General features: G+C 60.2%; 223 protein-coding genes, 6 tRNA genes, 3 rRNA genes and 2 pseudogenes (2 of these 234 only partly in view). 85 read left to right on the forward strand and 149 right to left on the reverse strand.

Translation table 11 applies throughout. The features are described 5' to 3' along the window. The 3 genes from yjiA to PSH94_RS21960 form a co-directional block, all read right to left on the reverse strand. Nucleotides 1-703 carry the 5' portion of a GTPase gene (gene yjiA, locus PSH94_RS21950; RefSeq protein WP_305435781.1) on the reverse strand. It extends 257 nt beyond the left edge of the window, so the window shows 703 of its 960 coding nt (coding positions 1-703); its start codon is at nucleotides 701-703; the stop codon falls past the left edge of the window. 154 nt (nucleotides 704-857) lie between these two features. Then, nucleotides 858-1,055, reverse strand: a complete 198-nt coding sequence (locus PSH94_RS21955; RefSeq protein WP_003194308.1) for a YbdD/YjiX family protein — start codon at nucleotides 1,053-1,055, stop codon at nucleotides 858-860. 15 nt (nucleotides 1,056-1,070) lie between these two features. Further along, nucleotides 1,071-3,137, reverse strand: coding sequence for a carbon starvation CstA family protein (locus tag PSH94_RS21960; RefSeq protein WP_034100834.1), 2,067 nt, complete (start codon nucleotides 3,135-3,137; stop codon nucleotides 1,071-1,073). 174 nt (nucleotides 3,138-3,311) lie between these two features. On the opposite strand from PSH94_RS21960, the gene PSH94_RS21965 reads away from it, so the two are divergent. Further along, nucleotides 3,312-3,680 (forward strand): PilZ domain-containing protein, encoded by a 369-nt coding sequence (locus PSH94_RS21965; protein WP_181080054.1) that lies wholly within the window; start codon nucleotides 3,312-3,314, stop codon nucleotides 3,678-3,680. A 2-nt stretch (nucleotides 3,681-3,682) separates the two neighbouring features. Here PSH94_RS21965 and PSH94_RS21970 read toward each other — a convergent pair whose 3' ends face one another. The 4 genes from PSH94_RS21970 to katB are packed head-to-tail and all read right to left on the reverse strand — an operon-like array spanning nucleotide 3,683 to nucleotide 7,969. Continuing rightward, nucleotides 3,683-4,411, reverse strand: a complete 729-nt coding sequence (locus PSH94_RS21970; RefSeq protein ID WP_181080055.1) for a hypothetical protein — start codon at nucleotides 4,409-4,411, stop codon at nucleotides 3,683-3,685. Nucleotides 4,412-4,426: 15 nt separating this feature from the next. Beyond that, entirely contained in the window at nucleotides 4,427-5,794 is a 1,368-nt protein-coding gene (radA, locus tag PSH94_RS21975) for a DNA repair protein RadA (protein WP_305435783.1), read from the reverse strand. Between the two features lie 35 nt (nucleotides 5,795-5,829). Further along, a complete protein-coding gene (locus tag PSH94_RS21980; RefSeq protein ID WP_181080057.1) occupies nucleotides 5,830-6,369 on the reverse strand; it encodes an ankyrin repeat domain-containing protein in 540 nt (179 codons plus the stop codon). A gap of 58 nt (nucleotides 6,370-6,427) precedes the next feature. Continuing rightward, nucleotides 6,428-7,969, reverse strand: coding sequence for a catalase KatB (gene katB / locus PSH94_RS21985; protein ID WP_305435785.1), 1,542 nt, complete (start codon nucleotides 7,967-7,969; stop codon nucleotides 6,428-6,430). Between the two features lie 287 nt (nucleotides 7,970-8,256). Between katB and mscL the strand changes: the two genes are divergently transcribed. Continuing rightward, a complete protein-coding gene (gene mscL / locus PSH94_RS21990; RefSeq protein WP_181080059.1) occupies nucleotides 8,257-8,673 on the forward strand; it encodes a large-conductance mechanosensitive channel protein MscL in 417 nt (138 codons plus the stop codon). Nucleotides 8,674-8,937: 264 nt separating this feature from the next. On the opposite strand, the gene PSH94_RS21995 is transcribed toward mscL, so the two are convergent. Then, nucleotides 8,938-9,714: a ferredoxin--NADP reductase gene (locus PSH94_RS21995; protein WP_305435787.1), complete on the reverse strand. Its 777-nt coding sequence runs from the start codon at nucleotides 9,712-9,714 to the stop codon at nucleotides 8,938-8,940. A gap of 443 nt (nucleotides 9,715-10,157) precedes the next feature. Between PSH94_RS21995 and PSH94_RS22000 the strand changes: the two genes are divergently transcribed. Both PSH94_RS22000 and PSH94_RS22005 read left to right on the forward strand, forming a co-directional pair. Beyond that, complete coding sequence (locus tag PSH94_RS22000; RefSeq protein ID WP_285428827.1) at nucleotides 10,158-10,868, forward strand: autoinducer binding domain-containing protein; 711 nt, start codon at nucleotides 10,158-10,160, stop codon at nucleotides 10,866-10,868. A 124-nt stretch (nucleotides 10,869-10,992) separates the two neighbouring features. Next, nucleotides 10,993-12,117, forward strand: coding sequence for a class I SAM-dependent methyltransferase (locus PSH94_RS22005; RefSeq protein WP_305435789.1), 1,125 nt, complete (start codon nucleotides 10,993-10,995; stop codon nucleotides 12,115-12,117). 70 nt (nucleotides 12,118-12,187) lie between these two features. Here the strand turns inward: PSH94_RS22005 and PSH94_RS22010 are convergent, their stop codons facing one another. From PSH94_RS22010 to PSH94_RS22020, 3 genes are read right to left on the reverse strand one after another with little or no spacing between them, the layout of a single operon-like run. Beyond that, entirely contained in the window at nucleotides 12,188-12,355 is a 168-nt protein-coding gene (locus PSH94_RS22010) for a DUF2474 domain-containing protein (protein ID WP_010206690.1), read from the reverse strand. A 12-nt stretch (nucleotides 12,356-12,367) separates the two neighbouring features. Next, complete coding sequence (gene cydB, locus PSH94_RS22015) at nucleotides 12,368-13,375, reverse strand: cytochrome d ubiquinol oxidase subunit II (protein ID WP_181079789.1); 1,008 nt, start codon at nucleotides 13,373-13,375, stop codon at nucleotides 12,368-12,370. 1 nt (nucleotide 13,376) lies between these two features. Further along, the gene (locus PSH94_RS22020) at nucleotides 13,377-14,816 is read right to left on the reverse strand and encodes a cytochrome ubiquinol oxidase subunit I (protein ID WP_253509498.1); all 1,440 of its coding nucleotides are present in this window, start codon (nucleotides 14,814-14,816) and stop codon (nucleotides 13,377-13,379) included. A 319-nt stretch (nucleotides 14,817-15,135) separates the two neighbouring features. Between PSH94_RS22020 and PSH94_RS22025 the strand changes: the two genes are divergently transcribed. Next, nucleotides 15,136-16,386, forward strand: coding sequence for an MFS transporter (locus PSH94_RS22025; protein ID WP_181079791.1), 1,251 nt, complete (start codon nucleotides 15,136-15,138; stop codon nucleotides 16,384-16,386). Between the two features lie 130 nt (nucleotides 16,387-16,516). On the opposite strand, the gene PSH94_RS22030 is transcribed toward PSH94_RS22025, so the two are convergent. From PSH94_RS22030 to PSH94_RS22045, 4 genes are all read right to left on the reverse strand, one after another. Then, entirely contained in the window at nucleotides 16,517-18,700 is a 2,184-nt protein-coding gene (locus PSH94_RS22030; protein ID WP_305435792.1) for a xanthine dehydrogenase family protein molybdopterin-binding subunit, read from the reverse strand. After that, nucleotides 18,697-19,686 (reverse strand): xanthine dehydrogenase family protein subunit M, encoded by a 990-nt coding sequence (locus PSH94_RS22035; protein WP_253509504.1) that lies wholly within the window; start codon nucleotides 19,684-19,686, stop codon nucleotides 18,697-18,699. The genes PSH94_RS22030 and PSH94_RS22035 overlap by 4 nt, the downstream gene beginning before the upstream one ends. After that, a complete protein-coding gene (locus PSH94_RS22040) occupies nucleotides 19,683-20,207 on the reverse strand; it encodes a (2Fe-2S)-binding protein (RefSeq protein ID WP_253509506.1) in 525 nt (174 codons plus the stop codon). Before PSH94_RS22040 ends, PSH94_RS22035 begins: the two co-directional genes overlap by 4 nt. Before the next feature lie 96 nt (nucleotides 20,208-20,303). After that, nucleotides 20,304-20,750, reverse strand: a complete 447-nt coding sequence (locus PSH94_RS22045; protein WP_181079794.1) for a DUF4879 domain-containing protein — start codon at nucleotides 20,748-20,750, stop codon at nucleotides 20,304-20,306. 188 nt (nucleotides 20,751-20,938) lie between these two features. On the opposite strand from PSH94_RS22045, the gene PSH94_RS22050 reads away from it, so the two are divergent. The 4 genes from PSH94_RS22050 to PSH94_RS22065 all read left to right on the forward strand — a co-directional run bounded on the left by PSH94_RS22050 (nucleotide 20,939) and on the right by PSH94_RS22065 (nucleotide 24,789). Further along, nucleotides 20,939-22,234 carry an NCS2 family permease gene (locus PSH94_RS22050; RefSeq protein WP_017528884.1) on the forward strand — a complete coding sequence of 432 codons (1,296 nt, stop codon included), beginning with the start codon at nucleotides 20,939-20,941 and terminating at the stop codon, nucleotides 22,232-22,234. After that, entirely contained in the window at nucleotides 22,231-23,310 is a 1,080-nt protein-coding gene (trmA, locus tag PSH94_RS22055; protein WP_305435797.1) for a tRNA (uridine(54)-C5)-methyltransferase TrmA, read from the forward strand. Before PSH94_RS22050 ends, trmA begins: the two co-directional genes overlap by 4 nt. 184 nt (nucleotides 23,311-23,494) lie before the next feature. Further along, the gene (aroQ, locus tag PSH94_RS22060; RefSeq protein WP_253509510.1) at nucleotides 23,495-23,941 is read left to right on the forward strand and encodes a type II 3-dehydroquinate dehydratase; all 447 of its coding nucleotides are present in this window, start codon (nucleotides 23,495-23,497) and stop codon (nucleotides 23,939-23,941) included. Continuing rightward, nucleotides 23,941-24,789, forward strand: a complete 849-nt coding sequence (locus tag PSH94_RS22065) for a shikimate dehydrogenase (protein WP_370694738.1) — start codon at nucleotides 23,941-23,943, stop codon at nucleotides 24,787-24,789. The genes aroQ and PSH94_RS22065 overlap by 1 nt, the downstream gene beginning before the upstream one ends. Before the next feature lie 69 nt (nucleotides 24,790-24,858). On the opposite strand, the gene PSH94_RS22070 is transcribed toward PSH94_RS22065, so the two are convergent. Next, entirely contained in the window at nucleotides 24,859-25,524 is a 666-nt protein-coding gene (locus PSH94_RS22070) for a TetR/AcrR family transcriptional regulator (protein WP_181079797.1), read from the reverse strand. 78 nt (nucleotides 25,525-25,602) lie between these two features. Continuing rightward, nucleotides 25,603-27,504, reverse strand: a complete 1,902-nt coding sequence (gene quiC / locus PSH94_RS22075) for a 3-dehydroshikimate dehydratase QuiC (RefSeq protein WP_266246872.1) — start codon at nucleotides 27,502-27,504, stop codon at nucleotides 25,603-25,605. Nucleotides 27,505-27,725: 221 nt separating this feature from the next. Here quiC and PSH94_RS22080 point away from each other — a divergent pair, with 221 nt between their 5' ends. Further along, the gene (locus PSH94_RS22080) at nucleotides 27,726-29,060 is read left to right on the forward strand and encodes an MFS transporter (protein ID WP_181079799.1); all 1,335 of its coding nucleotides are present in this window, start codon (nucleotides 27,726-27,728) and stop codon (nucleotides 29,058-29,060) included. Between the two features lies 1 nt (nucleotide 29,061). On the opposite strand, the gene PSH94_RS22085 is transcribed toward PSH94_RS22080, so the two are convergent. Then, complete coding sequence (locus PSH94_RS22085) at nucleotides 29,062-29,940, reverse strand: DMT family transporter (RefSeq protein WP_034139389.1); 879 nt, start codon at nucleotides 29,938-29,940, stop codon at nucleotides 29,062-29,064. Between the two features lie 198 nt (nucleotides 29,941-30,138). Here PSH94_RS22085 and PSH94_RS22090 point away from each other — a divergent pair, with 198 nt between their 5' ends. Genes PSH94_RS22090 through PSH94_RS22100 form a run of 3 tightly spaced genes read left to right on the forward strand, consistent with a single transcriptional unit; the run spans nucleotide 30,139 to nucleotide 32,474 of the window. Beyond that, complete coding sequence (locus PSH94_RS22090; RefSeq protein WP_181079800.1) at nucleotides 30,139-30,555, forward strand: membrane lipoprotein lipid attachment site-containing protein; 417 nt, start codon at nucleotides 30,139-30,141, stop codon at nucleotides 30,553-30,555. 53 nt (nucleotides 30,556-30,608) lie between these two features. Beyond that, entirely contained in the window at nucleotides 30,609-31,493 is an 885-nt protein-coding gene (locus PSH94_RS22095) for a neutral zinc metallopeptidase (RefSeq protein ID WP_305435801.1), read from the forward strand. Then, entirely contained in the window at nucleotides 31,494-32,474 is a 981-nt protein-coding gene (locus PSH94_RS22100) for an alpha/beta hydrolase (RefSeq protein ID WP_305435802.1), read from the forward strand. Nucleotides 32,475-32,956: 482 nt separating this feature from the next. On the opposite strand, the gene PSH94_RS22105 is transcribed toward PSH94_RS22100, so the two are convergent. From PSH94_RS22105 to PSH94_RS22115, 3 genes are read right to left on the reverse strand one after another with little or no spacing between them, the layout of a single operon-like run. Next, the gene (locus PSH94_RS22105) at nucleotides 32,957-33,556 is read right to left on the reverse strand and encodes an HAD family hydrolase (protein ID WP_181079803.1); all 600 of its coding nucleotides are present in this window, start codon (nucleotides 33,554-33,556) and stop codon (nucleotides 32,957-32,959) included. Next, nucleotides 33,553-34,422: an acyl-CoA thioesterase II gene (tesB, locus tag PSH94_RS22110; protein WP_181079804.1), complete on the reverse strand. Its 870-nt coding sequence runs from the start codon at nucleotides 34,420-34,422 to the stop codon at nucleotides 33,553-33,555. Before tesB ends, PSH94_RS22105 begins: the two co-directional genes overlap by 4 nt. A 38-nt stretch (nucleotides 34,423-34,460) precedes the next feature. After that, a complete protein-coding gene (locus PSH94_RS22115; RefSeq protein WP_181079805.1) occupies nucleotides 34,461-35,030 on the reverse strand; it encodes a GNAT family N-acetyltransferase in 570 nt (189 codons plus the stop codon). A 75-nt stretch (nucleotides 35,031-35,105) separates the two neighbouring features. Here PSH94_RS22115 and PSH94_RS22120 point away from each other — a divergent pair, with 75 nt between their 5' ends. Continuing rightward, entirely contained in the window at nucleotides 35,106-36,026 is a 921-nt protein-coding gene (locus PSH94_RS22120; protein ID WP_181079806.1) for a histone deacetylase, read from the forward strand. 171 nt (nucleotides 36,027-36,197) lie between these two features. Next, nucleotides 36,198-37,424, forward strand: a complete 1,227-nt coding sequence (locus PSH94_RS22125) for a TIGR03862 family flavoprotein (RefSeq protein ID WP_305435807.1) — start codon at nucleotides 36,198-36,200, stop codon at nucleotides 37,422-37,424. Between the two features lie 113 nt (nucleotides 37,425-37,537). Here PSH94_RS22125 and PSH94_RS22130 read toward each other — a convergent pair whose 3' ends face one another. Together PSH94_RS22130 and yedA are read right to left on the reverse strand one after the other, a co-directional pair. Continuing rightward, nucleotides 37,538-38,872: a DEAD/DEAH box helicase gene (locus PSH94_RS22130; protein WP_181079808.1), complete on the reverse strand. Its 1,335-nt coding sequence runs from the start codon at nucleotides 38,870-38,872 to the stop codon at nucleotides 37,538-37,540. A 47-nt stretch (nucleotides 38,873-38,919) separates the two neighbouring features. Then, nucleotides 38,920-39,816, reverse strand: a complete 897-nt coding sequence (yedA, locus tag PSH94_RS22135; protein WP_266246886.1) for a drug/metabolite exporter YedA — start codon at nucleotides 39,814-39,816, stop codon at nucleotides 38,920-38,922. 159 nt (nucleotides 39,817-39,975) lie between these two features. Between yedA and PSH94_RS22140 the strand changes: the two genes are divergently transcribed. Beyond that, nucleotides 39,976-40,437 (forward strand): Lrp/AsnC family transcriptional regulator, encoded by a 462-nt coding sequence (locus PSH94_RS22140; RefSeq protein WP_034100874.1) that lies wholly within the window; start codon nucleotides 39,976-39,978, stop codon nucleotides 40,435-40,437. A 500-nt stretch (nucleotides 40,438-40,937) separates the two neighbouring features. Next, nucleotides 40,938-41,234, forward strand: coding sequence for a DUF3077 domain-containing protein (locus PSH94_RS22145; protein ID WP_181079810.1), 297 nt, complete (start codon nucleotides 40,938-40,940; stop codon nucleotides 41,232-41,234). A 180-nt stretch (nucleotides 41,235-41,414) separates the two neighbouring features. Here the strand turns inward: PSH94_RS22145 and PSH94_RS22150 are convergent, their stop codons facing one another. Both PSH94_RS22150 and PSH94_RS22155 read right to left on the reverse strand, forming a co-directional pair. Continuing rightward, a complete protein-coding gene (locus tag PSH94_RS22150; RefSeq protein WP_305435809.1) occupies nucleotides 41,415-41,687 on the reverse strand; it encodes an acyl carrier protein in 273 nt (90 codons plus the stop codon). Further along, a complete protein-coding gene (locus PSH94_RS22155; protein ID WP_305435811.1) occupies nucleotides 41,677-42,243 on the reverse strand; it encodes a hypothetical protein in 567 nt (188 codons plus the stop codon). The genes PSH94_RS22150 and PSH94_RS22155 overlap by 11 nt, the downstream gene beginning before the upstream one ends. 486 nt (nucleotides 42,244-42,729) lie before the next feature. Here PSH94_RS22155 and PSH94_RS22160 point away from each other — a divergent pair, with 486 nt between their 5' ends. Continuing rightward, entirely contained in the window at nucleotides 42,730-43,026 is a 297-nt protein-coding gene (locus tag PSH94_RS22160; protein ID WP_181079813.1) for a DUF3077 domain-containing protein, read from the forward strand. Nucleotides 43,027-43,139: 113 nt separating this feature from the next. Here PSH94_RS22160 and PSH94_RS22165 read toward each other — a convergent pair whose 3' ends face one another. The 3 genes from PSH94_RS22165 to PSH94_RS22175 all read right to left on the reverse strand — a co-directional run bounded on the left by PSH94_RS22165 (nucleotide 43,140) and on the right by PSH94_RS22175 (nucleotide 45,116). Continuing rightward, complete coding sequence (locus tag PSH94_RS22165) at nucleotides 43,140-43,751, reverse strand: PolC-type DNA polymerase III (RefSeq protein WP_305435813.1); 612 nt, start codon at nucleotides 43,749-43,751, stop codon at nucleotides 43,140-43,142. Between the two features lie 25 nt (nucleotides 43,752-43,776). Continuing rightward, a complete protein-coding gene (locus PSH94_RS22170) occupies nucleotides 43,777-44,253 on the reverse strand; it encodes an NYN domain-containing protein (protein ID WP_034100876.1) in 477 nt (158 codons plus the stop codon). A gap of 128 nt (nucleotides 44,254-44,381) precedes the next feature. Next, a complete protein-coding gene (locus PSH94_RS22175) occupies nucleotides 44,382-45,116 on the reverse strand; it encodes a DUF2076 domain-containing protein (RefSeq protein WP_305435814.1) in 735 nt (244 codons plus the stop codon). Between the two features lie 180 nt (nucleotides 45,117-45,296). On the opposite strand from PSH94_RS22175, the gene PSH94_RS22180 reads away from it, so the two are divergent. Next, nucleotides 45,297-45,956 carry a YciC family protein gene (locus PSH94_RS22180; protein ID WP_181079816.1) on the forward strand — a complete coding sequence of 220 codons (660 nt, stop codon included), beginning with the start codon at nucleotides 45,297-45,299 and terminating at the stop codon, nucleotides 45,954-45,956. 39 nt (nucleotides 45,957-45,995) lie between these two features. Beyond that, on the forward strand, nucleotides 45,996-47,084 hold the full coding sequence (locus tag PSH94_RS22185) for an endonuclease/exonuclease/phosphatase family protein (protein WP_181079817.1): 1,089 nt from the start codon (nucleotides 45,996-45,998) through the stop codon (nucleotides 47,082-47,084). Between the two features lie 17 nt (nucleotides 47,085-47,101). Here PSH94_RS22185 and hrpB read toward each other — a convergent pair whose 3' ends face one another. Next, a complete protein-coding gene (gene hrpB, locus PSH94_RS22190; protein WP_305435816.1) occupies nucleotides 47,102-49,612 on the reverse strand; it encodes an ATP-dependent helicase HrpB in 2,511 nt (836 codons plus the stop codon). A gap of 110 nt (nucleotides 49,613-49,722) precedes the next feature. Here hrpB and PSH94_RS22195 point away from each other — a divergent pair, with 110 nt between their 5' ends. Together PSH94_RS22195 and PSH94_RS22200 are read left to right on the forward strand one after the other, a co-directional pair. Beyond that, nucleotides 49,723-50,142 carry a hypothetical protein gene (locus PSH94_RS22195; protein WP_034139408.1) on the forward strand — a complete coding sequence of 140 codons (420 nt, stop codon included), beginning with the start codon at nucleotides 49,723-49,725 and terminating at the stop codon, nucleotides 50,140-50,142. A 9-nt stretch (nucleotides 50,143-50,151) separates the two neighbouring features. Further along, nucleotides 50,152-51,045: a cation diffusion facilitator family transporter gene (locus PSH94_RS22200; RefSeq protein ID WP_181079819.1), complete on the forward strand. Its 894-nt coding sequence runs from the start codon at nucleotides 50,152-50,154 to the stop codon at nucleotides 51,043-51,045. Here the strand turns inward: PSH94_RS22200 and PSH94_RS22205 are convergent. Next, nucleotides 51,042-52,067: a DUF6515 family protein gene (locus PSH94_RS22205; RefSeq protein ID WP_305435819.1), complete on the reverse strand. Its 1,026-nt coding sequence runs from the start codon at nucleotides 52,065-52,067 to the stop codon at nucleotides 51,042-51,044. The two genes, PSH94_RS22200 and PSH94_RS22205, sit on opposite strands and share 4 nt — an antisense overlap. A gap of 416 nt (nucleotides 52,068-52,483) precedes the next feature. Between PSH94_RS22205 and PSH94_RS22210 the strand changes: the two genes are divergently transcribed. Both PSH94_RS22210 and PSH94_RS22215 read left to right on the forward strand, forming a co-directional pair. Then, nucleotides 52,484-52,963: an Lrp/AsnC family transcriptional regulator gene (locus PSH94_RS22210; RefSeq protein WP_003194418.1), complete on the forward strand. Its 480-nt coding sequence runs from the start codon at nucleotides 52,484-52,486 to the stop codon at nucleotides 52,961-52,963. Between the two features lie 135 nt (nucleotides 52,964-53,098). Next, nucleotides 53,099-53,308: a DUF2788 domain-containing protein gene (locus PSH94_RS22215; RefSeq protein ID WP_025999909.1), complete on the forward strand. Its 210-nt coding sequence runs from the start codon at nucleotides 53,099-53,101 to the stop codon at nucleotides 53,306-53,308. Here the strand turns inward: PSH94_RS22215 and PSH94_RS22220 are convergent. The 4 genes from PSH94_RS22220 to PSH94_RS22235 form a co-directional block, all read right to left on the reverse strand. After that, a complete protein-coding gene (locus tag PSH94_RS22220; protein WP_253509538.1) occupies nucleotides 53,303-53,938 on the reverse strand; it encodes a pseudouridine synthase in 636 nt (211 codons plus the stop codon). The genes PSH94_RS22215 and PSH94_RS22220 overlap by 6 nt on opposite strands. 71 nt (nucleotides 53,939-54,009) lie before the next feature. After that, nucleotides 54,010-55,482, reverse strand: coding sequence for an AMP nucleosidase (amn, locus tag PSH94_RS22225; protein WP_181079821.1), 1,473 nt, complete (start codon nucleotides 55,480-55,482; stop codon nucleotides 54,010-54,012). A 119-nt stretch (nucleotides 55,483-55,601) separates the two neighbouring features. After that, complete coding sequence (locus PSH94_RS22230; RefSeq protein WP_305435821.1) at nucleotides 55,602-57,257, reverse strand: acyl-CoA dehydrogenase family protein; 1,656 nt, start codon at nucleotides 57,255-57,257, stop codon at nucleotides 55,602-55,604. A gap of 69 nt (nucleotides 57,258-57,326) precedes the next feature. Then, a complete protein-coding gene (locus PSH94_RS22235) occupies nucleotides 57,327-59,717 on the reverse strand; it encodes a 7TM diverse intracellular signaling domain-containing protein (RefSeq protein WP_305435822.1) in 2,391 nt (796 codons plus the stop codon). A 276-nt stretch (nucleotides 59,718-59,993) separates the two neighbouring features. Between PSH94_RS22235 and PSH94_RS22240 the strand changes: the two genes are divergently transcribed. The 4 genes from PSH94_RS22240 (at nucleotide 59,994) to PSH94_RS22255 (ending at nucleotide 63,529) form a co-directional block, all read left to right on the forward strand. After that, nucleotides 59,994-60,791, forward strand: a complete 798-nt coding sequence (locus PSH94_RS22240; RefSeq protein WP_181079824.1) for a hydroxymethylpyrimidine/phosphomethylpyrimidine kinase — start codon at nucleotides 59,994-59,996, stop codon at nucleotides 60,789-60,791. Between the two features lie 32 nt (nucleotides 60,792-60,823). Next, complete coding sequence (thiE, locus tag PSH94_RS22245; protein ID WP_285428843.1) at nucleotides 60,824-61,453, forward strand: thiamine phosphate synthase; 630 nt, start codon at nucleotides 60,824-60,826, stop codon at nucleotides 61,451-61,453. Between the two features lie 11 nt (nucleotides 61,454-61,464). Next, nucleotides 61,465-62,748 (forward strand): glutamate-1-semialdehyde 2,1-aminomutase, encoded by a 1,284-nt coding sequence (gene hemL, locus PSH94_RS22250; protein ID WP_181079826.1) that lies wholly within the window; start codon nucleotides 61,465-61,467, stop codon nucleotides 62,746-62,748. Nucleotides 62,749-62,974: 226 nt separating this feature from the next. After that, a complete protein-coding gene (locus PSH94_RS22255; protein WP_181079827.1) occupies nucleotides 62,975-63,529 on the forward strand; it encodes a tetratricopeptide repeat protein in 555 nt (184 codons plus the stop codon). A 66-nt stretch (nucleotides 63,530-63,595) separates the two neighbouring features. Here PSH94_RS22255 and PSH94_RS22260 read toward each other — a convergent pair whose 3' ends face one another. After that, entirely contained in the window at nucleotides 63,596-63,922 is a 327-nt protein-coding gene (locus tag PSH94_RS22260) for a DUF1820 family protein (protein ID WP_003236992.1), read from the reverse strand. Between the two features lie 131 nt (nucleotides 63,923-64,053). Here PSH94_RS22260 and miaB point away from each other — a divergent pair, with 131 nt between their 5' ends. From miaB to lnt, 5 genes are all read left to right on the forward strand, one after another. Beyond that, nucleotides 64,054-65,382, forward strand: a complete 1,329-nt coding sequence (miaB, locus tag PSH94_RS22265; protein WP_305435823.1) for a tRNA (N6-isopentenyl adenosine(37)-C2)-methylthiotransferase MiaB — start codon at nucleotides 64,054-64,056, stop codon at nucleotides 65,380-65,382. 130 nt (nucleotides 65,383-65,512) lie between these two features. Then, the gene (locus PSH94_RS22270; RefSeq protein WP_305435824.1) at nucleotides 65,513-66,517 is read left to right on the forward strand and encodes a PhoH family protein; all 1,005 of its coding nucleotides are present in this window, start codon (nucleotides 65,513-65,515) and stop codon (nucleotides 66,515-66,517) included. Beyond that, the gene (gene ybeY / locus PSH94_RS22275) at nucleotides 66,510-66,968 is read left to right on the forward strand and encodes an rRNA maturation RNase YbeY (RefSeq protein ID WP_253509544.1); all 459 of its coding nucleotides are present in this window, start codon (nucleotides 66,510-66,512) and stop codon (nucleotides 66,966-66,968) included. Before PSH94_RS22270 ends, ybeY begins: the two co-directional genes overlap by 8 nt. Before the next feature lie 42 nt (nucleotides 66,969-67,010). Beyond that, nucleotides 67,011-67,850, forward strand: a complete 840-nt coding sequence (locus tag PSH94_RS22280; RefSeq protein ID WP_010206772.1) for an HlyC/CorC family transporter — start codon at nucleotides 67,011-67,013, stop codon at nucleotides 67,848-67,850. A gap of 8 nt (nucleotides 67,851-67,858) precedes the next feature. Continuing rightward, complete coding sequence (lnt, locus tag PSH94_RS22285) at nucleotides 67,859-69,382, forward strand: apolipoprotein N-acyltransferase (protein ID WP_305435825.1); 1,524 nt, start codon at nucleotides 67,859-67,861, stop codon at nucleotides 69,380-69,382. Nucleotides 69,383-69,442: 60 nt separating this feature from the next. Here the strand turns inward: lnt and PSH94_RS22290 are convergent, their stop codons facing one another. Both PSH94_RS22290 and PSH94_RS22295 read right to left on the reverse strand, forming a co-directional pair. Further along, the gene (locus PSH94_RS22290) at nucleotides 69,443-70,204 is read right to left on the reverse strand and encodes a YdcF family protein (protein WP_181079832.1); all 762 of its coding nucleotides are present in this window, start codon (nucleotides 70,202-70,204) and stop codon (nucleotides 69,443-69,445) included. Nucleotides 70,205-70,310: 106 nt separating this feature from the next. Beyond that, nucleotides 70,311-70,625, reverse strand: coding sequence for a hypothetical protein (locus PSH94_RS22295; RefSeq protein ID WP_181079833.1), 315 nt, complete (start codon nucleotides 70,623-70,625; stop codon nucleotides 70,311-70,313). Nucleotides 70,626-70,886: 261 nt separating this feature from the next. On the opposite strand from PSH94_RS22295, the gene leuS reads away from it, so the two are divergent. From leuS to PSH94_RS22320, 5 genes are all read left to right on the forward strand, one after another. Continuing rightward, on the forward strand, nucleotides 70,887-73,493 hold the full coding sequence (gene leuS, locus PSH94_RS22300) for a leucine--tRNA ligase (protein ID WP_305435826.1): 2,607 nt from the start codon (nucleotides 70,887-70,889) through the stop codon (nucleotides 73,491-73,493). Between the two features lie 88 nt (nucleotides 73,494-73,581). After that, complete coding sequence (gene lptE, locus PSH94_RS22305; RefSeq protein ID WP_181079835.1) at nucleotides 73,582-74,193, forward strand: LPS assembly lipoprotein LptE; 612 nt, start codon at nucleotides 73,582-73,584, stop codon at nucleotides 74,191-74,193. 39 nt (nucleotides 74,194-74,232) lie between these two features. Then, nucleotides 74,233-75,270 (forward strand): DNA polymerase III subunit delta, encoded by a 1,038-nt coding sequence (holA, locus tag PSH94_RS22310; protein ID WP_305435827.1) that lies wholly within the window; start codon nucleotides 74,233-74,235, stop codon nucleotides 75,268-75,270. A gap of 112 nt (nucleotides 75,271-75,382) precedes the next feature. Further along, nucleotides 75,383-75,547 carry an alternative ribosome rescue factor ArfA gene (gene arfA, locus PSH94_RS22315; RefSeq protein WP_003176285.1) on the forward strand — a complete coding sequence of 55 codons (165 nt, stop codon included), beginning with the start codon at nucleotides 75,383-75,385 and terminating at the stop codon, nucleotides 75,545-75,547. Nucleotides 75,548-75,608: 61 nt separating this feature from the next. Next, nucleotides 75,609-76,934 carry a lytic murein transglycosylase gene (locus tag PSH94_RS22320; protein ID WP_305435828.1) on the forward strand — a complete coding sequence of 442 codons (1,326 nt, stop codon included), beginning with the start codon at nucleotides 75,609-75,611 and terminating at the stop codon, nucleotides 76,932-76,934. A gap of 617 nt (nucleotides 76,935-77,551) precedes the next feature. Here PSH94_RS22320 and PSH94_RS22325 read toward each other — a convergent pair. The 13 genes from PSH94_RS22325 to PSH94_RS22385 form a co-directional block, all read right to left on the reverse strand. Continuing rightward, nucleotides 77,552-78,472 carry an LD-carboxypeptidase gene (locus PSH94_RS22325; protein ID WP_305435829.1) on the reverse strand — a complete coding sequence of 307 codons (921 nt, stop codon included), beginning with the start codon at nucleotides 78,470-78,472 and terminating at the stop codon, nucleotides 77,552-77,554. 151 nt (nucleotides 78,473-78,623) lie between these two features. Continuing rightward, nucleotides 78,624-79,625 (reverse strand): lipoyl synthase, encoded by a 1,002-nt coding sequence (lipA, locus tag PSH94_RS22330; protein ID WP_253511933.1) that lies wholly within the window; start codon nucleotides 79,623-79,625, stop codon nucleotides 78,624-78,626. Nucleotides 79,626-79,651: 26 nt separating this feature from the next. Beyond that, nucleotides 79,652-80,299 carry a lipoyl(octanoyl) transferase LipB gene (lipB, locus tag PSH94_RS22335; protein ID WP_253509550.1) on the reverse strand — a complete coding sequence of 216 codons (648 nt, stop codon included), beginning with the start codon at nucleotides 80,297-80,299 and terminating at the stop codon, nucleotides 79,652-79,654. After that, nucleotides 80,299-80,574, reverse strand: coding sequence for a DUF493 domain-containing protein (locus tag PSH94_RS22340; protein ID WP_034100910.1), 276 nt, complete (start codon nucleotides 80,572-80,574; stop codon nucleotides 80,299-80,301). The genes lipB and PSH94_RS22340 overlap by 1 nt, the downstream gene beginning before the upstream one ends. An 84-nt stretch (nucleotides 80,575-80,658) precedes the next feature. Continuing rightward, nucleotides 80,659-81,816: a D-alanyl-D-alanine carboxypeptidase family protein gene (locus tag PSH94_RS22345; RefSeq protein WP_181079840.1), complete on the reverse strand. Its 1,158-nt coding sequence runs from the start codon at nucleotides 81,814-81,816 to the stop codon at nucleotides 80,659-80,661. 185 nt (nucleotides 81,817-82,001) lie between these two features. Continuing rightward, nucleotides 82,002-83,006: a septal ring lytic transglycosylase RlpA family protein gene (locus tag PSH94_RS22350; protein WP_181079841.1), complete on the reverse strand. Its 1,005-nt coding sequence runs from the start codon at nucleotides 83,004-83,006 to the stop codon at nucleotides 82,002-82,004. Then, nucleotides 83,006-84,016: a lytic murein transglycosylase B gene (gene mltB / locus PSH94_RS22355; RefSeq protein ID WP_253509551.1), complete on the reverse strand. Its 1,011-nt coding sequence runs from the start codon at nucleotides 84,014-84,016 to the stop codon at nucleotides 83,006-83,008. Before mltB ends, PSH94_RS22350 begins: the two co-directional genes overlap by 1 nt. 17 nt (nucleotides 84,017-84,033) lie before the next feature. Then, a complete protein-coding gene (gene rodA, locus PSH94_RS22360) occupies nucleotides 84,034-85,137 on the reverse strand; it encodes a rod shape-determining protein RodA (RefSeq protein ID WP_181079879.1) in 1,104 nt (367 codons plus the stop codon). 31 nt (nucleotides 85,138-85,168) lie between these two features. Then, entirely contained in the window at nucleotides 85,169-87,067 is a 1,899-nt protein-coding gene (mrdA, locus tag PSH94_RS22365; protein WP_305435830.1) for a penicillin-binding protein 2, read from the reverse strand. A gap of 15 nt (nucleotides 87,068-87,082) precedes the next feature. Next, entirely contained in the window at nucleotides 87,083-87,550 is a 468-nt protein-coding gene (gene rlmH / locus PSH94_RS22370; protein WP_003176297.1) for a 23S rRNA (pseudouridine(1915)-N(3))-methyltransferase RlmH, read from the reverse strand. A 9-nt stretch (nucleotides 87,551-87,559) separates the two neighbouring features. Then, entirely contained in the window at nucleotides 87,560-88,054 is a 495-nt protein-coding gene (gene rsfS, locus PSH94_RS22375) for a ribosome silencing factor (RefSeq protein WP_010206793.1), read from the reverse strand. Nucleotides 88,055-88,123: 69 nt separating this feature from the next. Next, nucleotides 88,124-88,768, reverse strand: coding sequence for a nicotinate-nucleotide adenylyltransferase (gene nadD, locus PSH94_RS22380; RefSeq protein ID WP_305435831.1), 645 nt, complete (start codon nucleotides 88,766-88,768; stop codon nucleotides 88,124-88,126). Then, nucleotides 88,768-90,033, reverse strand: a complete 1,266-nt coding sequence (locus PSH94_RS22385) for a glutamate-5-semialdehyde dehydrogenase (protein ID WP_305435832.1) — start codon at nucleotides 90,031-90,033, stop codon at nucleotides 88,768-88,770. Before PSH94_RS22385 ends, nadD begins: the two co-directional genes overlap by 1 nt. Nucleotides 90,034-90,207: 174 nt before the next feature. Between PSH94_RS22385 and PSH94_RS22390 the strand changes: the two genes are divergently transcribed. After that, nucleotides 90,208-90,891, forward strand: coding sequence for a DNA-3-methyladenine glycosylase (locus PSH94_RS22390; protein ID WP_253509553.1), 684 nt, complete (start codon nucleotides 90,208-90,210; stop codon nucleotides 90,889-90,891). 30 nt (nucleotides 90,892-90,921) lie between these two features. Next, nucleotides 90,922-92,238: a bifunctional DedA family/phosphatase PAP2 family protein gene (locus PSH94_RS22395; protein WP_181079846.1), complete on the forward strand. Its 1,317-nt coding sequence runs from the start codon at nucleotides 90,922-90,924 to the stop codon at nucleotides 92,236-92,238. Here PSH94_RS22395 and PSH94_RS22400 read toward each other — a convergent pair. The 3 genes from PSH94_RS22400 to PSH94_RS22410 are packed head-to-tail and all read right to left on the reverse strand — an operon-like array spanning nucleotide 92,235 to nucleotide 93,922. Further along, a complete protein-coding gene (locus PSH94_RS22400; RefSeq protein ID WP_305435833.1) occupies nucleotides 92,235-92,825 on the reverse strand; it encodes an LON peptidase substrate-binding domain-containing protein in 591 nt (196 codons plus the stop codon). The two genes, PSH94_RS22395 and PSH94_RS22400, sit on opposite strands and share 4 nt — an antisense overlap. Before the next feature lie 21 nt (nucleotides 92,826-92,846). Next, nucleotides 92,847-93,563 (reverse strand): LrgB family protein, encoded by a 717-nt coding sequence (locus PSH94_RS22405; protein ID WP_181079848.1) that lies wholly within the window; start codon nucleotides 93,561-93,563, stop codon nucleotides 92,847-92,849. After that, nucleotides 93,560-93,922, reverse strand: coding sequence for a CidA/LrgA family protein (locus PSH94_RS22410; protein WP_181079849.1), 363 nt, complete (start codon nucleotides 93,920-93,922; stop codon nucleotides 93,560-93,562). Before PSH94_RS22410 ends, PSH94_RS22405 begins: the two co-directional genes overlap by 4 nt. Nucleotides 93,923-94,125: 203 nt before the next feature. Between PSH94_RS22410 and PSH94_RS22415 the strand changes: the two genes are divergently transcribed. The 3 genes from PSH94_RS22415 to PSH94_RS22425 all read left to right on the forward strand — a co-directional run bounded on the left by PSH94_RS22415 (nucleotide 94,126) and on the right by PSH94_RS22425 (nucleotide 97,076). Next, nucleotides 94,126-94,581: a MaoC family dehydratase gene (locus tag PSH94_RS22415; RefSeq protein WP_181079850.1), complete on the forward strand. Its 456-nt coding sequence runs from the start codon at nucleotides 94,126-94,128 to the stop codon at nucleotides 94,579-94,581. A 105-nt stretch (nucleotides 94,582-94,686) separates the two neighbouring features. Further along, nucleotides 94,687-96,405: a C13 family peptidase gene (locus tag PSH94_RS22420; protein ID WP_181079851.1), complete on the forward strand. Its 1,719-nt coding sequence runs from the start codon at nucleotides 94,687-94,689 to the stop codon at nucleotides 96,403-96,405. A gap of 29 nt (nucleotides 96,406-96,434) precedes the next feature. Next, a complete protein-coding gene (locus PSH94_RS22425; RefSeq protein WP_181079852.1) occupies nucleotides 96,435-97,076 on the forward strand; it encodes an oxidoreductase in 642 nt (213 codons plus the stop codon). A gap of 63 nt (nucleotides 97,077-97,139) precedes the next feature. Here PSH94_RS22425 and PSH94_RS22430 read toward each other — a convergent pair whose 3' ends face one another. The 5 genes from PSH94_RS22430 to PSH94_RS22450 all read right to left on the reverse strand — a co-directional run bounded on the left by PSH94_RS22430 (nucleotide 97,140) and on the right by PSH94_RS22450 (nucleotide 102,655). Further along, nucleotides 97,140-97,424 carry a YceK/YidQ family lipoprotein gene (locus tag PSH94_RS22430; protein WP_181079853.1) on the reverse strand — a complete coding sequence of 95 codons (285 nt, stop codon included), beginning with the start codon at nucleotides 97,422-97,424 and terminating at the stop codon, nucleotides 97,140-97,142. Then, on the reverse strand, nucleotides 97,417-98,046 hold the full coding sequence (ubiX, locus tag PSH94_RS22435; protein WP_181079854.1) for a flavin prenyltransferase UbiX: 630 nt from the start codon (nucleotides 98,044-98,046) through the stop codon (nucleotides 97,417-97,419). The genes PSH94_RS22430 and ubiX overlap by 8 nt, the downstream gene beginning before the upstream one ends. Next, entirely contained in the window at nucleotides 98,043-99,392 is a 1,350-nt protein-coding gene (gene mpl / locus PSH94_RS22440; RefSeq protein WP_305435834.1) for a UDP-N-acetylmuramate:L-alanyl-gamma-D-glutamyl-meso-diaminopimelate ligase, read from the reverse strand. The genes ubiX and mpl overlap by 4 nt, the downstream gene beginning before the upstream one ends. Before the next feature lie 110 nt (nucleotides 99,393-99,502). Then, the gene (locus PSH94_RS22445; protein ID WP_305435835.1) at nucleotides 99,503-100,300 is read right to left on the reverse strand and encodes a hypothetical protein; all 798 of its coding nucleotides are present in this window, start codon (nucleotides 100,298-100,300) and stop codon (nucleotides 99,503-99,505) included. Nucleotides 100,301-100,750: 450 nt separating this feature from the next. Then, nucleotides 100,751-102,655, reverse strand: coding sequence for a sigma-54-dependent Fis family transcriptional regulator (locus PSH94_RS22450; protein WP_305435836.1), 1,905 nt, complete (start codon nucleotides 102,653-102,655; stop codon nucleotides 100,751-100,753). A gap of 272 nt (nucleotides 102,656-102,927) precedes the next feature. Between PSH94_RS22450 and PSH94_RS22455 the strand changes: the two genes are divergently transcribed. The 9 genes from PSH94_RS22455 to PSH94_RS22495 all read left to right on the forward strand — a co-directional run bounded on the left by PSH94_RS22455 (nucleotide 102,928) and on the right by PSH94_RS22495 (nucleotide 112,417). After that, nucleotides 102,928-104,448, forward strand: a complete 1,521-nt coding sequence (locus PSH94_RS22455) for an aldehyde dehydrogenase family protein (protein ID WP_305435837.1) — start codon at nucleotides 102,928-102,930, stop codon at nucleotides 104,446-104,448. A 184-nt stretch (nucleotides 104,449-104,632) separates the two neighbouring features. Further along, the gene (eat, locus tag PSH94_RS22460) at nucleotides 104,633-106,066 is read left to right on the forward strand and encodes an ethanolamine permease (RefSeq protein ID WP_181079859.1); all 1,434 of its coding nucleotides are present in this window, start codon (nucleotides 104,633-104,635) and stop codon (nucleotides 106,064-106,066) included. 62 nt (nucleotides 106,067-106,128) lie between these two features. Further along, nucleotides 106,129-107,523 carry an ethanolamine ammonia-lyase subunit EutB gene (locus PSH94_RS22465; protein WP_253509561.1) on the forward strand — a complete coding sequence of 465 codons (1,395 nt, stop codon included), beginning with the start codon at nucleotides 106,129-106,131 and terminating at the stop codon, nucleotides 107,521-107,523. Beyond that, complete coding sequence (gene eutC / locus PSH94_RS22470) at nucleotides 107,520-108,356, forward strand: ethanolamine ammonia-lyase subunit EutC (RefSeq protein ID WP_285429095.1); 837 nt, start codon at nucleotides 107,520-107,522, stop codon at nucleotides 108,354-108,356. Before PSH94_RS22465 ends, eutC begins: the two co-directional genes overlap by 4 nt. Nucleotides 108,357-108,445: 89 nt before the next feature. Then, complete coding sequence (locus tag PSH94_RS22475; RefSeq protein WP_181079862.1) at nucleotides 108,446-108,904, forward strand: N-acetyltransferase; 459 nt, start codon at nucleotides 108,446-108,448, stop codon at nucleotides 108,902-108,904. Nucleotides 108,905-109,314: 410 nt separating this feature from the next. Further along, nucleotides 109,315-109,971, forward strand: a complete 657-nt coding sequence (locus tag PSH94_RS22480) for a DedA family protein (protein WP_181079863.1) — start codon at nucleotides 109,315-109,317, stop codon at nucleotides 109,969-109,971. Nucleotides 109,972-109,977: 6 nt separating this feature from the next. Next, the gene (locus PSH94_RS22485; RefSeq protein ID WP_305435838.1) at nucleotides 109,978-110,793 is read left to right on the forward strand and encodes a zinc-dependent peptidase; all 816 of its coding nucleotides are present in this window, start codon (nucleotides 109,978-109,980) and stop codon (nucleotides 110,791-110,793) included. A 109-nt stretch (nucleotides 110,794-110,902) separates the two neighbouring features. Next, nucleotides 110,903-111,430, forward strand: a complete 528-nt coding sequence (gene ppa / locus PSH94_RS22490; RefSeq protein WP_003176323.1) for an inorganic diphosphatase — start codon at nucleotides 110,903-110,905, stop codon at nucleotides 111,428-111,430. A 213-nt stretch (nucleotides 111,431-111,643) separates the two neighbouring features. Beyond that, nucleotides 111,644-112,417 carry a helix-turn-helix transcriptional regulator gene (locus tag PSH94_RS22495; protein WP_181079865.1) on the forward strand — a complete coding sequence of 258 codons (774 nt, stop codon included), beginning with the start codon at nucleotides 111,644-111,646 and terminating at the stop codon, nucleotides 112,415-112,417. A 296-nt stretch (nucleotides 112,418-112,713) separates the two neighbouring features. On the opposite strand, the gene PSH94_RS22500 is transcribed toward PSH94_RS22495, so the two are convergent. The 9 genes from PSH94_RS22500 to PSH94_RS22540 all read right to left on the reverse strand — a co-directional run bounded on the left by PSH94_RS22500 (nucleotide 112,714) and on the right by PSH94_RS22540 (nucleotide 119,289). Continuing rightward, complete coding sequence (locus tag PSH94_RS22500; RefSeq protein ID WP_253509564.1) at nucleotides 112,714-112,950, reverse strand: hypothetical protein; 237 nt, start codon at nucleotides 112,948-112,950, stop codon at nucleotides 112,714-112,716. 333 nt (nucleotides 112,951-113,283) lie between these two features. Beyond that, complete coding sequence (locus PSH94_RS22505; RefSeq protein WP_305435839.1) at nucleotides 113,284-114,441, reverse strand: glutathionylspermidine synthase family protein; 1,158 nt, start codon at nucleotides 114,439-114,441, stop codon at nucleotides 113,284-113,286. Between the two features lie 13 nt (nucleotides 114,442-114,454). Next, the gene (locus tag PSH94_RS22510; protein WP_305435840.1) at nucleotides 114,455-115,147 is read right to left on the reverse strand and encodes a DUF1190 domain-containing protein; all 693 of its coding nucleotides are present in this window, start codon (nucleotides 115,145-115,147) and stop codon (nucleotides 114,455-114,457) included. A gap of 18 nt (nucleotides 115,148-115,165) precedes the next feature. Next, complete coding sequence (locus tag PSH94_RS22515; RefSeq protein ID WP_034115228.1) at nucleotides 115,166-115,594, reverse strand: DUF350 domain-containing protein; 429 nt, start codon at nucleotides 115,592-115,594, stop codon at nucleotides 115,166-115,168. A gap of 15 nt (nucleotides 115,595-115,609) precedes the next feature. Beyond that, nucleotides 115,610-116,281: a DUF2491 family protein gene (locus PSH94_RS22520; RefSeq protein WP_253509565.1), complete on the reverse strand. Its 672-nt coding sequence runs from the start codon at nucleotides 116,279-116,281 to the stop codon at nucleotides 115,610-115,612. Then, entirely contained in the window at nucleotides 116,268-117,302 is a 1,035-nt protein-coding gene (locus PSH94_RS22525) for an ion channel (protein WP_181079871.1), read from the reverse strand. The genes PSH94_RS22520 and PSH94_RS22525 overlap by 14 nt, the downstream gene beginning before the upstream one ends. 73 nt (nucleotides 117,303-117,375) lie before the next feature. Next, nucleotides 117,376-117,936 carry a rhomboid family intramembrane serine protease gene (locus tag PSH94_RS22530; protein WP_305435841.1) on the reverse strand — a complete coding sequence of 187 codons (561 nt, stop codon included), beginning with the start codon at nucleotides 117,934-117,936 and terminating at the stop codon, nucleotides 117,376-117,378. Between the two features lie 55 nt (nucleotides 117,937-117,991). Further along, nucleotides 117,992-118,690: a PspA/IM30 family protein gene (locus PSH94_RS22535; protein ID WP_305435842.1), complete on the reverse strand. Its 699-nt coding sequence runs from the start codon at nucleotides 118,688-118,690 to the stop codon at nucleotides 117,992-117,994. Between the two features lie 17 nt (nucleotides 118,691-118,707). Beyond that, nucleotides 118,708-119,289: a YjfI family protein gene (locus tag PSH94_RS22540; RefSeq protein ID WP_305435843.1), complete on the reverse strand. Its 582-nt coding sequence runs from the start codon at nucleotides 119,287-119,289 to the stop codon at nucleotides 118,708-118,710. A gap of 369 nt (nucleotides 119,290-119,658) precedes the next feature. On the opposite strand from PSH94_RS22540, the gene ycaC reads away from it, so the two are divergent. Next, entirely contained in the window at nucleotides 119,659-120,291 is a 633-nt protein-coding gene (gene ycaC, locus PSH94_RS22545; protein ID WP_093514305.1) for an isochorismate family cysteine hydrolase YcaC, read from the forward strand. Nucleotides 120,292-120,351: 60 nt separating this feature from the next. Here the strand turns inward: ycaC and PSH94_RS22550 are convergent. After that, nucleotides 120,352-121,384 (reverse strand): annotated as a pseudogene (locus PSH94_RS22550) (YhcG family protein). A gap of 484 nt (nucleotides 121,385-121,868) precedes the next feature. Here PSH94_RS22550 and PSH94_RS22555 point away from each other — a divergent pair. The 7 genes and pseudogenes from PSH94_RS22555 (at nucleotide 121,869) to PSH94_RS22585 (ending at nucleotide 133,483) form a co-directional block, all read left to right on the forward strand. After that, the gene (locus PSH94_RS22555) at nucleotides 121,869-126,503 is read left to right on the forward strand and encodes an RHS repeat-associated core domain-containing protein (protein WP_305435844.1); all 4,635 of its coding nucleotides are present in this window, start codon (nucleotides 121,869-121,871) and stop codon (nucleotides 126,501-126,503) included. Next, nucleotides 126,500-126,832: a hypothetical protein gene (locus PSH94_RS22560; RefSeq protein ID WP_181081343.1), complete on the forward strand. Its 333-nt coding sequence runs from the start codon at nucleotides 126,500-126,502 to the stop codon at nucleotides 126,830-126,832. The genes PSH94_RS22555 and PSH94_RS22560 overlap by 4 nt, the downstream gene beginning before the upstream one ends. Nucleotides 126,833-127,243: 411 nt before the next feature. Then, a pseudogene (locus PSH94_RS22565) lies at nucleotides 127,244-128,244 on the forward strand (Fic family protein). Nucleotides 128,245-128,318: 74 nt separating this feature from the next. Beyond that, nucleotides 128,319-128,561, forward strand: a complete 243-nt coding sequence (locus PSH94_RS22570) for an exodeoxyribonuclease VII small subunit (RefSeq protein WP_003194556.1) — start codon at nucleotides 128,319-128,321, stop codon at nucleotides 128,559-128,561. Continuing rightward, nucleotides 128,558-129,445 (forward strand): (2E,6E)-farnesyl diphosphate synthase, encoded by an 888-nt coding sequence (gene ispA / locus PSH94_RS22575; protein WP_253509569.1) that lies wholly within the window; start codon nucleotides 128,558-128,560, stop codon nucleotides 129,443-129,445. The genes PSH94_RS22570 and ispA overlap by 4 nt, the downstream gene beginning before the upstream one ends. 110 nt (nucleotides 129,446-129,555) lie before the next feature. Next, nucleotides 129,556-131,454: a 1-deoxy-D-xylulose-5-phosphate synthase gene (gene dxs, locus PSH94_RS22580; protein WP_253509570.1), complete on the forward strand. Its 1,899-nt coding sequence runs from the start codon at nucleotides 129,556-129,558 to the stop codon at nucleotides 131,452-131,454. Between the two features lie 139 nt (nucleotides 131,455-131,593). Continuing rightward, entirely contained in the window at nucleotides 131,594-133,483 is a 1,890-nt protein-coding gene (locus PSH94_RS22585) for a TonB-dependent receptor domain-containing protein (protein WP_305435845.1), read from the forward strand. A gap of 18 nt (nucleotides 133,484-133,501) precedes the next feature. Here the strand turns inward: PSH94_RS22585 and PSH94_RS22590 are convergent, their stop codons facing one another. From PSH94_RS22590 to nrdR, 11 genes are all read right to left on the reverse strand, one after another. Next, the gene (locus PSH94_RS22590; protein WP_253509572.1) at nucleotides 133,502-134,290 is read right to left on the reverse strand and encodes a cobalamin-binding protein; all 789 of its coding nucleotides are present in this window, start codon (nucleotides 134,288-134,290) and stop codon (nucleotides 133,502-133,504) included. Then, nucleotides 134,287-134,706 carry an MFS transporter gene (locus PSH94_RS22595; protein ID WP_253509573.1) on the reverse strand — a complete coding sequence of 140 codons (420 nt, stop codon included), beginning with the start codon at nucleotides 134,704-134,706 and terminating at the stop codon, nucleotides 134,287-134,289. Before PSH94_RS22595 ends, PSH94_RS22590 begins: the two co-directional genes overlap by 4 nt. After that, complete coding sequence (gene ribA, locus PSH94_RS22600) at nucleotides 134,703-135,320, reverse strand: GTP cyclohydrolase II (RefSeq protein ID WP_181081337.1); 618 nt, start codon at nucleotides 135,318-135,320, stop codon at nucleotides 134,703-134,705. The genes PSH94_RS22595 and ribA overlap by 4 nt, the downstream gene beginning before the upstream one ends. A gap of 128 nt (nucleotides 135,321-135,448) precedes the next feature. Then, nucleotides 135,449-136,177 (reverse strand): ABC transporter substrate-binding protein, encoded by a 729-nt coding sequence (locus PSH94_RS22605; RefSeq protein ID WP_305435846.1) that lies wholly within the window; start codon nucleotides 136,175-136,177, stop codon nucleotides 135,449-135,451. Between the two features lie 66 nt (nucleotides 136,178-136,243). After that, complete coding sequence (gene thiL, locus PSH94_RS22610) at nucleotides 136,244-137,209, reverse strand: thiamine-phosphate kinase (protein WP_181081335.1); 966 nt, start codon at nucleotides 137,207-137,209, stop codon at nucleotides 136,244-136,246. Between the two features lie 18 nt (nucleotides 137,210-137,227). Further along, nucleotides 137,228-137,728, reverse strand: a complete 501-nt coding sequence (gene nusB / locus PSH94_RS22615; protein WP_181081334.1) for a transcription antitermination factor NusB — start codon at nucleotides 137,726-137,728, stop codon at nucleotides 137,228-137,230. After that, nucleotides 137,725-138,201 (reverse strand): 6,7-dimethyl-8-ribityllumazine synthase, encoded by a 477-nt coding sequence (ribE, locus tag PSH94_RS22620; protein WP_034100965.1) that lies wholly within the window; start codon nucleotides 138,199-138,201, stop codon nucleotides 137,725-137,727. Before ribE ends, nusB begins: the two co-directional genes overlap by 4 nt. 88 nt (nucleotides 138,202-138,289) lie before the next feature. Continuing rightward, nucleotides 138,290-139,381 (reverse strand): bifunctional 3,4-dihydroxy-2-butanone-4-phosphate synthase/GTP cyclohydrolase II, encoded by a 1,092-nt coding sequence (gene ribBA / locus PSH94_RS22625; RefSeq protein ID WP_253509575.1) that lies wholly within the window; start codon nucleotides 139,379-139,381, stop codon nucleotides 138,290-138,292. Between the two features lie 15 nt (nucleotides 139,382-139,396). After that, nucleotides 139,397-140,059, reverse strand: coding sequence for a riboflavin synthase (locus tag PSH94_RS22630; protein WP_181081332.1), 663 nt, complete (start codon nucleotides 140,057-140,059; stop codon nucleotides 139,397-139,399). A 45-nt stretch (nucleotides 140,060-140,104) separates the two neighbouring features. Next, on the reverse strand, nucleotides 140,105-141,241 hold the full coding sequence (gene ribD / locus PSH94_RS22635; RefSeq protein ID WP_181081331.1) for a bifunctional diaminohydroxyphosphoribosylaminopyrimidine deaminase/5-amino-6-(5-phosphoribosylamino)uracil reductase RibD: 1,137 nt from the start codon (nucleotides 141,239-141,241) through the stop codon (nucleotides 140,105-140,107). Beyond that, nucleotides 141,238-141,708, reverse strand: coding sequence for a transcriptional regulator NrdR (gene nrdR, locus PSH94_RS22640; protein WP_034100969.1), 471 nt, complete (start codon nucleotides 141,706-141,708; stop codon nucleotides 141,238-141,240). The genes ribD and nrdR overlap by 4 nt, the downstream gene beginning before the upstream one ends. Before the next feature lie 139 nt (nucleotides 141,709-141,847). Between nrdR and PSH94_RS22645 the strand changes: the two genes are divergently transcribed. From PSH94_RS22645 to trxA, 3 genes are read left to right on the forward strand one after another with little or no spacing between them, the layout of a single operon-like run. Beyond that, nucleotides 141,848-142,303 (forward strand): YbaY family lipoprotein, encoded by a 456-nt coding sequence (locus PSH94_RS22645; RefSeq protein ID WP_181081330.1) that lies wholly within the window; start codon nucleotides 141,848-141,850, stop codon nucleotides 142,301-142,303. Then, on the forward strand, nucleotides 142,300-142,962 hold the full coding sequence (locus PSH94_RS22650) for a methyltransferase (RefSeq protein WP_305435847.1): 663 nt from the start codon (nucleotides 142,300-142,302) through the stop codon (nucleotides 142,960-142,962). Before PSH94_RS22645 ends, PSH94_RS22650 begins: the two co-directional genes overlap by 4 nt. A gap of 33 nt (nucleotides 142,963-142,995) precedes the next feature. Further along, nucleotides 142,996-143,868: a thioredoxin gene (trxA, locus tag PSH94_RS22655; protein ID WP_266246975.1), complete on the forward strand. Its 873-nt coding sequence runs from the start codon at nucleotides 142,996-142,998 to the stop codon at nucleotides 143,866-143,868. Here the strand turns inward: trxA and PSH94_RS22660 are convergent. Continuing rightward, nucleotides 143,865-144,212 (reverse strand): hypothetical protein, encoded by a 348-nt coding sequence (locus tag PSH94_RS22660; RefSeq protein ID WP_181081327.1) that lies wholly within the window; start codon nucleotides 144,210-144,212, stop codon nucleotides 143,865-143,867. The two genes, trxA and PSH94_RS22660, sit on opposite strands and share 4 nt — an antisense overlap. 131 nt (nucleotides 144,213-144,343) lie before the next feature. Between PSH94_RS22660 and PSH94_RS22665 the strand changes: the two genes are divergently transcribed. From PSH94_RS22665 to PSH94_RS22685, 5 genes are all read left to right on the forward strand, one after another. Beyond that, nucleotides 144,344-144,943 carry a DUF2796 domain-containing protein gene (locus tag PSH94_RS22665; RefSeq protein WP_285429343.1) on the forward strand — a complete coding sequence of 200 codons (600 nt, stop codon included), beginning with the start codon at nucleotides 144,344-144,346 and terminating at the stop codon, nucleotides 144,941-144,943. A 6-nt stretch (nucleotides 144,944-144,949) separates the two neighbouring features. After that, the gene (locus PSH94_RS22670) at nucleotides 144,950-145,660 is read left to right on the forward strand and encodes an ABC transporter ATP-binding protein (RefSeq protein ID WP_181081325.1); all 711 of its coding nucleotides are present in this window, start codon (nucleotides 144,950-144,952) and stop codon (nucleotides 145,658-145,660) included. A gap of 1 nt (nucleotide 145,661) precedes the next feature. Further along, the gene (locus tag PSH94_RS22675; RefSeq protein ID WP_305435848.1) at nucleotides 145,662-146,927 is read left to right on the forward strand and encodes an ABC transporter permease; all 1,266 of its coding nucleotides are present in this window, start codon (nucleotides 145,662-145,664) and stop codon (nucleotides 146,925-146,927) included. 11 nt (nucleotides 146,928-146,938) lie between these two features. After that, nucleotides 146,939-147,460 (forward strand): DUF3299 domain-containing protein, encoded by a 522-nt coding sequence (locus PSH94_RS22680; RefSeq protein ID WP_305435849.1) that lies wholly within the window; start codon nucleotides 146,939-146,941, stop codon nucleotides 147,458-147,460. Between the two features lie 94 nt (nucleotides 147,461-147,554). Further along, the gene (locus PSH94_RS22685) at nucleotides 147,555-148,253 is read left to right on the forward strand and encodes an OmpW family protein (RefSeq protein ID WP_181081322.1); all 699 of its coding nucleotides are present in this window, start codon (nucleotides 147,555-147,557) and stop codon (nucleotides 148,251-148,253) included. A gap of 117 nt (nucleotides 148,254-148,370) precedes the next feature. Here PSH94_RS22685 and PSH94_RS22690 read toward each other — a convergent pair whose 3' ends face one another. Further along, nucleotides 148,371-149,255, reverse strand: coding sequence for a sugar nucleotide-binding protein (locus PSH94_RS22690; RefSeq protein ID WP_181081321.1), 885 nt, complete (start codon nucleotides 149,253-149,255; stop codon nucleotides 148,371-148,373). A 167-nt stretch (nucleotides 149,256-149,422) separates the two neighbouring features. Here PSH94_RS22690 and PSH94_RS22695 point away from each other — a divergent pair, with 167 nt between their 5' ends. After that, nucleotides 149,423-153,670 (forward strand): DEAD/DEAH box helicase, encoded by a 4,248-nt coding sequence (locus PSH94_RS22695; protein ID WP_305435850.1) that lies wholly within the window; start codon nucleotides 149,423-149,425, stop codon nucleotides 153,668-153,670. A 94-nt stretch (nucleotides 153,671-153,764) separates the two neighbouring features. On the opposite strand, the gene PSH94_RS22700 is transcribed toward PSH94_RS22695, so the two are convergent. Then, nucleotides 153,765-155,840 (reverse strand): mechanosensitive ion channel family protein, encoded by a 2,076-nt coding sequence (locus PSH94_RS22700; RefSeq protein WP_181081319.1) that lies wholly within the window; start codon nucleotides 155,838-155,840, stop codon nucleotides 153,765-153,767. Between the two features lie 159 nt (nucleotides 155,841-155,999). Between PSH94_RS22700 and PSH94_RS22705 the strand changes: the two genes are divergently transcribed. From PSH94_RS22705 to PSH94_RS22720, 4 genes are read left to right on the forward strand one after another with little or no spacing between them, the layout of a single operon-like run. Beyond that, complete coding sequence (locus tag PSH94_RS22705) at nucleotides 156,000-156,926, forward strand: DUF72 domain-containing protein (protein WP_305435851.1); 927 nt, start codon at nucleotides 156,000-156,002, stop codon at nucleotides 156,924-156,926. Further along, nucleotides 156,923-157,699 carry an endonuclease/exonuclease/phosphatase family protein gene (locus PSH94_RS22710; protein WP_181081317.1) on the forward strand — a complete coding sequence of 259 codons (777 nt, stop codon included), beginning with the start codon at nucleotides 156,923-156,925 and terminating at the stop codon, nucleotides 157,697-157,699. Before PSH94_RS22705 ends, PSH94_RS22710 begins: the two co-directional genes overlap by 4 nt. Next, on the forward strand, nucleotides 157,696-158,958 hold the full coding sequence (gene clsB, locus PSH94_RS22715; RefSeq protein WP_305435852.1) for a cardiolipin synthase ClsB: 1,263 nt from the start codon (nucleotides 157,696-157,698) through the stop codon (nucleotides 158,956-158,958). The genes PSH94_RS22710 and clsB overlap by 4 nt, the downstream gene beginning before the upstream one ends. Beyond that, nucleotides 158,948-159,904, forward strand: a complete 957-nt coding sequence (locus tag PSH94_RS22720; RefSeq protein ID WP_305435853.1) for a lysylphosphatidylglycerol synthase domain-containing protein — start codon at nucleotides 158,948-158,950, stop codon at nucleotides 159,902-159,904. Before clsB ends, PSH94_RS22720 begins: the two co-directional genes overlap by 11 nt. Nucleotides 159,905-159,907: 3 nt before the next feature. Here the strand turns inward: PSH94_RS22720 and PSH94_RS22725 are convergent, their stop codons facing one another. From PSH94_RS22725 to PSH94_RS22735, 3 genes are all read right to left on the reverse strand, one after another. After that, nucleotides 159,908-160,663 carry a S9 family peptidase gene (locus tag PSH94_RS22725; protein ID WP_181081314.1) on the reverse strand — a complete coding sequence of 252 codons (756 nt, stop codon included), beginning with the start codon at nucleotides 160,661-160,663 and terminating at the stop codon, nucleotides 159,908-159,910. Further along, the gene (locus tag PSH94_RS22730) at nucleotides 160,653-161,762 is read right to left on the reverse strand and encodes a DUF3182 family protein (RefSeq protein ID WP_181081313.1); all 1,110 of its coding nucleotides are present in this window, start codon (nucleotides 161,760-161,762) and stop codon (nucleotides 160,653-160,655) included. The genes PSH94_RS22725 and PSH94_RS22730 overlap by 11 nt, the downstream gene beginning before the upstream one ends. 172 nt (nucleotides 161,763-161,934) lie before the next feature. Next, a complete protein-coding gene (locus tag PSH94_RS22735; protein WP_305435854.1) occupies nucleotides 161,935-162,906 on the reverse strand; it encodes a GlxA family transcriptional regulator in 972 nt (323 codons plus the stop codon). 96 nt (nucleotides 162,907-163,002) lie between these two features. Between PSH94_RS22735 and PSH94_RS22740 the strand changes: the two genes are divergently transcribed. Continuing rightward, nucleotides 163,003-163,566 (forward strand): cysteine hydrolase family protein, encoded by a 564-nt coding sequence (locus tag PSH94_RS22740; RefSeq protein ID WP_181081311.1) that lies wholly within the window; start codon nucleotides 163,003-163,005, stop codon nucleotides 163,564-163,566. A gap of 20 nt (nucleotides 163,567-163,586) precedes the next feature. Here PSH94_RS22740 and tam read toward each other — a convergent pair whose 3' ends face one another. From tam to PSH94_RS22755, 3 genes are all read right to left on the reverse strand, one after another. Continuing rightward, a complete protein-coding gene (gene tam / locus PSH94_RS22745; RefSeq protein ID WP_305435855.1) occupies nucleotides 163,587-164,348 on the reverse strand; it encodes a trans-aconitate 2-methyltransferase in 762 nt (253 codons plus the stop codon). A 135-nt stretch (nucleotides 164,349-164,483) separates the two neighbouring features. Further along, entirely contained in the window at nucleotides 164,484-164,999 is a 516-nt protein-coding gene (locus PSH94_RS22750; protein WP_017849542.1) for a single-stranded DNA-binding protein, read from the reverse strand. Between the two features lie 9 nt (nucleotides 165,000-165,008). Next, nucleotides 165,009-166,403 (reverse strand): MFS transporter, encoded by a 1,395-nt coding sequence (locus PSH94_RS22755; protein ID WP_181081309.1) that lies wholly within the window; start codon nucleotides 166,401-166,403, stop codon nucleotides 165,009-165,011. A 178-nt stretch (nucleotides 166,404-166,581) separates the two neighbouring features. On the opposite strand from PSH94_RS22755, the gene uvrA reads away from it, so the two are divergent. Further along, nucleotides 166,582-169,416, forward strand: coding sequence for an excinuclease ABC subunit UvrA (gene uvrA / locus PSH94_RS22760; RefSeq protein WP_181081308.1), 2,835 nt, complete (start codon nucleotides 166,582-166,584; stop codon nucleotides 169,414-169,416). Between the two features lie 67 nt (nucleotides 169,417-169,483). Here the strand turns inward: uvrA and bfr are convergent, their stop codons facing one another. The 55 genes from bfr to tyrS form a co-directional block, all read right to left on the reverse strand. Further along, nucleotides 169,484-169,948, reverse strand: a complete 465-nt coding sequence (bfr, locus tag PSH94_RS22765; protein WP_003176400.1) for a bacterioferritin — start codon at nucleotides 169,946-169,948, stop codon at nucleotides 169,484-169,486. 155 nt (nucleotides 169,949-170,103) lie between these two features. Continuing rightward, the gene (locus tag PSH94_RS22770; protein WP_305435856.1) at nucleotides 170,104-171,552 is read right to left on the reverse strand and encodes a catalase; all 1,449 of its coding nucleotides are present in this window, start codon (nucleotides 171,550-171,552) and stop codon (nucleotides 170,104-170,106) included. Nucleotides 171,553-171,787: 235 nt separating this feature from the next. Then, complete coding sequence (gene rplQ, locus PSH94_RS22775; protein WP_003176402.1) at nucleotides 171,788-172,174, reverse strand: 50S ribosomal protein L17; 387 nt, start codon at nucleotides 172,172-172,174, stop codon at nucleotides 171,788-171,790. 41 nt (nucleotides 172,175-172,215) lie between these two features. After that, on the reverse strand, nucleotides 172,216-173,217 hold the full coding sequence (rpoA, locus tag PSH94_RS22780; RefSeq protein WP_003176403.1) for a DNA-directed RNA polymerase subunit alpha: 1,002 nt from the start codon (nucleotides 173,215-173,217) through the stop codon (nucleotides 172,216-172,218). A 22-nt stretch (nucleotides 173,218-173,239) separates the two neighbouring features. Further along, nucleotides 173,240-173,860 carry a 30S ribosomal protein S4 gene (gene rpsD, locus PSH94_RS22785; protein ID WP_003176404.1) on the reverse strand — a complete coding sequence of 207 codons (621 nt, stop codon included), beginning with the start codon at nucleotides 173,858-173,860 and terminating at the stop codon, nucleotides 173,240-173,242. Between the two features lie 18 nt (nucleotides 173,861-173,878). After that, entirely contained in the window at nucleotides 173,879-174,268 is a 390-nt protein-coding gene (gene rpsK / locus PSH94_RS22790) for a 30S ribosomal protein S11 (protein WP_002555466.1), read from the reverse strand. A gap of 30 nt (nucleotides 174,269-174,298) precedes the next feature. Next, the gene (rpsM, locus tag PSH94_RS22795; RefSeq protein WP_024077676.1) at nucleotides 174,299-174,655 is read right to left on the reverse strand and encodes a 30S ribosomal protein S13; all 357 of its coding nucleotides are present in this window, start codon (nucleotides 174,653-174,655) and stop codon (nucleotides 174,299-174,301) included. A gap of 129 nt (nucleotides 174,656-174,784) precedes the next feature. Continuing rightward, complete coding sequence (gene rpmJ / locus PSH94_RS22800; RefSeq protein ID WP_002555468.1) at nucleotides 174,785-174,901, reverse strand: 50S ribosomal protein L36; 117 nt, start codon at nucleotides 174,899-174,901, stop codon at nucleotides 174,785-174,787. A gap of 27 nt (nucleotides 174,902-174,928) precedes the next feature. Next, on the reverse strand, nucleotides 174,929-176,257 hold the full coding sequence (gene secY, locus PSH94_RS22805) for a preprotein translocase subunit SecY (protein WP_003176406.1): 1,329 nt from the start codon (nucleotides 176,255-176,257) through the stop codon (nucleotides 174,929-174,931). After that, complete coding sequence (gene rplO / locus PSH94_RS22810; protein WP_016969471.1) at nucleotides 176,258-176,695, reverse strand: 50S ribosomal protein L15; 438 nt, start codon at nucleotides 176,693-176,695, stop codon at nucleotides 176,258-176,260. A gap of 3 nt (nucleotides 176,696-176,698) precedes the next feature. Further along, complete coding sequence (rpmD, locus tag PSH94_RS22815; protein WP_003176408.1) at nucleotides 176,699-176,875, reverse strand: 50S ribosomal protein L30; 177 nt, start codon at nucleotides 176,873-176,875, stop codon at nucleotides 176,699-176,701. 2 nt (nucleotides 176,876-176,877) lie between these two features. Beyond that, nucleotides 176,878-177,378, reverse strand: a complete 501-nt coding sequence (gene rpsE / locus PSH94_RS22820) for a 30S ribosomal protein S5 (RefSeq protein ID WP_010566852.1) — start codon at nucleotides 177,376-177,378, stop codon at nucleotides 176,878-176,880. A 3-nt stretch (nucleotides 177,379-177,381) separates the two neighbouring features. Further along, on the reverse strand, nucleotides 177,382-177,732 hold the full coding sequence (gene rplR, locus PSH94_RS22825) for a 50S ribosomal protein L18 (protein ID WP_003186037.1): 351 nt from the start codon (nucleotides 177,730-177,732) through the stop codon (nucleotides 177,382-177,384). Nucleotides 177,733-177,742: 10 nt separating this feature from the next. Further along, complete coding sequence (gene rplF / locus PSH94_RS22830) at nucleotides 177,743-178,276, reverse strand: 50S ribosomal protein L6 (RefSeq protein ID WP_003176412.1); 534 nt, start codon at nucleotides 178,274-178,276, stop codon at nucleotides 177,743-177,745. Nucleotides 178,277-178,288: 12 nt separating this feature from the next. Then, nucleotides 178,289-178,681 carry a 30S ribosomal protein S8 gene (gene rpsH, locus PSH94_RS22835; RefSeq protein WP_010566853.1) on the reverse strand — a complete coding sequence of 131 codons (393 nt, stop codon included), beginning with the start codon at nucleotides 178,679-178,681 and terminating at the stop codon, nucleotides 178,289-178,291. Between the two features lie 208 nt (nucleotides 178,682-178,889). Further along, nucleotides 178,890-179,195: a 30S ribosomal protein S14 gene (gene rpsN, locus PSH94_RS22840; protein ID WP_003176414.1), complete on the reverse strand. Its 306-nt coding sequence runs from the start codon at nucleotides 179,193-179,195 to the stop codon at nucleotides 178,890-178,892. 13 nt (nucleotides 179,196-179,208) lie between these two features. After that, nucleotides 179,209-179,748, reverse strand: a complete 540-nt coding sequence (rplE, locus tag PSH94_RS22845) for a 50S ribosomal protein L5 (protein ID WP_003194642.1) — start codon at nucleotides 179,746-179,748, stop codon at nucleotides 179,209-179,211. A 22-nt stretch (nucleotides 179,749-179,770) separates the two neighbouring features. Next, entirely contained in the window at nucleotides 179,771-180,085 is a 315-nt protein-coding gene (gene rplX, locus PSH94_RS22850) for a 50S ribosomal protein L24 (RefSeq protein ID WP_007896770.1), read from the reverse strand. 11 nt (nucleotides 180,086-180,096) lie between these two features. Continuing rightward, complete coding sequence (rplN, locus tag PSH94_RS22855; protein ID WP_002555479.1) at nucleotides 180,097-180,465, reverse strand: 50S ribosomal protein L14; 369 nt, start codon at nucleotides 180,463-180,465, stop codon at nucleotides 180,097-180,099. Between the two features lie 23 nt (nucleotides 180,466-180,488). Next, nucleotides 180,489-180,755, reverse strand: a complete 267-nt coding sequence (gene rpsQ, locus PSH94_RS22860; RefSeq protein ID WP_003176419.1) for a 30S ribosomal protein S17 — start codon at nucleotides 180,753-180,755, stop codon at nucleotides 180,489-180,491. A 2-nt stretch (nucleotides 180,756-180,757) separates the two neighbouring features. Further along, complete coding sequence (gene rpmC, locus PSH94_RS22865; protein WP_003444371.1) at nucleotides 180,758-180,949, reverse strand: 50S ribosomal protein L29; 192 nt, start codon at nucleotides 180,947-180,949, stop codon at nucleotides 180,758-180,760. Further along, the gene (gene rplP, locus PSH94_RS22870) at nucleotides 180,949-181,362 is read right to left on the reverse strand and encodes a 50S ribosomal protein L16 (RefSeq protein ID WP_003176421.1); all 414 of its coding nucleotides are present in this window, start codon (nucleotides 181,360-181,362) and stop codon (nucleotides 180,949-180,951) included. Before rplP ends, rpmC begins: the two co-directional genes overlap by 1 nt. 12 nt (nucleotides 181,363-181,374) lie before the next feature. Beyond that, entirely contained in the window at nucleotides 181,375-182,061 is a 687-nt protein-coding gene (gene rpsC / locus PSH94_RS22875) for a 30S ribosomal protein S3 (RefSeq protein WP_003176422.1), read from the reverse strand. 13 nt (nucleotides 182,062-182,074) lie between these two features. Further along, nucleotides 182,075-182,407 carry a 50S ribosomal protein L22 gene (gene rplV, locus PSH94_RS22880; RefSeq protein WP_003103908.1) on the reverse strand — a complete coding sequence of 111 codons (333 nt, stop codon included), beginning with the start codon at nucleotides 182,405-182,407 and terminating at the stop codon, nucleotides 182,075-182,077. A gap of 11 nt (nucleotides 182,408-182,418) precedes the next feature. Next, entirely contained in the window at nucleotides 182,419-182,694 is a 276-nt protein-coding gene (gene rpsS / locus PSH94_RS22885; RefSeq protein ID WP_002555486.1) for a 30S ribosomal protein S19, read from the reverse strand. A gap of 16 nt (nucleotides 182,695-182,710) precedes the next feature. Further along, complete coding sequence (rplB, locus tag PSH94_RS22890; RefSeq protein ID WP_003186055.1) at nucleotides 182,711-183,535, reverse strand: 50S ribosomal protein L2; 825 nt, start codon at nucleotides 183,533-183,535, stop codon at nucleotides 182,711-182,713. 14 nt (nucleotides 183,536-183,549) lie between these two features. Continuing rightward, complete coding sequence (gene rplW / locus PSH94_RS22895; protein WP_002555488.1) at nucleotides 183,550-183,849, reverse strand: 50S ribosomal protein L23; 300 nt, start codon at nucleotides 183,847-183,849, stop codon at nucleotides 183,550-183,552. Then, the gene (gene rplD, locus PSH94_RS22900) at nucleotides 183,846-184,448 is read right to left on the reverse strand and encodes a 50S ribosomal protein L4 (RefSeq protein ID WP_003176424.1); all 603 of its coding nucleotides are present in this window, start codon (nucleotides 184,446-184,448) and stop codon (nucleotides 183,846-183,848) included. The genes rplW and rplD overlap by 4 nt, the downstream gene beginning before the upstream one ends. A gap of 12 nt (nucleotides 184,449-184,460) precedes the next feature. After that, nucleotides 184,461-185,096, reverse strand: coding sequence for a 50S ribosomal protein L3 (gene rplC / locus PSH94_RS22905; protein ID WP_305435857.1), 636 nt, complete (start codon nucleotides 185,094-185,096; stop codon nucleotides 184,461-184,463). An 81-nt stretch (nucleotides 185,097-185,177) separates the two neighbouring features. Beyond that, nucleotides 185,178-185,489: a 30S ribosomal protein S10 gene (rpsJ, locus tag PSH94_RS22910; RefSeq protein ID WP_003186070.1), complete on the reverse strand. Its 312-nt coding sequence runs from the start codon at nucleotides 185,487-185,489 to the stop codon at nucleotides 185,178-185,180. 157 nt (nucleotides 185,490-185,646) lie between these two features. After that, on the reverse strand, nucleotides 185,647-186,840 hold the full coding sequence (gene tuf / locus PSH94_RS22915; RefSeq protein ID WP_008374172.1) for an elongation factor Tu: 1,194 nt from the start codon (nucleotides 186,838-186,840) through the stop codon (nucleotides 185,647-185,649). Between the two features lie 30 nt (nucleotides 186,841-186,870). Further along, nucleotides 186,871-188,976, reverse strand: a complete 2,106-nt coding sequence (gene fusA / locus PSH94_RS22920; protein WP_065909927.1) for an elongation factor G — start codon at nucleotides 188,974-188,976, stop codon at nucleotides 186,871-186,873. A 30-nt stretch (nucleotides 188,977-189,006) separates the two neighbouring features. Next, a complete protein-coding gene (rpsG, locus tag PSH94_RS22925; RefSeq protein ID WP_002555493.1) occupies nucleotides 189,007-189,477 on the reverse strand; it encodes a 30S ribosomal protein S7 in 471 nt (156 codons plus the stop codon). A 118-nt stretch (nucleotides 189,478-189,595) separates the two neighbouring features. Next, a complete protein-coding gene (gene rpsL, locus PSH94_RS22930; RefSeq protein ID WP_002555494.1) occupies nucleotides 189,596-189,967 on the reverse strand; it encodes a 30S ribosomal protein S12 in 372 nt (123 codons plus the stop codon). A gap of 216 nt (nucleotides 189,968-190,183) precedes the next feature. Further along, entirely contained in the window at nucleotides 190,184-194,383 is a 4,200-nt protein-coding gene (gene rpoC, locus PSH94_RS22935; protein ID WP_305435858.1) for a DNA-directed RNA polymerase subunit beta', read from the reverse strand. A 64-nt stretch (nucleotides 194,384-194,447) separates the two neighbouring features. Continuing rightward, nucleotides 194,448-198,521 carry a DNA-directed RNA polymerase subunit beta gene (rpoB, locus tag PSH94_RS22940; protein WP_181081306.1) on the reverse strand — a complete coding sequence of 1,358 codons (4,074 nt, stop codon included), beginning with the start codon at nucleotides 198,519-198,521 and terminating at the stop codon, nucleotides 194,448-194,450. A gap of 219 nt (nucleotides 198,522-198,740) precedes the next feature. Further along, entirely contained in the window at nucleotides 198,741-199,106 is a 366-nt protein-coding gene (gene rplL, locus PSH94_RS22945) for a 50S ribosomal protein L7/L12 (protein ID WP_034148078.1), read from the reverse strand. 75 nt (nucleotides 199,107-199,181) lie between these two features. Next, on the reverse strand, nucleotides 199,182-199,682 hold the full coding sequence (gene rplJ, locus PSH94_RS22950) for a 50S ribosomal protein L10 (protein ID WP_034101003.1): 501 nt from the start codon (nucleotides 199,680-199,682) through the stop codon (nucleotides 199,182-199,184). 198 nt (nucleotides 199,683-199,880) lie between these two features. Beyond that, entirely contained in the window at nucleotides 199,881-200,576 is a 696-nt protein-coding gene (gene rplA, locus PSH94_RS22955; protein ID WP_003176434.1) for a 50S ribosomal protein L1, read from the reverse strand. Continuing rightward, a complete protein-coding gene (gene rplK / locus PSH94_RS22960; RefSeq protein WP_003176435.1) occupies nucleotides 200,576-201,007 on the reverse strand; it encodes a 50S ribosomal protein L11 in 432 nt (143 codons plus the stop codon). Before rplK ends, rplA begins: the two co-directional genes overlap by 1 nt. A 117-nt stretch (nucleotides 201,008-201,124) precedes the next feature. Continuing rightward, nucleotides 201,125-201,658, reverse strand: a complete 534-nt coding sequence (nusG, locus tag PSH94_RS22965) for a transcription termination/antitermination protein NusG (protein WP_003176436.1) — start codon at nucleotides 201,656-201,658, stop codon at nucleotides 201,125-201,127. A 9-nt stretch (nucleotides 201,659-201,667) separates the two neighbouring features. Further along, nucleotides 201,668-202,036 carry a preprotein translocase subunit SecE gene (secE, locus tag PSH94_RS22970; RefSeq protein WP_003194658.1) on the reverse strand — a complete coding sequence of 123 codons (369 nt, stop codon included), beginning with the start codon at nucleotides 202,034-202,036 and terminating at the stop codon, nucleotides 201,668-201,670. A 45-nt stretch (nucleotides 202,037-202,081) separates the two neighbouring features. Next, nucleotides 202,082-202,157 (reverse strand) — tRNA-Trp (locus PSH94_RS22975). 160 nt (nucleotides 202,158-202,317) lie between these two features. Further along, nucleotides 202,318-202,393, reverse strand: a tRNA-Thr gene (locus tag PSH94_RS22980). Nucleotides 202,394-202,419: 26 nt separating this feature from the next. Then, a tRNA-Gly gene (locus PSH94_RS22985) sits at nucleotides 202,420-202,493 on the reverse strand. A gap of 24 nt (nucleotides 202,494-202,517) precedes the next feature. After that, nucleotides 202,518-202,602: transfer RNA gene (locus tag PSH94_RS22990), tRNA-Tyr, on the reverse strand. A gap of 143 nt (nucleotides 202,603-202,745) precedes the next feature. Then, on the reverse strand, nucleotides 202,746-203,192 hold the full coding sequence (locus PSH94_RS22995; RefSeq protein ID WP_181081305.1) for a hypothetical protein: 447 nt from the start codon (nucleotides 203,190-203,192) through the stop codon (nucleotides 202,746-202,748). Between the two features lie 7 nt (nucleotides 203,193-203,199). Further along, nucleotides 203,200-203,949 carry a pantothenate kinase gene (locus PSH94_RS23000; protein ID WP_181081304.1) on the reverse strand — a complete coding sequence of 250 codons (750 nt, stop codon included), beginning with the start codon at nucleotides 203,947-203,949 and terminating at the stop codon, nucleotides 203,200-203,202. Then, nucleotides 203,939-204,898 carry a bifunctional biotin--[acetyl-CoA-carboxylase] ligase/biotin operon repressor BirA gene (gene birA, locus PSH94_RS23005; protein ID WP_181081303.1) on the reverse strand — a complete coding sequence of 320 codons (960 nt, stop codon included), beginning with the start codon at nucleotides 204,896-204,898 and terminating at the stop codon, nucleotides 203,939-203,941. The genes PSH94_RS23000 and birA overlap by 11 nt, the downstream gene beginning before the upstream one ends. Before the next feature lie 172 nt (nucleotides 204,899-205,070). Beyond that, nucleotides 205,071-205,186, reverse strand: a 5S ribosomal RNA gene (gene rrf, locus PSH94_RS23010). 151 nt (nucleotides 205,187-205,337) lie between these two features. After that, a 23S ribosomal RNA gene (locus PSH94_RS23015) occupies nucleotides 205,338-208,229 on the reverse strand. A gap of 246 nt (nucleotides 208,230-208,475) precedes the next feature. After that, a tRNA-Ala gene (locus PSH94_RS23020) sits at nucleotides 208,476-208,551 on the reverse strand. Nucleotides 208,552-208,581: 30 nt separating this feature from the next. Beyond that, a tRNA-Ile gene (locus tag PSH94_RS23025) sits at nucleotides 208,582-208,658 on the reverse strand. A gap of 82 nt (nucleotides 208,659-208,740) precedes the next feature. After that, nucleotides 208,741-210,277: ribosomal RNA gene (locus PSH94_RS23030) — 16S ribosomal RNA — on the reverse strand. Together the 16S, 23S and 5S rRNA genes with 2 tRNA genes alongside form the textbook arrangement of a ribosomal RNA operon. Before the next feature lie 552 nt (nucleotides 210,278-210,829). Further along, entirely contained in the window at nucleotides 210,830-212,029 is a 1,200-nt protein-coding gene (gene tyrS, locus PSH94_RS23035; RefSeq protein ID WP_181081901.1) for a tyrosine--tRNA ligase, read from the reverse strand. Nucleotides 212,030-212,239: 210 nt separating this feature from the next. Between tyrS and PSH94_RS23040 the strand changes: the two genes are divergently transcribed. Together PSH94_RS23040 and PSH94_RS23045 are read left to right on the forward strand one after the other, a co-directional pair. Then, a complete protein-coding gene (locus PSH94_RS23040) occupies nucleotides 212,240-213,658 on the forward strand; it encodes a peptidoglycan DD-metalloendopeptidase family protein (protein WP_181081902.1) in 1,419 nt (472 codons plus the stop codon). Between the two features lie 3 nt (nucleotides 213,659-213,661). Beyond that, complete coding sequence (locus PSH94_RS23045; RefSeq protein WP_181081903.1) at nucleotides 213,662-214,753, forward strand: anhydro-N-acetylmuramic acid kinase; 1,092 nt, start codon at nucleotides 213,662-213,664, stop codon at nucleotides 214,751-214,753. A gap of 66 nt (nucleotides 214,754-214,819) precedes the next feature. Here PSH94_RS23045 and erpA read toward each other — a convergent pair whose 3' ends face one another. Next, the gene (gene erpA, locus PSH94_RS23050; protein ID WP_007906865.1) at nucleotides 214,820-215,170 is read right to left on the reverse strand and encodes an iron-sulfur cluster insertion protein ErpA; all 351 of its coding nucleotides are present in this window, start codon (nucleotides 215,168-215,170) and stop codon (nucleotides 214,820-214,822) included. Nucleotides 215,171-215,294: 124 nt separating this feature from the next. After that, nucleotides 215,295-216,329, reverse strand: a complete 1,035-nt coding sequence (argC, locus tag PSH94_RS23055) for an N-acetyl-gamma-glutamyl-phosphate reductase (RefSeq protein WP_181081904.1) — start codon at nucleotides 216,327-216,329, stop codon at nucleotides 215,295-215,297. Nucleotides 216,330-216,463: 134 nt separating this feature from the next. On the opposite strand from argC, the gene hemJ reads away from it, so the two are divergent. The 7 genes from hemJ to PSH94_RS23090 all read left to right on the forward strand — a co-directional run bounded on the left by hemJ (nucleotide 216,464) and on the right by PSH94_RS23090 (nucleotide 222,447). After that, the gene (gene hemJ, locus PSH94_RS23060) at nucleotides 216,464-216,892 is read left to right on the forward strand and encodes a protoporphyrinogen oxidase HemJ (protein WP_253509594.1); all 429 of its coding nucleotides are present in this window, start codon (nucleotides 216,464-216,466) and stop codon (nucleotides 216,890-216,892) included. A gap of 24 nt (nucleotides 216,893-216,916) precedes the next feature. Further along, nucleotides 216,917-217,879, forward strand: coding sequence for a nitronate monooxygenase family protein (locus PSH94_RS23065; RefSeq protein ID WP_181081906.1), 963 nt, complete (start codon nucleotides 216,917-216,919; stop codon nucleotides 217,877-217,879). Between the two features lie 71 nt (nucleotides 217,880-217,950). After that, a complete protein-coding gene (locus PSH94_RS23070) occupies nucleotides 217,951-218,913 on the forward strand; it encodes a DUF805 domain-containing protein (protein WP_305435859.1) in 963 nt (320 codons plus the stop codon). Nucleotides 218,914-218,975: 62 nt separating this feature from the next. Next, nucleotides 218,976-219,764, forward strand: a complete 789-nt coding sequence (locus tag PSH94_RS23075) for an SDR family oxidoreductase (protein WP_305435860.1) — start codon at nucleotides 218,976-218,978, stop codon at nucleotides 219,762-219,764. A 46-nt stretch (nucleotides 219,765-219,810) separates the two neighbouring features. Next, a complete protein-coding gene (locus PSH94_RS23080; RefSeq protein ID WP_181081909.1) occupies nucleotides 219,811-220,149 on the forward strand; it encodes a histidine triad nucleotide-binding protein in 339 nt (112 codons plus the stop codon). Nucleotides 220,150-220,267: 118 nt separating this feature from the next. After that, entirely contained in the window at nucleotides 220,268-220,915 is a 648-nt protein-coding gene (coq7, locus tag PSH94_RS23085) for a 2-polyprenyl-3-methyl-6-methoxy-1,4-benzoquinone monooxygenase (RefSeq protein ID WP_181081910.1), read from the forward strand. Nucleotides 220,916-221,028: 113 nt separating this feature from the next. Further along, on the forward strand, nucleotides 221,029-222,447 hold the full coding sequence (locus tag PSH94_RS23090; RefSeq protein WP_305435084.1) for an IS1182-like element ISPfl3 family transposase: 1,419 nt from the start codon (nucleotides 221,029-221,031) through the stop codon (nucleotides 222,445-222,447). Between the two features lie 118 nt (nucleotides 222,448-222,565). Here the strand turns inward: PSH94_RS23090 and PSH94_RS23095 are convergent, their stop codons facing one another. After that, complete coding sequence (locus tag PSH94_RS23095; protein ID WP_009045862.1) at nucleotides 222,566-222,988, reverse strand: OsmC family protein; 423 nt, start codon at nucleotides 222,986-222,988, stop codon at nucleotides 222,566-222,568. A 247-nt stretch (nucleotides 222,989-223,235) separates the two neighbouring features. Here PSH94_RS23095 and crp point away from each other — a divergent pair, with 247 nt between their 5' ends. Then, nucleotides 223,236-223,880: a cAMP-activated global transcriptional regulator CRP gene (gene crp / locus PSH94_RS23100; RefSeq protein ID WP_253509599.1), complete on the forward strand. Its 645-nt coding sequence runs from the start codon at nucleotides 223,236-223,238 to the stop codon at nucleotides 223,878-223,880. Here crp and PSH94_RS23105 read toward each other — a convergent pair. From PSH94_RS23105 to trpD, 3 genes are all read right to left on the reverse strand, one after another. Continuing rightward, complete coding sequence (locus tag PSH94_RS23105) at nucleotides 223,877-224,569, reverse strand: lipoate--protein ligase family protein (protein WP_305435861.1); 693 nt, start codon at nucleotides 224,567-224,569, stop codon at nucleotides 223,877-223,879. The genes crp and PSH94_RS23105 overlap by 4 nt on opposite strands. 142 nt (nucleotides 224,570-224,711) lie before the next feature. Then, the gene (gene trpC, locus PSH94_RS23110) at nucleotides 224,712-225,548 is read right to left on the reverse strand and encodes an indole-3-glycerol phosphate synthase TrpC (RefSeq protein WP_305435862.1); all 837 of its coding nucleotides are present in this window, start codon (nucleotides 225,546-225,548) and stop codon (nucleotides 224,712-224,714) included. Continuing rightward, nucleotides 225,545-226,024 carry the 3' end of an anthranilate phosphoribosyltransferase gene (gene trpD / locus PSH94_RS23115; protein WP_181080252.1) on the reverse strand. The gene runs 570 nt beyond the window's last position, so the window shows 480 of its 1,050 coding nt (coding positions 571-1,050); the start codon falls outside the window, past its right edge; its stop codon occupies nucleotides 225,545-225,547. The genes trpC and trpD overlap by 4 nt, the downstream gene beginning before the upstream one ends.

Genomic DNA, 226,024 nt, shown 5'->3' on the forward strand with positions numbered 1-226,024 from the left:
CCAGCGGCTGGTCGGTGCGCAGCACCAGGCTGGAGATACGGTCGATGGACGGCGCCTGGCTCACCGGACGCAGGCTCATGCCGGCATTGAGGTTGAAACCACGGACATCGAGCAACTGAGCCAAATCTATCTTGCCGTGCTCGACGACGTGGATCGGCGCGCGACGGTTGATACGCGTCAGGCGTTCGCTGAGAGCGTCGAATGTGATGGCGTCCACCAGATCACGCTTGCTCACCAACAAGCGGTCGGCAAAGCCAATCTGCGCCTGGGCGATGGTCTGGGTCAGGTGGTGCTCGGCGTGGGCTGCGTCCACCAGGGTGATGATGCCGTCGAGGATGTAGCGCTCGCGCAATTCCTCGTCGATGAAAAATGTCTGGGCCACCGGCGCCGGGTCGGCCAGGCCGGTGCACTCGATCACCAGGCGGTCGAAAGCAATCTCACCGCTGTCCAGGCGTTCCAGCAGCAGGTAAAGGGCCTTGGTCAGGTCGGTGTGGATAGTGCAGCACACGCAGCCGTTGGACAGGGTCATGACCTGCACCGGTTCTACGCCCAACAGTTGGCTGTCGATACCGGCATCGCTGAATTCGTTTTCGATCACGGCGATTTTAAGGCCGTGCTCGGCTTTGAGCAGGTGGCGCAGCAAGGTGGTCTTGCCGGCGCCGAGAAAGCCACTGAGAACGGTCACTGGAATGGGAGAGGACAAACAGTTCTCCTTATTAACTGAAGAAATCCAAAACAAGTGTGGGAGGGGGCTTGCCCCCGATAGCAGTGTGTCAGGCACTTATGTGTCACTGAGACACCGCTGTCGGGGGCAAGCCCCCTCCCACAGTGGATCATCGCCAGCCCGAACTAACGGGTCAGCAGCACTTGGGCCCACCCTTGCCGCCGTAACGGGCTTCCTGGCGTTCCCGGAAGAACGCCTTGTAGTCCATCACCGGCTTGTCCGGGTGCTTGGTTTGCATATGCTCGACGTAGGTGTCGTAGTCGGGCATGCCGACCATCAGGCGTGCGGCCTGACCGAGGTATTTACCCAGGCGACTGATGTCATTGAACATGGCTGCAATCCTCGATCATGCGTCCGGAATGGCCTGGAACGGGGCTTCTTTATCAGTACGTTCCTTGTTGCCCCAGGCGGCGACGCCGACCTTGAGCGCATAGAACAGGATGCTGAATACCACGAACAGGAACAACGCCGTCAGTGTCGCGTTGGTGTAGGCGTTCCAGATCACGTGCTGCATCTGGTCGATGCTCTTGGCCGGCGCGAGGATCTGGCCACCGGCCAGGGCATCGCTGTACTTCTTGGCCAGCGACAGGAAGCCGATTGCCGGGTTGGCGTCGAACAGCTTGATGAAGCCTGCGGTGGTGGTGCAGATCAGCAGCCATACGGCCGGCAGCATCGTTACCCAGATGTAGCGCTGGCGCTTCATCTTGATCAGCACAACGGTGGCGAGCATCAGCGCGATACCGGCCAGCATCTGGTTGGAGATGCCGAACAGCGGCCACAACGTGTTGATACCGCCCAGTGGGTCGATCACGCCTTGATACAGCAGGTAACCCCACATCGCTACACAACCGGCGGTCGCGATCAGGTTGGCGGTCCACGACTCGGTACGCTTGAGCGCCGGCACGAACGAGCCCAGCAGGTCCTGCAGCATGAAGCGACCGGCACGGGTACCGGCGTCGACAGCGGTCAAGATGAACAAGGCTTCGAACAGGATCGCAAAGTGGTACCAGAACGCCATGGTGTTTTCACCCGGCAGCACACTGTGCAGGATCTGCGCGATACCGACTGCCAATGTCGGCGCACCGCCGGCACGCGCCAGGATGGTGGTTTCGCCGATGTCATGGGCCACCGCCTGCAGCGCTTCCGGGGTGATTGCAAAACCCCAGCTGCTGACGGTCTGCGCCACGGCCATTACGTCACCGCCAACCACGGCGGCCGGGCTGTTCATGGCGAAGTACACACCGGGCTCGATCACCGAGGCCGCGACCATCGCCATGATGGCCACGAAGGACTCCATCAACATGCCGCCGTAACCGATGTAGCGGGCGTTGGTTTCGTTATCCAGCAGCTTGGGCGTGGTGCCCGACGAGATCAGCGCGTGGAACCCCGAGACCGCGCCACAGGCGATGGTGATGAACAGGAACGGGAACAGCCCGCCTTTCCACACCGGGCCGGTGCCATCGATGAACTGGGTCAGCGCCGGCATTTTCAGCTCGGGCATGGTGACCAGGATACCGATCGCCAGGGCGATGATGGTGCCGATCTTGAGGAAGGTGGACAGGTAGTCGCGCGGCGCCAGGATCAGCCACACCGGCAATACCGCCGCCACGAAACCGTAGCCGATCAGCATCCAGGTGATTTGCACGCCGGTGAAGCTGAACGCCTTGGCCCACACCGGATCGGCGGCAATCTGCCCGCCCAGCCAGATCGAGCCGAGCAGCAACAGCACGCCGATGATGGAAATCTCGCCGATGCGGCCCGGGCGGATGTAGCGCATGTAAATGCCCATGAACATCGCGATCGGGATGGTCGCCATCACGGTGAAGATGCCCCATGGGCTCTCGGCCAGGGCCTTGACCACGATCAGCGCCAGCACCGCGAGGATGATGATCATGATCAGGAAGCAGCCGAACAGCGCGATGGTCCCCGGAATGCGCCCCATCTCTTCGCGCACCATATCCCCCAGGGAACGGCCGTTGCGACGGGTGGACAGGAACAGCACCATAAAGTCCTGCACCGCACCGGCCAGCACCACGCCGGCGATCAGCCAGAGTGTGCCGGGCAGATAGCCCATCTGCGCCGCCAGCACCGGGCCGACCAGCGGGCCTGCGCCGGCAATGGCGGCAAAGTGGTGACCGAACAGGATGTGTTTATTGGTCGGCACATAGTCCAGACCGTCATTGTTGAGCACTGCGGGGGTGGCCCGCCGTGGGTCGAGCTGCATCACGTTGTTAGCGATGAACAGACTGTAGTAACGGTAAGCAACCAGGTAAATGGCCACTGCGGCCACCACAATCCACAAGGCGTTGATCGCCTCGCCGCGGCGCAAGGCCACTACGCCCAGGGCGCACGCTCCTACGATTGCCAGCACCAGCCAGGGTAAGTGGCGTAGCAGGCTATTATTATTTTTCATTTTTATATTCCAGCCAGGGTGGACAGAAAGGACAGCCACTCGGAGTTTAGCGCTGTTGGCCTCAAAGACCACCCCCCTCCATTGGTCTAGAGCCCTGCAGCGCTGAAAAAAGCAGAAAAAATCGCCCAATGATGGCGCAGGGCTACACTCCATCCATCCTCAGAGGGTTTCACCATGACCGATCACCCGTCCGACCGCCGCTGTTTCCGCCGGATCGCCCTGGATGCGAAAACCGAACTTCGCCAAAACGAGCAGCAATGGCCAGTAACCTTAGTGGATCTGTCGCTCAAGGGCCTGGCAGTAAAGCGGCCCGAACATTGGAAGGGCAATAAAGACCTGCCGTTCGAGGTGGATATCCGCCTGGATCCCAAAGCGCATATCAAGATGCAGGTCAGGCTGACCCACGACGATCACGGCCAACTGGGCTTTGTGTGCAAAGAAATCGACCTGGATTCGATCAGCCACCTGCGACGGCTGATCGAATTGAACCTCGGCGATCAAGATGAACTTGAGCGAGAGTTGGGCGCCTTGCTGGCGCTATAGGCTCAGGGAAACGCCTCGCGGCCGGGAAATTCGTTTTCCATGTCCCAGTAGCCCTTTTTCTGACTCGACGTGACTTGCCATCGCCCGTCGACATAGCGATACGTCTGGTAGCGCGTGGTGAAATCGTCCTCGCCGTCGCCGTCCATAAAGGACGATACCTGCAACAGTTCATCCGGCCCGCCACTGGCCGGCGTCGCCACCTGCCAGTCGGCCTTCCCCGTGTGGGCCAGGGTCAGCGGCTGAGGCTTGCCGTCCGCGCCGGTGTAGCTCAGCGGTGTGAGTTGCTGTTTGGCCGGCAGCAGCAATTGAGTGGCAGGGCCGCTGTAGGAGCCCATCGGCGCGGTCTCATCGATGCTCAGGAAATACACCGGCTCGGGTAAACCCTTGAGCGGGGCTTTACCGACCTCGGCCAGCGGGTAGCCAAGGTCCTGCTGCGCAACCACTTTATCGGCGGCCGACACCAGGCGTACTTGAGCCTCAAGCAGCGGGTTGTCGACCAGATCGCCGGGCTCGTCGAACGAGTCCTCATCCAGCCCACTGCCCCAATTGTCCTTATGCATCTGCGCGCTGATGCGCTGGTCTTCCAGGATCTGCAGCTGGTTGCCCTCTTCGGTTGCCAGCGTCTGCGCCAGGCGGTAACCGGCCGGCAGCTCGGCAGCCGCGGCCATGGCGGGCGCGCCCGTCAGGGCGACAAGCAGGGCGACTACCGCCCAGTCGTTCGATCGTTGCATCGGGTGGTTCCCTTGTTATTCGAAAAGTGCATCGAGCGCCTGCTCCAGCCGCGTCACCGCAATGACCTTCAGCCCCGCCGGCGCTTCCTTCGGCGCGTTGCCCTTGGGCACGATCGCGCGCTTGAAGCCGTGCTTGGCGGCTTCCTTGAGTCGTTCCTGACCGCTCGGCACCGGGCGCACTTCGCCGGACAGGCCGACTTCACCGAACACTAACAGGTCATGAGGTAATGGCCGGTTGCGCAGGCTGGACATCACCGCCGCCATCAAGGCCAGGTCGGACGCAGTTTCCAGCACCTTGACCCCGCCGACCACATTGAGAAATACGTCCTGGTCGTGGGTCGGAATGCCGCCATGGCGATGCAGCACCGCGAGCAGCATGGCCAGGCGGTTCTGATCCAGCCCCAGCGTCACCCGACGCGGATTGGCCAGATGGCTGTCATCCACCAGCGCCTGGACCTCCACCAGCATCGGCCGGGTGCCTTCCCACGTGGCCATGACCACGCTGCCGGGGACTTCCTCCTGGGCGCGTGTCAGGAAAATCGCCGAAGGGTTGGAAACTTCCTTCAACCCTCGGTCGGTCATGGCGAAGACACCCAGTTCGTTGACCGCACCGAAACGGTTCTTTACCGCCCGCAGCAAACGCAGGCGTCCGTCGGACTCGCCCTCGAAATACAGCACAGTGTCGACCATATGCTCCAGCACGCGAGGCCCCGCCAACGCACCCTCTTTGGTGACGTGGCCGACCAGGAAAATCGCCGTGCCGCTCTGCTTGGCATAACGCACCAGCAGCGCCGCGCTCTCGCGTACCTGGGACACGCCGCCCGGCGCCGATTGCAATTGCTCGGTAAAAATCGTCTGGATCGAGTCGATCACCATGACTTTGGGCTTTTCCACACGAGCCGTGGCAATGATGCTTTCGATGCAGGTTTCGGTCATCACCCGCAACTGGTCCTGGGGCAGGCCCAGGCGACGGGCGCGCATGGCCACTTGTTGCTGGGATTCTTCACCGGTGACGTACAGCGCCGGCATGCGGCTGGCAATGCTGCACAAGGTCTGCAACAGAATGGTCGACTTGCCGATGCCCGGGTCGCCGCCGATCAGCACCACCGAGCCATCCACCAGGCCGCCGCCCAGCACCCGGTCCAGTTCACCGGAGGCCGTGGAAAATCGCGGAATCTCTTCGACGCTGACTTCAGCCAGGGTTTTGATCTGCGCCTGTTGCCCGGTCCAGCCGGCGCGGCCGGTGGGCGCAGCCGCACCGCCGCTCTCGATCATGGTTTCCGTCAGGGTGTTCCATGCGCCGCATTCGCCGCACTGGCCGGCCCACTTGGGAAAGGTCGCGCCGCACTCCGTGCAGCCGTACATGCGCTTGGCCTTTGCCATTCGAGAACCTCCAACTGAAAAACCGCGATGATAGCTCAGCGCGACGCCGGGGTCCGGATTTCACCGCTGGCCAATCGCGAGGCACTGTTACCCACCGGGTCTTCGGCGTTGAGGTCGGCGCCCTTGGCCTTCAGCTCATCCAGCAGTTCGATGCGCTTGAACAGCCCGGCGTACATGGCGGCGGTCTGCCCGGCACCGTTGCGCTGGTCGGGGTTGCAGTCGGTGGCCAGCAGGCGCTGGGCAATTTTCAGCTCACCCTTGAAGATCGCGCCCATCAGGGCGGTGTTACCGCGTTTATCCTGCACGCAGGCGTCGGCACCGGCGTCCAGCAAGCGCTCCACAAAGGGCGCCTGGCCATGATAGGCGGCGAGGATCAGGGCGGTGTAGCCCTTGTCGTCCTGGGTGTTCAGGCTGTAGCCGGACTCAATGAATGTATTGAGCATGTCGAGGTCGCCACGGCGGGCGGCGTCGAAGTAATAGTCCTGCAGTTGCGCCTTGAGCGCGACCGGGTCGGCGGATTCGGCCCGAGCCGTGAAGGCCAGCATGGCGATCAGCAAGCCAATGGAAATACGCATGGGAGTTCTCCTGCCAAGGGATCGGCGCCCGCGTGGGCGCCGATCGGAACCAACGGGGTCAGTCGGTCAGTTTGTCGGCCAGCGCCTTCACGCGGGCCAGATCGCCCTTGGCGACCTTGGCCACGCCGGTGCCGTATTCCGGATCGGCCTTATAGAGGAACGAGAGAATGATGTGCTTGCTCTCGTCATCGGTAGTGGCCAGGGAGCCGCCGAAGTTTTCAATCAGGTCCTGACGCTCTTTCTGACTGTACGAACGGTACAGATCACCGGCCTGCTTGAAGTTCTGCTCGCGCTGGATTTTCGCCTGCTGGGTGCTGCCAGACAGCGGCAACTGGCTGTAGCGCGCAGCTTGTGGCTCTTCACGCGGTTCCAGGCGGCTTGGCTGATAGTTCACACCGCTGCTGGTCTTGCCGCTGTTCATCGCGCCGTCCTGATTGCCGTTGTTGACGGTCACGCGCGGGGCGTTGATCGGCAGTTGCAGGGCATTGGCGCCCAGGCGGTACATCTGGGTGTCGGCGTAGGAGAACACACGGCCTTGCAGCAGGCGGTCTTCAGACGGCTCGATGCCCGGCACCAGGTTGGCCGGCGCCATGGCGACTTGTTCGGTCTCTTGGAAAACGTTGGCCGGATTACGGTTGAGGACCATCTGCCCCACTTTGCGCTCGGGCACATTCGGCCAGATCTTGGTGGCGTCCAGTGGATCGAAGTCGAACTTGGCCAAGTCTTCAGGCTTGAGCACTTGCACATACAAGTCCCACTTCGGGAAGTCGCCCTTGTTGATATGGGTGACCAAGTCGTTAGTCATGTGACTGTAATCGCGCCCCTGTACTTGCACCACTTGTTTGGGATCTAAATTCTTGATGCCTTGCAGGCTCTTCCAGTGGAACTTGACGTAATGCACTTCGCCCTTGGCGTTAATCAACTTGTAGGCGTGTACGCCATTGCCATCCATTTCCCGGTAACTGGCGGGTGTGCCGGCGTCGGAATACAACTCGGTGAGCGTGCGGGTCGACTCGGGAACATGGGAGAAGAAGTCGAACCGGCGCGAATCGTCGTCCAGGTTAGTGCGCGGATCAGGTTTGAACGCATGCACCATGTCAGGGAACTTGATGGCGTCGCGAATAAAGAACGTCGGGAAGTTATTGCCCACCAAGTCCCAGTTACCGTCAGCGGTATAGAACTTGGTGGCGAAGCCGCGTGGGTCACGCAGGGTTTCCGGGGAATGGTTGCCATGCACCACGGCGGAGAAGCGCACGAACACCGGAGTGGTCTCGCCGGCGGCGAATACTTTGGCCTTGGTGAGGTCGCTGAGGCCATCGGTCACGGTGAAGGTGCCGTGGGCGCCGGTGCCGCGCGCGTGCACCACACGCTCCGGGATACGCTCGCGGTCGAAGCGTTGCAGTTTCTGAATCAGCTGTACGTCTTGCAGCAGCACCGGGCCGGTGGCACCGGCGGTTTGCGAGTTCTGGTTATCGCCAACCGCGGCACCGTTGTCGCGGGTGAGGTTGGCGGCGTGTACAGACAGGGAAAGCAGGCTGGCGGTGGCCAGGAGCAGCGCGTGTCGCGCCAGCACCGGCCCGCGGCGGGTTGGATTTTTCATCAAGGTTTCCTCTGGTTTTTTTGATGCACATTCAGTTGTGCTTGCCAGAGGCTAGTGACCCGAGAGTCAGAAGATAAATAGAAAACTCATACCAGGCCGATTAATAAATGAGTGTGGTAACCCACTGAATTTCCGGGTATTTCGCGCGCGATTGGTGGCACTTTGCAAACTATTTGCGTTTTAATGTGTCGATAAAAACCAACAGTGTTAACAGTTGTGTCGCGCAAGCCCGCATCGACTGACTTACACTTGGCACCACCCTTCTCATCTGTAACAAGGAATAACCTATGGGCGTGATCAGTGAGTTCAAGGCCTTCGCGGTCAAAGGTAATGTGGTCGACATGGCCGTCGGTATCATCATCGGCGCCGCCTTCGGCAAAATTGTTTCCTCATTTGTAGGCGACGTGGTGATGCCGCCGCTCGGTCTGTTGATCGGCGGTGTGGACTTCGGTGATCTGGCGATCACGCTCAAGGCCGCCCAGGGCGATGCACCGGCCGTGGTGCTGGCGTATGGCAAGTTCATCCAGAGCGTCGTCGACTTCCTGATCGTGGCATTTGCAATCTTCATGGGCGTGAAGGTGATCAACCGTCTCAAGCGCGAAGAGGCCAAGGCACCGAGCCTGCCGCCGACGCCGACCAAGGAAGAAGTGCTGCTGGGCGAGATCCGCGATCTGCTCAAGGCACAGAACGACAAGCCGCTTTAAGCCGCACCGGTTTGCAAAAAAGGCGCCTCCAGGGGTAATGCCAGTCAGATAAGAGACGGAACGGGCAACCAGTAACCTGTGGCGAGCGGGCTTGCCCCGCGTTGGGCTGCGAAGCAGCCCCAAAACATAGTCCCGGAGTTGCCTGGCATACTGCGACGCTCCTATTGGGGCTGCTGCGCAGCCCAACGCGGGGCAAGCCCGCTCACCACAGTTACAGTGTTCCTCCTTAACTGACCGGCATTAGCCTCCAGGGGCGCCTTTCGTTTACCAGTAGTTCTCCACCGCCACCTGGCCCGGTCGCCTGGAGAGCGACAGGTTCATGTCGCGTTTCTTCAGCAGTTGGCGGGTGTCATCGACCATCTGCGGGTTACCGCAAATCAACACGCGTGAATGCTCGGGGCTCAGTTTTACCCCGGCCGCCCGCTCCAGCTCGCCGTTTTCGATCAAGGTGGTGATGCGGCCGTTCAAGGCGCCCGGGTGCTGCTCACGAGTGACGATGGGCAGGTAGGTGAGTTTATGCGCGTACTCGGCCAGGTATTCGCGCTCGCTCAGTTCCTTGATCAGCGACTGGTAAGCCAGCTCCCTGGCCTCACGTGCGCTGTACACCAGGATGATGCGCTCGAATTTCTCCCAGGCTTCGAAGTCCTGCAGGATCGACAGAAACGGCGCCACGCCGGTGCCGGTGCCCAGCAACCAAAGGTCGCGGCCATCGACGAATCGGTTCAACGTCAGATAACCCGTGGCCTGACGCTCCACCATCAGCGTGTCGCCGACACGCAGGCGGCTAAGCTCACTGGTGAACTCCCCCCCCGGTACGACGATCGAGAAGAAATCCAGGTACTCGTCAAAAGGCGCCGACACCACGGAATACGCGCGCCATACAGTGCTGCCATCCGCCTTGGTGACCCCAAGGCGCACAAATTGGCCGGCGGTGAAACGAAACCCCGGATCGCGGGTGGTGCGCAGAGTGAAGAGGCTGGGGGTGAGCGATTGCACGTCGAGCAAGGTCTGGCAGGTGTATTTTTCAGCGCTGGCCGTCATGGGGAACTCCGATCTGCAGAGGCCACTAGTGTCCCTCAAAGCCGCGCCGGCTAACACCGGTGATTTGTACTGGCATTATCGACCGCTGACGGAATGTCGATCGCGACGATAGAAAGACCCTTTATTAGTTACGGCTTTTGACTGATCAAGTTCTTGCACATGCACTAATCATTTAGCTATTAACGTCCTCCCGTTCGATTACTAGAGTAAAAAGCCTAACCAAATGATGTCAATTAGACACTACTTGAAAAGCCTAAAAATCAATACTCTTTTAAATAGCTACACAAAACTGTTAAGTCTGTACAAGTTAAAACCCTCGAAAATTACCAACTACTATTAATTTTTTTTCGTACCTGAAAGTAGCCGGTGTCCTACACTCTTTTCCGAGCAGCATTGGGATCAGGACGTACCCAAGCCATGCCAATTCACATGGAGAGTTATCGATGGTCAACTGGCACAACACACGCCCCCCAAAACTGAAAGAGGAGGACGAGATCACCAGTGTCTTTGAGATGGTCGTCAATGAAACCTACGCCCTCGGCTTTCACTTCTGCGCCTTCAAAATGAGTACTCAGCACACGACTAATCAAAATCTTGTATTCGAAAAAAACAACTATCCAAATGAGTGGAACAAACTCTACCGCCGCGCCAAGTTTTTTCATTACGACCCTGTGGTGACTCACTGCCAACGCTCTGTGTTGCCGTTTGTGTGGAAAGAAAGTGCCTTCGAAAGTTCGCCGCATCTGTGGCAACTGGCTCGATCCTATGGCGTGCATTTGGGGTGGACACAGCCGTTGCACAGCCCACACGGCGTGGTCAGCATGCTGACATTGAGCCGCCGCACAGGCGAAATCACCCCGGAGGAACTGTACGAAAAAGCCGGCAATGCCCTGTGGCTGTGCCACGCGCTGCATACCGTAGTGGCGCATAAATACGCCAACGGCCCAACTGCCAGGCCGTCCACAAAGTTGACCGCGCGCGAAATCGAAGTGCTGCGGTGGTCGGCGCTGGGCAAAACCGCGGCGGAGATCGCACAGATCCTGTGCCTGTCCGAACGCACGGTGGGGTTTCACAACTGCAGTTCGATGCGAAAACTAGGGGTCAATAACAAGATCGCCGCCGTGATGGTGGCTGCAAAGGCCGGCTTTCTATAAACACCGCATGTAATCCGCACAAAAAAACCGTAACATTTGCGACCAGTTCCGGGTGATGACGCAGCCTTCAATGTCGTGTCGCCGTTCACCCAGAAGGTTCGACTACCCAGAGTTTCCTCCCCCCATGCCCCTGCTCGACAGCCCCTTCGCCCAGCTCGATCTGATCCGCCAGCCCGAGCAGCACAACGACCCGCTGCAAGCCTTCGATGCCGCCGACGAATACCTGCTCAACCATCTGGCGGCACAGCAGCCGAACGTCAGCACCCACGTGCTGGTGCTCAACGACAGCTTCGGCGCCCTGGCGGCCAGCCTTGAAGGCCGGGTGCAGGTGACGTCCAGCGGCGACTCGTTCCTGGCGGCCCAGGGCCTGGAGAAAAACCTGGTGCGCAACGCCAAGGCTTTCGATGCCGTGCCGTTCATTCCCGCAAGCGAGGTGCCCACCGGGCCGTTCGACCGCGTGCTGATCCGCGTGCCCAAAACCCTGGCGCTGCTGGAAGAACAACTGATACGCCTGCAGGGCCGACTGGCACCCGGCGCCGAAGTGATCGCCGGGGCGATGGTCAAGCACTTGCCACGCGCGGCCGGGGACCTGCTGGAACGCTATATCGGGCCGATGCACGCCTCTCTGGCGGTCAAGAAAGCCCGACTGCTGATCGCCACCGTGGCCGAGCGCCCTGTCGCCGCTTCGCCCTATCCGACGCGCTACACCCTGGACACTCCCGCCCTTGAGTTGCTGAACCACGCCAACGTGTTCTGTCGCGAAGGCCTGGACATCGGCACCCGCGCGTTCCTGCCGCACCTGCCCACCGGCCTGGGCGATGCCCGCGTGGCCGACCTCGGCTGCGGCAACGGCGTGCTGGCGATTGCCAGCGCGCTGCACAACCCCGACGCGCACTACACCCTGGTGGACGAGTCCTACATGGCCGTGCAATCGGCCCGTGAAAACTGGCAGGCCGCGCTCGGTGAGCGTGCCGTGATCGTGCGCGCCGCCGATGGCCTGGCCGGGCAAGCGGCCCAATCGCTGGACGTGGTGCTGTGCAACCCGCCATTCCACCAGCAGCAGGTGGTCGGCGACTTCCTTGCCTGGCGCATGTTCCAGCAGGCTCGTGAGGCGTTGGTGGTGGGCGGTGCGCTGTATATCGTCGGCAACCGCCACCTGGGTTATCACAGCAAATTGGCGCGGCTGTTCCGCGGCGTCGAGCAGGTGGCGGCCACGCCCAAGTTCGTGATTCTCAAAGCCCGCAAATAAAAAAAGACCCCGCCCCTACAACGTAGAAACAGGGTCAAAAAACCGTGCCGCAAGGCAACGGGATGGGATGTCAGTGGGTGGTCAGGCCGGCCGCATTCATGAACATGCGCATCAGGCTGGCCACGACGAACAGTGCCAGCACGCTGCCGGTCCAAATCATCGCCAGCCACCCCAGGCGCCGCCACAGCGGTTGCTTTTCAGCCTGTTCGATCTCGTGCAACGAAGGCTTGCCGGACATGTCGCGCCCCTCCTAGTGGTAACCGTCTTCGTGGGTGACCTTGCCGCGGAACACGTAGTAGCTCCAGAAGGTGTAACCCAGGATGAATGGGATGATGAACAAGGTGCCCACCAGCATGAAGCCTTGGCTCTGCGGCGGTGCGGCGGCGTCCCAGATCGACACCGACGGCGGCACGATGTTCGGCCACAGACTGATTCCCAGGCCGCTGTAGCCGAGGAAGATCAGCACCAGCGTCAGCAGGAACGGTGTGTAGTGCGCATTGCGCGCCACCGCGCGAATCAGCCCGTACATGGTCACCAGCACCAGCAGCGGCACCGGCAGGAACCAGAACAGATTAGGCAGGGTGAACCAGCGCGAGGCGATTTCCGCGTGCGACAGCGGGGTCCACAGGCTGACGATGCCGATCACCGCCAGCACCACGAATGCCAACGGCCGCGCCAGGTTGTGCATCTGTTCCTGCAGCTTGCCTTCGGTCTTCATGATCAGCCAGGTGCAGCCGAGCAAGGCATACGCGACGATCAGCGCTACGCCGCAGAACAGCGTAAACGGCGTGAGCCAGTCCAGCGAACCGCCGGCGAACTGGCGATTGACCACCGGAATGCCGTCGATGAACGCCCCCAGCGCCACGCCCTGGAAGAACGTCGCCGCGAGCGAACCGCCGATGAAGGCCTTGTCCCACAGATGGCGCTTGTGGTCCTTGGCTTTGAAGCGGAACTCGAACGCCACGCCCCGAAAAATCAACCCCACCAGCATCAGGATCAGCGGCAGGTACAGCGCCGACAGCACCACCGAATAAGCCAGCGGGAAGGCGCCGTACAGCGCCGCCCCACCCAGCACCAGCCAGGTTTCATTGCCGTCCCAGACCGGCGCGACGGTGTTCATCATCACGTCACGGTCGACTTTGCCCGGAACAAACGGAAAGAGGATGCCGATGCCCAGGTCGAAGCCGTCCATCACCACGTACATCATGATGCCGAAGATGATGATCACGGCCCAGATCAGCGGAAGATCAATACCCATCTCAATTCCCCTTGTGCTGGATGTGGTCGTGGTCGTCGTCGGTGCCATCGTCGGCCGCCGACAACGGACGTGCCGGTGTGCGTTTCTGGCCGGGGCCGCCGTGGGTCGGTTCGGTGCTGTCGTGGGTCACAGGGCCTTTGCGCACCAGGCGCATCATGTAGCCCAGGCCCGCGCCGAACAGGGCGAAGTACACCACTACGAACAACACCAGGGTGATGGTCATCTGCGCCACGCTATGCCCGGAGGAGGCATCCGCCGTGCGCATCAGCCCATAGACCACCCAAGGCTGGCGCCCGATTTCGGTGGTGAACCAACCGGCGAGGATCGCGATCAGGCCGGACGGGCCCATCCACAACGCCAGGTACAGGAACGGTCTGGAGGTATACATCCGGTCGCCCCGGCGCAGCCACAGGCTGAACAGACCGGTAAAGATCATCAGGAACCCCAACCCGACCATGACCCTGAAGGACCAGAACACCACGGTCGAATTCGGTCGGTCCTGCGGCGCGAACTCCTTGAGTGCAGGCACCTGTTTATCCAGGGAATGGGTCAGGATCAGGCTGCCCAGGTAGGGAATCTCTACGGCGTACTTGGTTTTTTCCGCCTGCATGTCGGGCCAGCCAAACAGGATCAGCGGCGTCGCCTCATTGCCTTTATTTTCCCAGTGACCTTCGATCGCGGCGATCTTCGCCGGCTGGTGCTCCAGGGTATTGAGCCCGTGGAAGTCACCGATTACCGCCTGGACAGGCGCCACAATCAGCGCCATCCACATCGCCATGGAGAGCATTTTGCGGATCGCCGGGTTGTCCTTGCCGCGCAGCAAGTGCCAGGCCGCCGAGGAGCCGACGAAGAATGCGGTCGCCACGAAGGCCGCCGTGGCCATGTGCATCAAGCGGTAGGGGAATGAAGGGTTGAAGATTACCGCCAGCCAGTCGGTCGGGATCACGCGGCCGTCGATGATTTCAAAGCCCTGGGGCGTCTGCATCCAGCTGTTGGACGCCAGGATCCAGAAGGTGGAGATCAGCGTACCCACGGCCACCATCACCGTGGAGAAGAAGTGCAGCTTGCGCCCCACCTTGTTCCAGCCGAACAGCATCACGCCAAGAAAACCGGCCTCGAGGAAGAACGCCGTGAGCACTTCATACGTCAGCAAGGGGCCGGTGACGGCGCCGGCGAAATCCGAGAAGCGGCTCCAGTTGGTGCCGAACTGGTAGGCCATGACCAACCCCGAGACCACGCCCATGCCGAAGTTGACGGCAAAGATCTTCGACCAGAAATGGTAAAGGTCACGGTAGGTATCGTTATGGGTCTTGAGCCAGAGCCCTTCCAGCACCGCAAGGTAACTGGCCAGGCCGATGGTAATCGCCGGGAACAGGATGTGAAATGAGACGGTGAACGCAAATTGAATTCGGGCGAGATCTAACGCCTCCAAACCGAACATAAGTCTTCCTCTGTCAGGTAATACCGGCTGCTGGCGGGAGCCTGCACCCACTTCCCCCACGGATATGGAGTGTGGCGAATTTCAATTCGTTTCTTTTTTTGGCCAACCACGTAGGGAATCCGGCCTTGCGGCCCGCCAGGACAAATCATGGGATGGATTTGATCTGGATCAATTACAGCTCAAAGAGTAGTCCCATTTTTGCTGTCCAGTTGTGTGGTCGATTGACGCGTGACAGGCTGCCTCACCCCGGTTCTCGCAACTATTTGTTACAGCTTGATGCTAATCTCGCCCTTCCCTCCGGCCTTGATCTGAATTCCCGATGCCTAGTGAACCTGCGTTGCTGTTGCGTCACCACCGCCCCTTCATAGCGTTCTGGCTGGCGCGGATCTTTACCGCAAGTGGCTTCCAGATGCTGACCGTGGCCATCGGCTGGAACCTTTACCAACTGACCGGCAATGTGCTGGACCTGGGTTTGGTCGGCTTGGTGGAGTTTGTACCCCGCGTGCTGTTCATGCTGCACACCGGGCATGTAGCCGACCGTTATGAGCGACGCAAGGTCGCGGCCATTTGCCAGACCGTACAGGCGCTGATTGCGCTGTCCCTGGCCATCGGCGGCCTGACCGGCAACGTAACCCGCGAGATGATCTTTATCCTCGCCTTCCTGCTCGGGGCTGCGCGGTCTTTTGAAATGCCCACCACCCAGGCGCTGCTCCCCAGCATCGTGCCCAGCGCGCTGTTCCCGCGTGCCGTGGCGTCGTCGCAGTCCGCCCAGCAACTGGCCACCATCGTCGCACCTGCCTTGGGTGGTTTGCTCTACGCGTTCGGCAGCGTGTGGGTGTATGGCCCCACCGTGGTGTTGTACCTGATCGCCTGCGCGCTGACCCTCAACCTGCCTGCCCGCCAGACGCCGCTGAACAAAGGCAAGGCCACCTTGGATTCGCTGCTGGCCGGCATCCGTTTTATCCGCAGTCGTCCGGACATCCTGGGGGCCATTTCCCTGGACTTGTTCGCGGTGCTGCTGGGCGGCGCCACCGCGCTGCTGCCGGTGTTCGCCAAAGACATCCTGCTGACCGGCCCCTGGGGCCTGGGCCTGTTGCGCTCGGCACCGGCGGTAGGGGCGTTGTTGATGTCGTTGTGGCTGGCGCGCTTCTCGGTGGACCGCCACGTCGGCCGCGTGATGTTCACCGCCGTCGGCGTATTCGGCGTGGCGACCATCGCTTTCGGCCTGTCCACTTCGTTCTGGTTTTCCCTGGCGGTATTGGTGGTGCTGGGCGCGGCGGACATGATCAGCATGGTCATCCGTGCGTCCTTCGTGCAGTTGGAAACGCCGGATGAAATGCGCGGGCGCGTCAGTGCCGTCAACGGCCTGTTTATCGGCGCGTCGAATCAATTGGGCGAATTCGAATCCGGCATCACCGCCCACTGGTTCGGCACCGTGCCCGCCGTGGTGATGGGCGGGATCGGCACCCTGGTGGTCACCGGGGTGTGGATCAAACTGTTCCCCACCCTGGCCAACCGTGATCGCATGCATGTGCCGGTGGAAGAACCGGTCTCGAAACCCACCGCATAGGCGCTGTGGCGACAAGGTCAATGGGGGAGAGGGCTTGCCCTCGATGGCGGCGTAACAGTCGAAGCATCCATTGACTGAAACACCGCCACTGGGGGGCTGGCCCCCTCTCACATTTGGATAGACCGTGTTTTTAAAGAACCTTGTCCAAGGTAATCGGGAAGTCCCGCACCCGCTTGCCGGTGGCGTGGTACACCGCATTGGCCACTGCCGCCGCGACGCCGACGATGCCGATTTCGCCGACGCCCTTGGACCCCAGCGCGTTGACGATCTCGTCGTGTTCTTCGACGAATACCACATCAATCTCACCAATATCGGCGTTCACCGGGATGTGGTACTCGGCCAGGCTATGGTTCATGTAGCGGCCCAGCTGATGGTCGATCTGGGTTTCTTCATGCAGGGCCATGCCGATACCCCATACCACGCCGCCGAGGATCTGGCTGCGGGCCATCTTCGGATTGACCACCCGCCCGGCGGCAATCACGCTGACCACGCGGCTGACCTTGATAGTGCCGAGGTCCTCATCCACCCGTACTTCGACGAACACCGCCGAATGGGTCGCCGTGGCATAACCTTCGCGTTTTTTGTCCGGCTCGCTGTCGACCTGCACCTCCAGGACGTCTTCACCGCTGTCCTTGACCAACTGCACCAACGACACGCTTACGTCGCCCGTGTGCAACCGACCGTCCTCGAAGCGCACCGACTCGGCATCCTTGAACACCGGATAAGTCTGCCGGGCCACGCTCAGCAGTTTGGCGGTCAACGCTTCGCAGGCCTGTTGCACGGCGGTGCCCACCGAGGAAACAGTGAACGAACCGCCCTGCAACGGCGCGGTGGGCAGCGATGAGTCGCCTAGCACGAAGCGCACATCTTCCACCGCCACGCCGCTGGCCTGGGCGGCGATCTGGGTCATCACCGTGTAGGTGCCGGTGCCGATATCGGTGGTGGCGCTGCTCACCACCAGCTTACCCTCGGCATCGATACGCGCCTTGGCGCTGGCCTTCATTTGCATGGCTTCCCATACGCCGCCCGCCATGCCCCAGCCGATCAGCTGACGGCCGTCGCGCATGCTGCGCGGTTCCGAATTGCGCTGGCTCCAGCCAAAGCGCTCGGCGCCTTCGGCATAACACTCGCGCAGCGCTTTGCTCGACCACGGTTTGTCTTCGTTCTGGTTGCGCTCGGCGTAGTTGATCAGGCGCAGTTGCACCGGGTCGATGGCCAGGGCGCAGGCCAGTTCGTCCATGGCGCACTCCAGGCCGATCACCCCGAGGGCGGCGCCGGGTGCGCGCATGTCCAGCGGCGTGAACACATCCAGCGGCACCAACTTATAGGTCAATTGCACGTTGTCGCAGTGATACAGCATGCCGCTCCACTCCACCACGTGTTCACTGAAGTCCTCAAAGCGCGAGGTCTGGCCGATCGCAGTGTGCCCCAGCGCCAGCAGGCGACCATTGGCGGCGGCGCCCATTTGCAAGCGCTGCAACGTGCGCGGGCGGTAGCCGAAGGTGAACATCTGCTGACGTGTCAGGGTCACGCGCACCGAACGCTTGAGCGCCAGCGACGCCATCACCGCCAGGGGCAATTGGTACTGCGGACGCAGGCCGGAACCAAAGGCACCGCCGACAAACGCGGCAAACACCCGCACCTGGCTTTTATCCAGGCCAAACACTTTTTGCACATAGGCCTGGCAGTTCTGCGGGCCCTGGGTTTTGTCATGGATATGCAGCGTGCCATCTGCCTGGTACAGCACGGTGCTGGCGTGGGGTTCCATGGGGTTGTGATGTTCGATGGGAGTGCTGTAGTGCACGTCCAGGCTCACGGCGGCAGCGGTCCACTCGGCCTGGAAATTCCCGCGCGGGGCCGGCGGTGTCTGTGGCGACGGATGGGCCTGGGCCTGCTGGGCGAGCAGGTCGGTTTCGAACTCATCGCGCTCGTATTCGATCTGCACCAGGGAGCCGGCATGTCGCGCCAGCTCCAGGTTGTCGGCGATCACCAGGGCCAGGGGCTGGCCGCTGTACAGCACGCGGTCGTTGTACAGCGGGCGAAACGGCGAGCCATCGGCGGCATCGGCGTCGGCAAACGCGTCGTCATAGCTGGCCAACCGAGGCCGGTTGGTGTGATCGAGCACCATGACCACACCCGGCAGCGCCAGGGCCCTGGACGCATCGATACGAACCACGCGGCCCTTGGCGATAGTGCTGGACACCACGCTGCCATGCAGCAGGTCGTGTTCGGGGAACTCGCCGGCATAGCGCGCCTGGCCGGTGACTTTAAGCAGACCGTCGACACGGTCCAGAGGTTTTCCGACGGCACTCATGGGCGTTCTCCTGCGACAGCGGCATCGCTCAGGGCGCGGATAATTGCGCGCCGTGCCAGCTTGACCTTGAAAGCGTTGTGTTCCAGCGGCTCGGCGTCCTGCAACATCGCATCGGCGGCGAGGCTGAAGGTTTCGCGGCTGACAGCCTGCCCGATCAATCCCGCCTCCACCGCGCGGTCGCGCCAGGGTTTATGGGCCACGCCGCCCAGGGCTAGGCGCGCGTCGACGATCACATCGCCGTCCAACTCCAGAGCGGCGGCCACCGACACCAACGCGAAGGCGTAGGACGCACGGTCACGGATCTTCAGATAATGGCTGTGCCGCGCCAGGTGGTCGGCAGGCAATTCAATGGCAGTGATCAGTTCATCGTCGGCCAGCTGGTTGTCCCGTTGCGGCGCATCGCCGGGCAAACGGTGGAAGTCGGCGAACTCGATGACCCGCGCACCGCCGCGCCCTTGCACATGCACCCGCGCCTCCAGCGCCGCCAGGGCTACGCACATGTCAGACGGATGGGTCGCCACGCAGTGTTCACTGGCACCGAGGATCGCATGGATGCGATTCAAGCCGGTGCGCGCCGGGCAACCGCTGCCGGGTTCGCGTTTATTGCAGGGCACGCTGGCGTCGTAGAAGTAATAGCAACGGGTGCGCTGCAGCAGGTTGCCACCGGTGCTGGCCATATTGCGCAACTGCGGCGAGGCACCGGCAAGGATGGCCTGGGACAGCAACGGGTAACGCTGTTCAATCAAGGGGTGCCAGGCCAGATCAGCGTTGCTGACCAGCGCGCCAATGCGCACGCCGCCTTCGGCCGTGGGTTCGACGCCGTGCAACGGCAGGCCGGTGATATCGATCAGGTGCTCGGGGCGGCTGATGTTTTCTTTCATCAGGTCCAGCAGGTTGGTACCGCCGGCGATAAAGCGCGACGCGGCACTGCTCAGGTGCACGGCTTCGTGCACGTCGGCCGGTTTGCTGTACTGGAACGGGTTCATTGCTCACCTCCCGCATTGCGGCAGGCCGGCAGGGCCTCTTCAATCGCATCGCGAATGTTGCTGTAGGCGCCGCAGCGGCACAGGTTACCGCTCATCAGCTCCTGGATTTGCGCGCTGTCGTGGGCACGGCCTTCATTGGCCAGGCCGACGGCGGAGCAGATCTGCCCAGGCGTGCAGTAACCGCATTGGAAGGCATCGTGCTTGATGAAGGCTTGCTGCATGGGGTGCAGTTGATCGCCATTGGCCAGGCCTTCCACGGTGGTCAGTTCAGCACCGTCGCACATCACCGCCAGCGTCAGGCAAGCGTTCACGCGTTTGCCGTCGCGTAACACGGTGCAGGCGCCGCATTGGCCGTGGTCGCAGCCTTTTTTGCTGCCCACCAGGTCCAGTTGTTCGCGTAGCAGGTCCAACAGCGTGGTCCAGGGCAACACGTCCAGTTGGCGGGCCTGCCCATTGAGGGTCAGGCGTATCGAATGGCGGGCAAACGGCTGGGCCGCCGCGCCTTGGGGGGTTGCGCTCATAAACACCTCACGGGTTGGTCTGCATCCGCGGCGTTCAGGAAAATCGCCGTCTCAGGGGTACGACTTCCCGGGGTTTTGAGCGTTCAAGAGAATTGATCAGCGGATATTGAGCTGGGTCTTCAAGGTGTTTCGCGGGGGGTTGATCGAAGAGTTGCTGTATTCAAACCAGCCCTGGGCCTGCACATCCAGGTCGAATACATAGATGTAGCCCATCAGCGTGCCCGCGCCGTTGCACGCCTGGCTGATGTTGCCGACCTGGCACACCGGCGTGCGCTGGCCATTCAATACCGCGCCATTGAACAGGCCGACCGGGTTATTGCCCAGGCCCACCTCCATCACCGACACCTTGGTGGGCCCACGGTGCGTGCACATCTGCGTGGAGGTGACGCGTTCGGGGATGGTTTCCTCGCAGCGCGACGACTCGACCTTGAACACGCGCACCTCGCTCAAGGCCGGTGCAGTCGCGCCCCATGCCGGTGCCGCGCCGAGCCACAGGCTCAGAGCGGCGATCAGGGCTAGACTCCACGCGTTGGCTTTTTTCATGCTGTCGATGACCGTGAATTGAACGTCGGCGCAGTATGCCTCAAGCCCATGCGCCACACAGCCTCGGCTGCTGGTATGATGCGCCGCTTTTTCCGATCCTCTCTGGAACCACAGGCGCTTGGCGCAGTTTGTGCTTTGACTTAGAGGTCAACAAATCACGACGCAAAATAGCGTCACAGGGAGCCGGCATGCTGGAAAAGCTGTTTCAACTCAAGGCACACAACACCAACGTGCGCACCGAGATCCTCGCGGGCATCACGACATTCCTGGCCATGGCCTACATCCTGTTCGTGAACCCGAGCATCCTCGGCGAAACCGGCATGGACAAAGGTGCGGTGTTTGTCGCGACCTGCCTGGCGGCCGCCATCGGTTCGACCGTGATGGGCCTGATCGCCAACTACCCCATCGCGCTCGCGCCGGGCATGGGCCTCAATGCCTTCTTTACCTACACCGTGGTCCTGCACATGGGCCACACCTGGCAAGTGGCACTGGGGGCGGTGTTTATTTCGGCGGTGCTGTTTTTCCTGCTGTCGATCTTTCGCATCCGTGAGTGGATCATCAACGCCATCCCCCTGCCCCTGCGTTCAGCGATTGCGGCCGGTATCGGCCTGTTCCTGGCGCTGATTGCCTTGCACAACGCGCAGATCGTGGTCAGTAACCCGGCCACCATGGTGGGCCTGGGCGACCTGACAAAAGCCGCCCCCATCCTCGCCACCCTCGGTTTCGTACTGATCGTCGCGCTGGAAGCCCTGGCCGTACGTGGTGCGGTGCTGATCGGCATTCTGGCGGTCACCATTGCTTCCATCGTACTGGGCGTTACCCCGTTCGGCGGCGTGACCTCAATGCCACCGTCCCTGGCACCGACCTTCCTGCAACTGGATATCAAGGGCGCGCTGGATATCGGCCTGGTCAGCGTGATCTTTGCCTTCCTGTTCGTTGACCTGTTCGACAACTCCGGCACCCTGATCGGCGTCGCCAAGCGCGCCGGCCTGATGAGCAAGGACGGCCACATGCCGAAAATGGGGCGTGCGCTGATCGCCGACAGCACCGCGGCCATGGCCGGTTCGCTGCTGGGCACCTCGACCACCACCAGTTATATCGAGTCCGCCGCGGGCGTGAGCGCCGGTGGCCGCACCGGTTTGACCGCCATCGTGGTCGCGATCCTGTTCCTGCTCGCACTGTTCTTCTCGCCGCTGGCCGCCAGCGTTCCGGCTTTTGCCACCGCACCGGCGCTGCTGTTCGTCGCCGTGCTGATGACCCAGGGCCTGGCCGAAATCGACTGGGATGACATTACCGTTGCAGCGCCGGTGGTGATCACCGCCCTGGCGATGCCCTTCACTTACTCCATCGCCAACGGCATCGCCTTCGGTTTCATCGCCTGGACCGCCATCAAGCTGCTTTCGGGCCGCTACCGTGAGCTGAACCCGGCGCTGGTGATTCTGTCGATCCTGTTCGTGATCAAGCTGGGCTGGTTCAACGCATGACTTTTGACGCCGCACGCTACACCGCTCAATTGCAAGACAAGGTCACGCGCCTGCGTGACCTGCTCGCTCCGTTCGATGCGCCCGAGCCGCAGGTGTTCGACTCGCCGCTGCAGCACTTCCGCCTGCGCGCGGAATTCCGCCTGTGGCGCGAGGGCGGTGAACGCCACTACGCGATGTTTTCCCAGGATGACAAGCGCACGCCGATCCTGATCGAAGACTTCCCCATCGCCAGCGCTCGCATCAACCAGCTGATGCCGCAGCTCAAGGCCGCCTGGCAAGCCAGCGCCGCCCTGAGCCACAAACTGTTCCAGGTGGAGTTCCTCACCACCCTGGCCGGCGATGCAATGATCACCCTGTGCTATCACCGCCCGCTGGACGAGCACTGGCATGCCGCCGCCAACCAGCTCGCCGCGGACCTGAACGTGAGCATCATCGGCCGCTCCAAGGGCAAGCGCGATGTGATCGGCCACGACTACGTGGTGGAGAAACTCGACGTCGGCGGCCGCACCTTCAGCTATCGCCAACCCGAAGGCGCGTTCACCCAGCCCAACGGCACGGTGAACCAGAAGATGCTCAACTGGGCCTACGAGGCGTTGGGCGATCGTGCGGATGACTTGCTGGAGCTGTACTGCGGCAACGGCAACTTCACCCTGCCCCTGGCGACCCGTGTGCGCAAGGTGCTGGCCACTGAGATCAGCAAGACCTCGGTCAACGCAGCCCTGAGTAACCTCGATGAAAACGCCGTGGCTAACGTCACCCTCGTGCGCCTGTCCGCTGAAGAACTGACCGAAGCGCTCAACGAAGTTCGCCCGTTCCGCCGCCTGCAGGGAATCGATCTGAAGAGCTACGAATTCGGCAGCGTTTTCGTCGACCCGCCGCGTGCCGGCATGGACCCGGACACCTGCGAACTGACCCGGCGGTTCGACACTATCCTGTACATCTCCTGCAACCCGGAGACGTTGGCGGCGAACATTGCGCAACTGCATGACACGCACCGTATTACCCGGTGTGCGCTGTTTGATCAGTTTCCGTGGACGCACCATATGGAATCGGGTGTGTTGTTGACCCGACGCTAAACGTGCTGTTGTCCCATGCACGGCCGCCCGAGCCATTGGCTAAGCGGCCGCGCAGTGGGCTTGCAGCGCGTTGCTCGCATTAACGGTTCGATAATCGAACACATGCCGCGCTGGCAATTGACCAAATTAACCATCCAGTACATTTTATCTCCATAACCAACAAGAACTGTGGAGATACCCCCTCATGCCGCCCATCGTGCTGGTGCTCAACGGCCCCAACCTCAACCTGCTCGGCAGCCGCGAGCCTGCTACGTACGGGCATGAAACCCTGGCCGACATTGCCGCGTTGTGCGGCCGTAGCGCGGAACAGTTCGGACTGAAGATCGAATTTCGCCAGACCAACCACGAAGGCGAGCTGCTGGACTGGGTCCACGGCGCCCGTGCGCGTTGCGCCGGCATCGTGATCAATCCAGCGGCCTGGACCCATACCTCGGTGGCGATCCGTGATGCACTGGTGGCCAGTGAAGTGCCGGTGGTCGAAGTGCATTTATCCAACGTGCATGCGCGTGAGGCGTTTCGTCATCACTCGTTCGTGTCGCCCATCGCCAAAGCGGTATTGGCCGGTTTCGGCAGCCACGGCTACCACCTGGCCCTGGAACATTTCAGCCATCTGCTGAAAGGACGTGCCTGATGAAGCCACGCATTCTTGCCGGCCTGATCGGCGCCGGCATCCAGGCCTCCCGCACGCCCGCTTTGCACGAACAGGAAGGCGACGCCCAGGGCCTGCGCTACCTGTATCAACTGATCGACCTCGATGCCCTGGGCCTGGACGCCAAGGCCCTGCCCGAGCTCCTACGCGCCGCCGAGCTGATGCACTTTACCGGGCTGAACATTACCTACCCATGCAAACAAGCGATTCTGCCGCTGCTGGATGACTTGTCCGACGAGGCCCGAGGCATCGGCGCGGTGAATACCGTGGTGTTCAAAGACGGCAAACGCATCGGCCACAACACCGATTGCCTGGGGTTTGCCGAAGGTTTGCGGCGCAATCTCAGTGACGTGCCGCGCCAGCGTGTGGTGCAGATGGGCGCCGGTGGTGCGGGCGCGGCAGTCGCGCATGCACTGCTGGCTGAAGGGGTGGAGCAGCTGAGTGTTTTCGATGTGGACGCCGGCCGCGCCCGCGACCTTGTGGATAACCTCGCACAGCGTTTCGGCAGCGGCCGCGCTCAAGTCGGCGCAGACCTGGAGAACGCCGTGGCCGACGCCGATGGCCTGGTTAACACCACGCCGATGGGTATGGCCAAACTCCCCGGTACACCGGTGCCGGCGGCGCTTTTGCGCGCTCAGCTGTGGGTAGCGGAAATCGTCTACTTCCCGCTGGAAACCCAACTGCTACGGGATGCACGCGCCCTGGGGTGTCGCACCCTGGACGGCGGCAATATGGCGGTGTTCCAGGCGGTAAAAGCATTTGAATTATTCAGCGGTGAAGTGCCGGATGCGCAACGCATGCTGACGCACTTCAACAGCATGAATACCTGACTGACGAAACCAGATCAAAATGTGGAAGGGGCTTGCCCCTCCACCTGGCAGGCATTCCAACCTGAGCCTTCAGGCTTGCAGGTAGCGCATCACCGAGTCGCAGAGCATCTCGCGGTGGCGCTGTTTAACCGCCTCATCCGACAGTTCGATCTGAAAGATCTCACTGAACGTATGGCGGTTGGACACCCGGTAAAAACTGAATGAGTTGATCAGCAGGTGCACATCCAGCGGCTCCAGGCCTTCGCGGAACAGGCCCATTTCGGCACCTCGGCGCAAGGTAGTGCCCAGGGCTTCGAGGATGTTGCTGTTCATGGCCTTGATCGAGTCCGAGCGCTTCACATATTCAGCGTTGTGGATATTTTCGATGCTGACGATGCGCACGAAATCCACGTTCTGATCGTGGTGATCAAAGGTGAATTCCACCAGCCGACGGATCGCTTCACGCGGTTCCAGCGCCGTGAGGTTCATGCGGGTTTCGGTATTGCGGATATCGCCGTAGAGCTTCTCCAGCACCTCGACGTACAGCTGCTCCTTGCTGCCGAAGTAGTAGTAGATCATGCGTTTGGAAGTGTGGATGCGTTCGGCGATGGCGTCCACGCGCGCGCCGGAAAGGCCCTGCTGGACAAACTCCACAATGGCTTCCTGCAGTATGTTTTCGCGGGTCTTTTCCGGGTTGTTCTTACGACTCTTGCGCGGTGCTTCTGGCACTGCGGGGAGTTCGGGACTCGACGTCATTGTGCTCACGGCCATTGTTGTTAGGCAGGCCGCGATTATGGGCCGGGCCGCTCCCCGAAGGAAGCACCCGGCCATGGCTTACAGGCGTGCCTGGCGCACCGCGCCGCTGCGCGACTTGGCCATCGCCGCCAGGCGTACCGCCACGTTGGCCGCGCCGTAGCCCACGTAACCGTTTTTGCGTTGGATGATTTCGAAGAAAAACCGCCCTTCGAACGGCTCGGTGTAGACGTGAAACAACTCACCGCCCTGAGCGTCGCGGTCGTACAGCACGTTGTAGTACGCCAGCTCGCTGAGGAACTCCTCATCAAAATCAAAGCGCGCCGCCAGGTCGTCGTAATAATTGAGCGGGATATCCAGCAGCGGCACACCGGCCTCTTTGGCCCGGCGTACCTCGGCGAAAATATCCGCACAGTCGAAGGCAATGTGATGCACCCCCGAGCCCCGATAGCTCGATAGCGCGTGGGAAATGGCCGTGTTGCGGTTCTCGGAAATATTCAGCGGCAGGCGGATCGAGCTGCAACGGCTGCGCAATGCGCGGCTTTTCACCAGGCCGTAGGGGTCGGGCAGCACCACTTCGTCATCGGCTTCGAAATCCAGCAGACTCTTGTAGAACAGTACCCAACTGTCGAGGCTGTCAGCCGGCAGGGCCATTGCCATATGGTCGATGCGCAGCAGGCCGCCGCTACAAGCCGTGTTCGCCTGCAGGTTGAAATCGGTGTCGTAGAGCCCGCCTTCGCTGGCGTCCACCAGGTAAATCAGGCTGCCGTCCGGCGCGCGCACCGCCGCCAGCTCCAGTTCGTTCGGCCCGACCAGGCCACGATAAGGCTGGCCTTTAAAGGCGACCGCGCGCTCCAACGCCTTGGCGCTGTCCTTGACCCGCAACGCCGTGGCGCACAGCGACGGCCCGTGGGCTTCGAAAAAGTTATGGGCGAAGGAATACGGCTCGCAATTGAGGATCAGGTTGATCTCACCCTGGCGCAACAGGCTGACGGCCTTGGAACGGTGCTGCCCGGCCTTGACGAAGCCAAGTCGCTCCAGCCAGTGGGAGAGCTTGGCGCCGAGGCTTTCATCCACGGCAAATTCGAGGAACTCGATGCCGTCGTACTCGCTGGCAGGCGGCGTTTCGAACAGGATATCCACCGGCGCGGCCGACTGTTCCTCGGCCAGGCGCTGGCGTGTTTTTTCCTCCAGGTACAGCAGCGAGCGCAACCCGTCGGCGGCATTGGCGCGGGTCGGCGCGGCGCGGAAACCATCGTTGAAGATTTCCAGGGACAGCGGCCCGGTGTAACCACTTTTGATAATCGGCGCCAGAAACCCGGCCAGGTCGAATTCGCCCTGCCCCGGGAAGCAGCGGAAATGCCGGCTCCATTCCAGCACATCCATGGCCAGGATGGGCGCATCGGCCATTTGCACGAAGAAGATCTTGTCGCCGGGGATCTGCGCGATAGCGCTTGGGTCGCCCTTGAGCGACAGGGTATGGAAGCTGTCGAGCAGCACGCCCAGGCTCGGATGATCGACTTGACGCACCAGGTTCCACACCTGCTGCCAGGTGTTCACATGCTTGCCCCAGGCCAGGGCTTCATAGCCAATGCGCAAGCCACGTTTGCCGGCGTGCTCGGCCAGCAGGCTCAAGTCATCCAGCAGAATGGATTCGTCGCCCACACAATCGGCCGAGGCATTGCTGCACACCAGCACCAGATCGGTGCCCAGTTCCTGCATCAGATCGAATTTACGCTCGGCCCGCTCCAGGTTGCGCGCCAGGCGCTCGCGACGGCAGCCTTCAAAGTCGCGAAACGGCTGGAACAAGGTGATGGCGATGCCGAGGTCGGCGCACATCTGCCGCACTTCCCGCGGGCTGCCGTCGTAATACAACAAGTCATTCTCGAAGATTTCCACCCCATCGAACCCAGCGGCGGCGATGGCGTCGAGCTTTTCCGGCAGGGTGCCGCTCAAGGAAACGGTAGCGATGGAACGTTGCATGGAAACTCCCCGCATTGGTTGTTTGTGGCAAATTATTCGCCCCCCGCCTACCGGCAGCAAATAAAATGTACGAACCGGTTAGTTTTTCGGGCGATTATCGAACACTATGCCGTGCAGCGAATTGACGATTTTTTAGGCGCTGCGCACCATCGATCACGCAACAAACGTTCACAAAAGACCCAGAACACACCATAAAAATTTCAAAAAACGGGTACGACCTCATGCCTTTGCAAAACTCCGTCCTGGCCGAGCGCCCAGGCATGCCGCACGCCGGCATCGGCAGCAAGATCCGCGGCGCCCTGGCCGTGGGCAAAACCCGCTGGGGCATGCTGGCCCTGGTGTTCTTCGCCACCACCCTGAACTACATCGACCGCGCCGCCCTGGGGGTGATGCAGCCGATCCTGGCCAAGGAAATGAGCTGGACGGCGATGGACTACGCCAACATCAACTTCTGGTTCCAGGTCGGCTACGCCATCGGGTTTGTGCTGCAGGGTCGCTTGATCGACCGCGTTGGCGTGAAACGCGTGTTCTTCTTCGCGGTATTGCTGTGGAGCCTGGCCACCGGCGCCCACGGCCTGGCCACCTCGGCCGTCGGCTTTATGGTTTGCCGCTTTATCCTCGGCCTGACCGAAGCCGCCAACTACCCGGCCTGCGTCAAAACCACCCGCCTGTGGTTCCCCGCCGGCGAGCGCGCAGTGGCCACCGGTATTTTCAATGCCGGCACCAACGTCGGCGCGATGATGACACCGATGCTGTTGCCGCTGATCCTGCACGTATGGGGCTGGCAGGCGGCGTTCCTGTGCATGTCGGCGCTGGGCGGCATCTGGCTGGTGTGCTGGGGCCTGAAGTACTACAACCCCGAAGAGCATCCGACGGTTAAACAATCCGAATTGGACTACGTACAACAACAAGCCGAACCGGAACAACCACGCGTGCCCTTCACCCGTATCCTGCGCATGCGCGGCACCTGGGCCTTTGCCCTGGCCTATTCGCTGACCGCGCCGGTGTTCTGGTTCTACCTGTACTGGCTGCCACCGTTCCTGAACCAGCAATACAACCTGGGCATCAACGTGACGCAGATGGGCATCCCACTGATCATTATTTATCTGACAGCCGACTTCGGGAGCGTGGGTGGGGGGATTCTCTCTTCGTTCCTGATCGGCCGAGGGATGAACTCGATCAAGGCGCGGCTGCTGTCGATGCTGCTGTTCGCCTGCTGCATCGTCGGCGTGATCATGGCGGCCGGCTCCAGCCAGCTGTGGGTGGCGGTGTTCGCCATCTCCCTGGCCATCGGTGCGCACCAGGCCTGGACCGCGAATATCTGGAGCCTGGTGATGGACTACACGCCCAAGCACATGATGAGCACGGTATTCGGCTTCGGCGGCATGTGCGCGGCCATCGGCGGCATGTTCATGACCCAGATCGTCGGCCATATCCTGACCGTGACCCACAACAACTACACCGTGTTGTTCACTCTGATCCCGGCGATGTACTTCATTGCGCTGGCCTGGATGTACTTCATGGCACCGCGCAAGATTCCCACCGTCGAGGTATGAATCATCGCCGCCGCTGCTGCCAGGCGGCGGCCAACCCGCTCATGCAGATCACCCCGATGCCGACCACCGTGGTCATGTCGGGGGTATGGGCAAACACCAGCCAGCCCAGCAACCCCGCGAACACGATCTGGCAATAGCCGAACGGCGCCAGCAAGGCAGGCGCCGCAAAGCGGAACGCCTGGGTCAGCATCAAGTGCGCCGTCATGCCACAGGTGCCCAGGGCCAGCATCATCACGCCGTGCCACAGGGTCGGCACCTGCCAGAAGAACGGCACCAGCGCACTCATCACCAGGGTATTGCACAACCCGGCAAAAAAGTTGCTGGTGGTGGGGGTGTCGTACTGGCTGAGGATGCGCGTCAGCAGTTGGTAAAAGCAGAAGAACATCGCTGAACACAACGGCAGCAGCACCGCCGGCGTGAACAGTTCACCGCCTGGGTGGATGATCACCAGCACGCCGATAAACCCGCAGATCACCGCCAGCCACTGGCCACGTGTCACATGCTCACCCAGCAGCGGCACCGACAGCGCAGTCACCAGGATCGGTGCAAGGAAGTTCACCGCCGTGGCCTCTGCCAGTGGGATGTAATGCAGCGCGGTGGTAAAGAACAGACTGGTGCCCAACAGGCACAAGGCCCGCACCACCTGCATCCCCGGTCGCTTACTGCGCAGCACGCGCAGACCCGATTGCGGCAGGAAGATCCCGGCCATCAGCACGGTATGCACCACGTACCGTGCCCACACCACCATCACGATCGGATAGAACCCGGCCAGGTATTTGGACAACGCGTCGTGGCTGGAAAACAGAAAGGTCGCCACCACAATCAGCAGGATGCCTTTGAACGGATGGTTGACGCCGGAAAGCGGGGTACTGACAGTCATGGAATTCTCTTGCGTGGCGGGCTTAACGCTGAGCACTGAACGAGGCCGCGCTCAACCCGGTAATCTAGCAGGCGGGCCGCAGCCTGCCCCAAGAGCATAACCAAACACCGGGCGAACAGCGCACTAAATCATGGGAATCGAGTCCAACCCTGCACGTTGCCTTCCAGCTGCACATTTTTTAATCAAGGCCTTGCCGCTATGAAAAAAACCTTCTTTGTTCTTTCCACCCTCGCCTTGCTCGCCGCCTGCAACCAGGAGGCCAGGCAAGCGCCCAAACCCGCGCCCGCGTCGGTGCAAGCCACGCTGGTGCCGCAGACTCCACCGACCGATAAATGGGTCGGCAAGTGGGTCGGCGTCGAAGGCCTGCACCTGACCATCGCCAAGGACGACAGCATTGGCCGCGGTCACTATCTTCTTACCATGCAGTACGGCCTCGACGCCGATGACAGCGGCACCTTCAAGGGTGAAGCGGCCGAAGATGGGATCGCCTTCAACCGCCCGGACGGTCCGCAGTTGCTGCGCGCCGGTGATGGCGCGGCGACCGGTCTCAAGTGGCTGGCGGACAAGAAAGACTGCCTGGTTGTGGTGACCGGCGAAGGGTATTGCCGCGATTAACGGCCATACTCATCTCAATATTTTGTAGGACCGTTCATCAAGAGGATTGCCCCATGCTATGGAAAAAAGGCCGACGCAGCGACAACGTGGTGGATGCCCGCGATGACAGTGGTGGCGGCGGCGGGATGCGCTTCGGCGGCGGCAAGGGCCTGAGCCTCACGGCGATTGTGCTGATCGTCGGTATCGGCTGGTTGACCGGCCAGGACCCGATGCAGATTCTCGGCCAGTTGACCGGTCAGATGGAGCAGGCACCGTCGGTCAGCACCCAGCCGCGTCAGGCGCCGCCGGCCAACGATGAGCAGGCCGATTTCGTCCGCGCGGTGCTGGGCGACACCGAAGACACCTGGGGCCAGGTGTTCAAGGAAAACGGCAAGACCTACCAGAACCCCAAGCTGATTCTGTTCCGTGGCCGGGTCAATTCCGCCTGCGGTGGCGCCACTTCGGCGAGCGGTCCGTTTTATTGCCCGGCCGACCAGCAGGTGTACCTGGACCTGGACTTCTTCCGGGAAATGTCCCAACGCTTCCAGGCCGCCGGCGATTTCGCCCAGGCCTATGTGATCGCCCACGAAGTCGGGCACCACGTGCAGACATTGCTCGGCATCTCGGCGAAGATCCAGGACGCGCGCCAGCAAGGCATGCAGATGCAGGGCGATGGCGGCCTGCTGGTGCGCCAGGAACTGCAGGCCGACTGTTTTGCCGGCGTGTGGGCCAACCGCGCACAAAAACGCTTGAACTGGCTGGAACCGGGCGACATCGAAGAGGCCCTGAATGCGGCCAACGCCATCGGCGATGACCGTTTGCAACAGCAAGGCCAGGGCCGCGTGGTGCCGGATTCGTTCACCCACGGCACCTCCGCGCAGCGGGTGCGCTGGTTCAAGACCGGCTTCGCCCAAGGCCAGATCAGCCAGTGCGACACCTTTAACGCCAAGAGCCTGTAAATGAATAAACGATCGGGATTGCTGCTGGGTATGTGGCTGGCCTGCTCTACCGCCGGGGCCGTCGAGCATGGGGTCAAGGTAGTCAGCCCCGATCGTTTCCAGCTGGAGACCGGTGCCTTAAGCCTTGGTGTAAGCCAGGACTGGCGCCAGCCGTTGCCACATGTCACCCGCGTGCTGATCGTCGTGCACGGTCGCCTGCGCAATGCGCAGACCTATCTGCACAGCGCCGAAGCCGCCGCCGAACAGGCGGGCCAGGCCGATACAACGCTGGTGATCGCCCCGCAGTTTCTCAACGAGGCCGATGCGCAGCGCAATCACTTGGACAATACGGTGCTGCGCTGGCAAGGCAATGACTGGATGGCCGGCGAGCCGTCGGTGGGGACCGATCACGTCAGCTCCTTCAGCGCGCTGGACCAACTGATCCAGCATCTGGGCGATCGCCGGTTGTTCCCGGCACTCAAGGACATCGTGGTCGCCGGTCATTCCGGCGGTGGCCAGGTGGTACAGCGCTTTGCGCTCCTCGGCGGCGATCATCCGACCTTGCATGACGAAGGCATCCGCCTGCGTTATGTGGTGGCCAATCCATCGTCCTACGCCTACTTCAGCCCGCAACGGCCCGTGCCGTTCGACGCGGCGGCCTGCCCTGGTTTCGACGACTGGAAGTACGGCCTGCAAAAACTGCCGGCGTACGCCAACGGCCAAAGCGCCGCGCAACTTGAGCAAACCTACGTGTCACGCAGCATCACGTATCTGCTCGGCCAACAAGACACCAACCCCAACCACCCCGCGCTGGATAAAGGCTGCGAGGCCGAGGCCCAGGGCGCCTATCGGCTGATTCGCGGGCGCAACTATTTTGACTACCTCAAACAACGCCATCCGCAGCTGCGCCAGGAACTGGTGGAAGTGCCAGGGGTGGGGCATAACGGCGATGGGATGCTCAGATCGCCCGAAGGCCAGAAAGTACTGTTTCCCCAGCTTTAACTGAACAAAACAGGCGCAACCTGTGGGAAGCGGCTAGCACCCGAGAGCCATAGGTATCCACGCAACCCTCACAGGCTGAAATAACTCTGTGGTGAACTCGGCTGTTTGTAGTGAGCCGGGCTTGTTGTGGTGACCTTGGCTTGCTGTGATGACCTGGCCTTGTTGTGGTGACCTAGACTTGTTGTGGTGACCTAGACTTGTTGTGGTGAGCGGGCTTGCCCCGCGCTGGGCTGCGAAGCAGCCCCATTCCAGGCGATGTGGTTTCAACTGACACTCCGAGGTGCCTGAGTTTGGGGCCGCTTCGCAGCCCAGCGCGGGGCAAGCCCGCTCACCACAAGAGCTTCATGTACTGACGTGATGTTTTCACTGAAGATAGGTAGATACCCATGCCCCGATAGCGGTGGGTCAGGCACCCAGCTGTTGCTGACTCACCGTCATCGGGGTAAGTCGAACCGTCACACCGCCCCTCCCACCTTTGATAGTCATTGCCTGGGCTGGATCATCCGGTGCAGTGCCGCGCAGTCTGCGGCATGCCAGTCCGCCAACTCGGGCCACGGGTTCTCCGGCAGGTTTACCAGCACGGTCCGGGTTCCCGCCGCACGGCCGCAATCGAGGTCGAAGCGGTAATCCCCGACCATCACCATTTCATCGGGCGATACCTGCCACGCCGCCGCCAATTTCAACAAACCACCCGGTTGCGGCTTGGGCGGCGCGTCTTCGCGGCCCAGCACGTCTTCCACGGCGAAGCAGTCGGCCAGGCCGATGGCCTGCAACGTGACATGGGCCAGCTCCCGCGCGTTGCGGGTCAGGATGCCCAGGCGATACCCGCGTGCGGACAACTCGCGCACCAGTTCCACCGCACCGTCGGCCGCCACCGAGCCCAGCGCCAGTTCACGCTCGTGCTCCAGCAACCAGGCATGCTTGGCCGCCGCCACCTCGGCGGGCAGTGCCGCCAGGTGGGTGAGAATATCGTCTTCGGGCGGGATCTCCAGCGCCACGCGGATCGCCGCAAAATCATGCACGGCCACCGTCAGGGTGCCATCCATGTCGAACACCCAGTGCTTAACGTCCGCCAGGCTCATGCCCAATCCTTGCGATGGCGGATCAGGCCTTCCTGGGTCACCGACGCCACCAGTTGCCCGGCGCGGTTGTACACGCTGCCACGGGAGAACCCCCGAGAGTTGCCGGCCCACGGGCTGTCCATGGCGTAGAGCAGCCAATCGTCGGCGCGCAGGTCGGCGTGGAACCACAGTGCGTGGTCGAGGCTGGCGACCTGCATGTCTTTCTGCCATACGGTCTTGCCATGGGGCAGCAATGAGGTGGTCAGCAGGCCGAAGTCGGAGGCGTAGGCGAGCAGGTATTTATGCAGCGCCGGCGCATCGGCCAGGGCGCCGTCGGCACGAAACCACACGTACTTGACCGGGTCGGACGGCTGGGGGTTGTACGGGTCTTTTTCGGTGACCGGGCGCACTTCGATCGGTTTGGCGCACAGCAGCTTGTCGCGCATGGGTTCGGGGATCAGGTGCGCGCGCTGGCGCGTCAGCTCCAGCTCCGATGGCAGATTCTCCGGGCCGACCACTACCGGCATGGTGGTCTGGTGCTCAAAGCCGACTTCGTCGTATTGGAACGAGGCGCTGCAGGTAAAAATCGGCTGGCCCTTCTGGATCGCCGTGACCCGGCGCGTGCTGAAGCTGCCGCCGTCGCGCACGCGGTCCACCGAGTACACCACCGGCAGCGCCGCATCGCCGGGGCGCAGAAAGTAACCGTGCAGGGAATGCACATGCCGCGCTTCTTCGACGGTCTGGCTGGCCGCCGACAACGACTGCCCGAGCACCTGACCACCGAACAACTGGCGAAAACCCAGGTCCTGGCTGCGGCCGCGAAAGAGGTTTTCCTCGATCGGCTCCAGGGTCAGCAGGTCCACCAGATCTTCCAATACTTGGCTCATAGAGCAACTCCTAAAAACGATAGGGCATTCCGGGCTGCTTATCCGTGCAGCGTGTCCAACCATTGGGCGCGGGTGATGCGGTACAAAACATGATGACGCAGCGGGTCGTCGGCTGCGACTTTGGGGTGTTCGAAATCGGCCTGCGGATCGTAATGCATACCGATGGCCTGCATGACTTTTTGTGAAGGCAGATTGGCTTCGGTGGTGAAGGCGACGATTTCATCCAGCTGCAAGCGGTCGAAACCACAACGCAAGGCGGCCCAGGCGGCCTCACTGGCGTAACCCAGGCCCCAATGCTCGCGCGCCAGGCGCCAGCCAATTTCCACCGCCGGGGTGAAGCCGGTTTCAAAGCTGACGTTCTGCAACCCGGTGAAGCCGATGAATTCGCCGCTGTCCTTGCGCTGCAAGGCCCAGAAACCGAAGCCGTATTCGGCGAAATGGCCACGGATGCGCCCGATCAAGGCGGCGCTTTCCAGGTGGCTCAGCCGGGCCGGGAAATAGCGCATCACCTGAGGGTCGTCGCACATGCTCGCAAATGCCTTGAGGTCTTTGTCGCGCCACTGGCGCAGCACCAGCCGCGCGCTTTCCAATTCCAGTATCGGCTCCATGGGGCCCCTCCCTTGCCATGTGCGTGAGTGTACAGCGCTGTTAAGATCAGTCGCAGATTCCCGTCAGAAAATTCCATGCCATTGCCACTGATCTACCACGATGACTACAGCCCGGAGTTCCCGGCGGACCACCGGTTCCCGATGGACAAATTCCGCCTGCTGCGTGACCACCTGGTGGCCAGCGGCCTGACCAAGGACAGCCAACTGCTGCGCCCGTCATTGTGCCCGCCGCAGATTCTGGCCCTGGCCCATGAACCTGGGTATATCGAACGCTACATGAGCGGCGAGTTGTCCCGCGAAGACCAACGGCGCCTCGGCCTGCCCTGGAGCGAAGCCCTGGCCCGGCGCACGGTGCGAGCGGTGGGCGGTTCGATCCTGGCCGCCGAGCAAGCATTGGAGCACGGCCTGGCCTGCCATCTGGCGGGCGGCACCCACCATGCCCATTACGATTACCCGGCAGGCTTTTGCATTTTCAATGACCTGGCGGTAATCAGCCGTTACCTGCTGGAAAGCGGCCGGGTCGACCGCGTGCTGATCTTCGATTGCGACGTGCACCAGGGCGACGGCACTGCGCGCATCCTGCACGACACCCCGGAAGCGATCACCGTGTCGCTGCACTGCGAAAAAAACTTCCCCGCGCGCAAGGCCCACAGCGACTGGGACATCCCACTGCCCATGGGCATGGGCGATGCCGACTATCTCAAAGTGGTCGATGACGCCCTCAACTACCTGTTGCCGCTGTATCAGCCCGACCTGGTGCTGTACGACGCCGGCGTAGATGTGCATAAGGATGACGCCCTCGGTTACCTCAAGCTGACAGACCAAGGCCTGGCCGACCGCGATGAACGCGTGATGCGTCACTGTCTGGGCCGCGACATTCCGGTGATGGGCGTGATCGGCGGCGGCTACAGCAAAGACCGCACGGCCCTGGCCCGCCGCCACGGCATCCTGCACCACAGCGCGCAGCGGGTGTGGACGTCATCAGGTTGTCATTGATTTGTGAGCGTTACCCACAATGGCTGTGGAACGGCCTGTGGATATCTTGAGCGTAAGCGGCTGAGAGCCAGTCTCTGCATAGCCTGTAGGAAGCTGTACATTTTTTGATCAGGCAGCGTCGCACTCCTCAGGTAGAATGCTCGGCTTATTTTTGCGATCGTAGCCCTGCCCATGCCCGACATTTCCTCTCGACACGCCACCATCATCGGCGGCGGCCCAGCCGGGCTGATGGCCGCCGAAGTCTTGAGCCTGGCCGGGGTGCATGTGGACCTCTACGATGGCATGCCCTCGGTGGGGCGCAAGTTCCTGCTGGCGGGCGTAGGCGGTATGAACATCACCCATTCCGAGGCGTACCCGGCCTTTGTGGCCCGCTACGCCGAGCGCGCCGCGCAAATGGCGCCCTTGCTGCGTGAGTTTGGTGCCCAAGCGTTGTGCGAGTGGATTCATGGCCTGGGTATTCAAACTTTTGTCGGCACCTCCGGCCGCGTATTTCCTACCGACCTGAAAGCCGCCCCGCTCTTACGTGCCTGGCTCAAGCGCCTGCGCGACCAAGGCGTGGTTATCCACACCCGCCATCGCTGGGTGGGCTGGAATGTCGAGGGCGATTTACTTATCCACAGCCCGGACGGCGAAACAGTTGTCCACAGCGAGGCCGTGCTGCTGGCCCTGGGCGGCGGCAGTTGGTCGCGCCTGGGTTCCGACGGCGCCTGGCTCAAGCTGCTGGAAGACAAAGGCGTGCCCTACGTCCGCCTGCAACCGAGCAACTGTGGTTTCGAGGTGTCGGCCTGGAGCGATTTGATGGTCAGCAAATTCGCCGGCGCGCCGTTGAAAAACGTCGCCATCGGCTTGGGGGACGACAAACCGCGGCTGGGCGAATGCGTGATCACCGCCACTGGTATCGAGGGCAGCTTGATCTATGCGTTGTCGGCGCCGATTCGGGAAGCGATCAACCGCGACGGCGCGGCCACCGTGCATATCGATTTGCTGCCGAGCAAACCGCTGGATAAGGTCCAGGCCGCCCTGACCAAGCCGCGTGGCTCGCGCTCGATAAGCAAGCATTTGCACAGCCAGTTGGGGGTGGATGGGGTGAAAGCCGCGCTGCTGCGCGAGTTGACGCCAGCCGATCACTTCCAGGATCCCGCGCAATTGGCGGTGGATATCAAGGCGTTACCCCTGACGCTGGTGAAAACCCGGCCAATGGATGAAGCCATCAGCACCGCAGGCGGCGTGCCCTTTGAAGCGTTGGATGAGCGCTTGATGCTCAAGCAATTGCCGGGGGTGTTTTGTGCGGGCGAGATGCTGGATTGGGAAGCGCCGACCGGCGGGTATTTGCTGACGGGGTGCTTTGCCAGTGGTCGAGCAGCTGGGCGGGGCATGCTGGAATGGTTGAACCGCTGATCGTTCCCACGCTCCGCGTGGTAATGCCGCCAGGGACGCTCCGCGTCCCGCTGTAGAGTCGTGACGCAGAGCGTCACAGGATGCATTCCCACGCAGAGCGTGGGAACGATCATTTACTTCTTCTTACGCGGCCCGGTATTAAACACCGGCACCTTGCGCACCGGCTTGATCGACGGCTCCACCGGCGCCGCGTCCCCACTGTCCACCCACTTGCCCAGATTGCGCTTGCCGCCACCACCGGACGCTTTGGGCTTCTTCGGTTTTTTCGGCTTCTTCACCACTTGCCCGCTGGCATCGGTATCCGGCACCCGGTGCTCGGGCTCAAAGTCCGGCTCGGTTTTGCGCGTGAGGGTCTGACGGGTCAGCATCTCGATGGCCGACAGCATGTTCACTTCATCGGCACACACCAGGGAAATCGCCTCACCGGTGTTGCCCGCGCGGCCGGTGCGGCCGATACGGTGGATGTAGTCCTCGGCCACGATCGGCAGGTCGAAGTTGACCACCAGCGGCAGGTCTTCAATGTCCAGGCCACGGGCCGCCACATCGGTGGCCACCAGGATCTGCACATCGCTGGACTTGAAGCGGTCCAGCGCGCGTTGGCGCGTAGCCTGGGGTTTGTCGCCATGGATGCCGTCGGCATTGATGCCCAGGCCCTGCAGCTTGTCCACCAGCGCATCCACGCCGTTGCGGGTCTTGGCGAACACCAGCACCTGCTTCCAGCGGCCTTTGCGCATCAGGTGCACAAACAGCTCCGGCTTGCGCTTCTTGTCCACCGGCACTACCCATTGCTTGACGGTGTTGGCGGCGACGTTACGCGGGCTGACTTCGATGCTCAGCGGGTCGTTGAGCATCTGCCCGGCCAGCAGGCGGATGTCATCGGAGAAGGTCGCCGAAAACAACAGGGTCTGGCGCTTTTTCGGCAGCATGCGGTAGATGTTCGCCAGTTCTTCGGAGAAGCCCAGGTCGAGCATGCGATCCGCTTCGTCCAGCACCAGGGTCTGCAGCTGATTGAGCTTCAGCGCGTTCTGGCGGAACAGATCGATCAAGCGGCCAGGGGTGGCGACCAGGATGTCGACGCCCTTGCGCAGCTTCATCATTTGCGGGTTGATGCTCACGCCGCCGTACACCGCGTAGGTGGTCAGCGGCAGGTGTTGCGCATATTCGGCGACGCTGGCGTGGACCTGCTCGGCCAGCTCACGGGTTGGGCACAGGATCAGCGCGCGTGCCGAGTTGGCGGCGACTTTCGGCCCTTCCAGGGTCAGCAATTGCAGCAACGGCACGGCGAAGCCGGCGGTCTTGCCGGTGCCGGTCTGGGCGGCGGCCATCAGGTCGCGACCGGCCAGCACCGCCGGAATGGCTTGCGCCTGCACCGGCGTCGGGGTCTGGTAGCCGAGCGTCTCAAGGGCGCGCAGCAAGGGTTCGATCAGGCCAAGGGTGGCGAAAGTCATGTAGTTACCGTAGGAAAAATCAACGCAAGGTCGCAATGCGCGGCAGTTTACCTTATTTCCGGCTTGGGCTTGCGCCACTGGGGCAGGCTGATCAACAGCACCGCGCTGATAATCACCAGCATGGCCAGGGCTTCTTCCAGGCCGATGGTTTCACCGACGAACACAATCCCCAGCAACACCGCCACCGCCGGGTTGACGTAGGCGTAACTGGTCGCCGCTGCCGGGCGCACGTGCTTGAGCAGGTACATATAGGCGTTGAAGGCGATGATCGAGCCGAATACGGTCAAGTAAGCCAGGGCCAGCCAGCCTTCCAACGGAGGCATCGCCTGCAGGTGCTCGCCGGACAGCGCACTGACGATCAACAACGCCACACCGGCCACCAGCATTTCCGCGGCACTGGCCATGGCGCCCTGGGGCAACGGCAACTGCCGGCTCCACACCGAGCCGAACGCCCATGACGCCGCCGCAAACAGCAACAACGCGGCCCCTATCGGACTCGACTGCAGGGTGTTGCCCATGTTGAGCATGGCGATGCCGACGATCCCCAGGATCACCCCGGCCCATTCCAGTCGCGTATTACGCGCGCCCCAGAAGTACCCGCACAGCAGGGTGAACAGCGGCACCGTCGCTACCGCCAGCGCCGCCACACCGGACGACACGCCGGTGTGCTCGGCCACGCTGACGCCGCCATTGCCGAAGGTGAGCAGCAAAATGCCGATCATCCCGGCGGCTTTCCACTGCTTCCAGGTCGGCGCCGGCACCCCACGCCATCTGAGGTAGCCATACATCAACGCCCCCGCCGTGCAAAACCGAATCCCCGCTAGCAACAGCGGCGGCCAATATTCGACGCCGATGCGGATCACCAGGTAGGTGGAACCCCAGATCACATATAAAGCAAAGAAGGCAGCGATCAACGGTAAGGGAAAGCGACGTGGGCCAGGCATGGGGCGGCTCTATGACGGAAACGGGAGGCTTATTCTAGAAAGGCAGGCGGATAAAAATAAGTTACAAAACCTGTTTAAACGGCCCATACACTTTTCAAAACAGGGTTATGGGGGCTATAAGCTTTGTTTTCGAAAGCAACCGGTGATTGGAGCCTTTCTATGGACAAATACGACCGCATGCTCCTCAACGCCCTGCTTGAAGACGGCCGCGCGTCCTACGCACAACTGGCGCGCATCGTTAACCTCTCCGCCCCGGCCGTGGCCGAACGCGTGGCCAAGCTGGAGGCCAGCGGGGTAATCACCGGCTATCAGGCCAAGGTGGACCTGTCCAAAGTGGGCTTACCGATTCAATGCGTGATTGAACTGCGCCTGACCCACCACGGTAATCAAAAGGTCTACGACGCCCTCGCCGAAATCCCCGAACTGACCGAGTGCCACCGCGTCACCGGCGACCCCTGCGTGATCATGCAGGCGGCGGTGGGGTCGATGCAGGAGCTGGAAAACCTGATCAACCGGATTGCAAAGTTTGGGTTCAGCAAGACCTCGATCATCCTATCGAGCGCGATAGAACGGCGAGTGCCGTTGGGGCAATTGGAAGGTAATGGGAAAACGCTTGGCTGATAGATCGCCATCGGGGGCAAGCCCCCTCCCACAGTTTTGACCGCGTTGACTGCGCCAATCCGAAGGTAAACACAGATCCAATGTGGGAGGGGGCTTGCCCCCGATGGCGTCAGTGGCCGCACCGCAAATTCGAGCGCTCAACGATCGCGACGCCGTCAGAATGCTTGGATGGCCAGCAAGACTGATCCCTTTCATTTGCGGGACGTTTCCGAGAGAATCCCACCGTCTTGTTTCCGTCGGATCAGGTAGCTAGTCTCGCCCAGTCATCGAGTTTTCGGTGACCGGACGTGCAAGTCCGATGGCAAGCGAGATCACAAATCAACCTACAGCTTTACGCCTAGTCTCAGGCTTTCAATATGCCCGTTATGGCGGCTGTGCGTGGGAGACCTTCGGGTCTGCTGGGTTTACTTCTTGCCCCGGTCTTGCACACCTACGTACAGTTGCCACCCCATTCGCGTGCAAGCGAACGGTGTCGACTTCTTCCAGCAAGGAGTTCAACCATGGTCAAAGTCACGCCCGATCCACCCCACTTTCCCAGCGAAGACGCCCTGCTCCACCGCCGCGCCATCGACTACTACCTCAAAGCCAGCGCCCCCGATGCGCCCACTTTTACCCTGAACGACAACCTGAGCCTCGAAGACGCCCTCGCCCACGCGGCGGATTTGTTGCACTGCGCGGTGGGCACTGCACATTCGTCGGGGGAAGCGATGGATGTGCAGCAGCGGGCGGTGATGCATTTGGTGGAGATGGCAAAGGGAGTGGTGGATCAGGCTCTGGAGTGTGTGCAGCCTCGATGAACGACACATAACTAATGTGGGAGGGGGCTTGCCCCCGATAGCGGTGGACCGGTCAGCTAATCTGTGACTGACAGATTGCCATCGGGGGCAAGCCCCCTCCCACAGTTTTGACCGCGTTGACTGCGCCAATCCGAAGGTAAACACAGATCCAATGTGGGAGGGGGCTTGCCCCCGATGGCGTCAGTGGTCGCACTGCAAATTCGCGCGCTCAACGATCAAGTCGACTATCTGCTTGATGGTAGTGATGTGATCCCAATCCTCCTGCGTCGCCTGCAAGTTGAATTGCCACTTGATCTGCATGACAAAGCAGGTCAAATCATCATCAATAATCTTGAAGTCATGGATGAAGTCCGTTTGCTCCGTGACCTGGCTTCGGTCGATAAAGCCGATGATATCGACGAATAGCTGAATTACCTTTTCGCTGATCTCGGTTCTAGTCGGGCTACCTTCCATTTCTGGCCTCATAGGCGCACTTACCAATACTGATTAGATCAAAAACAGCTAACCCCGCAGCTACGAACGGAATGCCCCGTCCAATAATGCCAAATACTAGGACGGTGCCAAACGTTGCTTTCGCCATTCTGGCCACCGTGGGTTGCCTGATCAATGTACGGGGGAAAAAGCGCATGCCAATAAAACTCGCCAAGTTCGTCGTTTTGCTGGAGCCAACATGAACCCAAGTGCCCACGGCCATTTTGCTGATAGGTATGCCCGCGGCACCAGTGAGAACCGTTGCGGCCGTCAAGCCGTAGTGTTGCTGTGTGCATTTCCAGAGTTCGTCAAACGTGGTGCTCGGCACCGAGGAGTCAGCATGCACGGGCTTGAGGAGCTGGTAACTGGCGCCATGGGTCCAGCTTGGCGAACCAGGTAAAACCATGACTGCCGGGCAGCTTGTCATCGCGTTTCCCAAATGAAACGCCACGTTTGAAGTTGAGCCGAAATCGATGCCGTTACGCTGGAGTTCAAACTGGCTTCGCATGATTGCTGTGTGAAGATCGCTTTCCTGCATGACGTAGTCCCTGTACGTAAATGACAGCAGGGATCTTAGGTCGCAGCGAAGGGCTATAGACGGGAGACGGGAAAATCCAGAAAAGTCCGACATGACAGCAAGTCTAAGCTTACTGACTATTCAGAAAGCAAATAAACGCCCCGAAAAAGAGCTGTTGTTTCAAAGGCCAGCAAGACCGATCCCTTTCATTTGCGGGACGTTTCCGAGAGAATCCCACGGCCTTGTTTCCGTCGGATCAGGTAGCTAGTCTCGCCCAGTCATCGAGTTTTCGGTGACCGGACGTGCAAGTCCGCCGACGGTAATACTCAAAAGCTTTAACTCTTTAACGTCTGTTTTTTCAGGCGGTAATTCGTTATGGCAGTTGTACGCGGGAGATCTTCGGATCTACCGAACTCCGTCTCGGTCTTGCACACCCGCGTACCGCTGCCACCCTAATTCGCGTGCAAGCGAATGGTGCAGCTTCTTATCTGACGGAGAAGCGACATCATGGTCAAAGTTACCCCCGATCCACCCCATTTCCCCAGCGAAGACGCCCTGCTCCACCGCCGCGCCATCGACTACTACCTCAAAGCCTGCGCCCCCGATGCGCCCACTTTCACCCTGAACGGCAACCTGAGCCTCGAAGACGCCCTCGCCCACGCGGCGGATTTGTTGCACTGCGCGGTGGGCACCGCACATTCGTCGGGGGAAGCGATGGATGTGCAGCAGCGGGCGGTGATGCATTTGGTGGAGATGGCAAAGGGAGTGGTGGATCAGGCTCTGGAGTGTGTGCAGCCTCAATGAACGACACATAACTAACGTGGGAGGGGGCTTGCCCCCGATAGCGGTGGACCGGTCAGCTAATCTGTGACTGACACACCACAATCGGGGACAAGCCCCTTCCCACATTTCCACTGTCAGAACCCGCGATGCTTCTTTAAATGCTCGTTGATCTTCGCCGCCGGCACCTTCTGCAAGGTGCACAGCAGGTCGTGGGACAGTTCGCGCAAGCCGTGAGTCCCGCGCAACTCCTTGGCCAAATGCGCCGTCAGGTTGGCGGCCATTTCCGCGTCCGCCAATGCCCGGTGAGCCTTGCCGGTGTGAGGCAGTTGAGCGAAAGCATTCAAGGTGCCGAGCTTATGGTTGGGTGCCGAGGGCATCAGGCGGCGGGCCAGTAGCAGGGAACAGGCGAATTTCTGCAGGCGGGTGCGGCGGATCAGGCCCAGTTCGTAGTCCCAGAATTTCTGGTCGAATGCGGCGTTGTGCGCCAGCAGCGGCGTGATGCCGACGAACTCGTTGACTTCGTTCATCACCCGCTCGGCCGGTGGTGCGCTGCGCAACATGGCGGTGCTGATGCCGGTCAGTTGTTCGATAAAGCCCGGCACGCGCACGCCGGCATTCATCAGGCTCTGGTAGCGGTCGACGATTTGCCCGCGCTCAAGGATGACCACGGCAATTTCCGTGGCCCGGCACTGGCTGCTCGGGGTGATGCCGGTGGTTTCAAAGTCGATGACCGCTATACGTTCCAAACCTGTTCCTACTCCGTCAAAACAACTATTTAAGCAGCAACGCGCCTTCGATCGGCACGTAGCGGCTGGCGGCGCGTATCAATGAATTGGCCGTGAGCCCCGGCACGCCATAAGCCACGGCTTCAACGCCATGTTTGTGGATGATGCGTTCGAGCAGCATGTCGAAATCACCGTCACCGGAGGCCAGCACCACTTCGTCGACGTGGTCGGCGGCGTCCATGATGTCGAGGGTGATACCCACGTCCCAGTCGCCCTTGGCCGAGCCGTCGCTGCGCTGGATATACGGCTTGAGCTTTACCGTAAAGCCCAGGTTGCGCAGGATCTGCTGGAACTGCTGCTGCTTGCTGTCGCCCCGGTCGATGGCATAGGCATACGCCTCGACGATCTGCCCGCGGGAGCTGATATCAGCCCACAGGGCGGCGTAGTTGAAGTGGCAGCCATAGGCCTGGCGCACGGTGTAATAGAGGTTTTGTACATCGGCGAACACTGCAATTTTCTTCACCGCACTTCCCCATGACAGCCATTTGGACCCGGCATACGGGGGTCCGCAAAGGCGCCAGTATGCCAGCCACAGGGAAGTTTCCGGGAAAAAATCAGACCGGGGCGCTATGCCGCCCCGGCCTGGCGGTGTCAGACGAAGGAATCGTCATCATCGAAGACGGAAGAGTCGCCGGAATAATCGCTATCGGCAAAGCTGTCGGCGTTGTTGCCGCCCCAGCTGTCGTTGCCGGCGAACTTCTGGTCATCGTTGCCCCAGTTGCCTTGATCGCTGGCCGGCGCCGGTTGCTCGATGATTTCTTCCACCACCTGTGGTTGCTGGTTGTGGTGGAACAGGCTGCTGATGCCCTCGGCCAGCAACACACCACCGGCCACGCCCGCTGCGGTTTTCATGGCGCCGCCAAGGAAACCGCTGCCCACGGGCGCGGCAGGTGCTTGGGGGGGCTGCTGATAGCTCTGTTGCGGCGCAGGCTGGCTGAAGGAGGGCCGCGCCGGTTCGCGCCAACCGCCGCCCGTGGAGGCCGGGGCGCTCTGGGTGGGTTGCGCGTCGCGGGAGCCGCCGCCAAAAATGCTCGACAGGAAACCGCCACCGCTGGAGGCGGCGGGTTGCGCGGATTTGGCGCGTTGCAATTGTTCCTGCAACTGCTGAATCTGCTGCGCCTGTTGCTTGTTCTGCGCGTCGAGGCTCTGCAGGGCGTGTTCCTGCACCAGAATCGACTGGGTCATGTAGTACCCGGCGGCCGGTTGGCGAGTCATGTGCTCCTTGATCCGCGCTTCGGCCTGGGCGTCGCGGGGGGCTGAGTCCGTTTCGGCTTGCTGCAACCGTGAAAACAGTCCATCGATCAGGGTTTGCTCTTCGCTGTTCATGGCGACCTCGTTAGATTGCCGGTAGAAATCGTGGTCCTGCCCTTGATCAGGCCAGGTGCGTGCTAGTTATGGGGCTGTTACCAATTGTTTCAATGGTCTTTACTCAAGGTTTACGTTTGTGCCCCTTCGATGCTGATCGGTTAAAGTGTCGCCCTCGTTTACAGGCCTGCGATGAACCTGATGAATCCGTTAGACGTACTGCGCGACTCCTTCCGTTTTACCCTGCGCAACCTGGGCGCCATCGTTCAGCTGTGCCTGCCCTGGGTGATCCTCGAAGCGGTGCTGCAACAAGTGCTCGACCATACGCTCGGCGCGGACGCCTTCCCCGGTTACAGCGTGATAGTGGGTTTGCTCGTCTACCCGGTGTATACCGGTGCCCTGATTCTGTTCCTTGACGCCCGAACCCGTGGCCAGACGCCGCGCACCCGTGATGTGTGGGCGATGGCGCTGACCCTGTGGCCGCGTTTCGCGCTGCTGACGGCCATGAGCACGCTGCTGATTCTGCTGGGGCTGTCGCTGTATTTCCTGCCGGGCCTATGGCTGATGGTGGTGCTGGGGTTTGCCGAGTACCTGCTGGTGCTGCGCGGCATGCCGGCGCTGGAGGCGATGAAGGAAAGCCTGCGCCTGACCCGTGGGCATTTCTGGCGCATCCTCGTCTGCCTGCTGTGTGTGATGACACCCCTGTGGCTGCTCAAGGGCGCCAGTGTCGCGGCGTATCCCGAGCCGGCGCCGTTGCTGGGTGTGCTGATCGACAGTGCTCACAGTTTCCTGCAGCTGTTTACCAGTGTGGTGCTGTTCCGTTTATTCATGCTGATCGGTGGCGACGCCGACGCGCGGTGATATGCTCCCGCCATCCCTGACACGCCCTAAGCCGAGCCGATGACCCGTTTATTGCGCATCACCTTGCTGGGCCTGCTGATCGTCGCGGGCCTGGCGAGCGCCTTGATCTACAGCCTCACCTGGCGCCCCGAACCCAGGCAGACCCTGCCCGTCAGTTGCGTGGCGCCACGGGCGCCTACCCTGCTGCCCGGGCAGGCGCTCAAAGTGATGACCTGGAACGTGCAATACCTGGCCGGCAAGAACTACGTGTTCTGGTACGACACCGCCGACGGCAGCGGCCCGGATGAGCGCCCCACCGTGGAAGACATGGCCGTCAGCCTCGACGAAGTGGCGCGGATAATCCGCGATGAACAACCCGACCTCCTGCTGTTGCAGGAACTCGACGAAAACGCCAAGCCCTCCCATTACCAGGACCAACTCGCGTTGCTGCAAGAGCGCCTGGTCGACCTCTACCCGTGCAGCGCCCAGGCGTTCGACTGGAAAGCCGATTTCGTGCCCGACCTGCATATTTTCGGCAGCGTCGGGCGCAAGCTCGCCACCCTCAGCCGCTACCAGATCGAACACGCCGAACGCCTGCAACTGCCGGTGCCGGATGCTGGACTGATCAGCCGCCAGTTCCAGCCCAAGCCCGCCCTGCTGCTGACGTACCTGCCGTTGAGCGATGGCGGACAGCTGGCGGTGCTCAACACGCGTCTGAATCCCGATATGCCGGGGCACAGTGCCGTGCAGGAACAGGTGCAGGCCACGGTCAAGCTGTTGGATAAATTCGAGGGGCGTGGCACACCGTGGTTGATCGGCGGCGATTTCAATCTGCTGCCGCTGGGGCAATTCCTGCGCCTGGACGCCAGCAAACGCGGGCAGTATTCGCCGGACAGCGAGCTGCACCTGCTGTGGGACAAATACCCGATGATCCCGAGCAACAGCCAATCCAGCGGCATCGACCGGGAGAAATGGCTGACGTACTTCCCCAACGACCCGAGCATCGACGGCCCGGATCGCACGGTCGATTACCTGTTCCACAGCCCGCGCATCAAGCGGGTGGAGGCCAAGGTGCGGCAGGAGGATACGTTGCGCATTTCCAACCATTTGCCGGTGATTGCCCGCTTCCTGCTGCCCGCCGCGCAATAAATGTAGAAGGCTTAGGGTTACGACTTTCGGGGTTTGATCCGCGCGGTCGGCTCGGCTATCAGCGGATCATCCGGCCAGTAATGCTTGGGATACCTGCCCTTCAGGTCTTTCTTCACCTCGGCATAGGTACTGCGCCAGAAGTTCGCCAAGTCCTGCGTCACCTGCACCGGCCGCCGTGCCGGGGACAACAGGTGCAGCTTCACCACCTGGCGCCCGCCGGCGATGCGCGGCGTGTCGGCCAGGCCGAACAGTTCCTGCAAGCGCACCGCCAGAATCGGCGGTTGTTCGCTGTAGTCCAAACGCACCGATGACCCCGAAGGGACTTTGATGTGCTGCGGCGCGAGTTCGTCGAGGCGCTGGGGCAGCGGCCAGGGCAGCAGGTTGTGCAGATAGCTGGAGATATCCAGGTTGGCGAAGTGGCTCAGGCGCGAGACTTTTCCCAAGTACGGCATCAGCCAGTGCTCCAGGCCGGCCAGCAACGCGTTGTCACTGAGGTCGGGCCACTCGCTGGTTTTGCCGGCGTCCAACTGACGCAGCAGCATCACCCGGGATTGCCATTGGCGTAGTTCCGGGGTCCAGGGCAACAGTTCCAAGCCTTTGCGCCGCACCAGATTCACCAGCGCCTGACTGCGCGCGGCTTCGTCGAGGCCGGTCAGCGGTTCGCGGCTGAGCACCAGTTCACCGACTTTGCGCTGGCGCTCGGCACGCAGTACGCCTTCGCGTTCGTCCCAATCCAGTTGATCGACGTTGCGCACTTGCTCGGCGAGCACCGTGTCGAACAGCGCCGGATCGAAATCCGCCGCCAGGTAAATGCGCTCTTCGCGCTGGCCCTGGCGGCTGCCCAGGTCGGCGATCACCAGCCACGGTTGTTTCATCAGGCTGTCGGCCTCGGCGAACAGCGCCGCGCGGCCATTGGCCAGGCGGTATTCGGCGCCGCCGGGGCGACGCTGCTGGGCCACGCGGTCCGGGTAGGCCAGCGCCAGTAAGGCGCCGAGCCAGCGCGGGTGGTCTGGATCGGCCACCGCTTGCGTCGGCTTGCCGCGCAGGTACCCGCGATATTGCCGCGCCAGTTGCCTGGCCCGCTGCACGCCACCTTGGCCGCCGCGTGCGCGTTCTTCGCCGGACATCAACGCCAGACGGCTATGCAGGTCCGCACCGGCACCGCGCAAAATATCGCGCTCGCCCAATAGCGCGGCGACGTCACACGCGGTGGCCGCCAGCCCCAGGTCTTGCCCGCGCAGCAGCAAATGAGCGATGCGCGGATGGGCCGGCAACTCGGCCATCTTCTGCCCATGCGCCGTCAGTTTTTCTTCACTCAACGCCCCCAGACGCACCAACAAGTCCTGGGCCTGGGCATACGCGGCGGTCGGTGGCACATCGAGCCAAACGAGCTGCGCGGGCGTCACGCCCCAGCGCGCCAGCTGCAAGGCCAGACCGGCGAGGTCGGCGGCGAGGATTTCCGCGCTGCCATACGCGGCCAGGCCTTCATGCTGGTCTTCGGACCACAACCGATAACACACCCCCGGTTCCAGGCGCCCGGCCCGGCCGGCGCGCTGGGTCGCACTGGCGCGGGAGATGCGTTGGGTGTCAAGGCGAGTCATGCCGCTGCCGGGGTCGAAACGCGGCACTCGCGCCAACCCGGCGTCAATCACTACACGGACGCCGTTGATGGTCAGGCTGGTCTCGGCGATGTTGGTGGCCAGGACCACCTTGCGTTTGCCGGGCGGCGCAGGGTCGATGGCGGCGCGCTGGGCGTTGAGGTCCAGCTCGCCGTGCAGCGGGCACAGCAGCACGTCGGGGCTGTCGCCCAGGGCGTCGGCAAGCTGCTGGTGGACCCGGCGAATCTCCGCCTGGCCCGGCAGGAACACCAGCACACTGCCGGTTTCGTCATGCAGGGCTTCAAGGACGGTTTGCACCACGCGCGGTTCGATAAACTCACCGGGCTGGTACGGCCGCCCCCAGCGCATCTGCACCGGAAACATGCGCCCTTCGCTGCGCAGGATCGGTGCGTCGTCCAGCAAACCGGCCAGGCGCTCGCCTTCGAGGGTGGCGGACATCAACAGGATTTTCAGCGGCTGCTCATCGCGAAACAGCTCGCGGCCATTCAGGCTCAGAGCCAAGGCCAGGTCGGCGTCGAGACTGCGCTCGTGGAATTCATCGAAGATCAGCAGGCCCACGCCCTCCAGCGCCGGGTCGTCCTGCAGGCGCCGCGTTAGAATACCTTCGGTGACCACTTCGATACGCGTGTTGGGGCCGACCTTGCTGTCGAGGCGGATGCGATAGCCGACGGTGTCGCCAACCTTTTCGCCCAGCTCGCTGGCCAAGCGTTCGGCGGCGGCGCGCGCAGCCAGGCGGCGCGGTTCGAGCATCAGGATGGTCTGCCCGGCCAGCCACGTTTCATTCAATAAGGCCAAGGGCACGCGGGTGGTTTTACCGGCGCCGGGCGGCGCTTCCAGCACGGCTTCATGGCGATTGGCCAAAGCGTCACGCAGGGCGGGTAAAACATCATCGATGGGCAACGAATTCATACTGGCTCCAAAGCAGAGCGGCGAGTATAACGGCGAACTGCCGGATGCCGACGCTGGTCTCAAGGCCGGTGTTATATAGTCGCGTATCAACCCTGTTGAGGAGATTGTCCATGCGTATCGCTTCCCGAGTCATCGGCGGTGTTTTAGCCGTCACCCTGCTCAGCCAATTGACCGCCTGCGGCTCGATTTTCTACCCCGACCGCCGCGGCCAGATCGACGGCAAGATCGACCCGACCATCGCTGTGCTTGATGCCGTGGGCCTGCTGTTTTATGTGATCCCTGGCCTGATCGCGTTTGGCGTCGACTTCGCCACGGGCGCGATCTATTTCGAGCCGGGCAAGACTGCCCAGGTCGCCCCGGAAAAACTCCACGAAGCCATCGGCGCCGACGGCCAGGTCGACAACGCCAAGCTGCAAAGCATCATTCAGAAAGAAACCGGCCGCAGCCTGCCGCTGGACGACCCGCGCCTGATCCAGTTCAAGGGTAGCGTGCAACAACTCGCCGCCCTTGGCCTGCAACCCGCCGCCTAAGGACAGCCCATGACCAGCAGTCCCGAACACGCCCGGCTGTTGCGGCTGGCCACTCGCGCCTCGGTTGCGGTGGCCTGTGTACTGATCATCACCAAGGCCATCGCCTGGTGGTTCAGCGGCTCGGTGAGCATGCTTGCCGGCTTGACCGACTCGCTGCTGGACGGGGTGACGTCGCTGCTCAATCTGCTCGCCGTGCATTACGCGCTGCGACCGGCCGATGACGATCACCGTTACGGGCATGGCAAGGCGGAGTCGTTGGCCGGCATGGCCCAGGCGTTATTTATCGGCGGCAGTGCGGTGTTGATCGCACTGCAGGCCTATGAGCGCCTGCAGCATCCGGAACCGGTGGGCGCGCCATGGCTGAGCATCGGCGTGATTGTGTTCTCCCTGTTGCTGACCGTGGCCCTGCTGATGCTGCAACACCGAGTGGTCCGTGAAACCGGCTCCAACGCCGTGCGCGCCGACTCGCTGCACTATCGCTCGGACCTGCTGCTCAACGGCAGCATCCTGCTGGCGCTGGTGCTGGCCGCCATGGGGTTGCATCAGGTGGATGCCTGGTTCGGCCTGGGGATCGCCGCCTACATTTTGTGGAGTGCCATCCATATCGCCCGGGAAAGCTTTGCGGTGCTGATGGACGAAGAACTGCCGCCCGACGTCAGCCAGCACATGCTGGAGCTGGCCCGTGGCGTGCCCGGTGTGCTGGGCGCCCATGACCTGCGCACGCGGGTATCGGGCAACCATTGGTTCGTGCAATTGCACCTGGAACTGCCGGGGGACCTGACCTTGTCAGTGGCCCATGACATCAGCGACCAGGCCGCCGATGCCATTCACGCCGCCTACCCGCGCGCCGAAGTGCTGGTACACGCCGACCCGCAGGAAGTGGTTACAGGCGCCAAGGTCTAGTACTGCACCTGATACCCGCGACTGCTCAGGCAGTTGCCCTGGGCCTGGCGATAGGCCTGCACCACCGCCGGGTCGGGTGCATAGGTGACGGCCTGAGGGTCGAAGCCGCTTTGCTGCACCGCCCAGCGATAACAGTCATAACCGTCCTGTTGCACCTGGGCCGGTGATTGGCCATTGGCGGGATAGGCCACCACGTCATAACCATTGCCCTGGGGCGCAGGCTGCGGCGCGGGAACCGCCGCCGGCGGCTGCACCACTACGTATTGCTGTGTGCTTTCTTCGTAGGCGTAATAGGCGCCGGCGGCGAGGAACAGCAGCGAGCCGCCGACCCACACTTCGCGCGCATAGTCCGGCAGGTAATGCACGCGGATGCCATAAGGCGGCGCAACCACGACATAGCGCGGGCCCTGGGGGCGATACCAGTAACCGCCGGAGAAGAAGTAGTCCTGGCCACGATACGGCACGCGGTAATTGCGGTCGGGGAAGCGGTCCACCACATAACCCGGACGGTACTGCGGGCCTGGGCCCCAGCCATTGCCATGGCCGTCGGGGCGCCCTGGCCAACGATGGTCATCCGGACGCCCGTTGTAGCCGGGACGCGAACCGGGGCCGCCGGCTTCCCAATGTGGGTTGCCATCGTTGCGCCGGGGGATATCACGGTAGTAACCCTGGCGCGGTTCCTGGGTCTGGCGCACGGTATCGGGCCGGCCCTGGATCGGCAGATTATTCGGTGGTGGCGCCGGCCGCTCCGGTTCGTTGCCCTGCGGCCGCGCCTGCCATTGACCACCGCTATTCGGGCCGCCGCGGTCAAAATGCTCGTTCTGCGGACGCGGTTGAGGGTTCTCGGGACGCGGCGGACTATTCTCCGGCCGCCGCCCGCCCTCCGGGCCGCGCTCATGCTGCCCACCGCCCTGCGGCCCTTGGCCTTCGCGAGGTGCGTTATCGCGCTCGTCGGCCAATACCTGCGCGCCGACACCGACCACCAGCAAACCAACACCTGCCAAACGCCAGATGCGCTTCATGCTTTTCCTCACTGCGATTCGGGGCTTGAACATGAGACTGGGAAAGCCTCGCCCGGTTCTGAGACAAGTTATCAGTCACGAGAACAATTTTCTTAAGGCAAAAGAAAAGGGGCGACCCGTCGGCCACCCCTTGAGAATTTCGTCCTGGCTCAACGCTTTTGACGTTGGCTCACCTCACGCCGTCTTGTGGACAGTGTGCAGCCTGGAGGCCGGCTCAACCCTGCTGGGGCGGCGGCCGCAGCGGGCCTGATTGGGCGAGCTGCAGTGGACTGTTGTCCAGGCGGTGATTCTGTTGCTAACGATACGCGCCAGCACCCGACAGATGATTGCGAAGATTGCGTCAATAAACAGTGCTTGCGCAATTTTTAACCCTTCATAGATAATTCGCCGCAATAGTTACGACAAAGGCCAACCCAATGAGCAAGCTTGACCGATATGACCTGAGTATTCTGGCGGAATTGCAGCGTGACGCGCGGATCTCCAACCAGGAGTTGGCTGAACGGATTGGCCTGTCGCCATCGCCGTGCTCGCGCCGGGTCAAGCAATTGGAAGACGACGGCTACATCGCCCGCCAGGTCGCCCTGCTCGACCGCAAGATGCTCGGCCTGAGCCTGACCGCCTACGTGCTGATCGGCATGGACCGCCACACCCCCGAGCGTTTCGAAAACTTCGAAGCGGCCATCCGCACCCTGCCCCAGGTACTGGAATGCAGCCTGGTCACCGGCATGGATGCAGACTATCAGCTGAAAGTGGTGGTGCCGGACATGGACCATTATCAGAAACTGTTGCTGGGGCATTTGACCCGCATTGAAGGCGTGACCAGCGTGCGTTCAAGCTTTGTACTCAACCAGGTGCTCAACAGCACGGAGCTGCCACTGACCCACCTACGCACCTAAGGTCAATGAAGATCAAATGTGGGAGGGGGCAAGCCTGCTCCCACATTTTGATTGCACTTCGACCCAGGTCAATGTTGCGCTTGTGACACTGCCCTATACTCGCCGCCTGCCCCGTTGGAAGAGCCCATGAACAACATCGACCCCGCCCTGTTTGAAGAATGGATGATGACCGGCCTGGTCACGATTCTGATCATTTTCATGGGCTTTATCGTCTGGGACCTGGCGAAGAAGTCCAAGGCCGGACGCTTTGGTTCGTTCATCCTGTTTTTCGTGCTGGGCCTGGGCGTGGCCGCTTTCATCATCAAGAGCGTGGTGATTGGCCTGATCGAATCCGGCGCTTTATAAACGCGCCGGCACTTCTTTCCACTGGCCTTGATCGAGGCCGTCGACTGTCCAATCGCCGATACGCACGCGCACTAAGCGCAAGGTCGGCAGGCCCACGGCGGCGGTCATGCGCCGGACCTGACGGTTGCGCCCCTCTCGAATCACCAATTCAAGCCAATACGTCGGAATGTTTTTGCGAAAGCGTACCGGTGGGTTGCGCGGCCATAACGCGGGCTCGTCCAAACGCCGGGCCTCGGCGGGCAAGGTTTTGCCGTCGTTGAGTTCTACCCCCTCGCGCAGGCGTTGCAGCAATTGTTCCGTGGGTTCGCCCTCCACCTGCACCCAGTAGGTTTTCGCCAGCTTGTGCTTAGGGTCGGCAATGCGCGCCTGCAACTGGCCATCGTTGGTCAGCAGCAGCAAGCCTTCGCTGTCACGGTCCAGACGGCCCGCCGGGTAGATGCCGGGAATGTCGATGAAGTCCTTGAGCGTCGCGCGCCCGCCTTCGTCGCTGAACTGGGTCAGCACATCGAATGGTTTATTGAACAGGATCAGCTTCGGCTCGGCCGGCGGCGCCTTGGCGACGCGACGCGCAGCGGAATACGGAGGTTTCACGCCAGGGCGGCGCGAATCGGGGCGAGTGGGACGAGACATGGCGGAACAACATCTAACGGTCAGGGCCGACAATGCTAGTGGCCTGACCGTTAAATGACCATCCCAACCGCTTAGCGGAACGGCGGCTCGTCGAAGCTGCGCAGTTTGCGCGAGTGCAGCGAGTTGAGTTCGTTGCGCAGCAGGTCCACCGCTTCGATGCCGATCTTCAAGTGCTGGCTCACCGCGCGTTCATAGAACGCGTTGGCCGAGCCGGGCAATTTGATTTCACTGTGCAGCGGCTTGTCAGACACGCACAGCAACGTGCCGTAAGGCACCCGCAAGCGATAGCCCTGGGCGGCGATGGTGCCGCTTTCCATGTCCACCGCCACGGCGCGGGACAGGTTGATCAATGGGCGCTCCTGGGCCCAACGCAACTCCCAGTTGCGGTCGTCGTAGGTCAGCACGGTGCCGGTGCGCAGGCGTTTTTTCAGCTGTTCGCCTTTTTCGCCCGTCACGTGGGCCGCAGCTTGCTGGAGCGCCAGTTGCACTTCGGCCAGGGCCGGGATCGGAATATTCGGCGGCACCACACGATCGAGAATGCCGTCGCGACGCATGTACGCGTGGGCCAGCACATAGTCGCCGATGGTCTGGGATTGGCGCAGGCCGCCGCAGTGGCCGATCATCAACCAGCAATGCGGACGCAGCACGGCCAGGTGATCGGTGATGTTCTTGGCGTTGGACGGGCCGACGCCGATGTTGACCAGGGTCACGCCGTGACCATCGCTGGCCTGCAGGTGATAAGCCGGCATCTGGTAGCGGTGCCAGACCACACCCGCCGCGATGGCCGAGGCTTCGCCGTGGTCCATGCTCTTGTCGATGACCACGTTGCCCGGCAACACCATGCGGACAAAACGCGGGTCGCTGCGCAACTGCTCCAGGCCATGCAGGATGAACTGGTCGACGTAGCGGTGGTAGTTGGTCAGCAGGATCCAGGGTTGAACATGGCGCCAGTCGCTGCCGGTGTAATGCACCAGCCGGCGCAGGGAAAAGTCCACGCGCGCCGCATCGAACAGCGCCAGGGGCAGCGGGTCGGTGTTTTCCCAGTCATACAGGCCGTCGGCAATGCCGTCGGTGGCGGCTGACAGGTCGGTGCTGGGGAATACCCGCGCGAGGGTGGCGGCGGTCACGCCGGAGCCGGCGAGTTCATCGCCCTGTTCGACCACGTATGGGTAAGGAATATTCTGCTGGCTCACGCCCACTTCCACCGTCACGGTGAAGTCGTGCATCAGCGGCACCAGTTGCTCCAGCAGGTACTTACGGAACGCCGCAGGATGGGTAACGGTTACGCTGTAGGTGCCCGGCAGTTGCACCTTGGCATAAGCGCGGGTGGTCTGTGGGACTTCGCCGTGGCAGTGGTAAGTCAGGCGCAGTTCCGGGTAGCGAAACAGAGCACGCTGTTCGGCATCGGGTTCGACGCGGTCCTTGAGGTATTGCTTGAGGGCCTGATTGAGCGCGCCGGTAGCCCGCTCATGCAGAGCCGCCAGCCGGTCCACGGCTTCTTCGGCGGTTTTAACGACAACAAAAGCTTCGGTCACGGTAAGCATCCTGTGTTCTGACATGCAGGCCTGTATCTTGCCTGCATCCCAGCCGCACCGAAACAGTGGCGTTGGAAAGCGCTCAATAATGTGGGAAAGGGCTTGCCCCTCCCACCTTTGAACCGCGCTTATTCAGAAACAGAAGGCGTTGAGCGGGCGACGATAGCCGCCACATCCACGCCACGCGGCAAGGCGCCATAAGCGCGGCCGGAGGAATCGCTCAAGCGGCTGGCGATAAAGCCATCGCTGACTGCGGCATGACCCGCCTCCAACAAGAGCTTGGACTGCAATGCCACGGCAATGTCCTCGGTCAACTGCCGCGCACGGTACTGGATGTCCTGGGTGTCCATGAAGGCGGATTTCAACGCTTCGATATGCCGAGCCAGCCGCTTGTCGCCGTGCCCGTCGCCCAGTTCGACAAACAGCGCCTCCAGCACCCCCGGCTCTTTGGACAACGCTCGCAACACATCCAGGCATTGCACATTGCCGGAACCTTCCCACGTAGAATTCACCGGCGCCTCACGGTAAAGGCGCGGCAGGATGCTGTCCTCCACATAGCCGGCACCGCCCATGCATTCGGCAGCCTCGTTGATCATGGCCGGCGCGCGCTTGCAGATCCAGTACTTGCCCACAGCCGTGACCAGCCGTGCGAATTTGCTTTCGCGCTCGTCATCCAAGTGATCCAACGCTCGTCCCATGCGCATGCTCAAGGCCAGCGCGGCCTCGCTTTCCAGCGCCAGATCGCCCAGCACGTTTTGCATCAACGGTTGCTCGCTGAGCACGCGCCCGCTTACCGAGCGATGGGCGCAATGATGACTGGCCTGGGTCAGCGCCTGACGCATCAAGGCGCTGGAACCGACCATGCAATCGAAGCGGGTCATGGCGACCATTTCGATAATGGTCGGCACGCCACGCCCTTCTTCGCCGACCATCCACGCCAGGGCGCCGCGAAACTCTACTTCGCTGGAAGCGTTGGAGCAGTTGCCGAGCTTGTTTTTCAGGCGCTGGATGTAGAACTCATTGCGTGTATCACCAGGGCGGTGCCGGGGCAGCAGGAAACAGGTCAGGCCTTTGTCGGTCTGCGCCAGCGTGAGGAACGCATCGCACATCGGCGCGGAGCAGAACCACTTGTGGCCCACCAGCTCATACGCCTGCCCGGGGCCGCCCGCGCCCACCGGATAGGCGCGGGTGGTGTTGGCGCGCACGTCGGTGCCGCCTTGCTTCTCGGTCATCGCCATACCGATGGTGGCGCCGGCCTTGTGGGCGATGCCCACATTACGCGGGTCGTAGTGAGTGCTGAGGATTTTCGGCAGCCAGGCCTTGGCCAGGTCCGGCTGCAACCGCAGTGCCGGCACGCAGGCAAAGGTCATGGTCAACGGGCAACCGCTGCCGGCCTCGGCCTGGCTGTGCAGGTAGGTCATGGCGGCGCGGGCCACATGGGCGCCGGCCTGCGGGTGCGCCCACGGCAACGACGGCAGGCCGTGCTCCACGGCGGTGCGCATGAGCTCGTGATAGGCCGGATGAAACTCCACCAGATCAATGCGATGTCCGTAACGGTCATGACTGTTGAACACCGGCTTATGCTGATTGGCCAGGAACCCGGCCGCCATCAACGGCCCGCCGGCCAGCGCGCCATAGGCATCGATGCGCGGTTGCGCCCAACCGGCACCGAAACGACGCGACCACTCTTGCAGGGGCAAGTCGATGCGGTACAGGTTGACACCGTCCAGGGAGGGCGGCTGGTTGGTCACGTCGTGGGTTTCGGCAAATTGATGCAGGTTCATCACGGGCGTCCTGGAAAAAGGCCACGTTCGGTTAGGGCCGGTTTTTTCAGTTAAGCACCGCTGCTGCGCTTAAAAAAGTGGCATACGCGCCGAATACCCGGCGCTTTCGCCCTCGGCCGCGCCCAGCACCCAGCGCTGCATCACCGCCTGCAGCGCGTCAAAGCGCACCGGCTTGACTATGCGTTCGGTCACCCCGATCCCCAGGCAACGCTCGCGCTCGGGCGCGGTCAGCGACGTGCTCAAGGCGATCACGGGCAGTTCCGCGCAACCGGGCAAGGCACGGATCTGACAACACAACGAGAATTCACCGTCAGGCATATCCAACACCACCGCCTCGACACATCGCGCCTGCAACGCCTCCAACGCCGCCGGGCCGCTGCCTACCGTTTTAACCCGGTAGCCGAGCTTGAGCAGCATGCCGCGCACCGCCAACTGGCCGACACTGTTGTCATCCACCAGCAACACCGTGCAGTCCTGCGGTGCGCGCTGCCCGGCCAGGGCAGGCCTGGACTCGGACGGCAACTGGCGCACCTCCATTTCCAATTGGAAACGACTGCCCTTGTGGGGTTCGGAATGATGGGTAAGGCGCCCGCCGACCAGTTCGATCAACTGCCGACAGATCGCCAGCCCGATGCCCATGCCGCCGTACTCTCGGGTGCTCGAACCGTCCAGCTGGAAGAAACGCTGGTACAACGTGGCCCCGTCAAGGGAGGCAAAGCCGATGCCGGTGTCGGTCACGATAAAGCTCAGGCGCACGCTGCCGTCGCTGTGGGGCACGCCCACCACCCGCACGCGCACGGAGCCTTCGTGGGTGAATTTGAACGCGTTGTCCAGCAGGCAATCCAGGCACTGGATGAGTTTGTCGACGTCGCCCTCCAGGCGGTCCGGCAGTTCATCAGCGACGTCGATGGAAAACGCCAGGCCCTTGGCCAGGGCGCTGGCATTGAATTGCTGGCGCAGGCTGTCGAGTACCCCACGCAGGCTGAACACGCGTTGCTGGGCGCTCAGGCGTCCGGCCTGCAATTCGGTGAGGGTGAGAATGCCGTTGACCATGCGCATCATGTCCCGCGCGGAACCGGCGGCGGTTTGATGGTATTGCGCCAGGTCGTGGGTCAGAGGCACTGTCTGCATCAGCTCCAGAGAGCCGATCACACCGTTCATCGGCGTGCGCAGTTCGTGGGTCAGGGTGGCGAGAAATTCATCCTTGAGCCGGTTGCTGCGGGCCAGTTGCGAGTTGAGCACTTCGAGTTTCTGGCTGGCATCGAACAGAATCTGCGCCTGCTGCTCGCGCATCGCGTTGATGCGGTCGGCCAGGGCCAGCGACAGCAGCGCCACCTCGATTGCCGAGCCGATCTGGCTGGCATACATGGTCAGGAACACATTAGGCAGATAGCCCAGCACCATCAGGGTGTTGACCACCCCACCCAGCAGGAACGCCGACCAGGCGATGATGAAATAGCGCGCAACGCGCTGGCCGCAATACCAGGCCTTGATGGCGGCGACAAAGATACTCACGGTAAACACTAACGCCAGGCCCGTGGCCAGACGCAGTGCCAGCGCGTAGCTGGCCATCAACGACAGCAGCATCACCACGGCGCCGCACGCCACCAGCGCCAGCAGCACGCGGTTGATCCAGCGACTGTGCTGGGCAGTGTGCAGGAAACTGCGCGCAAACAGGCTGCCGAACAATGCCGACGCACCGATCAGAAATGGCGTCGCGGCATTTGTCCACCAAGGGTTGTTCGGCCAGAAATATTCCACCGCCGCGCCGTTGACCGACAGTTGGTACATGCCGAACGAAGCGATATAGAAGATGTAGTACAGGTAGCTGGTGTCGCGCACGCTCAGGTAGATGAACAGGTTATAGACCAGCATCCCCAGCAGCACGCCATAGATCAGGCCCAGCACATACAGACGCAGCGGCTGCTGCTCCAGGTACGCGGTACTGGACCAGAGGGTCAGCGGCGCCTGGATCGAACCTTCGCTCTGCAGGCGCAGGTAAACGGTCTTGGCCTCGCCTGGGGTGAAATCCAGTTTGAACAGGTAATTATTCTGACGAATCTCGCGGCTGGCAAACGGCAGTGCATCCCCGGTGCGCCTGGCCAGACGATAACCGCCCTGGCCGTCGGGCAGGTACAGGTCGAGGTGGTCCAACGGCGGGTACGCCAGCTCCAGCAGCCAGGTGCGCTGAGCCTCGGTGTCGTGGGGTAAATAATGCAGATTGAGCTTGAGCCAGAACACCGAACGCGAGTAGCCGGCGTTGAGGGTGTCTTTATCGTGAGGTTTGAATTGCACGGCCGCGGACGGCGCGCTGACCTCGGCAATGGAAAGGCTGTTGGACGGGTCTTCGAGCACTTGCAAGGCTCGGCCCAGGGGCAGGCTTCGGGTGTCCTGGTTGAACTCGATGGCGCCGGCGAGCATGGGCAGCCCGCACAACAATAGAATCAGCAAATAGCGCATAGAGCCCCAGCGTGGCATGTCCGGTTATGGCAAAGGCCCCCCATTCCTTTTGAGAAGACGTACACCGGCGGTACAGATAAGTTGTTTGGATTCACTCTAGCATAGCCGTTGCAGGCCATTGGACACCATTGAAATAATTTTTTGAAAGGCTCTAGGACAAGGCTTTCAGCATGGTTTTTTGGCTGTTAAAGCCGCGCAAGCGCGAAGCCTTCAGAGTGAAATTCAAGCACTGCCCGAAGGCCACGCAAAAAGCGTTTGGTGGTAAGCTCGCCCACCATGAATATCTACAGCTCTCGCCCTGTTGTCCTCTGTCTCTCCGGCCATGATCCCAGTGGTGGCGCCGGCCTGCAGGCAGATATCGAAGCCCTGCTCGCCCAGGGTTGTCATGCTGCTGCGGCCGTTACCGCGCTGACCGTGCAAAACACAGTCAACGTCAGCGACTTCCGCGTGCTCGACCGCGAGTGGGTGCTGGCCCAGGCCAACGCCGTGCTCAGCGACTCCGAGGTGGCCGCGGTCAAGCTGGGCATGCTCGGCTCCACCGCGATGGTCGACACCGTGGTCGAGCTGCTGCAGGCGCACCCGCACCTGCCGGTGGTCTGCGACCCGGTGCTGCGTGCCGGCGGCGGCGGCAGCCTGGGCAAGGATGAAGTGGGCTACGCCATGCGGGAGCGGCTGTTGCCTCTGTCGCTGATTGCCACGCCGAACCTGCCCGAGGCCCGCATCCTCGCTGAACTGCCCGAAGGCACGGCGGACGAGTGCGCCGACAAGCTGCTGCCGTTTATCCAGCACCTGTTGATTACCGGTGGGCATGGCGACGAGCATGAAGTGCACAATCGCCTGTATAGCCGCGACGGCACGCGCCAGACCTTCACCTGTCAGCGCCTGCCGGGCAGCTATCACGGTTCGGGTTGCACCCTGGCCAGTGCGCTGGCCGGGCGTATCGCCCAGGGCGAAGGCCTGGCCAGCGCCGTGCAATCGGCCCTCAACTACACTTGGCGCACGCTGCGTGATGCTGAACAACTCGGCCAGGGCCAGTTCGTTCCGCGCCGGCTGCCGCTGGATTTCTGCTCGTAGGCGCCTGCTCGCCACTTCAAGGGACATGCCCGATGAAATTACGTGGCCTTTATGCCATTACCGACAGCCAACTGTTGGCCGGCAAATTCCTCGCTTACGTCGAAGCGGCGCTGGACGGCGGCGTGACGCTGCTGCAGTACCGCGACAAAAGTAACGATGAAGCGCGCCGCCTGCGCGAAGCTCAAACGCTGCGGGAACTGTGCTCGCGCTACAAAACCCAATTAATCATCAACGACGATGCCGAACTGGCCGCGCGCCTGGGCGTCGGTGTGCATCTGGGCCAGACCGATGGCCCGCTCACCCCGGCCCGCGCACTGCTCGGTCCCAAAGCCATCATCGGCGCCACTTGCCACAGCCAGATCGAACTGGCCGAGCAGGCCGCCAGGGAAGGCGCCAGCTATGTCGCCTTCGGCCGCTTCTTCAACTCCAACACCAAGCCCGGTGCGCCGGCCGCCACCCTGCAAATGCTCGCCGATGCGCGCAAGCGCCTGCACCTGCCGATCTGTGCGATCGGCGGCGTCACCCTCGAGAACGCCGAGCCGCTGGTGGCGCACGGTGCCGACCTGCTCGCGGTGGTCCATGGCCTGTTCGGCGCCGACAGCACCCAGGAAGTGACGCGCCGCGCCCGCGCCTTCAACGACCTTCTTAAATCTTCAGTGTAGAGAGCCCGTTTATGTCCCGTTCCGAAACCCTGTTTGCCAATGCCCAGAAACACATCCCCGGCGGTGTGAACTCCCCCGTGCGTGCATTCAAAAGCGTGGGCGGCACGCCGTTGTTTTTCAAGCATGCCGAAGGCGCCTACGTCACCGACGAAGATGACAAGCGCTACGTGGACTACGTGGGTTCCTGGGGCCCGATGATCCTCGGTCACAGCCACCCGGACGTGCTGGACGCGGTACGCAGGCAGTTGGAACACGGCCTGTCCTATGGCGCGCCGACCGCCATGGAAACCGAGATGGCTGATCTGGTGTGTTCGATCGTGCCGTCGATGGAGATGGTGCGCATGGTCAGCTCCGGCACCGAAGCCACGATGAGTGCGATTCGCCTGGCCCGAGGCTTCACCGGTCGCGACAGCATCATCAAGTTTGAAGGCTGCTACCACGGCCATTCCGACAGCCTGCTGGTCAAGGCCGGTTCCGGCGCGCTGACCCAAGGCGTACCGAGCTCGGCCGGTGTGCCGGCGGCGTTCGCCAAACACACCCTGACCCTGCCGTTCAACGATATCGCCGCCGTCGAGCAGATGCTCAGCGAAGTGGGCCAGGACGTGGCCTGCATCATCGTCGAGCCGGTGGCCGGCAACATGAACTGCGTACCGCCGGCCCCGGGTTTCCTCGAAGGCCTGCGCGCGCAGTGCGACAAACATGGCGTGGTGCTGATCTTCGACGAAGTGATGACCGGTTTCCGCGTAGCCTTAGGCGGCGCCCAGGCGCACTACGGCGTCACACCGGACCTGAGCACCTTTGGCAAGATCATCGGCGGCGGCATGCCGGTGGGCTGCTTCGGCGGCAAGCGCGAGATCATGCAACACATCGCGCCGCTGGGGCCGGTGTACCAGGCTGGCACATTGTCGGGTAACCCGCTGGCCATGGCCGCCGGCCTCACAACCCTGCGGTTGATCAGCCGTCCGGGCTTCCACGCCGAACTCACCGACTACACCACCCGCCTGCTGGACGGCCTGCAACAGCGCGCCGATGCCGCCGGTATCCCATTCGTCACCACCCAGGCCGGCGGCATGTTCGGCCTGTACTTCAGCGGCGCCGACGATATCGTCACCTTCGACGACGTGATGGGCAGCGATGCGGACCTGTTCAAACGCTTCTTCCACCTGATGCTTGAAGGCGGCGTGTACCTGGCGCCGAGCGCGTTTGAAGCCGGTTTCACCTCGATCGCCCATGGCGACGCTGAGCTGAAACTGACCCTGGACGCCGCTGAACGCGCCTTTGCCGCGCTGAAATAAACGGCCGTATCTACCAGGCGCCACCCACGTGGCGCCTGGCTGGGCGCTTTGCTTACAGATATTTCCGGCTTTTTCGCAAGAAATCATCCGCAATCCAGCAGATAACTTGCCCAACCGGCAGAAAAACGAGTAAAGACTTTGTAAGCAGGGGCCTGCTTATTTCATAATGCGCGCTTATTGGATCCCGCGAGGGTCCGCGCGCCCCGTCAGAGGTAAGTCGATTCCCATGAAACGCACCGGCCGCACCCTGGTTCTGGGCTGCCTGTTGCTCCTTCAGCCGCTGCTGGCACATGCACAAGCAGGCGGCAACTCGTTGTTAATCCCAGCGATGGGTCGCTGCACCCTCAATACCCAGCCAGACACCCAGGCCGAAGCCCTGAGCGCGTGCCAGAAACAGGCTGACGAGGGCGATGCCCAGGCGCAATACGAGTTGGGCGCGTATTACCACGACAGCAAAAACCCAGCCCAGGACCTCAACAAAGCCTTGAGCTACTTCGAGAAAGCCTCGTTGCAAGGTCACGCGCAGGCGCAATTCGAGCTGGGCAACATGTACATGCGCGGTGAAGGGGTGCCGGTCAATAACGTCCAGGCGTACATCGTATTGAAGATGGCGGCGGTGAACGGCGCCGAAGACGCACTGGACACGGCCGACGAGGTCGCCGAGCACATGAAGCGCGATGAGCTGGAAGTGGCGACCCAGGTGCTGGGCCAGATCTTCCGCAAGTACCTGCTGGAATTGCAGAGCGCCGACGGACGTTCGCCGTTCTCACCCCTGCCCTGACTCTGCGTTGCATCTGACGGCCACTTAGCGGGCAAGCCCGCGAAGGGCACGACGCACTCTAACGCTCTACTTCTCAGGCATCGGCATCGGAAACGGCATGACGTTGCTCACGCCTCGCGCTTCGCTGATCTTCGGCGTGCCCAGGCGCTCGACTTCATCAATGCGCACAATCGAGTGCATCGGCACGAAACTGCGCACCACGCCTTCGAATTGCGCCTTGAGTTTCTCCTCGCCCGGGTCGACGACCAACTGGGTGCGCTCGCCAAAGACGAACTCTTCCACCTCCAGGAACCCCCACAGATCACTTTGATAGATCTGCTTGGCGTACATTTCGAACACCTGGCCCTGGTTGAGGAAAATCACCTTGTAGATTGGAGCTTCACGTTTGGTCATGGTGGGCGAACAACACATCGGGGATATAAAAGAGGGCGCGAACTATAGCATGGCACCCGATGCACAACGCTAGGAACCAATGGGCATGCCCCCTATAATGCGCGGTTCTTTACCACCAGTTGACGATTCCCATGGCCAAGAAGCTTTACATCGAAACCCACGGTTGCCAGATGAACGAGTACGACAGCTCGCGCATGGTCGATCTGCTGGGCGAACACCAGGCCCTGGAAGTCACCGCCCGCGCCGAAGATGCCGACGTGATCCTGCTCAATACCTGCTCGATCCGCGAACGGGCCCAGGACCGTGTGTACTCGCAACTGGGCCGCTGGCGCGAACTGAAACTGGCCAATCCCGACATGGTGATCGCCGTCGGCGGTTGCGTGGCCAGCCAGGAAGGCGCCGCGATCCGCGACCGCGCGCCCTATGTCGACGTGGTGTTCGGCCCACAGACCCTGCACCGTCTGCCCGAGATGATTGATGCCGCGCGCGTGACCAAGCTGCCGCAGGTCGATGTCTCTTTCCCTGAGATCGAAAAATTCGATCACCTGCCCGAGCCGCGCATCGATGGCCCGAGCGCCTACGTATCGGTGATGGAAGGCTGCAGCAAGTACTGCACCTTCTGCGTCGTGCCTTATACCCGTGGTGAAGAAGTCAGCCGACCGTTCGACGATGTGCTGGCGGAAATCATCCACCTGGCCGAGAACGGCGTGCGTGAAGTGACCCTGCTGGGCCAGAACGTCAACGGTTATCGCGGCCAGACCCACGACGGGCGGCTGGCGGACCTCGCCGAGCTGATCCGCGTGGTCGCGGCGGTTGATGGCATCGAGCGCATTCGCTACACCACCTCGCACCCGCTGGAGTTTTCCGACAGCCTGATCCAGGCCCATGCCGAGGTGCCGGAGCTGGTCAAACATCTGCATCTGCCGGTGCAATCGGGCTCGGACCGCATCCTGTCGGCCATGAAACGCAACCACACCGTCCTGGAATACAAATCCAAGCTGCGCAAATTGCGCGCGGCGGTGCCTGGTATGTGCATCAGCTCGGACTTTATCGTGGGCTTCCCCGGTGAAACCGAGAAAGACTTCCAGCAGACCATGAAGCTGATCGAAGACGTCGGCTTCGATTTCTCCTACTCGTTCGTTTACAGCCAACGCCCCGGCACCCCGGCCGCCGACCTGGTAGACGAAACGCCGGAGGCGGTGAAGAAAGAACGCCTGAATGCCCTGCAACACCGCCTGAACCAGCAGGGCTTCGAGATCAGCCGACAAATGGTCGGTTCGATCCAGCGCATCCTGGTCACTGACTATTCGAAGAAAGATCCTGGAGAATTGCAGGGCCGTACCGAGAACAACCGGATCGTCAACTTCCGCTGCGATAATCCGACATTGATCGGTCAGTTTGCCGATGTGCATATCGACGCGGCGCAGCCGCACTCGTTGCGCGGCTCGCTGGTGCAATAAATGTGAGAGGGGGCTTGCCCCCTCCACATTGGAACCGTGCAACATCCAATGACGTAAGTGCTTTCGTACCCGCGTCACTGGCGTTATCCTCTCTTTCACCTAAACAGCCAAAGGGCGGCTAAAAGCAACCTTGAACGCACCCATCGCAGAACCCCATCGTTTTATCCTCGAGCCGTTTGAGGCTCGCCGTTTCGCCAATCTGTGCGGACAGTTCGACGAGCACCTGCGCTTGATCGAACAACGCCTGAGCATCGAGATCCGCAACCGCGGCAATCAGTTCGAGCTCATTGGTGAACCCCAACACACTACGTCCGCAGAAAACCTGCTGCGCCGTCTCTATCGCGAGACGAAGGGCAGCGAGTTGTTCCCGGAAACCGTGCACCTGTACCTGCAGGAGTCGGCCGTGGAAGACCTGGCCAACAACCCGGTGGCCGAAGCCAGCGTGGCCCTGCGCACCAAGAAAGGCATGATTCGCCCGCGCGGCTTGAATCAGCAGCGCTACGTCAAAGAGATTCTCGGCAACGACATCAACTTCGGCATCGGCCCGGCCGGCACCGGCAAGACCTACCTGGCCGTGGCCTGCGCGGTGGATGCCCTGGAGCGCGAGCAAGTGCGCCGCATCCTGCTGGTACGCCCGGCGGTCGAGGCTGGCGAAAAGCTCGGTTTCCTGCCCGGCGACCTGGCCCAGAAGATCGACCCGTACCTGCGCCCGCTCTACGATGCGCTCTACGAGATGCTCGGCTTCGAGTACGTGGCCAAGCTGATCGAGCGCCAAGTGATCGAGATCGCCCCGCTGGCGTACATGCGCGGCCGGACGCTGAACAACAGTTTCATCATCCTCGACGAAAGCCAGAACACTACCGTCGAACAGATGAAGATGTTCCTCACCCGTATCGGTTTCGGTTCCACGGCCGTGATTACCGGCGACGTCACCCAGGTCGACCTGCCCAAAGGTACCAAGTCGGGCCTCGCCCAGGTGATCGAGGTGCTCAAGGACGTGCCGGGTATCAGCTTCACGCACTTCATGCCCAAGGACGTGGTGCGCCACCCGTTGGTGCAGCGCATTGTCGAAGCCTACGAGCGCTTCGACCACCGCGATGACGCACCGGCCAAGGACGTTCGCCGCGATGCTTGAGCTTGACCTGCAACTGGCCACCGAAGCGCCGGCCCCCAGCGAAGAACAGTTCCGGCAATGGTGCGCCTTGGCGCTGCGCCAGCGCTCCGCCGACTCGGAGCTGACCATTCGTCTGGTGGATGAGCCCGAGGGCCGCGAACTGAACCACACCTGGCGTCAGAAAAACTACGCGACCAACGTGCTGTCCTTCCCCGCCGACGTTCCCGACGAGTTGCTGGACATCCCATTGCTGGGTGACCTGGTGATCTGCGTCGAAGTCGTCGAGCGCGAAGCCAGGGAACAAGGCAAGGAACTTGAGGCCCACTGGGCCCATCTAGTCATCCACGGCTGCTTGCATCTCTTGGGTTACGACCATATAGACGATGATGAAGCCGAGGAAATGGAAGCACTGGAACGAACGTTGCTTGCCCAATTGGGTCATCCGGACCCCTACGCAGATGACGAAGCGTAAAAAACACTCAACTGTAACAACAAAGGATTCAGAGTAATCGCTATGAGCGAAGACCGATCGAGCAACGGGCAAAAGTCTTGGCTGGGTAAGCTGACCCAGGCTTTTGCCCACGAGCCGAAAAACCGCCAGGAGCTGCTGGAGCTGCTGCGCGAGGCCCATCAGAACAAGTTGCTGGACAGCGAAGCGCTGGCCATCGTCGAAGGCGCCATCCAGGTGGCTGACCTGCAGGTCCGGGACATCATGGTCCCGCGTTCGCAGATGATCAGCATCAAGGCGACCCAGACTCCACGGGAGTTCCTCCCGGCCGTGATCGACTCGGCGCACTCGCGCTACCCGGTCATCGGTGAAAGCCATGACGACGTCATGGGCGTGCTGCTGGCCAAGGACCTGCTGCCACTGATCCTCAAGGAGAACGGCGACAGTTTCAACATCAAGGACCTGCTGCGCCCGGCCACGTTCGTGCCGGAGTCCAAGCGCCTGAACGTTCTGCTGCGTGAATTTCGTGCCAACCACAACCACATGGCCATCGTGATCGACGAATACGGCGGCGTGGCGGGCCTGGTGACCATCGAAGACGTACTGGAGCAGATCGTCGGCGACATCGAAGACGAGCACGACGTCGAAGAAGACAGCTACATCAAGCCTCTGCCCAGTGGCGATTTCCTGATCAAGGCGTTGACGCCGATCGAGAACTTCAACGAGTTCTTTGACAGCGAATTCTCCGATGATGAGTTCGACACGGTGGGAGGCCTAGTGATGAGTGCGTTCGGGCACTTGCCCAAGCGTAACGAAACCACCGAGATCGGCGCTTATCGCTTCCGCATCCTGAATGCCGACAGCCGCCGTATCCACTTGATTCGTTTGACACCTATCGCCCGCTAAGGACTGACATGCGCCGTCTCATCGCACCCGGCTGGCCCGGTAACCTGCTGGCCGTGGTGGCCGGCGCCATCACCACCCTGGCGTTGGCGCCATTCGACCTATGGCCGTTTGCGCTGGTGGCCGTGGGACTGTTCTATGTCGGGCTGCGGGAACTGACCCCACGCCAGGCCCTGGGGCGCGGCTGGTGCTTCGGTTTCGGCCTGTTCGGGGCCGGCACCAGCTGGATCTACTACAGCATCCACCACTTCGGCGGCGCCTCGGTGCTGCTGGCGGGTTTCCTGATGCTGCTGTTCACCGCTGCGATTGCCTGGTTCTTCGCCCTGCCGGCCTGGCTGTGGGCGCGCTGGTTGCGTCGCAATGAAGCACCGTTGGCGGATGCACTGACGTTTGCCGCATTGTGGGTGGGCCAGGAGGCGTTTCGCGGGTGGTTCCTCACTGGGTTCCCGTGGCTCTACTCCGGCTACAGCCAACTCGATGGCCCGCTCAGCGGCCTGGCGCCCGTCGGCGGCATGTGGCTGATTTCCTTTGCCCTGGCACTCACAGCCGCTTTGCTGTGCAACCTGCCGCGCTTGCTGGCCGGCAAGCGCAATGCGTTTGTCGGCGCGGGCCTGGTGCTGCTGGTTGCGCCGTGGGCTATCGGCCTGGCCCTCAAGCATCACGCCTGGACCAGCCCTTCTGGCGCCCCGCTCAGCGTGGCGGCCATTCAGGGCAACGTTGAGCAGAGCATCAAGTGGGACCCGGAGCAGCTCAACGCGCAGTTGGCGCTGTACCGTGACATGAGCTTCACGTCCAAGCCTGTCGACCTGCTGGTATGGCCGGAAACCGCCGTGCCGGTGCTCAAGGAGTCGGTAGAGGGCTACCTGGGCATGATGGGCAAGTTTGCCGCCGATCGGCATACCGCGCTCATCACCGGTGTACCGATTCGCCAGGAAGTGCGCCATCAGAAGCGCTATTTCAACGGCATTACCGTAGTGGGCGAAGGCGACGGCACCTACTTGAAGCAGAAACTGGTGCCTTTCGGTGAGTACGTACCGCTCCAGGACATGCTGCGCGGGCTGATCGCGTTCTTTGACCTGCCCATGTCCGACTTCGCGCGCGGCCCGTCCGACCAGCCGATGCTGCAAGCCAAGGGCTATCAGATCGCACCGTTCATTTGCTACGAAGTGGTTTACCCGGAATTCGCCGCAGGCCTCTCGGCCCAGAGCGACCTGTTGCTGACCATCAGCAACGACACGTGGTTCGGGCGCTCCATCGGCCCGTTGCAGCATCTGCAGATGGCGCAGATGCGCGCGCTCGAAGCCGGTCGCTGGATGATCCGCGCCACCAATAATGGCGTGACCGGTCTGATCAACCCGTTTGGGCAGATCACTGCGCAGATCCCGCAATTCGAACGCGGCATCCTGTACGGCGAAGTGGTGCCGATGCACGAGCTCACGCCGTATCTGCAATGGCGCTCGTGGCCGCTGATCATCGTGTGCCTGGTGTTGTTTGGTTGGGCGCTGCTGGCAGGTCGGATGGCCAAAACCGTCTAACGACACAATGCAAAGCCAATGCGGGAGGAGGCTTGCCCCCTCCCACCTTTGCCTGCGGTGTTATCGATAGAACAACCGATACCCCACCTGTCCCACCGCCTCGTTGATCAATTGCCCGCTCTGCCACACCGACTTGAACTCGGGCATCCAGCCGCCCAGCGGCCGGGCGTTGTCCACGCCCAGGAACCCCACCGGCGCGGGCACGACGGTAAAGCCGGCCTTTTCAAAACTCCACACCGAACGCGGCATGTGCCAGGCCTGGGTCACGACGACCACGCGCTTGATGCCCTGGGGCAACAGCACCTCGGCACTCATCTGCGCGTTTTCCCAAGTGGTCCGGCTGCGTTCTTCCTTCCAGCGCACGGTCACACCGAAGTCATCCTGCATCGACACCGCCATCAACTGCGCTTCGCTGGGCGGCGTGCCGTAATGCAGGCCGCCGGTGGTCAGCACCGGCAACCCCGATGCCTTGGCCAGGCGTGCGGCATAGCGCTGGCGCTCCAGGCCGATACCGGTAGGCTGGTCGGCGCCCCAGGCCGGGTCACCGCGCTCGCGCCCGGAGCCCAGCACGACAATGGCGTCGGCACGCTGGGCCAGGCTCGACCAATCCTCAAGGGCCAGCGGTGGCTCGGTCTCAAGCGCGCGCGCGCCCCACTCCACCATCACGGGCAGGCTGATCAGCCACATACCGCCAAACCCGAGGGCAAAGCACGCGCCGGCCAGCCTGGGACGGCTGCGACGAAACCACCAGGCAAGCGCCAGCAACAGCAAAAGGATGCCGGGCGGCAGGAGCAACTGTTTGATGAAATAGCGAATAGGCATCGGGCATCTCCATAGATGCCCGAAGCCTAAGGTGTAGCGCGGTTCAGCGACAGCCCTGACGGTGACATTTGTGACGGTGTACAAGGGTGCTGTTCATGGGGAGAGCTTATTGCTTGCGGGCGGACCGAAACCTTTCCCGACCACGACCCTCGGACACATCCTTGAGCCACACCACCTTGGCAGAGTGCGTGGGCTCCTTGACCGGCGGGGTTGCCAGGGGAGGCGCACTGCGCTTGTTGCGTTCCAGGTAAGCCTTGATCAGTTCCAACTCCGCGCGGCTCAAACCGCGCAGTTCCAACTCAACAGGCCGCTCATCCCGCAATCGGCCAGCCGTTCTCGCTGCATCCAATGCACGACCCAATCGGTCGATCAGTCCTTCGTAGATTTCCGGTTTCGTTGCGATTCGCTGCGATTCAACCATCCCCTCACCTCATTGAAGAAAGACTTGCTCCCCAATAAACAGCGTAGCCCCCGTGGCTGCGCCTGCCCGGCGCCGCGACAGACGGCCTCGGCCGCGCAATCAGGGTTTCCCTCGATAGAGTGGGGTCATGTATGCTACGGCGCTTCCTGTAACTCCACTTCCCGCAGGTTCGGGCACCGACGCGCCGCTTTTGGGTGTCGATCTCCCTGGACAATGCACCGAAGAGGATTAGGCCACCCCTATTCAGTTCAAAAAGTAGCCATGCACGAACAATATCAGCCCCGTGAAATAGAAAATGCCGCCCAAGCCTTCTGGGACGAGCAGAAGTCCTTTGAAGTCAGTGAACAGCCGGGCAAGGAGACGTTCTACTGCCTGTCGATGTTCCCTTACCCCAGCGGCAAGCTACACATGGGGCACGTGCGTAACTACACCATCGGCGACGTGATCTCACGCTACCAGCGCATGCAAGGCAAGAACGTACTGCAACCCATGGGTTGGGACGCCTTCGGCATGCCGGCGGAAAACGCCGCGATGAAAAACAACGTAGCGCCCGCCAAGTGGACCTACGAAAACATCGCCTACATGAAGACCCAGCTGCGCAGCCTGGGCCTGGCGGTGGACTGGTCGCGCGAAGTGACCACCTGCAAGCCGGATTACTACCGCTGGGAACAATGGCTGTTCACTCGCCTGTTCGAAAAAGGCGTGATCTATAAAAAGAGCGGCACCGTGAACTGGGACCCGGTCGACCAGACCGTGCTGGCCAACGAGCAGGTGATCGACGGTCGCGGCTGGCGCTCCGGCGCGCTGATCGAAAAGCGCGAAATCCCGATGTACTACTTCAAGATCACCGCCTACGCCGATGAGCTGTTGTCGAGCCTGGATGATCTGCCGGGCTGGCCGGAGCAGGTCAAGACCATGCAGCGCAACTGGATCGGCAAATCCAAGGGCATGGAAGTGCAATTCCCGTACAACGTCGACTCCATCGGCGAAGCGGGCACCCTCAAGGTGTTCACCACCCGCCCGGACACCCTGATGGGCGCGACCTACGTCGCCGTGGCCGCCGAACACCCGTTGGCCACCCAGGCCGCACAGAACAACCCTGAGCTGCAGGCGTTCATCGCCGAATGCAAAGGTGGCAGCGTGGCCGAAGCCGACGTCGCCACCCAGGAGAAAAAAGGCCTGCCGACCGGCCTGTTCGTCGAGCACCCACTGACCGGCGAAAAATTGCCGGTATGGGTCGCCAACTACGTGCTGATGCACTACGGCGATGGCGCGGTCATGGCCGTGCCGGCTCACGATGAACGCGATTTCGAATTCGCCACCCAGTACAACCTGCCGATCAAATCAGTCGTGCGCACCAGCTCGGGCGATACCAACCCGGCACCGTGGCAGGACGCCTACGGCGAGCACGGCACGCTGATCAATTCCGGCGAGTTCGACGGCCTGGATTTCGCCGGCGCTTTCGACGCTGTCGAAGTGGCGTTGATCAAGAAAAACCTTGGTGCCTCGCGCACTCAGTTCCGCCTGCGCGACTGGGGCATCAGCCGCCAGCGCTACTGGGGCTGCCCGATCCCGATCATCCACTGCGCCAGCTGCGGCGACGTGCCGGTGCCGGAAGATCAACTGCCGGTAGTTCTGCCTGAAGACGTAGTGCCGGACGGCGCCGGTTCGCCGCTGGCGCGCATGCCCGAGTTCTACGAATGCAGCTGCCCGAAATGCGGCCAGCCGGCCAAGCGTGAAACCGACACCATGGACACCTTCGTCGAGTCCTCGTGGTACTACGCGCGCTACGCCTCGCCTCACTACGAAGGCGGCCTGGTGGAAAAAACCGCAGCCGACCATTGGCTGCCGGTGGACCAGTACATCGGGGGTATCGAACACGCCATCCTTCACCTGCTGTACGCGCGTTTCTTCCACAAGCTGATGCGTGACGAAGGCCTGGTGACATCCAACGAGCCGTTCAAGAACCTGCTGACCCAGGGCATGGTGATCGCCGAGACCTACTATCGCCGTGAAGCCAATGGCGCCTATACCTGGTTCAACCCGGCGGACGTCGAGCTGGAGCGTGACAGCAAAGCCAAGGTCATCAGCGCCAAACTGATCGCCGACGGCCTGCCGGTGGAAATCGGTGGCACCGAGAAGATGGCCAAGTCCAAGAACAACGGCGTCGACCCGCAGTCGATGATTGACCAGTTCGGCGCCGACACTTGCCGCCTGTTCATGATGTTCGCCTCGCCGCCTGACATGAGCGCCGAATGGTCCGACTCCGGCGTGGAAGGTTCGCACCGCTTCCTCAAGCGCGTCTGGCGCCTGGCCCATGCCCACGTAAGCCAGGGCCTGCCGGCCAGGCTGGACGTAGCCGCGTTGAACGACGAGCAGAAAGCCATTCGCCGCAGCATTCACCTGGCCATCAAGCAAGCCAGCCAGGACGTGGGCCAGAACCACAAGTTCAACACCGCCATCGCCCAGGTGATGACGCTGATGAACGTGCTGGAAAAAGCCCCGCAGGCTACCGAGCAGGACCGCGCGCTGGTACAGGAAGGCCTGGAAACGGTCACCCTGCTGCTGGCTCCGATCACGCCGCACATCAGCCACGAACTGTGGAGCCGCCTTGGCCACAGCGACGCCGTCATCGACGCCCGCTGGCCGGTGGCCGATGACAGCGCCCTGGTCCAGGACACGCTGCAACTGGTGATCCAGGTCAACGGCAAACTGCGTGGCCAGATCGACATGCCGGCCAGCGCCAGCCGCGAAGACGTCGAAGCGGCCGCGCGCAGCAATGAGAACGTGCTGCGCTTTACCGAAGGCCTGACGATTCGCAAAGTAATCGTTGTGCCTGGCAAACTGGTCAATATCGTCGCCAGCTAATCGGATCGGGCGCAGGGCTTGAGCCCTGCGCCGAATTAAACCTTCGGGGCCGCGATAAGGCCCGCCTGGTTTCAAGGGGAGCAACAAAATGATCAAACGCAATCTGCTGGTTATGGGCCTTGCCGTGCTGCTGAGCGCTTGCGGCTTCCAGCTGCGCGGTACCGGCACCAACGACCTGACGATCAAGGAACTGGATCTCAGTGCCCGCAACGCCTACGGCGAAACCGTGACGCAACTGCGTCAGGTCCTGGAAAACAGCGGCGTGCGCGTCTACGCCGGTGCGCCCTACAAGCTGGTGCTGGTGGACGAGAAAGAAACCCAGCGTAACCTGAGCTACGCCAGTGCAGGCCGTGCCTCGGACGTCGAACTGAGCACCCTGCTCATGTTTGAAGTGCAGGGCCGTGACCACCTGCCGTTGATGGGTGACAAGATCCAGGTGCAGAAGGTCGTGAGCCACGATGGCAACAACCTGGTGGGTTCGGATTCGGAAGTTATCCAAGTGCGCAAGGAAATGCGTCGCGAGCTGATCCAGCGCATGATGCTGCGCCTGCAATTGCTCACTCCGCAGCAGTTGGAGGAGCTGCAACGTACGGCTGACAACAAGGCCAAGGCCGAAGCCGATGCCCTGAAAGCAGCCCAAGAGTACGAAGACAACACGCCGAAACAATCGCCTGTCGAAGTACCGGTTCCGGTCGAGTAAGCCCGACGGGGCGCCCCAGGCGCCCCGTTCGCCCTGCCTATGAAACTCGCTCCCGCCCAACTCGCCAAACACCTGCAAGGTGGCCTTGCGCCTGTCTATATTGTCAGCGGCGATGACCCGCTGCTGTGCCAGGAAGCTGCGGACGCCATTCGCACGGCCGCACGCCAGCAAGGTTTCGATGAACGCCAGGTCTTCAGCGCGGACGCCAGTTTCGACTGGGGCACGTTGCTGCAAGCTGGTGCGAGCATGTCGTTGTTCGCCGAAAAGCGCCTGCTGGAACTGCGCCTGCCTTCGGGCAAGCCCGGTGACAAAGGCGCCGCCGCCTTGATGGAATACTGCGCGCGCCCCGCCGAGGACACCGTGCTGCTGATCAGCCTGCCCAAACTCGACGGCAGTGCGCAGAAAACCAAATGGGGCAAGGCCCTGGTCGAAGGTGCACAGACCCAGTTCATCCAGATCTGGCCGGTGGACAGCAACCAGTTGCCGCAATGGATTCGCCAGCGCCTGTCTCAATCGGGGCTGGCAGCGACCCAGGACGCGGTCGAGCTGATTGCGGCACGGGTCGAAGGCAACTTGCTCGCCGCCGCCCAGGAGATCGAAAAGCTCAAGCTGATGGCAGAAGACGGGCATATTACCGTCGAAACCGTCCAGGGCGCCGTGGCGGATAGCGCGCGCTTTGACGTATTCGGACTGGTGGATGCGATTCTCAACGGCGAACCCGCCCACGCCCTGCGCATGCTCGAAGGCCTGCGCGGCGAAGGGGTGGAGCCGCCGGTGATTCTGTGGGCCCTGGCCCGTGAATTGCGGGTGCTGGCCAATATTTCCCTGCAATACAGCCAGGGCACGCCGCTGGACAAGTGCTTCAGCCAGGCCCGGCCGCCGATATGGGACAAGCGCAAACCCTTGATGAGCAAAGCCCTGCAACGGCACTCGGCGCAACGCTGGGCGCAACTGTTGCTGGAAGCTCAGCGCATCGATGCGCAGATCAAAGGACAAGCGGCCGGCTCGCCGTGGATGAGCCTGAGTCGTCTGGCGCTGCTGATGTCCGGGCAACGCCTGACACTTCCCGCCGAATAACCCTCCCACCTGTTGACCGCGTTAACATTTCAAAAAACGTGTCGGGCTTTACAGCGGTCAAACTTCGGCAGATGATTTGCGCCGTTGTAACCACCTATCGAGAGTACCGACCATGAGCAAAAAGCCATCCAAGCATGGCCCCAACAAGGCCAAATCCATCATCGCCCAGCCACTGTTCCGCAGCCGTCAGGAACGCGCCGGCAAGGGCAAAGGCAGTTACCGCCGCGAAGCCTTCCAGTCTAACAGCTGGGAGGCTTCTTACTTTCTGGCTGCCTGAAGGCAAGCGCCCCTTTGGCATGATAAGGTCTGCACCTGATTTGTAATCCCTGGACCTGTGCATGCCCTCTAGTCTTTCCCGTCGTTGGCACCTGCGCCAATTGATTGCTGCCTCCAGCCTCATCCTGCTCGTCGCCTGCGCGGAAAAACCTACCGCCGCCGACGCCCAGCCCCTGCCCTCACTCCAGACCGCCCCTGTGGTAGCGCCCGCTGTCGTGGCCCCGCTGGCCGTGGACAACCTGGATATCCAACCGACCCAGACCTTTGCCGAATGGCAGGCCGGCTTTCGTGTGGAGGCCCTGAAGGCCGGCATCGCGCCTGCGGTGTTCGACACGGCCTTCGCCAATGTCACCCCTGACATGGCGGTGATACGCGCCGACCGCAGCCAACCGGAATTTTCTCGCCCGGTTTGGGAATACCTCGACGGCGCCCTGTCGCCGGTACGCGTGCGCAATGGCCAGGCGCTGCTGATCAAATATGCCGACATCCTGCAAAGCATCGAACAACGCTATGGCGTCGACCGTCAGGCATTGGTTTCGGTGTGGGGCATGGAAAGTAACTTCGGCCAGTTCCAGGGCAACAATTCGGTGATCCGCTCCCTGGCGACCCTGGCCTACGAAGGCCGCCGACCGGCGTTCGCCCAGGCGCAATTGCTGGCGGCGCTGCAGATCATCCAACACGGCGATATCGCCGCCGACCAGATGAAGGGGTCCTGGGCCGGGGCCATGGGCCAGACCCAATTTATCCCGACCACCTACAACACCCACGCCGTGGACTTTGACGGCGACGGCCGCCGCGATATCTGGAACAGCCCGGCCGACGCCCTCGCCTCCACCGCTCACTACCTGCAAAGCTCCGGCTGGCAGAAAGGCCAGCCGTGGGGCTTTGAGGTCAAGCAACTGCCATCCAGCTTCGATTACGCCCTGGCGGACGGCGGCACGCGCAAGACCGTCGCCGAATGGCTGAAATTGGGCATCCAATTGCCATCGGGCGCCAGCATGCCGCCCAACGTCGATCAACTCTCCGCCGCGCTGCTGCTGCCGGCGGGTTACCGTGGCCCGGCGTTCCTGGTACTGGATAACTTCCGCGCGATCCTCAAGTACAACAACTCTTCGTCCTATGCGCTGGCGGTCGGCCTGCTGTCCGAGCGCTTTGGCGGCGGTGGCGTGATTCGTGGCGAATGGCCGAAGGATGAACTGCCCCTGAGCCGCACGCAGCGCATTGACCTGCAGACGGCACTCAGCGCCAAAGGCTATGACGCGGGCAACCCGGACGGCATCATTGGCGCCAATACCCGCAAGGCCATTCGCGCGGCGCAGCAGGCACTGGGCTGGCCGGCGGATGGGTATCCGACGGTGAAGTTGCTGGAATCGCTGCAGAGCCGCTAGATCTGCTGATGGCGACTATCGCTATCGGGGGCAAGCCCCCTCCCACAGTTGACCGAGTTGTCATGTCGATCACTGATCAATGTGAGAGAGGGCTTGCCCCCTCCCACAGCTGACCGAGTTGTCATGTCGATCACTGATCAATGTGGGAGGGGGCTTGCCCCCTCCCACAGCTGACCGAGTTGTCATGTCGATCACTGATCAATGTGAGAGAGGGCTTGCCCCCTCCCACAGCTGACCGAGTTGTCATGTCGATCACTGATCAATGTGAGAGGGGGCTTGCCCCCTCTCACAGCTGACCGAGTTGTCATGTCGATCACTGATCAATGTGAGAGAGGGCTTGCCCCCTCCCACAGCTGACCGAGTTGTCATGTCGATCACTGATCAATGTGAGAGGGGGCTTGCCCCCTCCCACAGCTGACCGAGTTGTCATGTCGATCACTGATCAATGTGAGAGGGGGCTTGCCCCCTCCCACAGCTGACCGAGTTGTCATGTCGATCACTGATCAATGTGAGAGAGGGCTTGCCCCCTCCCACAGCTGACCGAGTTGTCATGTCGATCACTGATCAATGTGGGAGGGGGCTTGCCCCCGATGGCGGTTTAGCGAGTGATCCCAGATTCAAAGTGTAACGACCACATCCTGCTCCAACACCACCCGCTGCTCTCCCGCATCCAGCCGCACCCACGCGCCCATCGGCAGGGTCAGGTTCGGATCGCAATGCCCACTGCGCCAGCCGGCCAGCACCGGAATGCACAACGGTTCAAATGTCTGTTTGAGCAGGCGCTGCAGCGCGACGTTATCCACTCCCGCCACGTCCCCGACCAGCACCCCAGCTACCTGAGCCAACTTGCCCGCCAGGCGCAAATGCGTGAGCAGACGATCGATGCGATAGATCGGCTCGTTGACGTCCTCGATAAACAGGATGATGCCTTGCGCATCGATTTCGTAAGGCGTACCCATCACCGCCGCAATCATCGACAGGTTGCCTCCCAGCAGACGCCCACAGGCAATGCCGGGCTCAAGAGTGGTCAGCGGGTAGGCCACGGGGTGCGTCAGCACGCTGCCAGCGCCCAGTTGCCCACGCAGCAGGCTGAACAATGAGGATTCGGTAGGTTGCTGCTTGTCGCCGAGCAGGTCGGCATTGAGCATCGGCCCGTGAAAGGTCACGAAGCCCGCGTGGCGATTGATAGCCAGGTGCAGGGCGGTGATGTCGCTATAGCCGACAAATGGCTTGGGATTGGCGCGCAGAAGGTCGAAGTCCAAACAGTCCAACAGCCGTGGCGTGCCGTAGCCGCCCCGCAGGCAGAAGATCGCATCGATTTCAGGGTCGGCGAAAGCGGCGTGCAGGTCACGCAAGCGCACCTCATCGCTGCCGGCAAGGTAGCCGTCGCGTTCATACACCCCAGGAAAAATTTGCAGACCATAGCCGCGGGTGCGCATCCATTGGCCAGCCTTTTCAACATCCAGCGCGGCGGGGCCGGCAGGTGCAATCAGGGCGATGGTGCCTTCGGAACGAAGGGCTGGAACGGCAATGGTCATACACAACTCTCCCTGGTTAACGCAGTACGAATGTGGGAGAGGGCTTGCCCCGATAGCGGTGGATCAGCCAGCACAGGAGTGACTGACCTACCGCTATCGGGGGCAAGCCCCCTCCCACATAAGCCCCTCCCACTCCGGATCTAAACTCCGATCAGGAGATCAGGCTTGCCTTGACCAGCTTGGCCTGCTCGTCAGCGTGGTACGAAGAACGTACCAGCGGGCCCGATGCCACGTTCTTGAAGCCCATCTTGTAGCCTTCCTCGGCGAACCAGGCGAAGGTGTCCGGGTGCACAAAACGCTGTACCGGCAAGTGATTGCGCGACGGTTGCAGGTACTGACCCAGGGTCAGCATGTCGATGTCGTGTTCGCGCATGCGCTGCATGACTTCGATCACTTCCTCGTCGGTCTCGCCCAACCCCAGCATCAGGCCGGATTTGGTCGGGATGTGCGGCATCATCTGCTTGAATTTCTGCAGCAGGGTCAGCGACCACTGGTAGTCCGAACCCGGACGCGCAGCCTTGTACAGGCGCGGCACGGTTTCCAGGTTGTGGTTGAACACATCCGGTGGCTCGGCGGCGGTGATTTCCAGCGCCACGTCCATACGGCCCCGGTAATCCGGCACCAGGGTTTCGAGCACGACGTTGGGCGACAGCTTGCGGATTTCTCGGATGCAGTCGGCAAAGTGCTGGGCACCGCCGTCACGCAGATCGTCGCGGTCTACCGAGGTGATCACCACGTATTTGAGTTTAAGGTCGGCGATGGCGATGGCCAGGCTTTGCGGCTCGTTGACGTCCAGCGGCTTCGGCCGGCCGTGGCCGACGTCGCAGAATGGGCAGCGACGGGTGCAGATGTCACCCATGATCATGAAGGTGGCGGTGCCGCCGGAGAAGCACTCGCCCAGGTTCGGGCAGGAGGCCTCTTCGCACACGCTGTGCAACTTGTGTTTGCGCAGCAGGGCCTTGATACGGTCGACTTCCGGCGAGACCGGGATGCGCACGCGGATCCAGTCGGGCTTTTTCGGCAGTTCGGTGGTCGGAATGATCTTCACCGGGATGCGTGCAACCTTCTCGGCGCCGCGCAGCTTGACACCGGCTTCCACCTTGGCACGCGGGGCCGGGGCCGGACGCTCGGTAACGTCCAGCGTCGGGATCATGGTTTGCACTGCATCAGTAGTCATAATCAGTCGATTCCGCCCGTGAGGGTCGTCTGCTCAGCATAGTCGAGGTGTTTGACGAGCTGCGCACGCAGCCGGGCACTTACCTCGGCAAATTTAATCGGTGTGACGTGCTCGCTCAGTTGTGTCATCGCCAACCCCGCATAACCGCACGGGTTGATGCGTCGGAACGGTGCCAGGTCCATGTCCACGTTCAGGGCCAGGCCATGAAAGGAACAGCCGTGGCGGATCCGCAGCCCCAGGGAGGCGATTTTCGCACCGTCCACATACACCCCCGGAGCATCCGGCTTGGCGGCGGCGGTCACGCCATAACTGGCCAGCAGCTCGATCAGGCAAGCCTCGATGCGGCTGACCAGATCACGCACACCAAACCCCAGCTTGCGCACGTCCAACAACAGGTAAGCGACAAGCTGACCGGGCCCATGGTAAGTCACTTGGCCACCTCGGTCGACCTGCACCACCGGAATATCCCCCGGCAGCAACAGGTGTTCGGCCTTGCCGGCCTGGCCCTGGGTAAATACCGGCGGGTGCTCCACCAGCCAGACCTCATCCGGTGCCGACGTGCCGCGCTCGTTGGTGAAGCGCTGCATGGCATGCCACACGGGCTCGTAGGCCATCTGGCCGAGCTCGCGAAAGCCCAGGACCTGCGGCATCACAACACCATGTGTACGAAGCCGGTGGCCCGCAGTTCACTGTTGATGTTGTAGAGCTGGTCCTGATCCGTCGCCACGATGTGCAACTGGATCGTGGTGTATTTACCGTTGGTACTGGAGCGTTCGTCCACACGGTTGTCGTTGATCGTGGCGTGTTTACGCACGATGTCGAGGATCTTGTCTTTGTTGCCAACACCGGTATCGCTGATCACCTTGACGGGATAATCCGTCACCGGGAACTCGATCTTGGGCGCCTTTACTTCTTTATCGGTCATGGCAGAACAGCCTCGTAAGCGGTAAGCCGTGGCGACGGCAAAGCCCCGCGTCTTATCAACGCGGGGCTTTGCAGGTGCACACAATCAGTTGAACAAGCCGTAGAAGAATAGACGGATGCTATCCCACACGCGGCGGAAGATACCACCTTCGTCGACGGCGTCCAGCGCGATCAGGTCGGCGCTGTGCACCACCTTGTCGTCCAGTTTCACTTCGACTTTACCGATCACGTCGCCCTTGGCGATCGGCGCAACCAATTGCGGGTTCATGGTCATGCTGGCAGCGAGCTTTTTCAGCTGGCCTTTAGGCATGGTCAGGGTCAGGTCTTCGGCCAGGCCGGCCTTGACCTGGGAGGTCGCGCCTTTCCACACCGGCGCGGTCGCCAGCTCAGCACCCTTCTGGTAGAAGGTCTGGGTTTCGAAGAAACGGAAGCCATAGGTCAGCAGTTTCTGTGTCTCGGCCGCACGGGCCTGTTCGCTGTTGGTACCGAACACCACGGCGATCAGGCGCTGGCCGTCACGTACCGCCGAGGACACCATGCAGTAGCCGGCTTCTTCGGTGTGGCCGGTTTTCAGACCGTCGACGGTCTTGTCACGCCACAGCAGCAGGTTGCGGTTAGGCTGCTTGATGTTGTTCCAGAAGAACTCCTTCTGGGAGTAGATCGCGTAGTGCACCGGGTCGACGCGGATGATCGCGCGCGCCAGGATCGCCATGTCATGAGCCGACGAGTAGTGCTCTGGGTTCGGCAGGCCGGTCGGGTTCATGAAGTGGCTGTTGGTCATGCCCAGGTCGGCCACGGTTTTGTTCATCATGTCGGCGAACGCGTCTTCGCTGCCGGCGATATGCTCGGCCAGGGCGACGCTGGCGTCGTTGCCGGACTGGATGATGATGCCGTGCAGCAGGTCGCTCACGGTGACCTGCGAGCCCACCTTGATGAACATCCGCGAACCGCCGGTACGCCAGGCGTTTTCGCTGACGGTCACCGGATCGTTTTCGCCGATCTGGCCGCGACGAATTTCCAGGGTCGCGATATAGGCGGTCATCAGCTTGGTCAGGCTGGCCGGCGGCAGGCGCTGGTCACCGTTGTTCTCGACCAGCACGTTGCCGCTGGCGGCATCCATGAGCACCCAGGCCTTGGCGGCCAGTTGCGGTGAAGCCGGCACCATTTCAACCGCCCAGGCGGCCGGGGTGATGATCAGCGAGATAAGCAGGCACGTGCGTTTGGCTAAGGTGGTGATGTTCATCCGTCTCTCGAAATTGCTTATGGAAACTTGCCCTCGCGGGCAAAACTTATTCAGACAGCCCGCTACCAGACTGTCGCGTGTTCGGTTGCCCGCTCACCCCTTGCTCCCGGGTTTTTATTGTTCAAACGAGCCAACAACCAGGGCCCAGGCCCGCGTACGCGCCTGAACCATCAATCCATTACTGCTTACTCGGCGGTGACCAGGCTGGGTTGCCCCAGGTTGGCCAGACGCACGCTGTTCTGCACTTGTGCAACCTCGCTCGGCGAGCCGATCGGGCCCATTCGCACGCGGTGCAGGGTCTGCTGGTTGCGCACGATAGAGCTGATGAACACCGGCGCATTGACCATGCTGCTGAGCTTGGACCTTAACAGTTCCGCCGCATCCGGGTTGGCAAAAGCGCCGACCTGCAGGTATTGCCCGCCCGCCAGAGAGGCACCCGGCGCGGCCTGAGGCACGGCCACGGTGTCCGGGGCATGCTGTTGCGGCGGCGGCGTCCACTGTTCGACCTTGCCCGCCGACGCGGTGATCTGCGGTTGCGGGGTCTGCGGCTCGTTGAGCATCAACGGCGCCGGCTTGCCGCGCTGGGCCCAGTACTGCGCGGGGTCGATGCCTTCGACCTTGACCCGCGCGGTGCCGGTTTCGGCGTAGCCGAGCTTTTTGGCGGCGGCGTAGGACAAGTCGATGATGCGATCCGAATAGAACGGCCCACGGTCATTGACCCGCAGGATCACCGTGCGGTGGTTGTCCAGGTTGGTCACGCGTACATAGCTTGGCAACGGAAGGGTCTTGTGGGCTGCGCTCATGCCGTACAGGTCATACACTTCGCCATTGGCGGTGTTCTGGCCATGGAACTTGGTGCCGTACCAGGACGCCGTGCCGGACTGCACGTAGGTCTTGGAGTCCTGCAGCGGAAAGTAGGTCTTGCCCAGCACTGTGTAAGGGTTGGCCTTGTAGGCACCGGTGTGCAGGGTCGGTGTGGCGTCGGGAATCTTCGACACATCCACATCCCACCACGGCGCACCGTCTTTGTGCGCGCGGTTGATGTCCAGGCCAGGCTGAGACCGGACAACAGTGCCGCCGGACTTCTGCGCCGGACCGCGACTGGTGGAGGTGGAACAGCTGACAACCAGCAAGGACAACGCGGTGAACGCCACCAGCTTGAGCGGTTTATTGAACGGCGATGCCCGCATTACTTGTTGCCCCGTGCTTGGACCAGCATGTCTGACAGCTGATGCACGGCCATGGCGTACATCACACTGCGGTTATAACGCGTGATTGCGTAGAAATTCTTCAGGCCCATCCAGTATTCAGGGCCGTTTTCGCCTTCCAGGCGAAACGCCGTTACCGGCATGTCGTCGTGGGGCGCATTCTGACTCGACCAACCCAGCGCCCGCAACTCCCCGACCGTTCTGGCCGGCTCGATGCCCTGGGTCAGGCCCTCGTCGGCGCGCTCCCCGCTGACGTCCGCCCGGACCACCACCGGTTCGCCGGCAACCCAGCCGTGGCGCTTGAAGTAGCTGGCCACGCTGCCGATGGCATCGTCGGGGTTACTCCAAATATTGATGTGGCCGTCGTTGTCGAAATCCACCGCGTAGGCGCGAAAGCTGCTCGGCATGAATTGCGGCAAGCCCATCGCGCCGGCATACGAGCCCTTGAGCGTCAGCGGGTCGACTTGCTCTTCGCGGGCCAGCAGCAGGAATTCGCGCAGCTCCTTGCGGAAGAACTCGGCACGCGGAGGGTAATCGAAGCCAAGGGTCGACAAGGCGTCGACCACCCGGTAGCTGCCGGTATTACGCCCGTAAAAGGTCTCGATGCCGATGATCGACACAATCACCTGGGCCGGCACACCGTATTCCTGCTCGGCGCGAGCCAGGGCGGCTTCATGCTGGCGCCAGAAGTCCACGCCACGGGCCACGCGGGCATCGGTGAGGAACATCGGGCGATAGTCCTTCCATTGCTTCACACGTTCGGCGGGGCGGGAGATGGCGTCGAGGATCGCCTGCTTGCGCTGGGCTTCGCGGAACACGCCCATCAGTTGCTCACCGGCGAAACCATAGTCGCGGGTCATTTCACCGACAAATTCGGCGACCTGAGGTGAACCATCGTAGTCACCGGCCAGCGTCTCCTGCGTTGCCCCCAGCAGCCCGATCAGGCCCATCCAGGACGCATGCCGAGTCGCCCAGCCGCGCATTACTTGCATTGACATCTTCACCTTATTCAAACCTGTGCGATCCACTTGCGATGCGTATGAATCGACATCAAAACCCCAAACGCTGACATCAACGTCACCAGCGAAGTTCCGCCGTAGCTAATGAACGGCAACGGCACCCCAACCACCGGCAGCAGGCCACTGACCATACCGATGTTGACGAAAACGTAAACAAAAAACGTCATGGTCAAACTGCCTGCGAGCAATTTGCCGAACAGCGTCTGCGCCTGGGCGGTAATCACCAGGCCGCGACCGATCAACAGCAAATAGATCAGCAGCAAGGCGCAGATCCCCACCAGGCCGAACTCTTCGCCTAACACGGCGATGATGAAGTCGGTGTGGCTCTCGGGCAAGAAATCCAAGTGCGACTGGGTGCCCAACAGCCAGCCCTTGCCAAACACCCCACCCGAACCGATTGCCGCCTTGGACTGGATGATGTTCCAGCCGGTGCCCAGCGGGTCGCTTTCCGGATCGAGGAACGTGAGGATCCGCTGCTTCTGGTAGTCATGCATAAAGAAAAACCACATCGCCACCGCCACCGGCACCGCGGCAGCCAGCACGCTGAGAATCCAGCGCCAGCGCAGCCCGCCCATGAACAGCACGAACGCACCGCCGGCCAGGATCAGCAGCGAAGTGCCGAGATCGGGCTGGCGCACAATCAGGATAAAGGGCACGCCGATCAGGATCAGGCTGATGCCTACGTGCTTGAGCTGCGGCGGCAACGTGCGCTTGGACAGGTACCAGGCGATAGTGGCCGGCATCAGGATCTTCATGAATTCCGACGGCTGGAAGCGAATCACCCCTGGAATGTTGATCCAGCGCGTGGCGCCCATGGCGTTATGGCCCATCACGTCCACCACCACCAGCAACAACACGCCGACCACATAGCCCAGCGGCACCCAGCGCGCCATGAAGCGCGGCTCCAGCTGGGCGATCACCACCATCGACAACAGGCCCAGGCCGAACGACGACGCTTGCTTGATCAGCAGGTCCCAGTTCTTGCCACTGGCCGAATACAGCACAAACAGACTGCCGGCCGCCAGCGTCAGCAGCAGGATCAGCAACGGACCATCGATGTGCATGCGCTGCAGCAACGTCGCGCGGCGACGCATCACATCCTCACTGGAGAGGATGCGGTCAAAATTACTCTTCACTGGCCGTAACCTCGGTGGTTGAAGGGGGGCCGCCATATTCAGGCTTGAGCCTGCCGTCCTCGGCCAGCAGCCAGGCGTCCATCACCTGGCGCACCACAGGCGCGGCGACGCCGGAACCGGACTCGCCGTTCTCGACCATCACCGCCACCACGATTTTCGGGTCGTCGGCCGGCGCGAAGCCGACAAACAACGCGTGGTCGCGGTGGCGTTCCTGGACCTTGGAACGGTCGTATTTCTCGCCCTGCTTGATCGCCACCACCTGGGCGGTACCGCTCTTGCCCGCAATGCGGTATTGCGCGCCGATCGCTGCCTTGCGCGCCGTACCGCGCGCGCCGTGCATCACCTGCTGCATGCCGTGGTTGACCTTGGTCCAGTCCGATGGGTCGCGCAGCACAATGTCCGGGATCGGGTTGTCATCCACCGGCTTTTCGCCTTCGATGGTCCTGGCCAGGTGCGGACGGTTCCACACGCCTTTGTTGGCCACCAGCGCGGTAGCCTGGGCCAGTTGCAACGGCGTCGCCTGCATGTAGCCCTGACCGATCCCCAGGATCAGGGTTTCGCCCGGGAACCACGCCTGGCGGCGCGTCGCACGCTTCCACTCCCGCGACGGCATCAGGCCTGGGGACTCTTCGAACATGTCCAGGGAGACTTTCTGCCCGAGGCCGAACTTGCCCATGTAGGCCGACAGACGATCGATGCCCAGCTTGTGGGCCAGGTCATAAAAATAGGTGTCGTTGGAGCGCATGATCGCGGTGTCCAGGTCGACATAGCCGTCACCGGTACGGTTCCAGTTACGGTACTTGTGATCGTAATTGGGCAACATGTAGTAACCGGGGTCATATACCCGACTGGAAGCGGTCACCACACCGGCGTCCAGACCTGCAATCGCCACCGCCGGCTTGATCGTCGAACCCGGCGGATACAGGCCACGCAGCACCCGGTTGAACAGCGGTCGATCGATGGAATCGCGTAGCTCGGCGTAGGCCTTGAAGCTGATACCGGTCACGAACAGGTTGGGGTCGAAGCTGGGCTGGCTGACCATGGCCAGCACTTCGCCCGTCTTCGGGTCCAGCGCCACCACGGCGCCACGCCGGCCACCCAGGGCCATCTCGGCGGCTTCCTGCAGCTTGATGTCCAGGCTCAGCACGATGTCCTTGCCCGGCACCGGGTCGGTCCGCTTGAGCACCCGCAACACGCGGCCGCGCGCGTTGGTCTCGACTTCTTCGTAACCCACCTGGCCGTGCAGCTCGGGTTCGTAGAAACGCTCGATGCCGGTCTTGCCGATATGGTGGGTGCCGCTGTAATTGACGGGGTCGAGGGTTTTCAGCTCTTTCTCGTTGATGCGCCCCATATAGCCGACGGAGTGAGCAAAGTGCGGCCCCTGCGGGTAGTGCCGCACCAACTGCGCCACCACTTCCACGCCAGGCAGGCGGAACTGGTTCACCGCAATGCGTGCGATCTGCTCTTCGGTCAGCTCGAACAGAATCGGCACCGGCTCGAACGGTCGGCGCCCCTGCCTCATGCGTTTCTCGAAGATCACCCGGTCTTCCGGGGTCAGCTGCAGGACCTCGACAATGACGTCGAGCACTTGCTGCCAGTCGCCGGAACGCTCGCGGGTCATGCTGAGGCTGAAGCTGGGCCGGTTATCCGCCACCACTACGCCATTGCGGTCGAAAATCAGCCCACGGGTCGGCGGAATCGGCTGCACATGCACACGGTTGTTTTCCGACAGCGTGGAGTGATAGTCGTACTGGATCACCTGCAGGAAATACAGGCGCGCAATCAGTACCCCGATCAGCGTCACCACCATGATCGCGCCAAACACCACGCGCGCACGTACCAGACGTGCGTCTTTCTCATGGTCCTTGATGCGGATCGGCTGAGTCATCGGGAGGGGCGCAGACTATTTGTGATAAGGGTGCCCGGACAGAACTGTCCAGGCGCGATACAGCTGTTCACCGATCAGGATCCTTACCAACGGGTGCGGCAGCGTCAGTGCCGACAGCGACCAGCGCTGGTCCGCCCGCGCGCAGACTTCCGGCGCCAGCCCTTCCGGGCCACCGACCATGAAGTTGACGGTGCGCGAGTCCAGGCGCCAGCGGTCCAGTTCCACCGCCAACTGCTCGGTGCTCCAGGGCTTGCCGTGCACTTCCAGGGTGACGATGCGCTCGTTGGGGCCGACCTTGGCCAGCATGGCTTCGCCTTCCTGACGAATAAAGCGCGCCACGTCGGCATTCTTGCCCCGGGTGTTGAGCGGTATCTCCACCAGCTCCAGCGACAGCTCGGCGGGCAGACGCTTGGCATACTCATGCCAGCCTTCTTCCACCCACTTGGGCATGCGTGAACCGACAGCAATCAGACGCAGGCGCACAGCCGTTCCTTATTCCTGGTCTTTGTTGAGCTTGTCGAAGTGAGCGTGGCCCACTTCAGGACTGTGGTGCTTGCCATCGGCGGCACGGCTTTGCTCGGCGCCTTTCCACAGACGCTCCAGGTCGTAGAACTGGCGGGCGTTGGACGTCATCATGTGGACGATCACGTCGTCCATGTCCAACAGCACCCAGTCGCTGTCGCCCTTGCCTTCTTCACCCAACGGCTTGACGCCCTGGGCTTTGACGGCTTCGCGCACCTTGTCCAGCATCGCGCCGATCTGGCGGTTGGAGGTACCGGTGGCGATGATCATGTAGTCGGTGATGCTCTGCTTATCGCGCACGTCCAGCACCTGGATGTCCTGGGCCTTCACATCTTCCAGGGCCGCCACGGCGACTTTTACCAGCTCTTCGCCGGCCAGTTCCGGACCGGTGTGGGCTTCTACCGGCAGAGGGGCGCTTTTGAAAGTGCCTTTGCGCTTAACTTTGCTTACGTCTTTGTTGGTCATATAAAACTCGTTTTGCTCGTATGTTCGGGCGCTCGCTGTACGACGTTTCGTACGTTCAAGCGCGCCTTTTCAGTTCGACGCACGGTAAAGCCCGTGCGCATCGATGTAGGCCAGGACCGCGTCAGGCACCAGGAACCGTACCGACTTCCCGCTGGCCAGCAGTTGACGGATCTGGGTGGCGGACACCGCAAGCGGGGTCTGCCAGACGAATGCAATATTCCCGTTCGGCCCGGTCAGGGCCAAGGGGTCACTTACCGACCGCGCGGCCAGCAGGTTGCGCAAGGCATCCGGCGGTTCGCTGTCGGCATCCGGGCGTTGCAGAACCAGGATGTGGCAATGCTCGAGGAGATCCTCCCAGCGATGCCAAGAGGGCAGGCCGCAAAATGCGTCCCAGCCCAAAAGCAGAAACAACTGGTCGTCCGCGGCCAGTTCGGCGCGCATCAGTTCCAGGGTGTCGACCGTGTAGGACGGTTTATCGCGCTTGAGTTCGCGGTCGTCCACCACCAACGGTGCAATGCCTTCCACCGCCAGACGCACCATTTCCAGACGCTGCTGGGGCGACACTTGCGGCGTGTCGCGATGGGGCGGCCGGAAATTGGGGATCAGACGCAGTTCATCCAGCGCCAGCGCGTCCGCCACCTCCAGCGCACTGCGCAGGTGGCCGATGTGCACAGGGTCGAAGGTACCGCCGAGCAGCCCGATACGCTTAGCCATCAAGTGCGCACATGCCCGTCGCCGAACACCACATACTTCTCGCTGGTCAGGCCTTCGAGGCCCACCGGGCCGCGAGCATGGAGCTTGTCGGTGGAAATGCCGATCTCCGCGCCCAGGCCGTACTCGAAGCCGTCGGCAAAACGCGTCGAGGCGTTGACCATCACCGAAGCGGAGTCCACTTCATTAAGGAACCGGCGCGCATCGCTGAAATGCTCGGACACGATTGCGTCGGTGTGCTTGGAGCCGTAGGTATTGATGTGTTCGATGGCCTGGTCCAGGTCGTCGACGATGCGGACCGACAGGATCGGCGCCGTGTATTCGGTGTACCAGTCCTGCTCGGTGGCTTCGATCACGTCGGCGCCCAGCAGCGCGCGGGTGCGCTCGCAACCACGCAGCTCCACGCCTTTGTCACGGTAGATGGCCGCCAGCGCTGGCAGCACGCGCTCGGCGATGCCGGCGTGCACCAACAGGGTTTCCATGGTGTTGCACGGCGCGTAGCGATGGGTCTTGGCGTTGTCGGCGATGCGGATCGCCTTGTCGATATCGGCCGCGATGTCGATGTACACGTGGCAGACGCCATCCAGGTGCTTGATCACTGGCACCTTGGCATCGCGGCTCACGCGTTCGATCAGGCTCTTGCCACCGCGCGGCACGATGACGTCCACGAACTCCGGCATGGTGATCAAGGCACCGACGGCGGCGCGGTCGGTGGTTTCCACCACTTGCACCACTTCGGCGGGCAACTGGGCCACGGCCAGGCCCTGCTGGATGCAGGCGGCGATGGCACGGTTGGAATGGATGGCCTCGGAACCGCCACGCAGGATGGTGGCGTTACCGGACTTGAGGCACAGGCTCGCGGCGTCGATGGTCACGTTCGGGCGCGACTCATAGATGATGCCGATCACGCCCAGGGGCACGCGCATCTTGCCGACCTGAATACCGGACGGCATGTAACGCATATCGCGGATTTCACCGATGGGGTCAGGCAGCTTGGCTACCTGACGCAGGCCTTCGATCATGTCGTCGATGCGCGCCGGGGTCAGCGCCAGGCGGTCCAGCAGAGCCGGCTCCAGACCATTGGCACGGCCGTTGGCCAGGTCCAGTTCGTTGGCGGCGGCCAGCTCGGAGCGCGAGGCATCCAGAGCGTCGGCGGCGGCCAGCAGGGCGCGATTTTTCTGCGCAGTGCTCGCACGGGCGATCAACCGCGACGCCTGGCGGGCAGCGCGACCCAGGCGGGTCATGTAGTCAAGAACGGACTCAGTCATGGTCGGGGAGTCTTGGCAAAGAGGAAAGCGGCAGATTATAGCCGTGACGCCGCCCGACTGACAGCGGTGAGGGGCGGATGGTCGAAATGAACTGTAAAAACATCGCCTTCAGCGGTAATTAAGGCGGGAGTTGTTATTATTCCGTCACATTTAGCCGCAATAACCCTTGGTGCCATGTCCCGCTTTGCCCCCGAACTCCCCGCCAGCGCCCTGCCCGACAGCTTCTTCGACCGCGATGCGCAATTGCTCGCGCGTGAATTGCTCGGGAAAGTCATCCGCCATCGCGTCGGCGACATCTGGCTTTCGGCGCGAATAATCGAAACCGAGGCGTATTACGCCGCTGAAAAAGGCAGCCATTCTTCACTCGGCTACACAGAAAAGCGTAAGGCTTTGTTTCTGGATGGCGGGCATATCTATATGTATTACGCACGCGGTGGCGACTCCCTGAACTTCAGCGCCCAGGGCCCCGGCAACGCGGTGCTGATCAAATCGGCCTACCCGTGGGTCGATGAGGTGTCCGGCCCGGACAGCCTGGCGCAGATGCTGCTCAATAATCCGGACGCCAAGGGCTTGCCGCGTCCTTCGCACACGCTGTGCGCCGGCCAGACACTGTTATGCAAGGCGCTGGGGTTGAAGGTGCCGATGTGGGATGCCAAACGGTTTGACCAGGAGCGCCTCTATGTCGAAGACGTCGGCCAGACCCCGACGCAGATCATCCAGACCACCCGCCTGGGCATCCCCAGCGGCCGCGATGAACACCTGATGTACCGCTTCGTCGATGCTGGCTATGCGCCTTATTGCACGCGGAACCCGCTGCGCCGAGGCCAGGTCGAAGGCCGCGACTATTTTTTGCTGTGAATTCCCACGAACACCGATGGAGTGGATTGTATGGGCCAATGGCTCGATAGCATTACCGGCTGGCTGACCGTCAACCCGCAGTGGCTGGCCGTGGCGGTGTTTATCGTCGCGTGCGTGGAATGCCTGGCGATTGCCGGGTTGATCGTGCCCGGGACGGTGCTGCTGTTCGCCATTGCCGCGCTGGCTGGCAGCGGCGCGTTGTCCTTGAGCGAGACATTGCTGCTGGGCTTCCTCGGCGGCTTGCTTGGCGACGGGGTTTCCTACTACCTGGGCCGACACTTTCACCAGAACATTCGGCGCCTGCCCGGCTTGCGCCAACATCCCGAGTGGATGAACGGCGCAGAAACCTACTTTCACAAGTACGGCATCGCCAGCTTGCTGGTCGGACGCTTCATCGGCCCGCTGCGGCCCATGCTGCCGATGGTGGCAGGCATGTGCGACATGCCGTTCCCGCGCTTCGCCGGGGTCAGTATTCTGGCGGCGGCGGGTTGGTCGGTGGCTTACCTGCTGCCCGGCTGGGCGACGGGTGCCGCGTTCCGCTTGCCGTTGCCCGAAGGGTTCTGGCCCGAGGCGGCGGTGGTCGCGGGGTGTCTTGCCGTAGTGATCGGGCTGAGCCTGAACAGCAGCCTGCGCGGCCATCGTCGCGCCACTTTATGGATAGGCGGCGCCAGCCTGACGTTGTTGATCGCACTGTTTATCGGCTATCGCTCGCTGGATAATTTTGACCACGGCCTCAGCGCCCTGGTGCAGGAGCACCGCAGCCCTTGGCTGGATGAGGTGATGGTGCGGATCACCCAATTGGGTGAGTTCAAGAAGATGTTTTTCGCCAGTGCCGTGTTTACCGGCCTGTTGTTACTGGCGCGGCAATGGCGCCATGCACTGTTTGTCGGTGCCACGCTGGCGGGGTCGGCCCTTATCAATACCGGGAGCAAACTGTTTTTCGCCCGAGGCCGTCCGGAAATCCTCACAGACCCGCTGACCAGTTTCAGTATGCCCAGCGGCCACGCGTCCGGCGCATTCGCGTTCTTCCTGGCGTTGGCGGTACTGGCCGGTCGCGGCCAGCCCACGCGGCTGCGCCTGACCTGGATGCTGCTGGGCTGTATTCCCGCAGCGTTTATCGCGTTGTCGCGGGTTTACCTCGGTGCCCATTGGCCCACGGACATCCTTGCCGGCACATTACTGGCAATGACGGTGTGCGCGTTCTGCCTGGGGCTCAGTGAATATCGCCGCCCGCTGCCCGCCATGCCGCAGAAAACCTGGTGGCTGCTGCTGCCGGCACTGGCGGCGGTGATGGGTTTTATCGCGCTGATCGGTACTTCGCATGCCCTGCTGCGCTACGCCTATTAAGTGAACAGCTCGCCCTGCAGTTCGTCGAGCAGCGCCTGGATCATATCCAGACGCTCCTGCGGGCTGTCCATGGTCAGGAGCCTGACCTTGTCGTCATCCGTGAACGGCAGCAAATACGCCAACTGATTGGCCAACGCTTGTTGGCCCTCAGCGTTGGTGTCCATGTCCAATGAAGCGACCATCGGGTGTTCGGCCAGGGCCTGCAGCAAGGCCAGCAGGTCTTCATCCTCTTCTTCCAGAGCTTTGTCCGGTTGCTCATCCAGCCAGTGCACCTCACCCACCAGCAACTGGTCTTTCTGCACAGTGACGTCATACACGCGAAAACGTCGCCCACCTTCAACGCGAATGCCCAGCAGGCCGTTATCCTGCTGTTTGAAGTCGCGGATCAACGCTTCACAACCGACCACCGCGTGAGCGTCGGTAACATGGCCGGCCTCGGTTTTTCCAAGGATGCACACCACGCCGAAGCTTTCGTCCTTTTTCATACAGCGCCCGATCATGTCGAGGTAGCGCGCCTCGAAGATCTGCAGATCGAGCGTGCAGCCAGGAAACAGCACGGTATTGAGTGGAAACAGCGCCAGACTCATAAAGCGTTCCTTAAACCCGGTTTAAACAATGACCGACACGGCCAGCGGCAGGAACACCGCCGTGGCCACGCCCATCAAACTCATGGCCAGCGCCGCGAAGGCGCCGCACTCTTCGCTTTCCTGCAAGGCCACCGAGGTACCGACCGCATGGGCAGTCATGCCCAGGGCCATGCCGCGCGCCTCGGCACTGTGCACGCCCAGGCGCGACAATAATGCCGGGCCGACCATGGCGCCAACCACGCCGGTGATCAGCACAAACACCGCCGCCAGCGCCGCCACGCCGCCGATCTGCTCGGCCACCAGCATGGCGATCGGTGACGTCACCGACTTGGGCGCCATGGTCATCAGCACCATGTGTTCGGCGCCGAACCACCAGCCCAGCAGGACACACAAGCCGGTGGCCAGCACCCCGCCTATCACCAGCGTAGTAAAAATCGGCCAGAACAATTGGCGAATCCGCCGCAGGTTCAGGTACAGCGGCACTGCCAGGGCCACCGTCGCCGGGCCCAGCAGGATGCCCATGATCTCGGTGCTTTTGCGGTACTCGGCGTAGTCCAGGCCACAGCTGAGCAGCACGCCGATCACCAGCAGCATGGACACCAGCACCGGCTGCAGGAAGATCCAGCGGGTTTTCTCGAAGCCCGCCAGCACCAACTGATAGGCACCCAGGGTGATGCCGATGCCGAACAAGGGATGGTGGATCACTGCTGTCCACGCGCCGTGCCAGTCGAAGATCATTGGCCCTCCTCCTCATGGGCATGGCGCCTGACCAGGCGCTGCATCATCACGCCGATCACGGCCATTGCAATCACCAGCGACAACACCAGGGCGCCGACGATCGCCCAGAAGTCAGCGGCGATATCCCTGGCGTACACCATCACTCCGACCGCCGGCGGTACCAGCAGCAACGGCAGGTAGCGCAACAGGCTGCCGGCGGCCAGGCTCAGGGGCTCACCCACTTCGCCGCGCCACACCAGAAAGCCGAGCATCAACAGCAGGCCAATGATGGGCCCCGGCAGAACCGGCAGCAGCAAATGATTGAGCGCCGTGCCGATCAGTTGAAACAGCACCAGCCACGTCAGGCCACGTAACAGCATCCGTCCTCTCCCCTTCAAAACACGTTCGCATTATAAGCACGCCGGCTCTATGCCCAGGCATTCGCCATCAGCATGGTGGGTTGACCGAGCCGATTGCCCATGATGATCTACATTGGTTCTCTGTCACCCATAAAAGCCCCGCCGCCACTGGATGAACGCATGCCTGTGCCGGGAGAAAAATCGATGAACCCAGGAGAAACGCAATGCCCTATGTACCCGTAGCGCAGCTCAAAGATTATGTCGGCAAGGAACTGGGATGTTCCGAATGGCTCACCATCGACCAGGACCGTATCAACCTGTTCGCAGAAGCCACCGGCGATTATCAATTCATCCATATCGACCCGGTCAAGGCCGCGCAGACTCCGTTCGGCAGCACCATCGCCCACGGCTTCCTGTCGCTGTCGCTGATGCCTAAATTGATGGAAGACATCCTCATCGCGCCCGAAGGCCTGAAAATGGCGGTCAACTACGGCCTGGACAGTGTGCGCTTCATCCAGCCGGTGAAAGTCGATTCGAAGGTGCGACTGAGCGTCAAGCTCACCGACGTCATTGAAAAAAAACCTGGTCAATGGCTGCTCAAGGCCACCGCCACCCTGGAAATTGAAGGCCAGGAAAAACCCGCTTACATCGCCGAGTCGCTGTCGCTCTACTTCGTGTAGGACTTTCCCTGCGGCGAGGCCCCCACACTCGTCGCAGGGTATGTAAATTTATGTATGAAACGCGCAGCTGCGGCATACTCGGCGCTCAATTATCCGGATCCCGCTATGCGCCCACTCGCCCCACTTGCCCTTGCCCTGTTGCTCACCGCTTGCGGAGACGGCGAATCGCTGTTGCCGCCGGACGCACGCCTGCCCGATGGTGGCCGCTACCGGGGCGACGTGGTCAATGGCTTGCTGCAAGGCCAGGGCCGTGTGGATTACCCCAATGGCAGCTGGTACGCCGGCACGTTCGACAAGGGCCAGTGGCATGGCCAGGGCGAATGGCACGGCAGCAATGGCGAAGTCTATAAAGGCGAGTTCCGGCAGGGTCTGTTCGAAGGCCAGGGCAGCCTGACCACCGCCGGCAGCCAGTACGTGGGCGGTTTCAAGAACGGTCGACGGCATGGCGAAGGCACCCTCAAAGAGGGGCAGATGACCTACCGCGGCGAATTCAAGGATGACCAGTATTCCGGCCTCGGGCGCCTTGAGCTGGCCGACGGCAGCCAGTACCAGGGCCAGTTCGCCCATGGCAAGCCCAATGGCGAAGGCCAGCGCAACGACGACAGTGGCAACCAGTTCAGCGGCCACTTCGTCGACGGCCAGCTGGAGGGCAACGGCATCTTCAACAGCGCCGATGGCGACATCTATGTCGGCCAGTTCAAACAGAACCAGCTCAATGGCAAGGGCCGCTACGAAAACGCCGACGGCGATGTGTGGATCGGTCAGTTCAAGGAAGGATCGCTGACCGGTAAGGGCGAATTGATCGGGGTGGACGGCAGCCATTACGTCGGCCAGTTCGCCGACTGGCGCTTCAGTGGCGAAGGCCGTCTGAACCTTACCGACGGCAGCTTCTATGTGGGCGGCTTCGACAGCGACAACTATCAGGGGCAAGGCACCCTCGTGCTCGCCGACGGCAGCGTACAGGCAGGCACCTGGGTCAACGGCATGCGCGTAAGGGACGCCGACGGCCGGCTGTTGCCCGACCCATTGGAAACAGGCGTACTGGCCCAGGGCCGGTTACTCGATGCCGCCCTCGCCGCCGTGCCGACCTCCACGCCGGCCGTGGAGCTGTATAGCCTGGTGCTGGCTGGCGACGGTAAACAAAGCGTATTCCTGCGCGAGGCCGATTACGTCAGCAATCTGCTGGCAAGCCGCTTTGGCGCGCGCGGGCAGATTCGCCTGGTCAACCACCGCGATCACATCACCGACCGCCCCCTGGCCACGCGCGAGAGCCTGCGCCGCGCCGTGCAGACCCTGGCCGAGCGCACCGGGCCGGAAGACCTGGTGTTTATCTACCTGACCAGCCACGGCACCCATGAACACGAATTGGTGCTGGACCAGCCGCGCATGGAATTGGCCGACCTGCCCGCCGATGAACTGGCAATCGTCATGGCCCCTTTGAAAAACCGCGACAAGGTCATCGTGATTTCCGCCTGCTACTCCGGCGGCTTCATTCCGGCCCTCAAAGACGAGCGCACCCTGATCATGACCGCCTCTCGGGCTGATCGGGTGTCCTTTGGCTGTTCTGAAGAAGCCGACTTCACCTACTTCGGCGATGCGCTCTTCGCCCAGGCCTTCAACCAGACCGACGATTTGCAGCAAGCCTTCAAGCTGGCCCAGGTGCACGTGAGCGAACGCGAACAGGCGGACAATTTCGAAGCGTCCGAACCACAGATATGGGCCCCCAAAGGCGTGATCGCTCACTGGCAACTCTTACGCAAGCAGCAGGCACGAAAGGCGCTGGAAAGCGTCTCAATGAATAGCAAGGAAGCCAAAGGCAACTAAGCTGAACCGTGTAACAAGGGGAAAACACCATGTACTTGACGCCTCAGCATATTTTGCTTGCCGGAGCCAGTGGCCTTACCGGCGAACACCTGCTCGATCGCCTGCTCAACGAACCCACCGTCACTCGCGTACTCGCGCCCAGCCGCAAACCATTGGCCGAACACCCGCGCCTCGAAAACCCAGTGGGCGACCCGGCGGTATTCCTGCCGCAGCTCAGCGGGCAGGTGGACATTGCTTTCTGCTGCCTGGGCACCACCATCAAACAAGCAGGCTCCGAAGAAGCGTTCCGCGCGGTGGACCTGGATATGGTGGTGGCCTTCGCCAAACGTGCGCGGGAAATGGGCGCGCGGCACCTGATCGTGATCAGCGCGATCGGCGCCGATCCGAAGTCTTCGATCTTCTACAACCGTGTCAAAGGCGAAATGGAGCAGGCGCTCAAAGCTCAGGACTGGCCGCAACTGACCATCGTGCGCCCGTCGTTGCTGCTGGGCGAACGTCTCAAACCACGCCTGGCCGAACAACTGGCCGGCCCGTTGTCGCGCCTGATTCCGGGTAAATACCACGGCATCGAAGTGTGCGAACTGGCCCGCGCCATGTGGCGCCTGGCGCTGGAAGAACAGGACGGAGTGCGGGTGGTGGAGTCGGACGAGCTGCGCAAGCTCGGTAAATGAGCCCAAATGTGGGAGGGGGCTTGCCCCCCGATGGCGGCGTGTCCACCGACCTATAACCCCAGGCTAAAGCCCGCCCGTGGCGTTGAACCCAACCCCCAGCACCGTCAGCACTGACAGTGGCAACAGCAAGGTGTCGAGCAATGCACTGGCCGGCAGGTCGACGCCGGGATAGCTCGGTGCTTCGGCGCCAAACCGGTCTTTGGCGCAGCAGCCGCCATTCATTGCGTATAAATCCAACCGCGTGCCGGCGTACACCACCGGCGCGCCCGGTTGCGCGGCGTCCAGCGTGCGAGCGGTGGCGCAGCCGGCCAGGTGCAACGCCATCAGCACCAGCAGCGCCCTATTCATCGCTGCTCAAATGATGCTCGCCCCAACGGGGCAGCATGTCCTGGGGGATATTCAACAGATTGAGAATGCGCGCCACCACGAAGTCCACCAAGTCGTCGATGGTTTGCGGCTGGTGGTAAAACCCCGGCGACGCCGGCAGGATCGTCACGCCCATGTTCGACAACTTGAGCATGTGCTCCAGGTGAATGCTCGAATAGGGTGCTTCTCGCGGCACCAGGATCAGTTGGCGGCGCTCTTTCAAGGTCACGTCCGCCGCACGTTCGATCAGGTTGTTGCAGGCCCCGGTAGCAATTGCCGACAAGGTGCCGGTGGAACACGGCACCACCACCATCGCCGCCGGCGCACCGGAGCCGGAGGCCACCGGCGACATCCAGTCTTCCTTGCCGTAGACCTTGATCTGCCCCGCCGCCGCCCCGGTGTACTCGGTCAGGAAGGCTTGCATTAATTGCACCTTGGCGGGCAGTGCCACATCGGTCTCGGTGGCCAATACCAATTGCGCGGCCTTGGAGATCAAAAAGTGCACCTCGCGATCCTCGCGCACCAGGCAATCGAGCAGGCGCAAGCCATAGGGCGCGCCCGACGCGCCGGTCATCGCCAGCGTGACGCGTTCCGGGCCGCTCATTTGAGCGCCTCGGCCAGTTTGCCGTGCAGGCCGCCGAAGCCGCCGTTGCTCATCACCACCACATGGGTGCCCGGCGTCGCCTTTTGTTTGACGAACGCGATGATGCCTTCGATGGAATCGCACACCTGCGAAGGCACCGTGCACTGTGCGGCAATGGCCGGCAGGTCCCAGCCGAGGTTGGCCGGGGCGTACCACACGGCCTGATCGGCATCGTTGACGCTCTCCGGCAAACCGTCGCGGTGCGCGCCGAGTTTCATGGAGTTGGAACGTGGCTCGACAATCGCAATGATCGGCGCCGTACCGACCTGTTTGCGCAGCCCGTCAAGCGTGGTGGCGATAGCGGTTGGGTGGTGGGCAAAATCGTCATAGATCGTAATCCCGTTCACGTCGGCGACTTTTTCCATGCGCCGCTTGACGCTCTTGAACGCGCTCAACGCCGCAATGCCCATCGCCGGCACTACGCCCACATGCCGTGCCGCCGCCAGAGTGACCAGCGCGTTGGCGACGTTATGCTGGCCGGTCATGCCCCAATCGACAATGCCCTGGGGCTCGCCCTCGAACAGCACTTCGAAGCGAGAGCCGTCGTCACTGAGCAACTTGACCTGCCACTGCCCGCCGACACCGGTGGTTTGTACCGGGGTCCAGCAGCCCATATCGATCACTCGCTGCAGAGCCGGTTCGGTGGTCGGGTGGATCACCAGGCCCTCGCTTGGGATAGTACGGACCAAATGGTGGAACTGCCGCTCGATGGCCGCCAGGTCGGGGAAAATGTCGGCGTGATCGAATTCCAGGTTGTTCAGAATCGCCGTGCGCGGGCGGTAATGGACGAACTTGGAGCGCTTGTCGAAGAAGGCGCTGTCGTATTCATCCGCCTCGATCACAAAGAACGGCGTATCACCCAGGCGCGCTGACACCGAAAAGTTCTGCGGCACGCCGCCGATCAGAAAGCCCGGGCTCATGCCTGCGTGCTCCAGGACCCAGGCCAGCATGCTGCTGGTGGTGGTCTTGCCATGGGTGCCGGCGACCGCCAACACCCAGCGCCCCTGCAGCACATGGTCGGCCAGCCACTGCGGGCCGGACACGTACGGCAAGCCTTTGTTGAGAACGTACTCGACCGCCGGGTTGCCACGGGACATGGCATTGCCAATCACCACCAGATCCGGCGCCGGGTCGAACTGCTCCGGGTCGTAGCCTTGGGTCAACGCAATGCCCTGGGCTTGCAGTTGCGTACTCATGGGTGGGTAAACATTGGCATCGGAACCCGTGACATGATGGCCCAACTCTTTGGCCAGAACCGCCATCGAGCCCATGAACGTGCCGCAAATACCGAGAATATGAATGTGCATAGTCGACCTCGTAAAACATCGAGGCAGGTTAGCGCAGGGAGGGGGAAATCGCACTCTTTATGCGGCCCAAGGCCAGGCGAAGCAGACCTGCGCCTGGCCTTGGGTATCTTTCACGCGACGGTTGAAGTACCGGCTTTATTTTCACTGTCTTTCATGGCCGCCAAATAGCGTAACTTCTCAAAGGTGTCGACCATGCGTTCCAGTTTTCTTTCCATAAGGTCCAAGCGCTCCTTGGGTTCCGTGGGAATGGCCTCTCCGGGTTTGTAAGGTTTGAACACCAAGGCATTCTGCCGAGCAGCTTTTTTAAAGTGCTGCTCGGCAACACCGAGCAACTTCTCCATGTTATTCAAACGCGCACCACGCTCGGATGGCCAGTTTTCATCTTTGGTAAATACACTGCTGGTATCGCCCAAGGCAAACATGACGGTCGAGGCCATCCCCAGCAACTTCATTTCAACTTCATCCAAGCGTTGGCTGAGAGGATCCGGCGATGTCGACACGGTGGACGATTGGGTCGGCGCAACTGCCACGGTAGCCGGCTTGGGCGAGTTGGCGGCGCCTGGCAAAAAGGGCGGCGGCAGCACCCCGGGCGTATACGATGACTTGATCGACTCCCCCGCCGCCGCCGAACCGGCATAGGCGCCAACGTTGATCGGAGCGCTGACCAGCCCGGTGATGCCCGCACTGATAAATGCATCGCGCGCTACCCGGCTGGCATTCGGTCCGGTAGAGATCACCCCGGCCTTGACCAGACTTTCCGCATCGATCAGCCGCTTGGCAGCCTCCGCCACACTGATCGGCGCTTGCTTGCGCAAATTGGCCATGAGTAGCTCATCGTTCGCCTTGATTCTCTCGGCATGAAGGACCGCCTGCCCGGCGCCTTTGAACTTCTCCACCGGCGCAGGCATTACTGGCTTCAACGACACGGAGTGTTTGAGGGGAGATTTAGGCACGGAAGGCGCGTGGACGACCGGCGGGAGCGATGGCGGCGCGGAGTGCCTTCGTCCAAACCCGAAAAAGCTTCTGGCCCCTCGTTTACTGCGCTCGTGCGACGGATCGGCAGGCTCATGATCGGCTCCTGCGGCCGGGTCCGGAGGCGCTGGTTCCGAGGGGGACAGCATTGGAAGTAAAGGAATAAATGGCGCTGCAATCTTCATCATGTTCACCCACGTAGTTTTATTGTAAGGATCGCTTTAGTTGCACTTATTGAGTGAACAACCCCACGGGAACAGTTCCGCGAGTGGTATCCAACTCAACGACTACGACAATTCAGACCTGACAATAAAAAGCCTTTTACTTCCGACTACGTTGAAACATAAAACCTACAACCTCAGTGCTTATATCATTGAACATTAAATTTATAACGCCGTTAAACGGGCAATCCCATGTTTGCGCAACTTTCGGTACAGAGTATTGCGGCTGACGCCAAGCTGTTCTGCGGTTTGGGTCATGTGCCAACGCTGGCGTTCCAATGCCGCCAGCAGGGTTTGGCGCTCGGCATCCGCCAGCGGCAACTCGGCCACCTTGTGCACAGGCGCTTGGCGCACCGGTGCAGGCAGGTCCGCCAGCCCTACGCGCCCGTTGTCGCACAGCGCCACCACTGTGCGCAGTACCGTGCGTAACTGCCGAACGTTGCCAGGCCAGGCGAACGCCAGCAAGGCCTGGCGCGCAGCAGGCTCCAGGCTGATCGTTTGGCGCCCGGCCTCCTCGGCCAGCAGCACGTCCAGCAACTGGGCCTTGTCAGCGCGCTCGCGCAGCGGCGGCAGGCCCACCTCCAGACCGTTGAGGCGGTAATACAAATCTTCGCGAAAGCTGCCGTCCTGTACGCGTTCGAGCAAATGACGGTGGGTGGCGCTGATGATGCGCACATCCACCGCGCGGGGCTCGCCGCCGATGGGCACGACCAGGCGGTCTTCCAGCACCCTCAACAGCCGGGTCTGCAGCGCCAACGGCATGTCGCCGATTTCGTCCAGAAACAGCGTACCGCCGTCGGCCTGTTGCAATTTGCCAGGCATGCCTTCCTTGCGCGCGCCGGTAAAGCTGCCGCCGCGATAGCCGAACAGTTCGCTTTCGATCAGGCTTTCCGGGATCGCGGCGCAGTTGAGGGCGATGAAGGCTTTATCGGCGCGTTGGCTGGCGTGGTGCACGGCCTTGGCGAACGCTTCTTTGCCGGAACCGGTTTCGCCGTTGATCAACAGTGGCACGTCGCGCTCGAACACCCGCAGCGCTTTTCGAAAAGCCTCCTGCAGCGTCGGGTCGCCCAGGCAGATGCCGGGCGCCGACCGGGGCGCGGGCCTGGGCGCAGGCGCAAGTACGGTCGGCACAGTACGCGACTGGCCCCGTAACGCCGCAAACAACTGTCGACCATCGCGCGTGCGCAGTGGCCAACTGTTGGAGGCGGTGGCGATGGCGCGACCGAGCAATTGATCCAGGGAACAGTCGAACAAGGCGTCCACCGGGCGCCCGAGCAAACCATCGCGTACCTGCCCCAACAGGTTCAACGCACTTTGGTTGACCGCACAGACGCGCCCGTCGCCATCGAACGCGAGCAAGCCTTCGCTGAACAGCCCAACGGACTCGGCCTGCAGGTGAAAACGCAGCAGCCAGTGCTGCTCGAAATGCCGCAGGAAATAGCAGCTCTCGATCATTTTTGCCGACAGGTTGACCAACGCCATGGTGTGGAACTGGCTCTGGCGCGACACCGCTTCACGAGCCGATGACACATCCAGCACGGCGAGCAGGTCACCATTGGGGTCGAACACCGGGCTCGCCGAACAGGTCAGCCCGGTGTGCCGGCCGCGAAAGTGTTCGTCACGATGTATGGTCAGCGGCTGGCGCTCCACCAGGCAGGTGCCGATGCCGTTGGTGCCTTCACAGACCTCGCTCCAGTCCGCGCCGAGCCACAACCCGGCACGCTCGAAAATCTTGCGCTCCGATGGCGCCGTGACACAGTTGAGGATCACCCCGCGCGCGTCGGTGAGCAGCACCGCATGGCCAGCGCCCGAGAGTTGCTGGTGCAGGCTGTTCATTTCGCTGCCGGCAATGTGCAGCACGTGCTGCAGGCGCTCGCGGCTTTCCAGCAGGCGACCGTGCTCAAGCACGGTGGGCGCCATGGTCAATGCGGGGTCGAGGTGATAGTCATGCAGGCAACGCAGCCAGGAGCGAGCGATGGAGGGGTCGCTGGCAGGTCCGTGGGAAAGGTCCTGCCCGCGCGCGACGGTCAATACCTGCTGGGCATGGCGACTGAAATGATCGTTGTGCATGTTCTTATTATTCTCCCGGCGTGAGAGGGACCAGCATCCCCCAGCCACCCAGCCAATGCAATGCCGAGCCGACTGATCGGTCATGGGCTGTACCGTTAGTGGCACAAACTGTCACACAGGCTGTACCAGGCGTGTCACAGCAACGCCCTGCAACAAAGCCCGCCGCCTTGATTTACCTGGTGTGCACAGCGCTGGCCCAACCTTTGCTCTACGCTTTATTACGCGCTTGAGCGCTGCACTCCAATAAACATAAAAGCCAGGAGATACCCACCATGCGTTACGCACACCCCGGTACTGAAGGCGCGATCGTTTCGTTCAAGGCCAAGTACGGCAACTACATTGGTGGCGAATTCGTTGCCCCGGTCGATGGCAACTATTTCACCAACACCTCGCCGGTCAACGGCAAGCCTATCGCCGAATTCCCCCGCTCCACCGCCAAAGACATCGACAAAGCGCTGGACGCCGCCCATGCCGCCGCCGACGCCTGGGGCAAAACCTCAGCCCAGGACCGCTCCCTGGTGCTGCTGAAAATCGCCGACCGCATTGAACAGAACCTCGAACTGCTGGCCATCACCGAAACCTGGGACAACGGCAAGGCCGTGCGTGAAACCCTCAACGCCGACATCCCGCTCGCTGCCGACCACTTCCGCTACTTCGCCGGCTGCCTGCGCGCCCATGAAGGCACCAGCGCCGAGATCAACGAACACACCGCTTCCTACCATTTCCACGAACCGCTGGGCGTGGTCGGCCAGATCATCCCGTGGAACTTCCCGCTGCTGATGGCCGCGTGGAAACTCGCCCCGGCCCTGGCCGCCGGCAACTGCATCGTGCTCAAGCCGGCCGAGCAGACGCCGCTGGGCATCAACGTGCTGATGGAAGTGATCGGCGATCTGCTGCCACCGGGCGTACTGAACGTGGTGCAGGGGTTCGGCAAAGAAGCCGGCGAAGCCCTGGCCACCAGCAAGCGCATCGCCAAGATCGCTTTCACCGGCTCTACCCCGGTGGGTTCGCACATCATGCACGCGGCGGCCACCAACATCATTCCGTCCACCGTTGAGCTGGGCGGCAAGTCGCCGAATATCTTCTTCGCCGACATCATGCAAGCCGAGCCGTCATTCATCGAAAAAGCGGCGGAAGGCCTGGTGCTGGCGTTCTTCAACCAGGGCGAAGTGTGCACCTGCCCATCCCGCGCGCTGGTGCAAGAGTCGATCTACGACGACTTCATGAAAGTGGTGATGAAGAAGATCGAGCAGATCAAGCGCGGCGACCCGCTGGACACCGACACCATGGTTGGCGCCCAGGCGTCCGAGCAGCAGTTCGACAAGATCCTGTCCTACCTGGAAATCGCCAAGGGCGAAGGCGCGCAACTGCTCACCGGCGGCAAGGTGGAGCAGCTCAGTGGCGACATGGCCGGCGGCTATTACATCCAGCCGACCCTGCTCAAGGGCACCAACGACATGCGCGTATTCCAGGAAGAAATCTTCGGCCCGGTGGTGAGCATCACTACCTTCAAGGACGAAGCCGAAGCCCTGGCGATTGCCAACGACACCGAGTTCGGTTTGGGCGCCGGCGTCTGGACCCGCGACATCAACCGCGCCTACCGCATGGGCCGCGCGATCAAGGCGGGTCGTGTGTGGACCAACTGCTACCACCTGTACCCGGCGCATGCCGCGTTCGGCGGTTACAAGAAGTCCGGCGTGGGCCGTGAGACCCACAAGATGATGTTGGATCACTACCAGCAGACCAAGAACCTGCTGGTGAGCTACGACATTAATCCATTGGGCTTCTTCTAACCCGCCTCGATCGTTCCCACGCTCTGCGTGGGAACGCCACCTGGGACGCTCCGCGTCCCGATGTCTGCGCAAGGTTCAAGCCCTGCGCAAGGTGACGCGCAGCGTCATGGGATGCATTCCCACGCAGAGCGTGGGGACGATCGCCCTTGCTGCATAAAACAATAAGAATGAAAGGTACTTTCCCATGCCTAGCGAACCGACTGGATCCTCCGTCGACTTCGAAAAAGTCGACTCCCAATATTTTCAACAACGCGAACTGAAAAAAGGCGCCGCCGGCTGGGTGCTGCTGGTCGGCCTCGGTGTTGCCTACGTGATCTCCGGCGACTACGCCGGCTGGAATTTCGGCCTGGCCCAGGGTGGCTGGGGCGGCATGTTCCTCGCCACATTGCTGATGGCCACCATGTACTTGTGCATGTGCTTTTCCCTGGCCGAGCTGTCCTCGATGATTCCCACCGCCGGCGGTGGCTACGGCTTTGCCCGCAGCGCCTTCGGGCCCTGGGGCGGGTTTCTCACCGGCACGGCCATCCTGATCGAATATGCCATCGCCCCCGCCGCCATTGCGGTGTTTATCGGCGCCTACTGTGAGTCGCTGTTTGGCATTGGCGGCTGGATGATTTATCTGGCGTTCTACATCATCTTTATCGGCATCCACATCTTTGGCGTCGGTGAAGCCTTGAAGCTGATGTTTGTGATCACCGCCATCGCCGCGATTGCACTGGGCGTGTTCCTGGTGTCGATGGTGCCGCACTTCAATGTCGCCAATTTGCTGGACATCCCGGTGACCGAGGCCAAGGGCGCCAGCACCTTCCTGCCCTTCGGCTACGTTGGCGTGTGGGCGGCGATCCCCTATGCGATCTGGTTTTTCCTCGCGGTTGAAGGTGTGCCACTGGCCGCCGAAGAAACCAAGAACCCCAAGCGTGACCTGCCTCGCGGCCTGATTGGCGCCATTGTGGTGCTCACCAGTTTTGCCCTGTTGATTCTGGTGATCGCACCGGGCGGTGCGGGGACCTATGCGCTGATCAAATCCGGCAACCCACTGGTTGAAGCGCTGGCGTTGTCCTACGGCGGCTCGACCTGGATGGGCGGCTTCGTCAACCTGGTGGGCCTGGCCGGTTTAATCGCCAGCTTTTTCTCGATTATCTATGCCTATTCGCGGCAGATCTTTGCCTTGTCCCGCGCCGGCTACCTGCCGCGCAAGTTGTCGGAGACCAACAAAAGCAAGGCTCCGGTATTGGCACTGGTGATCCCCGGCGTTATCGGCTTCGGCCTGTCGCTGACCGGCCAGGGCGACCTGCTGATCCTGGTGGCCGTGTTCGGCGCGACGATTTCCTACGTGCTGATGATGGCCGCGCATATCACCCTGCGCATCCGTCGCCCCAAAATGGAACGCCCTTACCGCACGCCCGGTGGCATCTTCACCTCCGGGGTCGCTCTGGTACTGGCCTGCGTGGCCGTGGTGGCGGGCTTTCTGGTGGACCCACGGGTGGTGATTGGCGCGGCGATCATCTATGGAGTATTAATTGCTTACTTTGCTTTCTACAGCCGGCATCACTTGGTAGCAGGCACGCCCGAAGAGGAATTCGCGGCGATCCAGGCCGCAGAGGCCGCCTTGCACTGAGCCGTAAACCTCGACGCGGGCGCTGTTCCTTCATCTGGCCCGCGTCGCCAAGGAGACACTGTATGGCAAGCTTTTCCCACGCGGTGGGTACACAAACCTACCGCTTCGACAGCCTTAAAGACGTGATGGCCAAGGCCAGCCCCGCGCGCTCCGGAGATTTCCTCGCCGGCGTGGCGGCGCAGAACGATGGCGAGCGGGTGGCGGCGCAAATGGCGCTGGCGAATATCCCGTTGAAGCACTTTCTCGAAGAGGCGTTGATCCCATACGAAAGCGATGAAGTCACCCGACTGATCATCGATACCCACGATAAACAGGCGTTTACCCCGGTCAGCCACCTGACCGTCGGCGGACTGCGCGACTGGCTGCTCAGCGATGCGGCCGATGAACAATCCCTACGCGCCCTGGCGCCGGGGCTGACACCGGAAATGGCAGCGGCCGTCTCCAAGATCATGCGCGTGCAGGACCTGGTGCTGGTGGCGCAGAAGATCCGCGTGGTTACCCAATTTCGCGGCACCATGGGCCTGCGCGGGCGCCTGTCGACGCGCCTGCAACCCAACCATCCCACGGACGAACCGGCCGGCATCGCCGCGAGCATCCTCGACGGCCTGCTGTATGGCAACGGCGACGCCATGATCGGTATTAACCCGGCCACCGACAGCATCGCCTCGATCTGCGCGATGCTGGAAATGCTCGACGCGATCATCCAGCGCTATGAGATCCCGACCCAGGCCTGCGTGCTGACCCACGTCACCACCTCCATTGAAGCGATCAACCGCGGTGTACCGCTGGACCTGGTGTTTCAATCGATTGCCGGCACCGAAGCAGCCAACGCCAGTTTCGGCATCAGCTTGAGTGTGCTGCAGGAAGGGTACGAGGCGGGCTTGAGCCTCAAGCGCGGCACCCTGGGGCAAAACCTGATGTATTTCGAAACCGGCCAGGGCAGCGCCTTGTCGGCCAACGCGCACTTTGGTGTCGACCAACAGACGTGCGAGACCCGCGCCTACGCAGTAGCGCGGCATTTCAAGCCGTTTCTGGTCAACACGGTGGTGGGCTTTATCGGCCCCGAGTACCTGTACAACGGTAAACAGATCATCCGCGCCGGCCTGGAGGACCACTTCTGCGGCAAGCTGCTGGGCGTACCGATGGGCTGCGACATCTGTTACACCAACCACGCCGAGGCCGATCAGGATGATATGGATACCCTGTTGACCCTGCTGGGCGTGGCCGGGATCAACTTCATCATGGGCATCCCCGGTTCCGACGACATCATGCTCAACTACCAGACCACCTCCTTCCACGACGCGCTATACGCCCGGCAGACACTGGGTTTAAAACCGGCACCGGAATTTGAACAGTGGCTGGCGAAAATGGGCATCTTCACGCAGGCCGACGGCAAGGTGCGCTTCGGCAACAGCCTGCCACCAGCGTTTCGCCACGCCTTGGCGCAATTGGGATGAAGGAGCCTACCGTGCAACCAGACCTGCCCGACAACCCCTGGCTGCAACTGCGCAGCCTCACCCCGGCGCGCATTGCCCTGGGCCGCACCGGCACCAGCCTTCCCACCAGCGCGCAACTGGATTTCCAGTTTGCCCACGCCCAGGCGCGCGACGCGGTGCACCTGCCGTTCGACCATGCCGGCCTGAGCCGGCAACTCGCCGAGCGCGGGCGGGACAGCCTGTTGCTGCACAGCGCCGCCACCGATCGCCACAGTTACCTGCAACGCCCGGACCTGGGCCGACGCTTGAGTGACGACTCGGCCCAGACCCTGCGCGAGCATGCCCAGGCCAACCCTGGCGGCGTGGACCTGGCCGTGGTGGTGGCCGATGGTTTATCGGCGCTGGCGGTGCATAAACATACGGTGCCGTTTCTGACCCGCCTGGAGGAACAGACCCACGCCGAGGGCTGGTCGTTATCGCCGGTGATTCTGGTGGAACAGGGCCGTGTGGCCGTGGCTGACGAAATCGGGCAATTGCTCGGCGCCAAAATGGTGGTGATCCTGATCGGTGAGCGACCGGGGCTCAGCTCGCCGGACAGCCTGGGGCTGTATTTCACCTACAACCCCAAGGTCGGCCTCACCGATGCCTACCGCAACTGCATCTCCAATGTACGCCTGGAAGGGTTGAGTTACGGCATGGCGGCGCATCGCCTGCTTTACTTGATGCGGGAGGCGTGCCGTCGGCAGTTATCGGGGGTCAACTTGAAGGACGAGGCGCAGGTTCAGACCATCGAGTCGGACGACCCGGACCTGATGAAAGGAAATTTCCTGCTCAGCTCACCAGATGACCGATAGCCGCGCGATTGCGCTTTTTTGCGGCATTAGGCAGCATCGGGTCACGGCCGCTTGTGTGGTCATACCCCCCTAGGAAGTCGAGGCCTGGCATGCGGATTATTCAAGCGACCCTGGAACACCTGGACCTGTTGACCCCATTGTTCGTCAAATACCGCGAGTTCTATGGGGCGCTGCCCTTTCCGGATTCAACCCGGGCTTTTCTGGAAAAGCGCCTGCGCCGCAAGGAATCGGTGGTCTATCTGGCTTTGGCCGATGACGACGACAAAAAGTTACTTGGCTTCTGCCAGCTGTACCCCAGTTTTTCTTCGCTGTCGCTCAAGCGCGTGTGGATCCTCAATGACATCTATGTAGCCGAAGATGCGCGGCGCCAATTGGTGGCGGATAACCTGATGCGCACGGCGAAAAAGATGGCCAAGGAAACCCATGCGGTGCGGCTGCGGGTTTCCACCAGCAGTGATAACCAGGTGGCGCAGAAAACCTACGAGTCGATCGGCTTTCGCGAGGACACCGAATTCAAGAACTACACACTGCCGATCAGCGAAGACTGACGCCCGGACAGGCACACCGCTATCGAGGGCAAGCCCTCTCCCACATTGGCCTTATTGGCATAGTGGCTAGGCAGTGGGGGGCCGGTGGTGCCGTGTGAATGCACGGGATCGCTCTGAGTCAGTTGCCTCAACACTACTCCAATATGGGAGGGGGCTTGCCCCCGATAATGGTTGCTCAGCCAGCCCATCTATAACTGACCCACCACTTTGGCAATCACGCTGGATTTGTGGCAATCAGCGCATCGGGCTCCACGACATCCCCCGCTACAAAAGCAACACGCTTTTCACCGATCAATCCGTATAATGCGCACCTTTCAGGGTTGTAAGAATCACGGCATACGCTTGTAGCCTTACTTACCCGAGCTTCCGCACAGGCCTGCCGAGTCGGGCCGTTCACACAGGTGCCATCCATGGATTTCAACCCGCTTGACCTTATCCTGCATCTCGATGTTTACCTCGACATGCTGGTCACCAATTACGGTCCATGGATCTACGCCATTCTGTTCCTGGTGATTTTTTGCGAGACCGGCCTGGTGGTCATGCCCTTCCTGCCGGGGGATTCCCTGCTGTTTATCGCCGGTGCCGTCGCGGCAGGCGGCGGCATGGACCCGGTGTTGCTGGCCGGTTTATTAATGCTGGCGGCGATCCTGGGTGACAGCACCAACTACGTGATTGGGCGAACCGTCGGCGAGCGCTTGTTCAGTAACCCGAACTCGAAAATCTTCCGCCGCGATTACCTGCAGAAAACCCACGACTTCTACGACAAACACGGCGGTAAAACCGTGACCCTGGCGCGCTTCCTGCCGATCCTGCGCACATTTGCGCCGTTCGTCGCCGGCATCGCCAAAATGCCGTACGCACGCTTTTTCGGCTTCAGTGTGCTGGGCACCGTGCTGTGGGTCGGTGGCCTGGTGACCCTCGGTTATTTCTTCGGCAACGTGCCGTTTATCAAGAAGAACCTGTCGCTGCTGGTGGTGTTTATCATCCTGCTGTCCCTGGTACCGATGATCATCAGCGTGTTCCGCAGCCGCTTCGGCCGCAGTTCCTCCGAAGCCAACCAGCAGTAACCGGCGATGTGGTCTCTCAGCGGCTGGCGTCGCCGGCGCCTGCTGGCCAAGCACCCGATTGCCGATGACACCTGGCAGCGGGTGCGGCACCACCTGACCTTCCTCGATGGCATCAGCGCCGAGCAGGACCAGTGGCTGCGCGAAGCCTGCGTGGTGTTCCTCGCTGAAAAACACCTCACCGCCCTGCCTGGCGTCGAGCTGCATCAGGAACAACGCCTGCTGCTCGCCGCCCAGGCGCAACTGCCACTGATGAACCTGGGCGACCTGGACTGGTATCAGGGCTTTCACGAAATCGTACTGTACCCCGACGACTTCCTCAGCCCGCAACGCCATCGCGATGCCAGCGGCGTCGAGCACGAGTGGGACGGCGAACACAGCGGCGAGGCTTGGCAGCAAGGCCCGGTGATCCTCGCCTGGCCCGGTGTGCTGGCGAGCGGCCAATGGGAAGGCTACAACCTGGTGATCCACGAACTGGCGCATAAGCTCGACATGCTCAACGGCGACGCCAACGGTCTTCCACCGCTGCACAGCGATATGCGCGTGCAGGAGTGGGCCAGCGTGATGCAAAGCGCGTTTGATGGCCTCAACCGCCAACTCGATGCCGACCCCGACGCCGAGACCGCCATCGACCCTTACGCCGCCGAAAACCCGGCGGAATTCTTCGCGGTCACCAGCGAATATTTCTTCAGTGCCCCGGATTTGCTCGCCAGCAGTTATCCACAGGTGTACGCCCAACTCAGCTGCTTCTATCGCCAGGATCCATTGGCCCGCCTGAGCCAACTGCAGGCCCACGACCCACGTTATCAGCCATCGGGCGAATAACCGTACGACGTCTGGCGCATGGCATCGGCGTCAGAATGTGCCTATAATCGCGGCCACTTTTAGGCCAATCCGGCCAAGTTTCTTGGCCAACTAACGGGGGCAACGCCCAATGAGCTACAGCAAGATTCCGGCTGGCAAAGACCTGCCGAACGACATCTACGTCGCCATCGAGATTCCGGCCAACCACGCGCCGATCAAATACGAAATCGACAAAGACAGCGACTGCCTGTTCGTTGACCGTTTCATGGCCACCCCGATGTTCTACCCGGCCAACTACGGTTTTATCCCGAACACCCTGGCCGACGATGGCGACCCCCTCGACGTGCTGGTCGTGACCCCTTACCCGGTTACCCCAGGCTCGGTCATCCGCGCGCGCCCAGTCGGCATCCTGAACATGACCGACGACGGCGGCGGCGATGCCAAAGTGATCGCAGTGCCACACGACAAGCTGTCCCAGCTGTACGTGGACGTGAAGGAATACACCGACCTGCCGCCATTGCTGCTGGAGCAGATCAAGCACTTCTTCGAGAACTACAAAGACCTCGAAAAAGGCAAATGGGTGAAGATCGACGGTTGGGGCAACGCAGACGCCGCCCGCGCCGAGATCATGAAGTCGGTCGCGGCCTACAAAGGCTGATACCCGCTACTCATTGCCCCGGCAATTGAAAAAGCCCCGTTCATTCGGGGCTTTTTTTTGGAAAAAATTAAACAGCGAGTTCAACTAACATCAACTAACGTTTAAACAGACAAGAAAATTGAAAAAACCGGCTACAACTAAGCCAAAACCTACACGCGCAAATCAACGCATGGTTTATTTGATGGTTTTTATCCGCCAGTAAACTCTGCGTTTATGAATACATCAGGTGATCGTTTAAAAGCACTACTGCGGGAAGTTCATCTTTCCGCTTCCGACTTCGCCAAGAACCGCGGCGTCACGCCTCAACACGTGAACAACTGGTTCAAACGCGGCGTGCCCATGGGCCGACTCAACGAGTTCGCAGAACTGCTCTGCGTCTCCAGCCGTTGGCTGCGCACCGGCGAAGGCCCCAAACACCCACCGGCCAACTTCCTGCTGGAAGCACCCAGTGCACGCAAAGGACTGCCCACCCGCGAAGACAGCGGCAAATACCTCACAGGCCCCGCCTGCAGCCCGGAAAAAATCGACGTGGAGATTCCCCTCCACACCTCCTTCACCTCAACCGAGCGCATCCGCATCTCCCTGCACGCCCTCGAAACCCTCAACGTCAACCCCGACCGCGCACTGGGCGCCTACATGGTCGACAACAGCATGATCGACATCATCCAACAAGGCGCCACCCTCGCCATCGACCGAGGCCGCAGCCAAATCATCGACGGCGAAATCTACGCCGTCGAACACGACGGGATGCTACGCATCAAATACCTCTACAACCGACCTGGGGGCGGATTGCGCATGCGCAGCCACAACGCCGGCGAACACCCGGACGAATACCTCACCTACGAGGAACGCTTCGAACAGAACTTCCAGATCGTGGGTTGGGTATTCTGGTGGTCCACCCTCAACAACCGCCGCCCGCCCGTGCCGCTGGATGAGCATCTTTTGGGCTGGGAAGGCTCTAAATCGGAACCCGAGGTGGGCAACTGAGATGAATGCGGGTATCATGCGCCGCACATTTGGCAGGGGGTGGCTTTGCGCTATCCACCCTGCTCGGCGATGCGGAGGAGTTCCCGCGGATGCCCCTACTATTCAGCCCGACGCAATGTGGGCTGAGCGATTTGAAGGCTGGTGAGGTTTGTCAAAAACAAGCCGAGGCAGTCAGCGAGAAGCCGGCCACAAGCCGGCTTTTTAATTGCCTGATAAGTACCCCCGACTCAAGTGTCCAACAGCTATTGGACAATTGATTAATCAAAAGCGGGTCGCTCTACCTTCTCTCCATCGCTTTACGTGGGCTGCAAACACTCCACAGCTCGATCCGCCACCATCTTCGCCATTTCCACCAAATGCATCACCGCTCTTTGCGGCGCAGCCACTGGTTCACCGAGCACTTGCGACGTAGCCACCGCACACTGCAGTAACTCAGCCACACGCCCCCAGGCATCCTCAAAGCTCAGCTCTTCATTGACAGTAAAAGGGTTGGTCGCAGGCGATGAGAGCGAATCCGAAACAACGTTATCCATAGCAAACCTCCAATCGATAATTTGGAGCTGCCACTTCTCGCGACTAAACAAAAGGCGGCAGCTGTACGCAGGTTAGTCGACCGGTCGATTGGAAACCCGGCGCACCCGGAGGTGCCCTGCGCACAGCCACCATAAGATGCAGGCGAAGGGGGGCCTGACTCATGAGTTGCTTATGCGCCAATCGAATCCGGGCGACTAAACCCGATCACTGAATAGGCAGTGACGATCCGCAGCCTAGCCACGCACTCCCGCTGGCGCAATGCGGTTGGGATTCTCTCGGAAACGTCCTGCAAATGAAAGGGATCAGCCCTGCTGGCCCTTTAAGCGCCAGCCTCAATCCAATATCAAATGCGGCAAAAACCGGCTCGAATCCTTGGTAATCAAACTATTATCCTCCCGCACCCCAATCCCCGCCGCCTGGTCCCCGATCACCCAGGACCCAATCAACGTATAGCTGTCCCCAAACCGCGGCAACGGCGCAAATTCCTGCAGGATAAACGGCGCATCCGTGTAGGGCCCGTCCTCCTTCACAACCAGCCCATCAGCCGTTTGCAGCTCAATGTTGGCGCCTTCCCGCGAGAAAAACGGCTTGCGCACCCACCCCTTCGGCACCGCTTTACCCGGTTCGGTATCCAGGTGGGCGGCGAGCAGATTCGGGTGGCCTTTGTTGAATTCCCACAACAGCGGCAGGATGCCTTTATTGGAAATGATGGATTTCCACGCAGGCTCGAAAAACTGGGTATCACTCTCGGCAATCGCGGCGCCGAAGGGTTCGTGGAAGATGAATTCCCAGGCGTGCAGTTTGAACAGATAGGGAATCCAACGGTCCTGGAGGTCGACGAAGCGGCCTTCGGGGGTCAGGCCGATGTCTTCGATGTCGATGTGGCGTGATTCGATGCCGACTTTTTCCGCGACCAGGCGCAGGTAGTCGGTGGTGCCTTTGTCTTCGACCGAGTCTTTCATCGAGGCGAAGTAGAACGGCTGGTTGACCTGCAACTGCGCGAAAGCCTGGTGCAGTTTGGTGTCGATGCTGTTGAACTGGTCGGCATGCTTGGGCAGCAGGCCGCGCTCGATGCATTGCTCCAGCCAGCCCCACTGAAACGCCGCAGCCTCGTAAAGGCTGGTCGGTGTGTCGTAGTTGAGCTCCAGCAGCTTGGCGGGGCCGGTGCCGTCGTAGGAGAAATCCATGCGCCCATACAGGTGCGGATGACCTTCCAGCCACGACGTTCTGATCATGTCGAAGAAAGGCGCGGGGATGCTCAGGCGTTCGAGCAGTTCTTCGCTCTGGACGACGCGTGCCACGAGGTCCATGCACATGTCATGGATCTCGGTGGTCGGGTCTTCCAGGTCTTGCTCGATTTGCTTGAGCGTGAACTGGTAGTACGCGCTCTCGTCCCAATAGGGTTCGTTGTCGATGGTGTGGAACAGAAAGCCGAGGCTGTCGGCCGTCTGTTTCCAGTCATGACGCTCTGCGCAATGGATCTTCTTCATGCCCGGGTTTTCCTTAACTGCTCGACCCGCCGCCCCAGCCGCTGCGTGCGCTGGCCTTGCTGCCGAAACCGCCACGGGAGGTGGCCGACGCCACGGAGCCCGACGTGCCGGAGGAGCGCAGCGTGTTGGTGTAATTGCTGCTGCCATACCGGGCCTGGTTCGAGCGGCCGAACGTGGCGCCATTGGAGACGCGCTGATTGAGCGTCGAGTTGGCGTAGTCGCCGCGATCATCGCGATAGCGATACACGGGCTCAGAACGGTAGCTGTTGCGATTGCTGCTCAGCATGTTGCCGATCAGCAGACCGGTCAGCAGGCTGCTGGTGGAGAAGCCGGAGCCGCCGCTTGCCTGAGCGTTGGCAGCGTCGACCTGGGATTGTGTCACCTGGCCTTCGGCGGTCAGCTCGAAACCGCCCAGCTTGGGAATGAACTGGCCATTGGAGTCCAGCTGGCACCAGCCGGCGACAAAGTCGGCATCGCAGTCGGCCTGGCTGGCGTACACCGGAGCGATGCGGCGATGCTCGGCCATGGCGGTCATGTAGGCGTCCGAGCAGACGTCCACCGGAAGCTTTTCATCGGCGCATTGCTGAACGGACTGGAAGTTGTACTTCTTCTGCAGATCGTAGGTTTTTTCCGTCGGCCCGCAGCCGGAAATCGCCATCGCGACCGACGCTGCCAGCGAAAGCTGGACGTACTTGCTTCGTTTCATCGGGAGCTCCGTGCGCAATCAGTTCTGGGTGGGCGTCATGCAGGCGGCATTCAACATGCCGACGCTGATAGCCACGGCGGCCACGTAGATGCCTGCCGCAAGCTCGCCCTTCCTGATGCGCTCGGACGTGCCTTTGAGCACCAGGCTGGTCAGCAGAAACGCCAGCAGTTGGACGACGGCCGCGATCACTGCCCAGACGACGAAGTCGAGAATGCTGATCGAGTAGGCAATCACATTGCTGGCCGGAATGGCGAACCCGACGATGGCACCGCCCAGGGCAACGGCTGCGGAAACATTGCCTGCACGGATCAGTTCGAATTCTTTGTGCGGGGTGATGCGGGTGTAGATGAACTGGAACAGTGCGAACAGTACGGCAGCGCCCAGGATGTAGGTCACAAACCCGAGCACAGCGGTTTTGTTCAGTGAAATGGAGAGAGCTTCTAGCATGTGTTTCTTCCTTTTTTAGAGCGCTTTCAAGTCGGTTGTGTACAGCGAAATGCCCAGCGATGTGCTCAGGCTAACGGTGCCTTCAGCGTCTTCCTCGACGGAAAACAGCAGGAACTCACGTCGATCGGTCAGGCCTGTATCCCGTGCGTATAGCATCGAACGGTGCTCGACGCTGTAGGCGTCTTCGGGGTTGATCACCTGCTCACTCATGGCCACCAATTCTGTCTGACCTTCCTCGCTGCCCCATACACGCGCGTATTCGACGCCGTTGTGGGTGTAGGTCGGCAAACCGATCAGACTCTGCGGCCCCGCCAGGCGGCGCAGTTCGGCCTCGCTGCTGAGGGTGACGTAACTCAGGTAGTTGAACAGGATCACCGACTCGACCTGCCCGGTGATATCGCCCGTGGTGTGTACCTGCAGCCAGTAATCTTCGTCGTTCATGTAGTAGCGCGACAGCCAGGTCGACTGCCCGAGGTCAACGGTGCCGTTGCTCCAGATTTCCTGGGTGCCGGGGATGATCACCGTGGTTTTGCCGTCGAGCAGCAATTTCAGGCTCGTGTCGAATATCACGCCTTTGCCCGGCGCCAGGCCCAGCGGCCCGGTGGTCGGCACGGCTTGGCCAGGCTCTTTCGATTGTGTATTGGCGTGCGGGGCCTCAAGCCCCATCAACTGTTTAAACCATCCCATTGGAGATTTCCTTGAGGCGGGTGGAGGCGATGTAGAAGAGTTCGCCACCTGCAACGCGCGTGTTGCTGGGCGGGTTGATCGAGGGTTGCGGGGCGCCTTGGGCGCGATAGCCGATGAGTGTGGCGTTGTGGCGTTCTTTCATTTGGGTGTACAGGTCGCCGAACGTGGCTTCAAAGGCCTCGGGCAATTTCATCAAGTATTGGGTGGCACCTTGGCCCACGCACAACAGCTCATTGATGACCACCGACGAGCCCGGATCCTGAGACGCGCGCACCAGCATTTCGATAGCCATGCTTGATGTGCATTCCAGGCTGGGGGCGTAGGAGCTGGCCAGGGCGGCAATTTCGCTTTCATTGAAGTGGGCCACCACATGACCGACCGGGCTCAGTTGATTCACCGCCAGCACGGTGGCCAGCGTCAGATCATCAGACGGAGTGCGCACCAGCACACGCTCGGCACCGGGCACGCCGGCACGCAGCAATAACGCGGTGGAAGACAGGCTTTCGCCACGGATGAACGCCGCCTTGCCCGGCATTGGGTTTTCTTCGAGGGTGCAATCGCAAATGACGATCAGGTTGTCGTTCGAGGTTTCGTCCTGGAGCAACAACTCAATGACTCGCTCACTGGACGCGCCCTCCCAGCCAATGAGCACGGTATGACCGACCTTACCGGTGAAATCGCCTTTGCCCTTCATGCCTTTTCTCCATGCATCGATGACAGTGCTGGTGGTTTTGCCGATGGCTGCCGTCAGCAGCGCAATGCCCCCGAGCATCACCCAGGCAGCCACGAACACGCGCCCCGCCGAGGTCTGCGGCGCAAGATCGCCATAGCCGACCGTCAGCGTGGTGGTGAGGTAGAAGTAAATAAATGTGGCGGGAGCGGTGAGGTGCTGTTCGCCCAGGTAAACCAGGCCCAGGTAGGCGGTGATCAGGTGTATCCCCAGGGCGATCACCAGCCCCGCCCAACCGAAGCGGTGAAAGAGCGAGGAAGCGTACCTGCGCAACAGAAGAAAAATCGACACGTTGTCCCTGGCTCCTTGGGTACTTGATTACCTGATGACGTTGTCGCCTCGACATCGGGATGCTCAAGCGCGCTCAGCCGGCATTAAACCTGCTGCGTGGTTTGGAGAGAAGTACCTTGGCTGCAATAAATCCGGCGAACGCGCCAAACAGATGCCCTTCGAAGGAAACACCCTGGCGAGGCAGGAAGCCAAGGATCAAGCCGCCATACAGTGCCGCGACGACAGCGGCCGTTATCAGGTTGCCCCAACTCCTGTGGAACCAGGCGCGAGACAACAGGTAGGCCCATAGCCCGAAGACCCAGCCGCTGGCGCCCACGTGTATGCCGGCAAAACCGAACAGCCAGACCAGCGAGCCACCCAGCACAATGATGATCGCGCTGACGGCCACAAACCGATTGAGCCCTTCGATCATCACCAGGCTGCCCAGGATCACAAAGGCAATCAGGTTGGCGCTCAGGTGGGCGAACGAGCCGTGCAGAAACGGTGACGTGAGTATACCGGGCAGCCCCTGCAGCGTTCTCGGGATCAGGCCGAACGCCATAAGGCTGTAACCGGTCGCCACATTGAACAGTTGCAGCGCGACCATCAAGAAGGCCAAGCCTGCGATTGTCTTGAAACCCTTCAGGGCATCCATCCTGACCTCGACAAAAAAGGGAGGGCAGACACTGCCCTCCCAGCGGCGACGTTGCTTACTCCGCCGACTTTTGCTTCAGGCGCTCCAGAATCGCATTGGCGCTGCCTTCATCAGGCGTGATGCCGGCGTCGCGCAGCTTGCGCTCCAGATCGGTCCCCGTCGAAGCGTCAGCCAGCTCATCCTGGGCTTGCAGTTCAGCGGCGAGTTGCTGCTGCTTGGCCTGCAAACGATTCAGCGTACCGACGGCGGTTTCCAGCTTGCCGTTGGCACCGCCGCTGGCGATGGAGGCGCTGACCTGGGCCTTCTGTACGCTGTCGCGAGCCTTGGCCATATCCACTTGCTGACGCAGGCTTTTGATCCGGCTTTCGGCCTTGGTGATGTCCTTGCGCATGCCTTCCGCATAGCCACCGAACTCAATGGCTTGCTTATGCTCGACATCCCGCTCGTTGCTCAGGGTCGAAATCGCTTCGGCCACTTCCAGGGCGAGGTCTTCACGATTGGCCTGCAGGGCCGCCACTGCCTTGGACTCCAGGTCCTTGATCTTGGCGTCGTACTCGTTGACGCGATCAGTCGCCAATTTGTGCTTGGCCATGATGCTGACCAGCTCACGCTTGGCGTTGGCCAGCGCGGTATCGGCATCGCGAATTTCCTGATCGAGGATGCGCAGGGCTTGTTGGTCAACGATCGATTCGCCGACTTCGCTGGCACCGCCACGCAGCGCGGTGAACAATTTGCTCCAGATGGACTGAGTCATTGGATACTCCCGAATACTTAATTGAAGAAACGTTCGAAGGCTTCGCTGGCGCGCTGCACGTTGTCGACCAGGGTTTTCACCTCGGTCACGATATTGGTCAGGCTGGAGTCGGAGCTCAATGCGCCGAACATGTTGTAGACCACTTGCCCGTTGGGCATGGTCTCGATACCGATGGAGGACAGCGGGAACATCTCCCGGCTGCGCAACACCGCGTCATTAAATGCTGCGACATCGTTGATGGACTCGACATCGACCAGCACGGTATCGACGATGATCTGCTCGCCCACCACGGCGATGTAAATCGGCAAGCCACCGAAGTCGTTCATTTCCAGCTTGATGCTGGATTCGGAGCCTTGGACCAGAGACAGCGTAATGTCCTTGGACACCACCTCGTCCAGGGCCTGAAGAGCGGTGAAGAGGCGATCGATATTCCAGTTGGTGCCTGCGCTCATGAAATTCTCCGACATGAATGAACCAGCCAGAATCGGCTGGCGAAGCTGTTTCTCCATTTGCTTGAGCAGGCTTCGATTTTCGGGAAGCACCCAAGTCTCGTGTTTCACATAGCCGGCGGCCGCCAGGCCTGCGCGCATCTGCTTCATGTAAAAGCTCGATGGCTTTTTGACCGACGGTTTCAAGCGCTCTCCTTGAAGACGGGTTGAATCGGTATCGGCCCCTGGGGACGGGTTCGATGGAGAGCTGCTTTTCATAGTGCTGACCTCGCTGTGAAAAACTCACGCGTGAGAAAATCTACAGGCAATTTTCAGCAGGCTCAATAGCTCACGCGTGAGATTTTTTGTCGTACTTCTTTCAGTGACACTAAAGGTCGCTGCTGCTAAATGATCGAAATTGTCACCTTTGAGTTGACGGTATTACCCATATCAGACGATTTATCATGCCGTCGCCACCCATTAATCTGTGCCCATGTTGAACGCAACGCCCTAACCCACTTAAACAAAAAGGATTCAACCATGAGCACTGCAACCTACAACCGCCTCAACAAAGACGACGCCGTAGTCCTGCTGGTCGACCACCAGACCGGCCTGATCTCCCTGGTTCAGGACTTCTCGCCCAACGAGTTCAAGAACAACGTACTGGCCCTGGCCGACCTGGCCAAGTTCTTCAACCTGCCGACCATCCTCACCACCAGTTTCGAACAGGGCCCCAACGGCCCGCTGGTGCCGGAGCTGAAAGAGATGTTCCCGGACGCGCCGTACATCGCCCGCCCTGGCCAGATCAATGCGTGGGACAACGAAGATTTCGTCAAGGCAATCAAGGCCACCGGGCGCAAGCAGATCATCATTGCCGGTGTGGTCACGGATGTCTGCGTAGCGTTCCCGACCTTGTCGGCGCTGGCGGAAGGGTTTGAGGTGTTTGTAGTAACCGATGCTTCCGGCACGTTCAACACCACGGTGCAGCAGGCGGCGTGGAGCCGCATGACACAGGCCGGTGCGCAGTTGATGAACTGGTTCTCGGTGGCCTGTGAGCTGCACCGCGACTGGCGCAACGATATCGAAGGCCTGGGGAATTTGTTGTCCCAGCGCATTCCCAACTATCGCAACTTGATGAATGGGTATGCGGCGCTGACGGCTCATCAGAAGTAAGTCAGCCGAGATTCGCGATAAGCCTGCCCTTAAAAGCAGGCTTTCGTTATTCAACCGAGCTTAACCCGCCAGTTCCCGCTCAATTTGCTCGATGCTTGGCAAACTGGTTTGCAGCTCTGCGGGTAATGCCCCTACCAGTTGATATTCCGCCACTCCGATAGGTCGGTTGTTATCGCGCAGTGCATACTCAGCTACCACCGCGTTCTTGCTCTTGCACAATAATAGGCCAATCGTTGGCCCATCTTGCGGATGCCTAAGCTGAGCATCTACAGCAGCAAGGTAAAAGCTCAGCTTGCCTAGGTGTTCAGGCTTAAATTTTCCCGCCTTGAGCTTGATCACCACGTAGCAACGCAGCTTCACGTGGTAGAACAACAGATCAACGAAGAACTCATCGCCACCCACATCCAAGAGAACTTGTTGGCCGACGAACGCAAAACCAGCGCCCAACTCCAACAGAAAGTCGGTGACGTGTTTGATCAGGGCATTTTCTATGTCGCGCTCCTGCGCATCCAGGGCCAGACTGAGAAAATCAAAACGATAAGGATCTTTCAGCGACTCACGCGCCAGGTCGGATTGTGGCTTGGGCAGGTGGCTTTCGAAATTGCTGACTGCTTTACCCGTGCGCTCCAGTAGGCGAGTTTCGATTTGCATCACCAGCGTGTTGCGGGACCAACTGTGTTCAATCGCCTGCGCGATGTACCAACGACGGGGTTCTGGGCCCGGAAGTTTGTCGAGCAGGACCACATTGTGACCCCACGGCAATTGTGCAGCAGCCTGTTGCACAAATTCCGAATCCGGCCAAGCATTCAGCAAATGCACGCATGTACTTCAGGTTGCGGGGCGAAAAACCTTTCATGCAGGGAAAACTCGTACGCAAATCTTGAGCAAGACAATCAATAACCTTGCTCCCCCACCCCTGCTGGTTCTGGCGGGTCAAAATCTCGTGACCGATATTCCAGTAAAGGAGCACCATTTCTCGATTGACTGCCAGTGACGCACGCTGTTGTGCCACGTGGATGCGCTTTTTAAGGCCGGTCAGCCAATCGCTGTAGCCCGTCGGAGGCGCCGTCAAACGGATAGACCTTTCGCTCATGCCTGTTTCACTCTTGAGTTTTCGGCAGGCTAGTCAGAGGTCTTTGCAGTAACAAGGGGTCGTAAGCGCTTCAGGAGCTGCCAGACACATCTTACAGAACGGTCCTACTGGCAACTGCAAATCAGCTTATTGCAACACTCTCTGAAGCAGGTCGGCGGACGATTTGGAAAAGGGAGAGGCCAATGCTTTGCCCTGGGATCGAGCAGAACACGCTATTGCCAATTTAAGAAGCGAGACCTGGCTAGGCAAATCGCCGTATTGCAGAGGATGCAGGCTGGACTGATTGAATTTGAACTCCAACTTAAAGAAGCACAAAGCACTGCTCGTCAATGAGCATGATCGCCATTTGAAGTAGCCCCCAACTGTGATTGGGGCTGACTATTACGCGACCTTCGTAAGCCCTTTCTGATTTTCCCCGCCGTTCATCCAGCCGCTTTTTACTGCGGCAGACTCCGACGCCTTGCCCTCTGCCGAGACGTCACGGATGACCCACGCTTCCCACATTGCCTCTATCGAACATGAGCTGGATGGCTTTCATCAGAGCCTGGTGACTTATCGCCAGCAGATGGGCGCCTGGTATTCGCGGGCGCTGGATTCGGTGAGCCATGCGGCAGATATGCCGTCGTTGCTGGGGATGGATCGGGTGTTGCGCGTCGGTGACGCGCAGACAACCGTGAGCATAAGCGACCCGAACTTTATCGGCAGTGTTGCCGTGTGCCAGTTGGGCGGCGAGCTGAAGATAGAGAGCACATTCGACTCGGTGTATGACGTGCCGATTGGCGACATTCCAGTCGAAGTGATCGGGTTGGATGACGGCAGTTCCACGCGGGTCATGCTGGATGAGCACGGCAAGGGCTCACACCACTGCGCCGCTGGCGGGCGCTATCAGGTGCGGGTACAGGGCGGTGTTTCCCAGGAGCAGGTGGATGCGTTGTTCGCCTCCTACGCCGGGCTGATGGCGGACCTGGAGCGGTGGCTCCGCGAACAGTGGCAAGGCTTCAAGCCGCATTGGCAGCAGTCCACGGCCAGTGCGATTGGCAGCGGCGTACTGGCGGGCAGTTGGGCCGCGATCCGGGACGTGTGGGACAGCATCAAGCTGGTGCAGGCGATGCTTGAAGACCCGTTGAAGTACGTCGAACAGCTGGGGGCTGAAGCGACCAAGCTCGCACAAATCGCCACCGATGCGCCCAAGGTCATGGCACAGGCGATGTTGCTCGCGAGTGATGAGGCGGCGCTGTTCCTGCTGGTGCGCACGGCGATGATCTGGTTGGACGCATTGCCGCCCAGTGAGATTGCGCAAGTGGCCGCTGGGTTTGTGGTGTCGCTGCTGATTGACCTGGTGATTGGCGCGGTGCTGACCATCGCATTGCCGGCGGCGGCTGTGGCGTATTTGAGCCTGCGGCTGGCCAGGTATGGCGCACAGATTGTTAAGGCGGCTGTAGGTTTTGTTCAGAGCGTGCTGGCGATTCTGACGAAGTTCATGCAGGCGGTGGATCGCTACAAAGCGGTAGCGGTTCGCGGCGTGGTCGGCGGGGTGAAGCAAGGCACGCTGCAGATGCGCTGGCGGGCGCGGCAGAACGCGGTGCTTAAGCAAAAAGAGCCTGTGGATGATGTGCCTGCTGTATCGACGAATCCGAAGGGCGATGCGGCGGCCTCTTCGGATAAGACCGTCACCAACGGCTGCCCGGTGTCGATGGTTACCGGGGAGGAACTGTTGACGCTGACCGATGGCACGTTGGATGGGATTTTGCCGTTTGAGTGGGCACGGTTGTATCGCACCAGTGCGGTGGAAGTGGATGTCGGGTTGGGGTTTGGCTGGAGCCATGCGTTGGCGCAGCGGCTTTGTGTGTCGGGCGATTCGGTGGTGTGGACGGATCATGAGAACCGGTCGATCACTCTGCCCTTGCCCACGGTTGCTCGACCTGCAATCACCAATAGCTTGGCCGAAGCGGCGATCTATCTGGGGGATTCGCCGGATGAATTGGTGCTGGCGCAGGCGTCACGGTTTTATCACTTTCGCGATGGCGCATTGGTCTCGATCAGCGATGCGTATGACAACCGGCTGCGTATTGCTCGGGATTTTTCCGGGCGTATCGAGCGAGTGGATAACGGTGTCGGGCGTTCGCTGTTCCTGCGCTATGCATTTGGCCGCATCGTCGCGGTGGACTATCAGGTCCAGCGCGCCAAGGAGCATGAGCCTTACGAATGGATCACCGAGCAGAACGTTGTTTCCTACGCCTATGACGACCTGGGACGGTTGGTTTCGGCGACCAATTCGGCAGGCGAAAGCGAGGTTTATCGCTACGACGAGCAGCACGTCATTGTGGAGCGTGGACTGGCCGGTGGGGCGAGTTTCTTCTGGGCGTGGGAACGGGCCGGCAAGGCGGCGAGATGCATCCGGCATTGGGCCAGTTTCTCGCAGATGGACACGCGCTATGCCTGGGGGGATGACGGCCGCGTCACGGTGCACAACGCCGATGGCAGCCAGGAAGTGTATGTCCACGATGACCGCGCACGCCTGGTGCAACGTATCGATCCCGATGGCGCGCAGCACTTCAAATCCTACGACGAAAAAGGCCGGCTGACAGTCGAGCAGGACCCGCTGGGGGCGGTGACGGCGTATCAGTACGACGAAGCCGGACGCTTGGTGGCGTTGTTTCCTGGGGATGATGAGCCAACAACCTACGAGCATGACAACGGTTTCGTACGGGTGGTGCGCCGGGGTGAGGCGGTTTGGAAGTACGAGCGCAATGACCAGGGCGATGTCGTTCGTAAGATCGATCCCGATGGGCATGTCACGGATTACAGCTACAACAAATACGGACAACTGACCGGGGTTTGGTACCCGGATCACAGCTGCCATCGGCTGGTGTGGAATAAACGCGGGCAACTCATTGAGGAGCAACTGCCCAATGGCGGGATCAAGCGCTATCGCTATGACGACCTGGGCCGCGAGGTGGCGCGCGAGGATGAGTTCGGCGCGCTGACCCAATATCAGTGGGACGGTGTCGGTCGGTTAGTCCGCATCGTTTTACCGGGCGGTGCCACACGCGAATACAGCTACAACCCCTACGGAAAAATCACCGCCGAACGCGACGAACTCGGCCACGTCACCCGCTACGACTACGCCGACGGCCTGCACCTGATCAGCCACCGCCTCAACGCCGATGGCACTCAGGTCAACTACCGCTACGACAACGCCCGATTGCTGCTGACCGAGATCGAAAACGAAGTCGGCGAAACCTACCAACTCGACTACCACCCCAACGGCCTGATCCGGCAGGAAACCGGCTTCGACGGCCAACGCACCGCGTACACCTACGACCTCAATGGCCACCTGCAGGAAAAGACCGAACACGGCGACGACGGCAGTCAGCGCATTACCCGTTATGCGCGCGACCACGCCGGTCGCCTCGTACGAAAAACCCTGCCCGACGGCAACAAGGTCGATTACACCTACGACCGCCAAGGCAATCTCCTCAGCGTCGACGACGGCCACTGGGCGTTGGCCTACGAGTACGACCGCCAAAACCGCCTCACCGCCGAACACCAGGGCTGGGGCACCCTGCGCTACGGCTACGACGCCTGTGGCCAGCTCAAACATTTGCGCCTGCCGGACAACAACCGCGTGGAGTTCAACTACGACAAGGGCGGGCATCTCGCCACCGTCGAACTCAACGGCAAACCGCTGACCTCACACCTGTTCAGCAAAGGCCGCGAATATCAGCGCCAACAAGGCCAACTGCTCAGCCACTACCACTACGACGACCAGCAGCGCCTGCACGCCCACGCCGTCACCCATCAGACCCATCCGCTCTACCAGCGCCAATACGACTACGACCAAGCCGGCAACCTCACCCGCCTGCTCGACACCCGCAAAGGCGAACACCACTACCGCTACGACCCGCTGCAACGCCTGACCCGCGCCGACCATTCCCACGACGTACAGGAACGTTTCGCCCACAACCCGGCCGGCAACCTGCTGATGCAAAACCGCCCCGGCCCCGACATCGTCGCCGGCAACCGCCTGATGATTCAGGGCGACCGCCACTACACCTACGACGCCTTCGGCAACCTGATCCAGGAACGGCGTGGCAAGGGCCGGCAACTCGTCACGGAATACCGCTACGACTGCCAGCATCGGCTGATCGGCATCACCCAACCCAACGGCCAAACCGCCAGCTACCGCTACGACCCGTTTGGGCGGCGCATCAGCAAAACCGTGGACGGCATAACGACGGAGTTTTTCTGGCAAGGCGACAAGCTGATTGCCGAACACCAGGCCGACCGCCATCGCAGTTACCTCTACGAACCCGACAGCTTTCGGCCGTTGGCACTTTTAGAAGGCTTCGGTCCCAAAAAGACAAAACCCTACCACTACCAACTCGACCACCTCGGTACACCCCAGGAACTCACCACCCCCGAGGGCGATATCGTCTGGTCCGCCCACTACCGCGCCTACGGCGAAATCGCCCGCCTCGACGTAGGCAAACTCGACAACCCGCTGCGCTTCCAGGGCCAATACTTCGACAAAGAAAGCGGCCTGCACTACAACCGCCATCGCTACTACAATCCGGATATTGGTCGTTACCTCACACCGGACCCCGTGAAGTTGGCGGGGGGAATCAACTCCTACCAGTACGCTCCAAACCCTACAGGATGGGTAGATCCGTTAGGCTTAAACACCTGCCCCGGGGGAGACGGTTGTAAGCCAGAGGTAACTGCTAATGAACCGGCCAAAACTGTAAAAGCTGATGAAGGAGATGCTGTATTACCAAAAACAGGAGGAGCTGAGCGATCAGCTAAATACTCAGCGAATTGGAAAACAGCTAACCTGAATGAAAACATTGTCAAATTTGCCGGCACCGATCCAACTGTAACCACAACAGACAAAGGCAAAAAAATACACAAGAACCCTCTCAATGGAGTTGAAGTTGTAGAGGACATCAATGGAAACTACTTTAGAATCTACGACCCATCATTGCCGGGATCGAGACGATACTTAAGCCTTGAAGGCGTCGTGCCCAACAACAAGACATCTCCTTCAGGAAAGCAAATGGGCAGAACACAAAGTGAATACAATGAAGCAACCCATTTCAATAAGGAACTAAAACAATGAAGATGATTTGTGTCCCACTTACGCTAGAGGCTATGAGGTTATTGGACATAAATGATTGCCCGGACTCTCTGCTTGAAATCATTCACCTCACCGATGAAGATTATAAAAAACTACTGATCTCTGGCGCAGTGGAAACTATAAATAACACCCTGGGAAAAATAATTGACGACTACGAAGACGAGACTATCAACACCAATGAGGACCTCATCAAGGCGCTAGCGATATTTAAAGACCACCTGACGCCTGAAAACTCATCAGTAATGAAAAAATTGATCCACCTGAACACAATCGCAATCAAGAGCCACACAGGGCTATTTTTCTTCTTTTAGCTTAATACAGGTACTTGGTAAATGGTCATTTACAACCATTTCTGCATAGCGCAACTAAAATATTTAGTTTGATAAGCTAATCACTCGCTACTCCAGCTTTTTTTCGAAGTGAGATCAACTGACAATTTTTCTTTATCCAACATATATCTGAGCAGAACGTCACCTACGGGCTTGGTATAGAGACACACTTATTCGACTTTGACGTCGGGACGCATCATGGATGACTGCTCCTGAAAAATCGGAGAGTCCAGCATCCGTCATTAGATTTCGGCCTAGAAGGTGGACGTTATGGCGTGCTTACGAACACACCCACCACCAGCCTAGACCCTGAGCCAAATCCGCAGCACAATCGGCTCACCAAATGAGCCGAATAACCTCTTTATTCGGCTCACGCACCCCAGGCATTCCACCATGGCTCATCCGCACTGGATCTGGCAACACGCCGACTGGCCTCACTTCCACTGGCAACCCGGTCGCCTCGCGGCGTTGCTGCGCGAGTGCGGACAAGCCCAGGGCAAGTTGCTGGGCATGCTCGGCTCCGTCAGCCAGCCAGTCAGCGCACAGAATGAACTGGATGCGCTGCTGCAAAATATCCTGACGTCCTCGGCGATTGAGGGTGAACAGTTGAATGTCGGCTCGGTGCGCTCGTCCCTGGCAAGGCGGATGGGCCTGGAAGCGATGGAAGACGGTCAGGTAAGCCGCCGCAGCGAAGGCCTCGCCGAGTTGATGATGGATGCCACTCAACAATTCACCCAGCCGTTTACCCTCGCCCGCCTATTGAACTGGCATCACTTATTGTTCCCGGCCCCGGAAGCGGGCTATGCCGCTCGAGCGCTCAATATTGGATCCTTGAGGGGAGATGAGCCAATGCAAGTCGTGTCGCGCACTTCTGGTTTGTCACACTGCACCCCTTCGATGACGGCAATGGTCGCCTGACACGCGCTAGCACGGATTTGGCACTGGCCCAGGGTGAACACCAGGCCATCCGTTTCTATGCTATGTCAGCCAGCATCCTCGAAGACCGCACCGGCTACTACAGCGCGCTGGAATCCAGCCAGAAGGCCTCCCTGGATATCACTGCCTGGCTGGAGTGGTTCCTTAAAACCCTGTTACGCAGCGTGCAGCAGGCCATGGCGCGGATTGACCGGGTGCTGGAACAGAGTCGGTTCTGGCAGCAGCACCGCGACGTCCCTTTGTCGGCTGAACAGATCAAGGTCCTCAATCGACTGCTCGACGGTGGTGAGAACGGCTTCGAACACGGCATCGGCGCGGCGCAGTACCAGGCGGTCGCAAAGGTCTCCAAGGCGACAGCGACGCGACACCTGGCGGACCTGCTGGAAAAAAACTGCCTGGTCCGCCTCCCAGGAGGCGGCCGCAGCACGCGTTATCAGGCCAATACAGCAGGCGAGTGACACCCCGCTCATTTGCCCAGAATCCCCATGTCTGCTAGTGTCGCGCCGGTTTACCGTCTACCGGAATAGCCGCCATGGCCCGCAAAAAAGTTGCACTCGATTTCGAACAATCCCTCGCCGACCTGCAAGCCCTGGTCGAGCGTCTGGAGAACGGCGAGTTGTCGCTGGAGGACTCGCTGACGGCGTTTGAGCAAGGCATCGGCCTGACCCGTGACTGCCAGAGCGCGTTGGCGCAGGCGGAGCAGAAGGTGCAGGTGTTGCTGGAGCGTGACGGGGAGTTGGCCGAAGAACCTTTCGACGCGGAACAGCCGGAATGATCGACGCGTATCAGGCCAGTAGCCAAGCCCGGGTGAATGCGGCGCTGGAGCCCTTGTTTGTTGCGCCAAGCCCGGAAATGAATCGCCTCTATGAAGCCATGCGCTACAGCGTGATGAATGGCGGCAAGCGCGTGCGCCCGTTGCTGGCGTATGCGGCCTGCGAGGCGCTGGGCGCGCCGGCCGAACAGGCTAATGGCGCGGCGTGCGCGGTGGAGTTGATCCACGCGTACTCACTGGTACACGACGATTTGCCGGCAATGGACGACGACGATCTGCGTCGCGGCCAGCCCACCACCCATAAAGCCTTCGATGAAGCCTACGCGATCCTCGCCGGCGATGGTCTGCAGAGCCTGGCGTTCAGCGCATTGCTGGACCCGCGCTTGAGCAGCGTCAACGCCGAGATCCGCCTGCGCATGGTCACCACTCTGGCGCAGGCTGCGGGCCCGGCCGGTATGGTCGGCGGGCAGGCAATCGACATGGGCTCGGTCAGCCTCAAGCTGGACCAGCAAGCCCTTGAACACATGCATCGCCACAAGACCGGCGCGCTGATCGAAGCCGCCGTGCAGTTGGGCGCGCTGGCCAGTGGTCAGGCGCAGCCTGCGCAATTGGCGGCGTTACAGACCTATTCCCAGGCGATTGGCCTGGCGTTCCAGGTGCAGGACGACATTCTCGACGTAGAAAGTGACACCGCCACGCTGGGCAAACGCCAGGGCGCCGATATCGCACGGGACAAGCCGACCTATCCTGCGCTGCTCGGGCTCGAAGCCGCCAAGGCCTACGCCCTGGAACTGCGCGACCAGGCCCTGGCCGCCCTGCGACCTTTCGACGCGGCGGCCGAGCCATTGCGCGACCTGGCGCGGTATATCGTCGAACGTCGCCACTGATCGGCACGGCCATCATGGCCGCCTATCGGCCAAGTTCGGCGCTCTGCGTGGGCAGTTTGCGATGCTTGAGGTAAACTGCCGCCTCTTCTATACCTATAACGATTCGCCTGATGCCCACGACGTTCCAAGAGATTCCCCGCAAGCGCCCGTCCACGCCCCTGCTCGACCGTGCTGCCACGCCGGACGGCCTGCGTCGTCTGGGTGAAGCCGAGCTGGAAACCCTGGCCGATGAATTGCGCCTGGAATTGCTCTACACGGTCGGCCAGACCGGTGGGCATTTCGGTGCCGGCCTGGGCGTCATCGAGCTGACTATCGCCCTGCATTACGTGTTCGACACCCCGGACGACCGGCTGGTGTGGGACGTGGGCCATCAGGCGTACCCGCACAAGATCCTGACCGGTCGCCGCGAGCGCATGAGCACGCTGCGCCAGAAGGACGGTGTTGCCGCTTTCCCACGTCGCTCCGAGAGCGAGTACGACACCTTTGGCGTCGGCCACTCCAGCACGTCCATCAGTGCAGCACTGGGCATGGCGATTGCCGCCCGCCTGCAAAACAGTGATCGCAAGGCGATTGCAGTGATCGGCGATGGCGCACTCACCGCCGGCATGGCGTTCGAAGCGCTGAACCACGCGCCGGAAGTGGACGCCAATATGCTGGTGATCCTCAACGACAACGACATGTCGATCTCGCGCAATGTCGGCGGCCTGTCCAACTACCTGGCCAAGATCCTGTCGAGCCGCACCTACGCCAGCATGCGAGAAGGCAGCAAAAAGGTACTCTCGCGTCTGCCCGGCGCGTGGGAAATTGCCCGACGCACCGAAGAATACGCCAAGGGCATGCTGGTGCCCGGCACCTTGTTCGAGGAGCTGGGCTGGAACTACATCGGCCCCATCGACGGCCACGACCTGCCGACGCTGATCGCCACGCTGCGCAATATGCGTGACCTCAAGGGCCCGCAGTTCCTGCATATCGTCACCAAGAAAGGCAAAGGCTTCGCCCCGGCGGAAGTCGACCCGATCGGTTATCACGCAATCACCAAGCTCGAACCGCTGGACGCTCCCGCCGCCGCGCCGAAAAAGCCCAGCGGGCCGAAGTATTCCGGGGTGTTCGGCGAGTGGCTGTGCGACATGGCCGCCGCCGACTCGCGCCTGGTGGGCATTACCCCGGCGATGAAGGAAGGCTCTGATCTGGTGGCGTTCAGCGAGCGGTTCCCGCTGCGCTACTTCGACGTGGCGATTGCCGAGCAACACGCGGTGACGTTCGCCGCCGGCATGGCCTGCGAAGGCGCCAAACCGGTGGTTGCGATCTACTCCACGTTCCTGCAACGCGGTTACGACCAACTGGTGCATGACGTCGCGGTGCAGAACCTCGACGTGCTGTTCGCCATCGATCGCGCGGGCCTGGTGGGAGAAGACGGCCCGACGCATGCCGGCAGTTTCGATTTGTCCTACCTGCGCTGCATCCCCGGCATGCTGGTGATGACCCCGAGCGACGAAAACGAATTGCGCAAGATGCTCAGCACCGGCCACCTTTACAACGGCCCGGCCGCGGTGCGTTACCCGCGCGGCAACGGCCCGAACGCAGTGATCGAAAAAGACCTTGAACCCATCGAGATCGGCAAGGGTATCGTGCGTCGCCAGGGCAACCGGGTTGCGTTCCTGGTATTCGGCGTGCAATTGGCCGAAGCCTTGAAAGTCGCCGAGAAGATCGATGCCACGGTGGTCGACATGCGCTTCGTCAAACCCCTGGATGAAGCCCTGGTGCGCGAGATCGCCGGCAGCCATGAGTTGCTGGTCACAGTTGAAGAAAACGCCATCATGGGTGGCGCCGGTGCAGCGGTCAGTGAGTACCTGGCGCGGGAAAATATCCTCAAGTCGGTGCTGCACCTGGGCTTGCCGGATGTGTACGTCGAACATGCCAAGCCGGCGCAGATGCTGGCTGAGTGCGGGCTGGACGAGGCAGGGATTGAAGCCTCTGTGCGCAACCGCATGGCACTGCTGGGTCTGTAAAAACCTGGAACAACATGTGGGAGGGGCTTGCCCCCGATAGCGGTGGATCAGTTACCGATACTGAGTCTGACCCCCTGTAATCGGAGGCAAGCCTTCTCCCACATTTGGCTTGTGCCCTCCTCCACGCCATGGACAGCTCATGAAACACCTGTACCTTGCCTTGCTGCTCCAGCCCTCCCCGCAATTGCTCGCCGACACCCGCGACGAGGCCCTTAAGCTCCCCGACGTGGTCATCAGTGCCAACCGCCAGGTGCAGGCGCGCAATGACAGCAGCGCCGCCAACACGGTGTTCACCCGCGACGATATCGACCGCCTGCAACCGACCAGCCTCTCCGACCTGCTCAGCCGTGTGCCTGGCGTGCAAGTGGCGCCCACCGGCGGGCGCGGTAGCTTGCCGGGGATTTACCTGCGCGGCACCAAGTCCGCCCAAAGCCTGGTGCTGGTGGACGGCCAGCGCATCGCCAATACCACCTCCGGCGACAGCGGCCTGCAATACCTCAATGTCGATCAAATCGAGCGCGTGGAAGTGCTGCGCGGTTCGCGCTCAGTCATGTATGGCAGCGATGCGATAGGCGGGGTGATCCAGGTCTTCACCCGGCGCAACGCCGAGCAAGGCTTGCAGCCGCGTCTTAAGCTGGAGTTCGGCAACCGCCGGACCTGGCAGCGCAGCCTCGGTCTGGCAGGCGGGGACGAACACACGCGGTTCAACCTGGGAGCGAGCCTGGATGAAACCGCCGGCATCAACTCGACCCGTGCGTCTTTTCCCAGTGACGGCGACCACGATGCCTACCGCAACCAGTCGCTCAGCCTCAATCTCAGCCATTCGTTCAGCGATGCGCTGGAGGCTGGTTTCAACCTGCTCGATAACCGTGGCAAATCGGAGTACGACAACAGCTTCGGCCGCTACGACGTCGCCAGTGGTCAGACGCTGGGGCAAAAGCCTTACACCGATTACACCGTCAGCAGCGCCAGCGGCTACCTGGATGCCACGCTCAATGCGCATTGGCAGTCACGCCTGGAACTGGGCCACAGCGAAAACCGCGACACCAAGCGCGACACCCTCAGCGACGACTTCAGCGTGTTCAACACCTACCGCGACTCGATCAACTGGCAGAACGACCTGACCCTGGACGAACACAACAGCCTGATCCTCGGCGGCGATTGGTACGAGGATCGCTTCCATGGCTCCACCGCGTTCAGCGAAAACAGCCGCTGGAACCGCGCGGCGTTTGTGCAGCATCGCTTTCACAGTGAATGGTTCTCCACGGAACTAGGCCTGCGCCGCGACCAGAATCAGCAGTTTGGTGCGCAGAACAGTTGGAGTGGCACGCTGACTTTGCCCATCAACCCCGACAATGATGTGCTGCTGAGCTACAGCGAAGGTTTTCGCGCGCCGACCTTCAACGACCTGTATTACCCCGACACACACTACAGCAACCCCAGTCTGCAGCCCGAAACCTCCAAGAGCTACGAGTTGCAGTGGCGCAGCCAGCTCAGTGACAGCACACGCCTGGAAGCCTCGCTGTACCGCACGGACTTGAGCGACGCGATCATCCTCGACAGCACGGGCAAGCCGCAGAACGTGGCGTCGGCGCGCATCAACGGCATGGAAGCGGCGCTCAAGCAGGAACTGTTCGGCTGGCAGGGCAGCCTGGGGCTGTCGATCATCGATCCGCGCGACCGTAGCACCGGCTATACCTTGGCCCGTCGCGCACGGCGCACGCTGAGCCTGGACCTGGACCGGCAATTCGATCAATTTGGCGTGGGCGCCAGCTGGCAGGCTATCAGCAGCAGTTATGACGATGCCGACAACACTCAACGCTTGGGCGGCTATGCGTTGCTTGGGCTGCGTGGCAGCTGGGCGATCAATCGGCAAGTGGCGCTGTCGCTGAAGGTCGATAACCTGTTGGACCGGTCTTACGTGCGGGCGCGGTACAGCTATGACGATCCGGCGTTCATGAATAACCAGGATTATCGCGAGGAAGGCCGGACGTGGCTGTTCGGCGTGACCTGGACCCCGGAGACCTGACGCGCCTGCGCAACGGTGTCACAGGTCCGGCGCAATCACCCGACACAATCGCCCCAGCGCCTCCAGCATCTGCCCGCTGGGCCGTTCCAGGCCCTTATCGGGCACCTGCCGCACGCGCTCGGCCATGGTTGGCCAGGCTTTCCACGCGTCCATCTGCGCTTGATCGCTGACCAGAATCATCTCGGGATTGCGCTGCAACACCGACTCGATGCTGACTTGCGGCGCCGGCAGGTTCAGATCGTCGAACACATTGCGCGCACCGCAGACCGTCAACGCATCGCTGATGATCTGCCCGCCGCCCACGGTGTACAGCGGCGAATTCCACACCTGGTAAAACACCCGTAGGGGTTCGGCACGCCGATAGCGCCGGCGCAATTCGGTCAGGCGCTGGCGCAACTGCGCGGCCAGTTGCTGCCCGGCGTCGGCACGTCCCAGCCGCGCGGCGATGGCTTGGACCTGGACGGTAAGTTGTTCAAGGTTGTGGGGCTCGGCGATATACACCGGGATATTCAAACGCTGCAATTGCTCGCGCTGGGCCGGGCCGACGCTGCCCGGCCACAGCAGGATCAGGTCCGGTTTGAGGCTCAGCAGGCGCTCCATATCCAACTGACCATAGCGACCGACCGAAGGTACCTGCGCCAATGCCACCGGGCGCTCGCCACCGTCGAGCACGCCCACCAGCAAGTCGGCGGCGCCCAGTTCCATCACGATTTCCGACAGCGACGGCGCCAGGCTGACCACCCGCTCGGCCGCCAGGACCTGGGCGCTCAGCGCCAGCAGCAGAAGCGCCAGCCAGCGGCGCATCATCCCAACTGACGCGGGATGCGGTAGAGGTAAAACAGCACCATCGTCGACAGCGCCAACAGAAACAACGGCACCGCCTCCAGGCCGACAAACACTGCCAGTGCACCCACCCACGCGGGGAGCGCGGCCACCAGCAACGCCGTGCGGCGACGGGCCGCCAGGGTGATCCAGGCGGCGGGTTCTTCGGCGGTGTCGAGGGCTTTGGAGGTGGCGATCAACGCGTGTTTATAGCCATTGAAGTAGCGCAGGCTGAGGAACATCGAGGCCACACCGGCGATAAAGAACGGCATGGCCAACACCGGCAGCAGGGACTCAGCCTGGCCAAACACCAGGTTGACCACAAACAGGGGCAGCAGCGCCAGGGCCAGATACTGCCACCAGTTGACGGACAGCCGACGCTTGACCTGGCCCCGGGTCACGCGCGGTCGACCTCGCCCTGGTGTTCGTTGCCCATCATGTGGTCGAGCTTGCTGGCCTTGGTCGCCAGGTAGAGTTTGTTGTGCGGGTTATGCCCGGTGTGCAGCGGCACGCGCTCGGCCACGGTAATGCCCATGTCGGCCAAGGCTTTGACCTTGCGCGGGTTGTTGGTCATCAGGCGCAGGGATTTCACGCCCAGGTGCTCAAGCATCGGCAGGCAGATCGCATAATCGCGCTGATCGGCCGCGAAACCCAGGCGCTCGTTGGCTTCCACGGTATCGGCGCCGCCATCCTGCAGTTCGTAGGCGCGGATTTTGTTCAGCAGGCCAATGCCACGGCCTTCCTGACGCAGATACAGCAGTACGCCACGGCCTTCCCGGGCGATTGCCTGCAGCGCGGCTTCAAGCTGCGAGCCGCAGTCGCAGCGCTGGCTGAACAACGCATCGCCGGTCAGGCACTCAGAGTGCAGGCGGCCGAGCACGGGTTCGCCATCGGCGATGTCGCCCAGGCTGAGCACAACGTGCTCGCGCCCGGTGGCTTCTTCAAGAAAGCCGCTCATGGTGAACGTGGCAAAAGGGGTAGGCAGCTTGGAAGCGGCGACGAAAACGACGGGCACCGGGTGCTCCTGATTTCAGATTTTACAGAGGCGGCATTGTAACAGCAGGTTCCTACAGACGCTTAAGCTGAATGTTCGCTGATAAAGATCAATCGGTTCGATTGGCCTTCCACTCGGTTCTATGCAGGTCAGAACGGATACGGCTGTTTCCAGTGTTGAAAAATCGGCTTGAGTTCGCCGCTCTTCACCAGCGCATCCATACGCCGATCAAACACTGCCCGCAGGTCCCGCCCCCGCTCGTTGTCGGCAAAACCCACGTAGAGCGGCAGCTGGGTCAGGTGCGTAAGCCGAAAGGTGGCCGGGTCCTGCGCCTGACTCAGGACTTCGCGGGCTTCGGTGAGCGCATCAATGTAGAAATCAGCCCGGCCGTACTGAAGCATCGGCAGGATGCCGTCACGCCGATGTATCTGGTTGAAACGTCGCACATTCGGCAAGTATGCCTCGTATTTGTAGCCATGCACCCAGGCCAGGCGATAACGCCCCAGCATGGCCAGGCTCGGTGCGGGCGAGGTCGCCAGGCCGAGGGCGTAGATGGGGTCTGAATCGTAATGCCAGCGCGGGTACAGCACGCCGGTGACCTCGTCGCGGTAAGAACCGACCCAGCCATCCACCTCGCCGCGCTGGGCCAGGCCAACCGCTCGGGTGTAGGGTTCGGTGCGGGGCTGTACTTGCAAACCCGCCGGCTCGAATACCTTGCGCATCACATCCCACGCCAGGCCGCTGCCATCGGCGTTGGTGTAGCCGTCCCAGGCCTCACTGGCCAGCGTGACCTTGGAGGGCACCACCGGAGCGTCCTGCGCCTGCAACAACGTCGCAGCAGTGCACAGCAGTGTCAGCAGCCAGCGGCGTACATCCATCGGGACGACCTCCTACAGAGCCATGCATCAGGGATTACGCTATTGAGGGTAGCGCAGGACGCCGCTTCAGGGCGTCTCACGAAAATGCTGGTAACCGCGGACGGCTGGTGTGATGTCCTGGCCGCCGGCATCAAGCAGCGTCACGCCCTGCCCTGCCTCCACCCGGCCGATTACATGAATCGGCCAGCCACCGGCCAGCAACGGCGCCAGCTCGGCGGGTGGCAGGGTGAAGGCCAGCACGTAGTCGTCGCCCCCACTCAGGGCGGCCACCCGCGCCTGCTCGTCCCCCACGAACGCCAGCAACGCCTTGGACAAAGGCAGCGCCTGGCGCTCAATCAGCAGGCTGACAGCCGAAGCCTTGGCGATATGCCCACAATCGGCCAACAACCCGTCGGAGATATCCATCGCAGCCGTGGCCTTACCGCGCAGCGCCAACCCCAGGGCCAGTTGCGGTTGTGGTGACCAGTAATGGGCCAGCAGCGGCTCGGCAACGCCAGCATCGGCGCTGCGTTGGCCCAGCACCAGCGGCAAAGCGCCAGCGGCGTTGCCCAGTTCGCCGCCCACACATAACAGGTCTCCTGGCTGCGCGCCGCTGCGGGTCAGGGCCTGCCCCGCCGGCACACGGCCAAACACCGTGAGGGTCAGGCTCAGTGGCCCGCGCGTGGTGTCGCCGCCTACCAGGCCCACACCGCAGTGTTGCGCCATGGCGTTCAAACCCTGGGCATAGCGTTGCAGCCAATCGGCATCGACGGTCGGAGTGGTGAGTGCAAGGGTAAAGGCGAGCGGGTGGGCGCCCATGGCGGCCAGGTCGCTCACCGCCACGGCCAGCGAGCGCTGGCCGAGCAGGAATGGATCGCAGGGGTCGGCAAAATGCACGCCGGCCACCAGAGTATCGGTGGAGATCGCCAGTTGCTCCCCAGGGGGCAGCGCCAGCAAGGCGCAGTCGTCGCCGATCCCCAGGGCTATGCCTTCACCGCCCTGCGCACAAGGCGCGGCGGCGAAGTAGGTGCGGATCAGCTCAAACTCGCCCATCGAGAACTCAAGCGCGGATCAGCGCTTGTGTTCCTTCACTTCGGCTTCGCGCAGGCGCGGGGCCAATTTGTCGAGCACGCCGTTGACGAACTTGTGACCGTCGGTCGAACCATAGACTTTCGCCAACTCGATACCTTCGTTGATCACCACGCGGTACGGCACATCGACGCGCTTGAGCAGTTCCCAGGTGGACAGGCGCATCACGCACAGTTCAACCGGGTCCAGTTCCTCGATCGTCAGGTCCAGGCAAGGTGCGAGGGCCGTGTCGATCTCGGTCAGGTTGGCGTGAACGCCGTGCAGGATGTCGTGGAAGTAACTCTGATCGGCGAAGGTAAAGTCGTTATCGACGCGAAACTGCGCTTCGATTTCGTTCAGCGCAGCGCCTGCCAGGTGACGCTGATACAGCGCCTGGGTCGCGAGTTGACGCGCCTTGCGACGCTTCTCGCTCTTGGACGGCTTGCCGGCATCCGCAGGGCGTGGGTCCTGAGGGTTGAACTGATCGCTCTCGTCGGAAATCACTTGGCCTCCAACTGCGACAGCAGGCTGACCATTTCCAGGGCGGACAGGGCCGCTTCGGCGCCTTTGTTACCGGCCTTGGTGCCGGAGCGCTCGATGGCTTGTTCGATGGAGTCCACGGTCAGCACGCCGAACGCAACCGGCACGCCGAACTCCATGGACACCTGGGCCAGGCCCTTGGTGCATTCGCCGGCCACGTATTCGAAGTGCGGCGTGCCGCCCCGAATGACCGCGCCCAGGGCGATGATGGCGGCGTATTCGGCCTGTTGGGCGACTTTTTGCGCAACCAGCGGAATCTCGAAGGCGCCAGGGGCGCGGATGATCGTGATATCGCTCTCGCTCACACCGTGGCGAACCAGGGCGTCCACGGCACCGCTTACCAGGCTTTCAACCACGAAGCTGTTGAAGCGGCCAACCACCAGGGCATAGCGGCCTTTGGGGGCGATGAAGGTACCTTCGATGGTCTTCAGGGTCATTCGACAAATCTCTTAAAGAGCCGGGACGCGAAATGTGCGTCCCTCAGTGATGATTTAACCGCGAACAAGGGGCAGAAATCGCCGGCCTTTATTCGGAGGGCACGTATTCTACAACTTCCAGATCGAAACCGGATATCGCATTAAATTTCATCGGTGCGCTCATCAAGCGCATTTTGCGCACACCCAGGTCACGCAGGATCTGCGAACCGGCACCGACGATGCTGTAGGTGGTCGGCGTTTTCACCTGGGTGTGCTCGGCGGTTTCGCGGATATGCGCGAGCAGGACGTCGCCATCCACCGGGTTGCCCAACAACAGCACCACGCCACTGCCGGCCTCGGAAACCGCGGCCATGGCGGCGCGCAGGCTCCAGCGGCCGGGTTGCTTGACCATCAACAGGTCGCGCAGCGGGTCCATGTTGTGCACGCGCACCAGGGTCGGCTCTTCAGCGCAAATGGTGCCCAGGGTCAGGGCCATATGCACGTCGCCTTCCACCGAATCACGGTAGGTCACCAGGTTGAATTGGCCCAGTTCGCTGTCCAGCGGCTGCTCGGCAATCCGCTGAACGGTACGTTCGTGGATCATTCGATAGTGAATCAGGTCGGCGATGGTGCCGATCTTGAGGTTGTGCTCGGCGGCAAATGCTTCGAGTTCGACACGACGGGCCATGGTGCCGTCGTCGTTCATCACTTCGCAGATCACACCGCTGGGCTCGAACCCGGCCATGCGCGCCAGGTCGCAGGCGGCTTCGGTGTGACCGGCGCGGGCCAGGGTGCCGCCGGGCTGGGCCATCAACGGGAAGATGTGGCCGGGGCTGACGATATCTTCAGCCTTGGCGTCCTTGGCGGCGGCGGCCTGCACCGTGCGCGCACGGTCGGCGGCGGAGATGCCGGTGGTGACGCCGGTGGTGGCCTCAATGGATACGGTGAACTTGGTGCCGAAACCCGAGCCGTTGCGCGGCGCCATCAACGGCAGCTTGAGCAGTTCGCAGCGCTCGCGGCTCATAGGCATGCAGATCAGGCCGCGAGCGTGCTTGGCCATGAAATTGATGTGCTCGGCCTTGCAGGCCTCGGCAGCCATGATGATGTCGCCTTCGTTCTCGCGGTCTTCGTCATCCATCAGGATGACCATCTTGCCTTGGCGGATGTCTTCAACCAGTTCTTCGATGCTATTGAGCGCCACGCGGCACCCCCTTGGTCAGGATTTCAGGTAGCCGTTAGCGGCCAGAAAACTTTCAGTGATATTCCCGGCAGTCGGCTCTGCGGCCTTTTCGCCCAGCAACAGGCGCTCCAGGTAACGGGCAAGCAAGTCCACTTCCAGATTCACCCGGCGGCCCGGCTGGTACGCGGCCATGATGGTTTCGCTCAGGGTGTGCGGGATGATGGTCAACGCGAATTCTGCGCCATTGACGGCGTTCACGGTCAGGCTGGTGCCGTCGACGGTGATCGAGCCTTTGTGCGCGATGTACTTGGCCAATTCTTTTGGCGCGCGGATGCGAAATTCCACCGCCCGCGCGTTTTCGCTGCGCGATACCACTTCGCCAACGCCGTCGACGTGGCCGCTGACCAGGTGGCCGCCCAGGCGGGTGGTCGGCGTGAGGGCTTTTTCCAGGTTGACCGGGCTGCCGGCCTTGAGGTCGCTCATCGCCGTGCAGTCCAGGGTTTCCCGGCTGACGTCGGCGGCAAAGCCGTTGCCCGGCAACTCGATGACGGTCAGGCACACGCCGCTGACGGCGATGCTGTCGCCCAGCTTGACGTCGCCCAGGTCGAGCTTGCCGGTTTCAACCAGCAGCCGAACGTCGCCGCCCTTGGGGGTCATGGCGCGGATGCTGCCGATGGATTCGATAATGCCGGTGAACATGGCCTTCTCCTGGAAAACGGGGCCGCGCGATGCGCAGGCCGGAAATTATACGCTGGCTGCTGGCAGAGGGATGGCAGTGACTCGCCAGTCGTCGCCTACAGCGCGCATGTCAGTGATCTTGAGTTGGGGAGCGTCCGCCAGTTTCTCAAGCGGCCAGTCCAGCAACGGCCGAGCGGCGGAGCCGAGAAATTTACCGGCGACGAATATCACGTATTCGTCCACCAGGCCCTGCTGCGCAAAAGCGCCCGCCAGGCTTGGCCCGGCCTCCACCAGTATCTCGTTGACGCCACGGGCGGCCAGGGCCACCAGAGCCGAACGCAGGTCGACCTGGCCGTCGACGCCCGGCACTACGAGGCATTCGGGTCCACGCGGGAACTGGTTTTCCGGCGTCACACAGGTGATGACCAGTGCCGGCCCGGCCTTGAAGAACGGTGCGTTCAGCGGTACCCGCAGGCGGCCGTCGATCAGCACGCGCAGCGGCGGGCGAGACATCGCCAGGGCGGTGGTGGCCGCGTCCAGGCCGAGCTCGGCGGCACGCACGGTCAGGCGTGCGCCATCGGCCAGTACAGTGTCGGCACCGGTCAACACCACGCTGGCTTCGGCGCGCAGCCGTTGCACGGCGGCGCGCGCGGCGGGGCCGGTGATCCACTGGCTTTCGCCGCTGGCCATTGCGGTGCGACCGTCCAGACTCATCGCCAGCTTGACGCGCACAAAAGGCAGGCCTTGCTCCATACGCTTTAGAAAGCCCGGGTTCAGCGCTCGCGCCTGGCTTTCCAGCACGCCGCTGCGCACCTCGATCCCGGCTTGAGCCAGACGCTGCATGCCGCGCCCGGCGACTTCCGGATTGGGGTCCTGCATCCCGGCCACCACCCGCGCCACGCCAGCACTCACCAGCGCATCGGCGCATGGCGGTGTGCGGCCATGGTGGCTGCAAGGTTCGAGGGTCACGTACACCGTGGCGCCGCGCGCTTTATCGCCGGCGGCGCGCAGGGCATTGGGCTCGGCGTGGGGCTCGCCGGTGCGCTCATGCCAGCCTTCGCCGACGATCTGCCCATCGCGCACAATCACGCAGCCGACCCGAGGGTTGGGATGGGTGGTGTACACGCCCTTGCGCGCAAGCTCCAGGGCACGGGCCATGTAGTGGGCGTCAAGCACGGCCTGTTCAGCGGAAGGTGGGTTCATTGTTTGGCCGGCTCACGGGCCAGGCGGTCGATCTCTTCGCGGAACTCGTTGAGATCCTGGAAGCGTCGATACACCGAGGCGAAACGGATATAGGCGACTTCGTCGAGTTTTTGCAGCTCGCCCATCACCAACTCGCCCACGACCAGGCTCTTGACCTCGCGCTCGCCGGTCGCTCGCAACTTGTGCTTGATATGCGCCAGGGCTGCTTCCAGCCGCTCGACACTCACCGGGCGTTTTTCCAGGGCGCGCTGCATACCGGCGCGCAGTTTTTCTTCGTCGAAGGGCTGGCGGCTGCCGTCGGACTTGATCAGCCGTGGCAACACCAGTTCGGCGGTTTCGAAGGTGGTGAAACGTTCACCGCAGCCGGAGGCCAGGCATTCGCGCCGGCGACGTACTTGATCGCCCTCGGCGACCAGTCGCGAGTCGATGACCTTGGTGTCGTTGGCACCGCAGAAGGGACAGTGCATGGTGGCAGGCAACAAAAAATGGGAGGGCCATGGTAGCGCATCCCCATGGCAAGACAAGCCATAGCCTTTACGGTATATAGGCTGACAATTATGTTTCTTCTCTTTTAAGCCACGGATTTTGTCCCTTCTGGAGCCGTACATGCAGTTACGACCCGTTGTTTTGCTCGCTTTGTTCAGTGTTCTGGTCGCCTGCAGCAGCGAAGCCCCCAAGCCGAGCGCGCCCCAGCCGGCGCCCGCGCAGGAGAAAAAAGTCCCCGGAATCGAAGACCTCGGTCCACTGCCGGCCTATCAGCGTGAAATCAACGGCAGCCTGACCAATGTGCCTGCCGGGGCCGAAGTCGAAATGGCCCTGCTGGTGATCGACGACCGCTCGCGCCCGCAGCAACTGCTCGCCAGCAGTGTGTTGACCGGCAACGGCAAGCCATTGGCCTTTCGCCTGCGGTTCAACCCCGAGGCTTTCCCGGCCGGCGCGCGGGTTGAGCTGCGCGGTCGTGCCAGCCAGTCCGGCCAGTTGATCCTGCACCTGCCCGCCGTGCGCATTACTCAGGCGATCACACAGACCACCGGCCCCCTGCAACTCGTCAAGGCACCATGACGCCACCGCTGGACCTGCAACGCGCCCTGAGCGATCTGATCGGCGACGCACACCTGGTGCCCTGCGCGCTGCCGGGCACCGACCTGTCGTTATGGCTGCTGGACGCGGACAACATGGACCGCGCCTTCAGCCAGGAGGAAACCCGGCGCATCCTGCATGAACCGCCCTACTGGAGTTTCTGCTGGGCCAGCGGCCTGGCGCTGGCGCGGTATCTGGCGGCAAACCCGGAATGGGCGAAAGGCAAGCGCGTGCTGGATTTCGGCGCCGGCTCCGGTGTGGCCGGTATTGCGGCGGTTAAAGCGGGTGCGCTGGAAGTGGTGGCCTGCGACCTGGACCCGCTGGCATTAGCGTCCTGCCGGGCGAACGCCGAACTCAACGGTGTGAAACTGAGTTACTCGGCGGACTTTTTCGCCGAAGCCGACCGCTTCGACCTGATCCTGGTCGCCGACGTGCTCTACGACCGCGCCAACCTGCCGCTGCTGGATCACTTCCTCAGCCGTGGACGCGAAGCACTGGTGGCGGACTCCCGCGTGCGGGACTTCCAACACCCCGCCTATCGACGCCTGGACATACTGGATGCCCTGACCCTGCCGGACCTGGCCGAGCCGTGGGAGTTTCGCAAGGTGAGCCTGTACCATTCGCGGCGCCAGCCCTTATAGTTGCCCCTATTCCCGCTTTCTTCGAGACGCCCCATGAGTGAGCCCACCCCATATATCTTCGACGCCACCACTGCCACCTTCGACCAGGCGGTAATCGAAAACTCATTCCACAAACCTGTACTCGTAGATTTCTGGGCCGAGTGGTGCGCGCCGTGCAAGGCGTTGATGCCGATGCTGGCGCAGATTGCCGAGAGTTATCAGGGTGAGTTGCTGCTTGCCAAGGTCGATTGCGAGGCCGAGCAGGACATCGTTGCGCGGTTTGGCATTCAAAGCCTGCCGACGGTGGTGCTGTTCAAGGACGGTCAGCCGGTGGACGGGTTCGCCGGGGCACAGCCGGAGTCGGCGGTGCGGGCGATGCTTGAGCCGCATGTGCAGATGCCTGCGCCGAAGGCGGCTGATCCATTGGTGCAGGCCCAGGCGTTATTCGCAGAAGGCCGTATCAGTGACGCCGAAGCCCTATTGGTCGCGCTGCTGGGCGAGGACAACACTAACGCCGCCGCACTGATTCTGTACGCGCGCTGCCTGGCTGAACGCGGTGAGTTGGGTGAAGCCCAGGCCGTGCTCGATGCCGTGAAAAGCGACGACCACAAAGCCGCTCTCGCCGGGGCCAAGGCGCAGATCACCTTCCTGCGCCAGGCCGCCGAGCTGCCGGACGCCGCCGACTTGAAAAGCCGGCTGGCGCAAAACCCGCAGGACGACGAAGCGGCCTATCAGCTGGCTATCCAGCAACTGGCGCGCCAGCAGTACGATGCGGCACTGGACGGTCTGCTCAAATTATTCGTCCGCAACCGCAGCTACAACGAAGGCCTGCCGCACAAGACCTTGCTGCAGGTGTTCGAACTGCTGGGCAATGATCACCCGCTGGTCACCGTGTACCGCCGCAAGTTGTTCGCTGCGCTGTACTAATCGCCGAGCCAACGGTACAGCGGCGTATCCCCGCCGCTGACCACCTTGACCTTGGCGCTGTGGCGCAGGCGCACCAGCAGGCGTTTGCCCACTGCCGCATCGCCGGCCAAGCCTTCCAGTTGATCGAGCAATTCCAGGCCGCTGAGTTGGCCGGCATTGCGTAACAGGTCCTGGGCGCTCTGCCATAGATCATCACCGGGTTTCGCCGCCGCAGCCGGGCCAGCGCTCGCCGGGGCTACTGGCGCGGCCTGAAATTGCGCGCCCAGGCGTGCCCAATCGCCGTCGTCCATCTCTACAGTCAAATCCACCGGCAGGTCGCCGATGGTTCCACGAATTCGCAACATCGCCCCTACTCCCGCAGTTTTTCCGACCGGCATGCTCCCATGTGGCTTGCACAACGCCAAGCGGGCGGGCAAACTCTCGACACATTGTTATAAGATTACATAACAAAACTTTCATCTCCGAGAGCTTTTCCATGCGCCGTCTGTTGCTTGCCTTGCCGTTTGCCCTGCTGCCACTGGCTGTCGCCCAGGCGCATGATGACCATGATCACGAACACGGCAGCCTCGGCGCCCACGAACACGGTGTTGCTCGCCTTAACGCCGTGCTTGATGGTCAGACGCTGGAGCTTGAGCTGGACAGCCCGGCGATGAACCTGGTGGGATTCGAGCACGTGGCCAGCAGCGCCGCCGACAAAGCCAAGGTCGCCGCCGCGCGCGAGCAACTGGAAAACCCTGTCGCCCTGTTCAACCTGCCCAAGGCCGCCGGTTGCAAGGTCAGCTCCCAGGAACTCAACAGCCCGCTGTTCGGTGACAAGCCCGAAACCGATCATGACGACGATGATGACGCCACCGACGGCAAAGGCGCAGCCGCCCATGAGCACCATCACGACCACAGCGAGATCCACGCTCACTATCAATTCACCTGCGCCACACCGACCGCCCTGGGCAATCTGGACCTGACCCAAGTGTTCAAGACCTTCCCCGCCACCCAGAAAATCCAGGTACAACTGATCGGCCCGAGCGGCCAGCAGGGCGTCGACGCGACGGCCACCGCAGCCACCCTGAAGTTCTGAGTGCCCATGACCCAGCCATTGATCGAACTGTCCGACCTGGGCTTTAACTGGCCCGGTCATCCTCAACTGCTGGATATCCCCGCCTTCCGCCTGGAGCGCGGGGAAACCCTGTTTCTCAAAGGCCCCAGCGGCAGCGGTAAGACCACCCTGTTAGGGTTGCTCGGCGGCGTGCAGAAACCCGGTCGCGGCAGCATTCGCCTGCTCGGCCAGGAACTTACCGCGCTGTCGGCGGGCGCGCGCGATCGGTTCCGTGTCGACCACACCGGCTACATTTTCCAGCAGTTCAACCTGCTGCCGTTTCTGTCGGTGCGCGAGAACGTCGAGTTGCCCTGCCACTTTTCCAGGCTGCGTGCGCAACGCGCGGTCCAGCGTCACGGCAGCGTCGACCAGGCGGCCGCCACTCTGCTCGCGCACCTGGGCCTGAAGGACAAAGACCTGCTGGCGCGTCGTGCCGATTCGCTGTCCATCGGCCAGCAGCAACGGGTGGCCGCCGCCCGTGCGTTGATCGGCCAACCGGAACTGGTGATTGCCGACGAACCCACCTCGGCCCTGGATTACGACGCCCGCGAAGCCTTCATCCAATTGCTGTTCGCCGAGTGCCGCGACGCGGGTGCCAGCCTGTTGTTTGTCAGCCACGACCAGAGCCTGGCGCCGCTGTTCGACCGTCATCTTTCGCTGGCCGAGCTCAATCGCGCCGCCACGCCCGCAGAGGTTTGAGATGTATCTGTTTCGTCTAGCCATGGCCAGCCTGGCTAACCGCCGCTTTACCGCGATCCTCACCGCCTTCGCCATCGCCCTGTCGGTGTGCCTGTTGCTGGCGGTGGAGCGCGTACGCGTTGAGGCACGCAACAGTTTCGCCAGCACCATCAGCGGCACCGACCTGATCGTCGGCGCGCGCTCCGGTTCGGTCAATCTGCTGCTGTACTCGGTGTTCCGCATCGGCAACGCCACCAACAACATTCGTCGGGACAGCTACGAGCACTTCGCCGCCAACCCTCAGGTGAAATGGGCCATCCCGATTTCACTCGGGGACTCCCACCGCGGCTATCGCGTGATGGGCACCAACCAATCCTACTTCGAGCACTACCAGTACGGCCGCAAGCAAAACCTCGAACTGGCCAGCGGCCGTGCCTTCGCCAGCGACCCGTTCGAAGTGGTGCTCGGTGCGGAAGTGGCGGATGCGCTGCACTACAAACTCGGCGACAAACTGGTGCTGGCCCATGGCGTAGCGGTGGTCAGCCTGGTCAAGCACGATGACAAACCCTTCACCGTGGTCGGTATTCTCAAGCGCACCGGTACGCCGGTGGACCGTACGCTGCATATCAGCCTTGGTGGCATGGAAGCGATTCACATCGACTGGCACAACGGCGTTCCCGCTCAAGGCAAAGGCCGGATCAGCGCGGACCAGGCGCGCAACATGGACCTCACGCCGCAAGCCATCACGGCCTTCATGCTGGGCCTGAACAACAAGATTTCCACCTTCGCGCTGCAGCGGCAGATCAATGAGTTTCGTGGCGAACCGATGCTGGCGATTCTGCCGGGCGTGGCGTTGCAGGAGCTGTGGAGCATGATGGGCACCGCTGAAAAAGCGCTGTTCGTGATCTCGCTGTTCGTGGTGCTGACCGGTTTGATCGGCATGCTCACGGCGATCCTCACCAGCCTCAACGAACGCCGTCGCGAAATGGCGATTTTGCGTTCGGTGGGCGCGCGGCCCTGGCATATCGCGACGCTGCTGATCTTCGAAGCGTTTGCATTGGCACTGTCCGGGGTGATCGCCGGCGTCGGCCTGCTGTACGTATGCATCGCCGCCTCGCGGGGTTACCTGCAGGCCAACTATGGCCTGGACCTGCCGATGTCATGGCCGAGCGAATATGAATGGACCCTGCTCGCCGGTATCCTGGCCGCCGCGCTGTTGATGGGCAGCGTGCCCGCGTGGCGCGCCTATCGACAATCCCTGGCCGACGGCCTGTCCATACGTTTATGAGGAAGGTTTCGATGCGCCGTGTCCTGTTTGCCCTGTTGCTGGTGGTGGCCGCGCCGACCTGGGCCGATGAGCAACCCAGGGATCTGTCCTGGCAGGAAATGATTCCGCCGGATGCGCCGCCTGAAGTGCCCAATATGAAACCGCTGCACGACCTGTCGAACATGGCCGATGCCTTGTCCGTCGAGGCGGCGCCGGCGGCCAAGCAGGATTTGCCCAACGCCCCGGTGGTCAAGGGCCTCGACGGCCAGCATATTCGCCTGCCCGGTTATATCGTGCCGCTGGAAGTGAGCGAGGAAGGCCGTACCACCGAGTTCCTGCTGGTGCCGTATTTCGGCGCGTGTATCCATGTGCCGCCGCCGCCGTCGAACCAGATCGTGCATGTCAAAAGCGAAGTCGGCGTGAAGCTCGACGAGCTGTACCAGCCGTACTGGATCGAGGGGGCGATGCAGGTCAAGCCCTCCACCAACGAACTGGCCGACGCCGGTTACCAGATGGATGCCGAAAAGATTTATATGTACGAGCTGCAGGAATAACGCTTATCGCCCTTTCATTGAGCTGAGTCAAAAGACCGAACGGAACGATCTTTACCATTGGACCTACAACTTTTAAACGTCCTTTGGAGCTCCCATGAACAAGTCTCTGCTCGGCGCGTCCCTCTTCGCGCTCGCCCTCGTCGCCCCTGCCGCCCATGCTCACGAAGCGGGCGACATTCTGGTTCGCGCCGGTGCAATCACCGTGAACCCGAAGGCCGACAGTGGCAGCGTCAAGGTTGATCAAGGCCCACTGGCCGGCGCCAACCTGGGTGGCAAGGCGACCATGAGCAGCGATACCCAGTTGGGCTTGAACTTCGCTTACATGCTCACCGACCACGTCGGGATCGAACTGCTGGCGGCCACGCCGTTCGAGCACGATGTGAAGATCAAGAACACCGCGCTCGGTGCCGCCAATGGCAAGCTCGGTACTCTCAAACATCTGCCACCGACCTTGAGCGTCGTGTACTACCCGCTGGATAACAAGTCCGCCTTCCAGCCCTACGTGGGTGCCGGTATCAACTACACCTGGATCTATGACGAACACGTCGGCAGCCGTGCCGAGGGCGCAGGCTTCAGCAACTTCAAGGCGGAAAACTCCTGGGGCTGGGCGGCGCAGATCGGCGCTGACTACATGATCAACGACAAGTGGATGATCAACGCCCAGGCGCGCTACATCGACATCAGTACCAAGGCCACCGTGGACAACAACGCATTGGCCGCCGGCACTCGCGCCAAGGTCAATGTGGACGTGGACCCAATGGTCTACATGGTGGGTATCGGCTACAAGTTCTAAGCCGATGTAACCAACACTGCGTCACCAATATGAGAGGGGGCTTGCCCCCGATAGCAGAGTGTCAGTCACCGGTTCATTGACTGACCCACCGCTGTCGGGGCAAGCCCCCTCTCACATTCAGCTGCGGCGGTAGAAGCGGTCCAGCAAGGCTGGCAGCCCCGCACGCCAGGCGCGGGGCTTGATGCCGAACGTGTGCAGGATTTTCTTGCAGGCCAGTACGCCGTGCTGGGGTTCTTCGCTGGCATCCGGGCGGGCGGCGTGGGCCTGGGCGGTGGGTGATTCGATGGCCAACGGGTGAAAGCTGCGCGCTTCGGTAAGGATGGCCTGCCCCAGCGCCAGCGGCGTGGTCGCCTCATGGCCGGCGTAGTGGTACGTGCCCCACAGCGGCGCCGCGCAATCGAGTTGCTTGAGTACCGAAATGATCACCCGAGCGGCGTCGTCCACTGGCGTCGGGTTGCCGCGACGGTCGTCCGCCATCAGCAATTGCCCCGGTTGCTCAGCCTTGGCCAGAAAGCGCCCGAGGGTGCCATCGACACTGTCGTCCAGCAGCCAGCCAAAACGCAGCAACACATGTTGCGGGCACGCGGCGCGCACGCTTTGTTCAATGCGCCACAACGCCTGGCCGCGCAGGCCCAGCGGCACAGGCTCGTCCTTTTCGCTGTAGGCGGTGGCGCGCGAGCCATCAAACACGCGGTAGCTGGACGGTTGCAGCAAGGTGATGGTGTGGTGCTGACACAGTTCGGCCAGGCGCTCGATAGCGAATTCCTGGGCGGCCAGGCGCGTTTCACTGACCGCTTCGGCCTGGAACCAGTCGAAATAGTAGGCGAGGTTGATCAACGCATCGGGACGGGTGTCGTCGAGCAATTGGGTAAGGCTTGCGGCATCCCAGCCGTCTTGGGGCGGTTTGGGGGCGAGGAAACCGATGTCTTCCTCCGCACCGAGGCGAATCAGCGCCTGCCCGAGGGCATTCCCGCCGCCCAGTAACATAAGGCGCATTCGCATAGATTGAGCAGGCCCGGTCTGTTTGGAACGATGGTTGGGGTCGGCAGGGCTGTGGGCCGTGCCGTGGATAGTTGCCAGAATCGTTGCATTTTGCGGGTTTGTAGCGCAACCGTCACGGATAAAGTACGGGTTTGCAACTTGTTGGAACTGGCAGTATCAATCACTCCATGAACGCACTTGAATCCATCGACACAGCCCTGCGCGGTTTCCACCCCGCCGTCAGCGCCTGGTTCCGCGAAAGCTTCCCCTCGGTGACCGACGCCCAGGCGCAGGCGTGGCCGCTGATTCGCCAGCGCCGCTCGACCCTGATCGCTGCGCCCACCGGCTCCGGCAAGACGCTGACAGCGTTTCTGGCAGTGCTCGATGAGCTGGTCCACCAAGGGTTGGCCAACGGCGGCGAACTGCCGGATGAGACGCTCGTGGTGTATGTGTCGCCACTCAAGGCGCTGTCCAACGACATCCAGATCAACCTGCAAACCCCACTGACGGGCATCACTCGGCACTTGCAACAGCAAGGCCTGCCAGCGCTGACGATACGCACAGCCGTGCGCACCGGCGACACCCCGCAAAAAGACCGCGCACAGATGCGCAAACGCCCGCCGCATATCCTGGTGACCACACCGGAATCGCTCTATGTACTGCTGGGCTCGGACTCCGGCCGGCAGATGCTCGCCACCACGCGCACGGTGATCGTCGATGAAATCCACGCCATTGCCGCCGGTAAGCGCGGCAGCCACCTGGCGCTGAGCCTGGAGCGGCTGCAAGGCTTGTGCAGCGAACCGCTGACACGCATCGGCTTGTCGGCCACGCAAAAACCCATCGACGCCGTGTCGCGCTTTCTGGTCGGCACCGGCCGCCCATGCGCCATTGTCGACATCGGCCACGCGCGCCCCCGTGACCTGGACATCGAAGTACCGCCGGTGCCGCTGTCGGCGGTGATGGCTAACGATGTCTGGGAGCTGGTCTACAACCGCCTCGCCGATCTGGCCCGCGAACACCGCACTACGCTGATCTTCGTCAACACCCGGCGCCTGGCCGAACGCCTGGCCCGGCACTTGAGCGAACGCCTGGGTAAAACCGCGGTGGCCGCCCACCACGGCAGCCTGGCCAAGGAAATGCGCCTGGATGCCGAGCAACGTCTCAAGGCCGGCGAGCTGCAAGTGCTGATCGCCACTGCCTCCCTGGAGCTGGGAATCGATATCGGCGACGTCGACCTGGTGTGCCAGATCGGCTCGCCCGGGTCCATCAACGGGTTTCTGCAACGGGTCGGGCGCTCCGGCCACCATGTGGGCGGCACACCCAAGGGACGTTTATTCGCCCTCACCCGCGATGATCTGATCGAATGCGCCGCACTGCTCGACTGTGTGCGGCGCGGCGAACTGGACACGCTGCACATCCCCGTTGCACCGCTGGATGTGCTGGCGCAGCAGATCATCGCCGAGGTCAGCGCCCAGGAGTGGTCGGAGCAGGCCCTGCTGGCGCTGATCCACCGCGCCGCGCCTTATGCCGAACTGGATGAGCGCCACTACCAGGCGCTGCTGCACATGCTTGCCGACGGCTACAACGGTCGCCAGGGCATCCGCAGCGCCTACCTGCACCGCGACGCCCTGACCCGCACCCTGCGCGGCCGGCGTGGCGCGCGGCTGACCGCCGTGACCAGCGGCGGCACGATCCCGGATAACGCCGACTACAGCGTCTTGCTCGAACCCCAGGGGTTGAACATCGGCAGCGTCAACGAGGATTTCGCGGTGGAAAGCATCGCCGGGGATATCTTCCAGCTGGGCAATACCTCCTACCGCATCCTGCGGGTCGACGCCGGCAAAGTACGCGTGGAGGACGCCCACGGCCAGCCGCCGACCATTCCGTTCTGGCTGGGCGAAGCACCAGGGCGCAGCCATGAATTATCGGCCGCCGTGGCCCGCCTGCAGGGGCAGATGGACAGCCTGCTCAGCGCCACACCCGGGGACCTGCGCGGGGCATCGGCGTGGCTTACCGAAACCCTGGGCCTGAACCACGCCAGCGCCGAGCAGATCCTCGATTACCTGGCCCGCACGCGCCTGGCCCTCAGCGCGCTGCCGTCCCAGGACACGCTGATCATGGAGCGGTTCTTCGACGCTTCCGGCGGTACCCAGTTGATCATCCATACGCCGTTCGGCAGTCGCATCAACCGCGCCTGGGGCCTGGCCCTGCGCAAGCGTTTCTGCCGCACCTTCAATTTCGAATTGCAGGCGGCGGCCAGCGAAAACGCGATCGTGCTCTCGCTGTCCACCAGCCACAGCTTCGCGCTGGACGAGGTGTGGCGTTACCTCAACAGCCAGAGCGCCGAACACCTGTTGATCCAGGCCGTGCTCGACGCGCCGCTGTTCGGCGTGCGCTGGCGTTGGAACGCCGGCGTGGCCCTGGCGTTGCCACGCTACACCGGTGGGCGCAAGGTGGCCCCGCAAATCCAGCGCATGAAAAGCGAAGACCTGATCGCCAGTGTGTTCCCCGACCAGATCGCCTGCCTGGAAAACCTCGCCGGCGAGCGCGAAGTACCCGAGCATCCATTGGTCGAGCAAACCCTCGACGATTGCCTGCACGACGCCATGGACAGCGATGGCTGGCTGGCCCTGCTGCGGCGCATGGAAAGCGGCCAGGTGCGCCTGGTCAGCCGCGATCTGCCGGCCCCCTCACCCATGGCCGCAGAAATTCTCAGCGCGCGCCCCTACACCTTTCTGGATGACGCGCCGCTGGAAGAACGTCGTACTCAGGCCGTGCTCAATCGCCGCTGGAGCGACCCGCAGAGCACCGACGACCTCGGTGCATTGGATGCCGAGGCCATCGCCGGCGTGCGCGAAGAGGCCTGGCCGGCGCCTCAGGGCGTGGATGAAATGCACGAAGCGCTGATGAGCCTGGGCGGCATCGCCCCCAGCGAAATCACGCCGCCCTGGGCCAACTGGCTGCAGGCGCTGGCCAAAGCCGGGCGCGCCCATCGTTTGCCCAACGGATTGTGGGCAGCGGTGGAGCGCCTGAATATCTGGCAGGCGCTCGTGCCCCACCACCTGCCGCTGCTGCCGGGCTTCGACGAGCCCTGGAGCCATGAGGACGCTCTGGCGGAAGTGCTGCGCGCACGCCTCAGTGGTTTCGGCCCGCAGACCCTGGCCCAGATCGCCGCGCCCCTGGCCTTGCCGCCGGCCGACATCGCCCAGGGCATGGCCCGGCTGGAGCAGGAAGGCTACGTGCTGCGCGGCCACTTCAGCCCCGGCGCCGACAGCGAACAGTGGTGCGAGCGCCACCTGCTGGCGCGCATCCATCGCTACACCGTCAAGCGTCTGCGCCGGGAAATCGAACCGGTGGCGCTGCAGGATTTCATGCGGTTTCTGTTCGATTGGCAGCACCTGTCCGATGAAACCCGGGGCCAAGGCAGCGCCATGTTGGCGCAGATTATCGGGCAATTCGAAGGCTATGCCGCCGCCGCGTCGGCGTGGGACAGCGATCTACTCAACGTTCGGCTCAAGGATTACTCACCGACTTGGCTCGATGACCTATGCCGCAGCGGCAAATGGGTATGGATGCGCCTGACTGACAAACCCAGCGCGAGTGCCCAGCGCAGCACGCCGGTGGTACTGCTGCCGCGCAGCCAAGTGGGTATGTGGAGCGGCCTGGCCGACGCGGCCGACTGCACAACCCTGTCGCCCAAGGCGCAGAAAGCCCACGGGGCGCTGCGCGAACACGGCGCGCTGTTTTTCGACGAGCTGGTGCACGAGGCCCATCTGCTGCGCAGCGAACTGGAGACCGCGCTGCTGGAACTGGTGGGCGCCGGCCTGGTGAATGCCGACAGCTTCGCCGGCCTGCGCGCACTGACCACCCCCGCCAGCAAGCGCCAGGCCCGCAGCAGCCGACGCGGGCGCGGTGCGTTTATCGGCGGCATGGACGATGCCGGGCGCTGGGCGCTGATTCGTCGCCCACCGAGCGCCGCCGGCCCGCACTCGGCCGAAACCCTGGAGCACGTGGCGATGACCCTGCTGCGCCGCTACGGCGTGGTGTTCTGGCGCCTGCTGGAGCGCGAGGCCGATTGGCTGCCGAGCTGGCGCGAATTGCTGCGCACCTTCCACCGCTTGGAAGCCCGTGGGGAAATCCGCGGCGGACGGTTTGTGAGTGGCCTGGCCGGTGAACAATTTGCCCTGCCGGAAGCGATACCGTTACTGCGCGAAGTACGGCGTCGGCCCCATGACGGGCGCCTGGTGGCGGTGTGCGGTGCGGACCCGTTGAACCTGGTGGGGACGTTATTGCCGGGCAACAAGGTGCCAGCGGTGAGTGGCAATCGCATCGTGTATCGCGACGGGCTGCCGGCGGCGGTGAGGGTCGGCAGCAAGCAGCAATTGCTGGTGGAGGAAGATCAGCAGGCGCTGCAGGAGAAGTTGATCAGGCTGTAAGCTTGAGGGCCTCATAGGGGGGCAAGCCCCCTCCCACAGTGGCGGCAAAAAATGTGGGAGGGGCTTGCCCCCGATGAGGCCCTGACAGACGCCATCACACCACCGGCATCTCAGCGTCCGGCTCATCCGCCTGGGCCATGCGCTTGGGCAGCAACACCTGCTGTGGATAAGTCTGCGCGAAGTGCACCTCGTCACAGTTATCCACAAGCTTTTTCAAGCGCTGGTTAAACGCACGGCTCACTGCATATTGCCCGCCCGACACGGTGCGGAACTGCGCGGTCAGCACCACGCCGTTGAGGTCCATTTTGTCGACCCCGAACACCTCCAGCGGGCCTTGCAGGTTGTATTTGAGGAACACGTCGTCGCGGATCGACTGCCCCGCCTCGCGGATCAGCTCCACGGCCTTGTCCACATCGGTGTCGTAGGTGAACTGCACCGAGAAGAACGCGTAGGCGAACTGCCGCGATTGGTTGGTCACCGCCTTGATCTGCCCGAACGGCACCGAATGCACAAAGCCCTTGCCGTCGCGCAGCCGCAGGGTGCGGATGGTCAGGCCCTCGACGGTGCCGGCGTGGCCGGAGTCGAGCACCACCCAGTCGCCGATCGACAGCGTGTCCTCAATAATGATGAACAGCCCCGTGATCACATCCTGCACCAGTTGCTGGGAACCGAAACCGATCGCCAGGCCGACCACCCCGGCACCCGCCAGCAGCGGGGCGACGTTGATTCCCAGGTTGGCCATGGTAGTGATCGCGCAGATCACCACCAGGATGATCTTCACCGCATTGCGCAGCAGCGGCAGGATGGTCTTGACCCGCGTGCTGGGTTGGCGGCTCGAGCGTTTGTTCACCGGCGGCTTGAGCGCTTCCTGAATCGCCGTGTCGAGCACCACCCAGAACAGCCACGTCACCAGCAGAATCAGGCCGATGCTGCTCAGGGAATCACTGATCGCCCGGCCCACCGAGTTGCGTTGGGCGAATTCGAACAGCGACACGCCCCAGATGCGCCCGAGTATCTCGATAAACGCAATCGCCATGACGATGCGCAGGATCGCGTGCAACAGGCTGAGGAAGCGTTCCTTGTAGGCGCTGCTGCGCTGGATCGCCACCTGGCTGCGGGACTTGAACAGGTGCTGCAGTACCGTGCTGAGAAACACCGTACCGATCAGCAAAATGGTGGTGAACAGCGCGCAACGCAGGGCCTTCTGGTTGTCGTCGCCAGCGCCGATCAAGTTGATCGCCGAGACCAGCACCATCAACAGGATGGGCCAGTACCACAGCCCGGAAAACACCCGCAGCGATTGCTGCAACGCCGGATGCTTGAGGCGTTGGGCCAGCGGCCGGTTACGGATCAGATGCGCCACCGGCCGGCGCAGGCGCACCACCAGCACGCCAAAGATCACCGCCGCGAACAGGCCGGTGAACACCGCGATGCTGCTGGTGATATTGCCGCCCAGCTGGCGTGCGATCTGCGGGCTGGTCAGCGCGTCGCTGAGGGCGGCAAGGAAGCCGATCAGGAACAGCGGCCGCGGGCAGTACGCGCGAATGATCTGCACCGCACGCCGCTTGTGCCCGAGGTTGAACATGACGATCACGCACAACAGCATCGACGTGGAGAAGATCCCGCTGCTGGTGGCGTAGGCGAAACACAGCGCCAGCGCGCGACCGATGGAGCTGGGCAGAAAATGACTGACGTAGAGGGTCAACGGCAGACAGATCAGCGCTGGAATCGTATACGGCGCCACGTAACCCAGCACACCCAGCAGGCGCTCGCGGCGCTGGAAAAACGAGCGTTGCCCGAGGCGCCGCACGATCAGGCGCCCCAGCAACGTCAACAGGGTAAAGGCACCGATCCACACGCAGGACAGCAGCACAAAGTCCCCGGCAATGCTCCACGGCGAACGCTGCGCGGTCTGGTCGACCAACCGCCCGACTTCATCGGCGGCCCGGTCCGCGCGCAGGCGCCAGGCGTCGATAAGGTTCTGGTTGAGATCGAGCTTGTCCTGCACGTCGTCGATGCTGGAGCTGATCGCGCCGAGCAGGCCACCCTCCACCAGCAATTCCGGTTTGGCCGGGGCTTGGGGTTCAGGCGCGGCGGCCGCGGCGTGCAATGCGCCGCTGCCGCACAACAGCAGCGCGCCGAGCAGTAATGCAGTCTTTGAATTCAGCAAAACACCGGGCTCCTTCGCATGGGTCTGTAAGGAACTGACGGGTTTGCGTCCTGATCGTTCCCGAGAATGTGCCGTCTGTAGGAATCGCGAAACTTTCCGTCAAATCCGGCAGTCATCCAACCACGCAGGCAAACCGGCCTTGCCTTGACAGGAGCAACCATGGCGGCGATTCACATCGGCATATCCGGCTGGCGCTACACGCCCTGGCGCGGGGACTTCTACCCCGAGGGGCTGCCCCAGAAACGCGAATTGCAGTTTGCGTCACGCGCCGTCAACAGTATCGAAATCAACGGCTCGTTCTACGCGCTGCAGACGCCCAAGCGCTACGCAGAGTGGTACGCCGATACGCCTGACGGTTTTATGTTCAGCGTCAAGGCGCCGCGCTACATCACGCACATCCTGCGCTTGCGGGACGTGCACAAACCGATGGCGAATTTCTTCGCCTCCGGGGTGCTGGAGCTGAAGGAAAAACTCGGCCCGATCCTCTGGCAGTTTCCGCCCAGTTTTAAGTTCGATCCGGCCTTGTTCGAGGCGTTTCTAAAGGAGCTGCCCACCGACACCCAACAAGCCGCCGCCCTCGCCCGCCAGCATGAGCCGCGCCTGAACGGCAAGGCGAGCCTGCAGGCGCACGGCAAGCGCGCGCTGCGGCACGCGGTGGAAATTCGACATACAAGTTTTGCCGTGCCCGAGTTCGTACACCTGCTGGACACGTACGGCGTGGCCCTGGTGGTGGCGGACACAGCGGGCAAGTGGCCTTATCTCGAAGACGTCACCGCCAACTTTGTGTACTTGCGCCTGCACGGAGACAAACAGCTGTATGCCAGCGGCTATACCCCCGAAGCCTTGACGCGTTGGGGCGACCGCATCGAGCGCTGGTGCAAGGGCAAGCAGCCAACCGATGCGCACCTGGCCGACCCGCAGCACAAGCCGCGTGCGCGCAAGCAGCGCGACGTGTTCTGTTTTTTCGACAATGACATCAAAGTGCGCGCGCCTTTCGATGCGCGCCAGTTACTCAAGCGTTTCGAGCTGGATACGCACCTCGCCACAGAGCCGGGGAAACTGCCGGAACCTGGAGTGTTGCCATGACCCATCCCGAATTGATCCCCATCACCCCGACGACGCCGATCACGCGCTTTACCGTGCTCACGGTGAATATCCACAAAGGCTTCACCGCGCTCAACCGTCGTTTCATCCTGCCCGAGCTGCGCGAAGCGGTGCGCAGCATCGGCGCCGATATAGTGTTTCTGCAGGAGATCCACGGCACCCACGAGCAGCACCCGCAGCGTTACAGCAACTGGCCGAACATGCCGCAGTACGAGTTTCTAGCCGACAGTATCTGGCCGCAGTTCGCCTATGGGCGTAACGCGGTCTACCCCCACGGCGACCACGGCAATGCGCTGCTGTCCAAATTCCAGATCGTGCGCTACGACAACCTCGACATATCCCAAAGCGGCCATGAAAACCGTGGCCTGCTGCATTGCGTACTGCGCCTGCCGGGCACCGGCCAGGAAGTGCATGCGTTCTGCATCCACCTGGGCCTGCGCGAGGTGCATCGCCAGCAGCAATTGCGTTTGCTGGAGCAGCGTATCGCGCAAATCCCGGCGGATGCGCCGGTGCTGGTGGCAGGGGATTTCAACGATTGGCGACAAAAAGCCGACCTGAGCCAGAGCGGGCTGACCGAAGTCTTCGTCGGCGCCCACGGCAAACCGGCGCGCACCTTTCCAGCGCGCCTGCCGTTGCTGGCGCTGGACCGTATCTACGTGCGCAACCTCACCGCCCATAACCCGCGCGTGCTGACCGCACGGCCGTGGTCCCATTTGTCAGATCACGTGCCGCTGTCCGTGGAGATCGAACTATGAACATTGCGGTAGAACACATTTCCACCGATCAGCCGCCGGACGAAGCCAAGGCCCGCGACCTCGATTACGGCTGGCAGAGCGGCAACCGGGTTGAACTGCTGGAAAACGGCGAAGCGTACTTCCCCAGGGTGTTTGAGGCCATGCGCCAAGCCCAGCGCGAGATCCTGCTGGAGACCTTTATTCTGTTCGAAGACAAGGTAGGCAATGAGCTTCAGCGTATTTTGATCGAGGCGGCGCAGCGGGGCGTCAAGGTGGTCGCCAGCCTCGACGGTTTTGGCAGCGGCGAGCTGAGCCCCTCGTTCCTCGGTGCGTTAGCGGATGCGGGCGTGGCCGTGCAAATGTTCGACCCGGCATCCAAGACCCTGGGCATTCGCACCAACTGGTTTCGCCGCCTGCACCGCAAGATCGTGGTGGTGGACGCTACCGTGGGGTTTATCGGCGGGATCAATTTTTCCGCCGACCACCTCGGCGATTTCGGCCCCGAAGCGAAGCAGGATTACGCGGTGCAAATCACCGGCCCGGCGGTCGCCGACCTGCATCACTTCGCCCTGGCACAGAGCGGTCGGCAGGTGCGCACACGACGCGGCTGGCGGCGGCGCCAGCAACGGCCGGCAGTGTGGCCGGCCGAGCAAGGCGATGGCCTGGTGCGTCTGATTTACCGCGACAACCTGCAGCACCGCGACGACATCGAAGAAGCGTATATCCATGCGTTGAGCAAAGCGCAAAAACGCGCGGTGATCGCCAATGCTTACTTCTTCCCCGGCTACCGCCTGCTGCGCGAGATCCGCAACGCGGCGCGACGTGGCGTGCACGTGCAACTGATCATGCAGGGTCAACCCGATGTGTTGCTGGCCAAGCTGGCGGCGCGGATGCTCTATGACTACCTGCTCAAGGACGGCGTGGTGATCCACGAATACTGCCAGCGCCCGCTGCACGGCAAAGTGGCGCTGGTGGATGACGAATGGAGCACCGTGGGCTCAAGCAACCTGGACCCGTTGAGCTTGTCGCTCAACCTGGAAGCCAACGTACTGATCCGCGACCGCGGGTTCAACCAGCAGTTGTACGAGCGCCTGGACACGCTGGCGAGCAACCACTGCAAGACCATGCCGGAAAACCGCAAGCCACGCCTGTGGCTGTGGCGCCTGACCGTGGGTTTCCTGGTGTTCCATGTGATGCGCCATTTTCCCGTATTGACGGGTTGGTTGCCGGCCCACAAACCGCGTCTGAAACCTTTTGAGAGCCAGGCCCATGACCACTGAAAACGGCGGTTCGCGCTTCAAGCGCTGGAGGAAACCGCTGACCATCGCGTTCTTCCTGCTGCTGATTGTGTTGTTCACGATGCTCGCGCGTCGCATCGACTGGAGCGAAGTGGTACAGACCTTGAGCGAGTTCAAGCTGCGCACGCTCCTGATCGCCAGCGCGCTGACCCTGTGCAGTTTTATCGTCTACGCCTGCTTCGACCTGATCGGCCGCACCTACATTCGCCAGCCGTTGCGTTGGAAGCAGATTTTGCCGGTGGGCATCATCAGCTATGCGTTCAACCTCAACCTGAGCGCGTGGGTGGGCGGTATTGCGATGCGCTATCGGCTGTATTCGCGGTTGGGGGTGAGCACCGGCAATATCGCTAAAATCCTCGGCCTGAGCCTGGCCACCAACTGGTTCGGCTACATGGCCCTGGCCGGCGTGGTGTTCAGCAGCGGGCTGGTGACACTGCCACCCGGCTGGAAGTTGAGCAGCGGCGCCTTGCAAGGTGTGGGGGTGTTGTTGGTGCTGGCGAGCCTGGGTTATCTGGCGGCATGCCGGTTCTCGAAGAAGCGCGCGTGGTCGATCCGCGGTATCGAAATAAACCTGCCGTCGTTGCGCATGGCGTGCCTGCAATTGGCGTTGGGCGCGTTGAACTGGTCGTTGATGGCGGCGGTGATTTTCACGCTGCTGCCGTCCAAACTGGATTACCCACTGGTGCTCGGCGTGCTGCTGATCAGCGCCATCGCCGGGGTGGTCACCCATATCCCGGCCGGGCTCGGGGTACTGGAAGCAGTGTTTATCGCGCTGCTGCAACACGAGGCATCGCGCGGCAGCCTGCTGGCCGGGCTGATTGCGTACCGGGCGATCTATTTCATATGCCCGCTGCTGATCGCTCTGGTGATGTACCTGGGCGTTGAGGCCAAGGCCAAGGCATTGCGGGTGAAGAAAACACCCGCCTGAGGGTTACCGCGACTGGATGATGCTCAAGCGCTCGCCTACTACCATCTCGGTGATCCAGTCCACGAGAATCGAGGTGTAGGCCTGCTGGGACACCGGGTCGCTGAGAGCGTGGTCGGCGCCGTCGATGATGCGGTGGGTCAGCGAATGGGTATGCTGGCACGCCGCGCGGTAGCTCATGATGGTGGCGTGAGGCACGTGGTCATCGGTTTCCGATTCGACGATCAACACGTCCCCGGTAAACGCCGAGCATGCGTGCAGGGCTCGGTTGGTTTCGGCGTGCACCAGGGTACTGCGGTAATCCATCAAGTCAGCTTTATCCAGGTCACGCTTGGGCTTGAGCCACTCCTGATCGCGGTACAACGCCGGTACCCGCAGGGCCAGCCAGCGCACCGGGCGCAATGAGGTGAGAATCGCCGCCAGGTAACCGCCGTAGCTGGTGCCCACCACCGCCACCGCCGAGGTGTCGATGGCCGGGTGCGCGATCAGCCGGTCATAGGCGGCCAGCAGGTCGCGCAGGTTGTCTTCGCGCGTCACCCGCGACAGTGGAATACCGGTGCCGGCGTGACCACGCAGGTCGAAGGTCAGGCAGACACAGCCCAGGCCCGCGATACCTTTGGCGCGTTCCAAATCCCGCTCCTGGCTGCCGCCCCAACCATGCACAAACAACACGCCGGGCACTTTGGATTTGGGGCTCAGGAACGTGCCGCTCATTTGTTCGTCGTCGATATCGATGGAAATGCTTTCGCTTCTAGCCGTCATAAGATTTGACCGTTACGTACTTGAGAAGAAATTCGCTGTGTTCCGCCGGGCCTCGGTACACCTCGATGGCATCCGCCGGCAGCGCTTGGTGGTGATAGGTTTCCACCGAGGACACATGAATGGCTTGCAGGCCCGGGTGGTTGATAAAACTCTGTAACGCCGCAACCTCGGCGCTGCTGGCACCGCCCATGCGCCAAGACTGTTCGAGCACGCCGCTGCGGCGCTGGCCCTCGCTGTCCAGGCCCTGGGCGACATCGTAGTTGCGTCGCGATGCGTAGAACCCCGGATAGCACTGGTCGGCGGCGGCGTCGAAAACCCTGGCCTGCTCGACGGCCAGGCGCACGTCGTCGGGCAGCTTCAGTGCCAGCAGGTCGGCGTAATCCCCCGGCACCACCAGCAGGTCGGAGCCGCCGTAGACCTCTTCGCCCTGCCCGTCTTGAGTCAGGTATTGCTGGCCGCAGTAACTGAGCACGTAATCGCCGATAAAACTCTGACCCACGCTGTGAGTGACCACGTTGCGCAGGTCCTGCTCCAGCACCACACCGTCATTGAACATCGCCGTCGCCTGCGGGTGCGCCAGCACGGCATCGAGTTCGTCCAGACTACGGACGACCTGCTGTCCGCGCCCCGCGCAGGCGTGCACAGGTTTCAGACGGATCGGCCCGCTGTACAGCAGGCGCGTGGCGGCCTCCCGCGCGTCACCCAAGGCGAATACGCTGAGGCCGTCGAGCACCACATCGCGCACTTGCTCGCAGAACTGCGGCGACCAGCCATCCGGTGCCTTGGCGTTCGGTCCGAGCAAGCCATGGGTAATGGCTTTGGTGCAGATGAAATCGTGCTCCACATACCCGCCCCACAGGTCGTCCGGGCCTTGGATATTCAGGGCACGGGCCTGGGCCGGACCGACGATGGTTTGCGTGGGCAGCAGGTAGAGATCACGCCCCGCGTGTTGCTGCGGATCGTAGCTGCCGCCGAACTTGAGCCCCAGAATCTGCGCCAGCCAACGGGCCAGGGCGCGGTTGGTGTCGACTTCATGCCGGGGCGCGCCTTTGCGTGTCGAATGCGCCACCACGCTTTTTTTGCATTGCATCGGGGTCATGCGTCCCCCTTGGCCATCCTGCCATGTGTGTAAGGGGGACAGTTGCAGGGATCAGGCCAATCCCCCTAAGGCTGACAGCGTCGGCAAATCAGTCAGTTAGGGGCAATGCGATAGCCAATGGCCTGTTTGATTCTGCACGACCTCGCCTTGAGCAACAGGCGTTCTGCACGATTTACACACCAAAACGGCTGCGGTAGTCGCTCGGCGCCAGCCCGGTTATTTTCTTGAAGATAGCGCGGAACGCGCTGGGGTCTTGATACCCCACGGTCCAGGCGATGTGGTCAATGGTGCCAGTGGTGAACTCCAGCATCTGCCGCGCCTTGCCCACCCGCAGGTGCTGGCAGTATTCGGTGGGTTTGAGCCCGGTGGCGTTGCGAAACCGGCGCAGGAACGTGCGCTCTTCCAGCCCTGCCGCTTGGGCCATGGCGGTCACGGACACATCCACCGCGCCGCTGGCCTGCAACCAATGCTGGACCTTGAGGATCGCGCCATCGCCATGGCCGAGGATGGGTGCAAAGTTGCTGCCGCACTGGCTGGCGCTGTCACTGTGTTCGACCACCAGGAAACGCGCGGTGTCGGCGGCGATACTCGGCCCCATCAAACGGTCGACCAGGCGCAGGCCCAATTCGGACCATGCCATCAGCCCGGCGGTGGTGATCAAGTCGCCGTCGTCCACAATGGGCTTGTCCGCCTCCAGGCGCACCGCCGGGTAAAGGGCGGCAAATGACTCGGCGGATGACCAATGAGTGGTGGCGCTGCGCCCGTCCAGCAGACCGCTGCGCGCCAGCATGATCGAGCCGATGCACACGCCGCCAAGCACCGTACCGCCGGCATGTGTTTTGCGCAGCCAAGCCAGCAGAGACGGCGGCGCCTGCTCATCGGTGAAGCCACAGATCGAGGGCGGCACAAGCAGAGCCATCAGTGGCAGACCCGGGCCGGGCTGGCTGTCGAATACCCGCATCGGCTCACCCTCGGCCTGCACGTGCCAATGGCTGATGCGCAGCAACGGCAACTGAGCGGACGCGTGCCCGGCGGCGATGCGATTGGCCACGCCGAACAGGTCGGTCAGCCCATGCACAGCCGCCAATTGCGCGCCCTGGTAGATCAACACACCCAGCTCAACGGTGGAGCGTTCCACGGCCATTGTCAGTTTTCCCCCTGTTATTGTCGGTGCAGCCAATCCTCGGGCGCGACGCCAGCTAAGATACTGGGCCCATCAACCCATCACGAGGCAACCTCCATGGCCAAGCAGGCGCTCATCCTAATCGATATCCAGAACGACTACTTCCCCCAGGGCAAGTGGCCGCTTGACGGCGTGCAAGCCGCCGCCGACAAGGCACTGCAAGTGCTGCAAGCCTTTCGCCAGGCCGGCGATGCGGTGATTCATGTGCGCCATGAGTTCACGTCCGAGGATGCACCGTTCTTCACCCCGGGCTCCGACGGCGCGCTTTTGCACAACCAGGTGCTCAATCAAGGCGACGAGCCGGTGGTGCTCAAGCATTTCGTGAATGCGTTCCGCGAAACCAACCTGCGTGCGCTGCTCGAACAACGCAGCATCACTGACCTGGTAGTGGTCGGCAGCATGAGCCACATGTGCATCGACGGCGTGGTACGGGCCGCGGCGGACCTGGGCTACACCGTCACGGTGGTCCATGACGCCTGCGCCACCCGTGATCTGGAATTCAATGGGCAGGTGATTCCGGCCGCGCAGGTGCATGGGGCGTATATGGCGTCGCTGGCGTTCGGGTATGCGGGTGTGGTTTCGGCGGATGAGTTCCTGAAGGCGCAAGCGGCGGCGGCCTGACCGCCACCGTGCGGTTGTTGTCAGCGTATGGCGATGACAAACAGACGCGGAAACGGCAACAGCACCGTGCCGTCCGCCAGGGCCGGATAAGCCTGGGTGACGCGCGCCTGATATTCACGTAGGAAAGCGGCCCTTTCTTCGTCGTTCAAAGGCGCTAGAAACGGCCGCAGCCCCGTGCCCTTGAACCACTCCACTATGGCCGCATGATCGGCCAATGGATGCTGGTAGGTCGTACGCCATACGTCGACAGTGCCGCAGTGCTTGCTCAGCAATTCATAGTAGTAGGCAGGCGCGTGCCGCTGGTTGTGTTGGAACCCACCGATCTTTGCGGCCCACGGGCCATCGGCGGCGACTTCGCGGGCGAGCCGGTGCGCGGGCTCATCAAGGTTGTCCGGGGTCTGCACGGCCAAGGTGCCGCCGGGCGTCAGTTGCTGGATCAGATGCGGGTACAACGTGGCGTGGTCCGGCAACCATTGCAGCGAGGCATTGGCCAGGATCACATCGAAAGCCTGCGACGGCTGCCACGCGCCGATGTCCGCCAGTTCGAAGTTCAAGGTCGGCAAACGCTTACGGGCGTCGATCAACATATTGTCCGAGCTGTCGATGCCAGTGATGTGCGCCTGTGGGAAACGCGCAGCCAATACTTCGGTGGAATTGCCCGGGCCGCACCCCAGATCAACGGCCTTGCGCACATGGGTATCGGGGATGGCGGCGACCAGGTCACGTACCGGGCGGGTGCGCTGCTGTTCGAACATCGTGTATTGCTTGGCAGACCAGGTCATTGTGGCTTTCCTTTTTTTGGAAGTTGGCCCTAGCCTAAGTTCTGCCACCCACGAGAACAACCAAGTGGATTAACGGGCAATAAAAAACCCCCGAAGCCTGGACTATCGGGGGTTTTCGTTTCGACGCTTTAAGCCTTAGAACGGAATATCGTCATCAAAGCTGTCGAAATCCGCCGCTGGCTGCGGTGCCGCCTGCTGTGGCGCTGGACGCGACTCACGCTGTGGCTGCTGGCTTGGCTGTGGACGCGACTGCTGGGGACGCGGTGCCGAATTGGACATGCCGCCCTGGCCCTGCTGGTCGCCCTGTGGACGGCCGCCCAGCAATTGCATGGTGCCCTGCATGTCGACCACGATCTCAGTGGTGTAACGCTTGATGCCGTCTTTTTCCCACTCGCGGGTCTGCAGTTTGCCTTCGATGTAGACCTGCGAACCTTTGCGCAGGTACTCGCCGGCGATTTCCGCGACCTTGCCGAACATCGATACGCGGTGCCATTCGGTCTTCTCGACCTTCTGGCCGGTTTGCTTGTCGGTCCACTGTTCGCTGGTCGCCAGACTCAGGTTGGTCACGGCATTACCGTTAGGCAAGTAGCGAACCTCGGGATCCTGGCCGCATGTACCGACCAATATGACTTTGTTAACCCCACGGGCCATAACGTTCTCCTAAGCTGGGCGCGCTGTCGGCACTGGGTTGACCAGTTGCTCGAGCGTCGCGCGATCCAATAATTCGGTGTCCAATTTGATGTAGATGGCGGCTTCTTCAGCAACAACCACGGCATCGGTAACCCCTGTAACAGCCTTGAGGCGCTCGACCAGGCCAGCTTCGCGGATCGCTTCTGGCGACAACGGCAAGCGCAGGCTCGTTACATAGGGAGGTTCGCGCATGGTAACAGCAAAGGCCAGCCAGAGGGCAGCCAGACCTGAGCATCCAAGGAACACAACCGACAAACCGCCATGCTGGAACATCCAGCCACCCATGATGCCGCCCAGTGCAGAGCCCAGGAACTGACTGGTGGAATACACCCCCATCGCCGTGCCCTTGCCGCCGGCCGGTGAAACTTTACTGATCAGCGAAGGCAGCGAAGCCTCCAACAGGTTGAACGCGGTGAAGAACACCACTGTGCCGATCACCAGTGCCCGCAGGCTGTCGCCGAACTGCCAGAAGAATAGTTCAGTGAGCATCAATGTCGCGACGGCGCCCAGCAAAACACGTTTCATTTTGCGTCGCTTCTCGCCATAGATGATGAACGGGATCATGGCGAAGAATGAAATCAGCAACGCGGTCAGGTACACCCACCAGTGCTGTTCCTTGGGCAGACCGGCCTTTTGCACCAGGGCCAGGGGCAAGGCGACGAAGCTGCACATCAGCATGGCGTGTAATACGAAGATACCTAAATCCAGGCGCAGCAGATCCGGGTGCTTGAGCGTCGGCAACAATGCCTTGCGCGCCACGCCGGACTCGCGGTGCTGCAGCGTGCCGGTGGAACGCGGCACCATGAAGGCTACGATCACGATGCCGAACAGCGCCATGCCGCCGGTGGCCAGAAACAGTCCATGCAGGCCGAACGCGCGCGTCAGCAGCGGGCCTACCACCATGGCGACGGCAAACGACAGGCCGATGGTCATGCCGATCATCGCCATGGCCTTGGTGCGATGCTGCTCGCGGGTCAGGTCCGACAGCAAGGCCATTACAGCAGCAGAAATAGCACCGGCACCCTGTAGGATGCGTCCGGCGATCACGCCCCAGATCGAATCGGATTGCGCCGCGAGCACGCTGCCGAGGGCAAACACGATCAGCCCGAGGTAGATCACCGGGCGGCGGCCAATACGGTCGGAAATGATCCCGAACGGAATCTGAAAAATCGCCTGGGTCAGGCCGTAGGCGCCGATGGCCAGGCCGATCAGAGCGGGGGTCGCGCCCGCGAGATCCATCCCATAAGTCGCCAGCACTGGCAACACCATGAACATGCCAAGCATACGGAAGGCGAACACCAGGGCCAGACCACCTGCCGCTCGGGTCTCGCCGCTACTCATGCGTTCGCTGTGGGGATCGTGCATGTAAAAACCTCGTGTGAACCGGCGGCGATTCTACCAGTCCCATCGATTGAGAGGGTATATGCGGCGGTTTGCCGCGCAGCTTTCATGTAAGGCTGCAAGCGGCCTTTTGACAGTGTATATTCATCCAGTCTTTAGCCGTATACTCCGGCATTATTTACGCCCGCCGTGCGAGGCCATCTTGGACAAGATCCTGATTCGTGGGGCTAGAACCCACAACCTGAAGAACATCGACCTGACCCTGCCGCGGGACAAACTGATCGTGATCACCGGCCTGTCCGGGTCCGGCAAATCGTCTCTGGCATTCGATACGCTGTATGCCGAAGGTCAGCGTCGCTACGTGGAGTCGCTGTCGGCCTACGCCCGCCAGTTCCTGTCGATGATGGAAAAGCCCGACGTCGACACCATCGAAGGTCTGTCGCCGGCCATTTCCATCGAACAGAAGTCGACCTCCCATAACCCGCGCTCCACCGTGGGCACCATTACCGAAATCTATGACTACCTGCGCCTGCTGTACGCGCGGGTAGGTATCCCCCGCTGCCCGGACCACGATATTCCCCTGGAAGCCCAGACCGTCAGCCAGATGGTCGACCTGGTATTGGCGCAGCCCGAAGGCGCCAAGTTGATGCTGCTGGCGCCGGTGATCCGCGAGCGCAAGGGTGAACACCTTTCCGTATTCGAAGAGCTGCGCGCCCAGGGCTTCGTGCGGGCTCGCATCAACGGCAAGCTCTATGAGCTGGATGAAGCGCCGAAGCTCGACAAGCAGAAGAAGCATTCTATCGATGTTGTGGTCGACCGCTTCAAAGTGCGAGCCGACCTGCAGCAACGCCTGGCGGAATCTTTTGAAACCGCATTGAAGCTGGCGGACGGTATTGCGCTGGTCGCTCCGATGGATGACGAACCGGGCGAAGAGATCATCTTCTCCGCGCGCTTCGCCTGCCCGATCTGCGGCCACGCCATCAGCGAGCTGGAACCCAAGCTGTTTTCCTTTAACAACCCGGCCGGCGCCTGCCCGACCTGCGATGGTCTGGGAGTTAAGCAATTCTTCGACATCAAGCGCCTGGTCAATGGTGATCTGACACTTGCCGAAGGCGCGATTCGCGGCTGGGACAGGCGTAACGTCTATTACTTCCAGATGCTCGGCTCGCTGGCGTCCCACTATAAGTTCAGCCTGGAAGTGCCGTTCAACCAACTGCCTTCGGACCAGCAGAAGGTCATTCTCAACGGCAGCGGCTCGCAGAATGTCGATTTCAAGTACTTGAACGACCGTGGCGATATCGTCAAGCGCTCTCACCCGTTCGAAGGCATCGTGCCGAACCTGGAGCGCCGCTATCGCGAGACCGAGTCGGCCAGCGTGCGCGAGGAACTGGCAAAGTTCCTCAGCACCCAGCCGTGCCCGGATTGCCGGGGTACGCGCCTGCGTCGCGAGGCGCGTCATGTCTGGGTCGGTGAGAAGACCCTGCCGGCGGTGACCAACCTGCCGATTGGCGATGCCTGTGAATACTTTGGTGAGCTCAAGCTTACCGGGCGTCGCGGGGAAATTGCCGACAAGATCCTTAAGGAAATCCGCGAACGCTTGCAGTTCCTGGTGAACGTGGGCCTGGACTACCTTTCGTTGGATCGCAGTGCGGATACGCTGTCCGGCGGAGAAGCCCAGCGCATTCGCCTGGCCAGTCAGATCGGCGCGGGACTTGTGGGCGTACTTTACATCCTCGACGAACCGTCGATCGGCTTGCACCAGCGCGATAACGACCGGTTGCTGGGCACGCTCAAGCATCTGCGCGATATCGGTAACACGGTGATCGTGGTGGAGCACGATGAAGACGCCATCCGCCTGGCGGATTATGTGGTCGACATCGGCCCCGGCGCCGGCGTGCATGGTGGGCATATTGTTGCCGAGGGCACACCCGCCGAGGTCATGGCTCACCCGGACTCGCTGACAGGCAAATATCTGTCGGGTCGGGTGAAGATAGAAGTGCCGGCCAAACGCACACCGCGCAACAAGAAAATGGCACTGCACCTCAAGGGCGCGCGCGGCAACAACCTGCGTAATGTCGATCTGGAAATTCCGTTGGGCCTGCTCACCTGCGTGACCGGGGTTTCCGGGTCCGGCAAGTCGACGCTGATCAACAACACGCTGTTCCCTTTGAGTGCCACCGCCTTGAATGGCGCGACCACGCTCGAAGCGGCGGCTCACGACAGCATCAAGGGCCTGGAACACCTGGATAAGGTGGTCGATATCGACCAAAGCCCGATTGGACGCACGCCGCGTTCTAACCCGGCGACCTACACCGGGCTGTTTACGCCAATTCGAGAATTGTTCGCGGGCGTCCCTGAGTCGCGCTCCCGTGGCTATGGGCCTGGGCGGTTCTCATTCAACGTGAAGGGTGGCCGCTGCGAAGCCTGCCAGGGCGATGGCTTGATCAAGGTGGAAATGCACTTTCTGCCGGACATCTATGTGCCGTGCGATGTGTGCAAGAGCAAGCGCTACAACCGTGAAACCCTTGAGATCAAATACAAGGGCAAGAGCATCCACGAAACCCTCGAGATGACGATCGAAGAGGCGCGGGAGTTCTTCGACGCGGTTCCGGCGCTGGCGCGCAAGCTGCAGACTTTGATGGATGTAGGCTTGTCGTATATCAAGCTGGGGCAGTCGGCGACTACGTTATCGGGCGGTGAGGCGCAACGGGTGAAGTTGTCTCGCGAGCTGTCCAAGCGCGATACCGGCAAGACCCTGTACATCCTCGATGAGCCAACCACCGGTCTGCACTTTGCGGATATCCAGCAGCTGCTGGATGTACTGCACCGGCTCCGCGACCATGGCAATACCGTGGTGGTGATCGAACACAACCTGGATGTGATCAAGACAGCCGACTGGCTGGTGGACCTTGGGCCGGAAGGTGGCTCCAAGGGCGGCCAGATCATCGCAGTGGGCACGCCGGAGCAGGTTTCCGAGATGTCGCAATCGCACACGGGTTACTATTTGAAACCCTTGCTGGAGCGTGATCGAGCCTGATTTATCGGGTGTAGTAAAAAGCCCCTGTCACCTCATCGGTGGCAGGGGCTTTTTTTATAGCCGAGAATCAGAACTGCGATTGCAGGTAATTTTCCAGGCCAATCAACTTGATCAGGCCCAACTGCTTCTCCAGCCAGTAGGTGTGATCTTCTTCGGTATCGTTCAACTGTACACGCAGGATTTCCCGGGTGACGTAGTCGTTGTGCTGTTCGCACAACTCAATGCCCTTGCAGAGCGCGGCACGTACTTTGTACTCCAGGCGAAGGTCGGCCGCGAGCATGTCTGGTACGGTGGTCCCGACATCCAAGTCATCGGGGCGCATGCGTGGCGTGCCTTCGAGCATCAGGATACGGCGCATCAGCGCGTCGGCGTGTTGTGCCTCTTCTTCCATTTCGTGGTTGATACGCTCGTAGAGCTCGGTAAAGCCCCAGTCTTCGTACATGCGTGAATGGATGAAATATTGGTCACGAGCAGCCAGTTCGCCCGTCAGCAACGTGTTGAGGTAATCGATTACGTCGGGGTGACCTTGCATCGCCCTACATCTCCCTGCTTGAAAGTCTGTAGTTTGAACCATGCTGCGCCGAAGGTCACGGGACCAACGGCAGAAAAGCGAAGTTTTTCAGAGAAACCTAGCTGAAATAACGCAAAAACCGCCCAAATGAGGGCGGTTCTGCTTCTCGTTTAGAGTCAGTTAAGCGATACACCCAACGCCTTTGCGATTGCTTCTCCATAAGCGGGGTCCGCCTTGTAGAAGTGGTGCAGTTGACGCTGAACTACATCACTCGAAACCCCAGACATCGCACCGGCAATGTTGTTGATGAGCAGAGCTTTCTGCTCATCGTTCATCAGCCGGAACAGCGCACCGGCGTGGCTGTAGTAGTCGGTGTCTTCGCGATGATCGTAGCGGTCCGCCGCACCGCTCAATGCCAACGCGGGTTCAGCATATTGAGGCGCCTGTTTCGGCGCGTCGGAATAGCTGTTCGGTTCGTAGTTGGGAGCCGCCCCGCCATTACTACCGAAGGCCATGGAGCCGTCACGCTGGTAGCTATTCACCGGGCTGCGCGGCGCATTCACTGGCAGCTGCTGATGGTTGGTTCCGACACGGTAGCGGTGCGCATCTGCGTAGGCAAATACACGACCTTGCAGCATGCGGTCGGGCGACAAGCCCACACCCGGAACCATATTGCTTGGACCGAACGCAGCTTGCTCTACTTCAGCGAAGTAATTTTGCGGGTTACGGTTAAGCTCCAGTTCGCCGACTTCGATCAACGGAAACTCCTTTTGCGACCAGGTTTTAGTCACGTCGAAAGGGTTCTCGTAATGAGCATTGGCTTGGGCTTCGGTCATGATCTGGATGCAGACGCTCCATTTCGGGAAGTCACCACGCTCGATTGCCCCGAACAGGTCACGCTGAGCGTAATCAGGATCAGTACCCGCTAAACGCGCGGCTTCTGCAGGCGTGAGGTTCTTGATGCCCTGCTTGGTCTTGTAGTGCCATTTGACCCAGTGCCGCTCACCCTGGGCGTTGATCAAGCTGTAGGTATGGCTACCGAAGCCATGCATGTGACGATAGCCATCAGGGATACCGCGGTCAGAGAACAAAATCGTGACCTGGTGCAGTGCTTCTGGAGAGTGCGACCAGAAGTCCCACATCATTTGCGCGCTTTTCAGATTGCTTTGCGGCAGGCGTTTTTGAGTATGGATAAAGTCTGGGAATTTCAGCGGGTCGCGAATGAAGAACACTGGCGTGTTGTTACCCACGATGTCCCAGTTGCCCTCTTCGGTATAGAACTTCAAGGCGAAACCGCGGGGGTCACGCTCAGTATCAGCCGAGCCACGCTCACCGCCCACAGTGGAGAAACGCAGGAAAGTCGGGGTCTGTTTGCCCACCGCTGAAAACAGCTTGGCACTGGTGTATTGAGTGATGTCGCGGGTCACAGTGAACGTGCCATATGCACCCGAGCCTTTAGCGTGGACGCGGCGTTCGGGAATGTTCTCACGGTTGAAGTGGGCGAGCTTCTCGATCAGATGAAAATCATCGAGCAACAATGGTCCGCGCGGGCCGGCGGAGCGGGAGTTCTGATTATCCGCGACGGGTGCACCACTGGCGGTGGTAAGGATTTTATTCTGGCTCATGCTCAATTTTCCTCAGGTCAGATGGAGCTGCCGGCTAATCGGCTTGGAGGAAGTATTGATCAACCACCTCACACCTACAAATTCATTAAATTGTAGACATCAATAGAAAATAACTACCAACAAGTTCCGATACGATAGTGCCAAGCGCTGCTGGAGGAAGCTTGTACATTCGCGCTTTTATCACGCCCACAAAAAACCGGGCACTAGGCCCGGTTCTTCGTTACAGACTGTCGTCTTACTCGGCGCTTACAGCTTCGCCAGCAGTAGCACGATCAACCAACTCGACGTACGCCATAGGCGCGTTGTCGCCAGCGCGGAAACCGCACTTGAGGATGCGCAGGTAGCCACCCTCACGGGTAGCGTAGCGCTTGCCCAGGTCGTTGAAGAGCTTACCAACGATAGCTTTCGAACGAGTACGGTCGAAAGCCAGACGGCGGTTAGCCAGGCTGTCTGTCTTAGCCAAAGTGATCAGCGGCTCAGCAACGCGACGCAGTTCTTTAGCTTTCGGCAGTGTAGTTTTGATCAGCTCGTGCTCGAACAGCGACACCGCCATGTTTTGGAACATGGCCTTGCGGTGCGAGCTGGTACGGCTCAGGTGACGACCACTTTTACGATGACGCATGGTTCATTCCTTACCAAACTCACGTTCGGTGATTACGACGATCAGGCAGTCGCCTTGTCGTCCTTCTTAAGACTTGCAGGCGGCCAGTTGTCGAGGCGCATGCCGAGGGACAGACCGCGGGAGGCCAGAACGTCCTTGATTTCAGTCAAGGATTTCTTGCCCAGGTTCGGAGTCTTCAACAGTTCTACTTCGGTACGCTGAATCAGGTCGCCGATGTAGTAAATGTTTTCCGCCTTAAGGCAGTTAGCCGAACGTACAGTCAGTTCCAGATCGTCAACCGGGCGAAGCAGGATCGGATCGATCTCGTCTTCCTGCTCGATTACCACTGGTTCGCTGTCACCTTTGAGGTCGACGAACGCAGCCAACTGCTGTTGCAGAATGGTTGCAGCGCGGCGGATAGCCTCTTCAGGATCCAGGGTACCGTTGGTTTCCAGATCAATAACCAGCTTGTCCAGGTTAGTACGCTGCTCGACACGGGCGTTTTCCACCACGTATGCGATACGGCGAACCGGGCTGAACGAAGAGTCAAGCTGCAAGCGACCAATGCTGCGGCTTTCGTCTTCATCGCTCTGACGCGAGTCGGCCGGTTCATAACCACGACCACGAGCTACGGTGAGCTTCATGTTCAGGGCGCCGTTAGACGCCAGGTTAGCGATTACGTGATCGGGGTTAACGATCTCGACATCATGATCCAGCTGAATATCGGCAGCGGTAACCACCCCCGAACCCTTCTTCGACAAGGTCAGCGTAACTTCGTCACGGCCGTGCAGCTTGATAGCCAGACCTTTAAGGTTCAACAGGATTTCAATTACGTCTTCCTGTACACCTTCGATGGCGCTGTACTCGTGGAGCACACCGTCAATCTCGGCCTCGACTACTGCACAGCCGGGCATTGAGGACAACAGGATGCGGCGCAGCGCGTTGCCCAGGGTGTGGCCAAAACCACGCTCGAGAGGCTCGAGAGTGATCTTGGCGCGGGTTGGACTGACAACCTGCACATCAATATGGCGGGGTGTCAGGAACTCATTTACCGAAATCTGCATGGATGCACCTATTTTCTAGCCCTTACTTGGAGTAGAGCTCGACAATCAGGCTTTCGTTGATGTCGGCGGACAGATCACTGCGAGCTGGAACGTTCTTGAAAACGCCCGACTTCTTCTCAGTGTCTACTTCTACCCATTCTACGCGGCCACGTTGGGCACACAGATCGAGAGCTTGGACAATGCGAAGTTGGTTTTTAGCTTTCTCGCGAACTGCGACCACGTCACCAGCACGAACCTGGTAAGACGGAACGTTTACGGTCTGACCGTTAACGCTGATCGACTTGTGCGATACCAGCTGACGGGATTCGGCACGAGTCGAACCAAAGCCCATACGGTATACAACGTTGTCCAGACGGCATTCGAGCAGTTGCAGCAGGTTTTCACCGGTTGCACCTTTCTTGCCAGCAGCTTCTTTGTAGTAGCCGCTGAACTGACGCTCGAGAACGCCGTAGATACGACGGACCTTCTGCTTTTCACGCAGTTGGGTGCCGTAATCGGACTGGCGACCGCGGCGTTGGCCGTGGATGCCAGGTGCTGCTTCGATGTTGCACTTCGATTCGATCGCGCGCACGCCGCTCTTCAGGAAGAGATCGGTGCCCTCGCGACGAGCGAGTTTGCATTTTGGACCAATGTAACGAGCCATTCTTTACAATCTCCTGGATTACACGCGGCGCTTCTTCGGCGGACGGCACCCGTTGTGCGGGATTGGCGTCACGTCGGTGATGCTGGCGATCTTATAGCCACAGCCGTTCAAAGCACGGACAGCAGACTCACGACCCGGACCTGGACCTTTGACGTTAACGTCGAGGTTTTTCAGGCCGTATTCCAGCGCAGCTTGACCAGCACGTTCAGCAGCTACTTGAGCAGCAAACGGGGTGGACTTGCGGGAACCGCGGAAACCCGAACCACCGGAGGTAGCCCAAGAAAGCGCGTTACCTTGACGGTCGGTGATGGTCACGATGGTGTTGTTAAAAGAAGCATGGATGTGGGCGATGCCATCAACCACTGTCTTTTTAACTTTTTTACGAGGACGAGCAGCAGGTTTTGCCATGATAATTTTCCTGTCGATTCGCTGGGGCGATTACTTGCGGATCGGCTTACGCGGACCTTTACGGGTACGCGCGTTAGTCTTGGTACGCTGACCGCGTACTGGAAGACCACGACGATGACGCAGACCGCGATAGCAACCGAGGTCCATCAAACGCTTGATTTTCATGTTGATTTCGCGACGCAGGTCACCTTCAGTGGTGAACTTCGCCACTTCGCCACGCAGCAATTCAATCTGCTCGTCGCTCAGATCCTTGATCTTAGCGGCTGGGTTTACCCCAGCAACTGCGCAAATTTTCTGCGCAGTAGTGCGACCAACACCATAGATGTAGGTCAGCGAGATAACAGTGTGCTTGTTATCTGGAATGTTAACGCCTGCAATACGGGCCATTCAGTGGGACTCCAATTGACAGCTACCTACGCCCCGGAAGCCAAGAAATAGGGCGCGAGATAATATCGCTGTAATAACAAATAATCAACCCGGCAGCGCACTAGCTGCCGGGCTTCAAGCGGATCACACTCAGCCTTGGCGCTGTTTGTGACGCGGTTCCGCGCTGCAAATTACTCGAACAACACCTTCGCGGCGAATAATCTTGCAGTTACGGCACAGCTTTTTCACCGATGCACGAACTTTCATCACCAACTCCTCGAACCTTATGGGTACTCAGCGCAACATGCCGCTGCCGTAACCCTTCAGGTTGGCTTTCTTCATCAGGGATTCGTACTGGTGCGAAACGAGGTGCGATTGTACTTGGGACATGAAGTCCATCACAACCACGACCACGATCAGCAACGAGGTCCCGCCAAGGTAGAACGGAACGTTTGCTGCAACCACCAGGAACTGGGGCAACAGGCACACGGCCGTCATATATAGAGCACCGAACAGGGTCAAGCGAGTCAAAACGCCATCAATGTAGCGCGCAGACTGCTCACCTGGACGAATGCCCGGAATAAAGGCACCGGACTTCTTCAGGTTTTCCGCTACGTCTTTCGGATTGAACATCAACGCCGTATAGAAGAAGCAGAAGAAAATAATCCCTGCACTAAACAGCAGAATATTCAACGGCTGACCAGGAGCGATCGACTGAGAGAGGTCCTGTAGCCAGCCCATATTTTCAGACTGACCAAACCAGGTACCCAACGAAGCCGGAAACAGCAGAATGCTGCTCGCGAAAATTGCCGGAATAACACCGGCCATATTCACTTTCAGCGGCAAGTGGCTGGTCTGCGCAGCAAAGACCTTACGGCCCTGCTGACGCTTGGCGTAGTGAACAGCAATACGACGCTGACCACGCTCAATGAACACCACAAAACCGATAATCGCTACTGCCAGCAAACCGATGGCAACCAAGGCGAAGATATTGATATCACCCTGACGTGCAGACTCGAAAGACTGCCCAATCGCTCTCGGAAGACCGGCGACGATACCTGCGAAAATCAACATCGAGATACCGTTACCAACACCACGCTCAGTAATCTGCTCACCCAGCCACATCATGAACATTGCGCCAGCCACAAAAGTGGATACCGCAACGAAATGGAAGCCAAAGTCACCAGTGAACGCAACACCCTGCCCCGCCAGGCCAACGGACATGCCGATAGCTTGAACAAGGGCAAGGATAACAGTGCCGTAGCGGGTGTACTGGCTAATCTTGCGACGGCCAGCTTCACCTTCCTTCTTCAACTGCTCCAGCTGCGGGCTGACGGCGGTCATCAGTTGCATGATGATCGATGCCGAAATATACGGCATGATCCCCAGCGCAAAGATGCTCATCCGTTCCAGCGCGCCGCCGGAAAACATGTTGAACAAGCTAAGAATGGTCCCCTCATTCTGTCGAAACAGGTCTGCGAGTCGGTCCGGGTTGATACCTGGAACCGGGATGTGTGCGCCTATTCGGTAGACGATAATCGCCAGGAACAGAAAACGCAGACGAGCCCAGAGTTCAGACATACCGCCTTTGCCGAGCGCTGAGAGAGCACCTTGCTTAGCCATTTATTCCTCGAACTTGCCGCCAGCTGCTTCGATAGCCGAACGCGCACCTTTGGTGGCGCCGATTCCCTTGCCGATAGTGACAGCGCGAGTCACTTCACCGGACAGCATGATTTTCACACGCTGTACGTTGACGTTGATCACGTTGGCATCTTTCAGGGTCTGCAGAGTAACGATGTCGCCTTCCACTTTAGCCAGCTCGGACAGACGCACTTCTGCGCGATCCATAGCTTTCAGGGATACGAAACCGAACTTAGGCAGGCGACGATGCAGCGGCTGTTGACCGCCTTCAAAGCCTGGAGCGATGGTGCCACCGGAGCGGGAGGTCTGACCTTTGTGGCCACGGCCACCAGTCTTACCCAAACCGCTACCGATACCACGGCCCGGACGATGCTTTTCGCGACGGGAACCCGGCGCTGGACTCAGATCATTGAGTTTCATCGATTAACCCTCGACACGCAGCATGTAGTAAGCCTTGTTGATCATCCCGCGATTCTCGGGAGTATCCTGGACTTCTACAGTGTGACCGATGCGACGCAGACCCAGACCCTTAACACACAGTTTGTGGTTAGGGATGCGGCCGGTCATGCTTTTGATCAGCGTTACTTTAACGGTAGCCATGATCAGAAAATCTCCTGGACGCTTTTGCCACGCTTGGCGGCAATGGATTCAGGGGACTGCATAGCTTTCAAACCTTTGAAAGTGGCGTGAACCACGTTTACCGGGTTAGTCGAGCCGTAGCACTTGGCCAGAACGTTCTGAACGCCAGCAACTTCGAGGACCGCACGCATAGCGCCGCCAGCGATGATACCGGTACCTTCAGAAGCAGGCTGCATGTACACCTTCGAAGCGCCATGGGCGGACTTCATGGCGTACTGCAGGGTGGTGCCGTTCAGATCAACTTGGATCATGTTGCGACGAGCAGCTTCCATTGCCTTCTGGATCGCAGCAGGCACTTCACGCGACTTGCCACGGCCGAAGCCAACACGCCCTTTACCATCACCAACCACGGTCAACGCGGTGAAAGTGAAGATACGGCCGCCTTTAACGGTTTTGGCTACGCGGTTAACTTGAACCAGCTTCTCAATGTAGCCTTCGTCGCGCTTTTGGTCGTTATTTGACATAACTTAGAACTCCAGCCCAGCTTCACGAGCAGCATCAGCCAACGCTTTAACGCGGCCGTGGTACTTGAAGCCAGAGCGGTCGAAAGCCACTTGCGAGACGCCAGCGGCCTTAGCACGCGTAGCGACCAGCTGGCCAACCTTTGTGGCCGCGTCGATGTTGCCAGTGGCACCATCACGCAGTTCTTTATCCAAAGTCGAGGCGCTTGCCAGGACTTTGTTGCCGTCGGCCGAGATGACCTGGGCGTAGATGTGCTGCGACGAGCGGAACACGCAGAGACGCACGACTTCGAGTTCGTGCATTTTCAGGCGTGCTTTGCGAGCGCGACGCAGTCGAGTAACTTTTTTGTCGGTCATTTGCTATGCCCTACTTCTTCTTGGCTTCTTTACGACGGACGACTTCGTCCGCGTAGCGCACACCTTTGCCTTTGTACGGCTCTGGTGGACGGAAGTCGCGGATCTCAGCAGCCACTTGACCTACCAGTTGCTTATCGATGCCCTTGATCAGGATATCGGTCTGGCTAGGAGTCTCAGCGGTGATGCCTTCCGGCAGTTCGTAATCCACTGGGTGCGAGAAGCCAAGGGCCAGGTTCAAAACCGTGCCTTTTGCTTGCGCTTTGTAACCAACACCGACCAGCTGGAGCTTACGCTCGAAGCCTTGGCTTACGCCTTGGACCATGTTGTTTACCAACGCACGCGTGGTACCGGCCATTGCGCGAGTTTGTTGATCGCCATTGCGAGCAGCGAAACGCAGCTCACCAGCCTCTTCAACGATCTCAACGGACGAATGGATGTTCAGTTCAAGAGTGCCCTTGGCACCCTTCACCGAAAGCTGTTGGCCTGCGAATTTGACTTCGACACCGGCTGGCAGCTTAACGGGGTTCTTAGCGACGCGAGACATGCTTATCCCCCCTTAGAACACAGTGCAAAGAACTTCGCCGCCGACACCGGCAGCGCGCGCAGCACGATCCGTCATCACACCTTTGTTGGTGGAGACGATAGACACGCCCAGACCGCCACGAACTTTCGGCAGATCTTCAGCGGACTTGTACTGACGCAGGCCTGGACGGCTAACGCGCTTCACTTCCTCGATGACCGAACGGCCTTCGAAGTACTTCAGCTCGATGGACAGCAGTGGCTTGGTTTCGCTGCTGATCTGATAACCCGCAATGTAGCCTTCGTCTTTCAGGACTTTGGCAACAGCTACCTTCAACTTGGAAGATGGCATGCTTACGACGGACTTTTCAGCCATCTGGGCATTACGGATACGAGTTAGCATGTCCGCTAACGGGTCCTGCATACTCATGGGCTAGACGCTCCTAATACAAAAAAATTAGCCTTGCGGCTACATATGTCGCCGAGAATCTCCGAGCATAGAAAACACGGGCTCAGGCGAGCCGGGTATTCTAGACACACTCCGGAAATGAAACAAGCCCCAAAAGGGGCTTGTTCCAGATTCAAGGTCACCGGCGGTCAGTATCTTGCGACACCAATCGCCTGGACTCTGAAAGTACTTACCAGCTGGCTTTAACCAGACCTGGTACGTCGCCACGCATTGCCGCTTCACGCAGTTTGTTACGGCCGAGGCCGAACTTGCGGTAAACGCCGTGTGGACGACCGGTCAGGCGGCAGCGGTTACGCATGCGCGAAGCGCTTGCGTCACGTGGCTGCTTCTGCAGGGCAACTGTAGCTTCCCAACGCGCTTCTGGACTTGCGTTCAGATCAACGATGATCGCTTTCAGTGCTGCACGCTTCTTGGCGTACTTGGCAACCGTGAGCTGACGCTTCAGCTCGCGGTTTTTCATGCTCATCTTGGCCATGGTCCTACTCCAATCAGTTGCGGAACGGGAATTTGAAAGCACGCAGCAGGGCGCGACCTTCATCATCGTTCTTGGCAGTGGTGGTCAGGGTGATGTCCAGACCGCGGAGAGCATCGATCTTGTCGTAGTCGATTTCCGGGAAGATGATCTGCTCTTTCACGCCCATGCTGTAGTTACCACGACCATCGAAGGACTTGGCATTCAGGCCGCGGAAGTCGCGGACCCGAGGCAGGGAGATCGACAGCAGACGATCCAAGAATTCGTACATACGCTCACGGCGCAGAGTTACCTTGACGCCGATCGGCCAACCTTCACGGACTTTAAAGCCAGCGATGGATTTGCGAGCGTAGGTCACGACGACTTTTTGGCCGGTGATCTTTTCCAGGTCAGCAACAGCGTGCTCGATGACTTTTTTGTCGCCGATCGCTTCGCCCAGACCCATGTTCAGGGTGATTTTGGTAACGCGCGGAACTTCCATCACGTTCCCGAGCTTAAGTTCTTCCTTAAGCTTGGGGGCGATTTCCTTCCGGTAAATCTCTTGTAGTCGTGCCATGGTCTTATCTACCTAGCAGTGTTCAAGCATCAACCGCTTTTTGGGTCGACTTGAAGACACGAATTTTCTTACCGTCTTCTACTTTGAAACCAACACGATCAGCCTTGTTGGTTTCGCCGTTGAAGATGGCGACGTTAGAAGCGTGCAATGGCGCTTCTTTCTCGACGATACCGCCCTGTACGCCCGACATCGGGTTAGGCTTGGTATGACGCTTGACCAGGTTCAAACCACCAACGACCAGACGGTCGTCAGCGAGAACCTTCAGCACCTTACCGCGCTTACCTTTGTCTTTGCCGGCGATCACGATGATCTCGTCGTCACGACGAATCTTTTGCATGTCGGATCTCCTTACAGCACTTCTGGGGCGAGCGAGACGATCTTCATGAACTTCTCAGTACGAAGTTCACGGGTCACTGGCCCAAAGATACGGGTGCCGATCGGCTCTTGCTTGTTGTTCAGAAGAACAGCAGCGTTGCCATCAAAGCGGATAATGGAGCCATCTGCACGGCGTACGCCGTGACGAGTGCGGACTACAACAGCAGTCATCACTTGGCCTTTTTTCACCTTACCGCGAGGAATTGCTTCCTTCACGGTAACTTTGATGATGTCACCGATACCAGCGTAACGACGATGGGAGCCACCCAGCACCTTGATGCACATAACACGGCGAGCGCCGCTGTTATCGGCCACATCGAGCATGGATTGAGTCTGAATCATATAATTTCTCCGACCCCTAGTCCTTAGACTTCCACAGCGCGTTCGAGAACATCAACCAGTGCCCAAGACTTGGTCTTGGCCAGCGGACGAGTTTCACGAATAGTGACTTTGTCGCCGATGTGGCACTGATTGGTTTCGTCGTGCGCGTGCAGCTTAGTCGAACGCTTAACATATTTACCGTAGATCGGGTGCTTAACGCGACGCTCGATCAAAACGGTGATGGTTTTGTCCATCTTGTCGCTGACAACACGGCCAGTCAGCGTACGGACAGTCTTTTCGGCTTCAGCCATGATCACTTACCTGCCTGCTGTTTGAGCACAGTCTTCACGCGAGCGATGTCACGCTTAACTTGCGAGAGCAGATGAGACTGCCCCAACTGGCCAGTTGCTTTCTGCATGCGCAGATTGAACTGGTCGCGCAGCAAGCCGAGCAGTTGCTCGTTCAGCTGCTGTGCGGATTTTTCACGAAGTTCATTCGCTTTCATCACATCACCGTCCGTTTAACAAAGGAGGTGGCGAGCGGCAGCTTTGCAGCAGCCAGGGCGAAAGCCTCACGCGCCAGCTCTTCAGAAACACCCTCGATTTCATACAGGACTTTGCCTGGCTGAATCTGGGCTACCCAGTATTCCACGTTACCCTTACCTTTACCCATCCGCACTTCGAGAGGCTTCTTGGAGATCGGCTTGTCCGGGAATACACGGATCCAGATCTTGCCGCCACGTTTTACGTGACGGGTCAGAGCACGACGCGCTGACTCGATCTGACGAGCGGTGAGACGACCACGAGCTACAGACTTCAGCGCGAACTCGCCGAAGCTGACTTTGCTACCGCGCTGAGCCAGACCACGGTTGTGGCCTGTCATCTGCTTGCGGAACTTCGTACGCTTAGGTTGCAACATTTGGCGTACCCCTTACTTAGCAGCTTTTTTACGAGGCGCTGGTGCTTGTGGTTTCAGTTCTTCTTGGCGACCACCAATTACTTCGCCTTTGAAGATCCAAACCTTTACACCGATCACACCGTAAGTGGTGTGAGCTTCGTAGTTGGCATAGTCGATGTCGGCACGCAGGGTGTGCAGTGGCACACGACCTTCGCGATACCATTCAGTACGTGCGATTTCAGCACCGCCGAGACGACCGCTCACTTGGATTTTGATGCCTTTGGCACCAATGCGCATGGCGTTCTGTACGGCGCGCTTCATAGCGCGACGGAACATTACGCGACGCTCCAGCTGCTGAGCTACGCTCTGCGCAACCAGCATACCGTCGAGCTCCGGCTTGCGGATCTCTTCGATATTGATGTGCACAGGCACACCCATTTGCTTGGTCAGGTCCTGACGCAGTTTCTCAACATCTTCACCTTTCTTCCCGATAACGATACCTGGACGAGCGGTGTGGATGGTGATACGTGCAGTTTGCGCCGGACGATGGATATCGATACGGCTTACGGACGCGCTTTTTAGTTTGTCTTGGAGATACTCACGCACCTTCAGATCAGCGAACAAGTAGTCCGCATAAGTCCGACCGTCTGCGTACCAGACGGAGGTGTGCTCCTTGACGATTCCCAGGCGAATGCCAATGGGATGTACTTTCTGACCCATCTCTTCGACTCCGTTACTTGTCAGCAACCTTGACAGTGATATGGCAAGACCGCTTGACGATGCGATCAGCACGGCCTTTGGCACGTGGCATGATGCGCTTCAGCGAACGCCCTTCGTTGACGAAAACGGTGCTGACTTTAAGGTCATCAACGTCTGCGCCTTCGTTATGCTCGGCGTTGGCTACGGCCGACTCCAGCACTTTCTTCATGATCTCGGCGGCTTTCTTACTGCTGAAAGCCAACAGGTTGAGCGCTTCGCCCACCTTCTTCCCGCGGATCTGGTCGGCGACCAAGCGGGCTTTCTGGGCGGAGATTCGAGCGCCCGACAACTTAGCGGCTACTTCCATTTCCTTACCCCTTAACGCTTGGCTTTCTTGTCTGCCACGTGCCCACGATAAGTGCGGGTACCGGCAAACTCGCCTAGTTTGTGGCCGACCATGTCTTCGTTAACGAGAACGGGGACGTGTTGACGACCGTTGTGTACTGCGATGGTCAAACCGACCATTTGTGGCAGGATCATCGAACGACGCGACCAGGTCTTAACTGGTTTGCGATCGTTCTTTTCCGCCGCCACTTCGATCTTCTTCAGTAGGTGAAGATCAATAAAAGGACCTTTTTTCAGAGAACGTGGCACTGTCGTATCCCTCTATTTACTTGCGACGACGGACGATCATTTTGTCGGTACGCTTATTACCACGAGTCTTCGCGCCCTTAGTCGGGAAGCCCCATGGCGATACCGGATGACGACCACCAGAGGTACGACCTTCACCACCACCGTGTGGGTGGTCAACCGGGTTCATGGCAACACCACGAACGGTTGGGCGAACGCCACGCCAGCGTTTGGCACCAGCTTTACCCAGCGAACGCAGGCTGTGCTCGGAGTTCGAGACTTCGCCCAGGGTCGCACGGCATTCAGCCAATACTTTACGCATCTCACCAGAACGCAGACGCAGGGTCACGTAGACACCTTCACGAGCGATCAGCTGAGCCGAAGCACCAGCGGAACGAGCGATTTGCGCGCCTTTACCTGGCTTCAATTCGATGCCGTGTACGGTGCTACCAACTGGAATGTTACGCAGCTGCAGAGCGTTGCCCGGCTTGATCGGTGCCAAAGCACCTGCGATCAGCTGGTCGCCAGCGCTCACGCCTTTAGGGGCGATGATGTAGCGACGCTCGCCATCTGCGTAAAGCAGCAGAGCGATGTGAGCAGTACGGTTTGGATCGTATTCGATACGCTCGACAGTGGCAGCGATGCCATCTTTGTCGTTGCGACGGAAGTCGACCAGACGATAATGCTGCTTATGGCCACCACCGATGTGACGAGTGGTAATACGACCATTGTTGTTACGACCACCAGACTTCGATTTCTTCTCGAGCAGCGGTGCGTGAGGAGCGCCTTTATGCAGCTCCTGGTTGACCACCTTGACCACAAAACGGCGGCCAGGGGAAGTCGGTTTGCATTTAACGATTGCCATGATGCACCCCTTCCTTACTCAGCACTGCTGCTGAAATCGAGATCTTGGCCTGGCTGAAGGGAGATAACTGCCTTCTTCCAGTCATTACGCTTGCCCAGACCGCGAGCAGTGCGCTTGCTCTTACCCAGAACATTCAGGGTAGTAACACGCTCTACTTTCACGCTGAACAGGCTTTCGACGGCCTTCTTGATTTCCAGCTTGGTTGCGTCAGTTGCAACCTTGAAAACGAACTGGCCTTTCTTGTCAGCCAGAACCGTAGCCTTTTCGGAAACGTGCGGGCCAAGCAGAACTTTAAATACGCGTTCCTGGTTCATCCCAGCAGCTCCTCGAATTTCTTCACGGCCGACACGGTGATCAACACCTTGTCGTATGCGATCAGACTAACTGGATCGGAACCTTGCACGTCACGTACATCAACGTGTGGCAGGTTGCGAGCAGCCAGGTACAGGTTCTGATCAACAGCTTCAGACACGATCAAAACGTCGGTCAGGCTCATGTTGTTCAGTTTGCCCAGCAGATCTTTGGTTTTTGGACTTTCAACAGCGAAGTCCTGAACCACGACCAGGCGATCAGTACGCACGAGTTCAGCAAGGATGGAGCGCAGAGCTGCGCGATACATCTTCTTGTTGAGCTTCTGAGAGTGATCCTGCGGACGAGCTGCAAAAGTGGTACCGCCGCCGCGCCAGATTGGGCTACGGATAGTACCGGCACGAGCACGGCCAGTACCTTTCTGACGCCAAGGGCGCTTACCGCCACCACGAACGTCGGAACGGGTCTTTTGCTGCTTGCTACCTTGACGGCCGCCGGCCATGTAGGCCACGACTGCTTGGTGAACCAGCGTCTCGTTGAATTCGCCGCCAAATGTCAGTTCGGAAACTTCGATCGCTTGAGCGTCATTTACATTTAATTGCATGTCAGCTTCCCCTTAACCGCGAGCCTTGGCCGCTGGACGTACAACCAGGTTGCCGCCAGTAGCGCCAGGAACAGCACCCTTGACCAACAACAGATTGCGTTCAGCGTCGACGCGCACTACTTCGAGGGACTGCACGGTCACGCGCTCAGCGCCCATATGACCGGACATTTTCTTGCCCTTGAATACACGACCAGGAGTCTGGCACTGGCCAATAGAGCCCGGGACGCGGTGGGAGACGGAGTTACCGTGAGTGTTGTCTTGGCCACGGAAATTCCAACGCTTGATCGTACCCTGGAAGCCTTTACCTTTGGAGTGACCGGTTACATCAACCAGTTGACCAGCGGCGAAGATTTCAGCGTTGATCAGATCGCCAGCCTGGTAGTCGCCGTCTTCAAGACGGAACTCCATAACAGTGCGACCAGCTGCAACGTTTGCTTTTGCGAAGTGACCTGCTTGAGCAGCAGTCACGCGCGAAGCACGACGCTCGCCGACAGTGACTTGCACTGCACGATAGCCATCGGTTTCTTCAGTTTTGAACTGGGTGACGCGATTCGGCTCGATCTCAATGACCGTGACCGGAATGGAGACACCTTCTTCGGTGAAAATACGGGTCATACCGCATTTACGACCGACTACACCAATAGTCATGTTGTAAACCTCATGAGTGTACGGGGCTTTCACCCGCTATGGCCGCCCATTTCAGAGCGTTACACGACTAAGACCCAAGTCTTAGCCGAGGCTGATCTGTACTTCCACACCGGCCGCCAGATCGAGCTTCATAAGTGCATCAACGGTTTTATCCGTTGGCTGGACGATGTCCAGTACGCGCTTATGAGTACGGATCTCGTACTGGTCACGCGCGTCTTTGTTGACGTGCGGGGAGACCAGAACGGTGAACCGCTCTTTACGGGTAGGCAGTGGAATTGGACCACGCACTTGAGCACCAGTACGTTTCGCGGTTTCCACGATTTCCTGGGTGGATTGGTCGATCAGGCGATGGTCAAAAGCCTTCAACCTGATACGGATTTGCTGATTTTGCATTGGATTTCAGACTCCGGCTGCTATTCCCACCGAGCGCAATACGCCCGTTAAAAGGAGGCGCAATTCTATAGACGGCCCCGATAGGTGTCAACCCAATAAAAAAGCCCCCGCTGAGCGGGGGCTTTTTCAAAACATCCAAGCTAACTCAAGAAAGAGCTTACTCGATGATTTTAGCTACAACACCAGCACCAACGGTACGGCCGCCTTCACGGATAGCGAAGCGCAGACCGTCTTCCATAGCGATGGTTTTGATCAGGGTAACAGTCATTTGAATGTTATCGCCTGGCATTACCATTTCTACGCCTTCTGGCAATTCGCAGTTACCGGTCACGTCAGTAGTACGGAAGTAGAACTGTGGACGGTAGCCTTTGAAGAACGGAGTGTGACGACCGCCTTCTTCCTTGCTCAGAACGTAAACTTCTGCGGTGAACTTGGTGTGCGGCTTAACCGAACCTGGCTTAACCAGAACCTGGCCACGCTCAACGTCGTCACGCTTGGTACCACGCAGCAGAACGCCGCAGTTCTCGCCAGCACGACCTTCGTCGAGCAGCTTACGGAACATTTCAACACCGGTGCAGGTGGTGACGGTGGTGTCACGCAGACCAACGATTTCCAGTGGATCCTGAACGCGAACGATACCGCGCTCGATACGACCAGTCACAACAGTACCGCGACCGGAGATCGAGAATACGTCTTCGATTGGCATCAGGAACGGCTTGTCGGTCAGACGAACTGGTTCTGGGATGTAGGTATCCAGAGTTTCAACCAGCTTACGAACGGCAGTGGTGCCCATTTCGTTGTCGTCTTTGCCTTCCAGAGCCATACGAGCCGAACCGATGATGATCGGAGTGTCGTCGCCTGGGAAGTCGTAAGTGCTCAGCAGATCGCGCACTTCCATCTCAACCAGTTCCAGCAGCTCAGCGTCGTCTACCAGGTCAGCCTTGTTCAGGAAAACCACGATGTACGGAACGCCTACCTGACGGGACAGCAGGATGTGCTCACGGGTTTGTGGCATCGGACCATCAGCGGCCGAGCAAACCAGGATCGCGCCGTCCATCTGGGCAGCACCGGTGATCATGTTCTTCACATAGTCAGCGTGACCTGGGCAGTCAACGTGAGCGTAGTGACGAATAGTCGAGTTGTACTCAACGTGCGCGGTGTTGATGGTGATACCACGAGCTTTTTCTTCTGGAGCGCTGTCGATCTTGTCGAATTCAACTACGGCCGAACCGAAAACTTCGGAGCAGACGCGAGTCAGAGCAGCGGTCAGAGTGGTTTTACCGTGGTCAACGTGGCCGATGGTGCCAACGTTTACGTGCGGTAGGGAACGATCAAATTTTTCTTTAGCCACGACAATTAACTCCTTGCCTAAAGGACTGAATCAGCCTTGTTTTTTGGATACAGTTTCAGCGATGTGCGCCGGAGCTGTGTTGTATTTTTTGAATTCCATAGAGTAGCTTGCGCGACCCTGAGACATGGAACGAACGTCGGTCGCATAACCGAACATCTCGCCCAACGGAACCTCGGCGCGAATCACTTTGCCGGAAACCGTATCTTCCATACCCAAGATCATGCCGCGACGACGGTTAAGGTCGCCCATGACATCACCCATATAGTCTTCAGGTGTAACAACTTCTACCGCCATGATTGGCTCAAGCAACTCACCACCGCCCTTCTGGGCCAGTTGCTTGGTTGCCATGGAAGCAGCCACCTTAAACGCCATCTCGTTGGAGTCGACGTCGTGGTAAGAACCGTCAAAAACGGTTGCTTTCAGGCCGATCAGCGGATAGCCGGCAACAACACCGTTCTTCATCTGCTCCTCGATACCCTTCTGGATAGCAGGGATGTATTCCTTAGGAACAACACCACCTACTACTTCGTTCACGAATTGCAGACCTTCCTGACCTTCGTCAGCAGGAGCAAAACGGATCCAGCAGTGACCGAATTGACCACGACCGCCGGACTGACGAACGAATTTGCCTTCGATTTCACAGTTCTTCGTGATGCGCTCACGATAGGAAACCTGAGGCTTACCGATGTTGGCTTCGACGTTGAACTCACGGCGCATCCGATCTACCAGGATGTCCAGGTGCAGTTCGCCCATGCCGGAGATGATCGTTTGACCAGTCTCTTCATCAGTTTTGACGCGGAAAGATGGATCTTCCTGAGCAAGCTTGCCCAGAGCGATACCCATTTTTTCCTGGTCATCCTTGGTCTTAGGCTCAACGGCAACCGAAATAACCGGCTCCGGGAAGTCCATGCGAACCAGGATGATTGGCTTAGCAGCGTCGCACAAAGTCTCACCAGTGGTGACGTCCTTCATGCCGATCAGGGCCGCGATGTCGCCAGCGCGTACTTCCTTGATCTCTTCGCGAGCGTTTGCGTGCATCTGCACCATACGGCCCACGCGCTCTTTCTTACCTTTAACCGAGTTGATCACGCCGTCGCCGGATGCCAACACGCCCGAGTAAACGCGGACGAAGGTCAAAGTACCCACGAATGGGTCGGTAGCGATCTTGAACGCCAGAGCCGAGAACGGCTCGCTGTCATCGGCGTGACGCTCCATCTCTTCTTCCTCGTTATCAGGGTTGGTACCCTTGATAGCAGGAATGTCGGTTGGAGCAGGCAGGTAGTCGATAACGGCGTCGAGAACCAGGGGAACGCCCTTGTTCTTGAACGAAGAACCACAAACAGCCAGGACGATCTCGCCAGCAATAGTACGCTGACGCAGAGCGGCCTTGATTTCCGCGTTGGTGAGTTCTTCACCTTCGAGGTACTTGTTCATCAGCTCTTCGCTGGCTTCGGCAGCAGCCTCGACCATGTTATTGCGCCACTCATCAGCCAGTTCCTGCAGTTCAGCAGGGATAGGCTTACGAACAGGAACCATGCCCTTGTCGGCATCGTTCCAGTAGACAGCTTCCATGTTGATCAGATCAATCTGACCCTGGAAGTTATCTTCGGAACCGATAGCCAACTGGATCGGCACCGGAGTGTGACCCAGACGCTGCTTGATCTGGCCGATCACGCGCAGGAAGTTGGCACCAGCACGGTCCATCTTGTTTACGTAAACAAGACGCGGCACGCCGTATTTGTTGGCTTGACGCCATACGGTTTCCGACTGAGGCTCAACACCCGAAGTACCGCAGAACACAACGACAGCGCCGTCGAGTACGCGCAGGGAACGTTCAACTTCAATGGTGAAGTCCACGTGGCCCGGGGTATCGATTACGTTGAAGCGATGCTCGTCTTTGTACTGCTTCTCGGAACCTTTCCAGAAGGCGGTAATGGCAGCAGAAGTAATGGTAATACCACGCTCCTGCTCCTGAACCATCCAGTCTGTGGTCGCGGCGCCATCATGCACCTCGCCCATTTTGTGACTTTTGCCGGTGTAAAACAGCACGCGCTCGGTGGTGGTGGTTTTACCAGCATCCACGTGAGCGACGATACCGATGTTACGGTAGCGGCTAATCGGAGTAGTACGAGCCATAAAGCCCTCGCAAAATTAGTGAAGCTAAAATTAGAAGCGGTAGTGCGAGAAAGCTTTGTTAGCTTCAGCCATACGGTGCACGTCTTCACGCTTCTTAACAGCAGCACCTTTACCTTCAGCAGCGTCCAACAGTTCGCCGGCCAAACGCAGAGCCATAGACTTCTCGCCGCGCTTACGGGCGAAGTCTACCAACCAGCGCATTGCCAGAGCGTTACGACGGGACGGACGAACTTCAACCGGAACCTGGTAAGTAGCACCGCCTACACGGCGCGACTTCACTTCGACCAGCGGAGCGATGGCGTCGAGAGCTTTCTCGAAGATTTCCAGGGGGTCGCTGTTCTTGCGTTCTTTAACCTTTTCCAGCGCGCCATAAACGATACGCTCGGCAACGGCTTTCTTGCCGCTTTCCATTACGTGGTTCATGAACTTGGCCAGAATTTGGCTTCCGTATTTTGGATCGTCAAGCACTTCGCGCTTGGCTGCTACGCGTCTTCTTGGCATGGATAAGCCCTCAAACGGTCTTCAGGTTCGCTCGGAATCGGTGCCCTTTCGGGACGCCTCCGACCTTACTCTTATCGACTCAGAAAATAAGATGATTCAGGTTTACAAAAAGCCGCTACTACTTAGGCTTCTTGGTACCGTACTTCGAACGACCCTGGTTACGACCTTTAACGCCGGAAGTATCCAAGGAACCGCGTACGGTGTGGTAACGGACACCTGGCAAGTCTTTTACACGACCGCCGCGGATCAGTACCACGCTGTGCTCTTGCAGGTTGTGGCCTTCACCGCCGATGTACGAGGAAACCTCGAAACCGTTGGTCAGACGCACACGGCATACTTTACGCAGTGCCGAGTTAGGTTTTTTCGGCGTGGTGGTATACACACGAGTGCATACGCCACGACGTTGCGGGCAGTTCTGCAGCGCAGGCACGTCGGATTTCTCGACGATACGCTTACGCGGCTGACGTACCAGCTGGTTGATAGTTGCCATCTACTAGCTCCACTGTTGTCTTGCGACGCTATTGTCTTGCAAGAAAAGCAAAATGGCAGGAACGAATTCCCGCCAAATTTAGGGGTACAAGAGTCTAAAGAGGATCTTGTCCCCAGTCAAGGCAAGGCCCCGACCTCTCCGCCCATCGAACCGGAGCAAAATTGCTTCGATCCGACGAACGGAGCGGCCAGGGCCCGGACTCATCTATCGCAGAACTCAGTTACCGCTTGAGTTCAGCGCTTCGGTCAGTGCAGCTTCCACTTCACTGGCGCTTACGCGCAGCGGCTTGTCAGCATCACGGCGACGCTTACGTTCGCTGTGATAAGCCAAACCGGTACCAGCCGGGATCAGACGACCCACGACCACGTTCTCTTTCAGGCCGCGCAGGTAATCGCGCTTGCCGGTTACCGCTGCTTCGGTCAGTACGCGAGTGGTCTCCTGGAAGGAGGCCGCCGAGATGAACGACTCAGTGGACAACGACGCCTTAGTGATACCCAGCAACACACGGGTAAACTTGGAGACAAACTTGTCTTCCGCTGCAAGGCGCTCGTTTTCTACCAGTACGTGAGTCAATTCCATCTGGTCGCCCTTGATGAAACTCGAATCGCCGGATTCAGCGATTTCAACTTTACGCAGCATCTGACGCAGGATGGTCTCGATGTGCTTATCGTTGATCTTCACACCCTGCAGACGGTAAACGTCCTGGATCTCGTTAACGATGTACTTGGCCAGCGCACTCACACCCAGCAGACGCAGGATGTCGTGTGGGTCGCTTGGACCGTCAGAGATAACTTCGCCGCGGTTTACCTGTTCGCCTTCGAAGACGTTGAGGTGACGCCACTTCGGAATCAGCTCTTCGTACGGATCACTACCGTCGTTCGGAGTAATGACCAGACGGCGCTTGCCTTTGGTCTCTTTACCGAACGCGATGGTGCCGCTGACTTCAGCCAGAATCGACGCTTCCTTCGGACGACGAGCTTCGAACAAGTCGGCAACACGCGGCAGACCACCGGTGATGTCACGGGTCTTCGAAGTCTCTTGCGGGATACGCGCGATAACGTCACCGATGGCGATCTTCGCACCATCCGCTACACCGACAAGGGCGTTGGCTGGCAGGAAGTACTGAGCGATTACGTCAGTGCCTGGCAGCAACAGATCCTTACCGTTGTCATCGACCATCTTCACGGCAGGACGGATGTCTTTACCGGCAGCTGGACGATCCTTCGCGTCGAGGACTTCAATGTTGGTCATACCGGTCAATTCGTCAGTCTGACGCTTGATCGTGATGCCTTCTTCCATGCCCACGTAGGTCACGGTACCTTTCATTTCGGTAACGATTGGGTGAGTGTGCGGATCCCACTTGGCCACGATAGCGCCAGCGTCGACCTTGTCACCCTCTTTAACCGAAATCACAGCACCGTACGGCAGCTTGTAACGCTCACGCTCACGACCGTAGTCATCAGCAATCGCCAGCTCACCGGAACGGGACACAGCGACCAGATGGCCATCCACTCGCTCAACGTGCTTGAGGTTGTGCAGACGGACAGTACCGCCATTCTTCACCTGAACGCTGTCAGCCGCGGAGGTCCGGCTTGCCGCACCACCGATGTGGAACGTACGCATGGTCAGCTGAGTACCCGGCTCACCGATGGACTGGGCAGCGATAACGCCGACCGCTTCACCGATGTTCACCTGGTGACCACGAGCCAAGTCACGGCCGTAGCACTTGGCGCAAATGCCGTAGCGGGTTTCGCAGCTGATCGGCGAGCGAACAATCACTTCGTCGATGCTGTTGAGCTCGATAAACTCAACCCACTTCTCGTCAACCAGGGTGCCGGCAGGAACGATAACTTCCTCGGTGCCTGGTTTGAATACGTCGCGGGCAATGACACGACCCAATACGCGTTCACCCAGCGGCTCTACAACGTCGCCGCCTTCAATGTGCGGAGTCATCAGCAGGCCGTGCTCGGTGCCGCAATCGATCTCGGTAACCACCAGATCTTGTGCAACGTCTACCAGACGACGGGTCAGGTAACCGGAGTTAGCGGTTTTCAACGCGGTATCCGCCAGACCTTTACGAGCACCGTGAGTCGAGATGAAGTACTGAAGTACGCTCAACCCTTCACGGAAGTTCGCGGTAATCGGCGTTTCGATGATGGAACCGTCCGGCTTGGCCATCAGACCACGCATACCGGCGAGCTGACGGATCTGCGCAGCAGAACCCCGTGCGCCCGAGTCGGCCATCATGTACATCGAGTTGAAGGACTCTTGGTCAACTTCGTCGCCGTGACGGTCGATGACTTTCTCTTTCGAGAGGTTGGCCATCATCGCCTTGGAAACTTCATCGTTGGCCTTGGACCAAAGGTCGATCACCTTGTTGTACTTCTCGCCCTGGGTTACCAGGCCGGAGGCGTACTGGCTTTCGATCTCTTTCACTTCGTCGGTGGCTGCACCGATGATGCGGGCTTTTTCATCCGGGATAACGAAGTCGTTAACACCGATGGAAACGCCGGAAATGGTCGAATAAGCAAAACCGGTGTACATCAACTGGTCAGCGAAGATCACGGTCTCTTTCAAACCAACCACGCGGTAGCACTGGTTGATCAGCTTGGAGATCGCCTTTTTCTTCATTGGCAGGTTGACGACATCGTACGACAGGCCTTTTGGCACAACCTGATACAACAGCGCACGGCCGACAGTGGTGTCGACGATACGGGTGCTGGTCACGCTGCCGCCATCACGGTCGTTGACGGTTTCGTTGATCCGCACTTTAACCTTGGCGTGCAGTGCGGCTTCGCCGGCACGGAACACACGGTCAACTTCCTGCAGGTCAGCGAACACACGACCTTCGCCTTTGGCGTTGATCGCTTCACGAGTCATGTAGTACAGACCCAATACAACGTCCTGCGACGGAACGATGATTGGCTCACCGTTGGCTGGCGACAGAATGTTGTTGGTCGACATCATCAACGCACGCGCTTCCAGCTGGGCTTCCAGGGTCAGCGGTACGTGCACGGCCATTTGGTCGCCGTCGAAGTCGGCGTTGTACGCAGCACAGACCAGAGGGTGCAGCTGGATAGCCTTACCTTCGATCAGCACCGGTTCAAACGCCTGGATACCCAGACGGTGAAGGGTCGGTGCACGGTTGAGGAGAACCGGGTGTTCGCGAATCACTTCAGCGAGAACGTCCCAAACCTCTGGCAGTTCGCGCTCGACCATTTTCTTGGCCGCTTTGATGGTGGTTGCGAGACCGCGCATTTCCAGCTTGCCGAAGATGAACGGCTTGAATAGTTCAAGCGCCATTTTCTTAGGCAGACCGCACTGGTGCAGACGCAAGGTCGGGCCTACGGTAATTACCGAACGACCGGAGTAGTCAACACGCTTACCGAGCAAGTTCTGACGGAAACGACCTTGCTTACCCTTGATCATGTCAGCCAGGGATTTCAGAGGACGCTTGTTCGAACCGGTGATAGCGCGGCCACGACGACCGTTGTCGAGCAGAGCATCGACGGCCTCTTGCAACATACGCTTTTCGTTGCGCACGATGATGTCAGGAGCGGACAGATCAAGCAGGCGCTTCAAGCGGTTGTTACGGTTGATCACGCGGCGGTACAGGTCGTTGAGGTCGGACGTCGCGAAACGACCACCATCCAACGGTACCAGCGGACGCAGATCCGGCGGCAGAACCGGCAGAACGGTCAGCACCATCCACTCTGGCAAGTTGCCGGAACCCTGGAAGGCTTCCATCAACTTCAGACGCTTGGACAGTTTCTTGATTTTGGTTTCGGAGTTGGTTTGCGGAATTTCTTCGCGCAGGCGGCCAATCTCGTGCTCCAGGTCGATAGCGTGCAGGAGTTCGCGGACAGCTTCGGCGCCCATGCGGGCATCGAAATCGTCGCCGAACTCTTCCAGCGCTTCGAAGTATTGTTCGTCGTTCAGCAGCTGACCCTTTTCAAGGGTGGTCATACCCGGATCGATAACGACATAGCTCTCGAAGTAGAGAACGCGCTCGATATCACGCAGGGTCATGTCCATCAGCAAGCCGATACGGGACGGCAGCGACTTCAGGAACCAGATGTGGGCAACCGGCGAAGCCAGCTCGATGTGCGCCATGCGCTCACGACGAACCTTGGCCAGCGCAACTTCAACGCCGCACTTCTCGCAGATCACACCACGGTGCTTCAAGCGCTTGTACTTACCGCACAGGCACTCGTAATCCTTTACCGGGCCAAAGATCTTGGCGCAGAACAGGCCGTCACGCTCAGGTTTGAACGTACGGTAGTTAATGGTTTCCGGCTTTTTAACTTCACCGAACGACCACGAACGGATCATCTCAGGCGATGCCAACCCAATACGGATGGCGTCGAACTCTTCGACTTGACCCTGGTTTTTCAGCAAATTCAGTAGGTCTTTCAAGGCCTTTCCTCCTGGCGGAGCAGAGAGCGGGCATCACTGCCCCGCTCTCGATTCGCGTCACGTGTTATTCGGTTTCCAGATCGATATCGATGCCGAGGGAACGAATTTCTTTGATCAACACGTTGAAGGACTCGGGCATGCCCGGCTCCATACGGTGATCGCCGTCCACGATGTTTTTGTACATCTTGGTACGACCGTTCACATCGTCCGACTTCACTGTGAGCATTTCTTGCAGAGTGTAAGCAGCACCGTATGCTTCCAGTGCCCAGACCTCCATCTCCCCGAAACGCTGACCACCGAACTGAGCCTTACCACCCAGCGGCTGCTGGGTAACCAGGCTGTACGAACCGGTAGAACGCGCGTGCATCTTGTCGTCTACCAAGTGGTTCAGCTTCAGCATGTACATGTAGCCAACGGTAACCGGGCGCTCAAACTTGTTGCCGGTACGGCCGTCGAACAGCTGCATCTGGCCACTTTCCGGCAGGTCAGCCAGTTTCAGCATGGCCTTGATTTCGCTTTCCTTGGCACCGTCGAACACCGGGGTAGCCATTGGAACGCCGCCGCGCAGGTTCTTCGCCAGATCCAGGATTTCCTGGTCGGAGAAGGTGTCCAGCTCTTCGTTGCGACCGCCGATCTCGTTGTAGATCTCGTGCAGGAACTTACGCAGGTCTGCAACCTTGCGCTGCTCCTCGATCATACGGTTGATCTTCTCGCCCAGACCTTTGGCTGCGAGGCCCAGGTGGGTTTCGAGGATCTGACCAACGTTCATACGCGAAGGTACGCCCAGTGGGTTGAGGACGACGTCAACCGGTGTGCCATTGGCATCGTGCGGCATGTCTTCAACCGGCATGATCACGGAGACCACACCTTTGTTACCGTGACGACCGGCCATCTTGTCGCCCGGCTGGATGCGACGACGGATTGCCAGGTAAACCTTGACGATTTTCAGCACGCCTGGAGCCAAGTCATCGCCCTGCTGCAGTTTGCGCTTCTTGTCTTCGAACTTGTCGTCCAGCAGACGGCGGCGATCAACGATGTAGGCCTGAGCCTTCTCGAGCTGCTCGTTCAGAGCATCTTCGGCCATGCGCAGTTTGAACCACTGACCATGCTCAAGACCGTCGAGGACTTCATTGGTGATGTCCTGACCTTTCTTCAGACCGGCGCCGCCTTCAGCTTTGTGACCTACCAAAGCGGAGCGCAGACGTTCGAAGGTCGCGCCTTCAACGATACGGAACTCTTCGTTCAGATCCTTGCGGATTTCGTCGAGCTGGGTCTTCTCAATGGACAGCGCACGAGCATCACGCTCAACGCCGTCACGGGTGAAGACCTGTACGTCGATGACAGTACCCTTGGTACCGGTAGGTACACGCAGGGAAGTGTCTTTAACGTCGCTGGCTTTTTCACCGAAGATGGCACGCAACAGTTTCTCTTCTGGGGTCAGCTGGGTCTCGCCTTTCGGAGTGACCTTACCAACCAGAATGTCGCCTGCGCCAACTTCAGCACCTACGTAAACGATACCGGCTTCGTCCAGCTTGTTCAGTGCAGCCTCACCCACGTTCGGGATGTCCGCAGTGATTTCCTCTGGCCCAAGCTTGGTATCACGCGCCACACAGGTCAGTTCCTGAATGTGGATCGTGGTGAAGCGGTCTTCTTGAACAACACGCTCGGACAGGCAGATGGAGTCTTCGAAGTTGAAGCCGTTCCACGCCATGAACGCGATGCGCATGTTCTGACCCAGAGCCAGTTCACCCATATCGGTGGACGGGCCGTCGGCCATGATGTCGCTGCGCTGGACACGATCACCCTTGCTGACCAGCGGACGCTGGTTGATGCAGGTGTTCTGGTTCGAGCGGGTGTATTTGGTCAGGTTGTAGATGTCGACACCAGCTTCGCCAGTTTCAACTTCGTCATCGGCAACACGAACCACGATACGGCTGGCATCAACGGAATCGATCACGCCGCCACGACGAGCCACGACGCAAACGCCGGAGTCACGAGCTACGTTACGCTCCATGCCGGTACCTACCAGCGGCTTGTCGGCACGCAGGGTCGGTACAGCCTGACGCTGCATGTTGGAACCCATCAACGCACGGTTGGCGTCATCGTGCTCCAGGAACGGGATCAGCGACGCTGCGACCGAAACTACCTGCTTCGGCGAAACGTCCATCAAGGTGACGTCTTCCGGCGCCTTGACGGTGAACTCGTTCAAGTGACGAACAGCTACCAGCTCGTCGATCAGGACTTTCTTGTCGTTCATCGTGGCCGAAGCCTGAGCGATCACGTGATCAGCTTCTTCGATGGCGGACAGGAAGACGATCTCGTCAGTAACCAGAGCGTCTTTCACCACACGGTACGGGCTTTCGAGGAAGCCGTACTGGTTGGTGCGCGCATAGGCGGCCAAGGAGTTGATCAGACCGATGTTCGGACCTTCCGGCGTTTCGATCGGGCATACGCGACCGTAATGCGTCGGGTGTACGTCACGAACTTCAAAGCCTGCACGCTCACGGGTCAGACCGCCCGGGCCCAGTGCAGAAACACGGCGCTTGTGGGTGATCTCGGAGAGCGGGTTGTTCTGGTCCATGAACTGCGAAAGCTGGCTGGAACCGAAGAACTCTTTCACCGCCGCAGCCACTGGCTTGGCGTTGATCAGGTCTTGCGGCATCAAGCCTTCGCTTTCAGCCATCGACAGACGCTCTTTGACCGCACGCTCAACACGCACCAGGCCAACGCGGAACTGGTTCTCGGCCATTTCGCCTACGCAGCGAACACGACGGTTACCCAGGTGGTCGATGTCATCGACAATGCCTTTGCCGTTACGGATGTCGACCAGAGTCTTCAGAACCGCAACGATATCTTCCTTGCACAGCACGCCCGAACCTTCGATCTCGGTACGACCGATACGACGGTTGAACTTCATCCGGCCGACCGCGGACAGGTCATAGCGCTCAGGGCTGAAGAACAGGTTGTTGAACAGGGTTTCGGCAGCGTCTTTGGTTGGTGGCTCACCAGGACGCATCATGCGATAGATCTCGACCAGCGCTTCCAATTGGTTGCTAGTGGAGTCGATCTTCAGCGTGTCGGAGATGAACGGACCGCAGTCGATGTCGTTGGTATACAGGGTTTCGATGCGAACAACCTGGGCCTTGGCGATTTTCGCCAGGATCTCGGTGTTCAGCTCGGTGTTGCACTCAGCCAGGATCTCGCCTGTGGCCGGGTGAACGATAACCTTGGCGGTGGTGCGACCCAGGACATAGTCCAGAGGCACTTCGAGCTCTGTGATACCGGCTTTTTCGATCTGGTTGATGTGGCGCGCAGTGATACGACGGCCAGCTTCAACAATAACCTTGCCTTTTTCATCCTGGATGTCCAGGACAGCAATTTCACCACGCAGACGCGAAGCAATCAGTTCCAGCTTGAGGGTTTCATCCTTCAGGCTGAATACGTTGGTGGTGTAGAAAGCATCCAGCACCTGTTCGGTGGTATAGCCGAGCGCGCGCAACAATACCGAGGCCGGCAGTTTACGACGACGGTCAATACGCACGAATACGCAGTCTTTCGGGTCGAACTCGAAGTCCAGCCACGAACCGCGGTACGGAATAATCCGCGCGGAATACAGGAGCTTGCCGGAGCTGTGCGTTTTGCCGCGGTCGTGGTCAAAGAACACGCCCGGGGAACGGTGCAGCTGGGAAACGATTACACGCTCGGTACCGTTAATAACGAAGGTACCGTTTTCAGTCATCAATGGGATTTCGCCCATGTAGACTTCTTGCTCTTTGATGTCCTTGATCGCTTTGTTCGACGATTCTTTGTCGAAAATGATCAGACGGACTTTTACCCGCAAAGGTACGGCGTACGTAACGCCACGCAACACACATTCTTTGACATCAAATGCCGGTTCGCCCAGGCGATAACCCACGTACTCCAGCGCAGCATTGCCGGAGTAGCTGATGATCGGGAAAACGGATTTGAAGGCCGCATGCAGGCCCACGTCGCGGAACTGATCTTTGGTCGCTCCCGCCTGCAAGAATTCACGATACGAATCCAGCTGGATAGCCAGAAGGTACGGGACATCCATGACGTCCGGCAACTTGCTAAAGTCCTTGCGGATACGTTTTTTCTCAGTATATGAGTAAGCCATCAGCGTTCCCCAGCTTGGTCACCTGCTTGTTTGGCCCCTCCGACGGGAGCAGCCAGAAAATCTTGCAAACCCCATGGTTTGCACCACCGCATCGGGTGGCTACAGCGCGTTAATGGCGGCGACCGAGTCGACAGCCAAGAACGGAAAAAGGCCGGTGGCAAGAGCCACCAGCCATCAGCCTTCAGCTTAACGCTTGGGCTGGAGACGCAAGGTCGATGCTTACTTCAGCTCGACTTTAGCGCCTGCTTCTTCCAGAGTTGCTTTGGCTTTGTCAGCTGCGTCTTTGGCAACAGCTTCCAGAACCATGGCAGGAGCGCCGTCAACTACAGCCTTGGCTTCTTTCAGGCCCAGACCGGTCAGTTCACGTACTGCCTTGATCACGTTAACTTTCTTCTCGCCAGCTTCGGTCAGCATGACGTTGAATTCGGTTTGCTCTTCAACAACGGCAGCAGCAGCAGCTGGACCAGCGGAAGCAGCAGCAGCGGTAACGCCGAATTTTTCTTCGAAAGCTTTGATCAGCTCAACAACTTCCATTACGGACATGTTGCCAACTGCTTCAAGGATATCGTTCTGAGAGATAGACATGAATCTAATTCCTGATATTGGGGACGGCCTACGCGACCATCGAAAAAAACAAAAAACGCGAGAAGTTGACGAGCCTTAGGCTGCAGCAGCTTCTTTTTGGTCGCGAATTGCCGCCAGAGTACGAGCCAATTTGCTGGTAGCGCCTTGAATCACGCTCATCAGCTGGGAGATTGCTTCGTCACGGGTCGGCAGAGTTGCCAGCACGTCGATTTGGTTAGCTGCGAGGTACTTGCCCTCGAACGCAGCTGCCTTGATCTCGAACTTATCCTGACCCTTAGCAAACTCTTTGAACAAACGGGCAGCAGCACCTGGATGTTGGGTGGAGAATGCAATCAAGGTCGGGCCGGTGAACACGTCATTGAGAACACTGTATTCAGTGTCAGCAACAGCGCGCTTGAGCAGGGTGTTACGTACAACACGTACGTATACGCCAGCTTCACGAGCCTCTTTACGGAGTCCGGTCATAGCGCCTACTGTCACACCACGGGCATCAGCCACGACAGCGGACAGAGCAGCTTTGGCAGCCTCGTTGACTTCAGCGACGATGGCCTTCTTGTCTTCGAGATTAATTGCCACGGGTTTAACTCCTGCTTGTTACCGTTTCATCCGACCTGAGCCGGATGTCGTTTTGGTGTCTGATTCGGTAAGGAACCGGGAGCACCATCTGCGTAGGCTTGTGGTTTAAGACTTGCGTCGCCTACGGTCTTGGATAGCCCCCGCCAGGCAGGGACCCCAATTTTTCAATTGGCGCAATTGCTTGCACCAATCTGTGTCTTATACGTCCAGCGAACCTTGGTCGATGACCAGACCTGGGCCCATAGTGGTGCTCAGGGTAACGCGCTTAACGTAGATGCCTTTCGAAGAAGCTGGCTTGATACGCTTCAGATCCGCGATCAGGGCTTCAACGTTTTCCTTCAGCTTGACGGCGTCGAAGCCAACCTTGCCAACGGAGGTGTGAATGATGCCGTTTTTGTCGGTGCGATAACGAACCTGACCAGCTTTGGCGTTCTTAACCGCGGTAGCTACGTCTGGAGTTACGGTGCCGACTTTTGGGTTAGGCATCAGGCCACGTGGACCCAGGATCTGACCCAACTGACCTACAACACGCATTGCATCAGGAGAAGCGATGACCACGTCGTAGTTCAGGTCGCCGCCTTTCATTTCGGCAGCCAGGTCGTCCATGCCAACGCGGTCAGCGCCGGCAGCCAGGGCAGCTTCAGCAGCAGGACCCTGGGTGAAAACAGCTACACGTACAGTCTTGCCAGTGCCGTGTGGCAGCACAGTCGCGCTACGAACGACCTGGTCGGATTTACGTGGGTCAACGCCCAGGTTCACAGCAACGTCAACGGACTCGCTGAACTTGACAGTCGACAGCTCGGTCAGCAGAGCGGCGGCGTCTACAAAATTGTAGGACTTGCCTGCTTCGATTTTGCCGGCGATAGCCTTTTGGCGCTTGGTCAGCTTAGCCATTACACACCCTCCACGTTAAGGCCCATGCTACGAGCAGAACCGGCGATGGTACGCACGGCTGCATCCATATCAGCTGCAGTCAGATCAGCGTTTTTGGTTTTCGCGATCTCTTCCAGCTGGGCACGAGTGACGGTGCCAACCTTAACAGTGTTAGGACGAGCGGAACCGCTGGTCAGGCCAGCAGCTTTCTTCAGCAGAACCGAAGCCGGAGTCGACTTGGTTTCAAAAGTGAAGCTACGGTCGCTGTACACGGTGATGATCACAGGGGTCGGCAGACCTGGCTCAAGACCCTGAGTACGGGCGTTGAAGGCCTTGCAGAATTCCATGATGTTCACGCCGTGCTGACCCAGAGCCGGGCCGACAGGTGGACTAGGGTTGGCCTGAGCGGCCTTCACTTGCAGCTTGATGTAAGCGGTAATCTTCTTGGCCATGAGGCACTCCAATTACGGGTTCAAACGCCTCGAAAGGCTCCCCGGTTACTTGCGCGTTTATCCCAGTGACGACAAAACCCCACAGCCTAAGGCTGTGGGGTTGGGATGCTTGCTCAGCTAGACCTTTTCGACCTGGCTGAACTCCAACTCTACCGGAGTAGAGCGACCGAAAATGAGCACAGCCACTTGGATCCGGCTCTTTTCGTAGTTAACCTCTTCGACAGTTCCGTTGAAGTCAGCGAACGGACCATCTGTAACACGAACGACTTCACCAGGCTCGAACAACGTCTTCGGCTTAGGCTTGTCGCTACCATCAGCGACACGACGCAGAATCGCTTCCGCCTCTTTATCGGTGATCGGCGCAGGCTTATCAGCAGTACCGCCGATAAAGCCCATGACACGAGGAGTGTCCTTGACCAAGTGCCAAGTACCCTCATTCATGTCCATCTGAACCAGCACGTAGCCAGGGAAGAACTTGCGTTCGCTTTTACGCTTCTGACCATTCCGCATTTCAACCACTTCTTCAGTGGGAACCAGAATTTCACCGAAGCCATCTTCCATGCCTGCAAGCTTTACGCGCTCCAGCAAAGAGCGCATAACATGCTTCTCGTAACCCGAGTAAGCATGCACAACGTACCAACGCTTAGCCACGGGACACCCTTAGCCAACAATCAAGGAAACAAGCCAACCGAGCAGGGAATCAAGCCCCCACAACAGCAACGCCATAACCAGAACGACAGCCACAACAATCAGCGTGGTCTGCGTGGTTTCTTGGCGAGTCGGCCAAACGACTTTACGAATTTCGGTGCGAGCTTCCTTCACCAGGACTGCAAACGACTTACCCTTTGCAGTCTGCAAGCCAACAAAGGCAGCGACAGCAGCAAGAGCCAGCAGTGCAAGAACTCGATACAGGATCGGCGAAGCAGAATAGTACTGATTGCCAACAACGCCTACGACCACCAAAGCGACTACAGCGAGCCACTTGACGAGATCGAAACGAGAGCTTTGAGCTTCAGCCTTAGGAGTCATCTATGAAGATCCTGTGAAAAGAAAGCCAGACACACCACGTGAATCTGGCAGGTCAGGAGGGAATCGAACCCCCAACCTACGGTTTTGGAGACCGTCGCTCTGCCAATTGAGCTACTGACCTAAAACAAAATCAGGCCGACCATTATGCAGGCCTGAAAAAGACTTTACAACAACCAACCCCACTAGACTTGAAGTCACCCAGCAAAACAGCCAAGCAAACACCAACAAGCCGAGGCAGCCGTTAAAACAAAGGCAGATATTTTCATATCTGCCTTGTTATATGGAGCTCTTGAGCGGATTTGAACCGCTGACCTCACCCTTACCAAGGGTGTGCTCTACCAACTGAGCTACAAGAGCAAAACACTTTGCACAACCTGCAAACATGGAGCGGGTAGCGGGAATCGAACCCGCATCATCAGCTTGGAAGGCTGAGGTTCTACCACTAAACTATACCCGCGGAGCCTGCAGCTCACGCTAAAAATGGTGGAGGGGGAAGGATTCGAACCTTCGAAGTCGTAGACGTCAGATTTACAGTCTGATCCCTTTGGCCGCTCGGGAACCCCTCCTAAGCGAGCCGGCATTCTACATCATGCCAGCCTTCTGTCAAGCAATTTCTCATTTAAAAATATGAGGTTAGCTGCGTTGACCTTCGCTTCACACCGTAGACCTCAACGGTCTTCACTGCGAAGCGGGCGCCATTCTATGCAAACTATTCGGCAGTTGCAACGCCTTCGCACAACATTATTTTATGTTTTAACTCATTGAATTCCTTAGCAAGGTTTTCAAGGGGCAGATCGTCTGCCAGCCTCCGGCTTTCTGGCGAGACCCGAAGCCAATACCGGGAGGCGTCTGAAGACTTAAGCAACTGGACTTGGACCTTTATATCCAGGCTTGTAAGTCGCTGCTCAAGCGCGACCGCCTGGCGCTGATCGGCAAACCCACCGACATACAGGCAGGTATCTTGCGCTTCAGCCGTCTTAGAGCGATCCCGACGGACAGCAGCATCAGAAGATTCACTCAATAGCCTTATATCCTGAGACGAGCCACGATAAAGACTCAGAGGCGTTACATCTTTGGCGCGCAAAGGCGCCTCCTGCTGATGCCAAATGTAATAGAAGACATTGAGGACAACCAGAAGCAGAAACAGCCAACGCATAGACACCTCAGGGCAAAGGGCAGGCCATGGCCAAACCAACGAAAACCAGGTCGGGCACAAGCCGAGCTTCAGGCACCGCATCCGCTATCAATTGCGCATCTCCGCCCGTAAGAAACACGGTGAAATTATCCTCCCAGTAAACCCGCGCCTGTTCCAACTGGGTCAAAACGAAGCCCCTCAGCATCAGCGCACAACCGCGCTCCACAGCTTCCACAGTAGTACGCCCCGGCGACAGGCGTTCCAAGGCTCGCTCGGCCTCCTCATCGTCATAACGTATCTTGCGCGTGTGAGTACGCAGCTGATTACGCATGAGTGGCATCCCTGGGCAAATGAACCCTCCCAGATGCTCTCCATCCGCCCCAACATAATCTGCAGTGGCCGCAGTACCAAAGTCGAGTACCAAGCACGCGCGATTTGCCAGCTTGAAGGCTCCCAGCATGGCCAACCATCGGTCCAGCCCCAGACGCTCGAACTCGTGGTACCCGTTGCGCACACCGCCCATTTCCCGGGCCGGGGCAGCAACAGAGACAACGAGGTTAAAGGTACGCACCAGGGCCTCAACGAGCCTTTCAGTCTCCTCTACCGCACGAACACTCACCATTCGACAGCGCGCCAAGCTTAGGCCTGGAACGACCTTCAGCCCTTCAATTAAGGCCATATCCGAACCAACGACCCCCTCGGCAAACGCCGATTTTCCAATTGGTTCGATCACTCTCCATTTGATAAAGCTATTCCCACAGTCGAGCTCAAGAATCATCACGCAACCTCAGGCTTAGCTCACCACCGCTGTATGCTTTCTCTACACCAGCTACATTTAAGCGCAAAGCGCCACGGCCATCGATACCCAGCACGCGCCCATGAATTTGATTTGCTCCTGCGATAAGGGAGACCAAGCATCCCTGCCACAGATGATTCTGCTCCCACTCCTCTCGCAAAGCCTCAAAACCAGATTCACGGTGACACTCGAGATAATGCTGCAACTGCGCTCCAAGCTGCGCGACCATTTGGTTGCGATCAACAGGAGCCCCAGCCTCCAATTGCACAGAGGTCCATTGCTGATCGATACCGGCGACTTCTTGCATATTCACATTGATGCCAATGCCAACGACTACGTGACAGATGTCTGCCGGATCGCCCACGAGCTCTAACAGGATCCCGGCAATCTTCTTACCATCCACCAACACATCGTTCGGCCACTTCAGTCCCGCACGATGCACGCCTGACGCTTGCAAGGCGCGCATAACAGCCAAACCAACAACCAGGCTAAGCCCGTCCAATTGGCGCAATCCGTCTTCGATACGCAATACGAGGCTGTAATAGATATTTTGCGCAAACGGACTTACCCATTGGCGGCCACGTCTTCCCCGCCCTGCCGTTTGCCGCTCCGCAAGCACGAGAAAGGGCGCAGTAGAGCCTGCAGTAATCAAGCGCAGGGCTTCAGCGTTGGTCGAATCAAGAGATTCAGATATGAAAATGGGGTAAGACAAAGAAGGCGCATTCAGGGCAATTTCATCAGCATCCAGGAAGGACACAGGAGCAGCCAATTGATAGCCTCTTCCTCGAACCCTGTGAATAGCCAGGTTCGATTCAAGTTCTAAATTCTGGAGCTGCTTCCATACCGCGCTACGACTCACACCCAGAGCCGCACCGAGCTCCTCACCAGAATGAAATCGGCCGTCTTTAAGAAGCTTCAACAACATCAGCATGCAAGTATCGCCTCACAATGAGGCACGCATGATAGCCATGCGAAGAGTGCTTGCATAGAAAGGGCAAAATTTAGCGTCGAAAACAGGAGAAAATCAGAGTGCCCTCACTCCGCTTTTCGAGCGCCCAAAACAAAACCCCAACTGCTCTCGCAATTGGGGTTTCGGAATTTAATCTTGACGATGACCTACTCTCACATGGGGAAACCCCACACTACCATCGGCGATGCATCGTTTCACTGCTGAGTTCGGGATGGGATCAGGTGGTTCCAATGCTCTATGGTCGTCAAGAAATTCGGGTACTGAGTCGCGGCCAGATGGCCTCGCTTCAGCAAATTGGGTATGTGACAGCTGTCGGTGTTTTGTGAGCGTCGAACTTTCGGTTCATTGCGTCTTCATACACCGCAATCTGGCCTTTCGACTCAAATTGCTTGGGTGTTATATGGTCAAGCCTCACGGGCAATTAGTATTGGTTAGCTCAACGCCTCACAGCGCTTACACACCCAACCTATCAACGTCGTAGTCTTCGACGGCCCTTCAGGGAACTCAAGGTTCCAGTGAGATCTCATCTTGAGGCTAGTTTCCCGCTTAGATGCTTTCAGCGGTTATCTATTCCGAACATAGCTACCCGGCAATGCCACTGGCGTGACAACCGGAACACCAGAGGTTCGTCCACTCCGGTCCTCTCGTACTAGGAGCAGCCCCTCTCAAATCTCAAACGTCCACGGCAGATAGGGACCGAACTGTCTCACGACGTTCTAAACCCAGCTCGCGTACCACTTTAAATGGCGAACAGCCATACCCTTGGGACCGGCTTCAGCCCCAGGATGTGATGAGCCGACATCGAGGTGCCAAACACCGCCGTCGATATGAACTCTTGGGCGGTATCAGCCTGTTATCCCCGGAGTACCTTTTATCCGTTGAGCGATGGCCCTTCCATACAGAACCACCGGATCACTAAGACCTACTTTCGTACCTGCTCGACGTGTCTGTCTCGCAGTCAAGCGCGCTTTTGCCTTTATACTCTACGACCGATTTCCGACCGGTCTGAGCGCACCTTCGTACTCCTCCGTTACTCTTTAGGAGGAGACCGCCCCAGTCAAACTACCCACCATACACTGTCCTCGATCCGGATAACGGACCTGAGTTAGAACCTCAAAGTTGCCAGGGTGGTATTTCAAGGATGGCTCCACGCAGACTGGCGTCCACGCTTCAAAGCCTCCCACCTATCCTACACAAGCAAATTCAAAGTCCAGTGCAAAGCTATAGTAAAGGTTCACGGGGTCTTTCCGTCTAGCCGCGGATACACTGCATCTTCACAGCGATTTCAATTTCACTGAGTCTCGGGTGGAGACAGCGCCGCCATCGTTACGCCATTCGTGCAGGTCGGAACTTACCCGACAAGGAATTTCGCTACCTTAGGACCGTTATAGTTACGGCCGCCGTTTACCGGGGCTTCGATCAAGAGCTTCGCGTTAGCTAACCCCATCAATTAACCTTCCGGCACCGGGCAGGCGTCACACCCTATACGTCCACTTTCGTGTTTGCAGAGTGCTGTGTTTTTAATAAACAGTCGCAGCGGCCTGGTATCTTCGACCGGCATGAGCTTACGGAGCAAGTCCTTCACCCTCACCGGCGCACCTTCTCCCGAAGTTACGGTGCCATTTTGCCTAGTTCCTTCACCCGAGTTCTCTCAAGCGCCTTGGTATTCTCTACCCAACCACCTGTGTCGGTTTGGGGTACGGTTCCTGGTTACCTGAAGCTTAGAAGCTTTTCTTGGAAGCATGGCATCAACCACTTCGTCATCTAAAAGATGACTCGTCATCAGCTCTCGGCCTTAAGATCCCGGATTTACCTAAGATCTCAGCCTACCACCTTAAACTTGGACAACCAACGCCAAGCTGGCCTAGCCTTCTCCGTCCCTCCATCGCAATAACCAGAAGTACAGGAATATTAACCTGTTTTCCATCGACTACGCTTTTCAGCCTCGCCTTAGGGACCGACTAACCCTGCGTCGATTAACGTTGCGCAGGAAACCTTGGTCTTTCGGCGTGGGTGTTTTTCACACCCATTGTCGTTACTCATGTCAGCATTCGCACTTCTGATACCTCCAGCAAGCTTCTCAACTCACCTTCACAGGCTTACAGAACGCTCCTCTACCGCATCACTTACGTGATACCCGTAGCTTCGGTGTATGGTTTGAGCCCCGTTACATCTTCCGCGCAGGCCGACTCGACTAGTGAGCTATTACGCTTTCTTTAAAGGGTGGCTGCTTCTAAGCCAACCTCCTAGCTGTCTAAGCCTTCCCACATCGTTTCCCACTTAACCATAACTTTGGGACCTTAGCTGACGGTCTGGGTTGTTTCCCTTTTCACGACGGACGTTAGCACCCGCCGTGTGTCTCCCATGCTCGGCACTTGTAGGTATTCGGAGTTTGCATCGGTTTGGTAAGTCGGGATGACCCCCTAGCCGAAACAGTGCTCTACCCCCTACAGTGATACATGAGGCGCTACCTAAATAGCTTTCGAGGAGAACCAGCTATCTCCGAGCTTGATTAGCCTTTCACTCCGATCCACAGGTCATCCGCTAACTTTTCAACGGTAGTCGGTTCGGTCCTCCAGTTAGTGTTACCCAACCTTCAACCTGCCCATGGATAGATCGCCCGGTTTCGGGTCTATTCCCAGCGACTAGACGCCCTATTAAGACTCGCTTTCGCTACGCCTCCCCTATTCGGTTAAGCTCGCCACTGAAAATAAGTCGCTGACCCATTATACAAAAGGTACGCAGTCACCCAACAAAGTGGGCTCCCACTGCTTGTACGCATACGGTTTCAGGATCTATTTCACTCCCCTCTCCGGGGTTCTTTTCGCCTTTCCCTCACGGTACTAGTTCACTATCGGTCAGTCAGTAGTATTTAGCCTTGGAGGATGGTCCCCCCATATTCAGACAAAGTTTCTCGTGCTCCGTCCTACTCGATTTCATGACTAAGAGATTTTCGCGTACAGGGCTATCACCCACTATGGCCGCACTTTCCAGAGCGTTCCGCTAATCTCAAAGCCACTTAAGGGCTAGTCCCCGTTCGCTCGCCACTACTAAGGGAATCTCGGTTGATTTCTTTTCCTCAGGGTACTTAGATGTTTCAGTTCCCCTGGTTCGCCTCTTGCACCTATGTATTCAGTACAAGATAACCATCTTATGATGGCTGGGTTCCCCCATTCAGACATCTCCGGATCAAAGTCTGTTTGCCGACTCCCCGAAGCTTTTCGCAGGCTACCACGTCTTTCATCGCCTCTGACTGCCAAGGCATCCACCGTATGCGCTTCTTCACTTGACCATATAACCCCAAGCAATCTGGTTATACTGTGAAGACGACATTCGCCGAAAATTCGAATTTCTCAATTAAGAGAACTCACAAATTTTACCTTAGCCTGATCCGTTACCAGTGAAAGTAACGTTCAGTCTATCTTTCTATCACATACCCAAATTTTTAAAGAACGAACTAGTCAAAGACTAGAAATCAACATTCACCATCGCAGTGATGGAATGCTCATTTCTAAGCTTTATACAACAGAAGCAGTAGTGGTGGAGCCAAACGGGATCGAACCGTTGACCTCCTGCGTGCAAGGCAGGCGCTCTCCCAGCTGAGCTATGGCCCCGTATTTCTACAGGCGTTTCCCACACAAAATTGGTGGGTCTGGGCAGATTCGAACTGCCGACCTCACCCTTATCAGGGGTGCGCTCTAACCAACTGAGCTACAGACCCAATTTCGGGCTGCTTCTTATCGTCTTCTTCAATGAATCAAGCAATTCGTGTGGGAACTTATGGAGCAGCTGATGTCGTCGATTAAGGAGGTGATCCAGCCGCAGGTTCCCCTACGGCTACCTTGTTACGACTTCACCCCAGTCATGAATCACACCGTGGTAACCGTCCCCCCGAAGGTTAGACTAGCTACTTCTGGTGCAACCCACTCCCATGGTGTGACGGGCGGTGTGTACAAGGCCCGGGAACGTATTCACCGCGACATTCTGATTCGCGATTACTAGCGATTCCGACTTCACGCAGTCGAGTTGCAGACTGCGATCCGGACTACGATCGGTTTTATGGGATTAGCTCCACCTCGCGGCTTGGCAACCCTTTGTACCGACCATTGTAGCACGTGTGTAGCCCAGGCCGTAAGGGCCATGATGACTTGACGTCATCCCCACCTTCCTCCGGTTTGTCACCGGCAGTCTCCTTAGAGTGCCCACCATAACGTGCTGGTAACTAAGGACAAGGGTTGCGCTCGTTACGGGACTTAACCCAACATCTCACGACACGAGCTGACGACAGCCATGCAGCACCTGTCTCAATGTTCCCGAAGGCACCAATCTATCTCTAGAAAGTTCATTGGATGTCAAGGCCTGGTAAGGTTCTTCGCGTTGCTTCGAATTAAACCACATGCTCCACCGCTTGTGCGGGCCCCCGTCAATTCATTTGAGTTTTAACCTTGCGGCCGTACTCCCCAGGCGGTCAACTTAATGCGTTAGCTGCGCCACTAAGAGCTCAAGGCTCCCAACGGCTAGTTGACATCGTTTACGGCGTGGACTACCAGGGTATCTAATCCTGTTTGCTCCCCACGCTTTCGCACCTCAGTGTCAGTATCAGTCCAGGTGGTCGCCTTCGCCACTGGTGTTCCTTCCTATATCTACGCATTTCACCGCTACACAGGAAATTCCACCACCCTCTACCATACTCTAGTCAGTCAGTTTTGAATGCAGTTCCCAGGTTGAGCCCGGGGATTTCACATCCAACTTAACAAACCACCTACGCGCGCTTTACGCCCAGTAATTCCGATTAACGCTTGCACCCTCTGTATTACCGCGGCTGCTGGCACAGAGTTAGCCGGTGCTTATTCTGTCGGTAACGTCAAAACCATCACGTATTAGGTAATGGCCCTTCCTCCCAACTTAAAGTGCTTTACAATCCGAAGACCTTCTTCACACACGCGGCATGGCTGGATCAGGCTTTCGCCCATTGTCCAATATTCCCCACTGCTGCCTCCCGTAGGAGTCTGGACCGTGTCTCAGTTCCAGTGTGACTGATCATCCTCTCAGACCAGTTACGGATCGTCGCCTTGGTGAGCCATTACCCCACCAACTAGCTAATCCGACCTAGGCTCATCTGATAGCGCAAGGCCCGAAGGTCCCCTGCTTTCTCCCGTAGGACGTATGCGGTATTAGCGTCCGTTTCCGAACGTTATCCCCCACTACCAGGCAGATTCCTAGGCATTACTCACCCGTCCGCCGCTCTCAAGAGAAGCAAGCTTCTCTCTACCGCTCGACTTGCATGTGTTAGGCCTGCCGCCAGCGTTCAATCTGAGCCATGATCAAACTCTTCAGTTCAAACATCTTTGGGTTTTTAAGAAACCCTAAACTTGGCTCAGCAATCGTTGGTTACATCTTTGATTTCTCGCGGAGTAACTTGTGATGCTGATAATCTTGTTGACTATCGTCTGACTCCACAAGCACCCACACGAATTGCTTGATTCAGTTGTTAAAGAGCGGTTGGTTAAGATCTTTCGTCTCAACCGAGGCGCGCATTCTACAGCAGCCTCATTTGCTGTCAAGTGATTATTTTCAGAAGTTTTCGAAGATTTCTTCAACAACTTCAACCACTTGCGCTTCCGATCTCTCGTTAGCGGGAGGCGAATTCTACAGCGTTACACGCTGCTGTCAACACCTCTTTTTCTCCGCTTTCGACCGAGAAGATCGAAACGTTAATAGAGCCAAACAACCTTGCCCTACCAACTCCTTCTGGGCTTCGATGAACTGAAGCGATCCGCTGTCGAATTCTGCGTAACTCTTTGTTTACCAAGGAGTTTTCCGTTTCGACTGCGCCGGAAGTGGGGCGAATTATAGACAGATATAATTCGCCGTCAACCGTTAATTTCAGGTTTATTCCGATTTGAGCGTAATACGCGCAAATGCCTTCTTCCCAGCCTGACAAACATGAGTCGCGCCCAGCTGGTATATAAAGGCGCGATCAACCACCTCACCATCAATACGCACGCCGCCAGAACCCAAAAGATCGCGAGCGACTGCCGAGTTCTTCACCAGGCCCGCCTTATTGAGGACGGCGGCAATGGGCATCGCCTCCGTCGCAGCCAATTCGATCTCCGGCAGATCATCCGGCAACTCGCCATCTTTCATACGATTGCCTGCCGCACGGTGAGCGCTGGCCGCAGCCTCCTCGCCATGGAAACGCGCTACGATCTCTTCAGCCAACTTGATCTTCACGTCCCGCGGATTGGCCCCCGCTTCAACCTCAGCACGCAGCGCATTGATCTCATCCATCGAGCGGAAGCTCAATAGCTCGAAATAACGCCACATCAATGCATCAGGTATGGACACAAGCTTGCCGTACATCACACCCGGCGCCTCCTGAATACCTACATAGTTACCCAAGGATTTGGACATCTTCTTGACGCCGTCCAACCCCTCCAGCAAAGGCATGGTCAGAATGCATTGAGCTTCCTGCCCATAGGCGCGTTGCAACTCACGCCCCATCAGGAGATTGAATTTCTGATCCGTCCCGCCCAGCTCAACGTCCGCGCGCAACGCTACCGAGTCATACCCCTGAACCAGCGGGTAGAGAAACTCATGGATGGCAATCGGCTGATTAGTCGAATAGCGCTTATCGAAATCATCACGCTCGAGCATGCGCGCCACGGTGTACTGAGAAGTCAGGCGGATAAAGTCTGCCGGCCCCATCTGATCCATCCAGGTGGAATTGAATGCCACCTCGGTCTTGGCCGGATCGAGAATCTTGAATACCTGCGTTTTGTAGGTCTCGGCATTATCGAGAACCTGTTCACGGGTCAGGGGTGGTCGCGTCGCGCTCTTTCCGCTTGGATCACCGATCATCCCGGTGAAGTCACCTATCAGGAAGATCACCTGATGCCCCAGTTCCTGGAACTGACGCAGCTTATTAATAAGCACGGTGTGTCCCAGGTGCAGATCCGGTGCGGTCGGATCAAAGCCGGCCTTGATACGCAGGGGCTGGCCACGCTTGAGCTTTTCGATCAGCTCAGCCTCGACCAACAGTTCTTCCGCACCACGTTTTATCAGCGCTAGCTGCTCTTCAACCGACTTCATAACAGACCCGCAAGGCTCAGATTCAAAAGGGAACCAACCATACAAGATCAGGGACTAATTACAAGTTTTGCCCTGCAAACGGACAACCTTCAGCAAGCCCGGCATTCGCGAGCTTGCGCCACAGATGATTTGGTTATATTTTATACAGTTATTTCATCTTCATCATGTCATTCATCTTTTCCATTTCATCTTTTCAAAGTCAAATTACCTATGACCACTGAACCGTCTAAAGCGCCGCCGCTTTACCCGAAGACCCACCTGCTTGCCGCAAGTGGTATCGCCGCCCTTCTCAGCCTGGCACTCCTGGTATTCCCTTCCAGTGATGTAGAAGCCAAACGAACGTCTCTGAGCCTTGACCTGGAGAGCCCCGTTGAACAACTGACACAAGATCAAGACGCTTCCGACGCTCAACAAGCCACAAACGCACCCGTGGAATCACCGTTCGCGCAGATAGAAAGCACTCCCGAGGACACCCAGCAAGCCACCCAAAACCCACCCGTACCGGCACCGACACCGGCGAAGGGCCCACAACACCGCGAAGTGATCGTTGCCAAGGGCGATACCCTCTCCACCCTGTTCGAAAAAGTAGGCCTGCCGGCGGCGTCCGTTACGCAAGTGTTGGCCAGCGATAAGCAAGCCAAGCAATTCACCCAGCTCAAGCACGGGCAGAAACTGGAATTCGAGCTGACGCCGGATGGCCAGCTGAACAATCTGCACAGCAATGTCAGCGATCTGGAAAGCATCACGTTGACCAAGGGCCCCAAGGGCTTTGCCTTCAATCGCATCACCACCAAGCCGGTAATGCGCTCCGCCTACGTTCACGGCGTGATTAACAGCTCACTGTCTCAATCGGCTGCCCGCGCGGGCCTGTCCCACAACATGACCATGGACATGGCCAGTGTCTTTGGCTATGACATCGACTTCGCCCAAGACATCCGTCAGGGCGATGAATTCGACGTCATCTACGAGCAGAAAGTCGCCAACGGCAAAGTGGTCGGCACCGGCAACATTCTCTCCGCGCGCTTTACCAATCGCGGCAAAACCTACACCGCCGTGCGCTACACCAACAAACAAGGCAACACCAGCTACTACACCGCTGACGGCAACAGCATGCGCAAGGCGTTCATCCGTACGCCAGTGGATTTCGCTCGCATCAGCTCGCGTTTTTCCATGGGCCGCAAGCACCCTATTCTGAACAAGATTCGCGCCCACAAAGGCGTCGACTATGCCGCGCCACGCGGTACGCCGATCAAGGCTGCCGGTGACGGCAAGGTACTGCTGGCCGGCCGTCGCGGCGGGTATGGCAACACTGTCATCATCCAGCACGGCAACACGTACCGTACGCTGTATGGCCACATGCAAGGGTTCGCCAAGGGCGTGCAAACGGGCGGCAACGTGAAGCAAGGCCAGGTGATTGGCTATATCGGCACTACGGGCCTGTCTACCGGCCCGCATCTGCACTATGAGTTCCAGGTCAACGGCGTTCACGTCGACCCACTGGGCCAGAAGCTGCCGATGGCTGACCCCATCGCCAAAGCCGAGCGCGCGCGCTTCATGCAACAGAGCCAGCCGCTGATGGCGCGCATGGATCAGGAGCGCACCACCTTGCTGGCTTCGGCGAAGCGTTAAGCGATGCCGCGCTATATAGGTGTAATGTCCGGGACCAGCCTTGATGGCCTGGACATTGCCCTCATCGAGCAGGACGCGGCGATCAGCTTGATCGCCACCCATTACGTCCCCATGCCCGACAGCCTGCGCGCCGAATTGCTGGGCCTGTGCGCCAGCGGCCCGGATGAAATCGCCCGGTCGGCCATTGCCCAGCAACACTGGGTTGCACTCGCCGCTCAAGGCATCCATACGTTACTGGGCCAGCAGAATCTCAAACCGCAGCACATTCGTGCGATTGGCAGCCACGGTCAGACCATTCGTCACGAACCTTCCCGAGGTTTTACCGTACAGATCGGCAACCCCGCGCTGCTCACCGAATTGACTGGCATTACCGTCGTCAGCGACTTCCGCAGCCGCGACGTCGCCGCCGGCGGCCAGGGCGCACCATTGGTACCTGCATTTCATGAGGCCCTGTTTGGTGAGCGCAGCGGCAACCGCGCGGTACTGAACGTAGGCGGTTTCAGCAACCTCAGTTTGATCGAGACAGGCAAGCCGGTCGCAGGCTTCGACTGTGGCCCGGGCAACGTGCTGCTGGATGCCTGGATCCACCTCCAGCAAGGCCACCACTTCGACCGCGATGGCCAGTGGGCCGGCGGCGGTAACGTTGAGCCACAGCTACTCAACGCATTGCTCAGCGATCCGTTCTTCACCACCAAAGGTCCGAAGAGCACCGGCCGTGAAGTGTTCAATCTCGGATGGCTGCAACAGCACCTCGCCCGCCTGCCAGCCTTCGCGCCTCAGAACGTGCAGGCCACCTTGCTGGAACTGACCGCGCAGACCATCGTCGAGTCCCTGCAAATCGCACAAAGCCACACTGAAACCCTACTGGTTTGCGGCGGCGGTGCGCATAACAGCACGCTGATGAGGCGTCTGGCGGCGTTACTGCCCTCCACTCAAGTCAGCACCACCGCGACTTATGGCGTGGACCCTGACTGGGTGGAAGCCATGGCATTCGCCTGGCTGGCCCATTGCTGTCTTGAAGGCATCGCTACTAATCGCCCGAGCGTGACCGGTGCGCGCGGGCTGCGAATACTCGGCGCGATCTACCCCGCGTGACCTTCCAGACAGCAAAACGCCGCTTGGCCTATCAAAGCCAAGCGGCGTTTTTGTATCCGCTGCCAATCAGATCGAGAACGAAGACCCGCAACCACAAGTGGTGGTGGCATTGGGATTCTTGATCACGAAGCGCGATCCTTCCAGACCTTCCTGATAATCCACCTCGGCACCTGCCAGGTACTGGAAGCTCATCGGATCCACGACCAGGCTAACGCCCTCGCGCTCAACGATGGTGTCGTCATCGGCAACTTCTTCATCGAAGGTAAAACCGTACTGAAACCCTGAACAACCGCCGCCCGTAACAAATACGCGCAGCTTCAAGCGATCATTACCCTCTTCATCGACCAGGCTCTTCACCTTGTGCGCAGCACCGTGGGTGAATTGCAAAGCCGTGGGGGTGAAGGATTCAACGCTCATGCTGATAATCTCCCGGCGTCGCGCCGCCATATGCGTAATGGCGGGCATTATCCGCTTCTCCTAGAAAAGCGGTCAACTATTATGGGAGCAGCGGCAATTTCAAGCTTAACGCTTGGCGCTGCTCTCAGGGCAACATGCCTGCGTGGGACAACCCCAGCTTCTCATCCAGGCCAAACAGGATGTTCATGTTCTGCACTGCCTGGCCGGACGCGCCTTTGACCAGGTTATCGATTACCGACAGCACCACTACCAAGTCACCGTCCTGCGGGCGATGCACCGCGATCCGACAGACATTGGCGCCGCGTACGCTGCGGGTTTCCGGATGGCTGCCGGCAGGCATCACATCGACGAACGGCTCGCCGGCATAGCGCTGCTCGAACAAGGCCTGCAGATCCACCGAGCGATCAGTCACGGTCGCGTAAAGCGTGGAGTGAATACCACGGATCATCGGGGTCAAGTGCGGAACAAAGGTCAGCCCCACCTCTTTACCGGCGGCGCGACGCAAGCCCTGACGAATTTCCGGCAAGTGACGATGCCCTTTTACCGCATAGGCTTTCATGCTTTCCGACGTTTCGGAGTACAACGAACCAACCGCGGCGCCACGACCTGCGCCGCTCACGCCTGATTTGCAGTCCGCGATCAGACGCGACGCATCCGCCAGCCCAGCCTCGAGCAGCGGCAGGAAGCCCAGTTGTGTCGCAGTCGGATAGCAGCCCGGCACGGCGATGAGGCGCGCCTGCTTGATCTGCTCACGATTGACTTCCGGCAAACCGTATACCGCCTCTTCCAACAGCTGCGGTGCGCCGTGAGGCTGGCCGTACCATTTGGCCCATTCGTCGGCGTCCTGCAGGCGGAAGTCCGCCGACAGGTCGATAACCTTGGTGCCGGCGGCCAGCAGCTCACCGGCCAGTGCATGGGCAACGCCATGGGGCGTGGCGAAGAACACCACATCGCATGCGCCCAGGGCCTTGGTGTCCGGCACGCTGAACGCCAGGCCGTCGTAGTGGCCGCGCAGGTTCGGGTACATATCGGCCACAGCCAGGCCGGCCTCGGATCGGGAGGTGATGATCACCACCTCAGCCTGCGGATGCTGAGCCAACAGACGCAGCAATTCGACACCGGTGTAACCCGTGCCGCCGACAATACCGACCTTGACCATAAACCTGCCCTCAACGAACCACTGGAAAGCCGTCGATAATAGGGGCCACATCGTTCTGCGACAACCGTCAACGTGACGTATGGGCGTATCTGCCACTACTATCCTCGCTACCGTGAACCTGGGAATAACTGAAAATGCTCTATCTATGGGTCAAAGCCTTCCACATCGTCAGCATCGTCTGCTGGTTTGCCGGGCTGTTCTACCTGCCACGCCTGTTCGTCTACCACGCACAAAGTGAAGACACCGTCAGCAAGGAACGCTTCAGCGTCATGGAGCGCAAGCTCTACCGCGGCATCATGGGCCCGGCGATGCTTGCCAGCCTGGTGTTCGGCATCTGGCTGATTGCACTGAACCCCGGCATCTTCAGCACGGGCGGCTGGATTCACGCCAAGCTGACCCTGGTCGTGCTGCTGATCGGTTACCACCATATGTGCGGCGCCCAGGTAAAACGCTTTGCCCGTGGCGAAAACACCCGCAGCCATGTCTTTTATCGCTGGTTCAATGAAGTGCCAGTTCTGATATTGCTGGCTGTCGTAATTTTGGTGGTGGTCAAGCCGTTCTAACGTCAATCAATCGGGGTACATCCAATGTCGCTGCCCGCTCTGCTCGAACAACGTCTGCGCCTGCCCGTGGTGGCCGCGCCGATGTTTCTGATTTCCAACCCGCAACTGGTCCTGGCGTGTTGCCGCAACGGAATCGTCGGCAGCTTTCCGGCGCTCAACCAGCGTGAAAGCAGCGGCTTCAAAGCTTGGTTGGAGGAGATCGAGGCGGGCCTGGCGCAGTTGGACAACCCGGCCCCGTACGCCGTCAACCTGATCGTGCATGGCAGTAACCCACGCCTTGAGGCTGACCTGGCCATCTGCGTCGAGCACAAAGTGCCGATCGTCATCACCAGCCTCGGCGCGGTCAAAGAGTTGGTGGACGCCGTGCACAGCTACGGCGGTCTGGTGTTTCATGATGTCACCACTCGGCGCCACGCCGAAAAAGCCGCCGAAGCCGGGGTGGATGGCCTGATCGCCGTGGCCGCCGGGGCGGGGGGCCATGCGGGGACCTGGAGCCCTTTCGCGCTGATCGCAGAAATTCGCCAGTTCTTCGATAAAACCGTACTGTTGGCCGGTTGCCTCAACCACGGGCACCAGATTCTGGCTGCGCAAGTCATGGGGGCGGACCTGGCCTACCTGGGCACTCGATTTATCGGCACCACCGAAAGCCACGCTCCAGATGCTTATAAAGAGATGCTGCTCACAGCGCGCGCCGCCGACATCGTGCACACTCCCGCTGTCTCGGGTGTGCCGGCGAGCTTCATGCGCCAGAGCCTGGAAAACGCCGGCTTCGACCTCAATGCCCTGCAAGGCAAAGGCGAAGTCAACTCCGGTTCCAAGCTCAAACCGCTGAACGACGAGGCCAAGGCCTGGAAGACTGTCTGGTCGGCCGGCCAGGGCGTCGGTGAAATTGGCGATTTGCCCGGCGTCGATGAACTCGTTGCGCGCCTGAATGCCGAATACCGCGAGGCGCAAACACAGGCGACACAGTTACACTGGCCACGCTGACTAATCCTGCAAGGCCTGCCGATTGCGCAGGCCTGCACTCCCCCCAATGTTTGACAGACAAGGATGCCCGCATGAGCGACAACCGTTTCAAGATTGTGTTTGATGGAGCCTTGCTCCCGGGTGTCGAAAGCACCACGGCCAAGCTGAACCTGGCCGAGCTGTTCAAGAGCGACGTCGAGGCGATCGAAAAGCTCTTTACCGGCCGCACGGTCGCACTTAAACGTGACCTGTCACGCCCGGACGCCGAGACCTACCTCACCGCACTGAAGAACGCCGGCGTCGATGCACGTATCGAAGCCGAGCAACCGGTGGCCTTCAGCCTTGCCGAAACCCACGAGACCACTTCCGGCACCACGGACTTCTCCACCCCGGCCGCATCGCCGTATGCGCCGCCACGGGCTGCCGTCGGTGAAAACCTGCCGGAATACGCCACCCTCAAAGTGTTCACCATCAATGGGCGTATCGGTCGCCTGCGGTACCTGGCATGGACGCTGGTACTGACCGTTGCAATGATCGTGGCAGCCGGCATCCTGAGCACCGTGGGCTTCGCCATCGCCACCGCCTCGCCGACCCTTGCCATCATCGTCGGTTCGCTGCTGGGCCTTGCGCTGTTCGTGGCGCTCGTTGTCGTAAGCGTGCAAATCGGTGTGCAGCGTCTGCACGACCTGGGCTGGTCCGGTTGGTTGTACCTGCTCAACCTGGTCCCGCTGGTCAACAGCATTTTCCCCTTGCTGCTGCTGGTAATGCCGGGCAATGCGGGCGCCAACCAGTACGGCGCGCCGCCGCCGCGCAACTCCACCGCAGTCAAGGTGCTGGCGTCACTGTGGCTGGCGTTCATTCCTTTGATGCTGATCATCGTGGTGACCCTGGGGATGAACGGCTACCTCGATCAACTCGAGAGCAACGTCGACAGCAGCTACGAAAGCAGTTCCATGACGTACGACGAAGACGCCGACCAGAGCGGGACCGTCCAGGAAGACGACACGCAAAGTGCTGACGAAGCGGCCGACCCTGTAGACTCTCCGGATCAGTAAAGAAACGCTTCGGGCCGGTGGTGCCGCCATCACCGGCCCGGGACGTTGCGATGGAGAAACGCATGACCCGTTACGCTCTGATCACCGGTGCCTCCAGCGGCATCGGCCTGGCTTTGGCCGAAGCACTGGCCCGACGCGGCCGCAGCTTGATTCTGGTGGCCCGCCAGCGTGATCAGTTGGAAAGCATCGCCCTCGAATTGACCCAACGCTTTGGCGTGGAAGTGCTGTTTCGCGCCTGTGACCTGGGCGAGCCTCTGCGCTTGTCCGGGTTTCTGCTGGAGCTGGAAGAAGGCGAGCGACAGATCGACCTGCTGGTGAACTGCGCCGGCATCGGCACCAGCGGGCCGTTCCTGGCCCAGGACTGGATGACCGAGCAGGACCTGATCGAAGTCAACATCCTTGCCCTGACCCGGATGTGCCATGCCCTGGGTAATGCCATGGCGCTGGACGGCGGCGGGCAGATCCTCAACGTGGCCTCGATCGCGGCCTTCCAGCCTGGCCCATGGATGAGCAGTTACTACGCAAGCAAGGCATACGTGCTGCACTTTTCCGAAGGCCTGCGCGAAGAGCTCAAGACCTGCGGCATCAAGGTCTCGGTATTGTGTCCGGGGCCGACGCGCACCGCATTCTTCGGCACCGCGCAAATGGACACCGCCAAGCTCGAGCGCAGCGACCATCTGATGAGTCCGGAAGAAGTCGCGCTCTACACCGTGCGAGCACTGGAAAAGAACAAAGCCATCATCATCCCGGGGCGGCGCAACCGCTGGTTGGCATTCAGCCCACGTTTCAGCCCACGCTGGCTGACACGCAAGATCGCCGGCGCCATCAACAAAGCCTATTGCCCCCGCTGATCGCCTGAGTACACTCACCCTGACCTTTCATCATGGAGAAACCGCTGTGGATACTCTGTTCACCAAGATCATCAACAGAGAAATACCCGCGAAGATCATTTACGAAGATGATCAAGTTTTAGCCTTCCACGACATCGCCCCACAAGCACCGGTGCATTTTCTGGTGATTCCCAAGAAACCGATCCGTACCTTGAACGACCTGACCGAGGACGATAAAGGCCTGGCCGGCCATATCCTGTTTACAGCCCAGCGCCTGGCCCTGGAGCTGGGTTGCGAAGAAGGTTTCCGCGTAGTCATGAACTGCAATGAGATGGGCGGACAAACCGTTTATCACATCCACATGCACGTTCTGGGTCAGCGCCAGATGAATTGGCCGCCGGGCTGATAAGTCCGCAGGGTCGAAGCCAACGCTGGAGGCTGCGACCCTATGCCCTTGACTCAGGGCAAACGCTCTCTCCTCTCTTGCGGTAAACTGGCCGCCGAGATTCTTCCCGGAGGTCAGCATGACAACCCAACGTCACTACTCGCCGATTGACCGTCTGCTGCTGCAAGCCGATACGGCCATGCGTACGCTGTTGCCCTTCAGCGGGCAGCCTTACCGCCCATCGCCCGCCCTGCTGCAGCCCGATGTGCAGATGAACGAGACCGACACCCGTCACGTCGCAGGCCTGATGCGCATCAACCATACCGGCGAAGTGTGTGCCCAGGCGCTGTACCAGGGACAGGCCCTGACCGCCAAGCTGCCGCAGGTGCGCGCGGCCATGGAGCATGCGGCGGAGGAAGAAATCGACCATCTGGCGTGGTGCGAGCAGCGCATCCGCCAATTGGGCAGCCACCCAAGCGTGCTGAACCCGCTGTTCTACGGTTTGTCGTTTGGTATCGGCGCCGTGGCCGGGCTGGTCAGCGATAAGGTCAGCCTCGGTTTCGTCGCCGCGACGGAACATCAGGTGTGCAAGCACTTGGACGAACACCTGGAGCAATTGCCCAGTGAAGACGACAAGTCCCGTGCGATTCTTGAACAGATGCGCATCGACGAAGAACACCACGCCGAAAGCGCGCTGGACGCCGGCGGCTTTCGTTTCCCGGCACCGGTACGCTTGGGCATGAGCCTGCTGGCCAAGGTCATGACCAAAAGTACGTACCGCATCTGATCCGACCTGCCGGTACAAAAAAGGGCGCTCAAACAGACTGTGTGAAAACCTAGCAATCTGTCCGGCCCTTTAAGAGAATGCTCCGTATCGAAAGATACGGAGCATTTTTCGTTATGGCCTACATACAAGGCGAGTCCCGCAGCCAGACCAGCCTGTTCCCGGTCTCGCTGGAGGAACTGATCCCTGAAGATCACCTCGTACGGGTCATCGACCTGTATGTCACCAAGCTCGATCTGGGCCAGCTCGGTTTTGAGAAGGCTCAGCCCAAGGCCACTGGGCGCCCAGCTTACGACCCCGCCGATCAGCTCAAGCTCTATCTCTATGGCTATTTTCAGCGCATTCGATCGTCGCGGCGCCTAGAAGCTGAGTGCCAACGCAACATCGAAGTGATGTGGTTGATCAACCGGCTTAAACCCGACTTCAAGACCATCGCCGACTTTCGCAAGAACAACAAAGTAGCGTTCGTTACGACGTGCCGAGCTTTTGTGCAGTTCTGCCGATCCGTCGGCTTGATTGCGGGCGATCTGGTTGCGATCGATGGCAGTAAGTTTCAGGCAGTCGCTTCCTCGCGACGCCACCTGAATTTGAATCAGCTCAAGCGTCAGGAGGAGAAGCTGGATAAACGGATCGCCCAATACCTGGCTGACCTGGATGCCGTTGATAAAGCAGAGGGCGAGCAAGTGGTCGATCGCACTGCGATCAAGGCGGCACTGGCGAAGCTTGAGGCCAAGCAGCAAGACAACCGTAGTTGCCAAGCTTTGATGAAGTCGATGGGGCTGGAGCAATTCAACACGCACGAAAGCGATGCCCGAATGATGCGCACGCCAAAGGGGGCTCGTGTTGCCTATAACGTGCAAACAGCCGTGGACGCAGAGCACTGTCTGATTTTGCACCATGAGGTGACGCAAGATGGTGACGACCGCAAACAGCTTGAACCCATAGCTAAAGCTGCCAAGGCCGAACTGGGGCAGGACACGCTGACCGTGACAGCCGATATGGGCTACTCAAATGGCCAGCAATTCCAGGCGTGCGAGGATGCCTCCATTACCGTGTACGTGCCGCCAAACCGAACTTCGAACCCAGGCGGAGAGACATTATTCGAGCGCCAGGACTTTACCTATGACGCTGAACAGGATCGATACCAGTGCCCGGCAGGTCAATGGCTAACCCTGAAGCAGCGTTGCAAAGGCGACCGGATCTACCAGGCGGCAGTCAGCGACTGCGCTGGATGTGCGCTGAAAGCCCAATGTACAAAGGCTCAGCGCCGCTATGTCTCACGTCACGCACAAGAGGAAGCCTTTGAGCGTATGGCACAGCGGATGCAACTGCATCCAGAGATGATGGAGCGACGCAGATCCATCGTGGAGCACCCGTTTGGCAATCTCAAACAATGGCTATTTGGGAACGGGCGGTTCTTGCTACGACAACTTGAAGGGACGAAAGCTGAAATGGCCCTGGCCGTGACCGCGTACAACTTCAAGCGGGCGATCAGTGTCTTGGGAGCCAAGAAAATGATGCAACTGATGGGCTGAAGAGCCTTTTTCAGCACAAAAACAAACGCCCCGAACAAGTCGGGGCGTTTGGTCTAAGGCCTGTCAGTGTGTTTTCACACAGTCTGTCAAAGCGCCCTTTTCTTTTGCCGAGTGTTGATCAGCCTAACTCGACAATCTCGTAGTCATGGGTAATGGCCACACCGGCCGCGCCCAGCATGATCGATGCCGAGCAGTATTTCTCAGCCGACAACTCGATGGCGCGCTTGACCTGGGCTTCTTTAAGACCGCGCCCCTTCACCACGAAATGCATATGGATCTTGGTGAATACCTTCGGATCTTCAGTGGCGCGCTCGGCGTCCAGGAAAGCTTCGCAGCTTTCCACGGCCTGGCGGGATTTCTTCAGGATACTGACGACGTCGAAATTGCTGCAACCGCCTACACCCAGCAGGAGCATTTCCATCGGGCGTACACCCAGGTTACGACCACCGGCTTCCGGCGGGCCATCCATGACCACCACATGGCCACTGCCCGACTCACCGAGGAACATGGCTTCGCCCGCCCATTGGATGCGTGCCTTCATCGCCCAGACTCCACTGCTTAAAAAGGGTCGCCAGCTTAGCACAGGGCCCGATCACGGCAGTGCATCCCATCAAAGTGATAGATAACGGGGCGTTGCCCAGTAAATTCCCTGATCGAGTCAGAATGCCTCTGTTAAGCTGGCGCCAAATCGATGGCTCATTGCCACACTTTATCCAGCCCGTATCTGTGCCGATACCGCTGCATACAACAACGCCAACCCCCTTGCGACGCCTTTTCGGGATACAACCATGGTTGCCCTTACTCCCATACCCAAGATCAAGAACCTCGACAAGCTGCTGATGCATTGCCAGCGCCGACGCTACCCGGCCAAGCACAACATCATCTGCGCCGGCGAGCGCTCCGAAACGCTGTTCTTTATCGTCAAGGGTTCCGTCACCATTCTGATCGAGGATGAGGACGGTAGGGAGATGATCATCGCCTACCTCAACACCGGAGACTTTTTCGGCGAGTTGGGCCTGTTCGAACAAGCAGGTAAGGAGCAGGAGCGCAGCGCCTGGGTGCGCGCGAAGGTAGAGTGCGACGTGGCCGAGATCAGCTACGCCAAATTCCGCGAACTGGCCCAGCACGATCCCGACATTCTTTACGCCCTCAGCGGTCAGATTGCTCAGCGCCTGCGCGATACCACGCGTAAGGTCGGCGACCTGGCGTTCTTCGATGTCACCGGCCGGGTGGCCCGCTGCCTGCTGGAGCTGTGCAAGCAGCCGGACGCCATGACCCACCCCGACGGCATGCAGATAAAGGTCACGCGCCAGGAAATCGGGCGCATTGTCGGCTGTTCGCGGGAGATGGTCGGTCGCGTGCTCAAAGACCTGGAGGAGCGCAACCTGGTGCACGTCAAAGGCAAGACGATGGTGGTGTTCGGTACTCGTTAGGCCAGGATGCCGGCCAGCATCTGGCGGTACAAGGTATCCAATCGGCTGATGGCGTCCGGTGCCGGGAACGCTTCGTGCAGGGCGATATGGCTGTCGGCGCGCACTTGCTGCTCCAGACCACAGGCCTGGTTGAAGCGGTTGACCGCCGCAATCAGTGCTTCACGATCGTTCTCCAGTAACAACGCTCCATGCACCAACCCCACCGGGCGACCGCCGCTCTGACGCCAGCGTTGGGCGGTGCCGACCATTTTGCGGCCATTGAGGTTGACGTTGTAACGGCCATCGCAGAATGCCCCATCGATCTCGCCGACCGAGGCATCGCCGCCCAGCTCGATCAACAGATCGCAAATCGGCTGGCATAAACGCAGGTAACCGGTCTCGATGCGGTTCTGGTCGCCTTCGCTGCGTGGCGGCGCGTAGACCAGTGCGATGTTGACCGTAGCCGCCGATTGCGGCACAGGCTCGCCGCCGGTTTCGCGCAAGAGCACCGGCCAACCGGCATCCGCAGACACGCGACTGGCGACATCGAAAGCAGGCAATCTGCTCAAACGGCGTGGCATCACCAATGCCTGGTCACTGGGCTGCCAGAACAACAACCCAAACCCCTGCTCACCCGCGCAAACGGCGGCCAATAAGGCTTGCTCGGCGGCAAGGCCTGCTTCAACACGCATCGACACTGGCTGGATCAATGAGCACCTACCTATCTGAATAAACACAAACCCGAATGTGAGAGGGGCTTGCCCCCGATAGCGGTATGTCAGTCAAGGATGCTCCAACTGAATCGCCGCCATCGGGAGCAAGCCCCCTGCCACACTTGGATCGCATTTCAAATCAATCGAGCGTGGAACCACTGACCGGCACGCCGCGCTCCGGGAAGAACAAGCGCTGCAATTCAGCCCCTGGATTTTCCGCGCGCATGAACGCCTCGCCGACCAGGAACGAATACACGTCGCTGATTTCCATCAGTTCCACGTCGGCACGGTTGAGGATGCCACTCTCGGTGACCACCAAACGGTCGCGCGGGATACGCGGCAGCAGGTCGAGAGTGGTCTCCAGGCTGACCTCGAAAGTGTGCAGGTTTCGGTTGTTGACGCCTATCAGCGGTGTGTCGAGGGTTTTCAGGGCGCGTTCCAGCTCATCGCCATCGTGCACCTCCACCAATACATCCAGGCCGACGCGTTTGGCCACGGCGGCCAGTTCGGCCATCTTCACGTCATCCAGTGCGGAAACGATCAGCAGTACACAGTCGGCACCCAAGGCACGGGCTTCGACGATCTGGTACGGGTCGACCATGAAATCCTTGCGGATCACCGGCAACTTGCATGCGGCGCGAGCCTGCTGCAGGAACAGATCGGCGCCCTGGAAATAGTCAATATCGGTGAGCACTGAAAGACACGTCGCCCCGCCCTTTTCATAGCTCACGGCGATCTCGGCCGGTACAAAATGCTCACGGATCACGCCTTTGCTCGGCGAAGCCTTTTTGATCTCGGCGATCACCGCCGGCTGCTTCTTTTTAGCCTGCTCCAGCAGGGCCTTGGCGAACCCTCGCGGCGCGTCAGCCAGCTTGGCTTGGTCTTCCAGTTCAGCCAGGCTGACGCGGGCACGGCGCTCGGCGACTTCTTCGACCTTGCGGGCCAGGATCTTTTCCAGAACGGTCGGCACACTCATCCTTCATTCTCCATCTTGAATACGGCAGTGAATGCTCCCAGCTCCTCGAGCTTCTCGCGGGCCAGACCGGTGTGCAGTGCATCGTGAGCCAACTCGACACCTTCTTTAAGACTATAGGCATGGTCCGCTGCGTAAAGTGCCGCGCCAGCATTCAGAACAATCATCTCCGCAGCCTTTTGACCGTTTTCGGTCTTACGGCGCCCCAAGGCATCACGAATCAATTCAAGGGAGGCGGCCGGGCTTTCCACCGCCAGGCCATGCAGGCTCTGGCTCTTCATCCCCAGGTCCTCAGGCTCTACCCAATATTCGGTGACCTGATCGTTCTTGAGCTCTGCGACAAAGGTCGGCGCGGCGAGGCTGAACTCGTCCAGACCGTCCTTGGAGTGCACCACCAGCACGTGCTTGCTGCCCAGACGCTGCAACACTTCGGCCAATGGTCGGCACAGTGCCTGGCTGAACACACCCACCACCTGGTG

Source organism: Pseudomonas sp. FP2254 (assembly GCF_030687695.1).
Lineage (GTDB): Bacteria > Pseudomonadota > Gammaproteobacteria > Pseudomonadales > Pseudomonadaceae > Aquipseudomonas > Aquipseudomonas quebecensis.

Coding starts and splice junctions, on each gene's coding strand:
- PSH94_RS21955 (WP_003194308.1), bottom strand. CDS start 1,055: ATGTTCAATGACATCAGTCGCCTGGGTAAATACCTCGGTCAGGCCGCA.
- PSH94_RS21960 (WP_034100834.1), bottom strand. CDS start 3,137: ATGAAAAATAATAATAGCCTGCTACGCCACTTACCCTGGCTGGTGCTG.
- PSH94_RS21965 (WP_181080054.1), top strand. CDS start 3,312: ATGACCGATCACCCGTCCGACCGCCGCTGTTTCCGCCGGATCGCCCTG.
- PSH94_RS21970 (WP_181080055.1), bottom strand. CDS start 4,411: ATGCAACGATCGAACGACTGGGCGGTAGTCGCCCTGCTTGTCGCCCTG.
- radA (WP_305435783.1), bottom strand. CDS start 5,794: ATGGCAAAGGCCAAGCGCATGTACGGCTGCACGGAGTGCGGCGCGACC.
- PSH94_RS21980 (WP_181080057.1), bottom strand. CDS start 6,369: ATGCGTATTTCCATTGGCTTGCTGATCGCCATGCTGGCCTTCACGGCT.
- katB (WP_305435785.1), bottom strand. CDS start 7,969: ATGAAAAATCCAACCCGCCGCGGGCCGGTGCTGGCGCGACACGCGCTG.
- mscL (WP_181080059.1), top strand. CDS start 8,257: ATGGGCGTGATCAGTGAGTTCAAGGCCTTCGCGGTCAAAGGTAATGTG.
- PSH94_RS21995 (WP_305435787.1), bottom strand. CDS start 9,714: ATGACGGCCAGCGCTGAAAAATACACCTGCCAGACCTTGCTCGACGTG.
- PSH94_RS22000 (WP_285428827.1), top strand. CDS start 10,158: ATGGTCAACTGGCACAACACACGCCCCCCAAAACTGAAAGAGGAGGAC.
- PSH94_RS22005 (WP_305435789.1), top strand. CDS start 10,993: ATGCCCCTGCTCGACAGCCCCTTCGCCCAGCTCGATCTGATCCGCCAG.
- PSH94_RS22010 (WP_010206690.1), bottom strand. CDS start 12,355: ATGTCCGGCAAGCCTTCGTTGCACGAGATCGAACAGGCTGAAAAGCAA.
- cydB (WP_181079789.1), bottom strand. CDS start 13,375: ATGGGTATTGATCTTCCGCTGATCTGGGCCGTGATCATCATCTTCGGC.
- PSH94_RS22020 (WP_253509498.1), bottom strand. CDS start 14,816: ATGTTCGGTTTGGAGGCGTTAGATCTCGCCCGAATTCAATTTGCGTTC.
- PSH94_RS22025 (WP_181079791.1), top strand. CDS start 15,136: ATGCCTAGTGAACCTGCGTTGCTGTTGCGTCACCACCGCCCCTTCATA.
- PSH94_RS22030 (WP_305435792.1), bottom strand. CDS start 18,700: ATGAGTGCCGTCGGAAAACCTCTGGACCGTGTCGACGGTCTGCTTAAA.
- PSH94_RS22035 (WP_253509504.1), bottom strand. CDS start 19,686: ATGAACCCGTTCCAGTACAGCAAACCGGCCGACGTGCACGAAGCCGTG.
- PSH94_RS22040 (WP_253509506.1), bottom strand. CDS start 20,207: ATGAGCGCAACCCCCCAAGGCGCGGCGGCCCAGCCGTTTGCCCGCCAT.
- PSH94_RS22045 (WP_181079794.1), bottom strand. CDS start 20,750: ATGAAAAAAGCCAACGCGTGGAGTCTAGCCCTGATCGCCGCTCTGAGC.
- PSH94_RS22050 (WP_017528884.1), top strand. CDS start 20,939: ATGCTGGAAAAGCTGTTTCAACTCAAGGCACACAACACCAACGTGCGC.
- trmA (WP_305435797.1), top strand. CDS start 22,231: ATGACTTTTGACGCCGCACGCTACACCGCTCAATTGCAAGACAAGGTC.
- aroQ (WP_253509510.1), top strand. CDS start 23,495: ATGCCGCCCATCGTGCTGGTGCTCAACGGCCCCAACCTCAACCTGCTC.
- PSH94_RS22065 (WP_370694738.1), top strand. CDS start 23,941: ATGAAGCCACGCATTCTTGCCGGCCTGATCGGCGCCGGCATCCAGGCC.
- PSH94_RS22070 (WP_181079797.1), bottom strand. CDS start 25,524: ATGACGTCGAGTCCCGAACTCCCCGCAGTGCCAGAAGCACCGCGCAAG.
- quiC (WP_266246872.1), bottom strand. CDS start 27,504: ATGCAACGTTCCATCGCTACCGTTTCCTTGAGCGGCACCCTGCCGGAA.
- PSH94_RS22080 (WP_181079799.1), top strand. CDS start 27,726: ATGCCTTTGCAAAACTCCGTCCTGGCCGAGCGCCCAGGCATGCCGCAC.
- PSH94_RS22085 (WP_034139389.1), bottom strand. CDS start 29,940: ATGACTGTCAGTACCCCGCTTTCCGGCGTCAACCATCCGTTCAAAGGC.
- PSH94_RS22090 (WP_181079800.1), top strand. CDS start 30,139: ATGAAAAAAACCTTCTTTGTTCTTTCCACCCTCGCCTTGCTCGCCGCC.
- PSH94_RS22095 (WP_305435801.1), top strand. CDS start 30,609: ATGCTATGGAAAAAAGGCCGACGCAGCGACAACGTGGTGGATGCCCGC.
- PSH94_RS22100 (WP_305435802.1), top strand. CDS start 31,494: ATGAATAAACGATCGGGATTGCTGCTGGGTATGTGGCTGGCCTGCTCT.
- PSH94_RS22105 (WP_181079803.1), bottom strand. CDS start 33,556: ATGAGCCTGGCGGACGTTAAGCACTGGGTGTTCGACATGGATGGCACC.
- tesB (WP_181079804.1), bottom strand. CDS start 34,422: ATGAGCCAAGTATTGGAAGATCTGGTGGACCTGCTGACCCTGGAGCCG.
- PSH94_RS22115 (WP_181079805.1), bottom strand. CDS start 35,030: ATGGAGCCGATACTGGAATTGGAAAGCGCGCGGCTGGTGCTGCGCCAG.
- PSH94_RS22120 (WP_181079806.1), top strand. CDS start 35,106: ATGCCATTGCCACTGATCTACCACGATGACTACAGCCCGGAGTTCCCG.
- PSH94_RS22125 (WP_305435807.1), top strand. CDS start 36,198: ATGCCCGACATTTCCTCTCGACACGCCACCATCATCGGCGGCGGCCCA.
- PSH94_RS22130 (WP_181079808.1), bottom strand. CDS start 38,872: ATGACTTTCGCCACCCTTGGCCTGATCGAACCCTTGCTGCGCGCCCTT.
- yedA (WP_266246886.1), bottom strand. CDS start 39,816: ATGCCTGGCCCACGTCGCTTTCCCTTACCGTTGATCGCTGCCTTCTTT.
- PSH94_RS22140 (WP_034100874.1), top strand. CDS start 39,976: ATGGACAAATACGACCGCATGCTCCTCAACGCCCTGCTTGAAGACGGC.
- PSH94_RS22145 (WP_181079810.1), top strand. CDS start 40,938: ATGGTCAAAGTCACGCCCGATCCACCCCACTTTCCCAGCGAAGACGCC.
- PSH94_RS22150 (WP_305435809.1), bottom strand. CDS start 41,687: ATGGAAGGTAGCCCGACTAGAACCGAGATCAGCGAAAAGGTAATTCAG.
- PSH94_RS22155 (WP_305435811.1), bottom strand. CDS start 42,243: ATGCAGGAAAGCGATCTTCACACAGCAATCATGCGAAGCCAGTTTGAA.
- PSH94_RS22160 (WP_181079813.1), top strand. CDS start 42,730: ATGGTCAAAGTTACCCCCGATCCACCCCATTTCCCCAGCGAAGACGCC.
- PSH94_RS22175 (WP_305435814.1), bottom strand. CDS start 45,116: ATGAACAGCGAAGAGCAAACCCTGATCGATGGACTGTTTTCACGGTTG.
- PSH94_RS22180 (WP_181079816.1), top strand. CDS start 45,297: ATGAATCCGTTAGACGTACTGCGCGACTCCTTCCGTTTTACCCTGCGC.
- PSH94_RS22185 (WP_181079817.1), top strand. CDS start 45,996: ATGACCCGTTTATTGCGCATCACCTTGCTGGGCCTGCTGATCGTCGCG.
- hrpB (WP_305435816.1), bottom strand. CDS start 49,612: ATGAATTCGTTGCCCATCGATGATGTTTTACCCGCCCTGCGTGACGCT.
- PSH94_RS22195 (WP_034139408.1), top strand. CDS start 49,723: ATGCGTATCGCTTCCCGAGTCATCGGCGGTGTTTTAGCCGTCACCCTG.
- PSH94_RS22200 (WP_181079819.1), top strand. CDS start 50,152: ATGACCAGCAGTCCCGAACACGCCCGGCTGTTGCGGCTGGCCACTCGC.
- PSH94_RS22205 (WP_305435819.1), bottom strand. CDS start 52,067: ATGAAGCGCATCTGGCGTTTGGCAGGTGTTGGTTTGCTGGTGGTCGGT.
- PSH94_RS22210 (WP_003194418.1), top strand. CDS start 52,484: ATGAGCAAGCTTGACCGATATGACCTGAGTATTCTGGCGGAATTGCAG.
- PSH94_RS22220 (WP_253509538.1), bottom strand. CDS start 53,938: ATGTCTCGTCCCACTCGCCCCGATTCGCGCCGCCCTGGCGTGAAACCT.
- amn (WP_181079821.1), bottom strand. CDS start 55,482: ATGCTTACCGTGACCGAAGCTTTTGTTGTCGTTAAAACCGCCGAAGAA.
- PSH94_RS22230 (WP_305435821.1), bottom strand. CDS start 57,257: ATGAACCTGCATCAATTTGCCGAAACCCACGACGTGACCAACCAGCCG.
- PSH94_RS22235 (WP_305435822.1), bottom strand. CDS start 59,717: ATGCGCTATTTGCTGATTCTATTGTTGTGCGGGCTGCCCATGCTCGCC.
- PSH94_RS22240 (WP_181079824.1), top strand. CDS start 59,994: ATGAATATCTACAGCTCTCGCCCTGTTGTCCTCTGTCTCTCCGGCCAT.
- thiE (WP_285428843.1), top strand. CDS start 60,824: ATGAAATTACGTGGCCTTTATGCCATTACCGACAGCCAACTGTTGGCC.
- hemL (WP_181079826.1), top strand. CDS start 61,465: ATGTCCCGTTCCGAAACCCTGTTTGCCAATGCCCAGAAACACATCCCC.
- PSH94_RS22255 (WP_181079827.1), top strand. CDS start 62,975: ATGAAACGCACCGGCCGCACCCTGGTTCTGGGCTGCCTGTTGCTCCTT.
- PSH94_RS22260 (WP_003236992.1), bottom strand. CDS start 63,922: ATGACCAAACGTGAAGCTCCAATCTACAAGGTGATTTTCCTCAACCAG.
- miaB (WP_305435823.1), top strand. CDS start 64,054: ATGGCCAAGAAGCTTTACATCGAAACCCACGGTTGCCAGATGAACGAG.
- ybeY (WP_253509544.1), top strand. CDS start 66,510: ATGCTTGAGCTTGACCTGCAACTGGCCACCGAAGCGCCGGCCCCCAGC.
- PSH94_RS22280 (WP_010206772.1), top strand. CDS start 67,011: ATGAGCGAAGACCGATCGAGCAACGGGCAAAAGTCTTGGCTGGGTAAG.
- lnt (WP_305435825.1), top strand. CDS start 67,859: ATGCGCCGTCTCATCGCACCCGGCTGGCCCGGTAACCTGCTGGCCGTG.
- PSH94_RS22290 (WP_181079832.1), bottom strand. CDS start 70,204: ATGCCTATTCGCTATTTCATCAAACAGTTGCTCCTGCCGCCCGGCATC.
- PSH94_RS22295 (WP_181079833.1), bottom strand. CDS start 70,625: ATGGTTGAATCGCAGCGAATCGCAACGAAACCGGAAATCTACGAAGGA.
- leuS (WP_305435826.1), top strand. CDS start 70,887: ATGCACGAACAATATCAGCCCCGTGAAATAGAAAATGCCGCCCAAGCC.
- lptE (WP_181079835.1), top strand. CDS start 73,582: ATGATCAAACGCAATCTGCTGGTTATGGGCCTTGCCGTGCTGCTGAGC.
- holA (WP_305435827.1), top strand. CDS start 74,233: ATGAAACTCGCTCCCGCCCAACTCGCCAAACACCTGCAAGGTGGCCTT.
- arfA (WP_003176285.1), top strand. CDS start 75,383: ATGAGCAAAAAGCCATCCAAGCATGGCCCCAACAAGGCCAAATCCATC.
- PSH94_RS22320 (WP_305435828.1), top strand. CDS start 75,609: ATGCCCTCTAGTCTTTCCCGTCGTTGGCACCTGCGCCAATTGATTGCT.
- PSH94_RS22325 (WP_305435829.1), bottom strand. CDS start 78,472: ATGACCATTGCCGTTCCAGCCCTTCGTTCCGAAGGCACCATCGCCCTG.
- lipA (WP_253511933.1), bottom strand. CDS start 79,625: ATGATCCCGACGCTGGACGTTACCGAGCGTCCGGCCCCGGCCCCGCGT.
- lipB (WP_253509550.1), bottom strand. CDS start 80,299: ATGCCGCAGGTCCTGGGCTTTCGCGAGCTCGGCCAGATGGCCTACGAG.
- PSH94_RS22340 (WP_034100910.1), bottom strand. CDS start 80,574: ATGACCGATAAAGAAGTAAAGGCGCCCAAGATCGAGTTCCCGGTGACG.
- PSH94_RS22345 (WP_181079840.1), bottom strand. CDS start 81,816: ATGAACATCACCACCTTAGCCAAACGCACGTGCCTGCTTATCTCGCTG.
- PSH94_RS22350 (WP_181079841.1), bottom strand. CDS start 83,006: ATGCGGGCATCGCCGTTCAATAAACCGCTCAAGCTGGTGGCGTTCACC.
- mltB (WP_253509551.1), bottom strand. CDS start 84,016: ATGCAAGTAATGCGCGGCTGGGCGACTCGGCATGCGTCCTGGATGGGC.
- rodA (WP_181079879.1), bottom strand. CDS start 85,137: ATGCGTCGCCGCGCGACGTTGCTGCAGCGCATGCACATCGATGGTCCG.
- mrdA (WP_305435830.1), bottom strand. CDS start 87,067: ATGACTCAGCCGATCCGCATCAAGGACCATGAGAAAGACGCACGTCTG.
- rsfS (WP_010206793.1), bottom strand. CDS start 88,054: ATGACCAACAAAGACGTAAGCAAAGTTAAGCGCAAAGGCACTTTCAAA.
- nadD (WP_305435831.1), bottom strand. CDS start 88,768: ATGGCTAAGCGTATCGGGCTGCTCGGCGGTACCTTCGACCCTGTGCAC.
- PSH94_RS22385 (WP_305435832.1), bottom strand. CDS start 90,033: ATGACTGAGTCCGTTCTTGACTACATGACCCGCCTGGGTCGCGCTGCC.
- PSH94_RS22390 (WP_253509553.1), top strand. CDS start 90,208: ATGTCCCGCTTTGCCCCCGAACTCCCCGCCAGCGCCCTGCCCGACAGC.
- PSH94_RS22395 (WP_181079846.1), top strand. CDS start 90,922: ATGGGCCAATGGCTCGATAGCATTACCGGCTGGCTGACCGTCAACCCG.
- PSH94_RS22400 (WP_305435833.1), bottom strand. CDS start 92,825: ATGAGTCTGGCGCTGTTTCCACTCAATACCGTGCTGTTTCCTGGCTGC.
- PSH94_RS22405 (WP_181079848.1), bottom strand. CDS start 93,563: ATGATCTTCGACTGGCACGGCGCGTGGACAGCAGTGATCCACCATCCC.
- PSH94_RS22410 (WP_181079849.1), bottom strand. CDS start 93,922: ATGCTGTTACGTGGCCTGACGTGGCTGGTGCTGTTTCAACTGATCGGC.
- PSH94_RS22415 (WP_181079850.1), top strand. CDS start 94,126: ATGCCCTATGTACCCGTAGCGCAGCTCAAAGATTATGTCGGCAAGGAA.
- PSH94_RS22420 (WP_181079851.1), top strand. CDS start 94,687: ATGCGCCCACTCGCCCCACTTGCCCTTGCCCTGTTGCTCACCGCTTGC.
- PSH94_RS22425 (WP_181079852.1), top strand. CDS start 96,435: ATGTACTTGACGCCTCAGCATATTTTGCTTGCCGGAGCCAGTGGCCTT.
- PSH94_RS22430 (WP_181079853.1), bottom strand. CDS start 97,424: ATGAATAGGGCGCTGCTGGTGCTGATGGCGTTGCACCTGGCCGGCTGC.
- ubiX (WP_181079854.1), bottom strand. CDS start 98,046: ATGAGCGGCCCGGAACGCGTCACGCTGGCGATGACCGGCGCGTCGGGC.
- mpl (WP_305435834.1), bottom strand. CDS start 99,392: ATGCACATTCATATTCTCGGTATTTGCGGCACGTTCATGGGCTCGATG.
- PSH94_RS22445 (WP_305435835.1), bottom strand. CDS start 100,300: ATGCCTGCGCCGGTGGAGAAGTTCAAAGGCGCCGGGCAGGCGGTCCTT.
- PSH94_RS22450 (WP_305435836.1), bottom strand. CDS start 102,655: ATGCACAACGATCATTTCAGTCGCCATGCCCAGCAGGTATTGACCGTC.
- PSH94_RS22455 (WP_305435837.1), top strand. CDS start 102,928: ATGCGTTACGCACACCCCGGTACTGAAGGCGCGATCGTTTCGTTCAAG.
- eat (WP_181079859.1), top strand. CDS start 104,633: ATGCCTAGCGAACCGACTGGATCCTCCGTCGACTTCGAAAAAGTCGAC.
- PSH94_RS22465 (WP_253509561.1), top strand. CDS start 106,129: ATGGCAAGCTTTTCCCACGCGGTGGGTACACAAACCTACCGCTTCGAC.
- eutC (WP_285429095.1), top strand. CDS start 107,520: ATGAAGGAGCCTACCGTGCAACCAGACCTGCCCGACAACCCCTGGCTG.
- PSH94_RS22475 (WP_181079862.1), top strand. CDS start 108,446: ATGCGGATTATTCAAGCGACCCTGGAACACCTGGACCTGTTGACCCCA.
- PSH94_RS22480 (WP_181079863.1), top strand. CDS start 109,315: ATGGATTTCAACCCGCTTGACCTTATCCTGCATCTCGATGTTTACCTC.
- PSH94_RS22485 (WP_305435838.1), top strand. CDS start 109,978: ATGTGGTCTCTCAGCGGCTGGCGTCGCCGGCGCCTGCTGGCCAAGCAC.
- ppa (WP_003176323.1), top strand. CDS start 110,903: ATGAGCTACAGCAAGATTCCGGCTGGCAAAGACCTGCCGAACGACATC.
- PSH94_RS22495 (WP_181079865.1), top strand. CDS start 111,644: ATGAATACATCAGGTGATCGTTTAAAAGCACTACTGCGGGAAGTTCAT.
- PSH94_RS22500 (WP_253509564.1), bottom strand. CDS start 112,950: ATGGATAACGTTGTTTCGGATTCGCTCTCATCGCCTGCGACCAACCCT.
- PSH94_RS22505 (WP_305435839.1), bottom strand. CDS start 114,441: ATGAAGAAGATCCATTGCGCAGAGCGTCATGACTGGAAACAGACGGCC.
- PSH94_RS22510 (WP_305435840.1), bottom strand. CDS start 115,147: ATGAAACGAAGCAAGTACGTCCAGCTTTCGCTGGCAGCGTCGGTCGCG.
- PSH94_RS22515 (WP_034115228.1), bottom strand. CDS start 115,594: ATGCTAGAAGCTCTCTCCATTTCACTGAACAAAACCGCTGTGCTCGGG.
- PSH94_RS22520 (WP_253509565.1), bottom strand. CDS start 116,281: ATGGGATGGTTTAAACAGTTGATGGGGCTTGAGGCCCCGCACGCCAAT.
- PSH94_RS22530 (WP_305435841.1), bottom strand. CDS start 117,936: ATGGATGCCCTGAAGGGTTTCAAGACAATCGCAGGCTTGGCCTTCTTG.
- PSH94_RS22535 (WP_305435842.1), bottom strand. CDS start 118,690: ATGACTCAGTCCATCTGGAGCAAATTGTTCACCGCGCTGCGTGGCGGT.
- PSH94_RS22540 (WP_305435843.1), bottom strand. CDS start 119,289: ATGAAGCAGATGCGCGCAGGCCTGGCGGCCGCCGGCTATGTGAAACAC.
- ycaC (WP_093514305.1), top strand. CDS start 119,659: ATGAGCACTGCAACCTACAACCGCCTCAACAAAGACGACGCCGTAGTC.
- PSH94_RS22555 (WP_305435844.1), top strand. CDS start 121,869: ATGACCCACGCTTCCCACATTGCCTCTATCGAACATGAGCTGGATGGC.
- PSH94_RS22560 (WP_181081343.1), top strand. CDS start 126,500: ATGAAGATGATTTGTGTCCCACTTACGCTAGAGGCTATGAGGTTATTG.
- PSH94_RS22570 (WP_003194556.1), top strand. CDS start 128,319: ATGGCCCGCAAAAAAGTTGCACTCGATTTCGAACAATCCCTCGCCGAC.
- ispA (WP_253509569.1), top strand. CDS start 128,558: ATGATCGACGCGTATCAGGCCAGTAGCCAAGCCCGGGTGAATGCGGCG.
- dxs (WP_253509570.1), top strand. CDS start 129,556: ATGCCCACGACGTTCCAAGAGATTCCCCGCAAGCGCCCGTCCACGCCC.
- PSH94_RS22585 (WP_305435845.1), top strand. CDS start 131,594: ATGAAACACCTGTACCTTGCCTTGCTGCTCCAGCCCTCCCCGCAATTG.
- PSH94_RS22590 (WP_253509572.1), bottom strand. CDS start 134,290: ATGATGCGCCGCTGGCTGGCGCTTCTGCTGCTGGCGCTGAGCGCCCAG.
- PSH94_RS22605 (WP_305435846.1), bottom strand. CDS start 136,177: ATGGATGTACGCCGCTGGCTGCTGACACTGCTGTGCACTGCTGCGACG.
- thiL (WP_181081335.1), bottom strand. CDS start 137,209: ATGGGCGAGTTTGAGCTGATCCGCACCTACTTCGCCGCCGCGCCTTGT.
- ribE (WP_034100965.1), bottom strand. CDS start 138,201: ATGACCCTGAAGACCATCGAAGGTACCTTCATCGCCCCCAAAGGCCGC.
- PSH94_RS22630 (WP_181081332.1), bottom strand. CDS start 140,059: ATGTTCACCGGCATTATCGAATCCATCGGCAGCATCCGCGCCATGACC.
- ribD (WP_181081331.1), bottom strand. CDS start 141,241: ATGAACCCACCTTCCGCTGAACAGGCCGTGCTTGACGCCCACTACATG.
- nrdR (WP_034100969.1), bottom strand. CDS start 141,708: ATGCACTGTCCCTTCTGCGGTGCCAACGACACCAAGGTCATCGACTCG.
- PSH94_RS22645 (WP_181081330.1), top strand. CDS start 141,848: ATGCAGTTACGACCCGTTGTTTTGCTCGCTTTGTTCAGTGTTCTGGTC.
- PSH94_RS22650 (WP_305435847.1), top strand. CDS start 142,300: ATGACGCCACCGCTGGACCTGCAACGCGCCCTGAGCGATCTGATCGGC.
- trxA (WP_266246975.1), top strand. CDS start 142,996: ATGAGTGAGCCCACCCCATATATCTTCGACGCCACCACTGCCACCTTC.
- PSH94_RS22660 (WP_181081327.1), bottom strand. CDS start 144,212: ATGTTGCGAATTCGTGGAACCATCGGCGACCTGCCGGTGGATTTGACT.
- PSH94_RS22665 (WP_285429343.1), top strand. CDS start 144,344: ATGCGCCGTCTGTTGCTTGCCTTGCCGTTTGCCCTGCTGCCACTGGCT.
- PSH94_RS22670 (WP_181081325.1), top strand. CDS start 144,950: ATGACCCAGCCATTGATCGAACTGTCCGACCTGGGCTTTAACTGGCCC.
- PSH94_RS22675 (WP_305435848.1), top strand. CDS start 145,662: ATGTATCTGTTTCGTCTAGCCATGGCCAGCCTGGCTAACCGCCGCTTT.
- PSH94_RS22680 (WP_305435849.1), top strand. CDS start 146,939: ATGCGCCGTGTCCTGTTTGCCCTGTTGCTGGTGGTGGCCGCGCCGACC.
- PSH94_RS22685 (WP_181081322.1), top strand. CDS start 147,555: ATGAACAAGTCTCTGCTCGGCGCGTCCCTCTTCGCGCTCGCCCTCGTC.
- PSH94_RS22690 (WP_181081321.1), bottom strand. CDS start 149,255: ATGCGAATGCGCCTTATGTTACTGGGCGGCGGGAATGCCCTCGGGCAG.
- PSH94_RS22695 (WP_305435850.1), top strand. CDS start 149,423: ATGAACGCACTTGAATCCATCGACACAGCCCTGCGCGGTTTCCACCCC.
- PSH94_RS22705 (WP_305435851.1), top strand. CDS start 156,000: ATGGCGGCGATTCACATCGGCATATCCGGCTGGCGCTACACGCCCTGG.
- PSH94_RS22710 (WP_181081317.1), top strand. CDS start 156,923: ATGACCCATCCCGAATTGATCCCCATCACCCCGACGACGCCGATCACG.
- clsB (WP_305435852.1), top strand. CDS start 157,696: ATGAACATTGCGGTAGAACACATTTCCACCGATCAGCCGCCGGACGAA.
- PSH94_RS22720 (WP_305435853.1), top strand. CDS start 158,948: ATGACCACTGAAAACGGCGGTTCGCGCTTCAAGCGCTGGAGGAAACCG.
- PSH94_RS22725 (WP_181081314.1), bottom strand. CDS start 160,663: ATGACGGCTAGAAGCGAAAGCATTTCCATCGATATCGACGACGAACAA.
- PSH94_RS22730 (WP_181081313.1), bottom strand. CDS start 161,762: ATGACCCCGATGCAATGCAAAAAAAGCGTGGTGGCGCATTCGACACGC.
- PSH94_RS22735 (WP_305435854.1), bottom strand. CDS start 162,906: ATGGCCGTGGAACGCTCCACCGTTGAGCTGGGTGTGTTGATCTACCAG.
- PSH94_RS22740 (WP_181081311.1), top strand. CDS start 163,003: ATGGCCAAGCAGGCGCTCATCCTAATCGATATCCAGAACGACTACTTC.
- tam (WP_305435855.1), bottom strand. CDS start 164,348: ATGACCTGGTCTGCCAAGCAATACACGATGTTCGAACAGCAGCGCACC.
- PSH94_RS22750 (WP_017849542.1), bottom strand. CDS start 164,999: ATGGCCCGTGGGGTTAACAAAGTCATATTGGTCGGTACATGCGGCCAG.
- PSH94_RS22755 (WP_181081309.1), bottom strand. CDS start 166,403: ATGCACGATCCCCACAGCGAACGCATGAGTAGCGGCGAGACCCGAGCG.
- bfr (WP_003176400.1), bottom strand. CDS start 169,948: ATGCAAGGTCACCCCGACGTAATCGATTACCTCAACACGTTGCTGACG.
- PSH94_RS22770 (WP_305435856.1), bottom strand. CDS start 171,552: ATGAGCCAGAATAAAATCCTTACCACCGCCAGTGGTGCACCCGTCGCG.
- rplQ (WP_003176402.1), bottom strand. CDS start 172,174: ATGCGTCATCGTAAAAGTGGTCGTCACCTGAGCCGTACCAGCTCGCAC.
- rpoA (WP_003176403.1), bottom strand. CDS start 173,217: ATGCAGATTTCGGTAAATGAGTTCCTGACACCCCGCCATATTGATGTG.
- rpsD (WP_003176404.1), bottom strand. CDS start 173,860: ATGGCTCGTTACATTGGTCCAAAATGCAAACTCGCTCGTCGCGAGGGC.
- rpsK (WP_002555466.1), bottom strand. CDS start 174,268: ATGGCAAAACCTGCTGCTCGTCCTCGTAAAAAAGTTAAAAAGACAGTG.
- rpsM (WP_024077676.1), bottom strand. CDS start 174,655: ATGGCCCGTATTGCAGGCGTTAACATTCCAGATAACAAGCACACTGTT.
- rpmJ (WP_002555468.1), bottom strand. CDS start 174,901: ATGAAAGTTCGTGCATCGGTGAAAAAGCTGTGCCGTAACTGCAAGATT.
- secY (WP_003176406.1), bottom strand. CDS start 176,257: ATGGCTAAGCAAGGTGCTCTCTCAGCGCTCGGCAAAGGCGGTATGTCT.
- rplO (WP_016969471.1), bottom strand. CDS start 176,695: ATGAAACTCAATGATCTGAGTCCAGCGCCGGGTTCCCGTCGCGAAAAG.
- rpmD (WP_003176408.1), bottom strand. CDS start 176,875: ATGGCTACCGTTAAAGTAACGCTGATCAAAAGCATGACCGGCCGCATC.
- rpsE (WP_010566852.1), bottom strand. CDS start 177,378: ATGTCAAATAACGACCAAAAGCGCGACGAAGGCTACATTGAGAAGCTG.
- rplR (WP_003186037.1), bottom strand. CDS start 177,732: ATGACCGACAAAAAAGTTACTCGACTGCGTCGCGCTCGCAAAGCACGC.
- rplF (WP_003176412.1), bottom strand. CDS start 178,276: ATGTCTCGCGTCGCTAAGAACCCCGTTAAGCTGCCAGCCGGTGTCGAA.
- rpsH (WP_010566853.1), bottom strand. CDS start 178,681: ATGAGTATGCAGGACCCGTTAGCGGACATGCTAACTCGTATCCGTAAT.
- rpsN (WP_003176414.1), bottom strand. CDS start 179,195: ATGGCCAAGATGAGCATGAAAAACCGCGAGCTGAAGCGTCAGCTCACG.
- rplE (WP_003194642.1), bottom strand. CDS start 179,748: ATGGCACGACTACAAGAGATTTACCGGAAGGAAATCGCCCCCAAGCTT.
- rplX (WP_007896770.1), bottom strand. CDS start 180,085: ATGCAAAAGATTCGTCGTGACGACGAGATCATCGTGATCGCCGGCAAA.
- rplN (WP_002555479.1), bottom strand. CDS start 180,465: ATGATTCAGACTCAATCCATGCTCGATGTGGCCGATAACAGCGGCGCT.
- rpsQ (WP_003176419.1), bottom strand. CDS start 180,755: ATGGCTGAAGCCGAAAAGACTGTCCGTACGCTGACTGGCCGTGTTGTC.
- rpmC (WP_003444371.1), bottom strand. CDS start 180,949: ATGAAAGCGAATGAACTTCGTGAAAAATCCGCACAGCAGCTGAACGAG.
- rplP (WP_003176421.1), bottom strand. CDS start 181,362: ATGTTGCAACCTAAGCGTACGAAGTTCCGCAAGCAGATGACAGGCCAC.
- rpsC (WP_003176422.1), bottom strand. CDS start 182,061: ATGGGTCAGAAAGTACATCCCATTGGCATTCGCCTGGGAATCGTCAAG.
- rplV (WP_003103908.1), bottom strand. CDS start 182,407: ATGGAAGTAGCCGCTAAGTTGTCGGGCGCTCGAATCTCCGCCCAGAAA.
- rplB (WP_003186055.1), bottom strand. CDS start 183,535: ATGGCAATCGTTAAATGCAAACCGACTTCCCCTGGCCGCCGTTTTGTG.
- rplW (WP_002555488.1), bottom strand. CDS start 183,849: ATGAACCAGGAACGCGTATTTAAAGTTCTGCTTGGCCCGCACGTTTCC.
- rplD (WP_003176424.1), bottom strand. CDS start 184,448: ATGCAATTAAATGTAAATGACGCTCAAGCGATCGAAGTTTCCGAACTG.
- rplC (WP_305435857.1), bottom strand. CDS start 185,096: ATGACTATTGGTGTAGTCGGTCGTAAATGCGGTATGACCCGTATTTTC.
- rpsJ (WP_003186070.1), bottom strand. CDS start 185,489: ATGCAAAATCAGCAAATCCGTATCAGGTTGAAGGCTTTTGACCATCGC.
- fusA (WP_065909927.1), bottom strand. CDS start 188,976: ATGGCTCGTACTACTCCGATTAGCCGCTACCGTAACATCGGTATCGTC.
- rpsG (WP_002555493.1), bottom strand. CDS start 189,477: ATGCCAAGAAGACGCGTAGCAGCCAAGCGCGAAGTGCTTGACGATCCA.
- rpsL (WP_002555494.1), bottom strand. CDS start 189,967: ATGGCAACTATCAACCAGCTGGTACGTCAGCCGCGTAAGCGTATCGTC.
- rpoB (WP_181081306.1), bottom strand. CDS start 198,521: ATGGCTTACTCATATACTGAGAAAAAACGTATCCGCAAGGACTTTAGC.
- rplL (WP_034148078.1), bottom strand. CDS start 199,106: ATGTCTATCTCTCAGAACGATATCCTTGAAGCAGTTGGCAACATGTCC.
- rplA (WP_003176434.1), bottom strand. CDS start 200,576: ATGGCTAAGCTGACCAAGCGCCAAAAGGCTATCGCCGGCAAAATCGAA.
- rplK (WP_003176435.1), bottom strand. CDS start 201,007: ATGGCCAAGAAGATTACCGCTTACATCAAGCTGCAAGTGAAGGCCGCT.
- secE (WP_003194658.1), bottom strand. CDS start 202,036: ATGACTCCTAAGGCTGAAGCTCAAAGCTCTCGTTTCGATCTCGTCAAG.
- PSH94_RS22995 (WP_181081305.1), bottom strand. CDS start 203,192: ATGCGTTGGCTGTTTCTGCTTCTGGTTGTCCTCAATGTCTTCTATTAC.
- PSH94_RS23000 (WP_181081304.1), bottom strand. CDS start 203,949: ATGATTCTTGAGCTCGACTGTGGGAATAGCTTTATCAAATGGAGAGTG.
- birA (WP_181081303.1), bottom strand. CDS start 204,898: ATGCTGATGTTGTTGAAGCTTCTTAAAGACGGCCGATTTCATTCTGGT.
- tyrS (WP_181081901.1), bottom strand. CDS start 212,029: ATGAAGTCGGTTGAAGAGCAGCTAGCGCTGATAAAACGTGGTGCGGAA.
- PSH94_RS23040 (WP_181081902.1), top strand. CDS start 212,240: ATGACCACTGAACCGTCTAAAGCGCCGCCGCTTTACCCGAAGACCCAC.
- PSH94_RS23045 (WP_181081903.1), top strand. CDS start 213,662: ATGCCGCGCTATATAGGTGTAATGTCCGGGACCAGCCTTGATGGCCTG.
- erpA (WP_007906865.1), bottom strand. CDS start 215,170: ATGAGCGTTGAATCCTTCACCCCCACGGCTTTGCAATTCACCCACGGT.
- argC (WP_181081904.1), bottom strand. CDS start 216,329: ATGGTCAAGGTCGGTATTGTCGGCGGCACGGGTTACACCGGTGTCGAA.
- hemJ (WP_253509594.1), top strand. CDS start 216,464: ATGCTCTATCTATGGGTCAAAGCCTTCCACATCGTCAGCATCGTCTGC.
- PSH94_RS23065 (WP_181081906.1), top strand. CDS start 216,917: ATGTCGCTGCCCGCTCTGCTCGAACAACGTCTGCGCCTGCCCGTGGTG.
- PSH94_RS23070 (WP_305435859.1), top strand. CDS start 217,951: ATGAGCGACAACCGTTTCAAGATTGTGTTTGATGGAGCCTTGCTCCCG.
- PSH94_RS23075 (WP_305435860.1), top strand. CDS start 218,976: ATGACCCGTTACGCTCTGATCACCGGTGCCTCCAGCGGCATCGGCCTG.
- coq7 (WP_181081910.1), top strand. CDS start 220,268: ATGACAACCCAACGTCACTACTCGCCGATTGACCGTCTGCTGCTGCAA.
- PSH94_RS23090 (WP_305435084.1), top strand. CDS start 221,029: ATGGCCTACATACAAGGCGAGTCCCGCAGCCAGACCAGCCTGTTCCCG.
- PSH94_RS23095 (WP_009045862.1), bottom strand. CDS start 222,988: ATGAAGGCACGCATCCAATGGGCGGGCGAAGCCATGTTCCTCGGTGAG.
- crp (WP_253509599.1), top strand. CDS start 223,236: ATGGTTGCCCTTACTCCCATACCCAAGATCAAGAACCTCGACAAGCTG.
- trpC (WP_305435862.1), bottom strand. CDS start 225,548: ATGAGTGTGCCGACCGTTCTGGAAAAGATCCTGGCCCGCAAGGTCGAA.